The sequence below is a fragment of the Pseudomonas glycinis genome (assembly GCF_054871425.1).
Genome location: NZ_JBTYHF010000008.1, coordinates 57,672 through 279,335, shown reverse-complemented (window position 1 = coordinate 279,335; position 221,664 = coordinate 57,672). Strand labels below are relative to the sequence as shown.

Annotated in this window: 221 protein-coding genes, 4 tRNA genes and 4 pseudogenes (2 of these 229 running past the window's edge); 125 read left to right on the top strand and 104 right to left on the bottom strand. The window is 59.7% G+C overall.

The window, feature by feature from the left end; genetic code table 11:
- Positions 1-324, top strand: the 3' end of a protein-coding gene (locus ACYSTU_RS20470) for a lipoprotein-releasing ABC transporter permease subunit (protein ID WP_071173051.1). The gene continues 921 nt to the left of window position 1, outside the view; 324 of the gene's 1,245 nt are visible here — the last part of the coding sequence; its start codon lies off the left edge, out of view; it ends in the stop codon at positions 322-324.
- 39 nt (positions 325-363) lie between these two features.
- Here the strand turns inward: ACYSTU_RS20470 and ACYSTU_RS20465 are convergent, their stop codons facing one another.
- The gene (locus tag ACYSTU_RS20465) at positions 364-1,710 is read right to left on the bottom strand and encodes a heavy metal sensor histidine kinase (protein WP_476308595.1); all 1,347 of its coding nucleotides are present in this window, start codon (positions 1,708-1,710) and stop codon (positions 364-366) included.
- A complete protein-coding gene (locus tag ACYSTU_RS20460; protein WP_499001276.1) occupies positions 1,710-2,390 on the bottom strand; it encodes a heavy metal response regulator transcription factor in 681 nt (226 codons plus the stop codon). Before ACYSTU_RS20460 ends, ACYSTU_RS20465 begins: the two co-directional genes overlap by 1 nt.
- Before the next feature lie 166 nt (positions 2,391-2,556).
- Between ACYSTU_RS20460 and copI the strand changes: the two genes are divergently transcribed.
- Together copI and queF are read left to right on the top strand one after the other, a co-directional pair.
- Positions 2,557-3,090, top strand: coding sequence for a copper-resistant cuproprotein CopI (gene copI / locus ACYSTU_RS20455; protein ID WP_499001273.1), 534 nt, complete (start codon positions 2,557-2,559; stop codon positions 3,088-3,090).
- A 61-nt stretch (positions 3,091-3,151) separates the two neighbouring features.
- The gene (queF, locus tag ACYSTU_RS20450) at positions 3,152-3,982 is read left to right on the top strand and encodes an NADPH-dependent 7-cyano-7-deazaguanine reductase QueF (protein WP_499001271.1); all 831 of its coding nucleotides are present in this window, start codon (positions 3,152-3,154) and stop codon (positions 3,980-3,982) included.
- Positions 3,983-4,168: 186 nt separating this feature from the next.
- On the opposite strand, the gene ACYSTU_RS20445 is transcribed toward queF, so the two are convergent.
- Positions 4,169-4,432 (bottom strand): DUF4404 family protein, encoded by a 264-nt coding sequence (locus ACYSTU_RS20445; RefSeq protein ID WP_016775472.1) that lies wholly within the window; start codon positions 4,430-4,432, stop codon positions 4,169-4,171.
- A 108-nt stretch (positions 4,433-4,540) separates the two neighbouring features.
- The gene (gene pcrP, locus ACYSTU_RS20440; RefSeq protein WP_499001269.1) at positions 4,541-5,161 is read right to left on the bottom strand and encodes an HAD superfamily inactivated hydrolase PcrP; all 621 of its coding nucleotides are present in this window, start codon (positions 5,159-5,161) and stop codon (positions 4,541-4,543) included.
- A 199-nt stretch (positions 5,162-5,360) separates the two neighbouring features.
- Between pcrP and ACYSTU_RS20435 the strand changes: the two genes are divergently transcribed.
- The 3 genes from ACYSTU_RS20435 to rssC all read left to right on the top strand — a co-directional run bounded on the left by ACYSTU_RS20435 (position 5,361) and on the right by rssC (position 8,058).
- Complete coding sequence (locus tag ACYSTU_RS20435; RefSeq protein ID WP_016775470.1) at positions 5,361-6,050, top strand: MlaA family lipoprotein; 690 nt, start codon at positions 5,361-5,363, stop codon at positions 6,048-6,050.
- Between the two features lie 344 nt (positions 6,051-6,394).
- Positions 6,395-7,576 carry a two-component system response regulator RssB gene (gene rssB, locus ACYSTU_RS20430; protein ID WP_024013622.1) on the top strand — a complete coding sequence of 394 codons (1,182 nt, stop codon included), beginning with the start codon at positions 6,395-6,397 and terminating at the stop codon, positions 7,574-7,576.
- Positions 7,576-8,058, top strand: a complete 483-nt coding sequence (gene rssC / locus ACYSTU_RS20425; RefSeq protein ID WP_122880638.1) for an anti-sigma factor antagonist RssC — start codon at positions 7,576-7,578, stop codon at positions 8,056-8,058. Before rssB ends, rssC begins: the two co-directional genes overlap by 1 nt.
- Before the next feature lie 128 nt (positions 8,059-8,186).
- Here rssC and tal read toward each other — a convergent pair whose 3' ends face one another.
- Both tal and ACYSTU_RS20415 read right to left on the bottom strand, forming a co-directional pair.
- Positions 8,187-9,113, bottom strand: a complete 927-nt coding sequence (gene tal / locus ACYSTU_RS20420) for a transaldolase (RefSeq protein ID WP_016775468.1) — start codon at positions 9,111-9,113, stop codon at positions 8,187-8,189.
- A gap of 202 nt (positions 9,114-9,315) precedes the next feature.
- Positions 9,316-10,272, bottom strand: a complete 957-nt coding sequence (locus ACYSTU_RS20415; protein ID WP_207809356.1) for a cellulase family glycosylhydrolase — start codon at positions 10,270-10,272, stop codon at positions 9,316-9,318.
- 289 nt (positions 10,273-10,561) lie between these two features.
- On the opposite strand from ACYSTU_RS20415, the gene ACYSTU_RS20410 reads away from it, so the two are divergent.
- The 8 genes from ACYSTU_RS20410 to ACYSTU_RS20375 all read left to right on the top strand — a co-directional run bounded on the left by ACYSTU_RS20410 (position 10,562) and on the right by ACYSTU_RS20375 (position 20,137).
- Positions 10,562-11,002 carry a low molecular weight protein-tyrosine-phosphatase gene (locus tag ACYSTU_RS20410; protein WP_041477312.1) on the top strand — a complete coding sequence of 147 codons (441 nt, stop codon included), beginning with the start codon at positions 10,562-10,564 and terminating at the stop codon, positions 11,000-11,002.
- Between the two features lie 39 nt (positions 11,003-11,041).
- A complete protein-coding gene (locus tag ACYSTU_RS20405) occupies positions 11,042-13,264 on the top strand; it encodes a polysaccharide biosynthesis tyrosine autokinase (protein ID WP_499001263.1) in 2,223 nt (740 codons plus the stop codon).
- Between the two features lie 40 nt (positions 13,265-13,304).
- Positions 13,305-14,387 (top strand): glycosyltransferase, encoded by a 1,083-nt coding sequence (locus tag ACYSTU_RS20400; protein WP_499001261.1) that lies wholly within the window; start codon positions 13,305-13,307, stop codon positions 14,385-14,387.
- A 15-nt stretch (positions 14,388-14,402) separates the two neighbouring features.
- Complete coding sequence (locus tag ACYSTU_RS20395) at positions 14,403-15,515, top strand: polysaccharide pyruvyl transferase family protein (RefSeq protein WP_499001259.1); 1,113 nt, start codon at positions 14,403-14,405, stop codon at positions 15,513-15,515.
- The gene (locus ACYSTU_RS20390; RefSeq protein WP_499001256.1) at positions 15,512-16,744 is read left to right on the top strand and encodes an MATE family efflux transporter; all 1,233 of its coding nucleotides are present in this window, start codon (positions 15,512-15,514) and stop codon (positions 16,742-16,744) included. Before ACYSTU_RS20395 ends, ACYSTU_RS20390 begins: the two co-directional genes overlap by 4 nt.
- A complete protein-coding gene (locus tag ACYSTU_RS20385) occupies positions 16,735-17,838 on the top strand; it encodes a hypothetical protein (protein ID WP_016775461.1) in 1,104 nt (367 codons plus the stop codon). The genes ACYSTU_RS20390 and ACYSTU_RS20385 overlap by 10 nt, the downstream gene beginning before the upstream one ends.
- A 12-nt stretch (positions 17,839-17,850) precedes the next feature.
- Positions 17,851-18,897 carry an acyltransferase family protein gene (locus tag ACYSTU_RS20380; protein WP_324175673.1) on the top strand — a complete coding sequence of 349 codons (1,047 nt, stop codon included), beginning with the start codon at positions 17,851-17,853 and terminating at the stop codon, positions 18,895-18,897.
- Positions 18,898-19,006: 109 nt separating this feature from the next.
- Positions 19,007-20,137: an SGNH/GDSL hydrolase family protein gene (locus tag ACYSTU_RS20375; RefSeq protein WP_499001253.1), complete on the top strand. Its 1,131-nt coding sequence runs from the start codon at positions 19,007-19,009 to the stop codon at positions 20,135-20,137.
- Positions 20,138-20,315: 178 nt separating this feature from the next.
- Here the strand turns inward: ACYSTU_RS20375 and ACYSTU_RS20370 are convergent, their stop codons facing one another.
- The gene (locus tag ACYSTU_RS20370; protein WP_136493869.1) at positions 20,316-20,729 is read right to left on the bottom strand and encodes a mannose-1-phosphate guanylyltransferase; all 414 of its coding nucleotides are present in this window, start codon (positions 20,727-20,729) and stop codon (positions 20,316-20,318) included.
- Positions 20,730-20,760: 31 nt separating this feature from the next.
- Positions 20,761-21,594: a UTP--glucose-1-phosphate uridylyltransferase GalU gene (gene galU / locus ACYSTU_RS20365; protein ID WP_041477294.1), complete on the bottom strand. Its 834-nt coding sequence runs from the start codon at positions 21,592-21,594 to the stop codon at positions 20,761-20,763.
- Positions 21,595-21,981: 387 nt separating this feature from the next.
- Here galU and galE point away from each other — a divergent pair, with 387 nt between their 5' ends.
- The 6 genes from galE (at position 21,982) to ACYSTU_RS20335 (ending at position 28,183) form a co-directional block, all read left to right on the top strand.
- Complete coding sequence (gene galE, locus ACYSTU_RS20360; protein WP_024013612.1) at positions 21,982-22,998, top strand: UDP-glucose 4-epimerase GalE; 1,017 nt, start codon at positions 21,982-21,984, stop codon at positions 22,996-22,998.
- A 230-nt stretch (positions 22,999-23,228) separates the two neighbouring features.
- A complete protein-coding gene (locus tag ACYSTU_RS20355) occupies positions 23,229-23,465 on the top strand; it encodes a hypothetical protein (RefSeq protein WP_016775457.1) in 237 nt (78 codons plus the stop codon).
- 91 nt (positions 23,466-23,556) lie between these two features.
- A complete protein-coding gene (locus tag ACYSTU_RS20350; RefSeq protein WP_172667912.1) occupies positions 23,557-24,672 on the top strand; it encodes a polysaccharide biosynthesis/export family protein in 1,116 nt (371 codons plus the stop codon).
- Positions 24,673-24,684: 12 nt separating this feature from the next.
- Positions 24,685-25,350 carry a YjbF family lipoprotein gene (locus ACYSTU_RS20345; RefSeq protein WP_039760706.1) on the top strand — a complete coding sequence of 222 codons (666 nt, stop codon included), beginning with the start codon at positions 24,685-24,687 and terminating at the stop codon, positions 25,348-25,350.
- Positions 25,347-26,108, top strand: coding sequence for a capsule biosynthesis GfcC family protein (locus tag ACYSTU_RS20340; protein WP_499001246.1), 762 nt, complete (start codon positions 25,347-25,349; stop codon positions 26,106-26,108). Before ACYSTU_RS20345 ends, ACYSTU_RS20340 begins: the two co-directional genes overlap by 4 nt.
- On the top strand, positions 26,105-28,183 hold the full coding sequence (locus tag ACYSTU_RS20335; RefSeq protein ID WP_024013608.1) for a YjbH domain-containing protein: 2,079 nt from the start codon (positions 26,105-26,107) through the stop codon (positions 28,181-28,183). The genes ACYSTU_RS20340 and ACYSTU_RS20335 overlap by 4 nt, the downstream gene beginning before the upstream one ends.
- Positions 28,184-28,640: 457 nt before the next feature.
- On the opposite strand, the gene ACYSTU_RS20330 is transcribed toward ACYSTU_RS20335, so the two are convergent.
- From ACYSTU_RS20330 to ACYSTU_RS20320, 3 genes are all read right to left on the bottom strand, one after another.
- The gene (locus tag ACYSTU_RS20330) at positions 28,641-30,035 is read right to left on the bottom strand and encodes an undecaprenyl-phosphate glucose phosphotransferase (protein WP_016775452.1); all 1,395 of its coding nucleotides are present in this window, start codon (positions 30,033-30,035) and stop codon (positions 28,641-28,643) included.
- 390 nt (positions 30,036-30,425) lie between these two features.
- The gene (locus ACYSTU_RS20325; RefSeq protein ID WP_041477289.1) at positions 30,426-31,085 is read right to left on the bottom strand and encodes a winged helix-turn-helix domain-containing protein; all 660 of its coding nucleotides are present in this window, start codon (positions 31,083-31,085) and stop codon (positions 30,426-30,428) included.
- 277 nt (positions 31,086-31,362) lie between these two features.
- The gene (locus tag ACYSTU_RS20320; RefSeq protein WP_499001240.1) at positions 31,363-32,103 is read right to left on the bottom strand and encodes a winged helix-turn-helix domain-containing protein; all 741 of its coding nucleotides are present in this window, start codon (positions 32,101-32,103) and stop codon (positions 31,363-31,365) included.
- A gap of 490 nt (positions 32,104-32,593) precedes the next feature.
- Between ACYSTU_RS20320 and ACYSTU_RS20315 the strand changes: the two genes are divergently transcribed.
- Positions 32,594-33,427 carry an undecaprenyl-diphosphate phosphatase gene (locus ACYSTU_RS20315; protein WP_252882395.1) on the top strand — a complete coding sequence of 278 codons (834 nt, stop codon included), beginning with the start codon at positions 32,594-32,596 and terminating at the stop codon, positions 33,425-33,427.
- Here ACYSTU_RS20315 and ACYSTU_RS20310 read toward each other — a convergent pair whose 3' ends face one another.
- Complete coding sequence (locus ACYSTU_RS20310) at positions 33,428-33,808, bottom strand: DUF2388 domain-containing protein (RefSeq protein ID WP_038861924.1); 381 nt, start codon at positions 33,806-33,808, stop codon at positions 33,428-33,430. It abuts the gene before it with no gap.
- A gap of 75 nt (positions 33,809-33,883) precedes the next feature.
- Positions 33,884-34,894, bottom strand: a complete 1,011-nt coding sequence (gene dusA / locus ACYSTU_RS20305; RefSeq protein WP_499001237.1) for a tRNA dihydrouridine(20/20a) synthase DusA — start codon at positions 34,892-34,894, stop codon at positions 33,884-33,886.
- 102 nt (positions 34,895-34,996) lie between these two features.
- On the opposite strand from dusA, the gene ACYSTU_RS20300 reads away from it, so the two are divergent.
- Positions 34,997-36,121: a site-specific integrase gene (locus ACYSTU_RS20300; RefSeq protein ID WP_499001324.1), complete on the top strand. Its 1,125-nt coding sequence runs from the start codon at positions 34,997-34,999 to the stop codon at positions 36,119-36,121.
- Position 36,122: 1 nt separating this feature from the next.
- Here ACYSTU_RS20300 and ACYSTU_RS20295 read toward each other — a convergent pair whose 3' ends face one another.
- The 8 genes from ACYSTU_RS20295 to ACYSTU_RS20260 form a co-directional block, all read right to left on the bottom strand.
- Positions 36,123-36,398, bottom strand: coding sequence for a pyocin activator PrtN family protein (locus tag ACYSTU_RS20295; RefSeq protein WP_483585627.1), 276 nt, complete (start codon positions 36,396-36,398; stop codon positions 36,123-36,125).
- Positions 36,395-36,691 (bottom strand): hypothetical protein, encoded by a 297-nt coding sequence (locus ACYSTU_RS20290; protein ID WP_483585625.1) that lies wholly within the window; start codon positions 36,689-36,691, stop codon positions 36,395-36,397. Before ACYSTU_RS20290 ends, ACYSTU_RS20295 begins: the two co-directional genes overlap by 4 nt.
- 66 nt (positions 36,692-36,757) lie before the next feature.
- Positions 36,758-37,051 (bottom strand): hypothetical protein, encoded by a 294-nt coding sequence (locus ACYSTU_RS20285; RefSeq protein ID WP_499001234.1) that lies wholly within the window; start codon positions 37,049-37,051, stop codon positions 36,758-36,760.
- A gap of 18 nt (positions 37,052-37,069) precedes the next feature.
- On the bottom strand, positions 37,070-39,868 hold the full coding sequence (locus ACYSTU_RS20280) for a toprim domain-containing protein (RefSeq protein WP_499001232.1): 2,799 nt from the start codon (positions 39,866-39,868) through the stop codon (positions 37,070-37,072).
- 2 nt (positions 39,869-39,870) lie between these two features.
- Positions 39,871-40,104 carry a hypothetical protein gene (locus ACYSTU_RS20275; RefSeq protein WP_499001229.1) on the bottom strand — a complete coding sequence of 78 codons (234 nt, stop codon included), beginning with the start codon at positions 40,102-40,104 and terminating at the stop codon, positions 39,871-39,873.
- 75 nt (positions 40,105-40,179) lie between these two features.
- Positions 40,180-40,545 carry a hypothetical protein gene (locus ACYSTU_RS20270; RefSeq protein WP_499001226.1) on the bottom strand — a complete coding sequence of 122 codons (366 nt, stop codon included), beginning with the start codon at positions 40,543-40,545 and terminating at the stop codon, positions 40,180-40,182.
- A complete protein-coding gene (locus tag ACYSTU_RS20265; RefSeq protein ID WP_499001223.1) occupies positions 40,542-41,015 on the bottom strand; it encodes a YmfL family putative regulatory protein in 474 nt (157 codons plus the stop codon). The genes ACYSTU_RS20270 and ACYSTU_RS20265 overlap by 4 nt, the downstream gene beginning before the upstream one ends.
- A 29-nt stretch (positions 41,016-41,044) precedes the next feature.
- Positions 41,045-41,257, bottom strand: a complete 213-nt coding sequence (locus ACYSTU_RS20260) for a helix-turn-helix domain-containing protein (protein WP_499001220.1) — start codon at positions 41,255-41,257, stop codon at positions 41,045-41,047.
- 84 nt (positions 41,258-41,341) lie between these two features.
- Here ACYSTU_RS20260 and ACYSTU_RS20255 point away from each other — a divergent pair, with 84 nt between their 5' ends.
- On the top strand, positions 41,342-41,692 hold the full coding sequence (locus ACYSTU_RS20255) for a helix-turn-helix domain-containing protein (protein ID WP_499001217.1): 351 nt from the start codon (positions 41,342-41,344) through the stop codon (positions 41,690-41,692).
- A gap of 85 nt (positions 41,693-41,777) precedes the next feature.
- Entirely contained in the window at positions 41,778-41,972 is a 195-nt protein-coding gene (locus ACYSTU_RS20250) for a hypothetical protein (protein ID WP_252887145.1), read from the top strand.
- 41 nt (positions 41,973-42,013) lie between these two features.
- Here the strand turns inward: ACYSTU_RS20250 and ACYSTU_RS20245 are convergent, their stop codons facing one another.
- The 3 genes from ACYSTU_RS20245 to ACYSTU_RS20235 form a co-directional block, all read right to left on the bottom strand.
- Positions 42,014-42,265 carry an ogr/Delta-like zinc finger family protein gene (locus ACYSTU_RS20245; protein WP_263469653.1) on the bottom strand — a complete coding sequence of 84 codons (252 nt, stop codon included), beginning with the start codon at positions 42,263-42,265 and terminating at the stop codon, positions 42,014-42,016.
- A 74-nt stretch (positions 42,266-42,339) separates the two neighbouring features.
- Positions 42,340-43,209 carry a phage portal protein gene (locus ACYSTU_RS20240; protein WP_499001321.1) on the bottom strand — a complete coding sequence of 290 codons (870 nt, stop codon included), beginning with the start codon at positions 43,207-43,209 and terminating at the stop codon, positions 42,340-42,342.
- Complete coding sequence (locus ACYSTU_RS20235; RefSeq protein ID WP_499001213.1) at positions 43,121-45,163, bottom strand: terminase large subunit domain-containing protein; 2,043 nt, start codon at positions 45,161-45,163, stop codon at positions 43,121-43,123. Before ACYSTU_RS20235 ends, ACYSTU_RS20240 begins: the two co-directional genes overlap by 89 nt.
- Positions 45,164-45,325: 162 nt before the next feature.
- Between ACYSTU_RS20235 and ACYSTU_RS20230 the strand changes: the two genes are divergently transcribed.
- The 24 genes from ACYSTU_RS20230 (at position 45,326) to ACYSTU_RS20115 (ending at position 62,808) form a co-directional block, all read left to right on the top strand.
- Positions 45,326-46,249, top strand: a complete 924-nt coding sequence (locus ACYSTU_RS20230; RefSeq protein ID WP_499001211.1) for a GPO family capsid scaffolding protein — start codon at positions 45,326-45,328, stop codon at positions 46,247-46,249.
- A gap of 2 nt (positions 46,250-46,251) precedes the next feature.
- On the top strand, positions 46,252-47,271 hold the full coding sequence (locus ACYSTU_RS20225; RefSeq protein ID WP_110645156.1) for a phage major capsid protein, P2 family: 1,020 nt from the start codon (positions 46,252-46,254) through the stop codon (positions 47,269-47,271).
- Complete coding sequence (gene gpM / locus ACYSTU_RS20220) at positions 47,268-47,990, top strand: phage terminase small subunit (protein WP_110645157.1); 723 nt, start codon at positions 47,268-47,270, stop codon at positions 47,988-47,990. Before ACYSTU_RS20225 ends, gpM begins: the two co-directional genes overlap by 4 nt.
- Positions 47,991-48,088: 98 nt before the next feature.
- Positions 48,089-48,604, top strand: coding sequence for a head completion/stabilization protein (locus ACYSTU_RS20215; protein WP_252885621.1), 516 nt, complete (start codon positions 48,089-48,091; stop codon positions 48,602-48,604).
- Positions 48,601-49,053 (top strand): phage tail protein, encoded by a 453-nt coding sequence (locus tag ACYSTU_RS20210; RefSeq protein WP_499001206.1) that lies wholly within the window; start codon positions 48,601-48,603, stop codon positions 49,051-49,053. The genes ACYSTU_RS20215 and ACYSTU_RS20210 overlap by 4 nt, the downstream gene beginning before the upstream one ends.
- Positions 49,040-49,723, top strand: coding sequence for a phage virion morphogenesis family protein (locus tag ACYSTU_RS20205; RefSeq protein WP_499001318.1), 684 nt, complete (start codon positions 49,040-49,042; stop codon positions 49,721-49,723). Before ACYSTU_RS20210 ends, ACYSTU_RS20205 begins: the two co-directional genes overlap by 14 nt.
- A gap of 11 nt (positions 49,724-49,734) precedes the next feature.
- Entirely contained in the window at positions 49,735-50,850 is a 1,116-nt protein-coding gene (locus ACYSTU_RS20200) for a DUF2586 domain-containing protein (protein WP_499001203.1), read from the top strand.
- A gap of 6 nt (positions 50,851-50,856) precedes the next feature.
- Positions 50,857-51,309: a phage protein gene (locus ACYSTU_RS20195; RefSeq protein WP_110645162.1), complete on the top strand. Its 453-nt coding sequence runs from the start codon at positions 50,857-50,859 to the stop codon at positions 51,307-51,309.
- Positions 51,309-51,521, top strand: a complete 213-nt coding sequence (locus ACYSTU_RS20190; protein WP_130929232.1) for a TraR/DksA family transcriptional regulator — start codon at positions 51,309-51,311, stop codon at positions 51,519-51,521. Before ACYSTU_RS20195 ends, ACYSTU_RS20190 begins: the two co-directional genes overlap by 1 nt.
- A complete protein-coding gene (locus tag ACYSTU_RS20185) occupies positions 51,518-51,814 on the top strand; it encodes a hypothetical protein (protein ID WP_110645164.1) in 297 nt (98 codons plus the stop codon). Before ACYSTU_RS20190 ends, ACYSTU_RS20185 begins: the two co-directional genes overlap by 4 nt.
- Positions 51,811-52,338 (top strand): lysozyme, encoded by a 528-nt coding sequence (locus ACYSTU_RS20180; RefSeq protein ID WP_499001199.1) that lies wholly within the window; start codon positions 51,811-51,813, stop codon positions 52,336-52,338. Before ACYSTU_RS20185 ends, ACYSTU_RS20180 begins: the two co-directional genes overlap by 4 nt.
- Positions 52,335-52,862, top strand: a complete 528-nt coding sequence (locus tag ACYSTU_RS20175) for a lysis system i-spanin subunit Rz (protein ID WP_499001196.1) — start codon at positions 52,335-52,337, stop codon at positions 52,860-52,862. Before ACYSTU_RS20180 ends, ACYSTU_RS20175 begins: the two co-directional genes overlap by 4 nt.
- On the top strand, positions 52,859-53,146 hold the full coding sequence (locus ACYSTU_RS20170) for a putative phage tail assembly chaperone (RefSeq protein ID WP_236169512.1): 288 nt from the start codon (positions 52,859-52,861) through the stop codon (positions 53,144-53,146). The genes ACYSTU_RS20175 and ACYSTU_RS20170 overlap by 4 nt, the downstream gene beginning before the upstream one ends.
- A 23-nt stretch (positions 53,147-53,169) precedes the next feature.
- Complete coding sequence (locus ACYSTU_RS20165) at positions 53,170-53,310, top strand: DUF6890 family protein (protein ID WP_177433972.1); 141 nt, start codon at positions 53,170-53,172, stop codon at positions 53,308-53,310.
- Between the two features lie 5 nt (positions 53,311-53,315).
- Positions 53,316-55,301: a phage tail tape measure protein gene (locus ACYSTU_RS20160; protein ID WP_499001192.1), complete on the top strand. Its 1,986-nt coding sequence runs from the start codon at positions 53,316-53,318 to the stop codon at positions 55,299-55,301.
- Entirely contained in the window at positions 55,298-55,615 is a 318-nt protein-coding gene (locus ACYSTU_RS20155; RefSeq protein ID WP_110645169.1) for a DUF2590 family protein, read from the top strand. The genes ACYSTU_RS20160 and ACYSTU_RS20155 overlap by 4 nt, the downstream gene beginning before the upstream one ends.
- A complete protein-coding gene (locus ACYSTU_RS20150) occupies positions 55,612-56,787 on the top strand; it encodes a baseplate J/gp47 family protein (protein ID WP_252885628.1) in 1,176 nt (391 codons plus the stop codon). Before ACYSTU_RS20155 ends, ACYSTU_RS20150 begins: the two co-directional genes overlap by 4 nt.
- Positions 56,784-57,308: a phage tail protein gene (locus ACYSTU_RS20145; RefSeq protein ID WP_499001188.1), complete on the top strand. Its 525-nt coding sequence runs from the start codon at positions 56,784-56,786 to the stop codon at positions 57,306-57,308. The genes ACYSTU_RS20150 and ACYSTU_RS20145 overlap by 4 nt, the downstream gene beginning before the upstream one ends.
- A gap of 9 nt (positions 57,309-57,317) precedes the next feature.
- Positions 57,318-58,985: a phage tail-collar fiber domain-containing protein gene (locus tag ACYSTU_RS20140; RefSeq protein WP_499001185.1), complete on the top strand. Its 1,668-nt coding sequence runs from the start codon at positions 57,318-57,320 to the stop codon at positions 58,983-58,985.
- 8 nt (positions 58,986-58,993) lie between these two features.
- Positions 58,994-59,701 carry a DUF4376 domain-containing protein gene (locus ACYSTU_RS20135; RefSeq protein WP_499001183.1) on the top strand — a complete coding sequence of 236 codons (708 nt, stop codon included), beginning with the start codon at positions 58,994-58,996 and terminating at the stop codon, positions 59,699-59,701.
- Positions 59,698-60,621 carry a hypothetical protein gene (locus tag ACYSTU_RS20130; RefSeq protein ID WP_252887157.1) on the top strand — a complete coding sequence of 308 codons (924 nt, stop codon included), beginning with the start codon at positions 59,698-59,700 and terminating at the stop codon, positions 60,619-60,621. Before ACYSTU_RS20135 ends, ACYSTU_RS20130 begins: the two co-directional genes overlap by 4 nt.
- Positions 60,618-61,163 carry a baseplate complex protein gene (locus ACYSTU_RS20125; protein ID WP_252887158.1) on the top strand — a complete coding sequence of 182 codons (546 nt, stop codon included), beginning with the start codon at positions 60,618-60,620 and terminating at the stop codon, positions 61,161-61,163. The genes ACYSTU_RS20130 and ACYSTU_RS20125 overlap by 4 nt, the downstream gene beginning before the upstream one ends.
- The gene (locus tag ACYSTU_RS20120) at positions 61,160-61,864 is read left to right on the top strand and encodes a hypothetical protein (RefSeq protein WP_499001179.1); all 705 of its coding nucleotides are present in this window, start codon (positions 61,160-61,162) and stop codon (positions 61,862-61,864) included. The genes ACYSTU_RS20125 and ACYSTU_RS20120 overlap by 4 nt, the downstream gene beginning before the upstream one ends.
- Positions 61,837-62,808 carry a hypothetical protein gene (locus tag ACYSTU_RS20115; RefSeq protein ID WP_499001176.1) on the top strand — a complete coding sequence of 324 codons (972 nt, stop codon included), beginning with the start codon at positions 61,837-61,839 and terminating at the stop codon, positions 62,806-62,808. Before ACYSTU_RS20120 ends, ACYSTU_RS20115 begins: the two co-directional genes overlap by 28 nt.
- Here ACYSTU_RS20115 and ACYSTU_RS20110 read toward each other — a convergent pair.
- The 7 genes and pseudogenes from ACYSTU_RS20110 to ACYSTU_RS20080 all read right to left on the bottom strand — a co-directional run bounded on the left by ACYSTU_RS20110 (position 62,788) and on the right by ACYSTU_RS20080 (position 68,515).
- Complete coding sequence (locus tag ACYSTU_RS20110; protein WP_499001174.1) at positions 62,788-64,521, bottom strand: hypothetical protein; 1,734 nt, start codon at positions 64,519-64,521, stop codon at positions 62,788-62,790. The genes ACYSTU_RS20115 and ACYSTU_RS20110 overlap by 21 nt on opposite strands.
- Before the next feature lie 78 nt (positions 64,522-64,599).
- Positions 64,600-64,895 (bottom strand): annotated as a pseudogene (locus ACYSTU_RS20105) (hypothetical protein).
- A gap of 8 nt (positions 64,896-64,903) precedes the next feature.
- Entirely contained in the window at positions 64,904-65,155 is a 252-nt protein-coding gene (locus ACYSTU_RS20100; protein ID WP_499001171.1) for a hypothetical protein, read from the bottom strand.
- Positions 65,156-65,797: 642 nt separating this feature from the next.
- A complete protein-coding gene (locus tag ACYSTU_RS20095; protein WP_483585583.1) occupies positions 65,798-66,253 on the bottom strand; it encodes a hypothetical protein in 456 nt (151 codons plus the stop codon).
- A 3-nt stretch (positions 66,254-66,256) separates the two neighbouring features.
- Positions 66,257-66,712 (bottom strand): hypothetical protein, encoded by a 456-nt coding sequence (locus ACYSTU_RS20090; RefSeq protein ID WP_483585581.1) that lies wholly within the window; start codon positions 66,710-66,712, stop codon positions 66,257-66,259.
- A 298-nt stretch (positions 66,713-67,010) separates the two neighbouring features.
- A complete protein-coding gene (locus ACYSTU_RS20085) occupies positions 67,011-67,220 on the bottom strand; it encodes a hypothetical protein (protein WP_483585579.1) in 210 nt (69 codons plus the stop codon).
- Positions 67,221-68,014: 794 nt separating this feature from the next.
- The gene (locus ACYSTU_RS20080; RefSeq protein ID WP_499001167.1) at positions 68,015-68,515 is read right to left on the bottom strand and encodes a hypothetical protein; all 501 of its coding nucleotides are present in this window, start codon (positions 68,513-68,515) and stop codon (positions 68,015-68,017) included.
- An 814-nt stretch (positions 68,516-69,329) separates the two neighbouring features.
- Between ACYSTU_RS20080 and ACYSTU_RS20075 the strand changes: the two genes are divergently transcribed.
- The 4 genes and pseudogenes from ACYSTU_RS20075 to rimA all read left to right on the top strand — a co-directional run bounded on the left by ACYSTU_RS20075 (position 69,330) and on the right by rimA (position 73,029).
- Positions 69,330-69,692 carry a DUF6124 family protein gene (locus ACYSTU_RS20075; protein WP_217878567.1) on the top strand — a complete coding sequence of 121 codons (363 nt, stop codon included), beginning with the start codon at positions 69,330-69,332 and terminating at the stop codon, positions 69,690-69,692.
- A 453-nt stretch (positions 69,693-70,145) separates the two neighbouring features.
- A pseudogene (locus ACYSTU_RS20070) lies at positions 70,146-71,222 on the top strand (methyl-accepting chemotaxis protein); the annotation flags it as partial.
- On the top strand, positions 71,208-72,080 hold the full coding sequence (locus ACYSTU_RS20065) for a methyl-accepting chemotaxis protein (RefSeq protein ID WP_370695147.1): 873 nt from the start codon (positions 71,208-71,210) through the stop codon (positions 72,078-72,080). The pseudogene ACYSTU_RS20070 and the gene ACYSTU_RS20065, both read left to right, overlap by 15 nt.
- Positions 72,081-72,219: 139 nt before the next feature.
- Positions 72,220-73,029: a S6 modification regulatory phosphodiesterase RimA gene (rimA, locus tag ACYSTU_RS20060; RefSeq protein ID WP_499001164.1), complete on the top strand. Its 810-nt coding sequence runs from the start codon at positions 72,220-72,222 to the stop codon at positions 73,027-73,029.
- Positions 73,030-73,087: 58 nt separating this feature from the next.
- Here rimA and ACYSTU_RS20055 read toward each other — a convergent pair whose 3' ends face one another.
- From ACYSTU_RS20055 to ACYSTU_RS20025, 7 genes are all read right to left on the bottom strand, one after another.
- The gene (locus tag ACYSTU_RS20055) at positions 73,088-73,273 is read right to left on the bottom strand and encodes a DUF6691 family protein (protein WP_372339876.1); all 186 of its coding nucleotides are present in this window, start codon (positions 73,271-73,273) and stop codon (positions 73,088-73,090) included.
- Positions 73,274-73,349: 76 nt separating this feature from the next.
- The gene (locus ACYSTU_RS20050) at positions 73,350-74,135 is read right to left on the bottom strand and encodes a transporter substrate-binding domain-containing protein (protein WP_499001162.1); all 786 of its coding nucleotides are present in this window, start codon (positions 74,133-74,135) and stop codon (positions 73,350-73,352) included.
- 58 nt (positions 74,136-74,193) lie between these two features.
- Positions 74,194-75,063 (bottom strand): copper homeostasis membrane protein CopD, encoded by an 870-nt coding sequence (gene copD, locus ACYSTU_RS20045; RefSeq protein ID WP_136493810.1) that lies wholly within the window; start codon positions 75,061-75,063, stop codon positions 74,194-74,196.
- Between the two features lie 3 nt (positions 75,064-75,066).
- Positions 75,067-75,441, bottom strand: coding sequence for a copper homeostasis periplasmic binding protein CopC (gene copC, locus ACYSTU_RS20040; RefSeq protein WP_122612652.1), 375 nt, complete (start codon positions 75,439-75,441; stop codon positions 75,067-75,069).
- A gap of 32 nt (positions 75,442-75,473) precedes the next feature.
- The gene (locus tag ACYSTU_RS20035; RefSeq protein ID WP_499001158.1) at positions 75,474-76,343 is read right to left on the bottom strand and encodes a copper resistance protein B; all 870 of its coding nucleotides are present in this window, start codon (positions 76,341-76,343) and stop codon (positions 75,474-75,476) included.
- A gap of 11 nt (positions 76,344-76,354) precedes the next feature.
- Positions 76,355-78,052 carry a copper resistance system multicopper oxidase gene (locus ACYSTU_RS20030; protein WP_499001156.1) on the bottom strand — a complete coding sequence of 566 codons (1,698 nt, stop codon included), beginning with the start codon at positions 78,050-78,052 and terminating at the stop codon, positions 76,355-76,357.
- Positions 78,053-78,154: 102 nt separating this feature from the next.
- Positions 78,155-78,625 carry a hypothetical protein gene (locus ACYSTU_RS20025; protein ID WP_071173016.1) on the bottom strand — a complete coding sequence of 157 codons (471 nt, stop codon included), beginning with the start codon at positions 78,623-78,625 and terminating at the stop codon, positions 78,155-78,157.
- A gap of 164 nt (positions 78,626-78,789) precedes the next feature.
- On the opposite strand from ACYSTU_RS20025, the gene ACYSTU_RS20020 reads away from it, so the two are divergent.
- The gene (locus tag ACYSTU_RS20020) at positions 78,790-79,458 is read left to right on the top strand and encodes a ribonuclease T2 family protein (RefSeq protein ID WP_499001154.1); all 669 of its coding nucleotides are present in this window, start codon (positions 78,790-78,792) and stop codon (positions 79,456-79,458) included.
- Positions 79,459-79,635: 177 nt separating this feature from the next.
- Here ACYSTU_RS20020 and ACYSTU_RS20015 read toward each other — a convergent pair whose 3' ends face one another.
- A complete protein-coding gene (locus tag ACYSTU_RS20015) occupies positions 79,636-80,493 on the bottom strand; it encodes a LysR substrate-binding domain-containing protein (protein WP_264365528.1) in 858 nt (285 codons plus the stop codon).
- A 109-nt stretch (positions 80,494-80,602) separates the two neighbouring features.
- On the opposite strand from ACYSTU_RS20015, the gene ACYSTU_RS20010 reads away from it, so the two are divergent.
- The 3 genes from ACYSTU_RS20010 (at position 80,603) to ACYSTU_RS20000 (ending at position 83,838) form a co-directional block, all read left to right on the top strand.
- Positions 80,603-81,310 carry a haloacid dehalogenase type II gene (locus ACYSTU_RS20010; RefSeq protein ID WP_499001151.1) on the top strand — a complete coding sequence of 236 codons (708 nt, stop codon included), beginning with the start codon at positions 80,603-80,605 and terminating at the stop codon, positions 81,308-81,310.
- A gap of 11 nt (positions 81,311-81,321) precedes the next feature.
- On the top strand, positions 81,322-82,095 hold the full coding sequence (locus ACYSTU_RS20005; RefSeq protein WP_499001148.1) for an aldolase: 774 nt from the start codon (positions 81,322-81,324) through the stop codon (positions 82,093-82,095).
- 174 nt (positions 82,096-82,269) lie between these two features.
- A complete protein-coding gene (locus ACYSTU_RS20000) occupies positions 82,270-83,838 on the top strand; it encodes a sensor domain-containing diguanylate cyclase (protein WP_122880654.1) in 1,569 nt (522 codons plus the stop codon).
- A gap of 159 nt (positions 83,839-83,997) precedes the next feature.
- Here the strand turns inward: ACYSTU_RS20000 and ACYSTU_RS19995 are convergent, their stop codons facing one another.
- On the bottom strand, positions 83,998-84,345 hold the full coding sequence (locus ACYSTU_RS19995; protein ID WP_130888349.1) for a hypothetical protein: 348 nt from the start codon (positions 84,343-84,345) through the stop codon (positions 83,998-84,000).
- 189 nt (positions 84,346-84,534) lie between these two features.
- Here ACYSTU_RS19995 and ACYSTU_RS19990 point away from each other — a divergent pair, with 189 nt between their 5' ends.
- From ACYSTU_RS19990 to ACYSTU_RS19975, 4 genes are all read left to right on the top strand, one after another.
- Positions 84,535-84,975: a carboxymuconolactone decarboxylase family protein gene (locus ACYSTU_RS19990; RefSeq protein ID WP_016775423.1), complete on the top strand. Its 441-nt coding sequence runs from the start codon at positions 84,535-84,537 to the stop codon at positions 84,973-84,975.
- A 250-nt stretch (positions 84,976-85,225) separates the two neighbouring features.
- A complete protein-coding gene (locus tag ACYSTU_RS19985; RefSeq protein WP_136493806.1) occupies positions 85,226-85,717 on the top strand; it encodes a sigma-70 family RNA polymerase sigma factor in 492 nt (163 codons plus the stop codon).
- Positions 85,718-85,757: 40 nt separating this feature from the next.
- Positions 85,758-86,735 (top strand): FecR family protein, encoded by a 978-nt coding sequence (locus ACYSTU_RS19980; RefSeq protein WP_136493805.1) that lies wholly within the window; start codon positions 85,758-85,760, stop codon positions 86,733-86,735.
- A gap of 98 nt (positions 86,736-86,833) precedes the next feature.
- Positions 86,834-89,260 (top strand): TonB-dependent siderophore receptor, encoded by a 2,427-nt coding sequence (locus ACYSTU_RS19975; protein ID WP_122699454.1) that lies wholly within the window; start codon positions 86,834-86,836, stop codon positions 89,258-89,260.
- 54 nt (positions 89,261-89,314) lie between these two features.
- Here the strand turns inward: ACYSTU_RS19975 and ACYSTU_RS19970 are convergent, their stop codons facing one another.
- Together ACYSTU_RS19970 and ACYSTU_RS19965 are read right to left on the bottom strand one after the other, a co-directional pair.
- The gene (locus tag ACYSTU_RS19970) at positions 89,315-90,823 is read right to left on the bottom strand and encodes a trypsin-like serine peptidase (protein ID WP_499001142.1); all 1,509 of its coding nucleotides are present in this window, start codon (positions 90,821-90,823) and stop codon (positions 89,315-89,317) included.
- A gap of 93 nt (positions 90,824-90,916) precedes the next feature.
- Positions 90,917-92,068 (bottom strand): MFS transporter, encoded by a 1,152-nt coding sequence (locus tag ACYSTU_RS19965; protein ID WP_499001139.1) that lies wholly within the window; start codon positions 92,066-92,068, stop codon positions 90,917-90,919.
- 244 nt (positions 92,069-92,312) lie between these two features.
- Between ACYSTU_RS19965 and ACYSTU_RS19960 the strand changes: the two genes are divergently transcribed.
- Entirely contained in the window at positions 92,313-93,293 is a 981-nt protein-coding gene (locus tag ACYSTU_RS19960; protein WP_499001136.1) for a diaminopimelate epimerase, read from the top strand.
- 128 nt (positions 93,294-93,421) lie between these two features.
- Here ACYSTU_RS19960 and codA read toward each other — a convergent pair whose 3' ends face one another.
- The 4 genes from codA to ACYSTU_RS19940 all read right to left on the bottom strand — a co-directional run bounded on the left by codA (position 93,422) and on the right by ACYSTU_RS19940 (position 97,831).
- On the bottom strand, positions 93,422-94,657 hold the full coding sequence (codA, locus tag ACYSTU_RS19955) for a cytosine deaminase (RefSeq protein ID WP_122612641.1): 1,236 nt from the start codon (positions 94,655-94,657) through the stop codon (positions 93,422-93,424).
- 13 nt (positions 94,658-94,670) lie between these two features.
- Positions 94,671-95,942, bottom strand: a complete 1,272-nt coding sequence (codB, locus tag ACYSTU_RS19950) for a cytosine permease (RefSeq protein ID WP_071172996.1) — start codon at positions 95,940-95,942, stop codon at positions 94,671-94,673.
- Positions 95,943-96,309: 367 nt separating this feature from the next.
- Positions 96,310-96,666: a 6-carboxytetrahydropterin synthase QueD gene (gene queD / locus ACYSTU_RS19945; protein WP_007915588.1), complete on the bottom strand. Its 357-nt coding sequence runs from the start codon at positions 96,664-96,666 to the stop codon at positions 96,310-96,312.
- A gap of 85 nt (positions 96,667-96,751) precedes the next feature.
- Positions 96,752-97,831: a patatin-like phospholipase family protein gene (locus tag ACYSTU_RS19940; RefSeq protein ID WP_136493800.1), complete on the bottom strand. Its 1,080-nt coding sequence runs from the start codon at positions 97,829-97,831 to the stop codon at positions 96,752-96,754.
- Between the two features lie 281 nt (positions 97,832-98,112).
- Here ACYSTU_RS19940 and ACYSTU_RS19935 point away from each other — a divergent pair, with 281 nt between their 5' ends.
- From ACYSTU_RS19935 to ACYSTU_RS19920, 4 genes are read left to right on the top strand one after another with little or no spacing between them, the layout of a single operon-like run.
- Positions 98,113-98,421: a PepSY domain-containing protein gene (locus ACYSTU_RS19935; RefSeq protein WP_024013515.1), complete on the top strand. Its 309-nt coding sequence runs from the start codon at positions 98,113-98,115 to the stop codon at positions 98,419-98,421.
- Positions 98,421-98,732 (top strand): PepSY domain-containing protein, encoded by a 312-nt coding sequence (locus ACYSTU_RS19930; RefSeq protein WP_016775413.1) that lies wholly within the window; start codon positions 98,421-98,423, stop codon positions 98,730-98,732. Before ACYSTU_RS19935 ends, ACYSTU_RS19930 begins: the two co-directional genes overlap by 1 nt.
- A 3-nt stretch (positions 98,733-98,735) precedes the next feature.
- Positions 98,736-99,404: a response regulator transcription factor gene (locus ACYSTU_RS19925; RefSeq protein ID WP_016775412.1), complete on the top strand. Its 669-nt coding sequence runs from the start codon at positions 98,736-98,738 to the stop codon at positions 99,402-99,404.
- Positions 99,401-100,714, top strand: coding sequence for a sensor histidine kinase (locus ACYSTU_RS19920; protein WP_499001129.1), 1,314 nt, complete (start codon positions 99,401-99,403; stop codon positions 100,712-100,714). Before ACYSTU_RS19925 ends, ACYSTU_RS19920 begins: the two co-directional genes overlap by 4 nt.
- A 200-nt stretch (positions 100,715-100,914) precedes the next feature.
- Here ACYSTU_RS19920 and ACYSTU_RS19915 read toward each other — a convergent pair whose 3' ends face one another.
- A complete protein-coding gene (locus ACYSTU_RS19915) occupies positions 100,915-101,670 on the bottom strand; it encodes a methyl-accepting chemotaxis protein (RefSeq protein ID WP_371699990.1) in 756 nt (251 codons plus the stop codon).
- Positions 101,671-101,772: 102 nt separating this feature from the next.
- Positions 101,773-101,919, bottom strand: a pseudogene (locus ACYSTU_RS19910) (HAMP domain-containing protein); the annotation flags it as partial.
- Between the two features lie 1,577 nt (positions 101,920-103,496).
- Between ACYSTU_RS19910 and ACYSTU_RS19905 the strand changes: the two are divergent.
- Together ACYSTU_RS19905 and ctpM are read left to right on the top strand one after the other, a co-directional pair.
- Positions 103,497-104,813 carry a Na+/H+ antiporter family protein gene (locus tag ACYSTU_RS19905; RefSeq protein WP_024013513.1) on the top strand — a complete coding sequence of 439 codons (1,317 nt, stop codon included), beginning with the start codon at positions 103,497-103,499 and terminating at the stop codon, positions 104,811-104,813.
- Between the two features lie 201 nt (positions 104,814-105,014).
- On the top strand, positions 105,015-106,697 hold the full coding sequence (ctpM, locus tag ACYSTU_RS19900) for a methyl-accepting chemotaxis protein CtpM (protein ID WP_264365521.1): 1,683 nt from the start codon (positions 105,015-105,017) through the stop codon (positions 106,695-106,697).
- A gap of 200 nt (positions 106,698-106,897) precedes the next feature.
- On the opposite strand, the gene ACYSTU_RS19895 is transcribed toward ctpM, so the two are convergent.
- Positions 106,898-107,833, bottom strand: a complete 936-nt coding sequence (locus ACYSTU_RS19895) for a LysR family transcriptional regulator (protein ID WP_499001125.1) — start codon at positions 107,831-107,833, stop codon at positions 106,898-106,900.
- Positions 107,834-107,946: 113 nt separating this feature from the next.
- On the opposite strand from ACYSTU_RS19895, the gene ACYSTU_RS19890 reads away from it, so the two are divergent.
- The 3 genes from ACYSTU_RS19890 (at position 107,947) to ACYSTU_RS19880 (ending at position 109,621) form a co-directional block, all read left to right on the top strand.
- Positions 107,947-108,432, top strand: a complete 486-nt coding sequence (locus ACYSTU_RS19890; RefSeq protein WP_499001123.1) for a DMT family transporter — start codon at positions 107,947-107,949, stop codon at positions 108,430-108,432.
- Between the two features lie 3 nt (positions 108,433-108,435).
- Positions 108,436-108,888 (top strand): DMT family transporter, encoded by a 453-nt coding sequence (locus tag ACYSTU_RS19885; RefSeq protein ID WP_125918131.1) that lies wholly within the window; start codon positions 108,436-108,438, stop codon positions 108,886-108,888.
- Between the two features lie 565 nt (positions 108,889-109,453).
- Positions 109,454-109,621 (top strand): metallothionein, encoded by a 168-nt coding sequence (locus ACYSTU_RS19880; protein ID WP_016775405.1) that lies wholly within the window; start codon positions 109,454-109,456, stop codon positions 109,619-109,621.
- Positions 109,622-109,643: 22 nt separating this feature from the next.
- On the opposite strand, the gene ACYSTU_RS19875 is transcribed toward ACYSTU_RS19880, so the two are convergent.
- Together ACYSTU_RS19875 and ACYSTU_RS19870 are read right to left on the bottom strand one after the other, a co-directional pair.
- Positions 109,644-109,916, bottom strand: coding sequence for a hypothetical protein (locus ACYSTU_RS19875; protein ID WP_041477230.1), 273 nt, complete (start codon positions 109,914-109,916; stop codon positions 109,644-109,646).
- Positions 109,917-109,965: 49 nt separating this feature from the next.
- Entirely contained in the window at positions 109,966-110,193 is a 228-nt protein-coding gene (locus tag ACYSTU_RS19870; protein WP_016775403.1) for a DUF6555 family protein, read from the bottom strand.
- A gap of 145 nt (positions 110,194-110,338) precedes the next feature.
- Here ACYSTU_RS19870 and ACYSTU_RS19865 point away from each other — a divergent pair, with 145 nt between their 5' ends.
- From ACYSTU_RS19865 to mnmH, 5 genes are all read left to right on the top strand, one after another.
- Positions 110,339-111,106 carry an AraC family transcriptional regulator gene (locus ACYSTU_RS19865; RefSeq protein ID WP_499001117.1) on the top strand — a complete coding sequence of 256 codons (768 nt, stop codon included), beginning with the start codon at positions 110,339-110,341 and terminating at the stop codon, positions 111,104-111,106.
- 210 nt (positions 111,107-111,316) lie between these two features.
- Positions 111,317-111,490 carry a DUF1427 family protein gene (locus ACYSTU_RS19860; RefSeq protein ID WP_073471384.1) on the top strand — a complete coding sequence of 58 codons (174 nt, stop codon included), beginning with the start codon at positions 111,317-111,319 and terminating at the stop codon, positions 111,488-111,490.
- Positions 111,491-111,521: 31 nt separating this feature from the next.
- Complete coding sequence (locus tag ACYSTU_RS19855) at positions 111,522-112,478, top strand: quinone oxidoreductase family protein (RefSeq protein ID WP_499001113.1); 957 nt, start codon at positions 111,522-111,524, stop codon at positions 112,476-112,478.
- 224 nt (positions 112,479-112,702) lie between these two features.
- Positions 112,703-113,737, top strand: coding sequence for a selenide, water dikinase SelD (gene selD, locus ACYSTU_RS19850; RefSeq protein WP_499001111.1), 1,035 nt, complete (start codon positions 112,703-112,705; stop codon positions 113,735-113,737).
- Positions 113,737-114,840, top strand: a complete 1,104-nt coding sequence (gene mnmH, locus ACYSTU_RS19845; RefSeq protein ID WP_499001108.1) for a tRNA 2-selenouridine(34) synthase MnmH — start codon at positions 113,737-113,739, stop codon at positions 114,838-114,840. The genes selD and mnmH overlap by 1 nt, the downstream gene beginning before the upstream one ends.
- A gap of 109 nt (positions 114,841-114,949) precedes the next feature.
- Here mnmH and ACYSTU_RS19840 read toward each other — a convergent pair whose 3' ends face one another.
- Entirely contained in the window at positions 114,950-115,624 is a 675-nt protein-coding gene (locus ACYSTU_RS19840; protein ID WP_024013504.1) for a hypothetical protein, read from the bottom strand.
- Between the two features lie 282 nt (positions 115,625-115,906).
- On the opposite strand from ACYSTU_RS19840, the gene ACYSTU_RS19835 reads away from it, so the two are divergent.
- Positions 115,907-116,605 carry a glutathione binding-like protein gene (locus ACYSTU_RS19835; RefSeq protein WP_073471373.1) on the top strand — a complete coding sequence of 233 codons (699 nt, stop codon included), beginning with the start codon at positions 115,907-115,909 and terminating at the stop codon, positions 116,603-116,605.
- Positions 116,606-116,856: 251 nt separating this feature from the next.
- Positions 116,857-117,831: a porphobilinogen synthase gene (hemB, locus tag ACYSTU_RS19830; protein ID WP_024013502.1), complete on the top strand. Its 975-nt coding sequence runs from the start codon at positions 116,857-116,859 to the stop codon at positions 117,829-117,831.
- Positions 117,832-117,953: 122 nt separating this feature from the next.
- Here the strand turns inward: hemB and ACYSTU_RS19825 are convergent, their stop codons facing one another.
- Positions 117,954-120,158 carry a TonB-dependent receptor gene (locus tag ACYSTU_RS19825; RefSeq protein WP_499001104.1) on the bottom strand — a complete coding sequence of 735 codons (2,205 nt, stop codon included), beginning with the start codon at positions 120,156-120,158 and terminating at the stop codon, positions 117,954-117,956.
- 270 nt (positions 120,159-120,428) lie between these two features.
- Between ACYSTU_RS19825 and ACYSTU_RS19820 the strand changes: the two genes are divergently transcribed.
- Positions 120,429-121,511 (top strand): DUF1615 domain-containing protein, encoded by a 1,083-nt coding sequence (locus ACYSTU_RS19820; RefSeq protein WP_499001102.1) that lies wholly within the window; start codon positions 120,429-120,431, stop codon positions 121,509-121,511.
- Between the two features lie 70 nt (positions 121,512-121,581).
- Here the strand turns inward: ACYSTU_RS19820 and ACYSTU_RS19815 are convergent, their stop codons facing one another.
- The 12 genes from ACYSTU_RS19815 to ACYSTU_RS19760 form a co-directional block, all read right to left on the bottom strand.
- Positions 121,582-121,944: a hypothetical protein gene (locus ACYSTU_RS19815; protein WP_122508151.1), complete on the bottom strand. Its 363-nt coding sequence runs from the start codon at positions 121,942-121,944 to the stop codon at positions 121,582-121,584.
- A gap of 132 nt (positions 121,945-122,076) precedes the next feature.
- Positions 122,077-122,769 (bottom strand): anti-sigma factor, encoded by a 693-nt coding sequence (locus tag ACYSTU_RS19810; protein WP_465920720.1) that lies wholly within the window; start codon positions 122,767-122,769, stop codon positions 122,077-122,079.
- Positions 122,766-123,293, bottom strand: a complete 528-nt coding sequence (locus tag ACYSTU_RS19805; protein WP_076563589.1) for a sigma-70 family RNA polymerase sigma factor — start codon at positions 123,291-123,293, stop codon at positions 122,766-122,768. Before ACYSTU_RS19805 ends, ACYSTU_RS19810 begins: the two co-directional genes overlap by 4 nt.
- Positions 123,294-123,454: 161 nt before the next feature.
- Positions 123,455-123,976 carry a DUF3455 domain-containing protein gene (locus ACYSTU_RS19800; RefSeq protein WP_016775383.1) on the bottom strand — a complete coding sequence of 174 codons (522 nt, stop codon included), beginning with the start codon at positions 123,974-123,976 and terminating at the stop codon, positions 123,455-123,457.
- 184 nt (positions 123,977-124,160) lie between these two features.
- A complete protein-coding gene (locus ACYSTU_RS19795) occupies positions 124,161-125,795 on the bottom strand; it encodes an ABC transporter ATP-binding protein (RefSeq protein WP_499001096.1) in 1,635 nt (544 codons plus the stop codon).
- 1 nt (position 125,796) lies between these two features.
- Positions 125,797-126,819 carry an ABC transporter permease gene (locus ACYSTU_RS19790; RefSeq protein WP_122750544.1) on the bottom strand — a complete coding sequence of 341 codons (1,023 nt, stop codon included), beginning with the start codon at positions 126,817-126,819 and terminating at the stop codon, positions 125,797-125,799.
- Positions 126,819-127,883: a microcin C ABC transporter permease YejB gene (locus ACYSTU_RS19785; RefSeq protein ID WP_499001093.1), complete on the bottom strand. Its 1,065-nt coding sequence runs from the start codon at positions 127,881-127,883 to the stop codon at positions 126,819-126,821. The genes ACYSTU_RS19790 and ACYSTU_RS19785 overlap by 1 nt, the downstream gene beginning before the upstream one ends.
- Position 127,884: 1 nt before the next feature.
- Entirely contained in the window at positions 127,885-129,750 is a 1,866-nt protein-coding gene (locus tag ACYSTU_RS19780; RefSeq protein ID WP_130886964.1) for an extracellular solute-binding protein, read from the bottom strand.
- Positions 129,751-129,976: 226 nt separating this feature from the next.
- Entirely contained in the window at positions 129,977-132,688 is a 2,712-nt protein-coding gene (locus ACYSTU_RS19775; protein ID WP_217878539.1) for a TonB-dependent receptor, read from the bottom strand.
- A gap of 211 nt (positions 132,689-132,899) precedes the next feature.
- Complete coding sequence (locus ACYSTU_RS19770) at positions 132,900-133,301, bottom strand: ExbD/TolR family protein (RefSeq protein WP_499001088.1); 402 nt, start codon at positions 133,299-133,301, stop codon at positions 132,900-132,902.
- Positions 133,301-134,008 carry a MotA/TolQ/ExbB proton channel family protein gene (locus ACYSTU_RS19765; RefSeq protein WP_122611220.1) on the bottom strand — a complete coding sequence of 236 codons (708 nt, stop codon included), beginning with the start codon at positions 134,006-134,008 and terminating at the stop codon, positions 133,301-133,303. Before ACYSTU_RS19765 ends, ACYSTU_RS19770 begins: the two co-directional genes overlap by 1 nt.
- 45 nt (positions 134,009-134,053) lie before the next feature.
- Positions 134,054-134,878 (bottom strand): TonB family protein, encoded by an 825-nt coding sequence (locus tag ACYSTU_RS19760; RefSeq protein WP_122880160.1) that lies wholly within the window; start codon positions 134,876-134,878, stop codon positions 134,054-134,056.
- A 1,072-nt stretch (positions 134,879-135,950) separates the two neighbouring features.
- On the opposite strand from ACYSTU_RS19760, the gene ACYSTU_RS19755 reads away from it, so the two are divergent.
- A complete protein-coding gene (locus ACYSTU_RS19755) occupies positions 135,951-136,574 on the top strand; it encodes a glutathione S-transferase N-terminal domain-containing protein (protein ID WP_016775373.1) in 624 nt (207 codons plus the stop codon).
- A gap of 177 nt (positions 136,575-136,751) precedes the next feature.
- Here ACYSTU_RS19755 and ACYSTU_RS19750 read toward each other — a convergent pair whose 3' ends face one another.
- Positions 136,752-137,192: a CBS domain-containing protein gene (locus ACYSTU_RS19750; RefSeq protein ID WP_110600709.1), complete on the bottom strand. Its 441-nt coding sequence runs from the start codon at positions 137,190-137,192 to the stop codon at positions 136,752-136,754.
- A gap of 22 nt (positions 137,193-137,214) precedes the next feature.
- Here ACYSTU_RS19750 and ACYSTU_RS19745 point away from each other — a divergent pair, with 22 nt between their 5' ends.
- Positions 137,215-137,394 (top strand): hypothetical protein, encoded by a 180-nt coding sequence (locus tag ACYSTU_RS19745; RefSeq protein ID WP_217878538.1) that lies wholly within the window; start codon positions 137,215-137,217, stop codon positions 137,392-137,394.
- A gap of 156 nt (positions 137,395-137,550) precedes the next feature.
- Entirely contained in the window at positions 137,551-139,911 is a 2,361-nt protein-coding gene (locus tag ACYSTU_RS19740; RefSeq protein WP_499001082.1) for a DNA polymerase II, read from the top strand.
- Here the strand turns inward: ACYSTU_RS19740 and ACYSTU_RS19735 are convergent.
- From ACYSTU_RS19735 to ACYSTU_RS19725, 3 genes are all read right to left on the bottom strand, one after another.
- Complete coding sequence (locus ACYSTU_RS19735; RefSeq protein ID WP_122880166.1) at positions 139,876-140,346, bottom strand: DUF1810 domain-containing protein; 471 nt, start codon at positions 140,344-140,346, stop codon at positions 139,876-139,878. The two genes, ACYSTU_RS19740 and ACYSTU_RS19735, sit on opposite strands and share 36 nt — an antisense overlap.
- Positions 140,347-140,370: 24 nt before the next feature.
- Positions 140,371-141,192, bottom strand: coding sequence for an aldo/keto reductase (locus tag ACYSTU_RS19730; protein WP_130900587.1), 822 nt, complete (start codon positions 141,190-141,192; stop codon positions 140,371-140,373).
- A gap of 279 nt (positions 141,193-141,471) precedes the next feature.
- The gene (locus tag ACYSTU_RS19725) at positions 141,472-142,620 is read right to left on the bottom strand and encodes an aldose epimerase family protein (protein ID WP_122747028.1); all 1,149 of its coding nucleotides are present in this window, start codon (positions 142,618-142,620) and stop codon (positions 141,472-141,474) included.
- 245 nt (positions 142,621-142,865) lie between these two features.
- On the opposite strand from ACYSTU_RS19725, the gene ACYSTU_RS19720 reads away from it, so the two are divergent.
- From ACYSTU_RS19720 to ACYSTU_RS19700, 5 genes are all read left to right on the top strand, one after another.
- Positions 142,866-143,615 carry a hypothetical protein gene (locus tag ACYSTU_RS19720; RefSeq protein WP_016775367.1) on the top strand — a complete coding sequence of 250 codons (750 nt, stop codon included), beginning with the start codon at positions 142,866-142,868 and terminating at the stop codon, positions 143,613-143,615.
- A gap of 150 nt (positions 143,616-143,765) precedes the next feature.
- Positions 143,766-144,551, top strand: a complete 786-nt coding sequence (locus tag ACYSTU_RS19715) for a sulfite exporter TauE/SafE family protein (RefSeq protein ID WP_499001077.1) — start codon at positions 143,766-143,768, stop codon at positions 144,549-144,551.
- Positions 144,552-144,737: 186 nt separating this feature from the next.
- Positions 144,738-145,301, top strand: coding sequence for a DUF4174 domain-containing protein (locus ACYSTU_RS19710; protein ID WP_016775365.1), 564 nt, complete (start codon positions 144,738-144,740; stop codon positions 145,299-145,301).
- A 563-nt stretch (positions 145,302-145,864) separates the two neighbouring features.
- The gene (locus ACYSTU_RS19705) at positions 145,865-146,194 is read left to right on the top strand and encodes a DUF6124 family protein (protein WP_039763404.1); all 330 of its coding nucleotides are present in this window, start codon (positions 145,865-145,867) and stop codon (positions 146,192-146,194) included.
- Between the two features lie 16 nt (positions 146,195-146,210).
- Positions 146,211-146,477: a hypothetical protein gene (locus ACYSTU_RS19700; protein ID WP_016775363.1), complete on the top strand. Its 267-nt coding sequence runs from the start codon at positions 146,211-146,213 to the stop codon at positions 146,475-146,477.
- 84 nt (positions 146,478-146,561) lie between these two features.
- Here the strand turns inward: ACYSTU_RS19700 and ampC are convergent, their stop codons facing one another.
- Positions 146,562-147,728, bottom strand: coding sequence for a class C beta-lactamase (ampC, locus tag ACYSTU_RS19695; protein WP_499001071.1), 1,167 nt, complete (start codon positions 147,726-147,728; stop codon positions 146,562-146,564).
- A 159-nt stretch (positions 147,729-147,887) separates the two neighbouring features.
- Here ampC and ACYSTU_RS19690 point away from each other — a divergent pair, with 159 nt between their 5' ends.
- Positions 147,888-148,760 carry a LysR family transcriptional regulator gene (locus ACYSTU_RS19690; RefSeq protein WP_110600721.1) on the top strand — a complete coding sequence of 291 codons (873 nt, stop codon included), beginning with the start codon at positions 147,888-147,890 and terminating at the stop codon, positions 148,758-148,760.
- Between the two features lie 151 nt (positions 148,761-148,911).
- Here the strand turns inward: ACYSTU_RS19690 and gudD are convergent, their stop codons facing one another.
- Together gudD and ACYSTU_RS19680 are read right to left on the bottom strand one after the other, a co-directional pair.
- A complete protein-coding gene (gene gudD / locus ACYSTU_RS19685) occupies positions 148,912-150,255 on the bottom strand; it encodes a glucarate dehydratase (protein ID WP_499001067.1) in 1,344 nt (447 codons plus the stop codon).
- Between the two features lie 25 nt (positions 150,256-150,280).
- Complete coding sequence (locus ACYSTU_RS19680) at positions 150,281-151,627, bottom strand: MFS transporter (protein ID WP_024013478.1); 1,347 nt, start codon at positions 151,625-151,627, stop codon at positions 150,281-150,283.
- Positions 151,628-151,981: 354 nt separating this feature from the next.
- Here ACYSTU_RS19680 and ACYSTU_RS19675 point away from each other — a divergent pair, with 354 nt between their 5' ends.
- Positions 151,982-152,695, top strand: a complete 714-nt coding sequence (locus ACYSTU_RS19675) for a FadR/GntR family transcriptional regulator (RefSeq protein ID WP_016775357.1) — start codon at positions 151,982-151,984, stop codon at positions 152,693-152,695.
- Positions 152,696-152,786: 91 nt separating this feature from the next.
- Positions 152,787-153,020, top strand: coding sequence for a hypothetical protein (locus ACYSTU_RS19670; RefSeq protein WP_110600725.1), 234 nt, complete (start codon positions 152,787-152,789; stop codon positions 153,018-153,020).
- A 114-nt stretch (positions 153,021-153,134) separates the two neighbouring features.
- Here the strand turns inward: ACYSTU_RS19670 and ACYSTU_RS19665 are convergent, their stop codons facing one another.
- Together ACYSTU_RS19665 and ACYSTU_RS19660 are read right to left on the bottom strand one after the other, a co-directional pair.
- Complete coding sequence (locus ACYSTU_RS19665) at positions 153,135-154,082, bottom strand: IS110 family RNA-guided transposase (protein ID WP_071171885.1); 948 nt, start codon at positions 154,080-154,082, stop codon at positions 153,135-153,137.
- Positions 154,083-154,327: 245 nt separating this feature from the next.
- Entirely contained in the window at positions 154,328-155,230 is a 903-nt protein-coding gene (locus ACYSTU_RS19660) for a DMT family transporter (protein WP_499001063.1), read from the bottom strand.
- A gap of 101 nt (positions 155,231-155,331) precedes the next feature.
- On the opposite strand from ACYSTU_RS19660, the gene ACYSTU_RS19655 reads away from it, so the two are divergent.
- Positions 155,332-156,198, top strand: coding sequence for a LysR family transcriptional regulator (locus ACYSTU_RS19655; RefSeq protein WP_122698466.1), 867 nt, complete (start codon positions 155,332-155,334; stop codon positions 156,196-156,198).
- Positions 156,199-156,420: 222 nt separating this feature from the next.
- Here the strand turns inward: ACYSTU_RS19655 and trhP are convergent, their stop codons facing one another.
- The gene (gene trhP, locus ACYSTU_RS19650) at positions 156,421-157,749 is read right to left on the bottom strand and encodes a prephenate-dependent tRNA uridine(34) hydroxylase TrhP (RefSeq protein WP_499001058.1); all 1,329 of its coding nucleotides are present in this window, start codon (positions 157,747-157,749) and stop codon (positions 156,421-156,423) included.
- 156 nt (positions 157,750-157,905) lie between these two features.
- Here trhP and ACYSTU_RS19645 point away from each other — a divergent pair, with 156 nt between their 5' ends.
- Positions 157,906-158,967, top strand: coding sequence for an AI-2E family transporter (locus tag ACYSTU_RS19645; protein ID WP_024013473.1), 1,062 nt, complete (start codon positions 157,906-157,908; stop codon positions 158,965-158,967).
- Here ACYSTU_RS19645 and ACYSTU_RS19640 read toward each other — a convergent pair.
- From ACYSTU_RS19640 to ACYSTU_RS19630, 3 genes are all read right to left on the bottom strand, one after another.
- Positions 158,964-159,146, bottom strand: coding sequence for a hypothetical protein (locus ACYSTU_RS19640; RefSeq protein WP_016770690.1), 183 nt, complete (start codon positions 159,144-159,146; stop codon positions 158,964-158,966). The genes ACYSTU_RS19645 and ACYSTU_RS19640 overlap by 4 nt on opposite strands.
- Before the next feature lie 103 nt (positions 159,147-159,249).
- Positions 159,250-159,444, bottom strand: coding sequence for a hypothetical protein (locus tag ACYSTU_RS19635; protein WP_016770691.1), 195 nt, complete (start codon positions 159,442-159,444; stop codon positions 159,250-159,252).
- 229 nt (positions 159,445-159,673) lie between these two features.
- On the bottom strand, positions 159,674-160,054 hold the full coding sequence (locus ACYSTU_RS19630; RefSeq protein ID WP_024013471.1) for a hypothetical protein: 381 nt from the start codon (positions 160,052-160,054) through the stop codon (positions 159,674-159,676).
- Between the two features lie 243 nt (positions 160,055-160,297).
- Between ACYSTU_RS19630 and ACYSTU_RS19625 the strand changes: the two genes are divergently transcribed.
- Together ACYSTU_RS19625 and ACYSTU_RS19620 are read left to right on the top strand one after the other, a co-directional pair.
- The gene (locus ACYSTU_RS19625) at positions 160,298-161,116 is read left to right on the top strand and encodes a shikimate 5-dehydrogenase (RefSeq protein ID WP_071172956.1); all 819 of its coding nucleotides are present in this window, start codon (positions 160,298-160,300) and stop codon (positions 161,114-161,116) included.
- A gap of 200 nt (positions 161,117-161,316) precedes the next feature.
- Complete coding sequence (locus tag ACYSTU_RS19620; protein WP_499001052.1) at positions 161,317-161,835, top strand: cupin domain-containing protein; 519 nt, start codon at positions 161,317-161,319, stop codon at positions 161,833-161,835.
- 128 nt (positions 161,836-161,963) lie between these two features.
- Here the strand turns inward: ACYSTU_RS19620 and ACYSTU_RS19615 are convergent, their stop codons facing one another.
- A complete protein-coding gene (locus ACYSTU_RS19615) occupies positions 161,964-162,608 on the bottom strand; it encodes a YceH family protein (RefSeq protein WP_499001050.1) in 645 nt (214 codons plus the stop codon).
- Between the two features lie 125 nt (positions 162,609-162,733).
- Here ACYSTU_RS19615 and ACYSTU_RS19610 point away from each other — a divergent pair, with 125 nt between their 5' ends.
- A complete protein-coding gene (locus tag ACYSTU_RS19610) occupies positions 162,734-163,243 on the top strand; it encodes a DUF1993 domain-containing protein (RefSeq protein WP_041477165.1) in 510 nt (169 codons plus the stop codon).
- Between the two features lie 203 nt (positions 163,244-163,446).
- Here the strand turns inward: ACYSTU_RS19610 and sstT are convergent, their stop codons facing one another.
- Positions 163,447-164,676: a serine/threonine transporter SstT gene (gene sstT / locus ACYSTU_RS19605; protein ID WP_125918102.1), complete on the bottom strand. Its 1,230-nt coding sequence runs from the start codon at positions 164,674-164,676 to the stop codon at positions 163,447-163,449.
- Positions 164,677-164,983: 307 nt separating this feature from the next.
- Here sstT and ACYSTU_RS19600 point away from each other — a divergent pair, with 307 nt between their 5' ends.
- On the top strand, positions 164,984-166,141 hold the full coding sequence (locus tag ACYSTU_RS19600; protein WP_024013467.1) for an MFS transporter: 1,158 nt from the start codon (positions 164,984-164,986) through the stop codon (positions 166,139-166,141).
- On the opposite strand, the gene nhaR is transcribed toward ACYSTU_RS19600, so the two are convergent.
- On the bottom strand, positions 166,136-167,035 hold the full coding sequence (gene nhaR, locus ACYSTU_RS19595; protein ID WP_016775345.1) for a transcriptional activator NhaR: 900 nt from the start codon (positions 167,033-167,035) through the stop codon (positions 166,136-166,138). The genes ACYSTU_RS19600 and nhaR overlap by 6 nt on opposite strands.
- A gap of 133 nt (positions 167,036-167,168) precedes the next feature.
- On the opposite strand from nhaR, the gene ACYSTU_RS19590 reads away from it, so the two are divergent.
- Together ACYSTU_RS19590 and ACYSTU_RS19585 are read left to right on the top strand one after the other, a co-directional pair.
- The gene (locus tag ACYSTU_RS19590) at positions 167,169-167,411 is read left to right on the top strand and encodes a hypothetical protein (RefSeq protein ID WP_024013465.1); all 243 of its coding nucleotides are present in this window, start codon (positions 167,169-167,171) and stop codon (positions 167,409-167,411) included.
- A 29-nt stretch (positions 167,412-167,440) separates the two neighbouring features.
- A complete protein-coding gene (locus ACYSTU_RS19585) occupies positions 167,441-168,190 on the top strand; it encodes a TerC family protein (RefSeq protein ID WP_499001044.1) in 750 nt (249 codons plus the stop codon).
- Positions 168,191-168,316: 126 nt separating this feature from the next.
- Here the strand turns inward: ACYSTU_RS19585 and ACYSTU_RS19580 are convergent, their stop codons facing one another.
- Positions 168,317-168,484 (bottom strand): hypothetical protein, encoded by a 168-nt coding sequence (locus tag ACYSTU_RS19580; RefSeq protein WP_016775342.1) that lies wholly within the window; start codon positions 168,482-168,484, stop codon positions 168,317-168,319.
- A 235-nt stretch (positions 168,485-168,719) separates the two neighbouring features.
- Between ACYSTU_RS19580 and ACYSTU_RS19575 the strand changes: the two genes are divergently transcribed.
- From ACYSTU_RS19575 to ACYSTU_RS19565, 3 genes are all read left to right on the top strand, one after another.
- Positions 168,720-169,391, top strand: a complete 672-nt coding sequence (locus tag ACYSTU_RS19575; RefSeq protein ID WP_137214745.1) for a cysteine peptidase family C39 domain-containing protein — start codon at positions 168,720-168,722, stop codon at positions 169,389-169,391.
- A 90-nt stretch (positions 169,392-169,481) separates the two neighbouring features.
- The gene (locus tag ACYSTU_RS19570) at positions 169,482-169,688 is read left to right on the top strand and encodes a DUF6021 family protein (protein WP_024013462.1); all 207 of its coding nucleotides are present in this window, start codon (positions 169,482-169,484) and stop codon (positions 169,686-169,688) included.
- A 12-nt stretch (positions 169,689-169,700) separates the two neighbouring features.
- Complete coding sequence (locus ACYSTU_RS19565; RefSeq protein ID WP_499001040.1) at positions 169,701-169,907, top strand: hypothetical protein; 207 nt, start codon at positions 169,701-169,703, stop codon at positions 169,905-169,907.
- A 54-nt stretch (positions 169,908-169,961) separates the two neighbouring features.
- Here the strand turns inward: ACYSTU_RS19565 and pbpG are convergent, their stop codons facing one another.
- A complete protein-coding gene (gene pbpG, locus ACYSTU_RS19560) occupies positions 169,962-170,900 on the bottom strand; it encodes a D-alanyl-D-alanine endopeptidase (RefSeq protein WP_073471341.1) in 939 nt (312 codons plus the stop codon).
- 230 nt (positions 170,901-171,130) lie between these two features.
- Positions 171,131-171,985: a bifunctional methylenetetrahydrofolate dehydrogenase/methenyltetrahydrofolate cyclohydrolase FolD gene (gene folD, locus ACYSTU_RS19555; RefSeq protein ID WP_110600737.1), complete on the bottom strand. Its 855-nt coding sequence runs from the start codon at positions 171,983-171,985 to the stop codon at positions 171,131-171,133.
- A 275-nt stretch (positions 171,986-172,260) separates the two neighbouring features.
- Between folD and ACYSTU_RS19550 the strand changes: the two genes are divergently transcribed.
- From ACYSTU_RS19550 to ACYSTU_RS19495, 12 genes and pseudogenes are all read left to right on the top strand, one after another.
- Positions 172,261-172,337, top strand: a tRNA-Arg gene (locus tag ACYSTU_RS19550).
- 32 nt (positions 172,338-172,369) lie between these two features.
- A tRNA-His gene (locus tag ACYSTU_RS19545) sits at positions 172,370-172,445 on the top strand.
- Positions 172,446-172,502: 57 nt separating this feature from the next.
- A tRNA-Leu gene (locus ACYSTU_RS19540) sits at positions 172,503-172,587 on the top strand.
- Between the two features lie 77 nt (positions 172,588-172,664).
- Positions 172,665-172,740: transfer RNA gene (locus ACYSTU_RS19535), tRNA-His, on the top strand.
- 401 nt (positions 172,741-173,141) lie between these two features.
- Positions 173,142-174,452 (top strand): trigger factor, encoded by a 1,311-nt coding sequence (gene tig / locus ACYSTU_RS19530; RefSeq protein WP_016775337.1) that lies wholly within the window; start codon positions 173,142-173,144, stop codon positions 174,450-174,452.
- 92 nt (positions 174,453-174,544) lie between these two features.
- Entirely contained in the window at positions 174,545-175,180 is a 636-nt protein-coding gene (gene clpP / locus ACYSTU_RS19525; protein ID WP_016775336.1) for an ATP-dependent Clp endopeptidase proteolytic subunit ClpP, read from the top strand.
- A gap of 112 nt (positions 175,181-175,292) precedes the next feature.
- The gene (gene clpX, locus ACYSTU_RS19520) at positions 175,293-176,576 is read left to right on the top strand and encodes an ATP-dependent Clp protease ATP-binding subunit ClpX (protein WP_016775335.1); all 1,284 of its coding nucleotides are present in this window, start codon (positions 175,293-175,295) and stop codon (positions 176,574-176,576) included.
- A 163-nt stretch (positions 176,577-176,739) separates the two neighbouring features.
- Positions 176,740-179,136 carry an endopeptidase La gene (gene lon / locus ACYSTU_RS19515; protein ID WP_016775334.1) on the top strand — a complete coding sequence of 799 codons (2,397 nt, stop codon included), beginning with the start codon at positions 176,740-176,742 and terminating at the stop codon, positions 179,134-179,136.
- 149 nt (positions 179,137-179,285) lie between these two features.
- On the top strand, positions 179,286-179,558 hold the full coding sequence (locus ACYSTU_RS19510; RefSeq protein WP_016775333.1) for an HU family DNA-binding protein: 273 nt from the start codon (positions 179,286-179,288) through the stop codon (positions 179,556-179,558).
- Between the two features lie 227 nt (positions 179,559-179,785).
- Entirely contained in the window at positions 179,786-181,657 is a 1,872-nt protein-coding gene (locus ACYSTU_RS19505) for a SurA N-terminal domain-containing protein (protein WP_122703710.1), read from the top strand.
- 531 nt (positions 181,658-182,188) lie between these two features.
- A pseudogene (locus tag ACYSTU_RS19500) lies at positions 182,189-182,312 on the top strand (LysR family transcriptional regulator); the annotation flags it as partial.
- A 92-nt stretch (positions 182,313-182,404) separates the two neighbouring features.
- Complete coding sequence (locus tag ACYSTU_RS19495; RefSeq protein WP_264365501.1) at positions 182,405-183,265, top strand: DUF2242 domain-containing protein; 861 nt, start codon at positions 182,405-182,407, stop codon at positions 183,263-183,265.
- Positions 183,266-183,652: 387 nt separating this feature from the next.
- On the opposite strand, the gene ACYSTU_RS19490 is transcribed toward ACYSTU_RS19495, so the two are convergent.
- Positions 183,653-184,693, bottom strand: coding sequence for an AraC family transcriptional regulator (locus ACYSTU_RS19490; protein WP_499001031.1), 1,041 nt, complete (start codon positions 184,691-184,693; stop codon positions 183,653-183,655).
- A gap of 3 nt (positions 184,694-184,696) precedes the next feature.
- Positions 184,697-185,827 (bottom strand): nitrilase-related carbon-nitrogen hydrolase, encoded by a 1,131-nt coding sequence (locus ACYSTU_RS19485; RefSeq protein ID WP_499001028.1) that lies wholly within the window; start codon positions 185,825-185,827, stop codon positions 184,697-184,699.
- 207 nt (positions 185,828-186,034) lie between these two features.
- Between ACYSTU_RS19485 and ACYSTU_RS19480 the strand changes: the two genes are divergently transcribed.
- The 3 genes from ACYSTU_RS19480 (at position 186,035) to ACYSTU_RS19470 (ending at position 190,072) form a co-directional block, all read left to right on the top strand.
- On the top strand, positions 186,035-188,074 hold the full coding sequence (locus tag ACYSTU_RS19480; protein ID WP_024013455.1) for an NADPH-dependent 2,4-dienoyl-CoA reductase: 2,040 nt from the start codon (positions 186,035-186,037) through the stop codon (positions 188,072-188,074).
- 125 nt (positions 188,075-188,199) lie between these two features.
- Positions 188,200-189,123, top strand: coding sequence for a 1-aminocyclopropane-1-carboxylate deaminase/D-cysteine desulfhydrase (locus ACYSTU_RS19475; protein ID WP_499001025.1), 924 nt, complete (start codon positions 188,200-188,202; stop codon positions 189,121-189,123).
- A 379-nt stretch (positions 189,124-189,502) separates the two neighbouring features.
- Positions 189,503-190,072, top strand: coding sequence for a hypothetical protein (locus ACYSTU_RS19470; protein WP_499001022.1), 570 nt, complete (start codon positions 189,503-189,505; stop codon positions 190,070-190,072).
- 84 nt (positions 190,073-190,156) lie between these two features.
- Here the strand turns inward: ACYSTU_RS19470 and phnX are convergent, their stop codons facing one another.
- Together phnX and ACYSTU_RS19460 are read right to left on the bottom strand one after the other, a co-directional pair.
- Positions 190,157-190,984: a phosphonoacetaldehyde hydrolase gene (phnX, locus tag ACYSTU_RS19465; RefSeq protein ID WP_016770551.1), complete on the bottom strand. Its 828-nt coding sequence runs from the start codon at positions 190,982-190,984 to the stop codon at positions 190,157-190,159.
- A 141-nt stretch (positions 190,985-191,125) separates the two neighbouring features.
- Entirely contained in the window at positions 191,126-192,235 is a 1,110-nt protein-coding gene (locus ACYSTU_RS19460) for a 2-aminoethylphosphonate--pyruvate transaminase (protein WP_499001017.1), read from the bottom strand.
- A gap of 113 nt (positions 192,236-192,348) precedes the next feature.
- Between ACYSTU_RS19460 and ACYSTU_RS19455 the strand changes: the two genes are divergently transcribed.
- A complete protein-coding gene (locus tag ACYSTU_RS19455) occupies positions 192,349-193,215 on the top strand; it encodes a LysR substrate-binding domain-containing protein (RefSeq protein WP_499001014.1) in 867 nt (288 codons plus the stop codon).
- Positions 193,216-193,340: 125 nt separating this feature from the next.
- On the opposite strand, the gene ACYSTU_RS19450 is transcribed toward ACYSTU_RS19455, so the two are convergent.
- Positions 193,341-194,213, bottom strand: coding sequence for a LysR family transcriptional regulator (locus ACYSTU_RS19450; protein ID WP_122698449.1), 873 nt, complete (start codon positions 194,211-194,213; stop codon positions 193,341-193,343).
- 271 nt (positions 194,214-194,484) lie between these two features.
- On the opposite strand from ACYSTU_RS19450, the gene ACYSTU_RS19445 reads away from it, so the two are divergent.
- Both ACYSTU_RS19445 and ACYSTU_RS19440 read left to right on the top strand, forming a co-directional pair.
- Positions 194,485-195,810: an MFS transporter gene (locus tag ACYSTU_RS19445; protein ID WP_016775327.1), complete on the top strand. Its 1,326-nt coding sequence runs from the start codon at positions 194,485-194,487 to the stop codon at positions 195,808-195,810.
- A gap of 72 nt (positions 195,811-195,882) precedes the next feature.
- Positions 195,883-197,274: an FAD-dependent oxidoreductase gene (locus ACYSTU_RS19440; protein ID WP_499001010.1), complete on the top strand. Its 1,392-nt coding sequence runs from the start codon at positions 195,883-195,885 to the stop codon at positions 197,272-197,274.
- 8 nt (positions 197,275-197,282) lie between these two features.
- Here ACYSTU_RS19440 and ACYSTU_RS19435 read toward each other — a convergent pair whose 3' ends face one another.
- Positions 197,283-198,671 (bottom strand): type VI secretion system Vgr family protein, encoded by a 1,389-nt coding sequence (locus ACYSTU_RS19435; RefSeq protein ID WP_499001007.1) that lies wholly within the window; start codon positions 198,669-198,671, stop codon positions 197,283-197,285.
- Between the two features lie 221 nt (positions 198,672-198,892).
- Between ACYSTU_RS19435 and ACYSTU_RS19430 the strand changes: the two genes are divergently transcribed.
- Positions 198,893-199,597: a YebC/PmpR family DNA-binding transcriptional regulator gene (locus tag ACYSTU_RS19430; protein ID WP_016775324.1), complete on the top strand. Its 705-nt coding sequence runs from the start codon at positions 198,893-198,895 to the stop codon at positions 199,595-199,597.
- 102 nt (positions 199,598-199,699) lie between these two features.
- Here the strand turns inward: ACYSTU_RS19430 and ACYSTU_RS19425 are convergent, their stop codons facing one another.
- The 4 genes from ACYSTU_RS19425 to ACYSTU_RS19410 form a co-directional block, all read right to left on the bottom strand.
- Positions 199,700-201,013 carry a protein kinase gene (locus ACYSTU_RS19425; protein WP_499001004.1) on the bottom strand — a complete coding sequence of 438 codons (1,314 nt, stop codon included), beginning with the start codon at positions 201,011-201,013 and terminating at the stop codon, positions 199,700-199,702.
- A 158-nt stretch (positions 201,014-201,171) separates the two neighbouring features.
- Complete coding sequence (gene zapE, locus ACYSTU_RS19420; RefSeq protein ID WP_324175707.1) at positions 201,172-202,302, bottom strand: cell division protein ZapE; 1,131 nt, start codon at positions 202,300-202,302, stop codon at positions 201,172-201,174.
- A gap of 97 nt (positions 202,303-202,399) precedes the next feature.
- Positions 202,400-203,155, bottom strand: a complete 756-nt coding sequence (locus ACYSTU_RS19415) for an anti-sigma factor family protein (RefSeq protein WP_499001001.1) — start codon at positions 203,153-203,155, stop codon at positions 202,400-202,402.
- The gene (locus ACYSTU_RS19410) at positions 203,152-203,658 is read right to left on the bottom strand and encodes an RNA polymerase sigma factor (protein ID WP_016775320.1); all 507 of its coding nucleotides are present in this window, start codon (positions 203,656-203,658) and stop codon (positions 203,152-203,154) included. Before ACYSTU_RS19410 ends, ACYSTU_RS19415 begins: the two co-directional genes overlap by 4 nt.
- Positions 203,659-203,814: 156 nt before the next feature.
- On the opposite strand from ACYSTU_RS19410, the gene ACYSTU_RS19405 reads away from it, so the two are divergent.
- Positions 203,815-204,921, top strand: a complete 1,107-nt coding sequence (locus ACYSTU_RS19405) for a catalase family peroxidase (protein WP_122698443.1) — start codon at positions 203,815-203,817, stop codon at positions 204,919-204,921.
- Positions 204,918-205,463, top strand: coding sequence for a cytochrome b (locus ACYSTU_RS19400; protein ID WP_024013443.1), 546 nt, complete (start codon positions 204,918-204,920; stop codon positions 205,461-205,463). The genes ACYSTU_RS19405 and ACYSTU_RS19400 overlap by 4 nt, the downstream gene beginning before the upstream one ends.
- 59 nt (positions 205,464-205,522) lie before the next feature.
- On the opposite strand, the gene ACYSTU_RS19395 is transcribed toward ACYSTU_RS19400, so the two are convergent.
- Complete coding sequence (locus tag ACYSTU_RS19395; protein WP_122698442.1) at positions 205,523-206,674, bottom strand: M14 family metallopeptidase; 1,152 nt, start codon at positions 206,672-206,674, stop codon at positions 205,523-205,525.
- A gap of 95 nt (positions 206,675-206,769) precedes the next feature.
- Between ACYSTU_RS19395 and ACYSTU_RS19390 the strand changes: the two genes are divergently transcribed.
- Complete coding sequence (locus ACYSTU_RS19390) at positions 206,770-206,988, top strand: hypothetical protein (protein ID WP_136493759.1); 219 nt, start codon at positions 206,770-206,772, stop codon at positions 206,986-206,988.
- A 104-nt stretch (positions 206,989-207,092) separates the two neighbouring features.
- Here ACYSTU_RS19390 and ACYSTU_RS19385 read toward each other — a convergent pair whose 3' ends face one another.
- Positions 207,093-207,491: a DUF6124 family protein gene (locus ACYSTU_RS19385; RefSeq protein ID WP_071172941.1), complete on the bottom strand. Its 399-nt coding sequence runs from the start codon at positions 207,489-207,491 to the stop codon at positions 207,093-207,095.
- Positions 207,492-207,621: 130 nt separating this feature from the next.
- Here ACYSTU_RS19385 and ACYSTU_RS19380 point away from each other — a divergent pair, with 130 nt between their 5' ends.
- A complete protein-coding gene (locus tag ACYSTU_RS19380) occupies positions 207,622-208,281 on the top strand; it encodes a LexA family protein (protein ID WP_217878510.1) in 660 nt (219 codons plus the stop codon).
- A gap of 42 nt (positions 208,282-208,323) precedes the next feature.
- On the opposite strand, the gene ACYSTU_RS19375 is transcribed toward ACYSTU_RS19380, so the two are convergent.
- From ACYSTU_RS19375 to ACYSTU_RS19360, 4 genes are all read right to left on the bottom strand, one after another.
- The gene (locus tag ACYSTU_RS19375; RefSeq protein WP_217878509.1) at positions 208,324-210,273 is read right to left on the bottom strand and encodes an acetyl/propionyl/methylcrotonyl-CoA carboxylase subunit alpha; all 1,950 of its coding nucleotides are present in this window, start codon (positions 210,271-210,273) and stop codon (positions 208,324-208,326) included.
- Positions 210,273-211,085, bottom strand: coding sequence for a gamma-carboxygeranoyl-CoA hydratase (locus tag ACYSTU_RS19370; RefSeq protein WP_016775313.1), 813 nt, complete (start codon positions 211,083-211,085; stop codon positions 210,273-210,275). Before ACYSTU_RS19370 ends, ACYSTU_RS19375 begins: the two co-directional genes overlap by 1 nt.
- A gap of 120 nt (positions 211,086-211,205) precedes the next feature.
- On the bottom strand, positions 211,206-212,810 hold the full coding sequence (locus ACYSTU_RS19365; protein WP_499000993.1) for a carboxyl transferase domain-containing protein: 1,605 nt from the start codon (positions 212,808-212,810) through the stop codon (positions 211,206-211,208).
- Positions 212,811-212,917: 107 nt separating this feature from the next.
- Positions 212,918-214,081, bottom strand: coding sequence for an isovaleryl-CoA dehydrogenase (locus tag ACYSTU_RS19360; RefSeq protein WP_016775311.1), 1,164 nt, complete (start codon positions 214,079-214,081; stop codon positions 212,918-212,920).
- Positions 214,082-214,381: 300 nt separating this feature from the next.
- Here ACYSTU_RS19360 and ACYSTU_RS19355 point away from each other — a divergent pair, with 300 nt between their 5' ends.
- Positions 214,382-216,079, top strand: coding sequence for an AMP-binding protein (locus ACYSTU_RS19355; protein WP_499000989.1), 1,698 nt, complete (start codon positions 214,382-214,384; stop codon positions 216,077-216,079).
- A gap of 657 nt (positions 216,080-216,736) precedes the next feature.
- On the opposite strand, the gene ACYSTU_RS19350 is transcribed toward ACYSTU_RS19355, so the two are convergent.
- The 3 genes from ACYSTU_RS19350 to ACYSTU_RS19340 all read right to left on the bottom strand — a co-directional run bounded on the left by ACYSTU_RS19350 (position 216,737) and on the right by ACYSTU_RS19340 (position 219,315).
- Positions 216,737-217,636 (bottom strand): hydroxymethylglutaryl-CoA lyase, encoded by a 900-nt coding sequence (locus ACYSTU_RS19350; RefSeq protein ID WP_041477111.1) that lies wholly within the window; start codon positions 217,634-217,636, stop codon positions 216,737-216,739.
- A gap of 145 nt (positions 217,637-217,781) precedes the next feature.
- The gene (locus ACYSTU_RS19345) at positions 217,782-218,180 is read right to left on the bottom strand and encodes a MerR family transcriptional regulator (protein ID WP_016775309.1); all 399 of its coding nucleotides are present in this window, start codon (positions 218,178-218,180) and stop codon (positions 217,782-217,784) included.
- A gap of 205 nt (positions 218,181-218,385) precedes the next feature.
- Positions 218,386-219,315, bottom strand: coding sequence for a LysR family transcriptional regulator (locus tag ACYSTU_RS19340; RefSeq protein WP_136493755.1), 930 nt, complete (start codon positions 219,313-219,315; stop codon positions 218,386-218,388).
- A gap of 171 nt (positions 219,316-219,486) precedes the next feature.
- On the opposite strand from ACYSTU_RS19340, the gene ACYSTU_RS19335 reads away from it, so the two are divergent.
- Positions 219,487-220,716 carry an acyl-CoA dehydrogenase gene (locus ACYSTU_RS19335; RefSeq protein ID WP_016775307.1) on the top strand — a complete coding sequence of 410 codons (1,230 nt, stop codon included), beginning with the start codon at positions 219,487-219,489 and terminating at the stop codon, positions 220,714-220,716.
- Between the two features lie 76 nt (positions 220,717-220,792).
- Here the strand turns inward: ACYSTU_RS19335 and ACYSTU_RS19330 are convergent, their stop codons facing one another.
- Positions 220,793-221,664, bottom strand: partial view of a substrate-binding domain-containing protein gene (locus ACYSTU_RS19330; protein ID WP_499000984.1) — the 3' portion only. It continues 463 nt past the right edge of the window; the window shows 872 of its 1,335 coding nt (coding positions 464-1,335); its start codon lies beyond the right edge, outside the window; it ends in the stop codon at positions 220,793-220,795.

Genomic DNA, 221,664 nt, shown 5'->3' with positions numbered 1-221,664 from the left:
ATCGGCGCTACGCCCCGGCAGATCATGGCGATCTTCATGGTGCAGGGCACGGTGATCGGTATTGTCGGCACCATCATTGGCGGCGTGCTGGGCGTGATTGCGGCGCTCAATGTCAGTGAGCTGGTCGGCTGGGTCGAGCGTGTGACCGGCCAGCATATCTTCAGTTCGGACGTGTATTTCGTCAGCAACCTGCCTTCGGAACTGCAGGGCGGCGATGTGCTGTTGATCTGCTCGGCGGGATTCATTCTGAGCTTCCTGGCCACGGTGTATCCGGCGTGGCGGGCGGCGAAGATCGAACCGGCGCATGCCTTGAGATATTCGTAAGCGACTCCATGCTCGTTCCCACGCAGAGCGTGGGAACGATCAGGTCCGAGGCAACTCGATTACAAACCGCGTCCAACCCGCTTCAGATTCGCAATGAATCGTCCCACCATGGGCACGCACGATCGACTGGGTAATTGCCAAGCCCAACCCCGCATGCTCACTACTGCCTTCCTGCCGCGCCGGATCCGCTCGATAGAAGCGGTCAAACAGACGTGGCAGTAATTGCGCTGAAACCCCCTCGCCACTGTTTTCGACGCAGACGCGCACGGTCTCCCCCTCGTCGACGATGCTCAAGCGCACATAACCCTCGGCCGGGGTAAACCGCAGCGCGTTATCCAGCAGATTCGACAAGGCCCGGCGCAACATGCCGCGATCACCTTTGATACGCGCCTCGCCTTCACGGCTCAAACTCACGCCAGCGTCTTCCGCCAATGGCGCAAAAAACTCCAGCAACATGTCAGCTTCATCCGCCAGTTCCAGCGGTTCGCGCTTGGGCATCAGCAAGCCGTGGTCTGCCTTGGCCAGATAGAGCATGTCGTTGACCAGTTGCGCCATCCATTGCAGTTCTTCGAGGTTGCTGTGCAGCGCTTCGCGGTATTCCTCCAGTGCCCGTGGGCGGGTGAGGGTGACCTGGGTGTGGGTCAGCAGATTCGACAACGGTGTGCGCAGCTCATGGGCGATGTCGGCGGAGAACGCCGAGAGGCGCTGAAACGAGTCGTCGAGGCGTGCGAGCATGGCGTTGAAGCTGTGGGCCATTTCCGCAAGCTCTGGTGGCATCTTCTCTTCAGGCAGTCGGGCATTCAGCGATTGCGCGGAAATCCCACGGGCCACTGCGCTCATCCGCCGCAACGGGCGCAGACCGCTGCGCGCGGCCCAGGCCCCGAGCACGGCAGTAGCCAGCGCCGACAGGCCGACGGTCAGCCAGATCAGATGCTGCATGCGCGTAAGAAAATGCTGGTGATGGGTGATGTCCAGCAGCAGCGTCAGTTGTGGCGAATCCGCTGTGTCCGGGTAGAGCGGGGCGCGCAGCACGCGGTAATCGGTGCCGTCATGGCTGATGGTAGACAGGCCGGTTTGCAGTGGCAGATTCTTCGGAATCTGCACCGAGCTGTCGTACCAGTGCTGACCGTCGCCACTGGTAATGCGCAACGACAGATCGGCCTGACGGCTGAGTTCATCGGCCAGCCGCGCCTCGCGCTGGGCAGGTTGGAGATCCTGCAAGGCGCGGCGCAGACCGATCAGTTTCGTCTCCAGTTGTTGCTGATCGAGTTCGATGAAGTGCGCCTCGCTGGCGCGGTCGAACAGCACCCCGGCGAACAGCGAGACCACCGCAGTGCAAGCGGCAAACAACAGCGCCAGGCGCGTGCTCAAGGACCAACGACGCATCACAGCGAACGCTCTTCGAGCACGTAACCCATGCCGCGCACGGTGTGGATCAACTTGTTGGGGAAGTCATCGTCGATCTTCAGGCGCAAACGGCGGATCGCCACTTCGATGACGTTGGTGTCGCTGTCGAAATTCATGTCCCAAACCTGCGAGGCGATCAGCGATTTGGGCAGGACTTCACCCTGACGGCGCAGGAGCATTTCCAGCAGGGCGAATTCCTTGGCGGTCAGGTCGATGCGCTGGCCGCTGCGTTCGACCCGGCGGCGGATCAGATCCAGGCGCAGATCGGCCAGTTGCAGGCTGGTTTCCTGGGCGATCGCGTTGCCGCGCCGCAACAGGCTGCGCACCCGCGCGAGCAATTCGGAGAAGGCGAATGGCTTGACCAGATAATCGTCGGCGCCCAGTTCGAGGCCGTGAACCCTGTCCTCCACCGCGTCTTTGGCGGTGAGAAAAAGTACCGGCGTGTCGAGGCCGGCGCTGCGCACTGCTTGGAGAATCTGCCAGCCACTGCGCCCGGGCAGCATTACATCGAGGATCAACAGCGCGTAGTCGCCGCTCAAGGCCGTTTGCTGGCCGCTGATCCCATCAGCCACCAGCTCGGTATTGAAACCGGCCTCGGTCAGGCCCTGACGCAGGTACTGGCTGGTTTTCGCTTGGTCTTCGACGATCAACAGTTTCATGGGCGACTCGGGCTGGTTCGGGATGAAAAAGGGCGAAGGCGTTATACCGTGAGATCCGGCGATAAGCGCCAAGCTGACAAAGTTGTAATCTGCCTGTCAGGTCGATGCCAGCCCAGGGTGGCTAGAGTTTCCCACAGGCTGAACCTTCTCTTGTTGGAGTACGACCATGTTTTTGCGCACCTCGCTGAAAATAGCCGCCTGTCTGCTGGCATTGAGTACGCCAGCCTGGGCGACACCGGTGCACACCTTCGCCTTCGGCCAGCCGGCAGCGGCGAGCCAGGCTACGCGCAGTATCGAAATCGTCATGGGCGACATGAACTTCGACCCGAAATCCATACAGGTCAAGGCCGGTGAGACGGTTCGCTTTGTGCTGGTGAATAAAGGCCAGTTACTGCACGAATTCAATCTCGGTGATGCAGCGATGCATGCCAGTCACCAGCAGGAAATGTTGCAGATGCAGCAAAGCGGCATGCTTACGCCTACCGGCATGAAAGAAATGTCCCACGACATGGCGGGCATGGATCACGCAGCGATGGGCCATGGCATGCAGCATGACGACCTCAACAGCGTGCTGGTCGAGCCGGGCAAAACCGCCGAGTTGACCTGGACTTTCAGCAAGGCCACGGCGCTCGAGTTTGCCTGCAATATCCCCGGGCATTATCAGGCCGGCATGGTCGGCAAACTGACAGTCAGTCAGTAAGCACTCAAAGGCGCGGGCAAAGGCTGGTAGAATCCGCTGATTCTTCAGTCAGGTTTCCGCCATGCATCCCGCAGCCGAACATTCGCCGCTGGGCAAATCCAGCGAATACATCGCCACTTACACGCCGTCCCTGCTGTTCCCGATTCCGCGTACCGCGAAATGGGCCGAGCTGGGCCTGACCGCCGAAACCCTGCCGTACAAAGGCGTGGATTTCTGGAACTGCTTCGAGCTGTCGTGGCTGCTGCCCTCGGGCAAGCCGGTGGTGGCGATCGCTGAATTCAGCATTCCGGCGGATTCGCCGAACATCATCGAATCGAAGTCGTTCAAGCTCTACCTCAACTCGCTGAACCAGACGCCGTTCGCCGACGTTGCCACATTGCAAGCTACGCTGGTCAAGGATCTGTCCGCCGCTGCCGGCAAACCGGTGGGCGTGCGGGTGCGCAGTATGAAAGACGTGGAAGCTGAAGGCGTGGTGGCGTTGCCGGGCGTGTGCATCGACGATCTGGATATCAGCGTCAGCAATTATGAGCACCCGCGTCCGGAGCTGCTGCGTTGCGACAATTCGCGCGTGGTCGAGGAGAGCGTGCACAGCCATCTGCTCAAATCCAACTGCCCGGTGACCAGCCAGCCGGACTGGGGCAGCGTCGTGGTGGAATATCGCGGCGCGGCGCTGGATCACGCCAGCCTGCTGGAGTACATCGTCAGCTTCCGCCAGCATTCGGACTTCCATGAGCAATGCGTGGAGCGGATTTTTCTCGATCTGCAGCGGTTGTTGAAGCCGGAGAAACTCACGGTGTTTGCGCGCTATGTGCGCCGGGGTGGGCTGGATATCAACCCGTATCGCAGCACTGAAGAGGTGCAGCTGCCGAATCACCGGCTCGTACGTCAATAAGAAACGGAATGTGCGATATCCCTTGTGGGAGCGAGCCTGCTCGCGAATGCGGTGTTTCATTCAACGATGATGTCGACTGACACGACGCCTTCGCGAGCAGGCTCGCTCCCACAAGGGCTTGCAGGCACATTTTGCAAATGAAAAAGCCCTGCCATCGCTGGCAGGGCTTTTTTGTACGGCGGGGCGTCAGATGCCCATGCTGCCCAGCGTATTCATGATATTGCGCAGGGTGCCGGCGATCGCCGGGTGTTCGACTTCGAAGCGCTCGACCGCCAGGTTCACGCCGTCGGCGATGCTCGCGTCCTGGGTGGCAGTTTCCAGCTGGATTTCCGATTCGATCTGCGCCATCAGCGCATGCAGATCCTCACGCTCGGCTTCCGACAGCGGTGGATTGTGTTCCAGCTGCTCGCGCAGGGTATCGAGCTGTTTTTGCAGTTCTTGGGCGGGCATGGTGGTTTCCTTTTATCAATAGGCACTGGCATTGACCGCAGCCACGCGCCAAAGGTCTATGGCTGACCTTTAGATTAATCCACTCTCGGTAAACCTGCATGACGCCGATCAGGGCTTTTCGCCTTTGGCGCGGCGCAAGCTAATGTCGGCGAGGCAGGCGTCCAGTTCGCCGAGATGATCGATCACCGAATGCACACCCAGGCCGAACAACTGCACGGTTGCCTTGCCGCGCAACTTTTCGCGTTCCTTTTGTGACAAAGCCTGCCACTCGCTCGGGCTGAGTCCGCATAGCGAGCCACAGGACGCCAGGCCAATCGTCCATAACCCGGCATTCAGACCGGCCTGTAACAGGCGCGGCTCACCACTGACCAGCACGCAGCCGTCGAGGCGGTCGATGTTCAAACTCATCAACGCCTGCCAGCACGCGTTGGGCGCTGGCCACGGATTCATTGTTGCTGAATGTTGCGTCGGTTTGATCCAGTCTGGCAGCGAGGCGGCCAGTGGCTGAGCGAGGGCAGGGGGCAATTCGTCGAGCCACGCGCAGGGAATTCCCTGGCGCTGCAAACTTTTCAGGCTATCGAGTGCGCCGGGTGTAGTTTTGGCATGTTCCGGCTCGGCGTTGAGCTCTTGCGCGGCGCGGGCACCGAAATCCACCAGGCAACCGCTCAGGCCGAACAGCACGGCAGTCAGGCCGGGCGCGGCGACGGGCAAGGTTTCGGCGTGAGTCATGGCAACGTCCCTGAAATAACGCTCAAGACTAGGGCGCGCGGGTGACAGTTGCATGACAGGCGGGTGAAAGCCTGCGTGGGAAACTTCCTGCATATCCTTGCAGCGGCGCACTGCCCAAATCGCCGTTTATGCTTATACTAGCGGCCTTAATGCTTGGGCCGAGAGGTCCGCGCCAGTATCAAATCCAAGGAGTTTTTCTATGCGCTGGAGCCCTTCGCTCACTCAGCTAAGTGTATGTGCCAGCCTGTTGCTGGCGCCGTTCGCCACCCAGGCGGCCACCGAAGAAGACCCTTGGGAAAGCGTCAACCGGCCGATTTTCCAGTTCAACGACTTCGTTGACACCTACGCGCTTAAGCCATTGGCGCAGGGTTATGAGTTCATCACCCCGCAGTTCGTTGAAGACGGCATTCACAATATGTTCCGCAACGTCGGTGACGTGACCAACCTGGCGAACAACATTCTCCAGGCCAAACCGGCTGCAGCGGGCGTTGATACCGCCCGACTGATTTTCAACACCACCTTCGGTCTGCTCGGCTTCTTCGACGTCGGCACCAAGATGGGCTTGAACCGCAGCGACGAAGACTTCGGTCAGACCCTCGGTTACTGGGGCGTGGGCAGCGGCCCGTACGTGATGCTGCCGCTGATGGGCCCGAGCACCCTGCGTGACGCACCGTCGAAATACGTCGACAGCTTCACCGGCGCGTACCGCTACATCGACCACGTGCCGACACGTAACTCGATCTTCGGCCTGAACATCGTCGACACCCGCGCCAGCCTGCTGTCGAGCGAGAAGCTAATCAGCGGCGACAAATACACCTTCATCCGCAATGCTTACCTGCAAAACCGCGAGTTCAAGGTGAAGGACGGTCAGGTCGAAGACGATTTCTGATTTCGACCGGCGACAGAAAGGCGACCCTCGGGTCGCCTTTTTTGTCCGTGCCAGAGCGTCACCGGCGACTGCCGCTACCTTCCATCGGGTTACCGTTGAAGCGGTTCTTATAACTCCCGGTGATTTGACAAACAAAGTCGTCAAGCGACAATCGGCGCATGCTTGAAACGCTCTGCGGATGGGAGTACCGTCTGCGCCTTAGAAGGGCACCTCTGTTTAAAACCGCGCGCCAGGCGAATGCTTGAAAGCGCTGCAACAGAGAGGCTAGAAAGCGAATCCAGTAGTCTGCGCAGGGCCGTTGCCCCGCTCACTACGCCAACCTAATTCTGGCGCCGTTTGCCCACATGCCAAAAACCAGTGCCACGCTGCTGATAATCGATGATGACGAGGTAGTGCGCGCGAGCCTCGCGGCCTATCTGGAAGACAGTGGTTTCAGCGTCCTGCAGGCCGGCAACGGTCAACAGGGTCTTCAGGTATTCGAGCAAGACGAGCCCGATCTGGTCATCTGCGATCTGCGCATGCCGCAGATGGGCGGTCTCGAACTGATCCGTCAGGTCACCGAGCGCTCACCCGATACACCGGTGATCGTGGTCTCGGGTGCCGGGGTGATGAACGACGCGGTCGAGGCCCTGCGCCTGGGCGCGGCGGATTACCTGATCAAGCCTCTCGAAGATCTGGCTGTGCTCGAGCACTCCGTGCGCCGGGCCCTGGATCGTGCGCGGCTGCTGCTGGAAAACCAGCGCTACAGCGAGAAGCTGGAAAAGGCCAACCGCGAGCTCGAAGCCAGCCTGAACCTGCTCCAGGAAGACCAGAACGCCGGTCGCCAGGTGCAGATGAACATGCTGCCGGAAAGCCCGTGGAGCATTGACGAATTCAATTTTGCCCACCAGATCATCCCGTCGCTGTACCTGTCGGGTGATTTTGTCGACTATTTCCGCGTTGACGAGCGCCGGGTCGCGTTTTATCTGGCGGATGTTTCCGGGCATGGCGCGTCATCGGCCTTCGTCACCGTGCTGCTGAAGTTCATGACCACGCGTTTGCTCTTCGAATCGAAACGCAGCGGTACCTTGCCGGAGTTCAAGCCTTCGGAAGTGCTCGGTCATATCAACCGGGGGCTGATCAGTTGTAAGCTGGGTAAACACGTCACAATGGTCGGTGGAGTCATCGACGAGGAGACCGGTTTGTTGACCTATAGCATTGGCGGCCATCTGCCTTTGCCTGTGTTGTACACGCCTGACAGTGTTCGTTATCTCGAAGGCCGTGGCCTGCCGGTGGGGCTTTTCAATGAAGCCACCTACGAAGACCACGTGCTTGAGCTGCCGCCGACGTTCAGCCTGACGCTGATGTCTGATGGCATTCTGGACCTTTTGCCGGAAGCAACGCTCAAAGAAAAAGAGGCTGCTTTGCCCGAACGGGTGAAGTCAGCGGGCGGCAGCCTGGATGGTCTGCGGCAAGTGTTTGGTTTGGCCACGCTAGGGGAGATGCCGGATGATATCGCCCTGTTGGTGTTGAGCAGGAATCTTTAATGAGTACCGGTAGAATCCAATTCGCCGAGCAGGGCGGCACCTTCGTGCTGAAGTTCGTCGGTGAAGTCCGCCTGACCCTGTGTTCGGCGTTGGATGCGACTATTGAGAAAATCTTCACCGCGGCGAATTTCAACGCGATCGTGATCGATTTGACCGAAACCCGCAGCATCGACAGCACCACCCTCGGCCTGCTGGCCAAACTGTCGATCCTGTCGCGGCAGAAGGTCGGCCTGTTGCCGACGGTTGTCACCACCCACGAAGACATCACTCGGCTTTTGCAGTCGATGGGCTTCGAGCAGGTGTTCAACATCGTCAACCACCCGGTGCCGTGCCCGGAGTGCCTGGACGACCTGCCGGATCAGGACCAATCCGAAGAAGTGGTGCGAATCAAGGTGCTGGAAGCGCACAAGATTCTCATGGGCCTGAACGATTCCAATCGTGAAGCGTTTCATGATCTGGTGAATGCGCTGGAGCGGCATTGATCCAGTGAATTGAGGATGCATGGGCGGCCTCTTCGCGAGCAGGCTCGCTCCCACATTTTGATCAGCAGTTACCATAAAAAAGGGCGAACCCTCACAGGTTCGCCCTTTTTGCGTTCTACAAACTCAAATCACAGCTTGGCCTGCAGCAACGCTTCCAGCTTCTCCTGGTCGCGGGCGAACTGACGGATGCCTTCAGCCAGTTTCTCGGTGGCCATCGCGTCTTCGTTGGACAACCAGCGGAATTGCGCTTCGTTGAGGCTCAGACGCGCTTCACCGGCATTGCCCGGTGCCAGTTTGCGTTCCAGCTTGCCGGTATCGGCGGCCAGCTTCTCCAGCAGTTCCGGGCTGATGGTCAGGCGATCACAGCCAGCCAGTTGTTCGATCTGGTTGATGTTACGGAAGCTCGCGCCCATGACCACGGTCTTGTAGTCGTTGGCCTTGTAGTAGTTGTAGATGCGCGTCACCGACTGCACGCCCGGATCATCAGCGCCGGTGTAGTCGTTGCCGTTGGCCTTCTTGTACCAGTCGTAGATACGGCCCACGAACGGTGAAATCAGGAACACGCCGGCGTCGGCGCAGGCGGCCGCCTGGGCGAAGGAGAACAGCAGGGTCAGGTTGGTCTGGATGCCTTCCTTCTCGAGAATCTCGGCGGCGCGGATGCCTTCCCAGGTCGAGGCGATCTTGATCAGCACGCGGTCGCGGCCGACGCCGGCCTTGTCGTACAGCTCGATCAGACGATGCGCACGCTTGAGGATCGCATCCTGGTCGAAGGACAGGCGCGCATCCACTTCGGTGGAGATGCGGCCCGGAACCACGTTGAGAATTTCCTTGCCCACTGCGACGCCGAAACGGTCGCTGGCCAGGCCGACATCGCCCTTGCAGTCGCGAACGCAATCGTTCAGCAGTTCGGCGTAACCGTGAATGGCCGAGGCCTTGAGCAGCAGGGAAGGGTTGGTGGTGGCATCGGTCGGTTTGACTCGGGCGATCGCTTCGAAGTCGCCGGTGTCGGCAACCACGGTGGTGAACTGTTTGAGTTGTTCCAGCTTGGAAGTCATGGGCGTGCTCTATCCTATGGGTCTGAAGACATTACCCGAGCGCTGACGGGCACTCAAGGGTGCATTCGTGGATCGATGGCCCCTGCGGCAACAACCTGAAAACGATTGTTTGAAAGGCGGGGCGCGGTGTCGCTGAATACGATGCCAAAACAGCCCACAGGTTCAAAGCAACCGACCTGTGAACAGACCGGTTGCCCAAGGTTTACTCAGCGTTCAACAGACCTTCCACCGACAAGCGTGCCGGTTTTGGCTGGCCGTCAGAGGTGAGAAAGCCGAAGTTCTTCTCGCGATCGTTGCTGCCGGAATCACTGTTCCGCCATTCATAGATAGAGGTCAGCGGAATATTGAGGCGTTTAACGTCGGTAATAAACGCGTTGATCTTGGTCGCTTGCCCCTCGGGACCACCGTTGGAGGCGAGGGCCGAAACCCCCCATTCACTGATGACCCCCGGCAGATTGAAGTTCTGCTGGATGAAGGTCTGTGCGTTGCTGATCTGCGTCGCGGTCATCCCATAAGGATGATACGAAACCGCGTTGAGGCATTTCGGGTAATCGCTGACGATACTTTTCATCGCCACCGTCGACGCCGAGCCCGCGCTTGGCGGCCGGGCGAAGCCGAAACCGACCCGTGGCGTCGTCTGCGGCTGACCTTCGAAGGCCTTGCACATGCCAGCCATGAACGGCACGAAGGTGGTATCGAAATTGCGCGTCGGCCAATAGGTTTCCAGATCCGGCTCGTTCCAGATTTCGATCGCCACCAATTGCGAACTCCAGGTTTTTTCCAGCCCGGTCACGGTGTTGGCGAACTTAGCGCCGGCGGCGTTCAGCTCCTCTGGCGAAGTGGCCGGCAATGCCTTGATCGCGCGCACCGTCAGCAGCACCGGCAGGCCGGCGGAAGCGGCGGCGGCGAAGGCGTCGCTGACCTGTTTCTGATAAGTCTTGGCGGTGAGGCTGTCACTCCACACTCCGAAGCGCACAAAGCTGAAGCCTGCGGCCTTGATTTGTGCGGCATCGGCGGCGGTGAAGCTCTGGATTTTCACCTGCACGCCGATGGTTTTCGCTGGAAGGTTGGGGAACAGCTCACTGGCGTGAACCTGGCTGGTGGCACCGAGGGCCATCAGGGTGAGGGCGGCGAGTGTATTGCGCTGTGCTGTTTTCATGTCTGCTCTCCTGAAGAGAATGACAACTACGAATATTTATCCCGTTACTCAATTTCCGATAACGGTGATGGCACTAAGTGCGCGAATGTTATTTTTTGTCAGGAAAGCAGCAACTGAAAATCACAGTTATTTTTAGTCCGCTAATTGTGGTTGGGGCGGCTTAAAACGCTGTGGTACTTAATGTTCCTGTACTAACAGGGCGAAGCTATTTCTGAGTGCAGGAAAGTCGAGAGGGTTCATTAACTTTCACGGCATGTTGGCTGTTTGATATTACACAGGAAAGCAAGACTTGTTCAAAAAGATCCTCGTTGTCTGCGTGGGCAATATATGCCGAAGTCCGACGGCCGAACTGCTGCTGCGCAACGCGCTGGGCCAGTCCGCCATTACGGTGTCCTCCGCCGGCCTGTCCGCCCGCGTCGGCGAGGGCGTGGAGGCCTCGGCGCGGCAGGTTCTCGAAGAACACGGGCATTGCGCCGAGGCCTTCAAGGCGCGGCAACTGACTTCGGACATTGTCAATGACTCGGACCTGATCCTGGTCATGGAAAAGACCCACGTCAATCAAGTGCTGAAGATTGCCTCGCACGCCCGAGGCAAAGTGTTTCTGCTCGGCAAGTGGCAGAGCGAGCGCGAAATACATGATCCGTATCGTCAAGGCAAAGCCGCGTTTATTCATGCCCACGCATTGATCGAAGATGCTGTTAGTTCATGGGCGAAGCGTCTCGGGCATTGATGAATCTTCTTCAGAACAGTAAATGGTAAGAACAGACTTATGCAGTTACCGTCCGTAATCGGCACTCGCGACAATGATCAAGACAGTATTGATCTGCTCGGCATCTTCGGCAGCCTGATCGACCAGAAGTGGCTGATCGGCGCGCTGACCGGTGCCTTCATGGTCACCGGCGTCGCCTATGCGGTTCTGGCAACGCCGGTGTACCTGGCGAACGCGCTGGTGCAGGTCGAACCGAAAAAGAACGACATGCTCGGTTTCTCCGACCTCAACAGCATGCTCGGCGGGCAATCGCCGTCGGTGACCGAAATCGGCATCATCAAATCCCGCGCGGTGATCGGCAAAACCGTTGACGACCTGCGCCTGGATATCGACGTCACCCCCAACACGTTCCCGTTGATCGGCGGCTTTCTCTCACGGCGCTATCGCGGTGACAGCGAGACCAGCGTCGCGCCGCCGCGTTTCGGCCTGAACAGTTACGCCTGGGGTGGGGAGCGTCTGGAGTTCAACCGGCTGCAATTGCCGAAAGACCTGCTCGGCAAGAAACTCACCCTGATCGCCGGCGAGCAGCAGCGTTTTCAACTGTTCGATGAAAACGACAATCTGCTCGCCGAAGGCGTGGCCGGCGAAGCGTTTGCCAACGACGGCGTAGAAGGGCAGATCGCGCACTTGTCGGCCAACCCCGGCACGCGTTTTCAGGTGGTGCGCAATCCTCGGATCGTGACCATTCAGGGCTATCAGGACGCGCTGGATATCTCCGAACAAGGCAAGGAGTCGGGGATCATTCGTCTGGCGCTGGCCAGCTCCGACGCGGCCGAGGCGGTGAAGATTCTCAACAAGATCGCCTCGCTCTACGTCGAACAGAACGTACGGCGCACCTCGGCGGAAGCCGCGCAGAGTCTCGCGTTTCTGCAAAGCCAGTTGCCCCAGGTCAAGCGTGATCTGGCCAAGGCCAGCGACGCCTTGAATGCCTACCAGACCCACGGCAAGACCGTGAACATCTCGCTGGAAACCCAGTCGGTGCTGGGCCAGTCGGTGGCGCTGGAAACGCGCATCTCCGAGCTGAAAATGCAGCAGGCCGAACTCGATCGCAAGTTCACCAAACAGCACCCGGCCTACCGCGCCTTGATGACGCAGATCGGCGAATTGACCCAGCAGCAGAAATCCCTCGAAGGCAAGGTTCAGGACTTGCCGGCCACCCAGCAGGAACTGCTCAACCTGACCCGCGACGTCGAGGTGGCTTCGCAGATCTACACGCAGTTGCTGAACAAATCGCAAGAACTCGACATCGTCCGCGCCGGGGCCGTCGGTAACGTGCGCCTGATCGACACTGCCGATGTCGACCTGACCAATCCGATCAAACCCAAAAAACCACTGATCGTGCTGATCGCGACATTGCTCGGCGCGTTTGTCGGCGTGGCGCTGGTGCTGCTGCGCAAATCCCTCAGCCGAGGCCTTGAAGGCCCGGAGGGCATCGAGCAGTTGGGCCTGCCGGTTTATGCGTCGATTCCCTACAGCGCCTTGCAGGAAGAAGAGGACAACAAAAAGGGCCGCGCCCGCGACGGCGTCGACAAACCTGCGTACCTGCTGGCGCTGCGCAACCCGACCGATCTGTCGATCGAATCGATCCGCAGCCTGCGCACCTGCCTGCATTTTGCCGGGCTCGATTCGTCCAACAACCGCATCATGATTTCCGGGCCGAGCCCGCAGGTCGGCAAGACCTTCGTCTCGTCCAACCTCGCGGCGGTCATGGCCCTGAGCGGCCAGCGCGTGGTGCTGATCGATGCCGACATGCGCAAAGGGCACCTGCACAAAACCCTCAACACCCCGATCAGCAATGGTTTGTCCGACCTGCTGGTCAAGCGCTGCACCCTTGAACAGGCGATCAACAAGGTCGAAGTCGACAACCTGCACTTCATCAGCCGGGGACAGGTGCCGCCCAATCCTTCCGAGCTGCTGATGCACGCCAACTTCCGCGAACTGCTGGCAGAGCTCAGCGAGCGCTACGACCTGGTAATCATCGACACGCCGCCACTGCTGGCAGTGACCGATGCCGCCATCGTCGGTCGCGAGGCCGGCATCAGCCTGATCGTCACCCGCTTCGGGGTGAACCCGGCCAAAGAGATCGAACTGACCATTCGCCGCTTCGCCCAGAACGGCATCGAGTTGAAAGGCGCGGTGTTCAACGGCGTCGAGAAGCGTGCGGCCAGCTATTACGGCGGCACTGGCTATTACAACTACGAATACGCGTCCGACAAGTCCTGATGGTTGCCGATTGTTCTTTCCTGTTTGAAGTGGGTGAGTTGTGAAAAAAATACTGCACGTGGCAGAGACGATCAAAGGTGGCGTGGCGACGGTGATCCGCACGATCTCGGCATCGCCTGAAGGTGACGCGGCGAATTATCAACTGGTCTATCTGGTGCCCGAGGATCAGGCCAAGGAGCTGCACGGCATCGCCCCGCAGCAGGTGCGCACCTTTCCACGCAGTGGCCGTAACGTGCCGTCGCTGCTGCGTTTCGCCTGGCGCCTGAGCCAGGTGCTGCTCAAGGAAAAACCCGACGTGGTGCATTTGCACAGCACCTTTTCCGGGGTGATCGGCCGTGTTGTGTGCGTGCTGTTGCGACCATGGCGCAAGCCGAAAATCGTCTACTGCCCGCACGCGTTTTCGTTCCTGATGGAAAGCTCGCCGACCAAGCAGAAGGTCTATGCGTGGATCGAGCGCGTGCTGCAGAAAGTCACCGACGTGATCATCTGCGTCAGCCAGTACGAGCTGGATAAAGCCGCGCGTTTCGGCATCGAGCGCAAGCGCATGAAGCTGATCTACAACGGCATTCATCACAAGGATGACGCACCGAAGAGCGTTGGCGCCGAGCCGATTCATCTGCTGTTCGTCGGGCGTCTGGATTACCAGAAAGGCTTCGACGTGCTGCTCAAGGCCTACGCCAAGGTCAATCGCAACGACCTCAAACTGACGGTGGTTGGCAGTGCAGTCAACGAAGACTCTGTCGAGTGCCCGCCGATGGATTCGGTCGAGTACCTGCCGTGGGTGACGCCGAGTGAAGTGCAGGCGCTGTATCAGAAAGCCGATGCGCTGATTGTGCCGAGTCGCTGGGAAGGCTTTGCCATGGTGCCGCTGGAAGGCATGGCCATGGGGCTGCCGGTGATTGCCAGCAACTGCACCTCGCTGCCGGAACTGGTCACCAACGAAGTGTCCGGCTACGTCTTCCCCTCCGGCGATCACCAGGCGCTGGCCGACGTGTTGACGATCATCCAGAAGCCGCGCCTGCTCGACCTCGGCAACGAAGGCCGGAGCATTGTCCGCGAACGTTTCAGCGCCGCGTTGATGATCCGCCAGACCTACGACCTGTATCACGCTCCCACTTATTAAGTAGAACTCAAGCTTATGAACGTAACGATTTTGCATGGCTACAGTGCGTCCAACTCCGGTGACGGTCTGCTCGTCGATCTGGCCATTGCTCTGGTGCAGCGTAACTTCGGTGACGACACCGCGATCAGTGTCGTGGCGTCCGACCCCGAGTCGTTCAACTACTTGCCGCACCCGCGTTTCGATGCGCCGGTAATGGCGGCCAAGGGTCTGGGGCGGGTCAAGCAAGCGGTGTTTCTCAATCAGTCCTACGCCGGGCTCGCCGATCTGCTGAAGAAGACCGATCTGATCGTCGGCGTTGGCGGCGGTTACATGCGTTCGAAAAGCGCCTTCGAGCACATCAAGCTGAAGCTCGGCCATGCCAAGCAACTGGAAACCGCGATTCTCAGCAAAGTGCCGTCGGTGTACCTGCCGCAGAGCATCGGCCCGTTCCACGGCGAGAGCAGCAAGATCGTTGAACACTACGCCAGCGCCGATGCGGTGTTCGTGCGCGACAACCGTTCCTCGGCGATTTTTGACGCTTGCGAAAACGTCTACCGCGCGCCGGATCTGGCCGTGCAGTCGCTGGCGAGCAAGATTCTTCAGCAACCGAAATTCACCCGCTGCGCCGCCTCGCCTGCGACAGTCTGCGTGGTGCTGCGCAAGCCGCCGGAGTGGAGCAAGGAGAAGAAGGTCGCTTACGTGGCCAATCTGAAACTGCTGCTGCAGCGTCTGAAGAACAAAAGCAAAGTGGTCTGCGCCGTGCAAAGCGCCGTACGTGGCAACGATGACGGCGCGTTCTACCGCGAGCTGGGCATCAACGAAGACCTGCTGTCGCTTAAGGCAACCATCGCCAAGTACCAACCGGACCTGGTGATCTCGGTGCGTCTGCACGGCGCCATCGAATCGCTGCTCTCCGGCGTGCCGGCGTATCACATCAGCTACGAGCGCAAAGGCTTTGGCGCCTATCAGGACATGGGCGTCGAGGACTGGGTGATCAACGGCGGCGACATCGACGTCGACACCATCATCAACACCGTTTACGCGCCCAATGCCTTGGCGGATTTCGGCAAGCGCCTGACCGACACCTGTCGCGAGATCGGGGCGAAAACCGTGGCCATGGACGAAATCATCAAGGGTGTCGTTCGATGATATTTCGGCTGTTGCTTCGCGGCGGAGCCTTGGGCGCGAAGTTCTTGCTGGTGTTGGCCATCACCCATTACCTCGGGTACGAGGCGCTGGGCTTTTATGGTGTGGTGGTCGCGGCGTCGTTGATCGCGTCGAAGTTCTACAGCGTCGGCTTCAGTTCCGAGATCAACCGTTTGATCAGCGTCGGCGGCAGTTCGCGGCGGGTGGTCGACAAGGTTCTGCTGCTGTATCTGGCGGTGGGGCTGTTGTTGTCGATACTGACGGTACTGATCTATTCGCTGTTCCAGTCGGTGGAAGCAACCGCCACGTTGATCCTGTGCGTGACCCTGGTGCTGCTCACCGAGCACCTGTCGTTCGAAATCAATTCCTTCGTGTTTTCCGCGCAGAAAGCCACCGCCGGTGCTCTGCTGTTCTTCATCAAGACCGGCCTGTGGGCGGTGTTGGCGGTGGGCGGCATGGTGCTCGGCTGGGTCGCGGGCATCGCCAGCGTGCTGTGGCTGTGGGTCGCCGCCAACATGCTGGTGATCGTCGCCGGTTATTTGATCGTGGTGAACGTGCACAAGGGCCGCGAAACCGCGCCGCTGGACACCGCGACGGTGTGGAAGGCCGGGTTGCCGTTCTATCTCGGCACCGGTCTGATCGCCCTGAGTCAGTACGCCGAGCGCTTTCTGATCATCGACCTGGAGCCCTACGCCAGCCTCGGTAAATATGTGTACGCGTGGTCGGCGGCCAACACCTTGCAGGCGTTGTCGTATGCGGTGGTGGCGGTGGTCGGCATTCCAGTGCTGGCCAAGCGTTTCCAGGCCGATCAGCAGGCATTCACGGTCAAGCAACTGTTCGTCAACAGATGGGTGATGCGCTCGCTGGTGGTCTCCGCCGTTGTGGCTGTGGCGATCTATGTGTTTTTCAATGTGCTGCTCGATTACGTCGCCGCCAGCGTGCCGCGTCCGGATAACGCGCTCCTCGCGGTGCTGATTTTTTCCTTCGCCTTGCGGGCGATAGGCGACATCGTCTGGGGCGGTTTGATTGCTTCGAAAAACAGCCGGGTGTCGCTGGCCAGCGCGGCGCTCTGCCTGCTGATTTCAGTGCCGGTCAGCTATGTGCTGATCAAGCATTACTCGATCTACGGCGCGGCGTGGGGCAACGTTTTCGCCATCGTCGTGCAGCTCAGTGTGATTGCAGTGTTGACCCGTGTCAGCGGCGCGAAAAAGGCTGCGCTGTCATGGGCCTGAAACTGCCGCGCATCGAGTTTCGTGGGCGCAAATTCGATTCGTCGATTTCCTTTCTGATCCTGTTCACCGGGCTGTTTCTGTCAGTGGCGATGCCGTTGCTGGTGCCGCGTGATCCGGGGCCGGATGCGATGACCTTGTGGTCGTCATATGCGCGCGCCGACAACTGCAATTTCTGGAACCCGTTCTCGCCGGATCGCTCGTCCTACGAATGTTCGGCATTCCTGCTGCGGCCCACCGGGATCAACCTGACCAACGCCTGGGCCTACGGCATGTTCTGCAATTTCTTCCTCACTGCAATTCCGGTGGTGGTGTTTCGGCGCATGCCGCTGACCATTTTCGGCACCCTGTGCCTGTGGGGCATCGTGCGTTCGTTTTTCCTCGAGAACCTGACCAAGGAAATCATCGTGTCGGTGGCGGTGCTGAGCATTCTGCTCAGCGCATTGACGCGCAAATATCGCGGCGGTTTTTTTCTTTCAGCGGTGATTTACGGGGTGCTGATCCGGCCGTACTGGATCCTGTTTTCGCTGTCGTGGGTCGGCGTCTGCGTGATGAAAAAGTACGTCTCGCGCTTCACCTTCTTTCTGATGCTGTTCCTGTTTTATCTGGCGGTGGCCATGGCCATTCAGCTGGCGCTGGGCTTTCCGGTGTCATCGATCCGCGCGAGCAACAACGAGCTGCGCACGGCGGGCGAGGAGGGCTCGAAATCGCTGATCGTCTCGTGGCTCAGCGGCAGTGACTTCGTCTCCCAGGCGCTGGACTCGATGATCATTTTCTTCCGGCTGTCGTTCCCGGTTGAGCTGATTCTGCTGTCCGGGCCGGGGCAGGTGATCTTCGTTGCGCTGATGATCATGACTGCACTGCTGCTGTTCAAAGTCATCACTTCGACCGACTACAAGGGCGCGCCGATCCAGACCAAACCCAAGGAACTGATCGCGATTCCGCTGGCGTTTCTGTTAGTGCAAGGCTTGTTCGAGCCGGACTTCGGCTCCTTCGCCCGACACTTCTCGATGGTCGTGCCGGTGTTGTTCGTCGGCCTGGGCTTGATGCTGCGCGCGAACAAACCGGTGCAGGTCGAATCAAGAATTCTCACTTAAGGCAGGTGCTCTATGTCGAGCAAGAAAAAATCCCTGGAGATCGAAACCCTGCGCGGCCTGGCGTGCCTGCTGCTGGTGCTCTATCACGTCATCGGCCCGCTGGGCGGCGGCTTGAAGATCGACATCGGCTCGCCGTTCCGGGTCATCGCCGACTCGATGGTGTACGTGCGCATGCCGCTGTTCACGTTCATCTCCGGCTACATCTATTCGATCTACAAGATTCGCGGCAATGACTTTTCCGCGTTCTTCGCCGGCAAGGTGCGGCGGCTGATCGTGCCGCTGTTCTGTGTCGGCGTGCCGTTCTCGGTACTGCAAGCGGTGGGGCCGGGGGTGAACAAGGACGTCGGCGTGATCGATGCGTTGTTGTCGTTCTGGGTACCGATCAACCACTTCTGGTTCCTGCAGGCGGTGTTCAGCATTTTCATCTTCGTCGGCTTGCTGGAGTGGCGCGGCCTGCTGCGTTCGGCGACGCGGTTGTATGGTTTGTTTGCGTTTGCGGCGGTGTTGTTCCTGCTGCCGCCGTTGCCGCTGGATGCGTTCGGTATCAACGGTGCGATTTACCTGCTGCCGTTTTTTGTTGCAGGGATGATCGGTCAGGAAAATGTCGATGTTTTGAAACAGCGTTTCAAAGTGATCGGGCCGCTATTGTTTGTGCTGATCTCGCTGACGTTGCTGTACGTCGCGGCGATTGATCGTGAGCTGATTGTCGATCGCCGCAGCCTGATTGGTTTGACGGTGGGGTGCGTGTCTTGTATCGCATTGCTGTCGAGTGACATGCGCTCGAAAGCGCTGACCTGGCTCGGCGGGTATTCCTATGCGATTTTCCTTTTCCATGTGCTGTTCGCAGCGACCTCGCGGTTTGTCCTTGGGCGCCTCGGCGTGAAGGATGAGAGCTTGCTGGTGCTTGGTGGTCTGAGTTGTGGATTGCTCGGGCCGGTGCTGTTGGCGATGGTGTTCAGTCGTTTCAACTTCACTTCGGTGCTGTTCCTTGGCGAGCGCGCGGCGAAGAAAAAAGCACCGGTGATTGTCGCTCCGGTGGTGCAGACGCAGAGCAGCTGAAAGCTTCGCGAGCAGGCTCGCTCCCACAGAGGTTGTGTGAATTGCACAAGGTCTTTTGTGGGAGCGAGCCTGCTCGCGAAGGGGCCATCCCGGACAAAGGAAATATTCAATGATGCCAGTAGACGCCCCTCAACCCGTCGCCACCACGGCCATCACGGTAGACGATGCCCGCCAGCGCTTTGCGCAGTGGCGCGAGGGCAAGGCCGGCAAGGTGTTGGCGGTTTCGGTGATCGGCGACAGCTACACCGCCGGGCAGGATTTCTACCTGAACAAACTGGTGCAGCGAGTGGCTGCCGAGGTGGGTTTTGCCGGCCCCGGTTACGTCGGTTTCAACCACGGCGCGGCGCTGGGCGGCACGCATTTCAAATACACCCGCAGCAGCGACAAATACTTTGGCGGCGAGTGGAAGGTTTCCGCGCTGGGGCAGGCCAGTCCGGACAGTCGCACGATCAGCGGCAAGCCGGGCGCCTGGTTGCAAGTGGATGCCAGCCCTTCGCCGCGCATCGATACCACGGTCACTGAGGCGAAACTGTTGTATCTGGGCAATGGCGAATCCGATGAGTTGCGCTATCGCTGGTCGCCCGCGCAAGCCTGGCAACCGTTGAAACTCGCAGGCTCAGGCGTTCAGGAAGTCGCGCTAGCGGGCGTTCCATCAGCCGCAGACTGGTCATTCAAACTGGAAGTGGTGAAGGGCGCGCCCACGTTGTTCGGCCTTTGGATGACGAATGATGAGAAGGGCATTCGGGTGTCGAAACTGGCGGCGTCCGGCGCGGCATCCGCGGATTTCTATCACGCCGATCCACAGTGGCAGGCGCAGTGGAAAGCCGTGGTGTCGAAGATCCCGGCCGATGTTTACCTGATCATGCTCGGCGGCAACGATCAGGGCTTCGGCGTCAAACCTGCGCAGTACCTGCAAAACGTTCAGGGCCTGGTGAGCATGCTGCGCGAGATTCAGCCGGCGGCGAGCATCAACCTGATCATGCGTCAGGACACCACGCGCTCCAGTGCTTATCCGATGTCGGCCTATGCGCAGGTGCTCGAACCGTGGGCGCGGGAGCAGCATTTGGGCTTCGCCAACCTGCAATGCGCGTTCGGCCCCGACGTCAAACGCTACGCCAGCGCGATGATTGGCCCGGACAAGATTCATCCGTTGCCGGCCACGGGCGGGAAGGTGATTGCCGGTTATTTTTATCGCTGGATAACGGGTACGAGTACCGGTTGCGACGACTCGCCACCATGATCGTTCCCACGCTCCGCGTGGGAATGCCGCCCGGGACGCTCCGCGTCCCTCCGCAGCGTGACGCAGAGCGTCACTGGATGCATTCCCACGCGGAGCGTGGGAACGATCAATGCTGACTGTGCCGCCGCTTTCGCGAGCAGGCTCGCTCCCACAATGGATCGGCGTGACGCCCGGGTGATCAGGCGTCGTGCTTGAAGGCGTCGATGAGCCCCAGCAGTTCGTCAAGCTTGCGCGGCATCAACCGCGCATCACAACGGGTCTCGACGTTAATGATGATCGCCGGGTCGTTGCAGCAGATGCGCACGCGGAAGCGCCAGTCGCTGAAGATCACTTTCAGGCCATCGCGGTCATCCATTTCCAGCGCCTGTTCGCCATACGACGCCTTCAGGTGCGCGAGCAGCGGATAAGGATCGCGCAGCGGCCGGCGAATATCGCCGGACGCAGGAAACACACCGATCCGCTCCACCAGCAGAATCGTGCCCAGCCAGGTCTCGTTGGCGCTGGGCAGCGGTTGATGGCGCGACAACCAGCTCATCACCCCGAGGTTGCCCACCTCACGTTCAATCTCTGTCGAATGTTGTGCAATGTTCATGGTTGCCTGCCTCTGGTGATGGGGGGCCGTCTCAGCGGCCCTTGAGGTACACGTTGTCGTAGCAGAAGTTGGTCGCCTGCAAGTAGCCCTCGGCATCGCCGCAATCAAAGCGCAGGCCTTTGAATTTGTAGGCCAGCACGCAGCCGTTCTGCGCCTGTTTCATCAGTGCGTCGGTGATCTGGATTTCGCCGCCCTTGCCCGGTTCGGTGTCGGCAATCAGGTCGAAGATGTCCGGGGTGAGGATGTAGCGCCCGATGATCGCCAGGTTTGACGGCGCGTCCTGCGGCGCCGGTTTTTCCACCATGTTGTTGACCCGGTAGATGCCCTCGGAAATCAGCTCACCGGCAATCACCCCGTACTTGTGGGTCTGGTCGGCCGGGACTTCCTGGATGGCGACGATCGAGCAGCGGAATTTCCTGTACAGCTGGATCATCTGCGACAGCACACCGTCGCCTTCGAGGTTCAGGCACAGGTCGTCGGCCAGCACCACGGCAAACGGCTCGTCGCCGATCAATGGGCGACCGCTGAGAATGGCGTGGCCCAGGCCTTTCATTTCCACCTGACGGGTATAGGAGAAGGTGCAAGTGTCGATCAGCTCGCGGGTGCCGGCGAGGAATTTCTCTTTCTCGGTGCCACGGATCTGGTGCTCGAGTTCGTAGCTGATGTCGAAGTGGTCTTCCAGCGCGCGCTTGCCCCGGCCGGTGACGATGGCCATGTGTTGCAGGCCGGCGTCCCGCGCTTCTTCAACGGCGTATTCGATCAACGGCTTGTTGACGATCGGCAGCATCTCTTTCGGCATGGCTTTGGTCGCCGGCAAGAAACGCGTGCCGTAGCCGGCAGCGGGGAACAAACATTTACGAATCATAAAAGTATCCTGGACAGTCATGGAACACAGGCGACGGTTGCGCACCAGAAAGTGGCGGCAAGTTTCAATGATTATTGAAGGCTTACTTTAATACCCGAGTCAGGTTGTTGCTGGCAATTAGTTGCGCTGTTAAAAAACGCTAATGTTATGAGATGTCGACTACTTGGTTATTAGTTATTTTTAGTCGGTATCTGTCGATAGTGATAAGTGTCCAGGGAGTGCTAATAAGTACCCGTCAAACAGTTTGACCGGCAAAAATAATTATTGCCAGTGGTTGAACTAAATTTGTTTGAGGTTGTTGTCGCCCTGTTTGTGTGAATTGCTTCGCATCTCCACCAGGCATGGCTTGACACGCTACCGGGTATTTATTCAATGACGGACCGCGCTATGAAGATTCTGGTAACGGGTGGTGCCGGCTATATCGGCTCGCATACCACACTTGCATTGCTTGAGGCAGGTTATGAAGTTGTCGTTCTGGATAATCTTTGTAACAGCAGCGACGCAGCACTTCACGCCGTTGAAGCCATTTGCGGCAAAAGTGCATGGATGATTCGCGGCGATGTCTGCGATCGGCCGCTGCTCGACCGGATTTTCCGCGAGCATCAGATCGACGCCGTGCTGCATTTCGCCGGGCTCAAAGCCGTGGGCGAGAGTGTGCGCAAGCCGCTCGAATACTACGAAACCAACGTCGGCGGCAGCATCACTCTGTGTCAGGCGATGGCAGCGGCGGGGGTGTTCCGCCTGGTGTTCAGTTCCTCGGCGACGGTGTACGGCGAGCCTGAAGAGATGCCGATTCGCGAGGATTTTCCGACGGGCAATCCGACCAATCCCTACGGTCAGTCCAAGCTGATCGTCGAGAACGTGCTGCGCGACCTGAGCCTCGCCGAGCCGCGCTGGAGCATTGCGCTGCTGCGCTATTTCAACCCGATCGGCGCCCACGCCAGCGGGCACATGGGCGAAGACCCCAACGGCATTCCGAACAATCTGGTGCCGTATATCAGCCAGGTTGCGGTCGGCAGCCTGCGTGAGCTGTCGATTTTCGGTAACGATTACCCGACCTCCGATGGCACCGGCGTGCGCGATTACATTCATGTCGTCGATCTGGCGGATGGGCATTTGAAAGCGTTGCAGTCGATCAGCGAGCGCACCGGCATCCACACCTGGAACCTCGGCACCGGCGATGGCTACAGCGTGCTGCAAGTGCTGCATGCGTTCGAACAGGCCTGCGGGCGGCCGGTGCCGTACCGGATGATGCCGCGCCGCGCCGGTGATATCGCCGAGAGTTTTGCCGATGCTTCGAAAGCGGCGAAAGAACTCGGCTGGAAAGCCACGCGCAACTTGCAGGACATGGTCGCCGACACTTGGCGCTGGCAATCGAATCATCCCAATGGTTATTCGCGATGATGGCCATTTAGTCCGATGTTAGTTTCAGTCAGGTTGTTAGATAACGTCGGGAAATTACACTGGCAATGCCATTTGCAAATCCGTAGATATAAACCTGCCGTTCGACTTTAGCAGTTGCACAGGACTGTGAAAGAACAACGGATCTTGTTCGCGCTCTTTGCGGACTTGAAAGCTACCAGCTCTGACACAGATCTGTTTTTTAACAGTTCGAATGTTAGAAAGGAGTTGTTATGAAAAAAGTGATGGCAGTTGCCCTGTTGACGATGTTGAGCAACTGGGCTGCCGCCGCTGAAGCGCCGTTGACAGCGGTAACCAATGTAGGTGGCAGTGTGGCGGCTTCGCAAGCGCCCGCGGCCAGTACTGCAATGGTTGCCAGTGCTGTAGCGGCGTCCAACAGCGGTGGCAGTGCCAACGGCGGTACCACCGGTACGACGGGTACCACCGGTACAACCGGCACGCATAACTAACAGGAACATTTGTTAGTGCAGTACAGAGTCGCCCGACGCAAGTCGGGTGACTTTGTTTTTTGGATTCGCCCTTGAATAGCGTAGTGCCATTATGACTCGTAGTGTTTATCTTTTAATGTTGGCAAGTCTCGCTTTGCAAGGTTGCATGTTTTCCCCCGGCCAGTACCTGAGCACCAGCGATATCACCCGCCAGGGTGCCAGCGAAAGCAGTCGGGTCGAGCTGATTCCGATCACCCCGAAGCTGATCGCCATGAACCGCGCCACCCAGAAGCGTGAGTCGCTGCCGGCGGAGCTGCTGGTGACGCCGGCGGAATATCGCATCGGCAACAATGACGTGCTGTACATCACCGTCTGGGATCACCCGGAGCTGACTGCCCCCTCCGGCGCGCAACAACAGATCGATGCCAACGGCCGTCTGGTGCGCTCCGATGGCACGCTGTATTACCCGTTCATCAAGGAAGTCCAGGCCGCCGGCCGGACCATCCAGCAACTGCGCGCGGACATCGAACAACGCCTGTCGGCATTCATCGCCGAGCCGCAGGTCGACGTCGCGGTGTTGCGCTTCGCCAGCCAGAAAGTCGTGGTCACCGGCGCCGTCACGAAGGCCGGCCCGCAAGCGATTTCGACCAATCCGCTGAGTGTGGTCGAAGCCCTCGGTTCCGCCGGCATCGACACCAACAATGCTGACTTGTCCGGGCTGCTGCTGACGCGCAACGGGCGGGTCTATCCGCTCAATCTCGACTCGCTCAATCAGCAGGACTCCGAACTGCAGAACGTCTACCTCAAGGGCGGCGATCAGCTGTATCTGCCGTACAACGACAACAAGCGCATCTACGTCATGGGCGAAGTCAACCAGCCGCGCGCGCTGAGCTTCAAGACCGCGACCATGAACCTCTCTGACGTGCTCGGTTCGGTCGGTGGCCTGAGTCAGACCAGTTCCAACGGCAACGCGGTGTACGTGATTCGCGGCGTGGAAAATCTCGACGTCGAGCCGGCCAAGATCTATCAGCTCGAAGCCGAATCGCCGACCGCCATGGCGCTGGCCTCGCACTTTCAGGTGCGGCCGCAGGATGTCGTCTACGTCGGCCCGGCCAACGTTACGCGCTGGAACCGTTTCATCAGCCAGTTGGTGCCGTCGGCGTCGATTGTCGGTACCGGGGCTTCGGCAGCGAAGAACTGGAGCGAATACAGCAACAACAGCAAATAAGGCCGCCCGACTGTGAACCTATTGAAAGTGGGCGTCTGCCTGATGGCGGCCTCGTTGCTGTGCGGCTGTAACCCGCTGATGAGCGCATCGCTGAACAACCTCAAAGCCGCCGTCGTCGGCCCCGACGAGGTTGATGTGACAGCGGCCGAAGTCGCCGGGGTCAACTACCCGCAACTGAAACTGACCACGCCATCCGGCTCAGGTGTACTGGCGCTGGTGCGCGAGCGCGAAGACCTGCAATTCTGGGTCGCCTCCGGCAAGCAGGTGTTGCTGCTGCGCGATGGCCTCGCCGTGCGCAGTATCGGCCTCGGCCTGCAAGGTGATCTGGATGGCACGCGGCTGGCTGATGACTCGCCGTTCAAGCAAGGCCTGCATCACGTCGCCGACGGTTTCACCACACGGCGCTGGATTGATCTGTACAAGGGCCAGGAAGTCGGCGTGATCGTCAACAGCCGCTTTTCGCGCCGTTCCACCGAGACCCTGGAGATTCTCGACAAGGCTTACTCGGTGCTGCGCGTCGATGAACAGATCGACGCGCCAGCCATCGGCCTCAGTGCGACCAACCGTTACTGGGTCGACCCGCGCGACGGTTTCATCCTGCAAAGCGAGCAACAACTGACCTCGCAACTGCGCGTGAAGCTGGTGCAATTGACTCCTGACCGCAGGCATCTGCCGTGAAGCGCTTAAGCCTAATCGCGGCGGGTCTTCTGCTGATCGCAGGGGCGAGTCAGGCCGCCGTCACTGTGTCCGGCGACGTCGCCAATCCCGGTCCGATCGCATTGCCGCCGGGTGGACGCCTGTTCGATGTGATCAGCGAAGCCGTGCCCAATGCCGAAGGCTATTGGCTGGCGGGCGGCTTGTTGCGCCAGTCGCTGGTCGAGAAACAGACACGGCTCAAGGTCGGCGTGTTGTTTGATCTTGAGGTGCTGCAGCGCATGGCAACGCTGTTTGATCGGCCAAGTCGCGCAGCGCTGGCGCAGCGCATTGCTGAAGAGGTTCGACAAATGCCAGTGACCGGACGGCAGATCGCTGACCTTGATCCGGTGGCGGTGGAAGTCGGCTTCGCGCGCAACATTCGCCTGGATGACGGCGATCGGCTGATCTATCCGAAACGGGTTGATGAAGTGCAGGTGTTAGGCGCGGTCACCGAGCCATGTCACTTGCCGTACCAGCCATTGCAGGAGGCGCTCGAATATCTCGAAGGCTGCTCGATTCTCGACGATGCCGAGGCCGATTACCTGTGGTTGATCCAGCCCAACGGCGTCTCGCGGCGCGTCGGCATCGCGCACTGGAATCGCGAGAGCGGGCAGTTTCCGGTGGCTGGCAGCAGGATTCTGGTGCCGATTAAAAATGATGATCTAGATCCGCCTCTTCCTGAACTGAATCAGCAGTTGGCCGAATTCATTGCCACGCAGCTGGCCGAGGTGGTTCGTTGAAGTTACGTTTTGCAGCTGTGTTGTTATTGCCCTGCGGTCTGGCTCACGCCGAGCCGCGCATCACCCAGAATGACTTCGGTGGCGCCGGTCTGTTGCAGACACCGACGGCGCGCATGGCCCCGGCCGGCGAGCTGAGCGTCAATGCCAACCGCACCGACCCGTACAGCCGCTACAGCGTGTCGTTGCAACCGCTGGACTGGCTCGAAGGTTCGTTCCGCTACACCGCGATCACCAACCGGCCGTACGGCTCGGAGGCCCTCAGCGGCAGTCAAAGCTACAAGGACAAGGCGGTCGACGCCAAAGTACGCCTGTGGCAGGAAAGCCACTGGGCGCCGGAAGTGGCGCTGGGCTTTCGAGATATCGGTGGTACCGGTTTGTTCTCCAGCGAATTCTTCGTCGCCAACAAGCGCTTCGACAATTTCGACTTCAGCGCCGGCATTGCCTGGGGCTACATCGGTAATCGCGGCGACTTCGACAACCCGCTGGGCTACGTCAGCAATCGCTTCGATACGCGCCCGGCGCTGGAAGGCACCGGTGACGTCAACTCCGGCGCGTACTTTCGCGGCAAGCCTTCACTGTTCGGTGGCGTGAGCTACCAGACGCCTTGGGATCGGCTGAGTTTGAAGCTTGAATTCGAAGGTAACGACTACAAAAACGAGCCGAAGGACAACGAGATCAAACAGGACTCGCCGATCAACCTCGGCGCAGTGTTCAAGGTGACCGATTCGATCGACCTGAGCGCCGCGTGGGAGCGGGGCAATACGGCGATGTTCGGCGTGACCTTTCACACCAATTTCGTCAGCCGCAAGGCGCCGGCCAAAACCTACGACCCGACCCCCGAACCGCTGCCGGCGAAGGCGCCGACGACCTCGATGGAACAGGTCAACTGGGCCGATGTGTCGCGGCGTTTGCAGCAGAATGCCGGGTACAAGGTCGAGCGCATCAGCCAGCGCGATTCCGAACTGATCGTCTATGGCGAGCAGCAGCGTTATTTCCATTCGTCCAAAGCCGTTGGCCGCGCGAGCCGGATTCTCGACAACAGCGTCAACGACGACATCGACTGGTTCACCGTGGTCAACAAGCGCTACGACTTGCCGCTGGAAGAAACCAGCCTGCCGCGCCAGACCTTTCGCGAAGTGATCAACAACGAAGAACCCTTGGAGGCGCTGCACCGCACCACCGAAATCAACCCGGCGATGCCGCACAACGAGAAAACCCTCTACACCGAAGCGCCGCAGCATTTCAGCTATGGCGTGGGTCTGGGCTTCAAGCAGAACGTCGGCGGCCCGGATGGTTTGCTCTATCAATTCAGTGCTGATGCGGACGCGGAATATCGCTTCAACCGCAACACCTGGTGGAGCGGTTTGCTCAGCGCCAACCTGGTCAACAACTTCGACAAATTCGTCTACGACGCGCCGAGCGGATTGCCCCGCGTGCGCACGGATCTGCGCCAGTACCTGACGACGTCAAACACGACCATGCCGTTGTTCCAGCTCAGCCATGCCGAGCAGTTGGATAAAGACCTGTACGGCATGGTGTACGGCGGTTATCTGGAATCGATGTTTGCCGGCGTCGGCGCGGAAGTGTTGTTCCGCCCGACCGGCGAGCGCTGGTCGCTGGGCGCGGATCTGAACTGGGTGCGCCAACGTGATTTCGATCAGGGCTTTGCCTTGCGCGATTACTCGGTCGTGACCGGGCATATCACCGGCTATACCGATCTGCCGTTCGACACGCTGGCGGCGGTCAGTGTCGGTCGCTATCTGGCCGGAGACTGGGGCACCACCGTGGATATTTCCCGTGAGTTCTTCAACGGCGTGCGCGTCGGTGCCTGGGCGACCATCACCACGGCCAGCAGCGCGGAATATGGCGAAGGTAGTTTCGACAAAGGCCTGTACCTGTCGATCCCGTTCGACGAAATGATGAGCATGTCGACCATGCGCCGCGCCAACCTGGTCTGGGCACCACTGACCCGAGATGGCGGCGCCAGACTGAGCCGCAGCTATCAACTGCACTCGATGACGGATAGCCGGGAAGGGGACATGTTCTATCGCAACTTCGAAAAGATTACCGAGTAAGCGCTGGTCTGTGGGAGTGAGCCTGCTCGCGAATGGCCCGGCACATCCAACATCTTCAGTGCCTGACACAACGCTTTCGCGAGCAGGCTCGCTCCTACACTTGATCGGCGTCACGCCACACATCCTGGTCATCACCCGAATCCCTGTGGGAGCGAGCCTGCTCGCGAAGGCGCCGGCGCATCCAACATCTCCAGTGCCTGACACAACGCTTTCGCGAGCAGGCTCGCTCCTACACTTGATCGGCGTCACGCCACACATCCTGGTCATCACCCGAATCCCTGTGGGAGCGAGCCTGCTCGCGAATGGTCCGGCACATCCAACATCGCCATCGCCTGACACAACGCTTTCGCGAGCAGGCTCGCTCCCACAGGGTCGCACCTGTAGTCGATACCGGTTACCCAAATCCCGCCCACAAAAAAGGGGACTTTCGTCCCCTTGTGATCTGCAGCGCTGAACCTCAGTAAATATCCTTCGACAACAACGTAAACGGCGTCTTCACCAGGATCTTCAGATCCAGCCACAACGACCAGCTGTTGATGTACTGCAGGTCGATCTCGACACGCTTCTGCATCTTGTCGATGGTGTCGGTCTCACCCCGGCAGCCGCTGATCTGTGCCAGGCCAGTGATGCCCGGTTTGATTCGGTGACGGGCCATGTAAGCGAGGATCTTGCCCGAGTAGTAATTGTTGTGCGCCACCGCATGCGGCCGTGGCCCCACCAGCGCCATGTGCCCCTGCAACACGTTGAACAACTGCGGTAGCTCGTCCAGCGAAGTACGGCGAATAAAACGGCCTACTGCGGTAATGCGCGAGTCATTGCGGCTGGCCTGTTTCACTTCGCGGTCATCGTGGACACGCATCGAGCGGAATTTCCAGACCTTGATCACCTTGCCGTTCCAGCCATGGCGGTCCTGCTTGAAAAATACCGGGCCGGGCGAGTTGATTTTCACCGCCAGAGCGATGATCAACAGCAGCGGACTGAGCGCGATGATCGCCAGGAATGCCACGGTTTTCTCAACCAGACTCTTGCTCAGGGCAGCGGTCGGGCGGCTGGTCAGCGGGCTTTCGTTCAAGTAGATCGCCGGCAGGCCGTCCACGACTTTTACCGAGTGGTTGAGCAGGGTCAGGCTGTTCAAGTCCGGCACCCACACCACATCGACGTTGGCCCCGAGCAAATCGACATACATCGCTTCGATTTTCGCGGCTTCGCACAGCGGCAGTGTGATGTACAAACGACGGATGTCGTGGGCTTCGATCAGCTCGAGCAACTCGTCCTGAGCGCCAACGACACGCGGTGCGTCGGAAGCGAGGACCGGTTTGTCACCGTTGCTGACCAGACCGATCAGCGGCAGGTTTTCCAGTTGGCTGAGCTTTTTCGCCAGGCCCAACGCCAATTCGCCAGTACCGACGATCAACGTCCGGTGTTCGCTTTTACGCGAACGCTGGTAGTACTTGGAAAACGCATGCAGCGGCGCGTAGAGGAACGCCTGACCGAGGAAGCCATACACCGCCCAGCTGAGAATCACCTGACGGGAAAACAGCTCATCGGCCTGGCAGACAAACGCGATGCATGCCAGCGCGGCCATGGTCATTGACCAGCCCATGAACAAGCGGCCGAGGCCGGTCAGGTAGTTGTCGCGTTTGCGATAAACGCCGCTGAATGTGTAAGCCGGCACCGAGGCCAGGACGGCAAGGGTGGCGCACATTCGGTAGTAGAACGCGACCGTGCCGGTGTGCTGTTCAGCGAGAATGAACAGCAGCGTCACAACGAAAGCCTGTGCCAGCGCCCATTGGCCCCAAAAGGTCAGTCCCTTGAGGCCCGTGCTTCGATTAATACTGAGAGAAAGGTCCATACGATATCCCCAAAAGACGTCCATTCAGGTTTCAACAGTTGAAAGCCGAGTTGTTATGCAGACTTATTGTTTTTGTTTTAGCGAGTGTCTTGAGGTAACAACATCGAGAGCCGAACTGTCGTCAGCCAATAGACTAAGTTATTGCCGGGAATGGTGTCTGACGAGTTCTAACAAGATGGCACAATGCCAACTTTTTAATAATTAAATAGATGGCTGTTAGAAAAGGTCGTAGAGAGGGGGATGAAAAAGCGAGGGTGTATTTGTTACTGTTGAAGGGTGGAGGCAGGTAAGCTTTTATTGAATCAGGGAGGGAAAACCAAACAGAGTGCTCTTCTTGTTGTTGTAGTCGCACTTTATATCTGTTTGTCTCGGTTTAAAGGTCTTCTTCGGTTACGCAACGACTTCTTGAATCAGGCAATATCCGCGATTTCTTACGGCTCGGAACAATCGCTCGCCATTACTTGCGCTCTTGAATTTATCCTGCAATCGGCTCAGGCACATTTCCAGGCCACGGTATTGCTCGGGTTCCCGACCAATGCTGATGATCAAGTCATCACGACTGACCACGCGCTCTTCATGGCTCAGCATTTTCCTGACCAGAGCGGTTTCCAGGCCAGTCAGGCTGATCGCAACATTGTCCTTGAGCAACACGCCTTGTTCATCGTCAAGATGCCAGGTGTCGCTGCAAGGCTCAGTGCTCTCGCTGACATTGGAGATATGAGCGCGTTCTGCACTGCGGGTCGGGAAGCTTTGAAACGGATTGTCTGTTTGCGCGGCTCGCCATTCATTTTCAAGAGTGGCCAGTATGCGTTGAGTATCATGTTCGATACTGCGCGCAACATTCTTTCGGCTGAGGCTTGGGTAACTGAACTCCATGACCATCGGGGCGGAAGAGGGCGAAGCAACACCTTCAACAAACATTTGTGCCTGCGACGTGCCAAACGAATTGAAACGCTCACTGGACAAGATGCTTTCCAGTTCACGTTGCGACGTTGTGCTGTGCGTCACAACAACAAAATATTTTCTGGGGAGGGTTGTACTCGTTTCCATGTCTCTCTCCTAAATACACACCAAAATTGGCTAAAAGATAAATCGGCAGGCGAGCAATGACTTCCTCGGAAGTAATCGTAGGCAGGGTTCTGGCCGAAAATGGCCATCGATAAATTCCACTCGATCTGCTGCTATGTTATGGAGTTTTATTGTTATGTGGCGTGATGCCGTGCTCATTCAAGTGCTTGAGTTTTAATAAGTATGAGGCGCAATTGAAACGATATGGCTGCATCAGACGATCCTTCGTACGTATGCAAAAGGGAAGACTGCCCGAGACTCAGGCAGTCGATATCAGGCCCCGCATCAGGCGATAGCCGTAGCCGCGGATGCTCTGAATCGCGTTTGTACCATACATGTCCTTGATTTTTCCACGCAAGCGACTGATTGATTTTTCCAGTGCCCGAGGGTCGTAGAAATTGGCGTTGAGGCCCATGATGCTGGCGATTTCATCATGACTCAGAATGTGATTGCCGGTGTGCGCAAAGGCCTCGAGGATCTTCATTTCGGCGAAAGAGATATCCAGTTTGCGCCGACTGTCCATCAGGCAGATCCGCGTCGGATCAAGCGTGAGATTGATATCTCGTTGCCAGTCTTCGCTGTTGAAGAACTCCGCCAGCAAGTCTTCGCTGTCATCGCTCAATGTGTTGAGCTTGATACAGGCATCCGCCCCGGCGAGGAAATATTTGATCTTGTTGACGGCGCCGCGGCCGGTGACAATTGCGCAAATAAGCGGCTTCAAGTTGTCATCGCGCAGGTTCTGCACCAGGGCCAGATTTTCTTCGATAGCTTGTGGATTATCGATGATGACGAAAATGGCGCGATAGGCACCTATGTAGCCGTGCTGTTTATATGAACTAGTGAAAGCACCTGTTTCCAGGGTCATATCGGGCTGCACGTGCTTTGCGATCAGCGATCTCAAATGATCAGCCACACCCAGTGTACGACCCAGCGCAAGAACACCGGATTCATCATTTGTCGGGCGCGGACTTCTCGTCGCCAAGTTCCCTGAGAGCATCATGCGTTGACTCGAATTAGGTGCTGACATCGGGATGTTAAAGCACCGGTTCTTATCTGTGACTGACAATTGGTAACATTTGCGCGGATTTTAGACGTGTCTCCCGAGATTTCTAACAATAACTAAGCTTTTCAAGCTTTTAGTTGATTTTCTCGTGGTTGTGAACTAGCGCGTAGATGATGGCTATATGCAATGGTGCCACTATTTTGAGCTTGTTGCGATGGCTTTGTCTATGTCCTTTTGCCACTGATTGGCCATGTCAACAAAGTGTGAGGTTGATCACACTTCATATCTGAACTGAAATATTTGTTGTAATAGATGTAAATTTTTTCCGTTTAGTTCGTCGGCCGACGATTACTAACAGCTCTTGAGTCTAACTCTGCATAAACCCTATTCTTCCGGATCGGCGAATCGCTGTATGAATTACTTCAGATACTCAACCCCTGAGTGTTATTGACTGGTCGCTCACCCTGAGTGCTCTGACGGAGGATTAATGGATTTCTGGACCCTTTTCCAGGTGTTGATATTAGGCGCGGTCGAAGGCTTGACCGAGTTCTTGCCCATTTCAAGTACCGGTCACCAGATTATTGTCGCCGACCTGCTCGAGTTTGGCGGCGAACGCGCCATGGCGTTCAACATCATTATTCAACTGGGGGCCATTCTTGCTGTGGTCTGGGAATTTCGTCCGAAGATCTTCGAAATCGTCAAAGGCCTGCCCACCGAGCGCAACGCGCAACGTTTCACCCTTAATCTGCTGATCGCGTTTTTCCCGGCCGTTGTCCTCGGCGTGTTATTCGCCGACGCGATTCATGAATACCTGTTCAACCCGATCACTGTTGCGGTGGCCCTGGTTGTCGGCGGCATCGTCATGTTGTGGGCCGAACAGCGCAGCCATGTAGTCAGCGTCGAACATGTCGACGACATGCGCTGGTCTCACGCGTTGAAGGTCGGTTTCGTACAATGCCTGGCGATGATTCCCGGCACCTCGCGCTCCGGCTCGACCATCATCGGCGGGCTGCTCTTCGGCCTTTCGCGCAAAGCCGCCACCGAGTTCTCGTTCTTCCTCGCCATGCCGACCATGGTCGGCGCCGCCGTTTATTCCGGCTACAAATACCGCGACCTGTTCCAACCCAACGACCTGCCAGTCTTCGCCCTCGGCTTCGTCACCGCATTCATCTTCGCCATGATCGCCGTGCGTGGCCTGCTGAAATTTATCGCCAACCACAGCTATGCCGCGTTCGCGTGGTACCGGATCGGTTTTGGTTTGTTGATTCTGGCGACGTGGCTGTTTGGCTGGGTGAACTGGACCGCCGCAGCGGCCGCCTGATCACTGCGCGCTGATCAACGCCGCCACGGCGAGATCGTTTAACGTCGAATCCGACGACTCCTGACGAAAGCGCTGCAAGGCCGAGGTGAAATACGCGGCTTGCAGCATGCCGTCGCTGGCCAGGAAGTACCGCGCGGCTTCGATTTCCTCAGCCGAGTAAACACGTTTTTTGAGGCCGGATATGTCCGAGGTTCCATCGACCGACACCATCGTCGCCGTGAACACCAGAAAGCCGGACATTTGCGTTGATTCAAAAGGGCCACCGCTCCCTTCACCACACCCTCGCGCAAAATTGCACTCGGCGAAGATGTTGGAGGAAGCCGTCGAGCATAAAGCGAGGAGGGTGAAGCTATTGAACAGAGCACGTTTAAACGCGGGCATAACCAAGAGACATCCTGTCAGTACATCAAAACACCGGGCAACGCTCATGCGTCGCCCGCACACTCAAATCATCAATCAACGACCTTCAAGCAACTCAGCCGCCTGATCCAGCAACGCCAGCGGATCCTTGGCCTTATGAATATCCACCGACAACAACTGACGAAACTTGCGCGCCCCGGGGAACCCTGTGCCCAGGCCCAACACATGCCGCGTGATGTGATGCATCGCACCACCGGCCAGCAGATGTTCGGCGATATACGGCCGCAACTGCGCCAACGCCTCAGCCCGACTGATCACCGGCGCCGAACTGCCAAATAACTGCTGATCTACCTCCGCCAGCAAATACGGATTGTGATAAGCCTCACGCCCCAACATGACGCCGTCGAAGGTCTGCAAATGCTCATGGCAGGCTTCCATGGTCTTGATCCCGCCGTTCAGCACAATCTCCAGCTCCGGAAAATCCGCCTTCAACTGCGCCGCGACGTCATAACGCAACGGCGGAATGTCGCGATTCTCCTTCGGCGACAACCCCTCGAGGATCGCAATCCGGGCATGCACGGTAAAACTGGTGCAGCCGGCATCCCGCACCGTACCGACGAAATCGCACAGCTCGGCATAACTGTCGCGCCCGTTAATGCCGATCCGGTGCTTCACCGTCACCGGAATCGACACCGCATCACGCATCGCCTTCACACAATCGGCCACCAACTGCGGATGCCCCATCAGGCACGCGCCGATCATGTTGTTTTGCACACGATCACTCGGGCAGCCGACGTTCAGGTTCACCTCGTCGTAGCCATGTTCCTGGGCCATGCGCGCGCAGGCGGCGAGATCGAGCGGAACACTACCGCCGAGCTGCAACGCGAGCGGGTGCTCGGCTTCGTTGTGACGCAGGAAACGTTCGTGATCGCCGTTGAGCAGAGCGCCGGTGGTGACCATTTCGGTGTAGAGCAGGGCGTTCTTCGATAGGAGACGTAGGAAGAAACGGCAATGGCGGTCCGTCCAATCCATCATGGGCGCAACTGAAAACCTTCTAGACAGCGTAGAGCCTGTGTTTGCTGGGTATGTAGCTGATTTATGTACCATTTTGCTCTACGTGTTCTTGGCCGATTTCAGGGGGTAAATAGGCGTTTTCTAAGGTCGGTTGGTACAATGTACCAATCACTTTTCCAATTGTACCAGTTGACTATGGCCACGATCAGAGCACGGAAACGCACCGACGGCAGCACCAGTTACACGGCACAGATACGCCTGTTTCGCGATGGGGCGCAAGTCTACCAAGAGAGCCAGACCTTCGCCCGAAAACAGGCCGCACAGGCTTGGGTGCGTAAAAGAGAAACCGAACTGGACGAGCCAGGGGCGATAGAGCGGGCGAACCGACCTGGTGCGACGATCAAGGAAATGATTGATCGCTACCTGGCCGAGATGACAAAGGCGCGCCCTCTCGGGAAAACGAAACTCGGCACGTTGAAGGCGATCAGCGAGTCTTACCTGGGAAAGTTGAGCGACAGAGATATTAGCAGCCAGCACCTGGTCGAGTATGCGTTATGGCGCATGGGCAAGGAGGGTGGGAGCGTTCAGCCTCAGACCGCTGGCAACGATCTCGCACACTTGGGCGCAGTTCTTTCGATCGCTCGTCCCGCTTGGGGTTATGAGGTAGACCCACACGCAATGGTGGACGCGCGCCGAGTGTTGAAAAAACTCGGTTACAACATGAAAAGCCGTGAGCGCGATCGCCGGCCCACCCTGGACGAGCTCGACAAGCTGCTTACACACTTCGAGGATATCCAAACCCGTCGTCCGACTTCGATCAACATGCTTAAGCTGACGGGCTTCGCGTTGTTTTCCACGCGTAGGCAAGAAGAGATCACTCGGATCCTATGGGACGACTTGGACGAAGCTGGCCAGCGGGTGCTGGTTCATGACATGAAGAATCCAGGCCAGAAGCTCGGTAACGACGTCTGGTGTCATTTGCCGCCAGAAGCATGGGCGATACTTCAGACCATGCCTAAAGTGTTGCCTGAGATTTTTCCTTACAGCGCTGAATCTGTGTCCACTTCCTGGACAAGAGCCTGCAAAATCCTGGGCATCGCAGATTTGCACTTTCACGATCTGCGCCACGAAGGCGTCAGCCGGCTTTTCGAAATGGACTGGGATATTCCGCGGGTGGCGAGTGTGTCGGGACATCGAGATTGGAACTCGATGCGCCGTTATACCCACTTGCGCGGGCGAGGGGATGTTTATGCATCTTGGGAGTGGTTCGAGCGCATCCTGCAGGCGCCCGTAAAGCTGGGCGCCAAAACGTTAAAGTGAGTTAGCTGCTGCGCGGTGCGCTATTCAGTTGGCGGCTTTCCTTGACTGCTGCAGCGCGCTGTTCGTCCAGGTAAGCCGACAGATCTGCAATATGAACACCTTTCGCACTTTTCTGGCTCGGCTCCATGCGAGTAATCGGCAGCTTTATCTGCCCGGCACCCACTTTGCGTTGAAACATATCCGTTGTCAGGTGCGTGAAATAATCCTGGCACACTCGATCCAGCGGAATTACCACTTGGCCATTGTATTGAGCCATCAGTACAAACAACGTTTTCATAGTGCGATTCCTTCGAGTGGGTGAGCTTGATCAATTGGGATTAGGTTGGCTGTTGAGTTGCTAGCTAGTAGTTGAGCAACAACCGCGAACTCTGCCGCGTCGATGTCGCCCAACTCCTTGGCGAAGGTGGTAAGGCATTCAAGACGTATCCGCGCTACTTCGGTTTTCCGCACCCGATAATCGAAGAGTGCTGCACCCACGATTCTGATAGCCATCAGATGCCGAGCGTGGGGGTCACTGTTGTTGAGTGTGTTAGCCTTCGAATCACTGCCGCTTTGGTGCTGTACTTCCATGGTGTTGCCCTCGGTGGTGGTTGATGTCGGGGAGGTGCAACTCCTCGACATCGCTTCTTTTTTCCGTCAGTCCTGGCGGGCTAGGTGAATGATCAGGTCGGCGTACTTCGGATCTTCCTCAGTGCAGGACTGCCATTCCAGTACGCTCAGAATCTGCTGCGGGCTGCACGCGTCCACCAAAATTTCGCGTTGGCGACCTGCAGCACGAACCTCAAGCATCTGTAGCAACCCTTCCTCCCCGTAAGCACCTGCCTGAATCACCGGCTGGCTTTCACCCAACGCATCCAGACGATCAATAATCTCCTGCAGCTTGTTCGTTTTGCCGTCGCCGGCGTTGCCCAAAAAGACTTGGATTTGCATCGATGTAGCCTCCTTTTTTCACGCTTTGAATATCCAGCACTTGACCGTTGTAGGGCGACCGGGCGCTAGGGGCGTTCTGCTGTTCATCGCTGCACGAACTGCGCTGTGTACGGCCTTGTTGGCCTCTAGAAACCTGTGCGACCGGGACTCCTTCAGCAGGTCGCGCAGAGTGGCCACGTCGGCCAGCTTCTGTTTGTGTTCTGCAGCTCGTTCGCTAAATTCGTTGAGGTTGATCGCGATGACACTAGCGTCACTGCTGTGGTCGACCACTGGGTCTTCATTCAGGGATTCGAGGTAGTCGTAGACCTCCCAGAATTCGGCGACGGCCGGATGGTCGGAGCTGATCGAGGCCTGGCGCTCAATCGCCATCCGCACGATCTGCCGCTGCGTGGCAGCGACCTGCGGATCACTGAGTTTCAGCACCAGGCGCAGGCCATCCAGCAGCGACAACAATTGCGCGTGGTTCTTGCTGATGCGCTCGACCCGGATGTAACCGCGCAGGTCATAGCCGCAACTGCTGCAGTTGCCTTGCTCGCTCGCATAGGCCGTACCGCAGGCAAAACAGTGCGTGTGCAGACGGCGCAGCTTGGCTTCGTGTTCGGGCATGCGCTGGGCGAACAGATCGATTACGGCAGATTCTTTGCCCACCGCTTTCAAGAGGAAGTGGCTGAGGGTACCGCCGTCCAGTGCGTTCAACTGGTCAGCGGCCGCACGGCTTTCCGGGGTGACAGTCGGGCGTACAAAGTGCAGCTTTACGATGCGCGTCATGATCGCTTCGTGAGCCACCACGGCGGCGTTCTGGCTGATGGCGATCGTTCCCCGAAAGGGCGGTTCGTACGTCTCGTTGCCCGCCGTCTTGACGCCTTTGGTGGCCAGCGTGCCGCCGCCGTAGAAGTCTTTCAGCTCGTCCCATTCAAAGGTTTTGGCGTGCGCCCGATCGTCGCTGTGGCGATCGGCCTCAAGAAACACTACCGGCATGCCGGACACCTGACCCATCAGGCGCGAACGCCCGGCCTTGGTTGACTTCATCGGGTCGAAACCCTCATAACCTTCGCGGCCGAGCAGTTTCCACAGCAGGTTGAGCAGTGTGGTCTTGCCGGCGCCGGCTTCACCAGTGGCTTCCAGGAAGGGGAAGGACTGGTAACGCGCGCGGATCTGCTCACAGAACAGCGAGCCGAAGAAGAACACCAGCGCGACGAAGCCCTGGGCGCCGAAACAGGTCCACAGCAACTGTACCCACTTCTCGTTGAAGTCTTTGCCATCGCGCTGCAGCTTGATTGGTACGCCTTTCTGCAGCGTTTTCAGGCGCAGCTTGCCGAACTCGAAATAGTCTTCACTGTTGACCTTGTAGGTGGTGCCGTCCTTGATCGCGAGGTCGCCATAGACGTAGCAGGCGTATTCCTTGCTGTAGCCGACGTAGTCGATGGTCGACACGGTTTTGATGCCAAACAGCTGATCCTTCATTAACTTGTCGAGCTGCTGGCCGCTGCCGGTGAACATTGCGCCGGCGGCCATGCCGAGCAGGCGTTTCTTGAATTCACTGGCCGCAGACAGCTGACCGCTGGTGAAGGTGTTTTTCACACTCTCGGAGTCATGCGGGAAATCCACGCGCAGGTAATACCACGACTCGTCGGTGACTTCGTTACGCTGGAAATACAAAGCTTGCGGGTAGCAGTTGGCAATCTCCACGACGCTGCCGGACTGCTGCAGCGCCTTTTCGCGCTGTTGCGCCTGGTTAAGCAATTGATCGTCATGATTCTCGCTGTCCTCGATGTCGGACATTGCGCGGTTGAATTTTTCCATGTCCAACTTGAACCAGTACAAACGGTTGCCAAAGCCCAGGTGAAATTCGCCGCGTTTGTTCCAGTCGTACATCAGCAAGGCTTTTTCCGCTGCGCTCTCCGCCAGCAGCAGCGCACCCTGGTGGCGAGCCTGTTTGAGGTCCGTGGCGATCTGCTCGGCGCGCTTGGCGTCGTCCTGAATAAAGCTCCAGCGCTGGTGCAGGTCGTTCCAGTCCGCCTTGCGGCCGTCGCGTTGCGGAACCAATGCTGATTCGCAGACGAAACCCAACGCGCGGGCATCGCGGACCCAACGTCGGGTGTAGGCGTTGGCGCTCGGCTCGTTGTCCAGCGCCCATACCAACTTGGGCAGCTTGCCGCCCTCGCGGGTCTTGATAAGGGCTTTGAGCGAGTCCGCAGGGAACGCGTTGGACGACATAGCCGACACCGCCGCGATGTCGTTATGCACAAGGGCGATGGCATCGAAGATGCCCTCGACAATCCAAAGCTCCTTGACCTCAAGCAGGTCGACGCAGGGCGGGCACCACCAGACGCCGCGATAACTGTCCTTGGATTTGAAACGCGCCTTCATCTTGCCGAAACGGTGCGGCTGATCGATCAGGCGTTCCCACCAGCCGCCTTTTTCCAGAGCAAAGCGCACCGTGGCGCTGCCGGCGTTGTGTTCAGGCGAATAGAAGCTTTCTTGTGTGAACCAACCTTGGATCAGTTCGAACCGAAAGCCTCGAGCGAACTCCAGATAAGCCCGGGCAGTGGCATTAGGGTGCTGGTCCGTCGCCGGCGCACGCTTACTCCAGTCTTCAAACAGATCGTCGTACAGCTCTTTTACGTGCAAGGTGTGGCCGCACTTTTCAGGACGTCCACAAATCACCATCCATGGCGTATCAAAGCGCGAATACAGCTCCTTTTTCTTGCATTTGGGGCAAGTGCCCCCGCGCATGTAATCGGTGCCGACGCGGTGCTTCAGGCCAAAGTCGGACTGGAGGCGCTGCAGCACGTTATGGCGGAGATCTTCTTTCATGGCTACTTCACTGCTTTGAGGCTGAGGGAGAGGGCGGCCATCAGGCGTTTCTGCGCCGCCATCACCGGCGTTTTTTCGAGAATCGAGCTGTGCCGTTTTTCTTGCGGGACGTACCGGTATTCATCTGCGTACCAGTAGTCGTTGAGGCTCAAGCGGTACTGCTCGCGCATCGCAGCCAGCAGTGCTTCGGCTTCTGCGGGTGGCAGCTGGGTGGTCAGAATTACGGCGTTTCCCATCCTGAAACCTCGATTTCGGGCGCAGCTCACCCAAACCCACGAAGTGCGGGACAGGCGTTTGTTTGAGGGTTGGTGTTACGGGTGGGCTAAGCGAAAGCGGCCAATGTCTGGCGCGTTGATGATTCGCTCATAAATCAGGCTGACCGGTACGGCCCATTGCATGCCAGTGGCCGGATCAACAATTACGGTATGCGTCGATGTGCTGCTCTGGATGTTCAAGCGTTGCCGATCCCGTACAGCGACCATCGTGGTGCCCGCCAGATGGACGATCTTTTCTGCGACTTGCGTTTTCACGTCGTAGTCTCCAACCAGGAACTGAACAGCCCGGCTGAAAAGTTGCTGATCATCGCTTAGGTGTTCGCATTGGTGACGCTCCAGGAACGACAGCGCAGCGTTCTGCAGAACATCTTGATATTCCGGTACTGCAGATAAATTGTTCATTGAGCTTTTCCCGCGCAGTAGAGAGCGATGGCAGCCAGCACTTCTGCGTGCCTGGCTGCTATGTGGAGGTTATGCGCGTCCATGATGAATTCGGCTTCTTCATCACTGATCGATCCGTCTTCAAGAGCGGCGGCGATTGCTTGATCAACGCAACCTCGCTTGGCAGAAACTTGTACAGAGCGTGCGTAAAGTTCGACGTTGTCCAGCGTTTCAGGATCAGCCATCGGCACGAACAGTCCCCCATACATCGAGGCGATGTAGTTGGGGAAATGGATGGTCCCACAGTCCTGCTCGAGCATGAAAACTTGGGTATCACTCAGAGGACTGCAGCCCGCATTTTCGTAGGCATGGTTGTCGAATTTTTTGAGCTTCAGACCTAAGCGTGCTGCTGCAGCTTCGCGGCCGCCCTTATAGCTGCGAATGATCTCGCTCATGACTTCTTTGCGTGTGTCTAGGATTGGAGTTTTCAACTTCTACTTTTCCCTATCGAGCGCCGCTATTACTGTTCGATCACACCGTCTTTGACGCCGAGTAATACTGCGGCGCGGTGTGCCTCCCCACGGCGACATTGGCTCTGCCCACTCAGCACCGCATAAACGGTGCTGGGACTCAAATCATGAAGAAGTGCAAAGTCCCTCGCGGATTGCCCGCGCTTTTCTAAAGCTTTCCGTGCGTGCTCACGGGCTTGCTCGCTGATGCGTGTGTTCGGCATAGTGCAAATCTCTGCGTTTTCGTGTGGTGACAAGCGCAGAATGTGGCAAAAAACTGCCATTGTAAATATGCGAGTGGAAAAATATTGACTCTATCCGAAGAGATTGGCGCTCGGCTGCGAGAACTTCGCGTTGGTGCTGGTCTAACGCAAGATCAGCTGGCGGAAAAACTTGGCGTGTCAAAACGCACGCAGGGAAACTACGAATCTGGTGCTAGCGATGCGCCGGCGTCCTATCTGAGTCTTGCAAACTCTTTGCTGGATTTTGATGTTTCGTACATTGTTCTGGGGGCTCGAAAAACTCTCCCAAATGAGGCTTTGACCGAGGTTGAGGACTCTTTGATAAAGCAATATCGGATCATCCCGGAAGACGACCAGAAAGCAATTCGTCGGTTCTTAAGAGCGATGGTCGATGATGTTGTGAAAAACACGAAGTAGCTATTACAGAATCAGACCTTTCTTATTAACTGTTTCGATACGCTCCCTTAAGTCCGTTCGACAACGCACTTTATGGAGTAGTGTCATGTTGAATCTGAAACGCGACGAGCGATCCCCGCTTAGTAGCGATGAAAGCTACCTGGTCGACCTCTATCGTATGATGGTTATTGATGATCAAAAGCAGGTAATGCGCCTAGCTTGTTTGTTAGCGAAGCATCCAGATCCAACTGACGAACAGGAACTGGCAACGCCTCTTTATCCAACGCAGCTATCCATATGAAGTAACCGCTAACGCTTACGCGTTGGCGGCTCAACCTCTGCTCATACCTGTGCTCCCAACTGCTCAAAAAGCTCTCTCTGTTTCGCCCTTGGCATCTCGCGCAAGCTGTCGATTAGCATCCGTTCGAATGTTTGCGACGACGGACTGAGCGTGTGGGAGAACGTGAGATTAGCGACCCAAGTGTGTCCGCACTTAGCGTCTAAACATTGGCAGTACAGCTTTACGAACTCTGTCGTCACTTCCTCTCGCGAGCCAATTCGCCCTTTGTGCCCGCATTTGCATACCACTCTCATTGTGTCCCTCCCCAGGGCAACTTATCCCCTTAATACTGCCACAAAAGGTAGTGTTTTTAGTTGCTCGACCTAGCTTATGCAGATGAATCCTCGGCAGCGAGACCGGACTTCCAGCTAAAACGTCTATCCACTCGCAGGCAATCGTTGAGTTGGCTGAATAGCTGACAGATTGGTCTGATCTCATTGCTTGTGTAAACGCGATCAATCTTTTCGATGTCTCCGAATCCACCGGTGTTTTCCGGGATGATGCCGGCCAGCGCTGGATTCATTCGCCAGGCGGCAATGACGTCGTTTCGGGTGATGTTCTTCACCTTCTCCAGCTCGTCTTTCGCCTGGAAGTCCCCGACAGGAATGATCTGGATCGCGTTTTCCTTGCCGTTGGGGATGTTCACGAACATCGAGCGGAAGTTGCCCACGCCCTTGCTGGCACTGATCTGTGCGCGCAGCTCGTCTTCGTCCTCTTCCGTCAGGTCAGGGTCGTTCGTGTAGAAGATGTAACCGGCGTGCGCGCCGTTGCTGTAATAACGCCGGCGGAAGAGGGTGGCCGCCTCATTGAGCAGCAGCGCCTGCAGGCCGCCAAGGTAGTCTGGAATCCCGTAAATGTTCTGTTCAACGTCGTAGTCCAGGACATGGGAGATCTCATGCTGTTCGAACTCCATTTCCTTGTTGTCGGGCAGTAGCATCACGTAACCACCGTCGACCTTAACCCGCATATTGATTGCCGGCAGATGCTGCAGCTCCAGCACTTGGCCGAAAGCGTTGGTGTCGTTGTAGAAGTACGCTTCGCCAAACACCATGTAATCCAGTCCGGCGCGCCCCATCGTTTCGGTGCTGCAGCCGGCCGAGGGAATGAACTCACGCAGCAGCAGGTTGCGCTTGAATTTCGGAATGGCGCCGTGGTGTGCGTTGGCGCGCAGCAGTTTGGCCAGACCAGCCCGCGACACCGGAGGTTTGTAGATCCTGCCGTCGTCGCTGGGGAACACGCCCACGTACTCGCCGATGTTGCCGGACAGCACCTGTTCCGGTTCCCCGAACGTAAACGAGCGCATCGGTTGCTGCGTTGGTTGGGCTACGTGTTGCTTTCTGCGTTTGCGGTTGGCCATGGCTGGTCTGATTACTCGTGACGTAGCGGCTACGACGCCGCTTGTTGGTGTTCAAAGGTTCGTTGGCCAGGGCGTGCATCACCGCCCAAGCAATGTCGGCGTGGCCGGTGGCGTCGGTGCGCGAAGCGCTGTAGGTGATCTGGCCGCTGTTGGTGGCGCCGCGTTTGATGGTCAAGAAGGCCTGCGCGATGTCCGTCCAGCCTGCGTCCCACTCGATGCGACTGCCTTGGATCGTGTCCTGGGCTTTGAGCACCAGGGCGTTTTTCGCCTCAAGGCTGTAGTGAATGGGTGTCGCCTTGGCATAGAAGTCGCGCACCAGGTCAAACACGCCGTAACCCACGCCTGTGACGTCGATGCCGATGTGCTGAACGTTGAAGCGCTCGGTCAGTTTCTTGACCTGTGCGGCCTGGTAGGTGAACGAATGGCCACGCCAGCTGTGCTTCTCCAAAATGCGGAACTTCGCCCCGGGTTCGAGTGGCGGCGCGATGACCACACAGGTGGCGTCGTCGCGGGTGCGGCTCGGGTCGTAGCCCAGCCAGACCGGACTGTTGCCGAACGGCCGATCCAGATCCGGGTTGTAGTCCTCCCACAACGACAGATCCGAATAGCACCGCTCCAGATCCTTGAGGCTGAATGCGCTTTGGGTGCTGTCGATGAATTTGCAGTAAAACAACTGCTGAAATTTGTCCTCGTCGTACTCCAGCTGCAGCTGCTCGAGGTCGAACAGATCGCAGCCGCCGGCGATTGCATCGTCCAGGGTGATCGTCTTGCGCCATTGGCCGTCCGGACACAGCGCACCCTGTGTATACGCTGCTTCGCTCGGCCACACGCCGCCAGCTTTCTTGCCGCGTTTGCTGTTGCGGAATTCTTCGCCTGACCAAAACGGGTATGCCTGGTGCGATACCGCGCTGGGCGTTGAGAAATAGGTTTTGCGCCACTTCTTGTGTGTGCCCATGGCGCTCGCCACGGTGCTGAGTTTTTCGAAGTCGCGGATCCAGAAATATTCGTCCACGTAGACGTGGCCGTGGTAACCCTGCGCGGTACTGCTGTTTGTGCTGAGAAAGCGCAGTTCGGCGCCGTTGCTCAGTGTGATCGGATTGCCCGTAAGCTCGATGCCGAACCACTGCTGGGCGAACTGGATGATGTAGCTGCGGAAGATCTCGGACTGCGATCGGCTGGCAGACAGAAAGACTTGGTTGTCACCGCTCAGCACGGCATCCATGAAAGCTTCGCCGGCGAAGTAGTAGGTCAGACCGACCTGCCGGCTTTTGAGGATGTTCCGGACGCGGCGGGTCAGCGGATTCTGTTTCGCCTCGAACAGCTCTTTCTGGTAGCCGTACATCTTCGAGATGAATTTATCGAGAAAATCCACCTCGGTAAGGCCGCTGATGTCGTTCTTGGTCTTCTTTTCGCGCTTCTTGGCGCCGCCTGCGCCCCGCTCACGGCGTTGACCAGGCTGCCGTTCGCGAGGCTCGTCCGGACGATCAGACGGCAGCGCCGGCGAAGGTTTCGCGGACAGCTTTTTCAGGCGTTCAAGCAGGCCAGTCAGTCGCTCCAGTTCGTCCAGTTCAGCTTTCGTCAGCGGATCGACTTTTTCCAGGATCAGGGTGATGCGCCGATTGACCGCGCTTAACGGTTCTTCATCCGTGAGCATGTCGTCCCAGCCGCCTTGGCGGATCCAGTAGTAGACGATGCGGATATTGGGCAGCTTCAAATGCGCCTGTATTTCCTTTACCGAACAGCGGCGCAGGTAGAGGCGTTTTGCGGCTTCTTTAACTTCGGTCGGGTAGTTCATGGTCCGCAGTCTATGCGGCAAAAAAACCGGAAACGCGGGGTGAAATGCTGCGATTCGCCTATCTAGCGGAAGTAGGAGAATCCTGAATTTCAACCGTTTGTTTGGCGGTAAACGGCTCCCTATCGTGGCGGCTCATTCAACGATTGAGCGCAGTTACCACTCATGCCCCGTTCCCTTGTCTCCTACTGGAAACGTGTTGCCACCAGCGGCCCGACCGTCGATGGCCGCGAGATCCTTCCCCAGGAACTGCGTGATATCGCCGACACCTACACACCGACCAAATACACCGCTGTCATCTGGTGCGACCACGAGCGCTGGCCTGGTTCACACGGCACCGTATTCGCTGTGCGCCTGGTGGAAGAGGGCGAGGATCTGGAGCCCGGACAAATTGCTCTGGAAGCCCAGCTAAAACCGAACGATCGCCTGCTGTACCTCAACGATCAGGGCCAGAAGCTGTTCACCAGCATCGAAATCACTCCGAATTTTGCCGGCAGCGGCAAGGCCTATCTGACAGGGCTTGCGGTGACCGATTCGCCCGCCAGCCTCGGCACTCAGGAGCTGTATTTCTCCAACCGAACCAGCCGGGCTGCGTACTACGCGGCATCCCAGGAACTCGGTCCGCTGCGCGAATCCGAGCCGCAGGGCGAGATCGGCCGACTGGCCGCCATGTTCACCCGCCTGTTCAAGCGTTTCGGTATTGAAGACACCCCCGCCGAAACCACTCCGCAAACCCCAAACGAGAGCAAACCCCCAATGGATGAAGCTACCGCCACGGCCCTCAAAGCCTTGCTGGCCCAGCTGCTGGTTGTCGCCGCCGGCATTCAAGCCGTGATCGAGCCTGCCGCAGAAGATGCACCAGAACCCGATCAAGCCCCGATCGATGATGTCACTGAGGCGGTGGACGAGATCGTCACCACGGCCGAAGAAGAGCGCGAATTCAAGCGCAGCGGCGGCGGAAACAAAGCTGTGCTGGCGGCGTTGGCCGACCTGCAGAAGCAGTTCACCGAACTGAAGAACACCAGCAATGGCCGTCAATTGCCGCGCAACGCTGGCCCCGCTGACAAATCCAAAGCGCGGGTACTCTGACCATGGCCCGTTCACTGAGCGCCTACGGCGCCAAGATGTATGCCGAAATGCAGCTGGCGATCGCCGAAACTTACGGTGTCCCGCTGTCCAGCAAGATGTTTTCCGTTGAACCGTCGATCGCCCAAGAGCTGAACGACGCAATCACCGCAAAAGCCGATTTCCTGCAGCGCATCAACGTCATTCCGGTGACCGAGATCAAAGGCGAGAAAGTATTCATCGGCGTGTCCGGCCCGGTCACCGGCCGCACCAATACCAAGACCACCGATCGCGAAGCGAAGGACGCGTCGGAGCTGGATAACAGCACCTATGAGCTGTCGTCGACTGAATCTGACGTGGGCCTGCCGTACGCGAAAATCGACGCCTGGGCCAAGTTTCCGGACTTCCACCAGCGTTACTCGGCGGCCGTCCAGAAACAGATCGCCCTGGATCGCATCATGGTCGGCTTCCACGGTTTGAAAGCGGCTGCGCAGACCGACATTGAAGCCTATCCAATGCTGCAGGACGTCAACAAAGGCTGGCTGCAGCAGCTGCGCGAGCAAGCGCCTCAACAGGTTCTCAAGGAAGGCAAGGAAGCGGGCAAGGTGACACTGGGGCCGGATGGCGATTACGCCAACCTGGACGCCCTGGTACATGACACCAAGCAGATGGTGGACGAACGTCTGCGCGACGGCGGTGACCTGATCGCCATCATCGGCACCGACCTGTTGGCGGCTGACAAAGCGAAGCTGTACGCCAAGCAAGGCGACGTGCCGACCGAGAAAGAGCGCATCGAAGATGCCCAGGTGATTGCCACCTATGGCGGTCTGCCGAGCTTCAGCGTGCCGTTCTTTCCGGTCAACGGTGTGCTGGTCACCAGTTGGGACAACCTGTCGATCTACTTCCAGGACTCCAGCTGGCGCAAACAAACCGTGGACAACCCGAAACGCTCCCGCGTCGAGGATTACAACAGCCGCAATGAAGGCTATGTGATCGAGCAGCTGGAGAAGATCGCGCTGACCGAGAACGTGGAGCTGGTGAAGTGAGCCTGGCTCTCGCACATAAGCGCCGCACTTTGGCTCAGGGAACCGCTGCAGTGATTGCTGCTGCAGCGGCACCGCTGGCGTATTCGCCGGCGGAAGCCCTGAGCAGCCCAGCCAACGCGAAAAAGCACTTGCTGCTGATGGAAGCCTCGCTGGATCAGGATCTGCAGCGCCTGAGCGATATCAAGGGTCTTGCCGGGCGTCAGGCGCTCAAGCGTGAGGAACTGCTGCCCAAGTACCAGGACTTCATTCAGCGCTACATGGACTCGGGCCTGGTGATGCCGAACCGCGTCCTGGTCCAGGTGATGGTCTGGCTGTTCGACACCGAGCAGTTCGAAGATGGCCTGGCGCTGGCTGACTTTGCGATCGGGCAGGGGCAGGAGATGCCCGAGCGGTTCAAGCGGCGCGACGTGCAGACCTTCGTTGCCGACGCGGTAATCGATTGGGCTTACGCCGAATACAACGCCCAGCGCAGCCCGGAGCCATACCTGTCTGACCTGCTGCCCCGCGTCGACGGTGAGTGGGAGCTGACCGAGCAAATCCCGAGCAAGTACCACAAGTTGATCGGCATGCGCGCCATGGAGGCCGAGCAGTGGGAAACCGCGCTCCAGCATCTGGAGCGCTCGACCGAGCTGTACGCGAAAGCCGGCAACGAGACGCGCATTGCGAAGTGCCGCAAAGCGATCGCCAAACAAACACCCGCCGTCACCGGCGCCCAATAACCGACTACCCCCCCCAGCGGGGAACTGTGGACGTGTGTCTGCCATTCATGGCCAGCCCCACGGAAAACAGGCTCCCCGCCCTATTTGAGCGGTCAGCAATGAGCTTTTCCGGTAAACCCACCACGTTTGTGGAACAGATGATCGAGAACGACGGCTTTTGGCCGGATCTGTCTGTTGCCGAATTCCAGAAAGGATACCGCCTGCCGGCGGAGTACCTGGTGGACATGCTGGCCGCTGACCTGACCATGGCAATGGTCGAGGTCAATGCCGATCTGGCAGAGCTGAAACAACGCTGGCGAGCCCTTGGCGTAAACAGTGTCGAGGTTCCCGATCCGCTCAACCTCCCGCCGAAGCAGATCAAGGTATGGCCATTCATCCAAACTGATCAGAACCTTCTGCCTGATAACGCGTTGAAGCTGAAAATCTACCGTCGCGCCGTGTACTGCCGGGCCAAGGCGAGCGCGTTACAACAGTTCGCCACGGTGACCCGCCGCGAAAGCGCAGAGAACACGGGCAAGGAAGCGCCGGAACGCGAAAGCACGTTCCTGGCATTCAGCCAAGCGGCAGTGCGCGCCTTGCAGGGCCGTGGCCGCATCACGGCGGCGCTGCTATGACCAAGCTCCAGGGGCTGACCGCCTACCTGCAGGAACGCCGTCTGGTCGAACCCGAACAGCTCGACAGTTTCACCGAGCAGGTGAAGCTTGCACTGATCTGGAAGCCCGACGTCGACGGGATGCATCTGGGCGACATGCACTATCGCGCCGTGATCGTCTTGGAGCGCTTCGCCGACCATCCGGCGCGGCTGATGGCTCTGGTGGGCAGTTGGCTGGAAAACCAAGACGCCAACCGCGACCGTCACGAGCTGCCGGCGCCGGAATTTCTTGTCGAGCCTGTCGACAACGACCTGTTCGACGTGGAAATCACGCTGGAGTTTGTCGAGCCGCAGTATCTGGCCGAGGACGACGCCGGCGAGATCAAGGCCTTTGGCAAAACGTGGGCGTTTGTCCCGTTTGACCTTTGGGTCGCCGAGCGCGGCGAGGTGGCCACCGATGGCCGGCCGTAGCACGTTCGAACTCGACATTCGCGGTCGTTTGGGCGTTCGCGAGCAGTTGGCATTGCTGAGCCTTCCGCCGCAATTGCGCCGCCGCTTGCTGAACCAGGTCACCAAACGCGTGCGCACGATGAGCCGCAGGCGCGTGCGTGAGCAGAAGAACCTGGACGGCACGCCGTTCGCCCCACGCAAAGGCGACGGCAAGGGCAAAAGGAAGATGGAAGCCGGTCTGGCCAAGTTGATGGTGGTCACCCGGGTAAGCCCTGATGAAGCGGAACTGGGGTGGAGAAACGCCTTGACCCGATGGGTTGCCGCGCAGCAACACAACGGCGTCAGCGAACGCCGTACAGCCCAACAGATGCGCCGCTGGAACAAGATCCCACCGGGTTTGGCAGCCACCGACAAGCAGGCCAAGCGCCTGCGCCGGTTGGGCTTCCGCGTGCGCCAAGCGGGCAAAAAGACGCTGACCCGGCCGTCGGTGGCGTGGATTCAGGAGCATGTGAACTACGCCAAAGCCGGTTTGCTGATCCGGATCCTCGACGACCAGCGCAGTGAAAGCACCGGCGCGCAGAGCTGGGAAATCACGCTTCCGAAACGCCAGTTCATCGGCGCCGAAACCGAACGCGAAACCAATCTCCTGATTAACCAGGTGATGCAACAAATCCTAAATTCACCCCGCTAACGAGGCACTGCATGGCACTCGGTCAAGTCACCGTCGACAATCTCAATCTAGGCCAGGGCGCCGTGACTGAGGTTGAGCGTTACTTTCTTTTCATCGGCCCGGCCGCCAAGAACGTCGGTCAGTTCATCCCGCTGAACACCGATAGCGACCTGGACGCCGCGCTGGGCGTTCCAGCGAGCGACCTCAAAACCCAAATCGCTGCCGCGCGGCAGAACGGTGGTCAGCGCTGGGCCTGCATCGCGGCCCCGATCGGCGCCGAAGGTGACTGGGCTACCGCGCTGGAGAAGACCCAGCAACAGGGCGTGTCCGTCGAAGCGGTGATCATCACCAAGCCTGTAGTGAAGGCTGACGAGCTGTCAGCGATGCATGACGCAGCCGTCGCCCTGAACAACACCTACGGCCGCCGAGTGTTCTTTCTGGCGAGCAGTGTCGGCATCGCTGTCGACCAGACCTGGGCGCAGTACCTCGCTGAGCAAAAGGCCTTGGTGGCAAACCTCGCCGCGCCGCGCGTAGCTGTCGTGCCTCAGTTGCACGGCAACGATTTGGGCGTGCTGGCTGGCCGCTTGGCCAATGCGGCGGTGAGCATTGCTGATAGCCCGATGCGCGTAGCCACCGGTGCGGTGCTGGGACTTGGCGAGGTGCCTGTTGATAGCGAGCTGACCCCGCTGCCGTCCGCCGTGCGCACTGAACTGGACCGCGCGCGGCTATCCGTTACGCAAATCTATCCGGATTACCCAGGCGTGTACTGGGGTGACTGCAACATGCTGGACACCCCCGGCAGCGACTTTCAAGTCGTGGAATATCTGCGCATCACCGACAAGGCCGCTCGCCTGATTCGCCCGCTGCTGATCCGCCGCGTCGCCGATCGCCGATTGAACAACACGCCCAACAGCATGGCGGTGAATACCAACCAACTGATGGCGCCGCTGCGTGCCATGGCCAAGTCCATCAAGTTTGCCGGCGAAGTGTTCCCCGGCGACATCGAGCCGCCGAAGGACGGCGACCTGGTGCTGGAATGGCTCAGCAAAACCAAGGTAGCGGCCTACATCAAGCTCAAACCCCTCAACTGCCCGAAAGACCTGACGGCGAACATCGCCCTCGATCTTTCCACCGACAAAACGGAGTAACTCCCCATGGCAAAGATTGGCGGCAAGAACTTTGACGTGAGCCTGGGCGACATCGCGCTGCACGTTGAGAACTGCACCCTGGACATTACCGACAACTCGGCAGTGGCTCAGACCCGAGGTGTTCCAGACGGATACGTGGACGGCGACGTGGCGGCTGCCGGCGAACTGGAGCTGGATACCACCAACTTTCAATTGCTGATCGATGCAGCGCGCTCGGCCGGTAGCTTTCGCGAGCTCAAGCCGTTCGACGCGGTGTTCTTCGCCAAAGCCGGTGGGGATGAGGAACTGCGCGTGGAAGCCTTCGGTTGCAAGGTGAAGGTGTCCAGTCTCCTGGCGATCGACCCGAAGGGCGGCGAAAAGACCAAGCACAAGGTGCCATTCGACGTCACCAGTCCGGACTTTATCCACATCAACGGCGTGCCGTACCTCGCTGCCGCTGAGATCGAAGGTATTCGCTGATGGTGGACTGGTTCGATCGCGCCCAGGAACTGGAGCAGCGCCAGCGTGACCAGGCCATCAAGGCCCAGTTGCTGAAGCCTGTGCCGCTCGGGCCAAGCCTGACCCATTGCCAGGACTGCGACAAAGAAATCCCGCCGGCGCGCCAGGCGCTGGGCGGAAAAACTCGGTGCGTCCCGTGCCAAACGGGGTTTGAGCAGAGTAATCGCCGATGACCACTGACGCCGTGCGCCTCGGAGCGCTGGAACAGAAGTTCGCTGTCTTTGAACACCGCTTGGGCGAGTTGGAAGACCGGCACGAAACCGTCCCGACTCGGGTCACCAAGTTGGAGCAGGGTTTCGAGCACATGGCGGGGCAACTTTCTGAGCTGAACGCTGGTCAGCAGACCCTGACGGTCGCGGTGAACGACATCGGCGCGAAGGTTGGCCGCTTGCTGACCATCCTCACGGTGGTCGCTTCTGTGCTGCAAATGGTTGTTCCGGCACTGCTTCGAGTGTGGTTTCCATGAGCCTGCGCGGCCGGATTCAAGCTGGCGCGCTCGCGCTGGCCAGCGCTCCGCTGGTGATCTTCCTGGGCACCTGGGAAGGCCGTGGCCAGAACACCGTTTACGCCGATCAGTTGGCCGGCGGTCTGCCGACGGTATGCATGGGCATTACCCGACACACCAGTCCGTTTCCGGTGGTGGTCGGTGACTACTGGTCGCCAGGACGTTGCGCCGAGGTGGAGCAGTTGGTGATCAGCAAAACCCAGCTGCAGCTCGCCGATTGCATCACCAACCCTGACGTAAGCCAGAACACCTTCGACGCCCTGACCAGTCACGCCCACAACGTTGGAGTGCCCAGCACCTGCGCCAGTCGTGCAGTGGCATTGATCAATGCCGGCCGCATCGCTGATGGCTGCAAAGCATTGGCCTGGGCGCCGGATGGAAAGACACCAGTATGGGCGTATGTGACCGACGCCCAAGGCCGCAAGCGCTTCGTTCCAGGCCTGCACAACCGTCGTCTGGCGGAAATGAAATTGTGCCTGCAATGAGTTTTTCCTCGTTGCGCCTGGCGCCGCTCGTCCTGCTGCTGACCTTGCTGTTGTGGCTGGCCTTCGATCGGGTAACCGATCAGCGCGATGACGCCAGGCGCGAGCGCGACAGCGCGCAGTGGGAAATGAACGGCCTACGTGAAGCGGCCCGAATCAGCGGCGAAATGCTGGCCGAGCGGGACGCGATCGACCAACGAAACACCCAGGAATTGACCGATGCACTCACTGAAAACGAGCGCCTGCGCCGCGCTGTTAGCGACGGCTCTGGCCGGTTGTTCGTCCGCGCCACCTGTCCCGCCACCGGATCTGTGCCCGCCACCGCCGGCACCGCCCGCATGGCTGATGCAGGACGCCCCGAACTCGCAGCAGACGCTCGACCGGATTATTTCACCCTTCGGGATCAGCTCGCCTTAAGCCGGCAAATGATCCTCGGACTGCAGCAATACGTCCGCGACGTGTGCCAGCGATCGCCGGCGCACCAGGACACCACTTTACCCAACCTCAACAAGAGAGCACCCCAATGAGCCAAAACACCGAAATCACCCTGGAAGTCGGCGAAGCGGAATTCACCTTCACCCTCACGCCGGCGGACGTCACCAAGTACTTCAATGCCCTGACCCAAACCAACAAGGTGGCTCCGGGCAACAACCTGCTGATGACCACCGTCAAGCAAGAAGAAAAGGCCACGCTCAAACCGCTGCTGGCCAACCCGGTGATGGTGATGCAGATCGCCGGCGCGCTCCTCGAGGAGTACGCACCGAACGTTGAGGTGATCGTAAAAAAGCGCACGAGCACGCTGAGCGCTTAAGCGAAAACGGCCTGGGCCAGTTAATGGCCCTGACGAACCGCTGGCTTCCTGGTACCGAACCCACGCCCGAAGCGATGGGAACCGCCAAGTGGCTGGAGGACGAATACTGGAAACGCATGGAGTTTGCCGTGGCTAACGGCATCGCCCTTGCGCTGAACGGGTAACCACATTGGCAGATCGTAGCGCCAGCCTGGCTTTCATTCTGAGCTTGCAAGACAAGGTCACCGCGCCTCTGGGCAAGGTGAAAATGGGCTTCTCCGAGCTTGCCGATCAGAGTGAAAAACACATCAAGACGATCGGCATGGGCATCGGCGGCGTGACGGCGGCCGTGGTCGGGATCCGTGAGTCGATGGTACCAGCGCTGGAGGTCAATCGCGCCCTCGGCGACGTCCGATCGCTCGGCGTCGCCGAGGATGCGTTGTCTGCGCTGAATGCGAAGTCGCTGCAGTTCGCGGTGAGCTACGGCGAGAACGCAAAGGATTTTGTGGCCTCGGCGTATCTGATTGAAGGCGCCATCAAAGGCCTTGCCGGCAACCAGCTTGCGATCTTCACCAACACCAGCAACCTGCTGGCCAAGGCCACCAAAACCGACGCTGAAACCATGGGTGAATACGTCGGCACGCTCTACAACCTGCAGAAGTCCCAAGCGGATGCGATGGGGAAGGGCGCGTGGGTGGAAAAACTCGGCGGGCAGACGGCGCTGGCCGTGCAGCTGTTTCGCACCAGCGGCGCTGCGATGGAAGACGCTTTCAAGGAAGCCGGCGCGATCGCCACCACATCCGGCGTCGACCTGGCTGAGCAGATGGCAGTGATCGGCACGCTCAGCAGCACCATGGAAGGCGGCGATGCCGGCGGACGCTATAAGGCGTTTTTCGAAAACATCGGCGCGGCGTCTGACAAACTCGGGATGAAGTTCACCGACCAGCAGGGCAAGGTGCTGCCGATGATGGCGATCCTGGACAAGCTGCAGGGCAAGTTCGGTGATCTGACCAGCGCATCGGCCGGCGCCAAGTTGATGGAGTCTTTCGGCGGTGAGGGCGCCCAGGTGATCGGCGCGCTGGCCAAAGACACCGATCGTTTGCGCAACGGCATCGAACAGTTGGGCAAGGTGCGCGGGTTGGAGAACGCCGAGCAGATGGCCCGGGCCATGGTGGACCCTTGGCAGCAGTGGGCCTCCCTGGTCGAGGTCATGCGTGTGGTGTTTGGCCAGGTGTTGATCCCGGTGCTGACGCCGTTCATGAACAAAATGGTGGATATCGGCAAAACCCTGGTGCGCTGGTCGCAGCTATTTCCCAACATCACCCGCGTGATTGGCATCACCGCACTGACGATCATGGGCATCGTTGGCGCCATGTCGTTGCTGACGTTGGTCGTTGGGATTTCGCGGATGACCTGGCTGGGGCTGATGTCGGTGTGGAAAGTCGTCCAGTTGCTGAACCTGCGCACCGTTGCCGGCTTCGTGCTGCAGAAACTCGCGATCCTGGCTTACATGGCCGTGATCTACACGCTCAGCGCGGGCCTCGCCCTGGTACGCGGCGCCATGCTGTTGTGGCAGGGCGCGATCTGGCTGGTAAATGCGGCGCTGCTGGCCAACCCGATGGTATGGATCGTGGTTGGTGTTCTCGCCCTGGTGGCGGTCATTGTTGCGGCCGTCCACTACTGGGACGAATGGACGACCGCTCTGATGAATACGGCCGCGTTCCAGTTCGTCGCCGACAAGCTCCAGAAACTGGCCGACTGGTTCAACTCTATGGGCGGTTGGTCAGGCATGGCCAAGGCGGCATGGGACAGCATCGTCGGCATTTTCACCAAGGCCGTTAACGGCGTGATCGAGCTGCTCAATAGCATTCCGGGCGTGAACATCGAAGCGCGTTTCGGCGGCATGCCAGAGGTGCCTGGTGTTGACGCTGCCACCAATGCCGCCGACACCGCCAACGCCGCGCAGAAAGCCCAGCAGACCATCAACGCGGCCATTCCCAGCCTTTCACCGGCGCGCCCTGCAGCGGTGCCGCCCGGTGGCCTGTTGACCAGCATCCAGAACACAAACAGCAGCCAAAACAAGGGCACGCATGTGGAGAACGTGAACATTCACACCAGCAAACCGATGAATCCGCTGGAAGTGGAAAACATGGTCGCTATGGCGGTGGGCGGATGAGCGAGTACGTAGACCTGTTGATCGTCAATAACGACCTGGCACTGGATCCGTCCCGCCAGCCGCTGCTGATCGATGACCGAGCCTGTATCGCCCAGGACATCGCTCACATGATCCGCGACAGCGGGCTGCTGGTGACGTTGGTCGCAGAACGCGATCGGCTCCGTCAGCGCGACTGCATCCAGCAGCTGGAGCTGTTGGTGGAGGATGACCAGCGCCTGGTGCCGGGTACGGCGCGCATCACCCAGCAGGAACCAGGCGTCTACCTGGTCACTGCGAAAACTCTGAAATTTGGTTCGATTGAGGTAAGTCTGTGAGCCAGGTCGACTTTAAAAAAGTGATCGCCGACGCCGGCATCCCGACCACCGAGGCCGCTCTGAAAGCCGCGTGGGAGAAGGAGGTCGAAGCCCAGGGCGCCAAAGTGGCCAACACCAGCAGCTATTCGCCGTTCTGGCGAGTGATGACCGCACTGGTGACCAAGCCGGTGCTGTGGCTGTTGGATTTTATGTGCCTGACGGTGCTGCCCAATTTCTTCGTTAAAACAGCGGTGGACGCTTGGCTGGACACGCTCGCGTGGGCGGTCAACGTCGAGCGCAAAGGCGCTACCAAGGCTCGGGGAAAATTGCTGTTTACCCGGGCTTTGCCGGACGGTGTCCTGGAGCTGGAAAAAGGCATTGTGGTGCAGTCTGCCGCGATCAACGGCAACGTCTACCAGTTGATTACCACGGCGCCGGCGATATTCGTTGCGGGTCAGCTGCAACTGGACGTACCGGTGGAGGCGGTCGATTCCGGCAGTGGTTTCAACCTTGCCCCGGGTTACTACGCGATCTTGCCGGTGCCGGTACCGGGCATCATCCAGGTCGTGAACAAGGACGGTTGGCTGGAGTCACCAGGTGCGGATCCGGAGCCGAACGACCAGCTGCGCTTGCGTGTGCGCAACCAGTTCTCGGCGGTAAACCAATGGCACACCGACGCGGTGTATCGCGCCATGATTTCAGCATTCCCGGGCGTGCGTCCGGATGGCGTCTATTTCGAGCACGGCGCCCCGCGTGGGCCGGGCAGTGCCAATGCCTTTGTGCTGTTCGATGCGGGCGTGCCGGCGGCGACTTACCTGGAGCAGATCAATTCGCATATCCGCGATCAAGGTAATCACGGCCACGGCGATGATCTGCTCGCCATGGTCATGCCCGAAGTCCCTGTAGACGTGGAAATGACGCTTTGGCCGCAGTCCAACCTGAGCGCCGAGCAGGTCGACACGCTCAAAGCTGAGGTCGAGCTGTTCATCCGTGCAGCGTTTCGAGAAAGCACGCCCCGCGACTATCAACCCACGCTGACTTATCCACAGTCGCGTTTCAGCTTCAGTCGACTCGCGGAAGAACTGCACCAGCAGTTCGCCGATATCGCATCACTGCGGTTCACCCCCGGCGTCGACATCACTAGCGGATTGAATATTCCGCGCCTGGCGTCGCTGAAGGTGGACGTGCAATGAACAAACTCAAACTGCCGTTCTGGCTCGGTGGCACAGAGCTGTCGAAGTTGGTGGCCGCTGCCCAGGCATGGTGGGAAACCGTGACCGGGTGGCTGCGCTGGCCTTATTCGCAGATCGACCCCGACACCTGCCACCTGAACATTCTTGAGTTGTGGGCCTGGCAGCGAGACGTGACGCGGTTCAAAGGTGAACCTGAATCCCTGTTTCGGCAGCGTGTGAAATACGCGTTTATCAACTCGGTCGACGCCGGCAGCACCGCCGGCTTGAAACGCATATTCCAGCGCCTCGGTGTGGGTTACGTCGAGATCGAGGAGCGTCAGCACGATCGGGATTGGGACGTCGTGCTGCTCAAATTCAGCAACGCTCAGCTGTCTCTGAACCCCGAGCTGCTGCGTGTGTTGATCCAGCAATACGGCCGAACGTGCCGGCGCTATGACTTCGTAACCATCACCCCCGTAGGGCTGCAAATCGCCCTGATTGACTTCAACGACGACCAGCAAACGCTGGTCGCCAGCCTGTAGGAGCGCACCGTGAGCGCCAGTATTACCTCGGCCGGCGAAAGCCAAATCGCCCTGAAACAAAGCCTGCAGCAGCCGCTGATTGTTACCCAGTTCATCTTTGCCAACGTGCCGGGGCTTGACCCGACCAAGCCACTTGATCGCGCAGCCGGCAAGCCACCCGCTGAACAGATCGTCCACGTCTATACGATTCCGGAAAAGAATGCCGGCTATGTGAACCCGAACCAGGTGGTGTACAGCGCCCAGTTGGGGTCGGACATCGGCGACTGGGATTTCAACTGGGTCGGCCTCGAGGACGCCGACGGAATCTTGTTCGCTGCGTCGTCGGTGCCGCTGCAGCAAAAGCGCAGGAATATTCCGCCAGAGCAGATCGGCAACAACGTCACCCGCAATTTTCTGGTGGCCTTTGACGGTGCGATGCAGCTCACCGGTGTGAAGATCGATGCCAGCACTTGGCAGCATGATTTCACGGTGCGCCTTGCCGGCATCGACGAGCGCGAGCGCCTGAGCAATCGCAATCTCTACGGACGAGCGTTCTTTTTCAGTGATTCACTGATGTTCGAAAAAGCGGAGACCGGTTACCAGATCAACGGTGGCACGGCCTACGTCGAGGGCATCCGCGTGGCGATCGCGAAGGCAGAGGCCGTCCAGGAAGTAATCCCAGTAGGCAAAATCTGTTTAGACGTGTGCCTCGAGCGCCAGTTGAACGATCGGGTGGCTGCGTGGAAAGTGGTGTTTGGTGAACAGGCCGACTATACCGACGCCGCTGGTGTGCGCCATTACTGTGTACCAATCGCCGATTTCATATCGCCAACCAACATCGTGGACTTGCGCGATCCCGAGCCCGTCGGCGGTGCGTTGATCAAATACCTCGCTTCTCGTACCGGCGACTATCCGTCACTGCGCGCCCGGGCCACGACCAAAGCAGACGTCGGACTGGGCAATCTTCCGAACGCCATCAGCGACGATCCGGCTACCAACAGCAGCCAGATCGTGGCGTCTACGGCCGCGCTGAACAAACTGCAGAAACAAGTCGGGGATTCCATGACTGGCATGGTGGCAGGCTTTGCCATCTCTTGGGCGCCTGAAGGATGGCTGAAGTGCAATGGTGCGGCCGTCTCACGCACAACCTATGCGCGACTGTTTGCATTGCTCGGCGCGCACTACGGTGCCGGCGATGGATCAACGACTTTCAATCTGCCCGACATGCGCGGTTTGTTTCCACGAGGCTGGGACGACGGTCGCGGCCTTGATCCGAGGCGAGCGTTCGGCGCTTATCAGGACATGCTGATTCAATCCCACAACCACGGCGCTTCAGCCGGTGAAGTCGGCAACCATCTACACGCCGCTTGGACGGATGCGCAAGGCGAGCACAGTCACGCTGCCTGGACTGATGTGCAGGGAAACCACCAGCACACCGCCCCACGAGCGCAAAACAATAACGTCGGCGGTGGCAGTCCTAACTTCACGACAGCAAATCTGCAGAACGGCACCACGGCTCCGACCGATTGGGCGGGTGCTCACGCCCACAACGTTGGTATAGGCGCTGCCGGCGCCCACGGCCATAACGTGGGCATCGACTGGGCCGGTGCTCACAGCCATGCCATCTCTGTGGCCGCAGCCGGCGGCGCCGAGACGCGCCCTCGAAACCTGTCTCTCCTTTTCTGCATTAAGTATTGAGGTCGAGCATGACTGAAAAATTCGTGTACCAAACCGACCACCTGGGCATTTTCATTGGAGCCGTAACGGCCGATGAATCGCCGCTGGAACCGGGCGTATATCTGGTTCCTGGTGGTTGCGTCGAAGTGAAGCCGCCTGCAGTACCGGAGCAAAAAGCTGCATGGTGGAACGGCAAGGCCTGGCAGTTGGTGGATTACCTCGGCGGCGTCGTGGTGTACAGCATCGTCACCGGCGAGCCGCGAACGTTGGAAGGCTTTGAATCGGTGCCGGCGGGCTACACCGTGAAAAAGCCTGGGCCAAATCAGGTTTGGAAAAATGGCGGGTGGGTCGACGACATCGAATCGGTTCTGGCGGCACTGCGTGACGAGAAGCTACAAGCGATCGCCACGGGCTGCGCCGGCTACATCGCTGGTGGTTTTACTTCCAGCGCATTGGGCGAGCCATACCGCTACAGCAGCGCCATTGATGACCAGGTGAATCTCAACGGCCAGGTGCTGTTGGGGCTCGACGACGTCTACCCCTGCTATGACATCGACCAGGTGCTGGCCTTCCGGCCGCACACCATCGCCCAGTTGCAGCAAGTCAGCCTTGATCTGGTTCGGTTCCGACGAGCCGCGCAGCAGCATGCCGAGGCGTTACGCCTGGCTGTGGAAAAGGCGCAAAAAGACAAAAACCTGAAAGCGATGAAAGCCATCCGCTGGACTGCGCCGGCATGACCTGGGCACCGGTGACCATGCGCTGGCCAGAGCAGGCCACTCAGTGGCTGGGCGGGCTGTCAGCAGCCAAGGATCTGGCCGGCGGCGAACTGGCCAGCACCGCCGAGCGCCTGGCGAGTCTGAGCGGGCTGGCCAACACCAACCCGGGGCCAGTAGGTGATATGGCCAAAAGCGCGATCGCGGCCGGACGCAAGGCGCTGGCCGAGCAAATGGACCAAGTGCCTGCGTGCCTGGTGGTAACGCCGTTTCAAAACGGTGTGGGGCAGGGCGCGGGGTATCAGCGATTTCTGTCAGCGCCGAATGCGCTGGAACATCTCGCCAAAAAACTTGAGGACGCCAGCGACAGCGGGCGCCCGAGTGGGCCGCAGTACGCACTATCGATCCTGTTTTTGGCGACACGCCTTGAGCAGCTGGCCAGCAGCTTGGCGCGGTTCAATGCTTTGCTGCCGATCCCTGACCTGGTGCGAACCGAGCGCCGTGCGCAACACCTGGTGAAACTGGAAATCGAAAAGTGGGAGATCCCCGGCGCCGGCACGCTTCCGCGCTGGCAGGGTTTGCCGCTTGAACGTTGCACGGTGGTGAAAGCTGCCAAGCAGTCCATGGCGGGGCAGTTGGCGATGCTGGAAGGCTACGCGGCCGACAGCTCGCCGTTGGCCGATCTGGCAACGCTGGCGGCACGCAAGAGCGCTCAGCAACAGGGACGGGACAAGCAACTGGCTGACCTGAAAGACTTGCTGATCGGTGGCAACCCAGACGTCAGCATGCGCGCGCGAATGATCGGCCCAGGCACCGCTGGCGAATTGCGCCGCGAACTGCTGGCCGGCGATGCGCCTGGCCACGAATGGATTCAATGCGCCGGCCTGCTGTTGGTGGGTAGCAAAGAAGGGCTGAGCTTCGTACAGGAGCTGGTCGGCCTATGACGCTGCTACTCGACGGGCAAAAAGTCCAGGGCAAGAATCTCAAGGTCACGGCCAATCTGCGTATCGAAAGCGGCGACATGTCCGGCCAAACGAGCAACACCGACAAGGCTCACAAAGGTTTCAAGCCCAAGACGCTGGCCGTTTCGCTGATGATCCCCTTCGCGGATAAAACCCAGCTTACCGATCTGCTGCGCATGGCGGAATCTACCGCCGGCGGTGGCCAGCTCCATCTGTATCGGATTGTGAACGACACGGCCGAGGCCTTCGGTGTGCGCCAGGTGGAGTTCTCCGACGGTGTCAGCGCTCGGGAGGCGGACACGCTGAAAGCCTGGCTTGTGCAGTTCACGCTGAGCGAACGTGAATCGAACCCGGAGAAAGTCGAAGGCCGGCGCGCCGGCAACAAGGTAGACGCTCAGGGCGCCCCGGGCAGTACGGTCGGCGAAGGCACCGCCGGGGACGCAACCAACGACAACCCCGCGCTGAGCGGCTTCGAAAAAGTGCTGGGACGTGTGGATAAGTGGCTTGGGAGTGAGCAGACGTGAAACTGCACAAGATACTTTCCATCAACGGCGCCCCGATCGCTCTCATCAAGGAGGACGTCAGGCTGGACGCTATCAGCCCCGGCCGGGCGAACTTCACAGTTCAATCCCCTGTGCCGCTGAAAGGGCTGGTGACGCTGGATATCGGCTACAACGAGGGCACGCTGCAACGGCACTTCATTGGCTACGTCGAGCGCTGCACGGCCGCCAACGCGGTCGAACAGGTGCTGTTCTGCCGTGAGCTGGCCGCCATACTTGCCAACCCGTTGCCGTTGAACCTACGTCATGTGGATCTGCGCGCAGTGTTGACCCAGGTCAGCGAACAGACCGGGCTGCGCTTTCGTATACCGGATCGGCCTTATGCCAGCGTGAAGGCGCCGTATTTCTACAGCCTTGCTGCCGGTTACCAGGCGATGGACAGTTTGGCCCGAGTGTTCAGCATTCCCGACTTCACCTGGCACCAGTTAGGCAACGGTGAAGTGTTCGCCGGCAGTTGGGCCGACAGTTTTTTCGGCGCACGTGCGCCGCTGAAAATTCCCACGGAGCTGTTCGACGGCTACCAGGGCAACCAAAGCGCGATGGTCGCGGCCCTTCCCGGATTGCGACCAGGTGCAACGATCAACAACGGCGAGCGCATTACCACTGTTGCACTCACCAACGACCAGATGGCCATCCGATGGACGACGCAATCCGCCGCGCTGTAGAGCGCCAATTCCCCGAACTCACCGGTGGTTATCACCTTCCGCGATTTGCCCGGGTGGTTGCCGTGGCCGACGCGCCGGCGGACGCAGGACTGTGCGACGACTTCCGTCCGCGCTACGCCGTCGATATCGAGGTGCTTGGCCCTAACGATGAACCAGACCCAGCCTTGCCGGCGCTCACTGGTGTTCCGTTACCGCTGCCCACCGGTGGCGAGGAAATGGGCATTTACGCCTTTCCGGAGGAGGGCACGCGGGTAGTGGTGTGCTTCGCTTACGGCCTGCCGAACAAGCCCTACATCCAATCGATCTTGCCGCACGGCCTGAGCATGCCGAAGGTGCCGAAAGGTGATCAAGTGTGGCAGCACAGTGAAGCTGCTCAGCAGCGCGTCGACGCCGACGGCAACTGGCTACGCCAGACCGATGGCAAGATCCGAGATCAGGCGATCGAGCGCGAGGTTGAAGCCCTGGACAACCGCGAGCAGTACCAGAGCCACACGCGGGCGGTTGATGACCACTCAACCGAGTCTGTCGGTGGTGTGAAGACGATCGAAGCCTTGGGCGCACTCAAGCTGATGTCGGGCGGATCCGCGAGCCTAGCGGCGGTGGACGATCTGCACCAGGCTACTGGCCGGGATCTGAATTTGGTTGTAGGCGAGAAGCACAACGCCACGGTGGGTGGTGATATGCAGGAACGGATTGAGGGCTTGCGCCGAAGTGTTGCGGGGGAAAGTCAGCGGATGCAGGCCCCGAAGAACTGGATCGGTTCTGAAACGGTCAATCTGTTCAAGATCGTATGCGAGACACTCGATCTTTTGCAGTTGATGAACTCACAGCTTGCGACCCACACGCATGGGCCAAGCCCAGTTCCTTCCAACGCAGCAGCTTTCACGGAACAAGCTACGCAAGCGACGAAATTCGGGGTGACATTAAAGGCCATTACACTCTAAAGTCGATAGAGGTGGTGACTTCAACAAGTTTGGATAAATCATCAGGTGCCAATCGATGGGACTGTCTGGATCGTAGCTCTCTGATAGCTCCCTTATAGCGCTCATGCTCGGGAAGTTGTCCGCTGAAGCCCGAAGTTGGGATATAGCCCTTTCATGCTCTCCGGATTGCCGGAGCTTCTCCGCAAATGCTAAACCTAAACCAGCCTCTAGCCTTTTCGGCACCCTGAAGCCGGTAGATTTCAATCGAGTCGCGTAATAGCTTTGGAAGATCTTGTCATGTACTGAGAGAGACCAATCTGTGTCCATCCCTGTTATTGCTTTCAAAATCATTATTTGAATAGACGGCGCATCGCTTATTTTATCGTCTTCTTTTGAGATCTTTATGTTGGGCCTGTATTTTTCGGAGACGAAACAATAGAATAGGGATGTTAGCGCGACCAAAGATGTGCGTTGCGCGGCGCTAAGTTTTCCTTTCATGGAAAAACCTATTTCAATTACCCCTCGCACATCATACAACTTGCCGTCGGGGTAGCTATTCAAATAGCTATCGATCAATTCAACAAAATTAATGAAATAAAAGCTAAATGAGTTTTTATTCAGTCCATCAATTCGGCCGATCCACGTCGACGGACACATTCTCATCCGCGCTATGTTCGGGTTTTCCATATTGTAATCGCACGGCTCTCGATCAATTTTTTCCTGCTTGCGTACAAACTCTTTTATCACAGATCTCACTAGGCGGGTTAATCCCTGCATTGTCAAAATAAGCTTATCATCAATGAAAGCGACTTCTCTCTCACCTGTACCAGCCATATGGTTAAATTCTCTGGGGAGCGCTTTAAGTTCATGCACATACTTTGAGCGTGTACTGTATAAGTTTGACAGTGCGTCTATTAAGTCAGTCCTGCCTATGGGGCTGGCCTGCAATGCCGCGTCATCACTAAAATAATCAAGCGGCAGGTTGTTGAGAATAAAATGGTTGAATTTTTTAGCAAGAGAAAGATGCTCGCTCTCAACAATTGCAGCCTTTATTTCTTCACAGACTCCTATGTCTAGGCCATCAAGGACTTTTTCCAGTCGCTTTCTCTTTTTCTCTTCAACATCTTTCCAGGAGGACGTATATCCTGAGGCATCTTGTACCAATGCCTCAATCGCCATAACCAATAAGGTATAAGCTAAGTCGATATTCTCACTCAGTCGATGGATGGCAGTAACATAGGTGCGAATCGCTTTGATAACCTTTAGATATTTTTCTCTATTCAGGCCTAACAATTCAGAGCTGAATACTTCCAGCTCGTTCAACTCGTTTCGCGCAATATGTACATTGCTATCGTATATTCTTTTCACAAGTTTTTTTGGAGAGGTTAGTCCCGGTCGAGGGCTGTCGCTTATCAACCTATTTGCAAGTTCCACATCTGGGGTGCATATAATATTGAGTGCAAACGCTATTACGTCCGAAAAATCACCAAGATAAACATCCATATTGTTGGAGTGAAGTATTCCCGGCCTATCTCCTGCACCTTCAATATGTTCAACTATTTCGCAGGAAATGACATTTGGTCTGCGTTGCATAGTAGTCGTAAATATCTTGCCAAAAGCAGTGTTGATGCTTTCCTCACCATAAATATCCATGTTCGTGTAGAGCACGCCGCGTAACAGGTTTGTATGTCCAGTTGGATTTGTGAATAGCTTGCCAGTGCTTGCTTGCAGCATACGATGTCCTTCTCTGTTCGCTTTGTTAGATTTCCGCTCTACACATATGAAATTCGCCCTACTTTATGAACCTATGCTTCATTCCTGTCTACACCACCAGGACTGAGCATAAGCGCAGCCATCGACGAATTCGATGCCACTTAGCACAAATCCGGTCACTGCCATCCCCGGCAAGGTGGCATCAAGCAACGGGGGCAGCGGATTGGATTCAAGCGGCATTCCAACCTCAACTCGGGCGACGTTGGCTGCACAGCCCAATTCTTGGCACTGAGTACAATTGACCAGGACGTTGCCTCGGATCGCCAGACAACGGCGCCGCTTCTTCGGATCCAGCGCAACACCCGTAGGCGCATTGGCGTGACAAGTACGTGCATGGCGTCTCCTACTCATCAGCGTCGAGGTCAAGTAACGACTCAACCGCGTAGGCGAGAGCCGCGTCCGCTAACTCCAGTAGGTCGCCGAGTTCGTCAGCATCAATCTCAGCTCTTCGGTACAGAGCATGGGCTTGCCTGAGCAACGCTTTGTGATGGGCGCCGGGCATTGCGAGCAACGCCACCTCATCGCGCAGCATGACCCACCATTGCGCAACGCCGGACGAACCCGGCGTTATGGCTTCCCCAGATTCTCTGTTCATCAGACATGCCTACCTTGTCGAAATACTGTATATGCAGACAGTATATAGGCAGGGGAATGGCGCTTCATCTATCCGGCGACTGATGGCGCTCGCGTCACCGCCTTGTTCGAAAAGGTGACTAGGGAAAATCCCGCTGCTCATAAAAAAACAGCGGAAAAAGCACTTATCCCCCTCCCGCCAGCGGGGCGTGTGCAAAGTTTTTGTGCAGAATCGGCGGCAATGCAAACTCAAGCCATGCGCAAGCCCGCTAAGGTCGATGGGAAGAACATCGCCACTTCATAAAATGAAAAAAATTGCAAAGACGTGCAAAAGATTTGCACCGTGCATCACCGCATACCGTTTTTGTGGCAGGCTCTAGACGCGCCTGTATGCTAGCGTCGAACGCGAAAAAATAATGATTATTCAGTTTTTTTGACTAGCAACACATCATCCTAACGAATTATTACGCTTAGCGCAGAGTGGATTGATTTTGCTTCAGCACCTGTATTCAGCGGGCTTTCAGCCAATCTGTACCATTTCAAAAAAACGAACAGTGGGCACACGCCTGGTTGGATCTAAGCGATCCAGATATGTAGAAAACCTTTTTAGTAATAAGGTGGATTCTTATTTGTGGCGTCATTTATGGGCGCCACAAATAACGTTTCAGTTGGTCGCTCGATAGCTAGCTTTCAAGATACCCAAGTAGCTTGGTATGTCTTCCTCACCGTCAGGTGCGACGTTGTTAATAACTGGGTCTTCATTAAGTTTCATGGCTAGAGTGCGCTGAATTACTAAGAATTCTTCAGGGCTTTGTTCTGGCGCAGATAGTACGTTATTAACAAATGTGCTTTTCAAATGGTGGATGATTGCTTCTTTTTCCTGGAGTTTTTTTGTCAATTTCTCCAGTGCGCTCTCTTTCTCCTTGATTTTCTTCGTTGTTTCAACTTCGCTGATTTTATCTTTAAAGAAGCTTATGATGAATGCCAGAAATACTACTATGGCGCATAGTATTGGTAAGGCGATTATCTTTTCTTCATACCATTTGTTGGCAGTTGTGATAATATAAAAATAAGCGATGGATGTTATGAATACATATAAGGCAGAACAGAATTTAATCATAATTCATTGCTTCGGTGCCAGTGAGATGCCATGTCTCCCAAGCGTATCTTTTAGCATTTTTCCGCTGGAGAATATGATTTTTATCGACGGGCTGATGATTTGTTCATTAATCAACTCGTCAGGGCAAATGAATTCCATGGTGAAGACTACGCTGAAAGACTTGTCAGTTGCTTCTTTTAGAGAGCCTTTAATGCCCGGTGTGGTTCTGTTAAAGGAATTCAAGGCTTCTAGTATTTTGGTTTTTTGAGGCTTTTTTGTTGTATTGTATCTAAATGAAGCCTGGAGGATGTTCATTGTTATAGATTGGCTGTGTATCTGTTGGAAGCCCATCTTTAGTTCGTTGTAAGAGAATCTTCCTCTAGCAGTTGTTACATCTTCTACGGATTTCGGAGCTTCCAGTAAGCTAAAGTCCGAAACTCCATCTAAGCTCTCAATCATCTCAATAAATTTCGAATTCATATCTCGCTCACATAATTTCATTACAAGTGCATAGCAGGCACTACTGCGGCCTGCTCATGCGCCAACCATCTTACCTTAAGAGATGCGAATTTAGGGCTCCCTCCAAAAAATTCAATGACTAATGACTCTCAGTTGGCTCCTTGCCGATGACACAGCCTCCATTGAAAATGCCCAGAGTAGGTCCGCGCCGATCGAGCCTGGTGAGGAATCGACACTCAGACAATTTGACGCCCGAACGGAGGAGGTTCTGGGCTTTAGGCAACTTTGAAAGCCCGTCATCAGGGAGATACCGTTATCCCTATTTCGCCGCACTCAGGCGCGCCAAGCCCTGCTTGATAAAGCCAGCATTTTCCCCAATTCGCTCAAGTGCCACACGGGCATTTTCTCCAACAGTCTCGTGTCCCTGCTGCTCGACAAGCAACACTAACTCCATCAACGCGGCTTCGAGGCCGAGCTGATTTTCATACATTTTTTCGAGGACTACGGTGAGGGTGTATTCGCTGGCCATGTATTCGACTCCATTGGGAAAGCAGGAAGCATAGCAGGGCACCTGTGGTGGCTAATTTCAGTTCGAGGCTGGGAAAATGGTAATTTTGGTAAGCCGACGCGAAAAATTGACTGCAGCCCTAGTAGAGCAAGGCTTTGACGTATTACCTTTGAAGGTAATATTTGGTAAGGCTGGAGGTAATATTTCGTCAAGTTACTGATTTTATTGAGTTTTATGGAGGGCTAAAATTACTACGACTAAAGGTAATTTTCCAACCTTTTCATTACCCTATTATTACCTTTGTGAGACACCTGTAAGTCATTGTTTATATTGGTTTTTTTCTTAAATTAAAATGCACATTACCATTATTACCTTTTTCCCATGGGGCAACCTGAAAATGGGATTAAGCCCAGACGGGGACGGTGGCTAGTCTTCCATGTACTTGGTGTAACGCTCACGAAGTCGCCTGCTGCCACGATGAACAGTGCCGGGATTGGAGCCGCAAACCGATGCTTAAAAATTTGCTACAGCCGTCGGCAGAAGGAATGGAGGGGAGAGGCGAGGAATACAAAACGCAACTAGTACGCGTTTTAGCGGGGAGGTGTTTGGGCCTTTATTTGTGGGGACTAGGAGAGAGGTCAGTCCGATCCATCACCGAAAAAATGATTGTGCGTAGTGATCGGTATTGGTCTATCCATTTGAACATCTACAGCGTGCACCGCGTGTGACTGAATCAAGCGTGTTGGATATGCGGCGGTTTCATAAAGACAACAGCGCCGCACCTGAGGGTGAAGCGCTTGATTGCTGATCGGTAATTATGGAGTGAGGTCGGCCAGTAGGTGATCTCTGATAATGCTAATCCATCCAGCTCTATCGAGTTTTAGGTACTCCGGCTCCGCACCTTTAGCATCTTCGTTTGTCCGCATATGCCAACCCATATGTTGTCCGAACGGCGGAGGGCAATACAGGATGCTATGTGTACCAGTTCTTGGAGATTCTGCTTGGAAGCGCATACCGTCAGTTCCATAGTCCTTGGAACTGAGTGGCGTAAGTGTGACTACGGTCTCACCTCCTTCCTTGACGATCAGCTTTTCCAGCTCCAGTGTGATCTCTCCTTCCCCGAAGTCTCGAGTGACATCGACCCGCTCTTTGGTACAGGAGACACCATAATGGTTAAGGGGACTGAAGATCTCAAGGGTATCTGCGATGAATTGTTTTGCCCTCTTGGTGAACGCTTCCTGGTTGGATTTAGCGTTGTCCGCCTTCTCTTTCTTTTTCCGATTCTTTTTTTGAAGCAGCCCGATGACTTCCATCATCGACTTGTCTATCTCATGTCCCATCACACGTTTCCCTTCGGTTTTTGGGCATAGTGCCATCTTTTTCCGACACTTCAAAATGGCCCTAGTGAAGGGCTGGGGGCACACTTAACGGAGTTAACGGTCTTGTTAAGATCGTCTTAGAGAGCCGGATGGTACATCACTGGTACGAGGTGGAGCTGACTTCGCTGAAAGCCTTTATTTTAAAGGCCTTTTTGGTTAGTCGGTCCAATCCATCATCGGGGCGACGGAGAAGCGGCGGGAGAGTGTGACGGGTTGTAGGGACATGTGGGGAATCTGGATCAAGAAGGCGAAGGCGCAAGAGTTTATCAGGTCTGCGAACAGGCAAAGGCTTGCGAGGCGCTGTTTGTGGTTTGAACTGGGCTCCGATGCGCTCGGCCTGATGGGAGGAAGTGTATTTCTGCCTGTTTTCTGTCCTTCAGTATGCGTTTAAACGATTGCGCAGGCGCTTGTTTAAATCTGACTGGTGAAAGTTATCCGAAGCCTACCTTGTCTTGCGCCTCCCCCTACACCTAAGACAGAATCCGCCGGCTTGTGCGTCTAGCCTGCGGGTTTTATCGTCTCCGGGTCACTGAAAACAGTGATCGGGTTTGGTAGCCCGTTCCGTCAGAAGCACAAGACTACTGTCTTGCGATGACGTTTCTCGTCTTCGTTTTATGGTGGTCATGCGCGGGGCGTCTTCGGATGCGCCGGGGTTCCTGACGACCGGTCTACCAACCTGCGTATGGCCTCCACCCTTCGTTTGGTAGCGAGAGTGATGGCTCCTTTTCGTTAATCCGTCAGGAGTTACACCATGTTCAAACCAACACCCAACCCGCCAGAAACCGACCCCGCATCCCCCTACGAATCCGCCAATTCCAAAAAACTCCACGAAGCCGCCGAGCGCGCGCTTGATCACTATCTCCTTCCCGCCAGCCTAATCAGGGCCAGCACCGATGCGACCGAACGCATGTACCTCGCCAATCCCAAGTACGACATGGAATCCCTGTTGGCCAATGCCTGCGAAACCCTGGGTTCTGCCTCCGAAATGCTCAACAACTTTGCCGCGACGCTGGATAACTCGCGCCGCAAATCTGCGCTAGGCATTGCGCAGGTGGTGATGTTGGCGGAGTTGGCGGTGAATCAGGCGTTGGATAAGGTTGAAATCAAGCCGTAAACCCGTGTCCCTCTGTGGCATGCGGCACGCCGTTGCTGCAGAGGGGCGGGGTTCTGCATTGACATTTTCATCGTCTTTTCACGCCGATAGCGATGTGCCACAAATCATGATGGCAATGCGTCATTACGCCGCTCAAAAAGTTCAACGATTATACAAAAATATAAAGTTGTACAAGTTTTCCCAAAATTAATAGCATCCCTCCAGACACCTTTGCTGAAACGATAAATCCAGCGTGCAAATGCTCTGTTTGCGAGGTGAAGGGTTTGTCTGCCGGTGCTCGCGTCGGGTCTCTTTTCGACGCTTCAACAGCATCGGCATTTGCATCTCCGGGACAGCTGGAGCGTCCCGTATTACGCCTTGGATGACGACCCCCGAATGTCTGGACGGTGACTGTGGTTACTGGAGATCAATTTTTGTGCCTGGCGTTTCGCGTCAGGACGTTTGAGGCTGAATATGGCAGTAGCATCGAATTTCCTCGGTGACATCAAAGTTTCCCGCAAGCTGGGAACCGGCTTCGGCATTCTTCTGCTGGCCGTTTTGGCGGTTGCCTTCATTGGCTATAACAGCAACAGCGTGCTGGTTGATCGCTTGAGTACGACGCGCCTGATCGGCACGTTGAATGACGCTACGCAAAATATGCGTCTGTCCGAGAAACAGTACGAAGCCGCCGCTGACGCAGCCTTCGCCGAGTCCTATAACGCGCAGTTGAATGTCTTGCAGGGCCTTGTGGGCAAGGCGCTGGATACGTTGACCCGCGCTGAAAACCAGCAAGCCCTGAAGGCGCTGCAAACCACGATTGTTGCCTACGACCAGAAGGTGAAACGGCTGATCGCTGCCGACCAGTCGACCACGGATGCGTTGAAACCGCTGACGGCGCTGTCGGACAAGTACGCGCAAACTTTTGCCGGCATGCTTGAAGGCACCACGACCAGTGCACTGGCGTCTGCCGATGGTGAACGCGTTCGGGAGCTGCGTACGGTGGCCGACTTGCGCAATGGCATGACCACGTTTCGCCTGATGTTGCGTCGTTACATCGCGGTGCCCAACGACGTGAACAAAAAACTGCTGATGGAAACCATCGATAGCTTCTTGAGTGATATCAGCAAGGCGCGCACCAGCCTGCCGACGGCGCTGTCGAGCCAACTGGAAGAAGCCCACGCCGGCATGCGGCGTTATCGCGAAGTACTGGTGGAAGTGGCCGGGCTGTTTGAGCAGAAGCAGAACATGCGCGAGCAGGTCGACCAGGAAAGCAAGGCGATGGACAAGATCATGAGTGGCCTGATGGACACCCAGCAGCGCCTTGCACATGAGGATCAGCATTCGGCTTTTATTCAGATGGCGGTATTGACTGCGCTGGCGCTGGTGATCGGGCTGTTGGCTTCGGTGGTCATCTCGCGCCAGATTACTGCGCCGCTGGCGCTGACGGTTGATCTGGCGCGACGGATTGCCAAAGGCGACCTGACGGTCCAGGCCAGGTCTGCGCGCAAAGATGAGTTGGGCGATCTGCAAAATGCGATGCAGGAGATGGCGCAGAACCTGAACACGCTGGTGCAAGGTATCGGCAATGGCGTCACGCAGATTTCCACCTCTGCGGAAAAGCTCTCGGCCATGAGCGAGCAGACCAGCGCAGGTGTACGTCAGCAAAAAAGTGAAGTGGATCAAGTTGCCACGGCGATGCACGAAATGGCTTCGACGGTGCAGGAAGTTGCGCGTAACACCACCGATGCCTCCGCTGCCGCGACCCTCGCCGATCAGCAGGCGCGCCACGGCAGCACGGTGGTCAAGCAGGCGACGGTGCAGATCAGCGAACTTGCCATGGCCATTGAGGAGTTGGGCGGTGCGATGAACGTGCTGACTCAGGACAGCGAGCAGATCGGCAAAGTCATCGATGTGATCAAAGCCGTCGCCGAGCAGACCAATCTGCTCGCGTTGAACGCCGCTATTGAGGCCGCGCGGGCGGGTGAGCAGGGTCGTGGTTTTGCTGTGGTGGCAGACGAAGTGCGCTCGCTGGCACAGCGCACGCAGGACTCGACCAAGGAAATCGAAGCGCTGATCGTCACTCTGCAACAAGGCACGCAAGCGGCCGCGACGCTGATGACCTCAAGCCGCGAACGCACCCTCGATACGGTGGTACTGGCGCAGAAGGCCGAATTGGCGATTACCGAGATCAATCAGTCCATCGGTACGATCCAGGAAATGAGTCTGCAGATCTCGGCCGCCGCCGAGCAGCAAAGTGCCGTGGCCGACGAAATCAACCGCAGCATTGTCAGTGTGCGTGATGTGGCTGACCAGTCGGCTGTCGCCAGCGAAGAAAGTGCGGCGGCGACGATTGAGTTGGCGTCACTGGGGCAGGACCTGCAGCGAATGACCGCGCATTTCCGCACCTGACCATTTAACGTCGAGCACGCGGCGCCTTTGCATATTCAGGCGCCGCAGGGCTGCAGTTGTTGCCTGGTTTGCAGATGACGCAATCCTGCAACTGATCATTTATCACCATGGAAGGTTACAACCCGTTATCAGGGGTGTCATGACCGACTTTCCAAAATCATTCGCGTCTCCCGGTGGCTGCCAGGGCTGTAGAAACAAAGGTGTGCCAGAGATGGATTTCGCCTTCGCTTTCCAGCCCATTGTGGACCTGCGCGATCAAACGACGTTTGCCCATGAAGCGTTGGTTCGCGGCGTGAACGGCGAAGGCGCCTTGTCTGTCCTCGAGCAGGTGGACGATCAGAACCGTTACCGATTCGATCAACTGTGTCGAGTGCGGGCAATTTCCACCGCGGCTGACTTAGGCATGACGCAGTACCTGTCGATCAACTTTCTGCCGAATGCCGTTTACCGGCCGGAGATGTGTATTCGCAGCACATTGGAAGCGGCGCGCACATACGGCTTTCCGCTGGAGCGGCTGATCTTCGAAGCCGTGGAAGGCGAGCACGTTGAAAGCAACAAACACTTGATGAATATCTTGCGTGAGTATCGTGAGTTTGGTTTCAAGACGGCCATCGACGACTTTGGCGCAGGCTATTCCGGCCTTAACTTGTTGGCGGATTTTCAACCGGACCTGATCAAGCTGGATATGGCGCTGATCCGCAATATTCACCGTGACCGCGTACGCCAGACCATCGTGCGCAACGTGGTGATCATGTGCAGAGAGCTGGGCGTGGAAGTGATCGCTGAGGGCATAGAAAGTGCCGAGGAAAGAGACTTTCTCGCCGATTGTGGCATTTATCTGATGCAGGGCTACTGGTTCGCCAGGCCCGCCTTCAAATCATTGGCGCAGATCTCGACGAGTGCGTGGCTGGGGAGATCATCCAATCCGCGCTCTTATGCAAAACATTGACCCCCACCGACACTGGCTGCCGTCGGTGCCACGCGCCTGAAAGCCGGTTGCTCTTCGGTCACGGGTTGCGTCGGGTTTCCAGCAGCGTAAATAGCCCCATGCCTGCGAGCATCGCCAATACAAAAACCATTGCCTGCCAGTGGCCCGTCAACAGGATGGTCAGTGCCGGGCCGGGGCAGATGCCGGCTATCCCCCAACCGACGCCGAACAGCAGGCCGGCCAGGAATGCATTCAGTTTGAGCATGCTCAGATTCCCGACACCGCAAGCATTGAGCGAACCGTTCCCTCAACGCGCGCGGTGGCCGGCGGGGGGCAGTGGCTTACTGCGGCACCGCAATCCACTCACCCAACGTCTGCTGATACTTGCCAGTGACCTTGCTCAAATGCAGCCACTGATCGACATACAGTTTCCAGCTGATGTCGTCGCGTGGCAGCAGGTAAGCCTTCTCGCCGTATTGCATGTATTGATGCGGATTCACAGCGCACAACCCCGGTTTGAGTTTCTGCTGATACAGCGCTTCCGAGGCGTCGGTGATCATCACGTCGGCTTTGTTGTCGAGCAGTTGCTGGAAGATCGTCACGTTGTCGTGCAGGGCTAGTTGCGCTTTGGGCAGGAAGGCGTGGACGAAGGCTTCGTTGGTGCCGCCGGCCGGTTCGACCAGGCGTACGTCAGGCTGGTTGATCTGGTCGATGGTCTGGTATTTGGACTGGTCGGCGCAGCGCACCAGCGGGATCTTGCCGTCGGTGTCGAGGGTGTTGCTGAAGTAGGCCTTTTTTTGCCGTTCGAGCGTGACCGAGATGCCGCCCATGCCGATGTCGCATTTGCCGGCCTGCATGTCGGGCATCAGGGTTTTCCAAGTGGTCTGCACCCATTGCACTTTGACGCCGAGGCTGTCGGCCAGGGAGCGGGCCATGCTGATGTCGATGCCTTCGAAGTCGCCATCGCTGGGTTTGAAGGTGTAGGGCTTGTAGTCGCCGGTGGTGCAGACGCGCAACTGACCTTGTTGCTGAATGCTGTCGAGGTGGGACGTGGCGGGGTCGGCGTGAGCGCCAGTCGCCAGGGTCAGCAGGCCGCCGAGGATCATCGTGCTTTTTAGTGTTGTCATTGAGATCGGGCTTCTGAAAGGGAAGGTGGCCCAGTGTAGTGAAAGCCTTCCACGGGTGTCATCCCGGGTCCGGACTCAATGTGCCCAGCCACGCCACCAGCGCCACGATCAGCAGGGCAAGGGCCAACTCCATTACGACACTGCGCCGCAGCGCGTTCGCGGCGATGAGGTGCTGGCCGTCGCGCAGCGATTGTTGCAGTGACGGTCCAAGATGAAAGCGGTTCAACGCAGCGAGCACCAGCATCACGGCAAACGCCAGCACCTTGATCGCCAGCAGCTGCCCGTAGGTACCGAACAGCACTCCGTCGAGCCTTGGGCCGACGATGAAAAGATAATTCATCACGCCGGTGACCGACACCGTCAGCACGATCACCGCGCCCACCCATTCGAAGCGTTTCACTGCATCGGCGATCAAGCGAAGGCGTGTATCACCGATCCGCCCGCTCGCCATCAACACCAGCGCCAGCAAGGCACCCAACCAGGCTCCCGCCGCAAGCAAGTGCAAGATGTCGCTGAGAAAGTGCCAGAACCGCAGCCATCCTTCGTCCATCGCGCCATGCCCGCTCCATGCCAGCGAAGCGAGGGCAATGGCGCCTGCCAACGACGCTGGCCACAGACTCGGCCGGATCACCACGATGGCCAGCGCTGTCATCCGCAGCGCCCACGCCAGGCCAACGTCCGTTTCCAGCAGCATCATCTGCAGGTGCGGCCATAACGCCGCGAGCTGGGTTTCGCCACTCATGGCGCGGGTCATCAGCACCAGCCCGGCCACTGACAGCAATGCCCCTGTCACTGCCATGCCCCGCAACAACGGACGGAACCGCAGCAGCGCGTTGAAGCTGTACAAGCCAAACAACGCCAGCCCGAACAACAGCAGCAAATCCACATACAAGGCGAACCGCAGGATGATGTTGAGCAGGTCCGCCATTGTTCACTTCACTTTGAACGTGACGTTACCGGTGATCGGGTGCGTGTCGGCGGACACCGCGCGCCACTGCACCTGATAGGTGCCGGCAGGCAGCGGGGCGAGCGGGGTGATCAGCATGGTTTTCGGATCGCTGCTGGCGCTGACCTTGGCTTTCATCGGCATCGGCGAGTGAGCCATGCCACCCATTTCGGTCATTACCAGTTTGGCCCCGGAGAACTGCGTGACCAGGTTCTCGGAAAAATGCAGCTCGATCCTGCCCGGCGCGGCGCCTTCCGCGCCTTCGGCCGGCGTCGACGAGAGCAATTTCGGATGGGCTTGGGCGAGGGCGCTCAGGAGCAATCCGCTGGCGAATATCAGGGGCAGGGTCAATGTGCGCATGCAAGGTCTCCGATTTGTTTTTTTAGAAGAATTCAGAACCACAGCCTGACCCCGAGGACGAGGCGCGCCTCACTGCGATCCTCGTCTTCTTCGCGGGCATAGTCGGCGGTGTTGCCGTAAGTGCGATTCCACGTCACGCCGATATAAGGCGCGAATTCGCGGCGGATTTCATAGCGCAACCGCAGGCCCGCCTCGGTATTGGACAACCCTGAGCCGATGCCTCGCTGCGGATCGTTTTTGCCGTAGATGTTGAGTTCTGCGGTCGGCTGCAGGATCAGTCGATTGGTCAGCAGGATGTCGTAGTCGCCCTCCAGGCGTACCGCACTCTGGCCGCCCTCGCCGAGGAAAGCCGTGGCTTCGGCCTCGAAGTTGTACAGCGCCATGCCTTGCACGCCGAACGCGGCCCAGGTTTGCGGTGCGCCGGGTTTGAAGTCCTGACGCACGCCGCTGACCACGTCCCACCATGGTGAAATCGCGTGGCCCCATAGCGCTTGAATTTCCGCGTCTTCAGTCTTGCCGTTGTTGCGCTCGCCTTCAGAGCGCAGCCACAGCCGATCGGTATCCCCGCCGATCCAGCCGGACAGATCCCAAGCCAAAGCGCTGCCGTCATCGGCGTTCTGCCATTCGAGTTTGTCGGCAAGAAAGTAGCTGTTTATGACGCTGTCATGCACCTGATGACCGCCGGGGCTGGTGAACACCGCAGCACGGTCGGCGTCGGTCACGGGCGCAATCGGCGTGCGGCTTTCGCTCGGCGCGGCGGGCTGCATCATGCCGTCGTCCATGCTCTGCATCGCCGAATGATCCATCCCGGGCATCTGGCTGTGGTCCATGCCCTGCATATCGTCGGCGGCCATGGCAGAGGTGCCGGCGAGCAGCAGCGAAAACACGCTGAGTCGAGTCATGATGGACCTCTTCATTCTTCCACCCGCACTTCGCGGAACATGCCCGTTTCCATGTGATAAAGCAGATGACAGTGATAGGCCCAGCGGCCGAGGGCGTCGGCGGTGACGCGATAACTGCGGCGGCTGCCGGGCGGCATGTCGATGGTGTGTTTGCGCACCTGAAAGTTGCCGTTTTCGTCTTCCAGATCGCTCCACATCCCGTGAAGGTGGATCGGGTGGGTCATCATGGTGTCGTTTACCAGCACCAGGCGGATGCGCTCGCCGTATTTCAGCCGTAGAGGCTCGGCATCGGAGAATTTGATGCCGTTGAACGACCAGGCGAATTTCTCCATGTGGCCGGTCAGGTGCAGTTCTATCGTGCGGCCCGGATCGCGGCCGTCCGGGTCCTCGAAGGTGCTGCGCAGGTCGGCGTAGGTCAGCACTCGGCGGCCGTTGTTGCGCAGGCCGAGGCCTGGGTCGTCGAGCTTTGGCGCGGTGATCATGGCCTGCATGTCCACCAGCGGATTATTGTTTTCACTGTCGGGATGGGCTTGCATCGGGCCCATGCTGGAGTGATCCATGGCGCTCATGTCCATGCTGCCGTGATCCATGCCGCCCATGCCCATGTCGTCCATGCTCACCAACGGACGCGGATCCAGCGCCGGCACTGCTGCCGACATGCCGGGGCGTGTGGCGAGAGTGCCACGGGCGTAACCGCTGCGATCCATCGCCTGAGCGAAGAGGGTGTAGGCCTCGGTTGCAGGTTCAACGATCACGTCATAGGTCTCGGCCACGGCAATGCGCAGTTCATCGACGCTGACCGGTTTGACGTGCAGGCCATCGGCAGCCACCACCGTCATCTTCAGTCCCGGAATGCGCACATCGAAATAGGTCATGGCCGAGCCGTTGATCAGGCGCAGGCGCAGTTTTTCGCCGGGACGGAACAGCCAGGTGAAGTTGTCATCGGGGGCCTGGCCGTTGATCAAAAAGGTATACGTGGCGCCACTGACGTCGGCGATGTCGGTGGGGTTCATGTTCATTTGCGCCCACATCGTGCGATCGGCAACCGTGGCGCCCCAGCCTTTTTCACTGACGTCGTTGATAAAGTCGCCAACGGTGCGTTTGTGAAAGTTGTAGTAGTCGGACTGCTTTTTCAGGGTCTTCATCAGGCTGGCCGGGTCTTCGTCGGTCCAGTCGCTGAGCATCACCACGTAGTCGCGATCGTACTGGAACGGCTCCGGCTCTTTGGCCTCAATGACCAGCGGCCCATAGACGCCGGCCTGCTCCTGTAAGCCGGAATGGCTGTGATACCAGTAGGTGCCGTGTTGCCGAACCTTGAACTGGTAAACGTACACGCCCCCCGGTTCGATGCCATGGAAACTCAGACCCGGTACGCCGTCCATGTTCGCCGGCAGCAGAATGCCGTGCCAGTGAATCGAGGTGTCGGCGGTGAGCCGGTTACGCACCCGCAGCGTCACGGTATCGCCTTCGCGCCAGCGCAACAGCGGGCCGGGCAGGCTGCCATTGATGGTCATCGCTGTGCGTGCCGAACCCGTGAAATTGACCGGAGTTTCGCCGATGAACAACTCGAATTCGTTACCGCTCAGTTCGTTGACGGGCGCGGCGCCGTTCAGCGCCCAGACCGGTGTCCGCCAGAGCCCGAGGCCACCGAGCAAGCTACCGGCGGCCAGGCCTTTGACAAAAGTGCGTCTTGTGAGAATGGAAGGCATGCGCTGGAAATCCCCGTCTGGCTCATGACAGAGAGACTAGCCAGCCCCGGCTTTCAGTTGGCTGAGGCAAACATTACAGTTTTGTCAGTTAACCCGGGCGGCTTACAGGCTCAACCCTTGCTGCACCACCTGCAGCAGATTGTTTTCCGTCAGCGCGATCGCATCCAGCTCCTGGCCGGTCTCGATAGTCTGCAACCACCAATGGCTTTCGCCATGCTCGTCAACCGTGCGCAGCAACGACTGATCGCGCCCCGGCACCTTGATCTCGACACGTCCGCAACCGTCCTCGGTGAACCGCGCAATCGGATCGAAAATCAGACTGTGATTGTTCGCTTCGATCACCAACTGGTCGATGGCGTAGTCGTGGCTTTCGCCGTCCGGCGAACTTTCGCAAACGTGCGTAGGATTGCGCCGAATCTTCAGTCCTACTTCGGTGACTGGCTGTAGCCAGGCTTCGATGCGGTGGTACAAGTCGTATACCTGAGCAGGCCAGCAATCGATTTCCAGCGCCGCATCAGCCTGGGTATGCCGTGTCTGCTTGAGTCTGGCGGCGAGTTCGTCTGCTTTACTCATGTCGGTTCCCTTGTTGGATGTCTGCCTGTTCAGCGTAGACCTTTGCACGGCGCAGGGCCTTGCCTTGCGTCATGCGCTTGCAATACAAGCGTGTCGAAATCAGCACTGGCCAGGTCTGGCCAACAACGAAAACCACGGACGCAGGCGTCCCAAGGAACGGGTTAATGAAAAAGCTGTTTACAATTCTGGCGCTGATCGCGCTGACGGCCGGTAGCATCGGCATGAGTTCGGCGCGTCAGCCGGAGTCGAACAAAGCTCAGGCGGAATCGGTGGCGGGGGTGTTCGACTACTACCTGCTGGCGCTGTCCTGGTCGCCGACTTTTTGTCTGTCGCACAAGGACGACGCGCAGTGCACCGGCAAGGGTTATGGTTTTGTCCTGCACGGTTTGTGGCCGCAATACGCCAAAGGCGGCTGGCCAGAATCCTGCCCGCCGCTGACCAGGCTATCGGCGGCAGAAACCAGCAAGGGCCTGACGATGTACCCGACGAAAAAACTCCTCGATCACGAATGGTCCAAGCACGGTACCTGCAGCGGTCTTGGCGCGGTGGGCTATCTGGACAAGTCCGATCAGGCCCTCGGCGCGGTGAAGATTCCGCAGGCGTTACAGCCGTTCGGCTCGACGTCGTACTACTTCGAAGCGCAGGAGATTGTCGATCTGTTTCGCAAGGCCAATCCGGGTATTCCCGAAGACGGAATTGCGGTGGTTTGCAGCGGCCCGCAGCTGTCGGAAGTGCGGGTGTGCATGGACAAGGATTTGCAGTTCGGCGCGTGTGGCAAAGGGGTGAAGACGCAGTGCCGGGCGGGGGATATTCGGGTGCCGCCGGTACGGTGAACCATCCGTAATGAGCCAGGGAAAACAGGCGCTCCCGTGAGCGCCTGTTTTTTTGGCCTGAGGATTTGGAAATGTGAATATGAATACGAACCACGCTACTACTCAAACACCATGAACATCCCCACCGCCGACCTGCTCCGCGAAATCAACAAACCCGAATAAAGATCCTCGGGGGATTCAGGCATATCCCCCCGCATCCACCCCCAATTCCCCACGCAAAAACTCCACCAGCCCCCGCTGCAACCCGCTCAACACTCCCTCGCGGCTGACCAGCGCCAGTTCCGTCGGCGCCAACTCCGGCAGATCCGTACACACCTCATGCTCTGGCAATAGCGCCGAAACCGGCAACACCGAAACACCTAACCCAGACGCCACCGCCGCTTGGATCCCGGTCAGGCTGTGGCTGCCGAACGCCACTCGCCACGGTCGCTGCGCCACATCGAGCAAGCGAATCGCCCGCTGTCGGTACAGGCAGCCCTGCGGAAACAGTGCCAGCGGCAGCACACCGCTGGAGGTGTCGAAGTCGGTGCCTTTGACCCATACCAGTCGTTCCGGCCAGGTGGCCCATGCCGGGCCGCTGTCGGGTTCGCGTTTGATCAGGGCAATGTCGATGTCGCCGGCGTCGAGGCGTTGGCGCAGGTCGAGGCTCATGCCACTGATGGTTTCCAGGCGCGCCTGCGGATGGTTGCGGGTGAAACCGGCGAGGATCAGTGCCATGCGCCGGGCGTCGAAGTCTTCCGGCATGCCGATGCGCAGCACTTCCAGGTCGACGTCACTGGCCAGCGCTTGCGTGGCTTCGGCGGACAGCGCCAGTAACCGGCGCGCATAGTGGATCAGCAGTTCGCCGTGTTCGGTGACCGCGACGTTCACTCCGCTGCGGTCGCGCAGGAGTAGCGGGTGGCCGACCAGATCTTCGAGTTTGCGCACCTGCTGGCTGACCGTCGATTGCGTGCGGTGCACACGTTCGGCTGCGCGGGTGAAGCTGCCTTCGTCGACTACGCAGACAAAGGTTTTCAGCAATTCCAGATCCAGCATGGCGGCGTTCCTGATAGTTGATTTGCGAATGACGATCACGCATTTATTTAATTTCACACTATCACCGCACGCTCATAAGCTGAAGTCCTCACTCTGGAGGAATCGACCGATGACCTTGAACAACACGCCACGCCCGCACTGGCTGACCTTCGATTGCTACGGCACGCTGATTCAGTGGGATGAAGGACTGAAAGCCGTGGTCGAGAAAATGCTCAGCGGCAAGGGCGAGCACGCAGTCGACGCCGCTAAGCTGATCGAAGTCTACGACCGTCACGAGCATCGTCTCGAACAAACACCGCCGCACCGTTCCTTTCGGGAACTGAGCACCCTCGGCCTGCAACTGGCGCTGGCAGAGTTGGGCTTGCCGAGCCAGCCCGAGGACAGTCAACGCCTGGCGGCGGCCATCCCGAACATGCCGCCATTTGCCGAAGTGGTCGACACCCTCGCGCAGCTCAAAGCAATGGGATTCAAGCTGTGCATCGTCTCCAACACCGACGACGCGATCATTGCAGGCAACGTCGCGCAACTCGGCGGCCATATCGACCGGGTGATCACCGCGCAACAGGCCGGTGCCTACAAACCGGCGCCGCGCCTGTTCGACTACGCTCATGAGCAATTGGGCGTGACCCGGGATGAAGTGGTGCACATCTGCGCCAGCCCCATGCTCGATCACACGGCGGCGCGGGACATGGTTTTTCGTTGCGTGTGGATCGATCGCGGCACGGGTCGTCAGTTGTTGCCGGACTATCGCCCCGACGCGATCCTGTCCAGCCTCGATCAAGTGCTGCCGCTGTTCAAATCCCTCGGCTGGACCTAAGGAGAATTGCCATGGCTCATATCTTGAGCGGCACTGGCAAAGCCAGACCAAGCGCAACGCTGAACCTGGACACCGAGGCGATCATCACCGCCCGCAACGAACTCGCCGCGTGCTTTCAACTGGCCGCGCTGCATGGGCTGGAGGAGGGCATCTGCAATCATTTTTCGGCGATGCTGCCGGGGCATGATGATCTGTTTCTGGTCAATCCATACGGCTACGCTTTTTCGGAAGTGACAGCGCAAAATCTGCTGGTCTGTGACTTCGCCGGCAATGTGGTCGATGGCGATGGCGAGCCCGAAGCGACCGCGTTCTACATCCACGCGCGCCTGCACAAACAACTGCCACGGGTAAAAGTCGCGTTCCATACGCACATGCCGCACGCCACTGCGTTGTGCCTGTTGCAAGGCCCGCCGCTGCTGTGGCTGGGGCAGACTGCGCTGAAGTTTTACGGACGCACAGCGGTGGACGAGGATTACAACGGCCTCGCACTTGACGCGTCCGAAGGCGATCGCATCGCCAGCGTTATGGGCGACGCCGACATTCTCTTTCTGAAAAACCACGGTGTGATTGTCGCTGCGCCGACCATCGCCGAAGCCTGGGACGACCTGTATTACCTGGAACGCGCCGCGCAGGTGCAACTGCTGGCGATGGCCACTCAGCGCGAATTGAAACCGGTGCCTCATGCGATTGCGCAGCGCGCCTATGAACAGATGCGTGAAGGCGATGCGCAAAGTGCCCGCGCACACCTGACCAGCGCGATGCGACGCCTGGCCCTGCACAACTGATTAACCGTAAAGAAGCAATCGTAAATAAATCGACGAAAAGCGATCATCCAAACTCGCGACGCGCCGATAACTGGGCGGGAGGCGGGCGTTTGCCCGGTACATCCCGGTGGGCTACGCTCACACATACAAGGGTTTCGGGCTCGCGCCCCTGTCGTACCTGCCCAGGACATGCTTTTGCCAATCCCCATTCACGATCCGCATCAAGCCCCCGGCACGCTCAAACGGTTGCCGCTACGCAAAGCGGCGGTGCTGTTTATCGTTGCGGTGAGCCTGTGCCTGTGCGGTCTGCTGTACCTGCAACTGGAGCAGTCGCGGCGTCAGGATCTGGCGGTGGCGAAAATGGCTTCGGGCAACCTGACCCGGGCCATGGCGCAGCAGGCCGAGGACACCGTGCGGGCGGCGGATCTGGTGATGACCAGCCTGGTCGACTGGATTCAGGACGATGGTTATGGAGCGGCGCAGCGACCCCGGTTGCAGCGGATTTTTGCCCGCCGCGCGCAGCAACTGGATCAGCTGCATGGCATCTTTCTCTTTGATCGCGAAGGGCAGTGGATCATCACCTCGTTTGCCGATCTGCCTCGTGGCAACGGTGTGGCCGATCGCGAATATTTCAAGTTCCATCAGCAGAATGCTTCGACGGTTGCGCACATCGGCCCAGCGATTCGCAGCCGCGAAAACGGCGAGTGGATCATTCCGATTTCCAGACGCGTCAACGACCAGCTCGGCAACTTTCAGGGCGTGCTGATGGCGGGCATCCGCATGTCCTACTTCGATCAGTTCTTCAAAAGCTTCAGCCTCGATGACAGCGGCATCATGTTTCTGGCGCTGACCGACGGCACCTTGCTGGCGCGACGGCCCTTTGATGAGTCGTTGATCAATACCTCGGTGGCCCACGGCGAGATCTATCAAACCTTGCTGCCGAACGCTAACGCTGGCACCGCGATGCTCAACTCCGTGGTCGACGGCGTGACCCGCTTGTATGGCTATCGACAGCTCGCCTCGTATCCGCTGGTGGTCTCTGCTGCGACGTCGCAAGACACGATTCTGCAGGGCTGGTATGACCGCGCATTTCAGTCCAGCGTGATTGTCGCGCTGGTGATTCTCGGGGTTGGCCTGTTCGGCTGGGTGTTCATTCATCAAGTGCGCGACGGCGAGCGTATCGAGAAAAATCTGCGCAAGGCGCAACGGGCGCTGGAGCAGATCGCCACCCACGACAGCCTCACCGGATTGGCCAATCGGCGCTTGTTCGAGCGCTCGCTGGACATCGAGTTTGCTCGTGGTGCGCGCCAGGTCAGCCCGGTCAGCCTGATCATGCTCGATATCGATTTCTTCAAGCGTTACAACGATGCTTACGGCCATGTCGCCGGCGATCAATGCCTGGCGCAGGTGGCGCAAGTGGTGAAGGCCTGCTGCCAGCGCAAGTCGGATCTGGCGGTGCGTTATGGCGGCGAAGAATTTGCCGTGCTGTTGCCAGACACGGACATCAACGGCGCGCTGGCGATAGCCGGGCAGATTCGCCGTAGCGTGATCGACAAGCACATCATCCACAGTGGGTCGCCGACCGGTTATCTCACCGTGAGCCTGGGCTGTTATGCGTTTATTCCGCATGGCAACGACAGCCCGCAAGTGTTTATCCAGCGCGCGGACGCGGCGTTGTATCAGGCGAAAAACGCCGGACGCAATCGCGCGGCGGTGTTTACAGCTGAAGAGGGTTTTGCCGAGCTGATGCGTTCGGATCGCTGATTCTTTCAATCAACAGAAATCAGAAGTGGGAGCGAGCCTGCTCGCGAATCGGTGTGTCAGCTTGCATCAAGGTTGGCTGACAGACCGCTTTCGCGAGCAGGCTCGCTCCCACATTGAGTCCTGATGTATGCAGGACTATCTGGGATGGCTCTTGTTCGTTCAGCCGCCCGTGCCACCGCCCGCACCACCCGTGCCGCCGCCGGCCGAACCGGTGCCACCACCCGCGCCGGAACCTGAGCCACTGGCGCCGCCATTGGTGCCCGTTCCAGTGCCCATGCCCGAGCCAGTTCCTGTCCCTGTTCCTGTGCCAGTTCCGTTATTGGTTCCGCCAGAACCGCTGCCACCCGATGGCGAGCCCGGGGTGTTGTCTGGCGGCATGGTCGAGCTGCTGGCGCCGCCGGACTTGGTGCCCGTCGCATCGGTGCTGTCATTGGCAGCGAAGCTGGCGGCGGACGCCGTGGCGAGCAGGCCGGCCAACAATAACGAAGTGAATTTGCGCGTCATCATGGTACGTCTCCTGATAAAGGGGATTACCTGATATTGGTCTTGCGCACTGAAACCTTGGTGCCCGTCGAGTGACGAGCGGTCAGTCGCCGCGCCAAGTGGCCTACCGTTCTTCTGCAATATTGGCTATTTGCCGAAGCACCCCCGGGGACTAACGTAGCCACACATTCAATCGCTACCCCGGAGCCCACCATGCAACCTCGTGCCGATTTCTACACCGCTTCCCCCGATGCCATGAAAGCGATGATGGCGCTGGAAAATGCCGTCTCGAAACTGTCGCTGGAAAAGAGCCTGCTCGAACTGGTCAAGCTGCGCTCTTCACAGATCAACGGCTGCGCATTCTGCATCGACATGCACACCGCCGACGCGATCAAGGACGGCGAAACCCCACGCCGCCTGTTCGCCGTGACGGCATGGCGGGAAGCGCCGTTCTTCAGCGAGCGTGAGCGTGCCGCGCTGCTGTGGACCGAGTCGCTGACACAACTGAGCCTGACCCACGCGCCGGACGAAGACTATGAAGTCGTCGCTGCACAGTTTTCGCCGAAGGAACTGGTTGACCTGACCGTGGCGATCAACACCATCAACGGCTGGAATCGCCTGGCGGTGGGCTTCCGCAAACTGCCGCAGGCCTGAGGCATTCACGCTTTTCCCTTGTGGGAGCGAGCCTGCTCGCGAAGGCGACGTGTCAGTCACCATCATCGTTGCGGACATACCGCATTCGCGAGCAGGCTCGCTCCCACAGGGAGATCTTCAGTGTCCATCTGAACTCGGCCTCGTGTGAGCGCACCTTGCGCATCAAGAACACCATCACAGCGTGCATTGCTTTGTATTAATACGAAGCATTACTATTCACGCCCCTTTCTCACCACGCCGCCCATCCCCCATGCGCTCCCGCAGATCCGGCTTTTTCGAGCATTACGAAGAGTTGATCGGCACCTGGACTCGGCGCCTGCGCAATCGCGCGCAGGCCGAGGATCTGGCGCACGACACCTTTTTGCGGGTGCTCGAGGCAGATTCGGCGGCGGTGCAGCAGCCGCGTGCGTATCTGCATCAGACCGCGCGCAATATCGCGGTCGATGGTTATCGGCGGGAGGACCGGCGGGGCGTCATGGAGTCGGAGGCGGTCGAGGACACTGCGTCGTCGGCGGGCGATCCGGAGCATTACATGCACGCGATCCAGTTGGCCGATTCCATCGAACGCGCGCTCACCGAGCTGCCGCTCAACTGCCGCAAGATCTTTGTTTGGCAGAAGATCGAAGGCCTGACGCAGGCAGAAATCGCCGAACGCCTGGGGCTGTCCAAGAACATGGTCGAAAAGTATATGATCCGCACCCTGCGGCATCTGCGTGAGCGACTGGATGGCTTGCAATCATGAGCGCTTGGATCTTTTCATTTTCAGCCGGACAGGACATTCCATGATGGAAACGGGTGATTGCGCCTGTGGGCAAGCGGCGGTGCGTGACGAGGCGGCGGCATGGTTCGTGCGATTGCAGGAGCCGAATGTCAGCGTCGAGCAACGGCAGCGCTTCGAGGCTTGGCTGAACGAGCATTCGCAACACCGCGAAGAATTCCAGTTGCTGCAGGGTTTGTGGGCGGCGGCTGATCTGCTGCCGACGTCGCGTCTTCAGGCGCTTGCGCAAACTCCCCGCCGCGAACGCCGGCCGTTGCTGCGTTATGCCGTGGCCGCGAGTGTTCTGGCCGTGGCGCTGGGGCTTGGCCTGTTCAGTGGTTTGAATCATCCGGGCGCTTACCGCGCTGAATTCGCCACGGCGCCGGGTGAGCGCAAGCATGTGGCGTTGCCGGACGGTTCGCTGATCGATCTGAACAGTCGCAGCCGCTTGCAGGTGCGTTATGAGAAGGATCGACGGCTGATCGAATTGAGCGCGGGCGAGGCGATGTTCAGTGTTGAACACGACGCCTCGCGTCCGTTTATTGTCGAAGCCGGCAGCGGCAGGGTCACGGTCACCGGTACGCGTTTCGATGTGCGCCGAGATGCCACGCAGACCCGCGTGGCGGTGGAGCAGGGCACGGTGAAGGTGCAGGGAAGTGCTGCCCCGGACAACCAATTCATCAACCTCACCGCAGGCCTCGGCACGGCGGTCGATGCCCAGGGCAAGGTCCTGCCGGCCTACGCGGTCAACCCGGCGGAACTGACCGCCTGGCGTAACGGCAAACTGGTGTTCAACAACGCCAGCCTCGGCGAAGTAGCGGCGGAAGTATCGCGCTATCGCGACAAACCGCTGACCGTATCCCAGCCGAACGTGGCCAGCCTGCGCCTGACCAGCGTGTTCAAATCCGACGATACCGACGCCTTGCTCAAAGCCTTGCCGAGCATCCTGCCAGTGTCCGTTCGCACCTTGGCCGATGGCAGTCAGGAAATAATTTCCAGATAGCATTCAGGTTTTTTTCCAGTTCATCGTCTTCCTGTTCAACTGCAACTGGTTTGCATTAACAGCCGCACACTCTTGCGATCCACAGGACTGCGTACGACGTGAACATCACCACAACCCACAATAAAAAATCCCCTTGGTTGCCATTGGCTCTCGCGCTGGCGGTCAGCGCCGCGATGCCGTTGGCGTTTGCCGCTGAAGCCATTCATATCCGCGCGCAACCGCTGGGCCAGGCCTTGAGCGAACTGGGCCAGCAAACCTCGCTGCAGGTGTTTTTCAGCCCCGAACTGGTGGCCGGCAAACAGGCGCCAGCGGTCGACGGCGACCTTTCGCCGGAGCAGGCGCTGCGGCAGCTGTTGCAGGGCAGCGGTCTCGATTATCAGATCAATGAAGGCTCGGTGACGCTCGCTCCAGCCGCCACCTCCGCAGCCAGCAACGGCCCGCTGGAGCTCGGCGTGACCGACATCAAAGTGGTCGGCGACTGGCTCGGTGACGCCGACGCGGCGGTGGTGCAGAACCACCCCGGCGCACGCACGGTGATTCGCCGCGAAGCGATGGTCGAGCAGGGCGCGATGAACGTCAGCGACGTGCTCAAACGCGTGCCCGGCGTGCAGGTGCAGGACTCCAATGGCACCGGCGGCAGTGATATTTCCCTCAACGTCGGCGTACGCGGTCTGACTTCGCGCCTGTCGCCACGCTCGACTGTTTTGATCGACGGCGTACCTGCGGCGTTTGCTCCGTACGGCCAGCCGCAACTGTCGATGGCGCCGATTTCCTCGGGCAACCTCGACAGCATCGACGTCGTGCGTGGCGCCGGTTCCGTGCGTTACGGGCCGCAGAACGTCGGCGGCGTGATCAACTTCGTGACACGCGCGATCCCGGAGAAAACCACCGGCGAAATCGGCACCACCCTGGAAACCACGCAGTACGGCGGCTGGAAACACATCGACACCGCATTTCTTGGCGGCACCGCCGACAACGGCATGGGCGTCGCGCTGCTGTACTCCGGCGTCAACGGCCACGGCTATCGCGAGCGCAACAACGGCAACGACATCGACGACGTGCTGCTCAAGACGCACTGGGCGCCGACCGATCAGGACGATTTCAGCCTCAACTTCCACTACTACGACGCCAGCGCCGACATGCCCGGCGGCCTGACCCAGCGTCAGTACGACGACAAACCGTACGAATCGGTGCGTGACTACGACCAGTTCACAGGCCGACGCAAGGACGTGTCGTTCAAGTGGATTCGCCAGATCGACGAGCGCACCCAGGCAGAAATCCTCACCTACTACACCGACAGCTTTCGCGGCAGTACCATCGCCGCGCGCGATCAGCGCACCCTCAGCTCGTACCCGCGTTCCTACTACACCCTCGGCATCGAACCGCGCGTGTCGCGGGTGTTCGATGTCGGCCCGACCACGCAGGAAGTCAGCGTCGGTTATCGCTATCTGAAAGAGGCCATGCACGAAGAATCGAGTCGTCTGGCGCTGGTCAACAATCAGCCGGTGGTCACGCCGACCTCCGACGGCCATGTGTTCCAGGATCGCACCGGTGGCACCGAGGCCAATTCGGTGTATGTCGACAACAAGATCGACGTCGGCAACTGGACTATCACCCCGGGCATTCGCTTCGAACACATCAGCACCGATTGGCATGATCGCGCTGTCCTCGACACCGCTGGCCGCCCGGTACCGGAGAAAAACCGCAGCATCGAAAGCAACGAACCGCTGCCGGCGCTGAGCGTGATGTATCACCTGTCCGATGCCTGGAAACTGTTCGCCAACTACGAAACCTCGTTCGGCAGCCTGCAATATTTCCAGCTCGGCCAGGGCGGTTCGGGTGACAGCACCGCCAACGGTCTGGAGCCGGAAAAGGCCAAGACCTACGAGATCGGCACGCGCTACAACGATGATGTCTGGGGCGGCGAGGTGACGCTGTTCTACATCGACTTCGATGACGAACTGCAATACATCAGCAACGACGTCGGCTGGACCAACCTCGGCGCGACCAAGCACCAGGGCATTGAAGCGTCGGCGCACTATGACATGGCCGCCCTCGATCCGCGCCTCGATGGTTTGACCGCCAACGCCGGTTTCACCTACACCCGCGCCACCTATGAAGGCGAGATCCCCGGCTTCAAGGGCCGCGATCTGCCGTTCTATTCGCGGCAGGTGGCCACGGTCGGATTGCGTTACGAGATCAACCGCTGGACGTACAACATCGATGGCTTCGCCCAATCGAAACAGCGTTCGCCGGGCACCGGTGTGAATGCGGATGGCAGCTTCAATGGCAACTACATCACCGAAGGCACAGCGGATGGGCAGTACGGCGACATCCCGGGTTACGTGACCTGGAACGTGCGCGGCGGCTATGACTTCGGTCCGCAGGTGTCGAACCTCAAGCTCGGTGCCGGGGTGAAGAACGTCTTCGACAAGCAATACTTCACCCGCTCCAGCGACAACAACTCGGGGATGTATGTCGGCGCACCGCGCACGTTCTTCGTGCAGGCCAGCGTCGGTTTCTAAGGCGCTGTTTTGGCTGAACCGGTTTCACACGGCTCAGCCACAACAGGCCTGAAGCTATTGAGGAATCAGAAAGTCGATGGTCGGTCCGGGATTCCCAGCCAGGTCTGCGCCTTTGAGGCAGACGTTCTGCTGGCCATTGGCAACGGAAACATGGAACACGCCCGTGGAGGGCGGTACGCGCTGGAATCCCTGCCCGTCATTGCAGTTGACGCTCCCGGGCTGCCCGGACTTGTATTGAAATTGAAAGGGATCCAGATCCGGTGAGACCGGAAAAACCCTGACATCGTAGTCATCGTCACCCATCCATTCGATTTTATAGGCCGGCGCCAACGGCGCTGGTGCTTCCAGCAACCACCGCCAATAGATGCTGGGGGTTTTTCCATCCGATTGTTTTGGCACGTCCGTAGGCCGCTGTTGGCCAATCAGGCAGAGAAAATATAGCCCCGCACCTTCTTTGAGTTCATGGCTCAACTGATTCTCGGAACCAGGGCGAGCGGTTTGTACCTGGCTATACCCAGCAAGCGACTGGCATTCGTCCAGCGTGCGCGTATAGCGATAGCGGTAGTAGGGAGCGCTCAATGTGAAGGTTTGCAGCCAATGCCATGGCACGACTTGTCCGTGCTCGTCACGCTCGACTCTGATGTAATCGCTGTTTTGCGATGATGTTGGAAAAGACCATGCCGCTCCCAGTGGGCAGTCACCCGGACGCGGGTCGAAACGTCCCTTGGTGAAGCAAGCACCCAGACCTTCGGTTGTGGAGGCGTAGTTGGTGGCAGTTCGCTTGTTGACCTGCCCGGCAATGACTTCGCAGGGGGCGCCCTTGTCACATCGATTACGGTCACTTCCGCGCGTGGTAGTGCCCAACACACCCACGACTTCATTGGTATAACGCGCAAGCAATGGTGAGCCGGATAATCCACTGACAACATCGAGGCAACGGTTGCTCGATTGTCCTACCCATCGCCAAGGGCCTTCGATGACCGCTGCCGAATGTTCCTGTTTGCATGCCATTCGCTGAATGAAGCCGTTCACGGGCGCGCCGGTGATCAAAATGTTTTCTTCAGCGGGCAAGGGGGCATGCGCCAGTTTCAGAGGCTCGATACCGTCGCTGATCAACTGTTCCAGAGAGGTGGCAAGTTCAACGATAGAGATGTCTTGGCCACGTAGCGTGCTCCAGCCAATCCGGCCTACCGCATATGAGCGACTGTGCGGTTGCGTGTCGAAAAAATAATTGAACGTCACCCGCCCCTTTGCAGGCTGATTGACGATGACCTCGTTATTGCCTATCTCCGGATGTGTGCAGTGTCCGGAGGTCAGTACATAAGCCGGATTCGACACAGTGCCGGGTTCTCGTGTGTCAATGAGTGTACCGGAGCAGGTCATGCCGCCTTCAACTTCGACACGGCCAATGGCTTGCCAATGCGCATAACGTCCGTTGGCATTGGCCAGCCGCTCAGCGGGAGCAAAGTTGGCTGCGCCTTCGCCCCAGTCGTATTGATTGACGGAGGCGCATCCCTGGAGAAGAGCGATAAGTGCAACAGCCGATCCAATTCGAATGTTCATGACAGATTTCCATTTCCGCGGGGCTGGAAATCACCATGATTCAAAGGGTCGAAGCCTGTCTAGTGTCAAACCTGACAGGTGTCGCGCTAATCTTCATACTTTCAATGTCTTACCGCCGATGGCCACCGCGACCAACAGCACCGCCATGAGGCCAAAGGCAAAACTCAGGCTGCTGGCATGGGCGACAAAACCGATCACCGCCGGCCCGGCGAGAATCCCGGCATAACCCAGCGTGGTAATCGCCGGCACCGCGATGCTTTCCGGCATCACCGTCTGCTTGCCCACCGCCGTGTACAGCACCGGCACGATGTTCGAGCAACCGGCGCCGACCAGCGCATAACCGACCAGCGCCGCTTGCCAGCTCGGTGCGAAGGTGGCGAGAAACAGTCCCGCCGCCGCCAACAGCCCGCCGAACAGAATGATCCGCGTCGCACCCAGCTTGCGCACGATGCGATCACCGAGCAGACGGCCGACGGTCATGGTCAGGGCAAACGCTGCGTAACCCATTCCCGCGTAAGCCGTGTCGATCCCGCGTTCCTGAGCGAGGAACACAGCGCTCCAGTCCAGCGCCGCGCCTTCGGTGAGGAACACGATGAAGCACATGCCGCCGATGAACAGCACGATGCCATGGGGAATGGCGAACGCCGGGCCGGAGCTTTCGCTGCCGTAGGGCAACATGTGCGGCACGCACTTGAGCAAGGCGCCGATCAGCAACACGACGACGACCAGCATCGCTGCCAGCGGTGTCAGCCCGAGGCCGAGCAGGGCGCTGACGCCCGCCGCACCAACAATGCCGCCCAGGCTGAACAAGCCGTGGAACCCCGACATCATGTGCTTGCCGCTGGCGCGCTCGACGATCACTGCTTGCAGGTTCACCGTCGAATCCACCGTGCCGAGGCCGGCGCCGAACATGAACAACGTGGCGATCAGCGCCGGGATCGACGACACCGTCGCCAGCAACGGCAGCGCCGCGCAGATCAGCAAGGTGCCGCCGGTGGCTACGCGTCGGCAACCAAAACGCGTGGCGAGAATCCCCGCCAGCGGCATCGCCAGAATCGAGCCGACGCCCAGGCACAGCAGCAGTAATCCCAGCGTGCCCTCATCCAGCCCGGCTCGCGCCTTGGCGTACGGCACCAGCGGCGCCCACGCGGCGATGCCGAGGCCGGCAATGAAAAAGGCAACGCGCGTGGACATCTGTTGCAGGCGTCCGGGGACGAAGGTGTCTTGGGGGTTGAGGCTGGTCATATCGATCCTTGGCAAAAAAACAACTGCATCCCGAGTGACATTCTGACGGCGTTGAGGTTCGATCTCAGGCCTTTCGGGGCATAACGGTGAACATCCTACCCTGTGGGAGCGAGCCTGCTCGCGATAGCGGTGGGTCAAATATGGAAATGTCGACTGAGGCACCGCCTTCGCGAGCAGGCTCGCTCCCAAACTGGTTTGCGGTTTACAGTCGGATTTTCGCCAGGATGGAATACGGGAACAAGGCATGACGAAGTTCTACGACGCACGCGGCAATATCTACGGAGTGGTCTCGCCCCAAGCCTTGCGCGAGGCCGGGATTGCTTTGCCAGCGAGGGCCGCAGAGTGCGCCGCATCTCGGCAGCAATGGAGCGAGGCCGCCATCGCTTTGTGCTGTCACTGGCCCGAAGGCCAACGCCCGGCCAACAGCAAACCCCACCGCAGCGACGGCCTGCTGATCGGCCCGTTTCAGGCATCTGCGCCGTTCGATGTACTGATCGTCAACACCGACGGCAGCCTCGCCGAGCGCAGCGGTAACGGCCTGACGATTTTTTCTCAGGCATTGATCGAGCAAGGCTTGCTGCCGGAGCAGGGTGCAGTGTTGCGTGTCCATCATGACAAAGGTGAGCCGGTAACAACCTCGGTGAAACCGGCCCAAGTCGAAGGCGTGCGCGGTTTCTGGCTCGACCTCGGCCAGCCCGGATTCGGCCCGCAAGCCGTTGGGGCGCAGGCAGTCGAGAGCGTTCAAATCAATAATCGCGACGTCAGCCATGTCCAGCCGCTGGCGGAACTCGATCCTGACTGGAGCCACAGCCAATTCGTCCGTATCGGCAATCCGCACTGTGTAACGCTGCTCAGCGATGCAAGCGCGTTGCCTAGCAACGAACAGATGGGTGAATCACCGCTGAACGAGAGGCTGACGGCAATTGCCTATGCCAGGCCCACCGGTGCCGGCAATCCCTGCCCGGCGGGCGTCAATCTGCAATGGGCCGTGCTGGCGTCGCCGCAGAAAATCGCTGCGCGGGTATTCGAGCGTGGCGAAGGTCCAACCGCGTCATCCGGCACCAGCGCCAGTGCGGTCGCGTGTGCGGCGTGGCGGGTGGGTTGGGTCGAGGCAGGGGAGGTGCGGGTGGTCATGCCGGGTGGCACCGCACCGGTTTTGCTTGAGGTTTCGGGAGGGGAGTTGCTGCGCGTGAGATTGTTTGGCACGGCGCGGTTGGCGGGTTGATTCGACCGACGCTATCGCTGGCAAGCCAGGCTCCCACAGGTTTTGCATGAGGGCCCAATCATGTGCTCAACACAAAACCTGTGGGAGCCTGGCTTGCCAGCGATGAGGCCATCAGCCCCAGCGCAATCTCAACTGAACTCCACCACCGGCATCTGCCGCTTCATCAACACCTTGCCGCCGCGAATCGAATACAGCGGCAGGCCCTGGCTGCGGATCACTTCGTAATCACTGTCTGCCGAGAGAATCAGCAAGTTCGCCGGGCGGCCCTGTTCCAGTCCGTAGCGTTCGCCCAGGTGCATGGCTTTGGCGCTGTTGTCGGTGACCAGATCCAGCGCACTTTGCAGGTTGCGATAACCGAGCATGTGGCAGATATGCAGACCGGCTTCGAGCACGCGCAGGATGTTGCCGTTACCCAGCGGATACCACGGGTCGACGATCGAGTCCTGGCCGAAACACACGTTCATCCCGGCTTCGAGCAGTTCATTGACGCGGGTCACGCCCCGGCGTTTGGGGAAGTTGTCGAAGCGCCCTTGCAGGTGAATGCTTTCGGTCGGGCAGGAAACAAAACTGATCCCGGAATGGCCGAGCAGGCGGAACAGTTTGGCGCAGTAGGCGTTGTCATAAGAGCCCATCGCCGTGGTGTGGCTGGCGGTGACGCGGGCGCCCATGTCGCGGCTGCGCGCTTCTTCGGCAAGCACTTCAAGGAAGCGTGAATGCGGATCGTCGGTCTCGTCGCAATGCACATCGACCAGGCAGCCGGTGCGCTCGGCCAGGTCCATCAGAAACTTCACCGAGCTGACGCCCTGATCGCGGGTGTACTCAAAATGCGGAATGCCGCCGACCACGTCGGCGCCCATGCGGATCGCCTCTTCCATCAGCTCGCGCCCGTTGCGGAACGACTCGATGCCTTCCTGCGGGAACGCGACGATTTGCAGATCGATCAGGTGACGGCTTTCCTCGCGCACTTCGAGCATGGCCTTGAGCGCGGTGAGTTGCGGGTCGGTGACGTCAACGTGGGTGCGCACGTGCTGAATACCGTGGGCGGCCAGGGCCTGAATGGTCTTCTTGGCGCGGGTCTTGGTGTCTTCTTCGGTGATGGTGACCTTGCGCTCGCCCCAGCATTCGATGCCTTCGAACAGCGTGCCGCTCATGTTCCAGCGCGGCTCGCCCGCAGTGAGGGTGGCGTCGAGGTGGATGTGCGGCTCGACGAAGGGCGGCACCACCAGATTGCCGCCGGCATCGAGGTCATCCGGGCCGAGGGTCGGCGCTTCGGTCTGACGGGCGATGCTGCGGATCAGGCCGTCTTCAAGGTGCAACTCGTGCAGGCCTTCCTGGTTGCGCAGGCGGGCGTTGATGATGTGCATCAGGCAAATCCTTTTATAGGTCTTGTAGTGGTGCGCTGACGCGACGTGCGCCGAGCATACCGGTGACGATGACATACGTTAGCGCGGCAGCGGCAATGCCTACCAGCGGCGCGACCCAGGGCGAGCTGAACGCAGCGACGGTGCCCACCCCGTAGGCCCCGAGCCCCGGCCAGTTGAACGCCGGCAACCGTGCGTCGGCCAGGCGCGGATAGTGCCCGCGCCAGCGGTAGAAGAAGTCAGCCATGATCACCCCGCCAATCGGCGGAATCACCGTGCCGAGCAGGATGAGATACGGCACCAGCATGTCGTACATGCCGAGCAGGGCGAGCAGGGTGCCGATCACCGCGCCGCCGAGGGTCACGGTCTTGCGCCGCCCGGTACGCAGCAGGTTGCAGCCGGCGACGGCGAAGTTGTAGATGGTGTTGTCCTGAGTGCTCCAGATGTTCAGCAACAGCATGGCCATCGCGGCCATGGCGAAGCCCTGCAACAGCAGCACTTCAACCACATCCGGCTGTTGATAGACGATCGCGCCATACGCGCCGATCAGCACCATCAGGCCGTTGCCGATGAAAAAACCGATCAGGCTGGCCAGCACTGCAACTTTTGCCGAGCGCGAAAATCGCGTCCAGTTGGTGGCTTGGGTCGCGCCGCTGACGAAGGTGCCGAAGACCAGGGTGATCGCTGTCGACCAGTCCAGCGAGCCGCTCGGCACCACGCTGAGCAAGCCTTCGAAGCCGCCGACTTTCACGGTCGCTGCCCACATCGACAGCATCAGCAGCAACATCATCGCCGGCACCGCGATGTACGAGAGAATCTCCAGTCCGCGATAGCCTATGTACGCCGTAGCGCAGAAGCCCAGACCGAACAGCACCATCAGGACCAGCACGGTGGTTTCATCGAGATTGAAATACTTGCCGATCACCACCGCTGCCGTCGCCGTGCCCCAGGCGTACCAGCCAATCTGGGTGAAGCCGAGAATCAGATCGCTGAGCTTGCTGCCGACTTCGCCAAAACAGAAACGGCCCATCAGCACCGAATTGAGGCCGCTCTTGAAGGCGATGTAACCCAGCCCTGCTGCGTACAGACCGAGCAGCAGGTTGCCGACAATGATCACCGCCATCATCTCGGCGAAACCGAACGCCACCCCGAGCTTGCCGCCGGCAAACATGGTCGCGGTGAAAAACGTGAAGCCCAGTAACACCATCGCCGTCGAGGCCAGGCCTTTGCGCGCGTGCATGGGGACTTCACTGAGCGGGTAATCGTTGCCGGAGGCGTTCTGCGTCATGGGGCAGTCCTTGCTGGAAGGGGAAGACGCAGAAGGGTTGCAGCGGTCGTGCCAAGCGCGGTCGGGCGGAGTATGTATAGACGACACGGCGAAGTCAGGCGCGAAAACGGTGCACCCGAACACACCGAAGCCCAATGTAGGAGCTGCCGAAGGCTCGGGCCGCGATCGGACGATCTGATCGTTCCCACGCTCTGCGTGGGAATGCAGCCCAGGACGCTCCGCGTCCCATTCCAAAGCCGAACGCGGAGCGTCCGTTGAGGCATTCCCACGCAGAGCGTGGGAACGATCGGTGTCAGGGGGAATAATGTTGGGTCAGAAGAAGCGCATGAGGGCAGCGGCGATGGCTTTGGCAGGAGATGTGTGTTGCTTATTCGCCGCGATAGATGCAGCCGCTGGTGCACGTCTCATGAATGCGGATCGCGCTGAGTTCCGGCAGCAATGGCTTCATCTCGTTCCAGATGAATTTGGCCAGCACTTCGCTGGTCGGGTTTTCCAGGCCGGGAATGTCGTTCAGGTAGTTGTGGTCAAGACGCTCATACAGCGGCTTGAAAATCGCTTTGATCTCGGAGAAATCGCGAATCCAGCCAGTGTGCGGATCGAGGTCGCCGCTCAGGTGCAGCGCGACCTTGAATGAGTGACCGTGCAGGCGCCCGCACTTGTGGCCGTCCGGGACGTGCGGCAGGCGGTGGGCGGATTCGAAAGTAAATTCCTTGAAGATTTCCACAGTATTTTCGGCTCTGTTCAGATGGCGTTCGCCGCAGCGATTCGGGCAGGCGGCGAGTTTATCAGCTTGTCTTTGGCCGTGCTGACTAAAGGGTCAGCAAGCGCTCGGCGAGGCGACCGTTGGCCGTCAGTTCGAGAAATTCGTCGCCCAGTCGGCGGCTCTCGTCCATCGCCGTGTGCCAGTATTTCTGCCGGCTCGGCGCATCGCCCATAAAGCGTTTGAAGTCGTTACGGTCGGGCAGTTTGCCGTAGGGCAGGCGCGCCAGATATTCCTTCGACGGCGCGACCAGCAGCACATCTTGCAAACGCTGCACCGAAGCGCGGCGCCAGGGCAGGGTCTTGTCGAACCAGCCGGGAATCACCCGATCGGTGAAATGCGGATAGAGCACGATACCGTCGCCGCTGTAGGGCAGGTCGAGATGGTAGTCGAGCAGGCCGCCGTCACGGAACGTACCCGCGCCAGCGCCGGGCAGGTCGCGCACGCCTTCCATCACCATCGGGATCGATCCGGAAGCGAGCAGGGCCTGGCGCAGGTTGCCGGTGTTGAGGGCAACGAAGCGTGAAGGGAAATCGGTCAAGGCATCAAGCGGCGGCGCCAGGCGCGGATCGTGGATGATCAGCCGTTCGAAGTGCCGCGACAGCCGCGCACGACCGCGCAGGTTGTCGGCGATCACCGAACCCAGCGCCAGACCGAGGCGCCCGCGATGGTCTTCAGCGAGGCGGCCTTGGCTTTTCACCACCATGATGTTCAGTCGGTAACCGGCGTTTTCGAGGATGCTCGCATCGCGGCCGTCGAGCAGGTCATTGAGCATGCGCTGCGAGCTCTGGCTGATCTCGGCCATGGTCACGCCTTTGTTGAAATGCTGCTCGGCGTAGAGCTGGCCGAGGCGGCGAATGCCCTCGGCGGCGTCTGGCAGGCATGCGCTGGCGAAGCGCCAGGAACCCACCGAGGCGCCGATCAGCGAACGCTCGCGCGGCGCACTCGGCAGCCACTCGCCGAACAACGCCAGATCGAGCCCCTGAATCCCCAACGCCTTCGGCCCACCGGCCGCACCGGGCAGGGTGCCGACGTCCGCGGCGTGCAATCCCTGCGCACGAATCCGCGCCATGGCCCGTGGGCCGGCCTTGAGGGTGAGGGCGGGAAACTTGATGTGGATGGCGGTCATACCGGTCTCGATCGTTAGCAAGCTGGGAATTATAAGCACACCGCCGAATCCTGTGGGAGGGCCCGCGACGACGGCGTACAGATCGTTCCCACGCTCTGCGTGGGAATGCAGCCGGGGACGCTCTGCGTCCCATTGGAACGCGGAGCGTCCCTTGAGGCATTCCCACGCGGAGCGTGGGAACGATCGGACTGAGGGGGCACAATGATGGCCATTCAGTTTCAGTTAAGTTGATCCCGCTATGGTGCCCACCGTAAGCAACATATAAGAATTCGGAGACACCCATGAAAACCCTGACTGCCCTGACCACTGCCTCGATCATCTGCCTCACCGCCAGCACCGCATACGCGCGCGATCTCGGGCCTGACGAAGCGCTTCGTTTGCGCGACGCTGGTACTATCGTCTCCTTCGAGAAGCTCAACGCCATCGCCCTGGAAAAACACCCCGGTTCGGAAATCACCGAAACCGAGCTGGAGGAAGAGTACGGCAAGTTCATTTACCAGATCGAACTGCGCGACCCGAAAGGGCTGAAGTGGGATCTGGAGTTGAACGCGGTCGATGGTGAAGTGCTCAGGGATCATCAGGATACGTAATGAAGCTGAATAGTCGCGCCACCCGCCTGACGGCGCTGGCGCTGGTGTTGTTGTGCAGCACGGCCATGGCTCGCGACCTCGATCAGGACGAGGCGCTGGCCCTGCGTCGCGATGGCGTGATCCTGCCGCTGGAGCAAGTGCTGCAGCAGGCCATGGATCGCTACCCCGGCGCCAAGCTGCTGGAAGTCGAGCTGGAAGAAAAACACGACGTGTACATTTACGAAGTCGAATTGCTGACGGTCGAGGGCGTGGCGCGCGAGCTGCACCTGAAGGCCGATACCGGCGAGTTAGTCAAAGACAAGGAAGATTGATCGATGCGTTTGCTTCTGGTGGAAGACCACGTACCGCTGGCCGACGAATTGCTCGCCGGCCTGCAACGCCAAGGCTACGCGGTGGATTGGCTGGCCGATGGCCGTGACGCGGTGTATCAGGGCAGCAGCGAGCCCTATGACCTGATCATCCTCGACCTCGGCCTGCCCGGCGTGCCGGGGCTGGACGTGTTGGCGCAGTGGCGCGCCGCCGGCCTGGCGATTCCGGTGCTGATCCTCACCGCGCGTGATTCCTGGGCCGAGCGCATCGAAGGGCTGAAGGCCGGCGCTGACGATTACCTGACCAAACCTTTCCATCCGGAAGAGCTGTACCTGCGCATTCAGTCGCTGTTGCGCCGCTCCAAGGGCCAGGCCAACCAGCCGACCCTGCAAGCCGCCGGCCTGCATCTGGACGAAGGCCGACAGTGCGTGGTTCGCGACGGCGCCGACATCCAGCTGACCGCCGCTGAATTCCGTCTGCTGCGCTATTTCATGCTGCACCCGGAACAGATCCTCTCGAAAAGCCACCTCGCCGAACACCTCTACGACGGTGAGACCGAGCGCGACTCCAATGTCCTCGAAGTCCACGTCAATCACCTGCGGCGCAAGCTCGGCAAAAGCGTGATCGAAACCCGTCGCGGTCAGGGTTACCTGTTCGGCGGGCAAGCTTCATGAGATCAATCCAGCGCCGTTTGAGCCTGGGTTTGATCAGTGTGATGGTGATCGTCGGTCTGGTACTGGCGCAAACCAGCCTGTGGTTGTTTGAAGTCGGTTTGCAGCGCTACCTCGAAGCCGGCCTGCGCAACGACAGCGAAAGCCTGCTGGTGGCGCTGGTGCGCGGCCCGCAAGGTTTGCAATTGGATGAGCGGCATCTCTCGCCGGCCTATCAGCGGCCGTTTTCCGGGCATTACTTTCGCATCGATTTCTCCGACAGCCACTGGCGTTCGCGCTCGCTGTGGGATCAGGAACTGCCGCTGCTGCAACACCCGGGGCTGCACAGCAACCTGCAACTGGGCCCGGGCGGGCAACGCTTGCTGATACTGCGCTCGGACTATCGGCGCCTGGGTCAGTCGATCTCGATCAGCGTCGCCCAGGATTACACGCCGGTCAGCGACAGTTTCCAGCGCATGCGCCAGATCGGCCTCGGTCTGGGGCTGGCGGCGTTGCTGCTGATTCTGTTCCTGCAACGCCTGACCGTGCGCCGCGCGCTGAAACCGCTGGAACGCGCGCGCGAGCAGATCGCTCAGTTGCAACAGGGCCAGCGCTCGCAACTCGACGATCAGGTGCCGGTGGAACTGGAGCCGCTGGTGGCGCAGATCAACCATTTGCTCGCCCACACCGAAGACAGCCTCAAGCGCTCGCGCAATGCCTTGGGCAACCTCGGCCACGCGCTGAAAACCCCGTTGGCGGTGCTGCTTAGCCTGGCCTCCAGCGACAAGCTCGATGACCATCCCGAGCTGCGCAAAATTCTCAAGGAACAACTGGAACAGGTGCAGCAGCGCCTCAATCGCGAACTCAATCGCGCGCGGTTGTCGGGGGATGCGCTGCCCGGCGCGTTGTTCGATTGCGATGCCGAGTTGCCGGGGTTGCTGGCGACGCTGAACATGATTCACGGCGAGCATCTGGCCTTGAGTTACGTCGCACCGCCGGGCTTGCAACTGCCGTGGGACCGCGAGGACTTGCTCGAACTGCTCGGCAACCTGCTCGACAACGCCTGCAAATGGGCCGATGCCGAGGTGCGCTTGAGTGTGATCGAAAGGTCTGACGGCTTTGCCCTGAGCGTGGAAGATGACGGCCCGGGGATTCCCGAAGAGCAGCGCACTCAGGTGTTCAGCCGTGGCACGCGGCTGGATGAGCAGACCCACGGGCATGGGCTCGGCCTTGGGATTGTGCGGGATATTGTCGAAACGTGGGGCGGGTTGCTGGGGCTGGGCGAAAGCGAGTGGGGCGGGTTGAAAGTGGTGATTGAACTGCCTAAGCGGTGAGCCCTTGAAAAGCCCCTCACCCTAACCCTCTCCCAGAGGGAGAGGGGACTGATTGTGTTGTTCTTGAGAGATGCACCCACTTGAAATCCGAGTCGAACTCAGGACTTGAATGGCATGAAGATCGGCTCCCTTTCCCCGTCGCCCCCCTTGGGGGGAGAGGGCTGGGGTGAAGGGGGATTGCAACTGACACCCCGCACTTGTCAAACGCGAAACTGATCCATCAACCGCTGCTGCTGATTCGCCAGGCTGTTGAGCGACTGGCTCACGCGCGCCGATTCATTCGCCTGTCCGGACAGCGACTCGGTCACATCGCGAATCGTCGCCACGTTGTTATTGATCTCCTCAGCCACTGCGCTCTGCTCTTCGGCGGCGCTGGCGATTTGCAGGTTCATGTCGCTGATCACCGTCACCGCATCGCCGATCTGCCGCAACGCGGTCACGGCCTGGCCCACCTGCTCGACACTGCCCTGGGCCTGACGATGGCTGTTGCCCATCGAGCCGACCACTTCCTGCGTGCCGTTCTGCAATTGCTCGATGACCTGGCGGGTTTCCTCCACCGACTCCTGAGTGCGGCGCGCAAGGTTGCGCACTTCATCGGCGACCACGGCAAAACCGCGTCCGGCTTCACCGGCGCGGGCGGCTTCGATGGCGGCGTTGAGTGCCAGGAGGTTGGTCTGCTCGGCGATGGCGCGGATGGTTTCCAGCACCGTGCCGATCTTCTCGCTGTTCGCAGCCAGCCCTTCGACCTGAACCATCGCTGCGCTCATGTCGGCGGCGAGGGTGTCGATGCTTGCGGTGGTGCGGTCGATCACGGTCAGGCCCTGACGGGTGGCGCGGTCGGCGTCCTTGGCAGCTTCGGCGGCCTGCGCGGCGCTGCGTGCAACGTCTTGCGCGGTGGCGCTCATTTCGTGGGAAGCGGTGGCGACCTGATCGACCTGACGGTATTGCTGCTCCATGCCGGCGCTGGTCTGGGTGGCGATGGCCGAGGACTGGTCAGCAGTGTTGCGCGCATCCTGCACCGAGCGCTTCACCTCGGCGATGATCGGCTGCAACTTGTCGAGGAACTTGTTGAACCAACCGGCCAATTGGCCCAGTTCGTCCTGCTTGTCATAGGCCAGACGCCGGGTCAGGTCGCCTTCGCCGCTGGCGATGTCTTCAAGCATGTGCGCCACACTGAGGATCGGCTTGGTCACGCTGCGCGCCATCAGCCACACCAGCAGCAGGCCGATCAGCGCGGCGAGCAGGCCCAGGCTCAGTTCGATCAGCGTGCCCGAGGTATTGCTCGCATCCAGTTGCTGCTTGAGCGCTTCGGCGCGGCTGACCAGGACTTTCTCCGGCACATCGAGCAACACGCCCCACGCCGGTCCGTCGGGAATCGGCTGAAACGGCGACAGCACTTTCAACTGGCCGTTGCTGTGCAGGCTGCCCACGCCAGTGCTCGCGGCGAGCAGGCGCAGCAACTCGCTGCCGCTGGCCTGATCCACCGCATCCAGGCGCTGGCTGAGTTTGCCGGCATCCGGGCTGTAACCGGCGAGCAGGCCGGCGGGGCTGACAATACTGACGGCGGTCTGACCGTCGTAAAGCTTGCGGCTGGCGTTCTGGCTGATCGCTTGCAGGCTATTGAGGTTGATGTCGACCGACAGCGAGGCGATGACTTTGCCATTGACCTGCAGCGGGAAGACGATGCTGGTCATCAGCACTTTCTGGCCGTCAATGACATAGAAGTACGGCTCGATCACACAGGGTTTGAGCGTGGTGCGCGGGCAGGTGAACCAGGCGTTGGCGGCCTGACCGCTGGGGCCGGTGCTGGTGTCGCTCATGTCGCTTTCCGGCAGCGCCATCGAGGTGACTTTGCCCGGGGTCGGCTGCGACCAGTACAGGGCGAAACGGCCCTTGTCGTTGCTGCCCAGTTCAGCCTGATCGGCGAACAGTTCGTCCTTGCCGTCCAGCGCGTTGGCCTCGAACACCAGCGACAGGCCGAGCAGGTCCGGGTTGGCTTGCAGCGCGGATTTGACCTGACGGGTCATGTCCTCGCGCAGGTCGAAGGCATCGAGAAAACGCTTCTCGGCCTGCTCACGCAAAAACAGCACCTGCCGCGAGAAACCGTGGCCGTACTGATAGGCGTCCATGAACTGCTGACGAATGCCGGCGGCCTGCACTTCACCTTGCGACTCGATCCGCGCCTGCGCCGATTCGGTGAGCATCTCCATGCTCGAGGCCTTGACCAGCGCCGAGCTGTGTTCCATGCGATACAGCGAAAGACCGACCAACAGGGTCACGATACCGGCCAGGCAGAGGCCGGCGAGCAGGGTGATTTTCCATTGGATGGAAAGTTGTCTGAGCGACATGGAAAACATCCTTATCCGATAAATATCTGAGACTTTGCACTGTAGCGGCCGCGTTTCGGCTTTCTTTATGCCGTGAGCGCAATATGACCGATTGCCGCATGCGGGGCCTGTGGTCCTGTGGTTCTGTAGTCCTGTAGTCCTGTAGTCCTGTAGTCCTGTAGTGCTGTGGTCCTGTGGCGAGGGGATTTATCCCCGTTCGGCTGCGAAGCAGTCGTGACACCTGCGTACAGGGTTGTTTTGAAGTTTGCCGGGGGCGGCTTCGCCACCCAACGGGGATAAATCCCCTCGCCACGGGGCTTTGACACCGCCGCCACTCTGCGGCACAGTGCGCGCCCTCTAACAAGACCCTCTGTACACCTCCGCCGGCCAACCCCGGGCGGACTCATCCTGTCTGGCGGTGTGTTTGCACCCGCAGTGTTTTTTGAGGTAGTGAAATGAATGCAGTCATAGCAGCCGTCGGCGTCATGCTGATCCTCAGCCTGTCGCGCGTGCATGTGGTGATCGCGCTGATCGTCGGGGCGCTGGTCGGTGGCCTGACCGGCGGTCTGGGCATCGACGCAACACTCAAGGCGTTCAACAGCGGCTTGGGCGGCGGCGCGACCGTGGCGTTGTCCTACGCCTTGCTCGGCGCTTTCGCCGTGGCGATTGCCAAATCCGGCCTGGCCCATGCGCTGGCCGACAAGGCCCTGGCCATGGTGGATCGGCAGCATGCAACCGGCGGCGGTAACGTCAAATGGCTGCTGATCGGCCTGCTGTGGGTGGTAGCGATTGCTTCGCAGAACATCCTGCCGATCCACATCGCCTTCATTCCGCTGCTGGTGCCGCCACTTCTATATGTACTGACCAAGCTGCAACTCGATCGCCGTCTGATCGCCTGTGTCATGACCTTCGGCCTGATCACTCCGTACATGTTTCTGCCGGTGGGCTTCGGCAACATCTTCCTCAACGAAATCCTGCTGGCCAACGTCGCCCGCAGCGGCGTCGACATCAGCGGCATCAATGTCACCCACGCCATGGGTATTCCGGCACTGGGCATGGTTTTCGGCCTGGCGATGGCGTTCATCAGCTACCGCAAGAAGCGCGTGTATGACCTGGCGAAGATCGAACAGGTCGAGCAGACGGCGGTGCACTACAACCCGCTGAGCCTGATGATCGCCGGTGTGGCCATTGCTTCGGCATTCGTGGTGCAGTTGCTGCTGGACTCGATGATTATCGGCGCTCTGGTCGGGTTTCTGATTTTCTCGGTGTCGGGCATCGTCAAATGGCGCGAGACCGATGACCTGTTCACCGAAGGCATGAAAATGATGGCGATGATCGGCTTCATCATGATCGCCGCCTCAGGTTTTGCCGAGGTGATGAAGGCCACCGGGCAGGTGCAGACGCTGGTCGAATCGTCGGCGGCCTGGATCAATCACAGCAAAGGCGTCGGGGCTTTGTTGATGCTGCTGGTGGGCTTGCTGGTGACCATGGGCATCGGTTCGTCGTTCTCCACCGTGCCGATTCTCGCAGCGATTTTCGTGCCGTTGTGCGTGCAACTGGGCTTCAGCCCGATCGCCATCGTCTGCATCGTTGGCACTGCCGGCGCGCTCGGCGATGCCGGGTCGCCGGCCTCGGACTCGACCCTCGGCCCGACCTCGGGTCTGAACATCGACGGCCAGCATCACCACATCTGGGACACCGTCGTACCGACCTTCCTGCACTACAACCTGCCGCTGCTGGTGTTTGGCTGGGTGGCGGCAATGGTTCTGTAAGAATCCACAATTGCCCCTTGTGGGAGCGAGCCTGCTCGCGAAGGCGTCGTGTCAGTCGACACACAGGTTGCTGAGCCAACGCTTTCGCGAGCAGGCTCGCTCCCACAGGGGGGGCGGCGATGTTTCAAGACTCAACTTTTGCTCCGGCGTGCCGTTAAAGCCTTTAACCACGCCAACAAAATCAAAAGAGTGAGTCCCCCGATGCGCCTGAGTCTCAAGGCTAAAGTCCTGTCCCTTGCCGTTCTGCCGGTGCTGCTCTTTGCGCTGGTCATCAGCGTGACCACGCTGTTCATCCTCCAGGAACAGGCGCGCAAGGAGGTCGAACAGACCCGCGAGCGGCTGCTCAGCGACGCCAAGGCCACCCTGCAAAGTTACGTCGCCGTGGCCATGACCACGATCAAACCGCTGTACGACGCCGCCGCACCGGGCGATGACGCGGCGCGGGTGCAGGCGATCAAATTGCTCTCGGGCATCCGCTACGGCAAGGATGGCTACTTCTTCGGCTACGACTCCGAGACCGTGCGTCTGTTCAAGGCCAACGACCCCGACGGCGTGGGCAAAAGCTTCAAGGACAACCGCGATCCGAACGGCGTCTACGTCAACCTCGGCCTGGTCAAAGTGGCCAAGGACGGCACTCACTATCTGCAATACAGCTCGCCGCTGCCGGGTAACGCCAAGGTGCTGGTGCCGAAACTCGGCTACACCGAATACCTGCCGAAGTGGGACATGGCGGTCGGTACCTCGGTCAACCTCGACGGCATCGAAGCGCAAGTGGCGCAGGTCGAGGCGCAAGTGCAGGAGCGCGTGCAAGGCGTGGTGCTGAGCATTGTCGGCGTTGCGGTGCTGGTGCTGTTGGTGATCGCGGCGGCGGGGATGCTGCTGGCCAACACCATTCTGCGCCCGCTGACCCTGATGAAAGCCAACCTCGACGACATCGCGGCGGGCGAGGGCGACCTGACCCGGCGCCTGAACATCACCAGCCAGGACGAACTCGGCGAACTGGCCGGCTCGTTCAACCGCTTCGTCGACAAGATCCACGGCCTGGTGCGGCAGATTACCGAGATGACCACGCAACTGACCGGTCTGGTCACCCAGGTCTCGGAACAGGCGCAGCGTTCCGATCAGGCCATGGAGCGTCAGCGCCACGAAACCGATCAGGTCGCCACGGCGATCAACGAAATGTCCGCCGCCGCCCAGGAAGTGGCGAAGAGCGCGCAAAACGCCGCCGTCGCCGCGCAGCAGACCGACGAAGAAGGCCAGAGCGCCAAGCGCGTGGTCGCGGGCAGCATCAAACAGATTCATGCGCTGGTCGACGATATCCGCAACAGCGGCGTGTCGCTGGACAGCTTGCAGCAGGACGTCAGTTCGATCGTCGGCGTGCTTGGGGTGATTCGTTCGATTGCCGAGCAGACCAACTTGCTGGCGCTCAACGCCGCGATCGAAGCGGCGCGCGCCGGTGAGGCCGGGCGCGGGTTTGCGGTGGTTGCGGACGAAGTACGCGCACTGGCCAGCCGCACGCAGATCAGCACCCAGGAAATCCAGGGCATGATCGACCGCTTGCAGGCCGGCACGCAGCAGGCGGTCGAAGCGATGCGCCGTTCCAGCGAGGCCGGCGACGGCACTTCGCAGCAAGCCAATCAGGCCGGTGCATCGCTGGACGCCATGGCGCAGTTGATCGCCACGATCAACTCGATGAACGCGCAGATCGCCAGCGCAGCGGAAGAGCAGACGGCCGTGGCCGAAGAGATCAACCGCAGCGTGCATCAGATTGCGGTGGCGGTGGACAGCGTCGCCGATGAAACGCAACTGGGCGCGCAAACTTCGCGCAGTCTGGCGGAGCTCGGGCAGCGGTTGGGCAAGCTGGTCGGGCAGTTCCGTATCTGATGGCCTGAAAAGCCCCTCACCCTAGCCCTCTCCCAGAGGGAGAGGGAACCGATTGGGGAATATTGCGGGATTACGCCGACCTGAAAGTCCTGCTTTGAATCCATAATCGACGCGGTTTTTCAGGTCGATGCAGTAGGTGGGACACCTCGGTCGGTTCCCTCTCCCTCAGGGAGAGGACTAGGGTGAGGGACTCTAGATCTTCAGGCTCTGTCCCAATAAGGAATCTCGCCAAAACACTCGACAAAAAAATCAATCACCGTCCTCACCTTCACCGATAGCCGTCGGCTCCCCGGCCACAGCACGGCGATCTGCTGCGGTTCCAGGCTGTTCGACACCTGATACTCCCTCAGCACCGGCATCAGCGTGCCCTCGCGCACCGCTTCGCCAATCAGCCACGACGGAAACATCACTAGCCCTAAGCCTTGCTGGGCGGCTTGGGTCAGGGTGTCGGCGTGGTTGCCGGTGATCGGGCCTTTGACGGTGTACGGCGTCCAGTCCTCGCCATCACGGCGGAAAAACCAGCGCTGCTGACCGGCCGCGCCTTTGTAGGCCAGGCACTGATGCTGCGCGAGTTCGTCCGGGTGCTGCGGCGTGCCGTGGCGTTTGAGATAGGCCGGGCTGGCGGCGACCTGAAAACGGTGCGGCGCCAGAATGCGTGCCTGCATGCTTGAATCGTGCAGCGCGCCGATGCGAAACAGCAGGTCGGCGCCTTCCTGTAGCGGGTCGACGTAATGGTCGGTTTGCTGGATATCCAGTTGCAGCTTCGGATAACGCGCGCAGAGCTGGCCCAGCCAGGGCGTCAGATGGCGTTGGCCGAACACCACTGGCGCGTTGATGCGCACCAGTCCGGTGGGTTCGCTTTGCTGTTCCTGCAACGCCTGTTCGGCTTCTTCCAATTGCACCAGCAGTAACCGCGCATGGTGCCCGAGCGTGCGCCCGGCTTCGGTCGGGGTGACGGCGCGGGTGTGGCGGTAGAGCAATTGCTGGTTGAGCGCCTGCTCCATCAATTGGATCTGCCGTGAAATGGAGGAGGGCGCGACCCCTTCGCGGCGGGCGACTTCGGAAAAACTGCCGTGGTCGAGGACCGCTACAAACAGCCTTAACGCTTTGAATCCGAGTTCGTTGAGCCCGTGCATGCCATGTCTCGCTGTGCGTGTTGCGCAAAAGTGTTGTCCGGATGCTCCCATTTATCGCACAGCGGCGCCAGCCGATAATCCGCGCCATTGTTTTTGAGCGTGGAAGGTTATGTATGCAGACGTTGGCTGAAGGGGTGGTTGCTGCACCGGTGAAAAGATCGGTGTTGCGTCTGCTGTTGCTGCCGCTGGTGATTCTCGCTGGCATGGGCTTGTCGGTGGAGGCCGGTTTGCTCGGGCCGCTGGGTGAGCAGGTCGGGCATTTGTGGGCGACGTTGAGCATCTTCGGTGTGGGTTCGGCGATTCTGTTTTTGCTCCTGCTGTTCGCCGGCCCACAGAAAGGTCCGGCGTTGACCGAACTGCCGCGCTGGCAGTTGATCGGCGGGTTTCTCGGGCCGATCTACGTGGTGGTGCTGACGCTGGCGACGCCGCATATCGGCATCGCCATGACGATGATTGCGATTTTGTCCGGTCAGGTCGGCAAGAGTGTGCTGATCGACCATTTCGGCTGGTTCGGCGCGACGCGCGAGAAGGTCAACGGCGAGCGCTGGCTGGCGTTGGGCTTGATTGTGGTGGCTTTGGTTCTGATTGCGCGGGGGTGAGTGATGGGTCTGGTGATTTTGTTGGCGGTGGTGGTGTTGGCCGGTGCGGTGTTGAGTGTGCAGGCCGCGATCAATGGGCGTCTGGGTGAAACGGTGGGGGTGCTGCGTAGCAGTCTGCTGACCTTTGCGGTGGGCGCGGTGGTGACCGGGTTGTTGATTCTGTTTTTCGAGCCGGCGCAGGCGGTGAGTCTGCTTGAGGTGCCGAAGTGGCAGTTGACCGGGGCGCTGTTCGGCGTGGTGTACATGATGGTGATGGTGGGTGCGGTGCCGGTGGTCGGGACGGCTGTGGCGACGGTGGCGGTGATTGTCGGGCAGTTGGGCATGGGAATGTTGATCGACAATTTTGGCTGGTTGGGGAATCCGGCGATCGGCTTGTCTCCGAGCCGGATGTTGGCGATGGCGTGCCTGGCGGTGGCTTTGGTGTTTATGTATCGGAGTTCGCGGCAGGCGCAGTGATTTTATTTGTTTGACTGTGTACATATCCGTTGCTGCGGGTGTTGCTTCTGGCGGTTCCGCTGTGTACGACTGCGTCGTTCGGTCGCTGCGCTCGCACGTCCGGATCAATCCCTCCACTCAGCCTGCCGACGGGCTCTGAGATCAAGATCAAAAGCGGTACTCGAGCTTGCGCTTATTGTTTTGAATGGTTAGGAGCGGGTGGTGTCTGGCTTTGGTTTTGTGCTGGGATTCGCCCCTCACCCCAGCCCTCTCCCGGGGGAGAGGGGGCCGATTTTCGGGCTTTTCAAAATTTGCGTTCGACTCGGTATTCCACGTCGGCGGGTTTCTCGCAATCATCTCGGTCAGTTCCCTCTCCCTCCGGGAGAGGGCTAGGGTGAGGGGCTTTTGATGTCTGCGCAGGTCTGTGCTGCGCGCAGTTGTTCTGTGGCAGCGAGCTTGCTCGCGAAAGCCATCTTCCGGTCGCTCAATCTCTCATCAATGGCCCAGCCTGTAACACCACCTTCTACACTGTCCCTTATGGCTTGCTCGCAAGCCTCAGACAACCACCACGCAAGGAGTCTGTCCCATGTCCGATAAAAAATGCGACTGCCCGGGCTGCAACTGCACGATCAAAGAAGGCGAACATTCCTACGCTGTGCACGGCAAACACTATTGCTGCGAGGCTTGCGCTCATCACCACAAACACGGTGAAGAGTGTGCGATGAAGGGTTGCGGTTGCGCTCATCCGAAATAAGCGCGGCAAAAAAAAGTGGAGCCTAATCAGGCTCCACTTCCATTTTCAGACTGTCGTCTTCCTGTCGCTCAAAGTGCCTCACCGTGCCTTGCAGTGTTCGCCCTTCGACCTTGACCACCACGACCTTGGCTTGATGGAGGTCTTCCGGTACCGGTGCCTGGACGCACAAGGTGAAGCGGTAAGGGTCATCCGCGACCGTTTCCAGTGCGACTTGGCAATTCACCGTTTTGGTGATCTGGCCGAAGAAGGTGGTCAGGCCGTAGTCCAGTCGGGCCGGGTGATAAGTGTCGGTCATCGGTCGATTCCCCCTGTCGATTGCCAAGCCTGCGATGAAGACGGTGGGGTCAGTTGGTCTGGCGCCAGGTGACGTTTTCCAGGCCGAATTTTTCTGCCATCGGTTTGCTGGTCTTTTGCACTTTCTCGCGACCGAAGCGCGGGATGCGACCCACGCCCGCGTCGCAGCTTGCCCAATGCCAGGCTTCGGCGTTGTCCATTTTGTCCGAGCGGATAATGAACGACTTGGGGGTGCCATGCAGTGTGTAGTCGATGACGTAAAGTTTTGCGTTGTTCATAAAGCCCGAATTCCTCCCTGTGGTATTAAACGGATCGCGCTGTGCCGGGAAAATTCATTCGGATTGTCCGACGGTAGCTATCGTTGGCGAGGGCGCGGCGTGCTGGTTACCATGGCGGCTTCGCCAACCCCTGTGAACGCTCGCCATGGCCCTCGCCGCGCCCCCTGATCTGACCGACACCGATGTGCCCGTGCAACCGCTGGCGCGAACCTATCCGCGTGGTTTGTTCATCGAGCCGCACGAGCATGTCTGGGGGCAGTTGCTGTATGCGATGAGCGGGGTGATGTGGGTGGAAACCCCGCACGAAGCGCTGGTGGTGCCGCCGCAGCGGGCGGTGTGGTTGCCGCCGGGGGTGCCGCACGGGATCCGGGTGGTGTCGGATTTGCAGATGCGCAATATCTACCTGCGCCCGGCGCTGGCGGCGACCCTGGATGCGACGGTGCAGGTGATCGAAGTCGGCGGGTTGCTGCGCGAGTTGATCGTCGGGCTGGTGGCGCAGGGCGATGCCGGCGAGGCTGACTATTACGAGGCACTGGTCGGGCTGGCGTTGCTGGAACTGCGCCGGGCCAGGCGTTCGCAACTGAAGATTCCCCTGCCGGACGAGTCCGACCGGCGTCTGATGAATCTGTGTCAGGCCGTGATGGCCGCGCCGTCGCTGGAGATCCCGTTCGAGCAGCATGCCGAGAACGCCGGGGCCAGCGTGCGTACGCTGGCGCGGTTGTTCAAGGACAGCCTCGGCATGGGCTTCGCCGAATGGCGACGGCAGGTGCAGCTGGCGACGGCGGTGGCAGCGTTGATTCAGGGCGTGGCGGTGAGCGTCATTGCTCGCGACCTGGGTTATTCACCGAGCAGCTTCAGCGACATGTTTCGCCGGGAGCTGGGGGTGGCGCCTTCGCAATTCTCGGCAACTTGAACAGATCCATGTGGGAGCGAGCCTGCTCGCGAAAGCTTTGCACCAGGCAATGAAGTGCTGACTGGAAGACCGCATTCGCGAGCAGGCTCGCTCCCACACGGTTCTATGGCGGCTGCAGAAGGTTTGTCCGAAATTCAGAAGTCCTTGGCCGATACCGCTCCGCCCGTTTCCCTAGACTCTGCCCATCACTTATCGCGGCGGAGTTCCTCCATGAACTACCTCATTTCTCTGGCCATCGGCCTGGGCGTCGGCCTGCTCTATGGCGCGCTCGACTTCCGTTCTCCCGCACCACCGGCGATCGCGCTGGTCGGTCTGCTCGGCATGTTGGCCGGTGAGCAGTTGTGGCCGCTGGGCCGGCAACTGGTCGCTGGCTGGTTGTCCTGAATTTCCTTTTTTCCTTTCGGTGGATGTGCCCATGAAAGCGTTGCAATTCGATCAGACCGGCGACCTGTCTTCCCTGCGTTTCGTCGACGTTCCGACCCCGGTGCCCGGCGCCGATGAAGTGCTGGTGCAGATCAAGGCTGCCGGGCTCAATCCCAGCGATGTGAAAAACGTCCTCGGGCGTTTTCCTTACACCACGCTGCCACGGGTTCCGGGGCGGGATTTTGCCGGGGTGGTGGTCGAGGGGCCGCAAGCACTGATCGGTCAGGAAGTCTGGGGTACCGGGCGCGAGCTGGGCTTCTTCGCCGACGGCGCCCATGCGCAATTCGTCAAATTGCCGGCCAGCGGCGTGGCGCACAAACCGGCGCATTTGAGTTTTGCTCAGGCGGCCAGCCTTGGCGTGCCGTACACCACGGCGTGGGATGCGCTGGAACGCAGCCTGGTCAGCGCCGATACGCGTTTGCTGGTGATTGGCGGCGGGGCGGTGGCCACGGCGGCTTTGGCCCTGGCAAAAGTGCGCGGCGCGCAATTGCTGGCGGCGGCGCGCCGGCCCGAGCAGGTCGCCGATCTGCAGCAGCAGGGCTATCAGACGATTCAACTGGATAAGCCAGAAGACCTCGGTGCCCAGGTCAACGCGGTGTATCGCGGCGGCGCCGATGTGATCTTCGACACCACCGGTTTCTGGCTACCGGCCTCGGTGGCGGCACTGGCCACCTTCGGCCGCATCGCCATCATCGCCGCGCCGGTCGACGGCCACGTGCAATTGCCGGCGCTGGCGCTGTATCGCAAGGGCGGTTCGGTGGTCGGGATCAACTCGTTGTTGTACGGCGTTGAGGCGTGCGCGGCGATGCTCGAGCAGTTCGGGCGGTTCTTCGATGAGGATCGCTTGCCGCTGCCGCAGGGCCTGGTGGAGGTGCCACTGGCTGAAGGGCCGGCGCGCTATGCAGAGGTCAATCAGGGTGGTGGCGACAAGATCATTTTGCTGCCCTGACTCACGCAAACCCCTGTGGGAGCGAGCCTGCTCGCGATGACGGTGGATCAGTTAAACAGTCGGCGACTGACACACCGTTTTTCGCGAGCAGGCTCGCTCCCACAGGAGACCACGCTACAAATGTGGGAGCGAGCCCGCTCGCGAAAGGGCCGCTCGGTCAGCACAAAAATCTGCGCGCTCGCGCTCTGCTAGAATCCGCCCCATTCATTGCCAGAGACTCTCCCATGAGCGAGCCGATTCGTCTGACCCAATACAGCCATGGCGCCGGTTGTGGCTGCAAGATTTCCCCACAGGTGCTGGAAGTGATCCTCGCCGGCAGCGGCGCACAGAACCTCGATCCGAAACTCTGGGTCGGCAACGCCTCGCGCGATGACGCGGCGGTGTATGCGATCGATGCCGAGCGCGGGGTGGTGTCGACCACCGATTTTTTCATGCCGATTGTCGATGACCCGTTCGACTTCGGCCGCATCGCCGCGACCAATGCGATCAGCGACATCTACGCGATGGGCGGCGATCCGTTGATGGCGATCGCGATCCTCGGCTGGCCGGTGAATGTGCTGGCGCCGGAAGTGGCACGGGAAGTGATTCGTGGCGGTCGCTCGGTGTGCGACGCCGCGGGCATTCCGTTGGCGGGGGGGCATTCGATCGATGCGCCGGAGCCGATCTTCGGCCTCGCCGTCACCGGTCTGGTGGAAAAGCGCCACATGAAGCGCAACGACACCGCTACCGCCGGCTGCCTGTTGTACCTGACCAAACCGCTGGGCATCGGCATCCTCACCACCGCCGAAAAGAAGGGCAAGTTGCGCGCCGCCGACGTCGGTGTCGCCCGCGACTGGATGTGCACCCTGAACAAGCCTGGCAGCCGCTTCGGCAAACTCGCCGGCGTCACCGCGATGACCGACGTCACCGGTTTCGGCCTGCTCGGGCACTTGGTGGAAATGGCCGACGGCAGCCAGTTGGCCGCGCGCATCGCCTACGACCGCGTGCCGCGTCTGGACAGCGTCGAGTACTACCTCGATCAGGGCTGCGTGCCGGGCGGTACGCTGCGCAACTTCGACAGCTATTCGAGCAAGGTTGGCCGCGTGCAGGAGTTGCACAAACGCGTGCTGTGCGATCCGCAGACCAGCGGCGGTCTGCTGATTGCGGTCACGCCTGAAGGCAATGACGAGTTCCTCGGCGTTGCCGCCGAACTGGGCCTGAACCTTGCGCCGATCGGCGAACTGGTTGAGCGACAGACGAACGCGGTCGAGGTGATTTGATGCTCCGCGACTGCACCGACTACCGCGACATTTTCCTCAACGACCGGCCAATGATGGATGCCCGCGCGCCGGTCGAGTTTCACAAAGGCGCGTTCCCCGGCGTGGTCAATCTGCCGCTGATGAATGATCTGGAACGGCAGAAGATCGGCACCTGCTACAAGCAGCATGGCCAGCAGGCGGCAATCGAGCTGGGCCATCAAATGGTGTCCGGCTCGGTCAAGGCCGAGCGCATCCAGGCCTGGGCCGACTTCGCCCGGGCTCATCCCGATGGTTATCTGTACTGTTTTCGCGGTGGCTTGCGCTCGCAGATCACCCAGCAGTGGTTGCGCGACGAGGCGGGCATCGACTATCCGCGCGTCGGCGGCGGCTACAAGGCGATGCGCAGTTTTTTGATCGACACCCTTGAGCAAGCCATCGCGCAGTGTGATTTCGTTTTGCTCGGCGGCATGACCGGCACCGGCAAGACCGAAGTGCTGGTGCAGTTGCGCAACGGTGTGGATCTGGAAGGCCACGCCAACCATCGCGGCTCCAGTTTCGGCAAACGTGCCACCAGGCAGCCGTCGAACATCGATTTCGAGAATCTCCTGGCGATCGACTTTCTGAAGAAACGCGATGCCGGGATCGAGCAGTTTGTGCTCGAAGACGAGAGCCGTGTGGTCGGCAGTTGCGCCTTGCCGCTGCCGCTGTATCAGGGCATGCAGCAGTACCCGATGGTCTGGCTGGAAGATCGTTTCGAGGATCGTGTCGAACGGATCCTGCGTGATTACGTCATCGATCTGTCGGCGGAGTTCGCCTCGGTGCACGGTGAAAACGGTTTTGCCTTGTTCTCCGAACGTCTGCTGGAAAGCCTCAACAACGTACAGAAACGCCTCGGCGGTGAGCGCCACTCGCGGATGCTGGTGTTGATGGAGCAGGCGCTGGCCGAACAGGGCCGCAGCGGCGCGGTGGATCTGCATCGCGGCTGGATCGAGGGTTTGCTGCGTGAGTATTACGACCCGATGTATGTGTTCCAGCGCGAGAAGAAGGGCGGGCGGATCGAGTTTGCCGGAGAGCGTCAGGCGGTGATCGAGTATTTGCGTGCGAGGGTGAGCCAGAAGGCTTGAGGCGCAAGCGGCTGGCCTCTTCGCGAGCAGGCTCGCTCCCACAGTTGAAATGCGGTTCCCTGTGGGAGCGAGCCTGCTCGCGAAGACGCAAGGTCAGGCGCTGCAAAACTCAGGTCGGGCAAGTGTCCTTGCCGTTATCCAGCCCCTGTTTGTAGACATGGCTCTGCAAACTGGCCTTGCCGTTGTGCCACTTCAGGGTCAGTACATACAGCGAGTCGAAGTCATCGCCGGCCCAGTCATCGGTGATCTTCTGCCGCTCGCCCACTGCGTTGCCAGCGACCTTGTTGATCAGATCCGGCAGATAACCGTGGGACCAGGCGGTGTAGATCGTCGAGTTGTGGTATTTCTCGTCCAGCAGCTCGCGGGCCAGATCGCTGGTGTCGTTGGCGGAGAACTCGATGTTCACCGGCAGGCCGAGCTTGATCGCGGCCGGGCTGATGGTCATCAGCGGACGAATGTAGCTGTAGGAATTGTCCAGTTCGCCTTCCTCGACGTTGCGCGTCGGGTTGGCGGCGAATACGTAATCGGCCTTGCCGAATTTTTCCGGCAGCAGCGTCGACAGGTCGATGGCGCGGTTCAGGCCCTGGCAGTTGAGCTGGCCGAGGCCGCCTTCGGGCTTTTCCGCGTGGCGCAGGAACACCAGCGTCTGCGTGCCGTCCGCTGGTTGTGCGCGGCTTTCGCTGGATTCGAGGGACAGAAACAGCGCGCTGACTGCCAGCAGGGAGGGCAGGGCCACGTACGCGCGATGTTTGAAGCGTTTGGCGAAACTCATCAGATTCGTCATCAATTCGAGGGTTCTTCAGCAAAATCGGTTAAGGCTGACAAACCTTGGCACCGCGGGCTCCCAGCACCGGGTGTTTCCCTGTCATGAACAGCTTCCTCTGCGAGAAAGGCATAACTCAGAGTCCTGTAACGCCGTTTGGTTCGTTCCAGGCCAGTGCGCAGCACTCTAGCGGCAACCTTTGCGGGCATGCAGGCAGGTTAGCGACAGGATGTTACGGTTCGTGTAGGCGCAGCGGCAGGCCTACTTTATGATCGGTTTTCAATTTGTGACTGGATGCTTCCAATGACCGATCTGTCTGCATTCCCGATTACTCAGAAATGGCCGGCGCAGTACCCGGACTGGATTCAGCTCTACTCCCTGCCAACCCCCAACGGCGTCAAAGTGTCGATCATGCTCGAAGAGATCGGCCTGCCCTATGAGCCGCACCGTGTCGGTTTCGACACCAACGACCAGACGTCGGCAGAGTTTCTTTCGCTCAATCCGAACAACAAGATCCCGGCGATCCTCGACCCGCATGGCCCGGAAGACAAACCGCTGCCGTTGTTCGAATCCGGCGCGATCCTGATTTATCTCGCCGACAAGAGCGGCCAGTTGCTCGCTCAGGAAGGCGCGCTGCGCTACGAGACCATTCAATGGCTGATGTGGCAGATGGGCGGCGTTGGCCCGATGTTCGGCCAGCTCGGCTTCTTCAACAAATTCGCCGGCAAGGATTACGAGGACAAGCGCCCGCGTGATCGTTATGTCGAAGAGAGCAAACGCCTGCTGAACGTACTCAACACCCGCCTCGAAGGCCGCGACTGGATCATGGGCGAGCGCTACACCATCGCCGACATCGCCACGTTCCCGTGGGTGCGCAATCTGCTTGGCTTCTATGAGGCCGGGGATCTGGTCGGGATTCAGAGTTTCCCCAATGTCACCCGAGTGCTGGAGCGGTTCCTCGCGCGTCCGGCGGTCATTCGTGGCCTGACCATCCCGTCCTGACCCAACACAGTCGCCACTGTGGGAGCGAGCCTGCTCGCGAAAGCGTCGTATCAGACACCATTTTCGTGTCTGATCCAGCGCATTCGCGAGCAGGCTCGCTCCCACAGGGGGAAATGCGCGATCAGCAGCAGGATTATTACAAGCCCGGTAACGCTCTCTTGATTGATCCAGGTTTGTCCCGCACCCGCCGCAAGGCATAAGCTTCGCCCCCTACGACTTTCGTCTCATCCGCTGTTTTCAGGAAAGGCCCCATGTCCAGTCAGTTCCCCGAAGCACGTCCCCGCCGTCTGCGCCGCAATGCGAGCCTGCGCAGTCTGTTCCAGGAAACCGAGTTCAGCCTGAACGATCTGGTCCTGCCGATCTTCGTCGAGGAAGAGATCGACGACTTCGTGCCGATCACCAGCATGCCCGGCGTGCAGCGCATTCCCGAGCGCAAACTGGCCAGCGAAATCGAGCGCTATGCCCGTGCCGGCATCAAGTCGGTGATGACTTTTGGCGTGTCCCATCATCTCGATGCCAACGGCAGCGACACCTGGCGCGAAGACGGGCTGGTGTCGCGCATGTCGCGCATTGCCAAGGACGCCGTGCCGGAAATGATCGTGATGTCCGACACTTGCTTCTGCGAATACACCGATCACGGCCATTGCGGCGTGATGCACAACCACGAGGTCGACAACGACCAGACCCTGATCAATCTCGGCAAACAAGCCGTGGCCGCCGCCCGCGCCGGGGCTGACGTGATCGCACCGTCGGCAGCAATGGACGGCCAGGTGCGCGGGATTCGCCAAGCGCTCGACGCCGCCGGCTTCACGCAGATTCCGATCATGGCCTACTCGACCAAATTCGCTTCGGCACTGTACGGCCCGTTCCGCGAGGCCGGTGGCAGCGCGCTCAAGGGCGACCGCAAAAGCTATCAGATGAACCCGATGAATCGTCGCGAGGCCCTACGCGAATCGCTGCTCGATGAGCAGGAAGGTGCCGATGCGCTGATGGTCAAACCGGCCGGCGCCTACCTCGATATCATCCGCGACATTCGCCAGGCCTCGAACCTGCCACTGGCGGCGTATCAGGTCAGCGGCGAATACGCGATGATCAAGTTCGGCGCCCAGGCCGGCGCGATCGACGAAGAGCGCGTGGTGCGCGAAAGTCTTGGCGCAATCAAGCGTGCCGGGGCGGATCTGATCTTCACCTACTTTGCGATGGATCTGGCACTCGCCGGGATCTAAGCTGCACTTCGTACCCCTGTGGGAGCGAGCCTGCTCGCGAAGAGGCCGGATCAAGCACCACAAAAACCAGAAAGGCCCCGCAACCGTGAAGCTGCGGGGCCTTTTTTACGACGCGATGACGCTTAGAAGTCGATCGTCCCCGACAACTTCGCCACTCGCGGTTCGCCCTGGGTCAGGTAGCCGCCCTGTGCCGATTCCCAGTACTTCTTGTTCGCCACGTTCTCAACACCGAACCGCACGGTCACGTCCTTCTCCGACACCTTGAACGCATAACGCGCGCCGGCATCGAAGCGGTTCCAGGTTGGCAGGCTGAGGTTATTCGCCGCGTCGGCGTATTGCCCGCCGGTACGCAGCATCCGCGCATTCAGCGCAACGCCTTGCAGGCCCGGCACGTCCCAATCCACGCCAGCGTTGAACTGGAAGGTCGGCACGCCGATGGCGTGGTTACCGTCGTTGGCGCCGTTGAGGGTGTTTTTCAGTTCAGTGTCCATCAGCGTCAGGCCGCTGATCAGGCGCAGGCCGTCGATCGGCTCGCCGAAGACGTTCATCTCCACGCCTTTGTTGATCTGCTCGCCTTCGCGCACATAGGTGCAAGTGGTGGCGCTGTTGATTTCGCAGTAGCCGTCGCTCGGCTGTTCGATGCGATAAACGCCCAGGCTCGCGCCGTAGGTGCCCATGTCGACTTTCACGCCCAGTTCGGTCTGCTTGGAGCGTTTCGGTGCGTAGACTTCGTTGCCGTTGGTCACGCGGAAACCACCGGAGCTGGTCGGCGAAGTCGGCCCTTGGGCCAGGCCTTCGATATGGTTGGCGTAGAACGACACATGCTCCCACGGCTTGAACACGATGCCGTACACCGGCGTGGTGATCGACTCGTCGTAGCTCGACGAGCGCGGGCCGCTGCCGTAGCTGGCGTAGCTGTAACCCTGCACCACCAGTTGCTGACGACGCAGACCGGCGGTGACCAGCAGGCGATCATCGAAGAACCCGAGGGTGTCGGAAATCGCCACACTGCGGTTGAAGGTCTTGCCAACGATGCCTGGATCGTTGAGATCGCCACCGGCGAAGTTGCCGACCGGCGCTGGGGTAGTGATCGGGTGATAGATGTTGTTCGAGTAGCGGGTCAGGTCGAAGTCATAGGCACTGCGCTGCTCGGCCCAGATCCCGGTCAGGCCGAAATTCAGCTTGTGGCTGACCGGGCCGGTGTTGAATTTGCCGTTGAGACCGGCCATGACGCTGGTGTTGTCCTCGTCATGCGGGACGAACGAGCCAGTGGTGAACGACGCGCCGCTGTTGCCGACCAGTGTGGTCGAGTTGTAGCGGCCGACTTCACGGGTGTGCTTGGCGCCACCGGCGGCGTAGGCGGTCCAGTTGTCATTGAGGTCGTATTCGGCGCGGAGCATGCCGAAGGTGTCTTCGATGTCGGTGTAGCCCCATTTCGGCGCGTAGTTGGTGTCCGCCGATGGCGCGTCCGGGATGTGCGTGGCGGTGCCGAGGTTGACCGAGCTGCGGCCACCGTTGACGCGTTCCTTCTGATATGCAAAGTCACCGGAAACCCGTAGCGCATCGCCTCGATAATCCAGGCCGATGGCGAACAGTTTTGAGCGCTGGTTCTCGTGATCGATGCCGGTGTCGCCTTCGCGCTGCGACAGGTTGACCCGCGCGCCGAAGCGGTTGTCTTCACCGAAACGCTGGCCGATATCGAAGTGATGACCGATGCGGCCTTCGCTGTTGATGTCGGTGGTGTAACGGCGCAGCGGCACGTCGCCGGCGCGCTTGGGTTGCAGGTTGACGCCGCCGCCGATGCCGGAACCGGTCGGGGTCACGCCGTTGATGAAAGCGTTGGGGCCTTTGAACACTTCCACGCGCTCCAGCGCATCGGTGGAAATGATCTGCCGGGGCAATACGCCGTACAGGCCGTTATAGGAAATGTCGTCGCCATTGAGCGGCAGGCCGCGAATCATGAAGACCTGCGCCTGGTTAGAGAAGCCCGAGGCCTGGCGTACAGAGGAATCGTTGAGCAGTACATCGGCGACGTTTTCCGCCTGCTGATCCTGGATCAATTGCTCGGTGTAGGACGCTGCGCTGAAGGGCGCGTCCATCATGTCCTGATTGCCGAGCACGCCCAACTGGCCGCCGCGCGCAACCTGACCGCCAGCGTAGACCGGGGGCAGGGCGTTGGGTGTCGGGGCCTGGGCATTGACGTTGACGTCGTCGAGCACCAGCGCTTTGCTGTTGTCTTCAGCGGCGTGAGCGGTGACGGTCAGGGAGCACAGCAGGGCAAGCAAAGTCGGGCGAAATGGAGCGCCGAGTCGAGCTGAAGCGGGCATGTCGGATACCTGGAGGCGAACGGCCAATGAAAAAATAAGGGCGGCGCGGAACTCCTTGCGCTAATGCGACTCCAGGCGCGAATGATAGGGTTTCGCAGTAACGTTTTGCAATCAGTTTGTCATCAGCGTGTAGGAGCTGCCGAAGGCTGCGATCTTTTGAGCTTGATCTTGATCTGATCTGCAAAAAGCAAGATCAAAAGATCGCAGCCTGCGGCAGCTCCTACGGGGGTTGTGTATGGTGTTGTGGCTAATTTGATTGGATGGAGCAACATGCGATTACTCATTACTCTCGGCGCCGTGCTGCTGCTCGCCGGTTGCGCGAGCCAGCGCAGCAACGAACCGGCGCCGCGTCCGCCGGCCGAAGTGAAGGCTGAAATCGTTCGGCTGTTGCCGGCGAAAACTGCCGACCGTCAGGGCTGGGCCACGGACATCTACGCCGCGTTCGCCGCACAGGGCATCAACACCACCACGCAGAATCTGTGTTCGGTACTGGCTGTGGCCGAGCAGGAATCCACTTTCCAGGCTGACCCGACGGTGCCCGGCCTGGGCAAGATTGCCCGCGACGAAATCGACCGCCGCGCCGCCAAGGTGCACATCCCCAGCCTGCTGGTCAGCGGCGCTCTGCAAGTGCGCTCGCCCAACGGCAAGAGCTACAGCGAACGCCTGAATGCGGCGCGCAGTGAGAAAGAGCTGAGCGCGATTTTCGACGACTTCATCGGCATGGTGCCGATGGGCCGTACGCTGTTCGGCGGCTTCAACCCGGTGCACACCGGCGGGCCGATGCAGGTCAGCATCGAATTCGCCGAGGAGCACGCCAAGGATTACCCGTACCCGGTGGACGGCACGATTCGTCGTGAAGTGTTCAGCCGGCGCGGCGGCATGTATTTCGGCATCGCCCATTTGCTCGGTTACCCGGTGAATTACCGCGAGCCGTTGTATCGTTTCGCCGATTTCAACGCCGGCTGGTACGCCAGTCGCAATGCCGCGTTTCAGAATGCGGTGAGCCGCGCTTCCGGCATCCCGCTGACCCTGGACGGCGACCTGATTCGCTACGACTCGATCATGCCCGGCAGTACCGAACTGGCGGTGCGCACCCTCGGCAAGTCGCTGGGCATGCGCAACCCGACGATTCGCGATCAACTGGAGAAAGGCAAAACCCTGGAATTCGAAGAGACCAAACTCTATCAGCGCGTGTTCGAACTGGCGGAGCAAGCCGAAGGCAAGGCGTTACCGCGCGCGGTATTGCCGGGGATTGTGCTGCAGAGTCCGAAGATCACCCGCAAACTCACCACAGCCTGGTTCGCCAAGCGCGTGGACGAGCGCTACAAGCGCTGCATGGCCAAGGCCGGATAAAACACGCAGACATAAAAAACCCGGCTGCGGGAGCCGGGTTTCTCTGCGGTGTTGCGCTTGCAGTCATGCATCAGGCAACACGGCGTTCGATCAGACGATCCGAGCCACCTTCGGCAACGCGGCGTTCGATCAGACGATCCGAACCACCTTCGGCAACGCGGCGTTCGATCAGACGATCCGAACCACCTTCAGCAACACGGCGTTCGATCAAACGATCCGAACCGCCTTCGGCAACGCGGCGTTCGATCAGGCGATCCGAACCGCCTTCGGCAACGCGGCGTTCGATCAGACGATCCGAGCCGCCTTCAGCCAGACGGCTTTCGATCAGCTTGTCCGAACCGCCTTCGGCGATCATGGTGTGCGCCGGGGTGGCGGCGAAAGCGTTAACTGCGAAAACCGAGAAAGCGATGCTGAGAAGAGTCTGGCGTTTCATGATGGTGTGCTCCGGGGTGTTGTTGGTTGGTATGGAGCTGATGTTACGCCCGGAAATTTTTATGAGAACTTCATTGCCGTGATGGTGAACATCGACGTCGATGATGGTTGCGGACAACCGCGTAGCAGAGCCTCAGAGCACTTTCACCGCCCGCCCGATCGCCTGAATCGGCCCGGTCGGTTTGCCAATCGGCGAGCCATTGGCGCCTTCCAGGGTCAGCTCAAACAGCTGGTTGGGTTGCAACGGCGGCAGTTTGTCCAGCGGCACCGACAAAGCCTGCCCCGGCTTGACCAAGCCCAATGACACCGGCCCCGACCAGCCGTCAGCCTTGGTCCAGAACTCCAGCGCCTTGTCCGCCGGCACCTCGACCACTCCTAACGGAATCAACTGGATCTCGCGCGCATTGCTGGCCTGAATCACCCAGCCCGGCGCTTTGTCCTGCGGCGCCACCAGCACCACCAGATAACTCGGTTTCGGCGCAGTCTGGGTCAGCAGCATCGTGCCGAGGATCAATGTCGCCGCCAGCCCGGCCGCGCTCAAGCCGCGCCACAGTGGCAGCAGATTCCACCACGAGGTCAGCGGTTTCTTCACCGTCAGCCGTTCGAGACTGCGCTCGATGCGTGGCCATAACTGCACCGAGGGTTGCTGAGGTTCGGCCAGATCGGTCAGCTCCAGCAGACGCCGCTCCCAGGCATCCACCGCTGCACGCAATTCGGGATCGTTCGGCAGGCGCCGTTGCACCTCGATGCGCTGTTCGAACGACAAGGTGCCGAGCACATACTCGCCGGCCAGTTCATCCCGTTCCTGCGCTGATTCGCCGGTCATCCCATGCACTCCCGCAAAGCATTGAGGCTGCGCTTGATCCACGCTTTGACCGTGCCCAGCGGCGTGTCGAGGCGTGCGGAAATCTGCGCGTGGCTGTAACCGTCGACGTAGGCATGGAGGATGCAGCTGCGGCGCTGCGGTTCCAGTTGCTCGAGGCAGCGATGAATGCGTGCCGAGTGAACATCGACCGCCTCATCAGGCGCCGCTGCCTCATGTTCTTCGCTGAACGGCGTTTCCCGACTTTGCTTGCGCAGCTGATTCAAGGCCAGATGCCGGGTCACGCTGAACATCCAGCCCCGCGCCGAGCCGCGCGCCGGGTCGAAGCCGGCGGCGCCGTGCCAGATCTTGATGAATGCCTCATGCACGATATCCTCCGCCAGCGCCGTATCGCGCACCAGCCGCTTGGCCACACCGAGCAGGCGCGGGCCTTCCTGCACATACAAATCGCGCAAAGCCGCGCGCTCGCCCCGGGCACAGGCGGCGAGGCGGGCTTCGTAATCGAAAACGGATTCGGGTAAAGGCATGGGGTGCAATCTAGCTCACATTTCCCAAACATCCAGACGCATTGTTCCCTGTGGGAGCGAGCCTGCTCGCGAATGCGGTGGGTCAGAAAGTAATAAGGCGACTGACACTCCGTCTTCGCGAGCAGGCTCGCTCCCACATTTGGTTCTCCGTGACGTCCAGGTCAGTTCGCCGCCCAGAAAATATAATCCGCCTGGTACTTCACCACTTCCTGCTTGCCCTTGTTCGCCATGGTGCACTCACTGCCCGGCGCGACGCCGCCTTTGAGCGCAACGCGCTGGATGTAGCTGACCCCGGTCATCGCGCCTTTGCCCTCGGCCGGATTGGCCTTGACCAGTTGATAGGGCAGGTTGCCCGGGCTCGACGGTGCCACGGCCAATTGCGTGCCGGTGACTTTCGAACCGTCCTTGGCTTGCCAGGTCGCTGGCGGGCCGAAATAGGTGCCGACCTGTTTGCCGCTGCGATCATTGAGCACCGCTTTCGGGCCGACAAAGGTCCACTCGGTCTGCCCGGCCATATTGGGCTTGTCGCGGCATTCGTAGGTGATCTCGCCAACCCCGGTGGTTTCCAGGGCAATCTTGTGCCCGTCCGGCACCTTGATCGCGTCGGGATAACTGCTCTGGGCGAAGGTGGTCGCGGTGAAGGCGAGCAAACCGGTGAAGCCAATCAGCTGGGTGATGTTCATCCGATGATTCTCCGAAAAGGGTAGGGCGCTGACAGCACCAGAGTGGGCTGTTACAGGGACTACCCGTGGCGGAGGCGATTGGATGCAGTGCCGGAAAAATAAATTTCAAACACCACCGATCAAACCTGTGGGAGCGAGCCTGCTCCGGGCGGCGTTCCGACGAAAGCGTCGGGTCAGTCAGCACTTATGTGACTGACGCAGCGCATTCGCGAGCAGGCTCGCTCCCACAAGGCTCTCTGTAAGGCTTGAGGCCCGAGGCTTTCAGTAACTCTTGGGTATACGGATGTTTCGGCGCAGCGAAAATCTCCCGCGACGAGCCTTGTTCAACCACCTTGCCGTCCTTGATCACCATCAAGTCATGCGCCAGCGCATGCACCACCGCCAGATCATGGCTGATGAACAGATAGGTCAGCCCATGCCTGATCTGCAACTGGCGCAACAACTCCACCACTTGCTTCTGCACCGTGCGATCCAGCGCCGACGTCGGTTCGTCGAGCAGGATCAGCGCCGGTTCCAGCACCAGTGCGCGGGCGATGGAGATGCGCTGGCGCTGGCCGCCGGAAAACTCGTGGGGGTAACGATGGCGGCTTTGCGGGTCGAGGCCGACTTCCTCCAGCACGCGAATCACCGCTGCCTCGCGCTCGGCCTCGCTGCCGATGCCGTGGGTCAGCAAGCCTTCGGCAATGATCTGCTGCACCGACATGCGCGGGCTGAGGCTGCCGAACGGGTCCTGAAACACCACCTGAATCTGCCGGCGCAACGGGCGCATCAGGCGCTGATTGAGCAGGCTCAACTGCTTGTTGCCGAAACGGATATTGCCCTCTGATTCGACCAGTCGCAGGATCGCCTGGCCCAGCGTCGACTTGCCCGAACCCGACTCGCCGACGATGCCCAACGTCTTGCCGCGTTGCAGGGTGAAACTGACCCCGTCCACCGCTTTGATGTAATCCTGCTGGCGGCTGAAGAGTTTTTTCGGCAGCGGAAACCACACCTTCAAATCATCGACTTGCAGCAGGTTGTGCTCGTACTCACTGGGCACTGGCGCGCCGCTCGGTTCAGCCTCGATCAACAAGCGGCTGTAAGGATGTTGCGGCGCCTGGAACAGCGTCTCGCAATCGGCCTGTTCAACGATCTCGCCTTGACGCATTACGCACACGCGCTGAGCGATCCGGCGCACCAGATTGAGGTCATGGCTGATCAGCAACAGCGACATGCCGAGGCGTTGCTGCAGTTCGATCAGCAGTTCAAGAATCTTCTGCTGTACGGTTACGTCCAGCGCCGTGGTCGGCTCATCGGCAATCAACAGTTCCGGCTCGTTGGCCAGCGCCATGGCGATCATCACCCGTTGCCGCTGACCACCGGAAAGCTGATGCGGATAGGCTTTCAAGCGCTGCAACGGCTGACGAATACCCACCAGCTCGAGCAGCTCCAGGGTCCGCGCGCGGGCGGCGCGGACCTTGAGGCCCTTGTGGATTTCCAGCACTTCGCTGATCTGTTTTTCCACCGTGTGCAGCGGGTTCAGCGAAGTCATCGGCTCCTGGAAAATCATCGCAATGCGATTGCCGCGCAGACCACGCATCTGCTGTTCGCTGGCGTGCAGCAAATCCACGCCGTTGTAGCGAATCGCGCCGCTGCTGTTGACGTTCTTGCCCGGCAACAGACGCAGAATCGAATGCGCCGTCACCGACTTCCCCGAGCCGGATTCACCGACCAGCGCCAGACACTCGCCACGGCGGATTTCCAGGTTCACACCGTGCACCACTTCCTGCCCGGCGAAGGCGACGCGCAGGTCGCGGATCTCGATTAAATGGTCTTGCATGTCAGCTCCTCGGATCAAAGGCATCTCGGCACGCTTCACCGATGAAAACCAACAAAGACAGGATCAGCGCCAGGGCAAAAAACGCTGTCAGCCCCAGCCACGGTGCCTGCAGATTGCGTTTGGCCTGGCCGATCAACTCGCCCAGCGACGCGGTGCCGGCGGGCATGCCGAAGCCGAGGAAATCCAGCGCGCTCAGGGTGGCGATGGCGCCGGTGAGAATGAACGGCAGGTAGGTGAGGGTGGAAGTCATGGCGTTGGGCAGAATGTGCCGGCGCATCAGTTCGCTGTCGGTCAGGCCCAGCGCCCGCGCGGCTTTCACGTATTCGAGATTGCGTCCACGGAGGAACTCGGCGCGCACCACGTCGACCAGCGCCAGCCAGGAAAACAGCGCCATGATCCCCAGCAGCCACCAGAAACTCGGCGAGACGAAGCCGGACAGAATGATCAGCAGATACAGCACCGGCAGCCCCGACCAGATTTCCAGGACGCGCTGCCCGAGCAAGTCGACCCAGCCGCCGTAGTAGCCCTGCAAGGCCCCGGCGAGAATGCCGATCAACGCGCTGATGGCGGTGAGGATCAGCGCGAACAGAATCGAGATCCGCGTGCCGAAAATCACCCGCGCCAGAACATCGCGAGCCTGATCATCGGTGCCCAGCCAATTGCTCGAAGACGGCGGGCTGGGCGCCGGTTCGGTGAGGTCGTAGTTGACCGTGTCGTAGCTGAACGGGATCGGCGGAAACAGCATCCAGCCGCCCTGATCCTCGATCAGTTTGTGTACGTAACTGCTGGCGTAATCCGGTTGGAACGGCAGCTCGCCGCCGAAATCGGTTTCCAGGTAATCGCTGAGGATCGGAAAGTAAAAGGCGTCGTGGTAGCGGATCACCAGCGGCTTGTCATTGGCGATCAACTCGCCACCGAGGCAGATCAGGCACAGGCCGATGAACAGCCACAGTGACCAGCGCCCACGGCGGTTGGCCTTGAATTGCGCGACGCGGCGCTGGCCCAGAGGCGACAGTGTGAACATCAGGCAGTCCTCGCCGAGAAATCGATGCGCGGGTCGAGCAGGGTGTAGCAGAGGTCGCCGATCAGCTTGATCAGCAGGCCGAACAGGGTGAACAGAAACAGCGCGCCGAACACCACCGGATAGTCGCGCGACACCGCCGCTTCGTAGCTCATGCGCCCGAGGCCGTCGAGATTGAAGATGGTTTCGATCAGCAGGGAGCCGGCGAAAAACACTTCGATCAGCGCCGACGGCACACCGGCCACCACCAGCAGCATGGCGTTGCGAAACACGTGGCCGTACAGCACGCGCCGCTCTGTCAGGCCCTTGGCTCGTGCGGTAATCACGTACTGCCGGCTGATCTCGTTGAGAAAGCTGTTCTTGGTCAGGATCGTCAGCGTGGCAAAGCCGCCGATCACCAGCGCCGTGACCGGCAGCACCAGGTGCCAGAGGTAGTCGCCGACCTTGCCCAATGTGCTGAGGCTTTCGAAGTTGTCCGACACCAGCCCCTGCACCGGAAACCAGTTGACGTAGCTGCCGCCGGCGAACACCACGATCAACAGAATCGCGAAGAGAAACGCTGGCATCGCATAACCGACGATGATCGCGGTGCTGCTCCAGACATCGAAGGCACTGCCGTTCCTGATTGCCTTGCGAATGCCCAGCGGGATTGAAATCAGGTAGGTGATCAGCGTCGCCCACAAACCCAGCGACAGCGACACTGGCAGCTTCTGCACGATCAGGTCGGTGACCTTGGCGCCGCGAAAGAAACTGTTGCCCAGATCCAGTTGTGCGTAGTTTTTCAGCAGCAGCCACAGGCGTTCGTGCAGCGGTTTGTCGAAGCCGTAATGGCGTTTGATTTCCTCGATCAGCGCCGGGTCCAGCCCACGGCTGCTGCGCCCGGCACCGCCGACCGCCGCGACTTCGCCGCCACCGCCCATGCTGTGCCCGCCAAAGCCTTGCAGGCGGGCGATGGCTTGTTCCACCGGGCCGCCGGGTGCGGCCTGCACGATAAGAAAATTCACCACCAGAATGCACAACAGCGTGGGGATGATCAGCAGCAAACGGCGACTCAGATAACGCAGCATGTCACTGGCCTCCCGCAAGCTGAGCGCTCATCTGCTGCGTCGTCAGCGGCCTGGCCGAGACTTCCCACCAGGTGTTGAGGCCTTCGTCATACGAAGGTTGCACGGCGGGCATGCCGAAGCGGTTCTGATACACCGTCGGCGTGCCTTTGGAGTAGTAGTTGGGAATCATGTAGTAACCCCATTGCAGCACCCGGTCGAGGGCGCGGGCGTAATGCACCATGGCTTCGCGGCTGTTGGCCTGGACCAGCCCGTCGAGCAGTTGATCGACCGCCGGATCGGCCAGCACCATCGCGTTCGAGCTGCCGACTTGCGTGGCACTTTGCGAGCCGTACAGGCTGTACAACTCGCGGCCCGGGGAGACGATCGGATCGCCACTGCGCGGGAAAGCGCAGACGATCATGTCGTAATCGCGAGCGTTGAGGCGGTTGATGTATTGCGCTGAATCGATGCGGCGCAGATTGAGTGTGATGCCGATCTGCGCGAGGGTGCGTTTGAACGGCAGCAGCATGCGATCGAAGCCGCCCTGGCCATCGAGAAAGGTGAATTCCAGCGGCTCGCCGGCGGCGTTGACCAGACGATTGTTTTTCGCCGTCCAACCGGCTTCGCCGAGCAGTTTCAGCGCTTGCAATTGCTTGTCGCGGATGTAGCCGCTGCCATCGGTTTTCGGCGCTTCATAGACCGTGGTGAACACCTCGTCAGGAACCTTGCCGCGCAACGGTTCGAGGATCTTCAATTCCTCGGCATCGGGCAGGGCGCTGGCGGCCATTTCACTCTTGGGCCAGAAGCTGTTCTGACGCACGTAGAAGCCGCGCATCATCTGTTTGTTGGTCCACTCGAAATCCCAGAGCAGGCTGATCGCCTGACGCACGCGGCGATCCTTGAAGAACGGGTTCTGCAGGTTGAACACGAAGCCCTGAGCGGCGGTGGGTTTGTCCGGGGCGAGGATCGACTGTTGCAAACGACCGTCGCGCAGGGCCGGGCTGTCGTAGCCAACCACGTAACCCGAGGAAGAAAACTCGCGGTTGTAGTCGAACGCACCGGCCTGCAGCAGTTGGCGAGCGACGTCGGTGTCGCCGTAGAAATTCACCGTCAGGCTGTCGAAGTTGTACATGCCGCGACTGACCGGCAGGTCCTTGCCCCACCAGTCCGGGTCACGCTGGAAACTGATGCTGCGCCCGGCGTCGACCTTACTCACCCGGTACGGGCCGCTGCCCAGCGGTGGCTCGAAGCCGCCGCCGTTGGCGAAGTCGCGGGTTTTCCACCAGTGCTCGGGCAGCACGCGCAGCGTCGCCAGATCCAGTGCAAGGGTGCGATTGAGGTTGTTCTTGAAGGTGAAACGGACCTGCCGTGGACCTTCGACCAGCACGTCCTGCACGTCGGCATATTGCTGGCGATAACTCAAGCTGCCCTTGGTCATCAGCAGGTTGAAGGTGTAGCGCACGTCTTCGGCGGTGATCGGCGTGCCGTCGGCAAAGCGTGCCTTAGGGTTGAGGGTGAAGCGCACCCACAAACCCTCCGGATCGCGCTCGATCTGCTGCGCAACCAGAGCGTAAACCGTGTAGGGCTCATCCAGCGAACGGAACGCCAGCGGCGCGTATACCCAGTCATTGACCTGCACCACGGAAATGCCCTGATCGGCATACGGCGTGATGTAGTTGTACTGACCGATCTCCATCGACGCACGGCTGAGCGAACCGCCTTTGGGCGCGTCGGGGTTAACAAAATCGAAATGCTTGAAGCCGGCCGGATACTTCGGCGCCTCGCCGTACACCGTCAGCGCGTGACTGCCGCCGGCCAGCGCCGAAGTGCCAGTGCACAGCAGCGCACTGCCGAGCAGTAGGCCAGCCATGTTGCGCAAAAAACTCATGAAGTCACCCTTGAAATCCCTGAAGGAACCCGGACCCCCGGTGGGAGCGAGCCCTTGTGGCGAGGGGATGTATCCCCGATCGGCTGGGCAGCAGTCGCAAGATCAATGCATGCGGTACTTCTGATGCTCCGCGTCGGCAGGTCCTGGGGGCGCTTCGCACCCCATCGGGGATAAATCCCCTCACCACAAAGGCTCGCTCCCACAGAGGGAAGCGTTTTATTTGGGGTTAGAAGTGGTAAGTCATGCGCGCAAACAATGTCCGGCCCAGCGGGTCGGTGTAGCGCGGGTCATAGCCGCTCTGGAAGTTGTAGGCCTGGTTGGAGAACGGCGGGTTGCGGTCGAACACGTTCTTCATCCCGGCATCGACGTCGAGCACCTTGTTGAAGGTGTAACCGGCCGAAAGATCCCACACCGAATACGAGGCCACGCGCGAATGGGTGTCGCGGTCATAGTCGTTGTAACCGGTGGTGAAGCGGTTGGTCAGCGCTGCTCGCGCCGCACCCAGGCTCCAGCTGCCGGTGAGGTTGTGCTTCCAGCGCGCGATCACGCCGTCGCCCTGAAAGTCGCCGACCTTGTCGGTGAACGGGCCTTTGATGGTGCTCTGGAAGTCGTACTCGTCGACATAGGTGCCTTGCAGGCCGAGGCCGAACTGACCGTACGGCGTGTTCGGGAAGCGATAGTCGAGCGACACGTCGACACCGTTGGTCTCGACGATGCCGAGGTTGGCGTTGCCGGTGACGATGTAGTTGAGCGTGCCGTCGGCGTTGCGCACGAAGCGGTCCGGGTAGGAGCCGGCCTGATCGAACACGGTGGATTCCGGGAACGGCTGGATCTGGTTGGAGATGTGAATCCACCAGAAATCCAGACCCACGGACAGATTGCTGATCGGTTGGTAGACGAAGCCCAACGTCACGTTGCGCGCCTTCTCCGGGGCCAGATCCTCGTTGCCGCCAATCTGGTTGAGGAATTGCTGACCGCAATCACGCCCGCCGTTACCGCCCGGTTGCACCACACCGCCGGTACACAGCACCGGATCGTTGTAGAAACCCTGGGTGAAGGTGATGCTGCGCGGCGAATACAGTTCATACAGCGACGGCGCGCGGAAACCTTCGCTGTAGGCGCCGCGCACTACCAGCTCTTTCAACGGCTGATAACGGAACGAGTATTTCGGGTTGGTGGTGCTGCCGAAGTCGCTGTATTTGTCGTGGCGCACAGCGGCGGACAATTCAAGGCTGTCGAGCACCGGCACGTTGAGTTCGGCATAGGCGGCCTTGACGCTGCGATCACCTTCGACGCTACCGGCCGGGTCGATGCCGAGGCTCTGGATGTCGCCGGCGAACGACTCGAAGTCCTGATGGAATTTCTCCTTGCGGTACTCGCCGCCCAGCGCCAGACCGGACGGACCTGCGCCGAACCAGTCGCCGATTTCACGGCTGACGCGGCCATCGAAACCGGCGACGCGGCCCACGGCGGTGGAGTAGGCGCCGTGGTACGCGGCGGCGTCGATGTACTGCTGGCCGGCAGCGGTCTGCGGGCCGAACGGGTTGAGCAGACCGCTGGCCAGGCCGTCAATCATCGCCTGGTCGCTGACATAGCCACTGGTGACGCTGGAGACGATTTTGTTCTGGTTGTACGAGGCGCCGACGTTGTAATCCCAGCCGCCGACCAGACCGTCGAAGCTCAGCAGAAAACGCTGGCTGGTGTTCTGGTCTTTCGATTCACGCGGGCCGGCAGCGGTTTCACGCCAGTTGACGTCCACCGGCTGCGTCGGATCGAGGGCGAAATCGGTCGGCGCCGGGGTGATGCCGTTGCCGGGGTAGTACGGCGACGAGGAATCCAGGCTCAGACCAGTCAGTGGCGCCGGGCCGACGGCGACGGCGTTGTTGTTGCGCGACCAGAAATATTCGAGGTTGGCGTTGTGATCATCGCCGAGCTTGGCAGTGGTCTTGCCGAAGAACGAGGTCTTCTCGGTCTGTGGCACCAGATCGATGTACTCACGGGTGCTGAAGCGGCACAAGCCGTCGCGGGCGATCAGGTTGGGGCCGTTGCAATTGCTGTTGGCCAACGGATTGGTCGCGTTGCCGTTCTGGCTGTAGTTGCCGGGGAACGCGGTGCCGGAGGTCTGATCGAGACCGCGACCGGGCGCGTAGTCGGTGGCGAAGGAGCGGTCGTTGGCGTCGAGGTTCTGCTGCTTGTTGTAGTTGAACACGCCGAGGACGTTGAAGCGGTCTTCTTCCAGATCGCCGTAGCCCCAACTGGCGCTCATGTCCTTGGTCGCGCCGCCACCGCTGTGGGTCGGCGTTTCGCCGCCCAGGGTCAGGGCACCATCGGTAAGGGATTTCTTGGTGATGAAGTTGATCACACCGCCGATGGCGTCGGTGCCGTACAGGGCCGAGGCGCCGTCGCGCAGCACTTCCACGCGCTCGATGGCGGCAAACGGGATCATGTTCAGGTCCACCGCGCCGCCGGCCGAGTTGGTCCCCGACAGGGCATTGTTGGCCAGGCGTCGACCGTTGAGCAGCACCAGCGTCTTGTTCGCGCCGATGCCGCGCATGTCGGCAAACGACGCACCACCAGTGGCCGCGCCGACGGAGCCGGCGCTGTTGTTGATCGACTGGCTGCCGGTGATGCGCTGCACCAGTTCGGCGGTGGTGGTCACGCCCTGTTTGCGCAGCTCTTCAGCCTTGAGGATGGTGATCGGCACCGCCGTTTCCGCATCGACCCGGCGAATCGCCGACCCGGTCACTTCGACCCGTTGCAGTTGCGTGGTCGGCGCCGCCACGACAGCGGCTGCCGGCGTGGCGCTGTTGTCGTCCTCGGCCGCTTGCACGGTCCCGGCGCCCATCCCCATGGCCACCAGATACAGCGGAACGAAACGGTGGCGAGACATGGTTGCCACCAAAGGTTTGAGCGTGAAGCGTGGAGTGTTCATCAGCATGGTTGTTTCCGATTTTCAGACGTTATCGAATTGGCCTTGTGAGCCGCTCATTGCTCCGCTTCCGGTGATACCGCGCGCGGAAAACCACTTTCTTCAAGCAAGCCGATCCCCTCCGAAGACGCGTGGCGTTTTTTCGGTCGGCCGGGTGCGACGGGATTTCTTTTTTCAGCGGTGCCGGGCGGGAGCTTTCAACAGCCGCCCGGCACCGCACTCAGTGGGTGGTCATCACCGAAATCTTGCTGATGCCGGAGCGTTCGATCGATGCCATCGCCTTGGCCACCTGGCCGTAATTGACGGCGGCATCGGCCTGCAATTGCACACGCACTTCGGCGTCTTTGGCCTTGACCTCCTTGAGGCTGGCCTCGAGGGATTCCGGGGCCAGTTCGGTCTTGGCCAGATAGAACTTGCCGTCCTGATCGACGCTGACCACCACCGGGTTTTTCTTTTCGGCAGGGGCGACGGCGTCGGTTTTCGGCAGGTTGACCTTGATCGCGTTGGTCATCAGCGGCGCGGTGACAATGAACACCACCAGCAGCACGAGCATCACGTCGACCAGCGGCGTGACGTTCATTTCGCTGAGCACTTCATCGCTGTCTTGAGTCGAGAATGACATCAGCTGGCCTCCCGCACGGCGTTGGTGCTTTTGCTGGCAATGGCCTGGCGGCTGATGGAAAACGCACTGCGCGAGGCGAGGGCGTCGAAGTCGTGGGCGAAGTCGTCCATGTCCGCCGAGGCGAGTTTCAGCCGACGCAGGAAGAAGTTGTAGATCAGCACTGCCGGCACGGCGACAGCGATGCCCACGCCGGTGGCGATCAGCGCGTGGCCGATAGGCCCGGCGACCGCTTCAAGGCTGGCCGAGCCGGTTTCACCAATGCTTTGCAGGGCTTCCATGATTCCCCACACGGTGCCGAACAGGCCAATGAACGGCGCGGTGCTGCCGATGCTGGCGAGGATCGCCTGGCCGTTTTCCAGGGAGCGACGTTCTTTCTGGATCTGCTGGCGCAGGTTGCGTTCCAGGCGATCGGAACGGTTGATGGTGTGCGCCAGTTGCTGCGTGGTGCGCGGCGACTCTTCCACCAGCAGGGCTTCGAAACCGCTGCTGGCGATGCGCGCCAGCGAGCCTGGATACTGGCTGGCGTGTTCGGCGGCGGTGAGCAGGTCCGGCGCGCTCCAGAAGGCTTTGGTGAACTGTTTGTTCTGCGCTTTCTGGCGCAGGTACTGGGCCGACTTGACCAGCAGGATCGCCCAACTGACCACGGAAAACAGCACCAGGCCCCAGAGCACACCGGGGACAATCATCGAAGACAGTGAATCGTTCATGGCTACACCTCGCTTGCGTTAATCAGTAATGAGTCGGTTGCGCCGTCATTGCGGCAATTTGAAATCGATGGTCTGGGTGGCGAAGCCGTCGATCGGCGTGTCACCGCGCTTGGCCGGAATGAACTTCCAGTTCTTCACCGCCGCGACGGCCGCCTCATCCAGTTGCGGCTTGCCGCTGGACTTGGTCACCGTCACGCTGCCGGCACGGCCGTTGGCCAGCACCTGAATGCGCAGCACCACGGTGCCTTCCCAATTGCGCCGCAGCGCCAGCGACGGGTATTCCGGCGGCGGGTTGCCAAGGCTGGCCAGGCCGGAAATCGCCGCCGACTCCTTGACCGGAGCGGGCGCAGCAGGTGGTGCCGGTGGTGCGCTTGGTGTTGTCGGCGCCGCAGGTGCGGCAGGTTGCGCCGGGGCCGGCGGCGCTTTCGGTGGCTCGACTTTCTTCACCGGTTTGGGTTTCTCGACCGGTTTTGGTTTTTCGATTGGCTTGGGCTTCTCCACCGGTTTGGGCGGCGGCTTGAGCGCGTCCTCGTCTTCCACCGGCTGCTCGGGTTCCGGCGGCGGTGGAGGCGGGGGCGGCGGTGGTGCTTCCGGTGTTGGCGGGGCCGGAGGCGTCGGGCTGGTCAGCTCGACGGTCATTTCCGGGATTTCCGGCGGCGTCGGCAGTGGCTCCGGCCGCGCCTGATGGAAGAACCACCACGCGCCGCCGTGTATCAGCACCGACACGGCGATCAGCAAGAGCATCTGTGGTTTGTTCAACCCGCCGGGTCGTGACGTATTGGCTGTAAACGCCGGCCTGCCCGTTGCCGGCGAGACCGGCGCTTGCTGCAACGGCCCCGGCAGGGTTTTGTGCTTTACCGCATCGTTCATTAAAGCTCCCTCGGGTCAGATGAAGGGCAATAAGGTGCCGTCCGAACATCTGGCTGATGTTCGAGTGAGTGGGTGCAACTTTCTTCAAGGTGTACGCGGGCCGATAGTTGGACTATCTGTTTAAACGGCCTCGAACAAACTTAGTGGCTTAGTAGTATCTATATCGATTGTTCATTATCCATTCCGTGGCTTGTTGTTGTGTGGAGACGTGAGCTGTCTCAGGTTTGTTACAGTTTGCAACAGGTGTGCCAGATGTTGCTGAAACCGGTTGAACGCAAATCTTCGGTGTTACCTGTGTCGCATTTATATAAGTTTCAGTTTCGCCCACTGTTTATTCGGCGCGAAGTGGTCCTAAAGTCCTCGCAGAAGGGCTTTTTCCAGAGCGAGTCAGAGGGAACGCTGTATCACGCCAATCGGCGGGATAGAGCGGCTGCTCGGTGATCAGGCTTAGCACCTATCGGTGCGTAGCGAATCGATTTGGTGCAGGTCAGTCATTCAGCGGTTCACAGGACATGTTCCTTATTTTGATTCTGGAGTATTGGTTAACTGCATCACATTCGGGCGTGCGCTTTTGGTGCAACTTCAATGACGGAAAGTCATTGTTCGACAATCTTGTTGTTGTGCCTTTTATTAATTGCCGTATTTAAAAAATAAATAACACTTGGCGCCCGGCGATCGCTCGATCGCCAGGCACGCAGAGTGTGCATTGGGTTTCAGGTAATAAAGGAGAAACGCGCCAGGCTGAATAGGCTCGGCTGAACTTGGGGCTGGATTTGCGAGTGAGTGGGGTATGTCGTACGGCGGAGCATTTGAAGATTCACGGGTGAACTCCTTATTGCCAGCTCGGACAGGCGAACTTTTGGTTCGCTGTCGCACCTTACAAGAACGCGGATAGCGTTCGATGAATGCTCTTGGTGCGGGATGGGCACCGCCAGCGCTGATTGGCGAAGGTTGATTTCGCAAGTCGGCAGTGCATGGGAAAAACGTGCCAATCACGACACATTTGCAGAATTTTCTACGTCAGGCCAGCCAGCCATCTACCCTGTGCAAAGGCCTTATCGGGGGAACGGACATGTACCAGCTCTACGGGCACAAGAATTCCGGCGCGGCTGCCATCGAGGCGGCACTGGAGTTGTGCCAGATCGCCTATCGCTTCATTGATACCGAAGCCAGCGCCGAGGCCGACGAGGCGCTGGGCAAACTCAATCCGTTGAAACAGATACCGACCCTGCAACTGCCGGACGGCAGCGCCATGACCGAAAGTGCGGCGATCCTGATTCACCTGGGCCTGACGTTTCCCAAGTCCGGCCTGCTGCCAAGCAAGGCTGCCGATCGTGATCAGGCGATTCGCGGTCTCGCCTATATCGTCAGCAATTGCTATGCGGCGGTCGGCATCATCGATTACCCCGAGCGCTGGCTGAGCACGCCCGACGAGAGCGCACGGCAAAACCTGATCGCCGGCGCCCGCCAGCGCTTGCACTTCAGTTGGGAGGTGTTTGCCGATCAGTTTTCCGGGGAGCTATATCTGGATGACGAAACGCCCGGCGCGCTGGATGTGCTGGCGGCCGTGGTAAGCCGCTGGGCCGGCAGCCGCGAACACCTGCGCCAGACCCGCCCGGGCTTTTATGCGTGGCTGCAAAGGATCGACCGGCACCCGGTGCTGGCACCGGTGTTTGAGCGGCATTGGCCGGCCTGACGGGCGAGATCGTTCCCACGCTCTGCGTGGGAATGCCTCAACGGACGCTCCGCGTTCGGCTTTAGAGGGACGCGGAGCGTCCCGGGCTGCATTCCCACGCAGAGCGTGGGAACGATCATCACTGACCTGGCGCATTCGCGAGCAGGCTCGCTCTCACAAGGGGTCACGGCGGTGGGCTCATTCGCCGCGAATGTACTGCTCCAGCTGTTTGATCAGCTCGGCCTGTTCGGCAATCGCCTCCTTCACCAGGTCGCCGATCGACAACAGGCCGATCAACTGGCCGTCCTCGACCACCGGTAAGTGGCGCAGGCGTTTGTCCGACATGATCCCCAGGCAGGTATCAACCTTTTGTTTGGTGTCCACGGTGATCACGTCCTTGACCATGATGTCGCGCACTGGCGTACCCACCGAAGAGCGTCCGTGCAGCACCAGTTTGCGTGCATAGTCACGCTCGCTGATGATGCCGACCACTTTGTCGTCTTCGACCACCAGCAAAGCGCCGACGTTTTTCTCGGCCATCTTCATCAGCGCTTCGAGCACCATGTGATCGGGTTTGATCTGGTGCACTTCCTGATTTTTCTGATCTTTGAGCTTGAGCAGTTGGGCGACGGTCTTCATGGCGGTTACTCAGGTGTTGTCGTTGTTCATCAAGCATCGTAGACGCAGCCGCGCAGAGCAAGGTGGCAAAGCGGCAGTTAGCGTGCAAAAAACGCCATTTGCCGGAAAAAACTTCTTTGTATCGGTAAATGAAGCATCTGTGGCCAAGGGATTTATCTGTAACAAGGGGGATTATCTGTGGCAGAGGATTTATCTGTGGTGATGGGATTTATCTGTGGCGAGGGGATTCATCCCCGCTGGCCTGCGCAGCAGGCCCTTTCATTAAAAGCGGGGCCGCTTCGCGGCCAGCGGGGATAAATCCCCTCGCCACAGATCCTGCGTAGAATGGCGTTCTGATTGAAACGTTGAGGTCGCAGTGGTGGATTTACAGCAGGGCTTCGTCCTGACCCGGCATTGGCGCGATACGCCGGCCGGCACCGAAGTCGAGTTCTGGCTGGCAACGGACGCCGGGCCGCGCCGCGTGCGTCTGGCGCATCAGCCGTCGGTCGCATTTATTCCCGCCGCACAGCGAGAAGCAGCCGAGCGTCTGCTGCACGATGAAAAGAATGTAGAGCTGCGACCGTTGGCCTTGCTCGATTTTCAGCATCGTCCGGTGCTCGGTCTGTATTGCCAGCAGCACGGCCAGTTGATGCGCCTCGAAACCGCGCTCAACCGCGCCGGCGTCGACGTCTTTGAAGCCGACGTGCGCCCGCCGGAACGCTATCTGATGGAGCGCTTCATCACCGCGCCGGTGCTGTTTGGCGGCACCCCGGATGCTGACGGCGTACTGATCAACGCCCAGCTGAAACCCGACCCCGATTACCGGCCGAAACTGCGCTTGGTCTCACTCGACATCGAAACCACCGAAAACGGCGAGCTGTATTCCATCGCGCTGGAAGGCTGTGGCGAGCGCCAGGTGTACATGCTCGGTGCGCCGAACGGCGACGCCAGCATTGTCGATTTCGACCTTGAATACTGCGATTCGCGCACGCTCATTCTGAAGAAGCTCAACGACTGGTTCGCCCGCCACGACCCTGACGCAATCATTGGCTGGAACGTCGTGCAGTTCGATTTGCGCATCCTCCATGAACACGCACGGCGTCTCGGCGTGCCGCTGAAGATCGGTCGTGGCGGCGAAGAAATGCAGTGGCGCGAGCACGGCAGCCGCAATCACTACTTCGCCTCGGCAGCGGGGCGGCTGATCATCGATGGCATCGAGTCGTTGCGTTCGGCGACCTGGAGTTTCCCCTCGTTCAGCCTGGAAAACATCGCACAGACCCTGCTCGGCGAAGGCAAGGCGATCAACAACCCGTACCAGCGCATGGACGAGATCAATCGCATGTTCGCCGAAGACAAACCGGCGCTGGCCAAATACAACCTCAAAGACTGCGAGCTGGTCACGCGGATCTTCGCCAAGACCGAACTGCTGACGTTTTTGCTTGAACGCGCCAGCGTTACCGGTTTGCCGGCCGACCGCAGCGGCGGTTCGGTCGCCGCGTTCACCCATTTGTACATGCCGTTGATGCACCGTCAGGGCTTCGTTGCGCCCAATCTGGGCACCAATCCACCCCAGGCCAGCCCCGGCGGGTTTGTCATGGATTCACGGCCGGGGCTTTACGAATCGGTGTTGGTGCTCGATTACAAAAGCCTCTACCCGTCGATCATTCGCACCTTTCTGATCGACCCGGTGGGCTTGATCGAGGGCCTGCAACACCCGGACGACGCTGACTCGGTAGCGGGTTTTCGTGGCGCGCGCTTCTCGCGCACCCGCCATTGTCTGCCGTCCATCGTGGCGCGGGTGGCCGAAGGGCGCGAAACCGCCAAGCGCGAGCACAATGCGCCGCTGTCCCAGGCGTTGAAAATCATCATGAACGCCTTCTACGGTGTGCTCGGCTCCAGCGGTTGCCGTTTTTTCGATACCCGGCTGGCCTCGTCGATCACCTTGCGCGGCCACGAAATCATGCTGCGCACCCGCCAGTTGATCGAAGAACAGGGCCACGCCGTCATTTACGGCGACACCGATTCAACCTTCGTCTGGCTGCGCAGTCTGCACGGTCAGGATGAAGCAGCGCAGATCGGCCATGCGCTGGTCAAACACGTCAACGATTGGTGGCGCGCCCATGTGCGCGAAGAATACGGGCTGGAAAGCGCGCTGGAATTGCAGTTCGAGATTCACTACAAGCGCTTTCTGATGCCTACCATTCGCGGCGCGGAGGAGGGCAGCAAGAAGCGCTACGCCGGCCTCGTCACCCGCGCCGATGGCAGCGAGGAAATGGTCTACAAAGGTCTGGAAACCGTGCGCACCGACTGGTCGCTGCTAGCGCGGCAATTTCAGCAAGAACTGTATGAGCGGATCTTCCAGCGCAAGCCGTACCAGGATTACGTCCGCGATTACGTGCGCAAGACCCTCGCCGGCGAGTTCGACGACCGGCTGATCTACCGCAAACGTCTGCGCCGCACCCTCGACGATTACGAACGCAACGTACCGCCGCACGTCCGCGCGGCGCGGCTGGCCGACGAATACAACGCCGAGCAGGGGCGGCCCCGGCAGTATCAGAACGGCGGCTGGATCAGCTACGTCATCACCCTGGCCGGCCCGGAGCCGCTGGAAGTACGCCGTGCCGCCATCGACTACGACCACTACATCACGCGACAGCTGCAACCGGTGGCGGATGCGATTCTGCCGTTTGTCGACGACGACTTCTCAACCCTGATCGGTGGGCAACTGGGCCTGTTTTGAGTCGAGCAGTTGCAGCGTCCATTCATCGAGAATGCCGTGGAAGTAACGCTCCAGCGCCTGATGGAACAGACTGTCCTCGGCGCTGAACTGGGCGAACAGGGTCATCGAAGAATGAAATTTCAAGTCATCGGGATGGCCAAACATTTCTGCAATCGAGCGCTGCGGCACATTCAGCACCAGTTGCGTGCAGGTGCGCAGCCGCGCCCCGAGCAGCTCGTGGGCCAGATAGGCCTGGGCTTCTTCGGCTGAACCAATGGCGAAGCGGCGGGCCATTTCGCTGCCGCCCAATCCGGCGAACTGCGGGAAGACGAACCACATCCAGTGGCTGCGCTTGCGGCCTGTCTCGAGTTCACGCTGGACCCGTTCGAACACCGGATCCTGTGCCTGGACAAAACGTTGCAGGTTGTACGGGTCGTGCAGATCTGTGCTTCTCATGGCGAAGCCCTCGCAGTCGGCAGCTCAGACCATGGCCAGTCGCTGCTTGCGTTGAGGCGCCGGGAACACTTTGTCCAGCGCCGCCAGATCCCCGGCGTCCAGTTGCAACTGCGCCGCCTCGGCATTGAGTTGCACATGCTCGGGGCGCACAGCCTTGGGAATCGCAATCACGCCGTCCTGACGCAGGAGCCACGCCAGTGAAATCTGCGCCGGGGTGGCGTTGTAACGACTGGCAATGTCTTGCAGAACCGGCTCGGCGAGCATCGCGCCGCCCTGGCCGATCGGACAGTACGCCATCAACGGCAGGCGCTGATGCTGGCACCACGGCAGCAAATCGAATTCGATGCCGCGCTCCTCGAGGTTGTACAACACCTGATTGGTGGCGCAGGCCGAGCTGGACAGTTCTTCGAGGTCGTCGACATCGAAATTCGACACGCCCCAACGGCCGATCTTGCCGTCCTCGCGCAGGCGTTCGAAGGCTTCGACGGTTTCCTCCAGCGGATACTGACCGCGCCAGTGCAGCAGATACAGATCGATGTAGTCGGTGCCGAGCCGACGCAAACTGCGCTCGCAGGCTTGCGGGATGCCCTGGCGGCTGGCGTTGTGCGGGTAGACCTTGCTGACCAGAAAGACTTGATCGCGCAGACCGGCGATGGCTTCGCCGACCACCGTTTCGGCACCGCCCTCGGCGTACATCTCGGCGGTGTCGATCAGAGTCATGCCTAGCTCGATTCCGCTGCGCAGCGCCGCCACTTCACGGCTATGCGCCGAACGATCCTCGCCCATGCGCCAAGTGCCCTGGCCAATCACGGGAACCTGCACGCCGGCCAACTCAAGAGTACGCATTCAAACCTCCTGCCTTAAAGAGTCGATATCTTTAGTGGGCAGCAGGATAGAGCAAGGGTTCCCGGAAGGAAGGGGGAGTCAAGGATGAAACCGGATCAATTGTGGTCAGGAGATCTTGTGGCGGGGATTTGTGGCGAGGGGATTTATCCCCGCTGGGCTGCGAAGCAGCCCCAAAAACCTGCAATAGAACGCTGTCTGATACAACGCGTGTTGCAGGATCGGGGCTGCTTCGCATCCCAACGGGGATGAATCCCCTCGCCACAGGGGGTGCATGGCAGGTTACTTGGCGGAGAACTTGAGGATCACGCTGTGGGCATAAGTCTGCCCCGGATCAAGCCGCGTGCTCGGGAAGTCCGGCTGGTTCGGCGAATCCGGGTAGTGCTGGGTCTCGAGGGTGAATGCGCCCCAGTGTGGATAGACCTTGCCGCCCTTGCCCTTGACCGTGCCGTCGAGGAAGTTGCTGGTGTAGAACTGCACGCCCGGCTCGCTGGTGAACAGTTGCAGCACACGCCCGGATTGCGGGTCGCTGACTTCGGTGGCGAGCTTGCTGACATCGCCCTTGGTGTCCAGTGCCCAGTTGAAATCGAAGCCGCCCTGTTTCGGCTCGGCGAATTTCAGCTGCGGATGATCAGCCTTGATGTGCGTGCCGATCGCCGTCGGTTTGCTGAAGTCCATCGGCGTACCGGCCACAGGCGCCAGCTCCCCGGTCGGGATCAGTTTGGCGGTGACCGGCGTGTAATGGCTGGAGTTGATCATGGCGACTTGCTTGAGAATATCGCCATTGCCGGCGCCGGCCAGGTTGAAGTAGCTGTGGTTGGTCAGGTTGAGCACGGTCGGCTTGTCGGTGCTGGCCTTGTAGTCGATGCGCAGCTCGTTGTTGTCGGTCAGGCGATAGGTGACTTCGGTGGTCAGATTGCCTGGGAAGCCCATCTCGCCGTCGGCCGAGAGGTAGGTCAGGGTTACGCCAACCGAATCCTTGTCCTTGGTTTCCCTGGCCTTCCAGACTTTCTTGTCGAAACCTTCGGGGCCGCCGTGCAGGGCGTTGGATTTGTCGTTCTGCGGCACTTGATAGCGTTTGCCATCGATTTCGAAAGCGCCTTCGGCCAGGCGATTGCCGAAGCGGCCGATGGTCGCGCCGAAGTACGCGGTGCCTTTCTGATAGCCCTGCACATCGTCAAAACCCAAGACGACGTCGTCGAACTTGCCGTGTTTGTCAGCGACTTTCAGCGCTTGCAGGGTCGCGCCGTAGGTAATCACGGTGGCTTGCATGCCGTGACTGTTGCGCAGGATGTACTGTTCGACAGGCGTGCCGTCATTGGTTTTGCCGAAAGCTTTGTGTTCGGCGGTCAGGCCCGCCGCGTTGGCGGAAAGGGTAGCGATCATCAGGGACAGTCCGAGGCCGGAGAGCAGGTGACGGGATTGAAGCATGGTTGACCTTCCTTTTTGTTGTTGTTTTGAGAAAACGCAATTAGTCAGGCTATTGAATATTTCGCAGAAGATTTATAGCGGATTTGCCGCTGTTGGCAAATATAAAGTCCGACTAATTGATGTGGCGAAAAGCGCCGAAGGTCGGCTAACCGCCCGGGCACTGCACTTTTTCGCAATCGGCGGCTCTATGCATGGCCAGGATGCGGTGACTCCCGCCGCACAGGAATGTGCCTGTCCGAGACTTCATGCCGAGTGTTTTTGCCCTGATCACCGCCGCTCACCGCCGCCCGTGCCTGCTGCTGGCCTGCCTGTTGTCGCTGTTGCTCAGCGGCTGCAGCCACCAGAACGGCAATGGATTTTTCAATCAGATACGTGAAGGGCAGCCGCAGGAATTTCTGCAGACCAGCGTCGACCGCATGGCCACCCTGGCGATGCGCGATAACCTCGACAGCCTCTATCGATTGATGGGCAAGCTTTACCTGCGCAACCCGGAAGAACTGCGCAAATCCGGTTTCCTCACCGTCAACGCCGCCGTGAAACAGGTGCGTCTCGCTGTCGAGCAACAGCAGCCGTTGCCCGTGCTGGGCGGGCGCAAGGACCTGGCGGCGCTGAGCTATGCGATGAGTCCGGAGTTCCTCGGCGACCGCGTCGGCGCGTTCATCTATGCGATCGGCAGCATGCTGGTTACCGCCCACGGCAATCGCACCGAGTTCTACATGACCGACGCGATCAACCCGACGTTCGTGCACAACGCCGCGCGCAACATCGAAAAAGCCATGTGGATTTTGTCGCAACGACAAAACAAGGAAGGCCAGCCGTTGCTGTTCTCCAACGAAATCTCGGAGGAGGGCAGCAACCTCAGCTTCGCCACCGAATTCAGCAAAATCGTCGCGCGCCTGGACCTGCTCACGCAGATGCTCGATGAGCGCTATCGCAGGATCGGCCTGAATTACGCGCAGAGTCTGCTGTTCTTGAATTTCCTGCCGGTGCAGTGAGCCTTGCAGGTTTGCTGAAGCGCAAAGATCCACTGTGGGATCTGCGGTGAATTCGATATGGCATAACGATAGACCGCATCGATATATGTGGTTATAAGAAAAATCGCTATGCTGCGGGCCAGATTTTCCTGTCGTTTTCTGGACGTTTGAATGGAATTGGCAAATTTCGGCCTGGTGATTGCCGGGCTGGTGGTTGGGTTTATCGTAGGCATAACCGGTGTCGGCGGCGGTTCGTTGATGACGCCGATTCTGCTGTGGTTCGGCATCAACCCGGCGACGGCGGTGGGTACCGATCTGCTGTACGCTGCGATCACCAAATCCAGCGGCGTCCTCGTTCACAGGAAGAACAAGAACATCGACTGGGCGATCACCGGCTGGCTGACCCTCGGCAGCGTGCCAGCCGTGGCCATGACCCTGTGGTTCCTCAGCACCCTGCACACCGCGCCGGACGCGATGAACGCCATCATCAAACAGGCGCTCGGCTTCGTCCTCTTCGCCACTGCCCTGGCAATCTTCTTCAAGAAACGCTTGCTCGAATTCGCCCACAAACGCGCGGGTGGCAACTACAACCCGAGCGGTTCGCGCCTGAATATCATGACGGTGATCACCGGTCTGATCCTCGGCACCATGGTCGCCCTGACCTCGATCGGCGCCGGCGCACTGGGCACCGTCGCCTTGTTCATCCTCTACCCGCTACTGCCAACCCGCCGCCTGGTCGGCACCGAAATCGCCCACGCCGTACCCCTGACCCTCGTCGCCGGCCTCGGCCACGCAAGCATGGGCAACATGGATTGGGGCGTGCTGGGCTTCCTGCTGATGGGCTCGCTGCCAGGCATCTGGCTCGGCAGCCACCTGACCGGACGCATCTCCGACGAAGTCCTGCGCCCGTGCCTGGCGACGATGCTGGTGTTGATTGGTTATAAGTTGGCGTTCTGAGTCAGTCTGGAGCAAACACTTCCAATGCAGCGGCCGTAGGGATGTGCCAATGATCGCTTGCGTCATGTTGCGCAAAGTTCTCCCTGACCTAAGCTTCTGACAGGGCAATGCCTTTTTGCCAGACACCGCCGGAACAATCGCCACGATGCGCAATCAGTAGTGCGTGGATATCAAAAGGAGATGCGCATGCTCATCAGGTCCCTGACCCTGACCCTCTTGCTGGCAATCGCTGGCCCCCTGTTCGCCGCCGACAGCGATTCACCCCTGGCCGGGGACGTGGGCCGCGCCCGCCCGCTGATCGTGATTGCGCAAAGCACTGTCGACCCGGTCTGGCTGAGCCTGAAGAAGTCGCTGGAAGATCCGGCCAACAAAAAGGGCGTCACCGACCGCAACATCAAGGTCTACACCATCCTCAGCATGTCCGGACAGCTCGACGGCAAGGACATGGGCCAGCAGGACACCATGGCCCTGCTGCGTTCGCTGAAGCTCGGTGCCGGCGCTTATCCAAAAGTGTTCCTGGTGGGCAAGGACGGCGAAACCAAGCTCTCCGCCTCGGGTGATGAAGCCAAGGCATTGAGCCTGGCAAAAATCTTCGAAACCATCGACGCCATGCCCATGGCCGAAAAAGAAGCCGCCGCTGCGGCCGCCGCCGCACAAACGCCTGCCGCCACCGAGCCGGAACCGGCAAAAGGCGCGAAGGGCAGCAAACCGGCGAAACCGAGCAAACCACCGCAGATGCCGGATGATTGATTGCGCGTTGCGTGAGTGAAGCAAAATCCCTGTGGGAGCTGGCAAACCAGCTCCCACATTTTTTTGTGAAGTGCACAGTTCAAATGTGGGAGCGAGCCTGCTCGCGATAGCGGTTTTTCAGGCGCTGAAAGGTGACTGATCGAGCGCATTCGCGAGCAGGCTCGCTCCCACAAGTCATCTGCTGATCGAAAGTCATTGCAGCATGTGCCTGCCGAAATGTCTGACGCCAACACCCTTCAAACCCAGTGGATTTTTCCTGCAAGACGCGGCGGCCGTGGTGAACTGGTGCGTTGTGACGCAGAGGGATAACCTCTTTTGGCCGCTGAAAAACACAGTGGTCGGATGTGGAAGTCCGGTGATTCCCGAGCGCGCATTGCGCCTGTAAACACATGTTGGTGGTTTTTATGCCAACATTGTTTGCTTATGGCAGCTATGCGCAGGAGCACTCTCGAGTGCACCGGGTTCCTCGGGCTTCCCCGGACTTCCACACCTGCGCAAAGCTGCCACCCTCTCGTGGAAGTGAGTTCGGCAGTTTTTTCTTTAAATGTCCCGAGGATTTATTAATGAAAAAACACACTCCAAATCCCCCCGAATCCCCCATGGATTCAAGCTCCTTCGACTCCAATAATCCGCGTCTGCGCCACCCCGGCCAACCCGATCCCATCAGCCACGTCTTCACCATTCTCCCCGACATCGACACGGCGACACTGCTGAGCCATGCCTGCGAAACCCTTGCCTCACTGAACGTACTGACCACCGATCTGGCCTGCGAGTTGAGCGGTGCGCAGCGCAGCCTGACGTTGTCGATCCAGCAATTGGCGGTAGTCGGAGAACTGCTGGTCAACCGCGCGCTGGACAATCTCGATTCACCCGCAACGGCGACTCAACATTGAACAGGGAGGTTCTACCATGGCGCGTTACATACCGATCACCGGGATTGACTGCAAAATTCCCTGTGTGCTGATCGACAGCGAAGCCCCCATCGACGTGTTGCACGGCACCGCGGCTTACCGCTTGCGCTGTGTGACGCAGCTGATGGAGAGCCTTTCGCTGGACGAGGGCAAGGGACACGATGCATTGCTGTTGCAGGATTTCGCCCGGGTGCTGGCGATTCCGTTGCGCGATAGCTGTGACTTGATGGATGTCATTGGCTGGCGCTTGCAGGCGCAGCTTTAAGCGCTGAAACGAAAAAGATCGCAGCCTGCGGCGGCTCCATTCACCCAGCGAAAACCCTATCCCGCAGGCTGCGATCTTTTGCTCTTAATCCGCCAGCGCCGCGAAAACCGTATGCGCAATCTTCACCCGTTCGGCATTCGGGTAGTTCTTGTTGGCCAGAATCACGATGCCCATGTCCCGCGACGGCACGAACGCCACATACGCGCCAAAGCCCCGTGTAGAACCGGTCTTATTGAATAGCACATTGGCCGGTTCAGCTTGCGGTGGAGTCAGCCATTCGACTTTGTGCGGTTCCATGGCCATGGGGGTCGAGTTGCCGTTTTGCAGTTTTTCCAGGCTGATCGGGTAGGCGTAGCGTTCCCAGCCCAGGCCTTGGGTCATGTCGCCGACGCGGTAATAGCCGATGTGGGTGTTGGCGATGGCTTGGTGCAGATCAGGCGCAAGGCTGGCCGGTTGCAGCTGTGCCTGGACGTATCGCAGCAGGTCGGCGGCGCTGGTTTTGATGCCGTAGGCTTCGGCGTCGAGGGCGCCGGGGCTGACGCGTACCGGTTGGTCGGCGCTGTCGTAGCCTTGGGCATAAAGCTTCGACTGCGCTGACGGTACGCTGAGGAAGGTGTGCTGAAGGCCGAGTTTCGGCAGCAGGGTTTGCGTCATTGCCTGGTCGAATGGCTGGCCGAGGCTTTTCGCCGTCAGGTAGCCGAACAGGCCCAGGCTCGGGTTGGAATACAGGCGATGGCTGCCGGTGGGAAATTGCGGTTTCCACTGTTGGTAATAGCCGAGCATCTTGTCGGAAGAATCCGCCTCAGCGGGGAATTGCAACGGCAGTCCGCCAGCACTGTAGGTGCCCAGTTGCAGCACGCTGATGTTGTCGAAGGCGCTGCCCTTGAGCTCCGGCCAGAGTTGGCTGGCCATGCTCGACAGGTCGAGTTTGCCTGTGGCCTGGGCGTAACCGGCGAGGGTGGCGGTGAAGGTTTTACTCACCGAGCCGACTTCGAAGAGGGTGTTTTCGCTGACCTTTTGTGCGGTGTCTTTAGCGGCGACCCCGTAGTTAAAGTAATGCGCTTGGCCATTCAGGGTGATCGCTACGGTCAGCCCCGGGATGTTGTTTTGCTGCATGACCGGGGTGACGGCTTGGCTGACCAGTGTCTGCAATTGCGCATCCGTCGGCGTTGCGGCATGACAGGCAACGCTGCCGAAGAACAGTGCGAAAGCGCTGTAGGAAAAGACCTTGCTCGGTTTTAAGGAACACATGATTGAATCACTCTCCATGAGTGTCGATTGGTGTATCCCGCTACACTGCGGGTGATTTTTCATCGGGCGGCCGATCAGCGCGGCCAATTTAGGCACTTCGCTGGATCTCGACAAACGATGAAAACTCGCATGAGCCATTAGAAAAATTTGGGGCAACGCATGATTCGACCGCAACTGCCGCTCAACGCTCTGCGCGCATTTGAAGCCTCGGCACGTCATTTGAGTTTTACCCGTGCTGCCGTCGAGTTGTGCGTGACACAAGCGGCGGTGAGCCATCAGGTCAAAAGCCTGGAAGCGCAACTCAACCTGACCCTATTCAAACGCCTGCCACGTGGGCTGATGCTGACCAGTGAAGGCGAAACCTTGCTGCCGGTACTCAGCACATCATTCGATCATATTGCGCAGATGCTCGAACGTCTGGCCGGTGGGCAGTATCGCGACATGTTGACGGTTGGCGCGGTGGGCACTTTTGCTGTGGGTTGGCTGTTGCCGAGGCTGGCGGACTTTCGGGGGAAATATCCGCTTATAGATTTACGTCTGTCGACCAATAACAACCGGGTGGATGTGGCGGCGGAGGGACTGGATTACGCCATTCGTTTCGGTGCTGGCGCCTGGCATGGCATCGAGGCGACACGCTTGCTCGATGCGCCGTTGTCGGTATTGTGCGTGCCGGAGATTGCCCGGCAGCTGCACTCGCCGGCGGACCTGTTGCAGCAGACCTTGCTGCGTTCCTATCGCACCGATGAATGGCCGGAGTGGTTTCACGCAGCGGGCCTGGCGACGCAGGCCGCGCCACCGCAAAGCATCGTGTTCGATTCGTCGCTGGCAATGATGGAAGCCGCATTGCAGGGCGGCGGCGTGGCGTTGGCGCCGCCGCTGATGTTCGCCCGGCAACTGGCGGCAGATGCGATCTGCCAGCCGTTTGCGATCGAGATCACCACCGGCAGTTACTGGCTGACGCGGTTGCAGTCGCGAGCGGAAACGGTGGCGATGAAAGCGTTCAAAACCTGGTTGCTGCAAATTAATGCCTGATTCACCTCATTCCCTGTGGGAGCTGGCTTGCCAGCGATGGGGTCGCAATGGCCAACATTGATGCTGGCTGACCCACCGCTATCGCTGGCAAGCCAGCTCCCACAGGTTTATCAGTTGAATTACAGGGCCGGGCTTTAATCCTCGATTTTTCTCACCGCACCAGACACGGCCGTTTGTTATCGAATTTCCACCCCGGAATCAGGAACTGCATCGCCACGCTGTCATCCCGCGCGCCGAGGCCCATGCCTTTGTACAGTTCGTGGGCCTTGGCCACTTGATCCATGTCCAACTCCACACCCAGCCCGGGTTTTTTCGGCACCTGCACGAGACCATCGACAATCTGCAGCGGTGCCTTGGTCAGGCGCTGACCGTCCTGCCAGATCCAGTGGGTGTCGATGGCGGTGATCTCGCCGGGTGCGGCGGCGGCGACGTGGGTAAACATCGCCAGAGAGATATCGAAGTGGTTGTTGGAATGCGAGCCCCAGGTCAGGCCCCACTCGTGGCACATCTGCGCGACGCGTACCGAACCCTGCATGGTCCAGAAGTGCGGGTCGGCCAGCGGGATGTCCACTGACTGCAACTGAATCGCGTGGCCCATTTCACGCCAGTCGGTGGCGATCATGTTAGTCGCGGTTTTCAGGCCGGTGGCGCGGCGGAATTCAGCCATGACTTCGCGCCCGGAGTAACCGTTTTCGGCACCGCACGGGTCTTCGGCGTAGGCGAGTACGTGGTGCTGATCGCGGCACAGACGGATCGCCTCTTTCAGCGACCAGGCGCCGTTCGGGTCGAGGGTGATTCGCGCTTCAGGGAAGCGCTCGGCCAGTGCCGTGACCGCTTCGATTTCGGCATCGCCGCTGAGCACGCCGCCCTTGAGTTTGAAATCCTTGAAACCGTACTTGGCGTGCGCCGCCTCCGCCAGACGCACGACCGCTTCGGCGGTCATGGCTTTCTCGTGACGCACACGGAACCAGTCGTTGTCGGCGTCCGGTTCGCTGCGATAGGCCAGATCGGTTTCGTGTTGATCGCCAACGTAAAACAGGTAACCGAGCATCTTCACTTCGTCGCGTTGCTGACCTTCACCGAGCAGCGCCGCCACCGGCACGTCCAGATGTTGGCCGAGCAGGTCGAGGAGGGCGGCTTCCAGGCCGGTGACCGCGTGAATGGTGATGCGCAGGTCGAACGTCTGCAGACCACGGCCGCCGGCATCGCGGTCGGCGAAGGTGTGGCGCACCTGATTGAGGATCTTCTGGTAGGTGCCGATGGGGCTGCCGACCACCAGATTGCGCGCGTCTTCCAGGGTCTGGCGAATGCGCTCGCCACCGGGCACTTCGCCGACGCCGGTGTGGCCGGCGTTGTCCTTGAGGATGACGATGTTGCGGGTGAAAAACGGCCCGTGGGCGCCGCTCAGGTTGAGCAGCATGCCGTCGTGACCGGCCACCGGAATGACCTGCATGTCGGTGATGATCGGAGCTTTGGCGGTGTCATGAACAGTCATTGTTGTTTTCCTTGTCGAGACGTAGTCAGGCGTGTTTCGGCGCGGCGTCGGCCACAGCCTTTTCAGCAGCGGGTTTCGGCGTGGTGCGTGCGGCGAAGACGATGATTGCGGCGATGATCGAGGTAGCGGCCAGACCATAGAGGCCGCCCTGAATCGAGCCGGTGTGTTGCTCCAGCAGGCCGAAGGTGGTCGGCGCGACGAAGCCGCCGAGGTTGCCCACCGAATTGATCAGCGCGATCACTGCCGCCGCGATGCGTGCATCCAGATAAGCCTGGGGAATCGGCCAGAACAGCGACGAGGCGGATTTGAAACCCAGTGCCGCAAAGCAGATCGCGACGAAGGCAAAGATCGGCCCGCCAGTGGTGGACATGAACATCCCCGCTGCGGCGATCAACAGGGCAGTGGCGACCCAGGCTTGTTGATGTTTCCACTTCGCCGACAGCGAGGCGAAGGCGTACATGCCGACGATCGACAGCAACCATGGAATCGAGTTGAACAGGCCGACCTGCACGTCGCTGAGTTCGCCCATCTTCTTGATGATGCTCGGCAGCCAGAAAGTCGCCGCATAAATGGTCAACTGAATGAAGAAGTAGATCAGGCAGAACAGAATGATCTGCCGGTCTTTGAGCAGTTTGCCCAGCGACGGCCGGATCGGCGTCGCGGCTTCGCGGGCCTTTTGCTCGTCGTCGATGGCGCTGACCAACGCATCCTGTTCGGCGCGGCTCAGCCATTTCGCGTCGTGGGGTTTGGCATCCAGCCAGAACCAGACGAAGACGCACAGGCACACCGAGAACATCCCCTCGATGAAATACATCCATTGCCAGCCGTGCATGCCCAGCCCATTGATCTGCAGGAGCAGGCCGGACAGCGGACCGGAGATCAGCGAGGCCACGGCCGAGCCGCTGAGGAAGATCGCGATCGCCTTGCCGCGCTCAACGCCAGGCAGCCAACGGGTGAAGTAATAAATCACCCCGGGAAAGAACCCGGCCTCGGCGACACCGAGCAGGAAGCGCAGGATATAGAAGTGGGTTTCGTTCTGGATGAACGCCATGCAGGCGGCGACTATGCCCCAAGTGAACATGATGCGGGTCAGCCAGATGCGTGCGCCGACTTTTTGCAGAAGCATGTTCGAAGGCACTTCGAACAGCGCGTATCCAATAAAGAACAGCCCGGCGCCGAAGCCATAGGCGGCAGCACCAATGCCCAGATCGGTTTCCATGTGGGTGCGGACGAAACCGATGTTCACCCGGTCAATGTAATTGACGATGAACATGATCACGAAGAGCGGCAGGACGTGGCGTTTGACTTTGGAGATGGCTGAGGCGAGCGTCGGGTCGACGCTGTCCTGCATCCCGGAGATGGAGGTTTTCACTGATGTTTCTCCCACTGATTATTTTTATGCGGGTAGGACTGGGTGCTGCGCTGTTGCTAGACATCATACAACTGTAATTTTTTGTCCTACAAGTGGGGAGGGCGATCAAATTCTTCTGATTGTTCGGTTTTTTATGCGAAAACCGGATTCTAGCTCGTATTTATTGATTGTTGCGCCAATCGAGCGGAGCGCATTTTTGATATGTGAATGGTGGTGCGTGATGGCTGGCTATCGAAAATATTCGACGTAATTGAGTGTTGTCATACAAGTTGATGGCCCGTCGACCGCTAAAATCCATCTCAACCGTCATCCCGCAGTGCTACGATCGGCAAGCCCCGATCACCGGAACCGATCATGCAAGAAGACCTCGACGCGCCCGCGCGCAAACGCACGCACAACCTCGCTCATGACCTGGTGGAAAAGCTCACCCAGAGCATCCTGCTCGGACAACTGTCGCCCGGTGACAAGCTACCGTCGGAGAACTCCATCGTTCAGGAGCACGGCGTCAGCCGCACGGTGGTGCGCGAGGCCATTTCCAAGTTGCAGGCCTCGGGGCTGGTCGAGACGCGCCACGGCATCGGTACCTTCGTGATCGAGCGTGCAGCGGAGCAGGGCCTGCGCCTGAACGTCGATACGGCGCTCGGCGTGCGCAGCATTCTCGAATTGCGCATGGGCCTGGAGACGCAAGCGGCGGCGCTGGCGGCGCAGCGGCGCAGTGAGCAGCAGGTGCAGCAGATGCGTCAGGCGCTGGATGACTATCAACGGCTGCTGGCGAACAACGACAGCTGCGTGGAGGCCGATCGGCGTTTTCATCTGCTGATCGCCGAGGCCACCGGCAACGCTTGTTTCAGCGAGATCATGCAGCACCTGGGCAGTGCGATGATCCCGCGCAATCGCCTGAATGCCGCCGAGCGCGGCGCGGCGGATCTGAGCAAGCTCGGCCACTTGGCCAATCTGGAACACGAGGCGATTCTGAATGCGATCAAACGTCAGGACGCCGATGCCGCCCGCGCTGCGATGTGGCTGCACTTGACCAACAGTCGCGATCGCTTTATCGCCCAAGGCTGATGCCGCTGGTCTGATCTACCGCACGCCCTCAGTACCCGCGCTTCCAAGTAATACGCCCCGGATAATCCGGGCCAGTATTGTGAGGTGCAGCATGGCTGATGACTCGCTTGTTCCCGGTGGCATGGCGCCCACCGACCAGACCCGCCGCCCCGTATCCGGCACCGACGAGCCGACGCTGAGCGATCACGACGCACCGCCGGGGATGGACCCGGGGCGCGATCCACTGAGCGATGCCGACCGCCCGGATGACTGGAAGGATCCGCCGGATGACGACGATGTACCGCCGGCGGACGAGCCGACACCGTTGTCGGATGATATGCGCTGAGGTCTGGATTATTCATTGAGTGGGGCGGCCTCTTCGCGAGCAGGCTCGCTCCCACAATGGATGTATGTACGACACAGATCCACTGTGGGAGATTCTATGGTTCATGCCTAGCCCCTAAACGCCTTTGGGTGAGTATTCGCTCTGGTTTTTCAACAGAGCAAATACCACCCGTGCAAGCTTGCGGGCTAGTGCGACCAGTGCTTGGGTAGTGCTCAACCCACGCCCTCTCATAGCCTCATAAAACCCTTTCCACACCGAGGTCCGGCTCGCCGCCATTGCAGCGTTGTGCAGCAATCGACGTGCCTCAGGGTCGCCTCGTTTGGTCAGACAGCGCCGGCCTTTCTTTTTGCCTGAGTCCGCTATGCGCAGATCCATTCCTAGAAAAGCGATGAAAGCGTCGGCATTCCTGAAGTCCCCACGCTGAAAGGATGCAAGCAAGCGGGCTCCGCTCAACGTACCGATACCTTCGACCTTCATGCAGCGCTTGAGCTGTGCGCCCAAACCGGCTTCTTCTATCTGCGTCAGGATCGTTTTTTCAAGCAAGGTTTCTAGCCTTTGCATGGCGCTTATCTGATTCTTGAAAGCAGTTTTGAGCAGCGGCTCATTCTCCCAGCTCTGCTTGAGGCTGACACGAGCCTGAACCAGAGCCGCACGACGCCGGAACAGACTAATGAGCCGGCAATACAGGGGGGACGGCGGCGTCCAAGGGCGCAAATGGTCCCCTTCGTTTGTCAGATAGCGGGCCAATAAACGAGCATCCAGCGCATCAGTTTTAGCGCGAACGTTCACGCCTTTGCGGTAATGACTGAGTTCATAACCGCCAACCATATAGATCCTGCAGCCATCCGCGTGCGCCAGCTCGGCGAACTCCTGGTGATAAATATTGGTGGCTTCGATGGCGATTGCTACTGGTTTGGCAACGGTCTTGAGCCATTTCTTGATCGCCGTTTTGGTATTGGAGATTGTCTCGAGCCGATCTGATTCGACGTGATAAATCACCAGTTCGTCTTTGGCGACATCAACCCCGACAATCGACTGGGTAGTAGCGACGGGCATTGCCATAAGAAATCCTCCGGGCTAAGGTTTGAACACTTGAAGGGTTCACCCAGAGGCGCAGGCTTGTTCCTATCGTCGGTCTAGGCCAGATGCATTCTTTATCGGCGCTTGGGTGAAAGGAGGAGGGTGAAAATCTCCCACGGTCTGTACTGCGCTAACAGTCAGAATCGAGCCTTGTCCCTCCTCCTCCCTTCAAGTCCTACCATACAAGCGAGCCTGCTCGCGAAGACGGCATCGGCTTCACCGCAGATTCAAGCCTTGCTGTCAGATGCTCGAACGACGCCAACCCGACGCTCCAGATTCAACGCCAACACACTGATCAACACCACCACCGCTCCCATCAGCACCATCAACGTCGGCCGTTCACCCAGTCCCCACGACGCAATTCCCATGGCCGTCGGCGGTATCAGATACAAGGTCATCGTCGCCCGACTCAAGTCCACATGCTTGAGCACGAAACCCCAGGCCAGATACGCCAGCGCGCTGGGAAACACCCCCAACATCAGCACCGCCCACTGCGCACGCGGCGGCGCGTGCATCACGGCGTCAGCCAGCCCCGGCAGATAAATCAGCAACAGCAACGTCCCCGACCACACCGCGTAGCAGCCCAGGCTGAAGCCGTCGTAGCGCCGCGCATGATGCTTTTGCAGGGCGAAATAGAGGCTCCAGGAAAGCGCCGCCAACAAGATCAACAAGCCATGGGCATTGATAGCGCCCAGGCCCTTGTCGCCGCTGACTACGATCACCACGCCGACAAATCCAAGCAGCACACAGCCCCAACGCCAGGCGCTGACGCGTTCCTTGAACACAAAGCACGCCAGCAGCGTGCTGAATAACGGGCTCGATTGCGCCAGCACGCTGGAAGCCCCGGCACTGATGCCTTGCTGGCCGATGTTCAAGGCGACGTGATGCAGGCTGACGGCGAAGAAGCCCAAGGCAAACAGTAACGGCACATCGCGCCACTGCGGCAGGCGAATGCCTTTGAAAATTGCGATCAGCGCCATCAACAGCGACGCCAGCAGAAAACGCAGCAAGGCCAGATGTCCGGGCTCATACCCTTGCAAGCCGATGTGAATGCCAGTGGGCGAATAGCCCCAGCAGCCGATGACAAACGCCATGGCCAGGATGATTTTGCAGGTAGAAGTGGAAGTCATGATCGAGGCACCAGGGCAGTGGATGCGCCGAGTATCCGCGCGCCCGATCATTCGTCACAACTGACTTATACTGCGTCGACTGTTCACTCGGAGTGATGATTATGGAGCTGGCGCAAATCCGCATGTTCAAGACTGTGGCCGAGGTCGGCAGCATTGCCCGGGCCGCCGAAAAGCTGTTCTGCGTGCCGTCGAACATCACTGCGCGGATCAAAGCGCTGGAGGCCGAGTTGGGCGTGGCGCTGTTCTTGCGCGAGGGGCGCGGACTGCGCATCAGCCCGGCGGGGCAGACCTTTCTGGTTTATGCGGAAAAGATTCTGGCGCTGACCGTCGAAGCCAAACGCGCGCTCGACCCGGCCGCCGAGCCGTCCGGACCGCTGCGCATCGGCGCCATCGAGTCTTCGGCGACCGGGCGCTTGCCGCGCCTGCTGGCGAAATTCCACAAGCGCTACCCGCAAGTGGCACTGGAACTTACCACCGGCACCTGGAGCCAGTTGCTCGACGACACCGTCAACCATCGCCTGGATGGTGCGATCGTGGCGGTAGATGTCGAACGTGCTCAGCTCAAACGCACGCCGATGTATCGAGAGGAATTGTTACTGATCGCCTCGACTTCATTCGGCCCGGTGCGTGACATCGCGGATCTGCAAGACAAAACCCTGTTCATGTGGCCGCCGGGTTGCCCGTACCGCGCGGCACTTGAGCATTGGTTGCTGCGCCGAGGGCAGGCGCTGCCGATTGTCAGTCTGGCCAGTTACGGAGCGATTGTCGGCTGCGTCAGCGCCGGTGCCGGGGTGGCGCTGGTGCCCCGGGGCGTGTTCGAGCAGTACGCCAAAGGCGCGGGCTGCGAGGGTTATGAGTTCGCTGAACTGATGGCGATCGAGAATTTGTTTTACTGGCATGAAAACGCCGGTGTGCACCCGGCGCGCGAGGCGTTTGTAGGGATGTTGCGTGAGGAGTTTGCCCAATAGAATAGCGGCCCTCACCCCAGCCCTCTCCCGGAGGGAGAGGGGGCCAACCGAGGTGTCTTGCGCCAGACATCGACCTGAAAGTCCGAGCCGATTATGGATTCACGAGCACAACCAGGGCTGTGTAGTTTGCGGCTTCAGCGGTCCCCGTTCAGGTCAGCGTACCTCTGAAATATCCCCCGATCAGTCCCCTCTCCCTCTGGGAGAGGGCTAGGGTGAGGGGATTCAGGTCCGCGGCAAATCCCGCATCAACAACCCAAAGCGCAAATCCACCGCATCCGGTATCGGCACGTACACCGTATGCCCGTCTCCCGGCGCCACTTCGATCGCTTGGCCGCTGACACTCTGCAATTCGTGCAGATCAAAATGGAAATTGCCCTTGGGCGTCATCAGTTCCAGATGATCGCCCACGGCAAAACGATTCTTCACTTTCACCTCGGCCAGGCGATCCCGGCGCTCGCCGGTCAGCTCGCCAACGAACTGCTGTCGCTCCGACACCGAACTGCCGTGCTGATAGTTCTGATATTCGTCATGCACATGCCGGCGCAGAAAACCTTCGGTGTAGCCGCGCTGGGCCAGCGACTCGAGATCCAGCATCAGGCCGCGATCAAACGCGCGCCCGGCCACGGCATCATCGATCGCCCGGCGATACACCTGCGTGGTGCGCGCGCAGTAGAAATGCGATTTGGTCCGGCCTTCGATTTTCAATGAGTGCACGCCCATGCGCGTCAGGCGCTCGACATGCTGCACGGCGCGCAGGTCCTTGGCGTTCATGATGTAGGTGCCGTGTTCGTCTTCGAAAGCCGGCATCAATTCATCGGGGCGGTTGGCTTCCTGCAACAGAAAGACCTGATCGGTTGGTGCGCCGAGGCCTAGCGTGGGCTCGGGTTGAAAGGTCTGGACGATCTCGCCGAGCTGGTTTTGCGTGGCTTCCTGCGCCGTGTACTTCCAGCGGCAGGCGTTGGTGCAGGTGCCCTGATTGGCATCGCGTTTGTTCATGTAACCGGAAAGCAAGCAGCGCCCGGAATAGGCCATGCATAGCGCGCCGTGCACGAACACTTCCAGCTCCATGCCCGGCACCTGCTCGCGGATTTCGCCGATCTCTTCCAGCGACAGTTCGCGCGACAGAATGATCCGGCTCAGCCCCTGTTGCTGCCAGAACTCGACGCTCGCCCAATTCACCGTGTTGGCCTGCACCGACAGGTGAATCGGCATCTGCGCAAAGTGCTGGCGCACCAGCATGATCAGGCCCGGATCGGACATGATCAGCGCATCCGGGGCCATCTCGATCACCGGCGCCAGATCCTTGAGAAACGTCTTCAGCTTGGCGTTGTGCGGGGCGATGTTGACCACTACGTAGAAGCGCTTGCCCTGCGCCTGCGCCTCACGGATGCCCAGCGCCAGGTTGGCATGATCGAACTCGTTGTTGCGCACCCGCAGGCTGTAGCGCGGCTGGCCGGCGTAGACCGCATCGGCGCCATAAGCGAAGGCGTAACGCATGTTTTTCAGGGTGCCGGCGGGGGCGAGAAGCTCGGGGGCGATGAGAGTTGGCATTTGGGTGTCGGTCGCAAAAGCCGCGCAGGGTAGGGCAGCTGTTGCGAGGGTTTATTGATCTGGATCTATGCTCCATGAATAAACATGGCACTCACGCGCTCGGCGGCTGACTAAGTGGGGCGGGCGTGCGTGACGCCTGACTGACATGGACCGGATATGAACGAAAAGAGTCTGCAATTCAAATCCCTGACAGTGCTGCTGGTGCTGGTCACGGTGGCTTTTATCTGGATTCTGCTGCCGTTTTACGGCGCGGTGTTCTGGGCTGTCATCCTCGGTATTCTGTTTGCGCCGGTACAGCGCAGGTTGCAGCAGAAGTTCGGCTTGCAACGCAACGTGACGTCGCTGTGCACCTTGAGCCTGTGCCTGGTGATCGCGATTCTGCCGGTGATCATCGTCAGCATCCTGCTCGTGCAGGAAGGCGCGACGGTCTACAAGAACATTGAAAGCGGCGAGCTGGACATCGCTGCGTATCTGGCGCAGTTCAAGCACAGCCTGCCGCCGTACTTTCAGCACTTGCTCGACCGCTTCGGCATGGGCGAACTCGACAGCTTGCGCGAGAAGATCGTCAAAGCGGCGATGCAGGGCAGCCAGGCGCTGGCGACTCAGGCTTTCAGCTTCGGCCAGGGCACATTCGAATTCGTGGTGAGCTTTTTCATCATGCTGTATCTGCTGTTTTTCTTTCTGCGTGACGGCCCTGAGCTGGCGCGCAAGATGCGCACTGCCGTGCCGCTGGAAGAAAACCACAAGCGCCGCCTGCAACTGAAGTTCAACCGCGTGGTGCGCGCCACGGTCAAAGGCAACGTGGTGGTGGCCGTGACCCAAGGCGCGCTGGGCGGGTTGATTTTCTGGTTTCTCGACATTCCCAGCGCGTTGCTCTGGGCGGTGCTGATGGCGTTTCTGTCGCTGTTGCCAGCGGTGGGCGCGGGGATTGTCTGGGCGCCGGTGGCGGTGTACTTCCTGCTCAGCGGCATGATCTGGCAGGGCGTGGTGCTGGGCTTGTTCGGGGTATTCGTGATCGGCCTGGTCGACAATGTGCTGCGCCCGATTCTGGTGGGCAAGGATACGAAAATGCCCGATTACCTGATTCTGGTTTCCACCCTCGGCGGCCTCGCGGTCTTCGGCCTCAACGGCTTTGTGATCGGACCGCTGATTGCCGCGTTGTTCCTGTCGAGCTGGGCGCTGTTCGTCGAGACCAAGCCCAAGGTGCAGCTGCCTTAGGCATGAAACGTATTGCTGGCGACTTGTTGCGACAAGGCCTGTGCTGCTGGCAAGGAGGTGAGCGGGCCGCTGATCGGCTCGCCATCGCGCACCAGATACCAGCAAGCGAGCAAACCGGATGCACGCAGCGAAGCGGGAACTGCGCTGCCGATCACCGACATGATTTGAACCTGTGCCATGGGAAAAACTCCATCAAACTGATGGGGCTACCTTAGGGATTTGCCGGCACGACGGACAATCAACGCTTTCGATAGTGGTCATTGATGCCAGTGAGGTCTGGCCTCATTCGACCACTTGATCGAGCATGTGCATGACTTCGCGCTCATTGAGCAGGCCCTTGTGCACGAGGTTTTCGGCGAGCAGGGACAGCAGCTTGGCGCAGCGATGGCCTTCCAGATGCTTGAGCTCGGTAAGTGCGCTGTACACCTTGCTCGAGGTGCACAGACCGACTATGCGGTGCGGGTTTTGTGTGGGCATACAGTCGTCCTTGTTGTTATCGATCTGTTGTTTACGGACGGATTCAGATTGCGGTTCCGTCATGACAAAGCGGTGACCGTTCGATGAAAAAAGCCCGACGGTCGATTCCATCATGCCGACTTTAGCTGCTCGCACTGTCCTCACAGCGACCTTGACGCGATTTTTTCAGACGTTGGCCGACCAGCGGTCATAAAAAAGCCCCGCTCGAAAGCAGGGCTCTGTGTTGCGCTTACCAGCGTGGACCGCCGTAGTAGCCATGCGGGCCGCCGTAGTAGCCGTGGGGCCGACCGTAATAACCACGAGGCGGGCCGTAATAGACGGGGGCTGGCTGCACGTAGACCGGTTGTTGTACATACACCGGCGCCGGCTGGTAATAGACCGGTGGCGGCGGTTGCTGCACGTAGACCGGTTGCGGCTGCACATAAACCGGTTGTTGCTGCACATACACCGGCCGATCCTGGTTGATCAGTGCCGAGCCGATGATGGCCGAGCCGACGATCGCGCCAAACACTGCAGGGCCCTGCCAGCCATGGCCACCACCCGCTTCAGCCTGGCCGGTGACGGCAAGTGCGCCAATCAACAAAGCCATGATGGGAAGTTTACGAATCATGATAAGTCCTCGGTTCTTCGACCCGGCGCCGCGGCCTGAATCAGGCCTACAGTTGTCGCGGGGATACAGCTAAGACAGCAAAATTGCGAAATTCAGCACAGCCGCTGGGTAAATTTTGTGTAAGGTCTGTAGCGGCTTCTTTACCCGGCTGCGCGGCGCCACAAACAAGCCCCAATGATGATTCAGAATCCGGTGGGCTGGCCAATCCCGTCCATCCGAAAGTGCGTTTGAAGGAGAAGTTTCATGCAGATGAACCCGAACAAAGACACCCAACTGTGCATGTCCCTGTCCGGGCGCCCGGGGAATTTCGGTCTGCGTTTTCACAACCATTTGTATGAACAGCTGGGCCTGAATTTCTATTACAAAGCGTTCAGCAGCCAGGACCTGACCGGCGCGGTCGGCGGCATCCGCGCACTGGGCATTCGTGGCTGCGGCGTGTCGATGCCGTTCAAGGAAGCCTGCATTGCGCTGGTCGATGAGCTGGATGCGTCGGCGGCGGCGATCCAGTCGATCAACACCATCGTCAACACTGGCGGCCACCTCAAGGCCTACAACACCGATTACATCGCCGTCGCGCAATTGCTGGAAAGCCACGCGGTGCCGAAAGATTCGACCTTCGCCCTGCGTGGCAGCGGCGGCATGGCCAAAGCGGTGGCCAGCGCCCTGCGCGATGGTGGCTACCAGAACGGTTTGATTGTCGCCCGTAACGAGCGGGCCGGACGCGCCCTGGCGGATTCGCTGGGTTATCGCTGGCAGGCCGAGCTGGGTGACGAGCGCCCGCAGATGCTGATCAATGTCACCCCGGTAGGCATGGACGGCGGGCCGGAGGCGGGGCAACTGGCGTTCGAGCCTGAAGTGATCAAAGCGGCTGAGACTGTATTCGACGTGGTGGCGATCCCTTCGGAAACGCCACTGATTGTGCGGGCGCGGGCCGAGGGCAAGCGCGTGATCACCGGGCTTGAGGTGATTGCGATTCAGGCGCTGGAGCAGTTCGTGCTGTACACCGGAGTGCGGCCGAATGAGGCGCAGTTTGCGGCGGCGGTGGATTTTGCGCGTAGCTGATTGATCTTTTAGTGGCTGGGCTGGCCTCTTCGCGAGCAGGCTCGCTCCCACAAGTTGAGCGTGTTCCTCCAGTTGGAATGCGATTGAATGTGGGAGCGAGCCTGCTCGCGAAGGCGGCGCTGCGGTTCTGGATCACTATCTATAATCCTCGCCAGCACGCACAGACCTGCCCAGCAAAAAAAACATAACCGAGGCCGCCCATGCATCCGCCCATCCTCAACCTCAACGAGGTCGAACTCGAAGCCCTTCCCGAAGCCTTGGCCCCTGAAGGCGAAACCGCCGGGCGTTATCAGCAGCGTATCGCGCGGATCGGTCAGCAACTGGGTGCGCAGAAACTCGGTTATCGCCTGTATGCGCTGCCAGCGGGCATGCGCGGCAGTCCATTCCACAGCCATCGGGTCAACGAGGAAATGTTCTACGTGGTGGCCGGGGAGGGCGAGGTGCGGTTGGGAGGCGAGCGTTTTCCGATCCGCGCCGGTGATGTGATCGCCTGCCCACCGGGCGGACCCGAGAAGGCACATCAGATCATCAATACCAGCGCGGGCGAACTGCGTTATCTGGCGATCAGCACTCAGCAGCAGCCGGAGATCTGCGAGTATCCGGTCTCGAACAAGTATGCGGTGATGGATAATTTCACGGTGGATGCCGACGGCAATGCCTCGGGCTTTGTCGCTGTCGCGCGGCAGGTGGATGGGGTGGATTATTGGGATGGGGAATAAAATCTGAAATTCGCAGATACCCCCTGTGGGAGCGAGCTTGCTCGCGAAGGCGGCGGGTCATTCAAGATCGTGGCGACTGACACTACGCTTTCGCGGGCAGGCTCGCTCCCACAGAGGTTCTGTTGCGATTATTCGAGGCGGGCCAGGCGTTCTTCCAGTGCGGCGATCCGCGCTTCCAGTTCTTCGATACGCTCCAGTGAAACGCCACCGCCCGATCGCTCCCCAGGATTCTGCCGCGCCGCCAGGATCGCTTCGATATCTGCCGGATCGCCCAAGGCATGGGTGTAGCGATCCTCACGCTGCCCGGCCTGACGCGGAATCAATACCGCCAGACCGCGTGCGATCAGCCGTTCAAGCTGATGAACCACCTGCTCGGCGTCCTCGAACTCGTGCATGCGTCCGCTGCGGGTTAGCAGTTCGTTGACGGTCTGCGGACCGCGCAGAAACATCAAACCCGTCAGAATCACCTGTGCCGGTACCAGTTCCAGCGCCTTGTCGACCTTGTGCTCCCAGCGGTCGGCACGGCTGCCCATCACCAGCCGGGTGAAACCACGCCCCTCCAGCGCCCGCAGGCTCTGGCCGACCTGGCCCTGATTGAGGTTCATTACCGGTTCGCGGCTGGTTTTCTGATTGCAGGCCAGCACCAGCGCGTTGAGGGTCAGCTGATAGGTTTCCGGGCTGGTGGCCTGTTTTTCGATCAGCGCACCGAGAATGCGGATTTCCGTGGCATTGAGCCGTGGCTGGTCGGAGGTGGATTCTTGTTCGTTGCTCATCGCGCGTTCCCTCTGCAGTCGAAGCCGCCTAGCCTAATCCTTGCCAAACAAAAGGCAAGCCGTGTGCTCATCAAGCATGGCTATAATCGCCACCACGTATTACCCAGCCATCACATGAGATTGCCATGACCATTTCACTGTACGCCGCATCCGTCCCGGTTTTTCAACAAATGCTCAACGCCCTGAGCGATGTGCTGAAAAAGGCCGAAGCCCACGCCAGCGCGAAAAACATCGACCAGAGCGTCTTCCTGCAAGCGCGTCTGTACCCGGACATGTTCCCGCTGGTGCGTCAGGTGCAGATCGCCGTGGATTTCGCCAAAGGCGTGTCGGCGCGTCTGGCTGAAGTCGAACTGCCGAAGTACGACGACACTGAAACCACCTTTGCCGAGCTGCAAGCGTTGATCACCAAGGTCCTGGCCTTCATCGGCGAGATCAAGCCAGAGCAGATCGATGGCAAGGAAGGCATCGAAATCGTCACCCGTCCGGGCACGCCGAAAGAGAAGCGCTTCAGTGGTCAGGCGTATCTGCTGACTTACGGCTTGCCGCAGTTCTTCTTCCACGTCACCACCACCTATGCGTTGCTGCGTCATAACGGCGTTGAAGTGGGCAAGCGCGATTACATGGGCGCGTTCTAAACACCCCGATACGAAAAAGCCCGCCAAGGTTCGCGCCTTGGCGGGCTTTTGTTTGATCGTTCCCACGCGCAGCAAAGGAATGCAGCCCGGGACGCTCTGCGTCCCATTCAGAGCCGAACGCGGAGCGTCCGTTGAGGCATTCCCACGCAGAGCGTTGGAACGATCTGTAAACTCCCGGGCTTCCGCTTCTCCTATGGCAGCGATTACGCGCGCTGAGCCTTCTCTTCTTCGCCCAGGCAAGCCGCCGCTGTAAACAGCACGTCAGTCGACGAGTTCAGCGCGGTCTCCGCCGAATCCTGCAGCACGCCAATAATGAAGCCCACCGCCACGACCTGCATGGCGATCTCGCTCGGGATGCCGAACAGGCTGCACGCCAGCGGAATCAGCAGCAGCGACCCACCGGCCACACCCGAAGCACCACAGGCGCAAATGGCTGCGACGACGCTGAGCAGGATCGCGGTCGGAATGTCCACAGCGATGCCCAAGGTGTGCACCGCCGCCAGGGTCAGCACGGTAATGGTGATCGCCGCACCGGCCATGTTGATGGTCGCGCCGAGCGGGATCGATACCGAGTAGGTGTCTTCGTGCAGGCCCAGGCGCTTGCTCAATTCCAGGTTGACCGGAATGTTCGCCGCCGAGCTGCGGGTGAAGAACGCGGTGATGCCGCTTTCGCGCAGGCACATCAGGGTCAACGGGTACGGATTGCGGCGCAGCTTCCAGAACACGATCAGCGGGTTCATCACCAGCGCGACGAACAGCATGCAGCCCAGCAGCACCGCCAGCAGGTGCGCGTAGCCGAGCAGCGCGCCGAAACCGGAGGTGGCCAATGTCGACGCGACCAGGCCGAAGATGCCCAGCGGCGCGAAGCGAATGACCACACGGACGATCACGGTGACGCCGTTGGACAAGTCACCGAGCACTTCGCGAGTGGTGTCGCCAGCGTGGCGGATGGCAATGCCCATGCCGATCGCCCAGGCCAGAATGCCGATGAAGTTGGCATTCATCAGCGCGCTGACCGGGTTGTCGACGACGCTGAGCAACAGGCTTTGCAGGACTTCGCCGATGCCGCCGGGCGCAGTCACGGCAACGTTCTCGGTCGATAACACCAGATTCGACGGGAACGCCATGCTGGCGACCACGGCCACCACCGCAGCGCTGAATGTACCCAGCAGGTAGAGGAACAGGATCGGGCGGATGTGGGTTTCCTGACCGTGCTTGTGGTTGGCGATCGAGGCCATCACCAGCACGAACACCAGAATCGGCGCCACGGCTTTCAACGCCGAGACAAACACCTTGCCGATGAACGCGGTGGACTTCGCCAGCTCCGGTGCAATCAGGGCCAGGGCAATACCGGCGATCAGACCAATGACGATCTGGGTCACCAGACTCAGGCGTTTCAGGCGTTGCAGTAACGAAGGGGATGAAGCGGTCATAACGGCATCTCTGTTTTTTATAGGGTGCGAAGCGTCGTGGGCAGTCACGAAACGCCTGTCGAAGTGACATCAACGCCGCCAAACGGCACGTTGAACAGCTGTACGATTTTCAGGGCGCGGACTTTATCACAGCGTAGGCGTGAACCTTCAGGCCTGTGACGATCTGCCACCGGATCGGCCCGGCAGATCGGCAGTTTTGGGCAACTCAGTGCGGACGCAGTCTGTTAAGCTTCGCCATCCTCATTTTCAAGTTCTGCCAGCGGGCCTCCGGGTCATCGCTGGCGTCGTCGTTTTGCTGGAGTTGCGCATGCTGTTGCCTATTCTTCTGTTGTCCGCCGCCGGGTTCACGGTGCTGACCACGGAATTCGTCATTGTCGGCCTGTTGCCGGCGATCGCCCGAGACCTCGAAGTCAGCATCCCGCAAGCCGGGCTGCTGGTGACCTTGTTCGCCTTTACCGTGGCGCTGTTCGGCCCGTTCCTGACCGCTTATTTCGCCCGTTTTGAACGGCGCAAACTGTTCATCAGCATTCTGATCATGTTCGGTCTGGCCAACACCGTGGCAGCGTTGGCGCCGAATATCTGGGTGATGGCCATCGCACGGTTGATTCCGGCGTTGGGTTTGCCAGTGTTCTGGGCATTGGCCAGTGAAACCGCCGTCGACATCGTCGGCCCGGATTTCGCCGGCCGCGCCATCGCCAAGATCGGCTTCGGTATCGTCTGCGCCACGGTGTTCGGCATTCCGGTCGGCACGCTGATTTCCGACGCGTTCGGCTGGCGCAGCGCATTCGGCATTCTGGCGTTGATCGCGTTTGCCAAAGCCTTGCTGCTGTTTGTCTACCTGCCGAAAACCAGTCTGCACCAGCATCAGGTCAGCTTCCGTTCGCAGTTCAAGATCCTGCGCAGCCCGCTGATGCTCGGCCATATCTTGTTGTCGATTCTGGTGTTCAGCGGCATGTTCACCGCTTATACCTACCTTGCGGACATCCTCGAACGACTTGCCGGTTTCAACGGCACCGTGGTCGGTTGGTGCCTGATGGCGTTTGGCGCAGTCGGGCTGATCGGCAACTCGCTCGGTGGGCGAGCGGTGGATCGGCATCCGCTGGGGGCGTCGGTGTTGTTCTGTGCGTTCATGATCGCCGGCATGGTTTCGCTGGTGCCGAACATTCATTCGCCAGTGGGTCTGGCGGTGGCGATGGGCATCTGGGGCGTAACCCAGGCCGCATTGTTCCTGGTCAGCCATGTGCGCCTGATGAAAGCCGCGCCGGAAGCGCCAGCCTTCGCCGCGTCGCTGAACATCGCCGGGGCCAATCTCGGCATTGGTCTGGGCGCGATGGTCGGCGGCCGGGTGATCGACAGCGCCGGTCTTGGCTTTCTCGGCTTTGCCGCTGCCGGCTTCATTTTGCTTTCGGTGTTCCTCGCCATGGTGCTGATGACGCTGAAGCCGCGTGAAGTCTGCGCTTCATAACCCGGTAAACAGCTCGCGTCGGGCACCCTCGGTAATCGCTACGATGCCAGGGTGCTTGACCTTGCGCTCCACCGAAATGGCATAGAACGACTCGCTCACCGCGTCGGTCTGGCCGATCAACTCGACGCCGTACTGGCGCTTCACTTCCTCGGCAATCACGCTCGGGCCGATAAAGATCCCGCTGCCGGATTGGCCGAAGGCCTGCATCAAAGCACTGTCATCGAATTCGCCGACAATCTGCGGCTGGATCTGCTGTTCGGCGAACCAGCGCTGCAAACGGCTGCGCACCACGGTTTCCGCGCCGGGAATCAGCAGCGGTGCGCCGTGCAGGCTGCGCGGGAAATCCTGGCCATACTGCGCGGCGAGTTCGGCGGTGGCGAAAAAACTGATCCCGCATTCACCGAGCTTCTGGCTGTAGCCTTTGATGTCCAGATGCGAGGGCATCGGGCTGTCGGAAATCACCAGATCCAGACGCTGAATGGCCAGATCGGCGAGCAGGCGTTCGAGTTTGTCCTCGCGGCAGGTGATGCGCAGCGGCTCGCTCAACTCCATGGTCGGCGCGATCAGGCGATAGACAATGGATTTGGGCACCACGTCGGCCACGCCGACGCGAAAGAGGATCTGCTGCTCGTTGGGCTGCGCTCGCAGCATCAGCTCCAGCTCGCCGCCCAACTGAAACATCTGCTCGGCGTAGGGCAGGGCCTGGCGCCCGGCTTCGGTGAGTTCCAACTGGCGGCCAACTCGGCGAAACAGTTCCACGCCATAGGTTTGTTCAAGCAGTGAGATCTGTCCGCTGATGGTCTGTGGCGTCAGGTTCAGTTGCTCGCAGGCGCGGACGATGCTGCCGGTTTTGGCTACAACCCAGAAGTAATGCAGTTGTCGGTAATTGAGCATAGTGATGGCCACTTCGTGAAAACCGAAGTATAGCCGCTAAAAATACGAATTTTCCTGAAGTGTTCATCTCCCTAGAATGCCCAGCCATCGACGGCCGGTGTGTGCGCCTGTCTGTTCATTCGAAGGAAACCTTATGAAATACACATTTCCCGCAGTGATGTTTGCGTCTTTACTGGTTCTGGCCGGTTGTGATCAGGCGGAAAAAAGCGCCCAGCAACTGATGGGTGCGGCGGCTGAAACTGCCAAGCAAGCGATTGACGACACCCATAAAGCCGCTGAGCAAGCGCTCAGTGACGCCACCGGTGGTTTGATCGAGAAAAAAGAAACCCCGGAAAAACAAGCGGAAGAATCCGAATCTTCCTCCAAGACCATCTAAACCGTCTTACACAGAGTCAGGACTGACCCATGGAATATCTGTTAGAACTCGCCGCCAGCCCCACCGCTTGGGTTGCTTTGGCCACACTGGTGGTAATGGAAATCGTGCTTGGCATCGATAACCTGATCTTTATTTCGATCCTGACCAACAAGCTGCCCGAACAGCATCGGCAGAAGGCGCGCCGTATCGGTATCGGCATGGCCCTGATTCTGCGTCTGGCGTTGTTGAGCACCATCGCATTCATCGTGCAGTTGACCGAGCCTGTGATCGAAATCCTTGGCCAGGCGTTCTCCTGGAAGGACATGATCCTGATCGCCGGTGGCCTGTTCCTGGTGTGGAAAGCCACGACCGAGATCCATCACAGCATGGACCCGTCGCCGGAAGACCCGAAAACAGCGACTTCGAGCGTAACGCTTGGTTTTGCCGCAGCTATCGGTCAGATCCTGATGCTCGACATGGTGTTCTCGATCGACAGCATCATTACCGCTGTCGGCATGACCGAACACTTGCCGATCATGATCATCGCGGTGGTGGTGTCGGTGCTGGTGATGCTGCTCGCGGCTGATCCGCTGGCCAAGTTCATCAACGATAACCCTACGGTGGTCATGCTGGCGCTGGGCTTCCTGATCATGATCGGCATGACGCTGATCGCCGAAGGCTTCGGCGCCCACGTACCGAAAGGCTATGTGTACGCGGCCATGGCGTTCTCGGCGGGCATTGAGGTGTTGAACATGCTGTCGCGCCGGGCGAAGCAGAAGAAGGTTGCTCAGCAGGCGTAATTGCTGAGAACACAAAAAACCGCCTGGGCTGGTTGAGCTCAGGCGGTTTTTTTATTCACCTTTTGCTGAGTTATCGAGAGCGCGCTGCTGCTGAGCGCTCTCATGAGGGAAGGACCTTGTTGGTCTTCAATGCGCAGCAGCGTGTCGCACTGGATGCTTCTCTGTCTTCTCAACCGGCATCGTCTGCACCGGATGATGATGGCGCCGCGAAATCCGCAGCACGCCCCACAACATGGCAGTCGCCACGGCCAGCCAGCCGGCTATCAACATCACGATGGTCATGGTCAGGCTCATTGGTGCCTCCTCTTCGCCCTGCATCGGGCGCCCGCTTTTCGCAATTCGCTCTATTTCAGTGACAGTCTAGTCAATGGGGTGTTTCAAGCTATTGACCAAAGGTCGTTAGTCACCAATCAGTTTGCTCTATGCAATCGCCCGCTCTGCGGTTTAAGGCTATACCGCAGGCTGGTGCGGCTCTATGATCGCTGGCGTTGCCGGAACACGATGACCGGCGTCTGGAAGAGAGTGATTGATGGTGCAGGTATTTTCTCGAGTGCGCGGAGCGTTGCTTGCCGGCGCTTGCGCGGTGGTGCTGAGCGGATGTGCAGGCAATGTAGCGCCTGAAGTCAAACGCTTGCCGGAGCGGGTTGAGCTCAGTGGCACCTTCTATCGTGGCGAAGCCAACCAGAGTGGGCCACAGGTGCTCGCCAGTCTGCTGTCGCAACAAGGCATCGTCATCACCCCAGGCCTTCTGGAAAAACCGCTGCACTTGCCGGGCGCTGAGGACAAGCTGCAGCAGAACATGCAGAACCTTGCTCGCGAATATGGCCTGGTGGTTTATCCGCTCGACAGCAAGCTGCCGGCCTTGCTGACCCAGGTCGCAGCGGGCTACCCGGTCATGGTGCGTTTCAGTGAAGGTTCGGCATTCTGGGCCGAGCCGCGTTACGCGATCCTGTCCGGCTACGATCGCAATAAACAGAAGGTCCTGCTGCGCGCCGGCATGAACCGTCGGCAGTTGATGGATTTCGGCAGCTTTCAAGCAGCGCTCGAAAAGGCCGGTGGCTGGGCGATCCTGATTCAGAAACCGGCGCAGATCCCGGCAGCCGTCGACCGCTCCCGTTGGCTGAAAGCCGCCGATGAACTGGCCCAGGCCGGTGAAGAAAACGCTGCGGCGCAGGCGCGAAAGGCTCTGGCGGCGCAATAAACCTCCGTTCGTCATCTGCCGGGCACGACTGCGCCCGGCCAGCCTCTGAAGATTAATGCCCGTGCTTCGCGGGTGAATCAAGGAGGCAACATGGCAGATTCCCCAAACCCGAAAGGCCCGCACTCGTCCGAACATTCCTCGGGTGATGATCTGGGATTCGATCCGGATTCGCCGGACCTTGACGATCCGCAAGTTGATCCAGTCGGTCCGGCGAAGGCGCCGCTGGATGTCGAGCCCGGTGAAGATCCGAAGAAACCGGCCAAGCCCTATGATCCGTTAGCCGATTTGAAACCTTGATGTGAGGTGCGTATGAGTACCGATTCAAGCTTCGATGACCACAAACCTGACAGCGTGCCGACCACGCCGGAGCCGGAGGTTGATCCGGTGCTGGACCCGGACAGCCCGATGCGCGACCCGCTGGCGCGGCCAAATGTGCTGACTCCGGAGGTTTCGCCAGAGCCGAGCTCTGGCGATGGCATCCCCAATGACGACAAGATGCCGCTGCCCAACGACTGATGCGCAGACGAAAAAAAGCCCCGAAGATTCGGGGCTTTTTCGTGAACGCTGGATCTACTTGGCCGCCTCGACTACGCCGCTCTGACGGCTCTTGAGGTTTTTGTCGGCTTTGTACTGCTGTGCCACCGCTGGAACACTGGCGCTGCGCCCGGTTTCCACCCAGCTGCGGATGCGGCTGGCATCGGCAAAATGCGTGTATTTGCCAAACGCATCGAGAATCACCAAGGCGACCGGACGGTTGCCCATCTTCGTCACCAGCACCAGGCAATGGCCGGCCGGGTTGGTGAAGCCGGTCTTGGTGATCTTGATGTCCCAATCGGCCTTATTGACCAAGTGGTCGGTATTGCGGAAGCCCAGGGTGTAGTTGGGCTTGCGGAACGCCACGGTTTTTTCCTTGGTGGTGGTCAGTTGCACCAGAAGCGGTTGCTTGTGCGCAGCCACCAGCAGTTTGCTCAGGTCGCGGGCGGTGGAAACGTTGCGCTCCGACAAGCCGGTCGGCTCGACAAAGTGCGTGCTGGTCATGCCCAGCGCCTTGGCCTTGGCGTTCATTGCCGCGATAAAAGCAGCGTAGCCGCCCGGATAGTGATGGGCGAGGCTGGCGGCGGCGCGGTTTTCCGAAGACATCAAGGCGATCAGCAGCATCTCGCGGCGCGGCAGCTCACTCTTGAGTTTGACCCGGGAGAACACGCCCTTCATTTCCGGAGTGTTCCTGATGTCGACATCGATCCATTCGTCCATGTTCTGTCGAGCTTCTACCACGACCAGGCCAGTCATCAGCTTGCTGACGGAAGCGATCGGCACGATCACGTCAGGGTTGCTGGAATAGATGACTTTATTGGTCTGCATATCCATGAGCAGGGCGCTGCCGGACGCGATCTTCAATGTCGAAGCGTCACGTGGAGCAGCGGTGGTTTCCGCAGCGTTGATCGTTGGCGTGATGAATGTGCCTGTAACAGCAAACAACAGGCTCAGAATCGAGAGACGAATTTTCACGCGGGCGAACTCTAAAAGGTTGGATATACCGTTAGTTTGTAACGGGTTATTTCTTAAAACCGGCGCATTTTAGGAGTATGGCTGAAGAACTGTCGATGGTTGTTTGTAAGACCTGAAAATCTCGTGAAAAGGCCTGTAAAAAGAGCGGTTTCCGGCGAACGGTTGAAGTTTTTTCTCAGGCATTAAAAACCCCGCACGAGGCGGGGTTCTGATGCGGCGGAAAAAACCGGTCAGACGTGCAGGGTTTCTGCCGCGTAGAGCGTGTTTTCCAGCAGGCAGGCGCGGGTCATCGGGCCAACGCCGCCCGGTACCGGAGTAATCCAGCCGGCGCGGGGCAGGGCGGTTTCGTAGACGACGTCACCGACCAGTTTGCCGTCTTCCTGACGGTTGATGCCGACGTCGATCACGATCGCGCCTTCCTTGATCCACTCGCCTTTGACCAGGCCCGGTTTGCCGGCGGCGACGACCACCAGATCAGCACGGCCGACGTGACCGGCCAGATCCTTGGTGAAGCGGTGAGTGACAGTGACGGTGCAGCCGGCCAGCAACAATTCCATGGCCATCGGGCGACCGACGATATTCGAGGCGCCCACGACTACCGCATCCATCCCGTAAAGATCAGCGCCAGTGCTTTCCAGCAAAGTCATGATGCCTTTCGGGGTGCAGGGGCGCAGCAGCGGGATGCGCTGGGCCAGGCGGCCGACGTTGTACGGGTGGAAGCCGTCGACGTCTTTGTCCGGGCGGATGCGTTCCAGCAGCTTGGACGCATCGAGGTGTTCGGGCAGAGGCAACTGCAGGAGCACGCCGTCGATGGCCGGATCGTCATTAAGGCGATCGATCAGATCGGTCAGGGCTTCCTGAGTGGTGTCGGAGGGCAGGTCGTAGGCTTGAGAGAGGAAGCCAACCTCTTCACAGTCTTTACGCTTGTGCGAGACATAAACCTGAGAGGCAGGATCGCTGCCGACCAGGATCACCGCGAGGCCGGGGGTGCGCAGGCCTTGCTGGCGACGCTCGGCAACTCGTTGGGCGATCTGCTGGCGCAGGCTGGCGGCGATCGATTTGCCGTCGATTAGTTGTGCAGTCATTGCGCGTGATTAACCATCGAGAGGGGAAAAAATGAGAACGCATTCTCGCATGTCGAGCGGTGAGGGCAAAGGCGCTTGGTCAGCAAATTCCTCTAACTCCTTTAATTAAATGAATTTTTTTCAAAAAGGATTTGACGACCTTTGGAGCCCTCTATACTATTCGTCGCACTTGTCGGGCACAGCCTAGCACTGGTTAAGAAGGTGAAGCGGAATCAAGGTTCTGCGACGCTGGAAAGCACTTAGTTTGTAGTCCTTTAAGAGTACAGATTAACAAGGCGCCCGTAGCTCAGCTGGATAGAGCATCCGCCTTCTAAGCGGATGGTCGCAGGTTCGAGTCCTGCCGGGTGCGCCATTAGGCAGCTTTGGCACAAGTAACGCGATATGGTGGGCGTAGCTCAGTTGGTAGAGCACGGGATTGTGACTCCCGTTGTCGTGGGTTCGATCCCCATCGTCCACCCCATATTTCGAAAGGCGCCAGATTTAACGGTCTGGCGCCTTTGCTTTAAAAGCTTCATCCGCGGATGTGGTGGAATTGGTAGACACACTGGATTTAGGTTCCAGCGCCGCGAGGCGTAAGAGTTCGAGTCTCTTCATCCGCACCAAATAAAGCTTCATCTGTGCCTCCGGCCTGATGAAGTTTCAACAAAGAAGTTGTTTGGCTTTTTTGTTACGCAATATGGTGGGCGTAGCTCAGTTGGTAGAGCACGGGATTGTGACTCCCGTTGTCGTGGGTTCGATCCCCATCGTCCACCCCATATTTCGAAAGGCGCCAGATTTAACAGTCTGGCGCCTTTTTTGTTTTAGCGGTTTCGAAATCCGGCCATGGCCGATTTCGAAGCGCAGGGCAGGGCACTTCATCGCTTTTAAAGGATCGGATGACGCTGAACTGCTCGTCGTTCCGGTTTTACCGGAACGCCTGTCGGGGCGGATTTGATAGTTGCTTCTATATATAGAAGCGTTGCTGCAGAGCCCTGACGTGATCGCTTGTATTCGCCAGTGGAGTGCACGGCATTCGTGCGGCGCTCCCTATAAATTGCCTGCTGTTTTTTTACCCGTTTCCAGTAGGGTGACTTCTTGAGTTTGACCCACTAGAATGCATGCCCTTGATTCTGGGGTCGGAAACGGCCGGCTAACGTCTGTGCAACGAGGAATATCCATGCAAGTTTCTGTTGAAAATACTACTGCTCTCGAGCGCCGCATGAGCGTCACCGTGCCGGCAGAGCGCATCGAGACTCAGGTCAACAAGCGTCTGCAGCAGACTGCCCAAAAGGCCAAAATTGCTGGCTTCCGTCCAGGCAAAGTGCCAATGAGCGAAATCAAGCGCCGTTTCGGTGCTGATGCGCGTCAGGAAGCGGTAGGCGACGTCATCCAGTCTTCCTTCTACGAAGCTGTGGTCGAGCAGAAGCTCAACCCTGCCGGTTCGCCTTCGATCGAGCCAAAGTCGCTCGAAGCGGGCAAGGATCTGGAATACGTTGCTGTATTCGAAGTCTTCCCTGAGTTCACCGTTGCTGGCTTCGAAGGCATCACCGTTGAGCGTCTGAGCGCTGAAGTGGCTGACGCTGACCTGGACAAGATGCTCGACATCCTGCGCAAGCAGAACACCCGTTTCGAAGTGGCCGACCGTGCTGCCCAGAACGAAGATCAGCTGAACATCGATTTCGTTGGCAAGGTTGACGGCGAAGTGTTCGCTGGCGGCTCCGCCAAGGGCACTCAGCTGGTACTGGGTTCCGGCCGCATGATCCCGGGCTTCGAAGAAGGCCTGGTTGGCGCTAAGGCTGGCGAAGAGCGCGTTCTGAACCTGACCTTCCCTGAGGACTATCAGAACCTGGACCTGGCTGGCAAAACCGCCGAGTTCACCGTGACCGTCAACACTGTGTCCGAGCCTAAGCTGCCTGAGCTGAACGAAGAGTTCTTCGCTCAATTCGGCATCAAGGAAAGCGGCATCGACGGTTTCCGCACCGAAGTTCGCAAGAACATGGAGCGTGAACTGCGTCAGGCGATCAAATCCAAGGTCAAGAATCAGGTAATGGACGGTCTGCTGGCCACCAACCCTATCGAAGTGCCAAAGGCTCTGCTGTCCAACGAAGTTGACCGTCTGCGCGTGCAGGCTGTTCAGCAGTTCGGCGGCAACATCAAGCCAGACCAACTGCCGGCCGAGCTGTTCGAAGAGCAAGCCAAGCGCCGCGTCGTGCTGGGCCTGATCGTTGCTGAAGTGGTCAAGCAGTTCGACCTCAAGCCTGACGAAGCTCGCGTTCGCGAAATGATTCAGGAAATGGCTTCCGCTTACCAGGAGCCAGAGCAGGTCGTGTCGTGGTACTACAAAAACGAGCAGCAACTGAACGAAGTGCGTTCGGTTGTGCTGGAAGAACAAGTTGTGGATACTGTTCTGCAGAAAGCTAGTGTGACCGACAAATCGGTCTCCTACGAAGAAGCAGTCAAGCCGGTAGAAGCTCCAGCAGCCGACTGATTGATTTTGCGTTAGAAGTGCACACCATAAGCCAGCTCTCGAGCTGGCTTATGCGTATTCAAGACATAACTATTTGGGAGCGACTGCAGAGCATGTTCCGTAATTCTTATATTCAGCAGAACTCTGATATCCAGGCCGCCGGCGGCCTGGTCCCGATGGTTGTCGAGCAGTCCGCTCGTGGCGAACGCGCCTACGACATCTACTCGCGCCTGCTCAAGGAGCGAGTGATCTTTCTGGTGGGCCCGGTAGAGGACTACATGGCCAACCTGATCTGTGCGCAACTGCTGTTCCTTGAAGCGGAAAACCCGGACAAGGACATCCATCTGTACATCAACTCGCCGGGCGGTTCGGTGACTGCCGGCATGTCGATCTACGACACCATGCAGTTCATCAAGCCGAACGTATCGACCACCTGCATCGGTCAGGCCTGCAGCATGGGCGCATTCCTGCTCACCGCAGGTGCACCGGGCAAGCGTTTCTGCCTGCCGAACTCGCGCGTGATGATTCACCAGCCACTGGGCGGTTTCCAGGGCCAGGCGTCGGACATCGAAATCCACGCCAAGGAAATCCTCTTCATCCGCGAGCGTCTGAACATGCTGATGGCCAAGCACAGCGGCCGTACTCTGGAAGAAATCGAGCGCGATACCAATCGCGACAACTTCATGAGTGCCGAAGCTGCGAAGGAATACGGCCTGATCGACGAAGTGATCAACCAGCGTCCAGCTTAATATAAGCAGCGCAAAACAGGCCTGATCGGCATGTCCGATCAGCGGCGGGCTTGAAAAAGCCCGCAATAGCCTTCATCTTGTGTTGCAAGCCTATCGGATTTGGATCGAACGAATGACTGACACCCGCAACGGCGAGGACAACGGCAAGCTGCTCTATTGCTCCTTCTGTGGCAAAAGCCAGCATGAAGTGCGCAAATTGATTGCCGGCCCCTCGGTCTTTATCTGCGACGAGTGCGTCGACCTGTGCAATGACATCATCCGCGAGGAGGTGCAGGAAGCACAGGCCGAAAGCAGCGCGCATAAATTGCCTTCGCCTAAAGAAATCAGCGGCATCCTTGACCAGTACGTCATTGGTCAGGAGCGTGCGAAAAAGGTTTTGGCCGTAGCGGTGTACAACCACTACAAGCGCCTGAACCAGCGTGACAAAAAGGCTGACGACGTCGAACTCGGCAAGAGCAACATCCTGCTGATCGGCCCGACAGGCTCCGGTAAAACCCTGCTGGCCGAAACACTGGCCCGCTTGCTGAACGTTCCGTTCACCATCGCTGACGCAACCACCCTCACCGAGGCAGGTTATGTGGGTGAAGATGTCGAGAACATCATTCAGAAGCTGCTGCAGAAGTGCGATTACGACGTAGAGAAAGCCCAGATGGGCATTGTCTACATCGACGAAATCGACAAGATTTCCCGCAAGTCCGACAACCCGTCGATCACCCGTGATGTTTCCGGTGAAGGCGTGCAGCAGGCCTTGCTCAAGTTGATCGAAGGCACGGTCGCTTCGGTACCGCCGCAAGGTGGCCGCAAGCATCCGCAGCAGGAATTCCTGCAGGTCGACACCCGTAACATCCTGTTCATCTGTGGTGGTGCGTTCTCCGGCCTGGAAAAGGTCATCCAGAACCGTTCCACCAAAGGCGGCATCGGCTTCAACGCCGAAGTGCGCAGCAAGGAAGAGGGCAAGAAGGTTGGTGAATCCCTGCGTGAAGTCGAGCCTGACGATCTGGTCAAGTTCGGTCTGATCCCGGAATTCGTCGGTCGTCTGCCGGTCCTGGCGACACTGGACGAGCTCGACGAGGCTGCGCTGATGCAAATCCTCACCGAGCCGAAAAATGCTCTGACCAAACAGTATGCCAAGCTGTTCGAGATGGAAGGCGTGGATCTGGAATTCCGTTCCGATGCGTTGAAATCGGTCGCCAAGCGCGCTCTGGAACGTAAAACCGGTGCTCGTGGCCTGCGTTCGATTCTCGAAGGTGTGCTGCTCGACACGATGTATGAGATCCCCTCGCAGTCAGAGGTGAGCAAAGTCGTGATCGATGAAAGCGTGATCGAAGGCAAGTCCAAGCCACTGTATATCTACGAAAACAGTGAGCCGACGGCCAAGGCAGCGCCGGACGCGTAAGCGTTCACAGCGCCGCAACAAAGAAGGGGCCTTCGGGCCTCTTTTTTTTTAAGTCGTTTTTTACCTCCGCTTTGCGCTTGTTTTTTTTCGAGGCAGCCCCCATCTTGGTTTCAAGCTTAATTCCATCTGATTACGGCCATACGGCCGCCGTAGAGGCGAAATCATGAAGACAACCATCGAATTGCCTCTCCTGCCATTGCGTGATGTCGTGGTTTATCCGCACATGGTTATCCCGCTGTTCGTGGGGCGCGAGAAATCCATCGAAGCCCTCGAGGCAGCGATGACGGGTGACAAGCAGATTCTGCTGCTGGCCCAGCGAAACCCGGCTGACGATGATCCCGGTGAAGACGCTCTCTATCGCGTAGGTACGATTGCCACGGTTCTGCAGCTGCTGAAGCTGCCTGACGGCACCGTCAAGGTTCTGGTCGAAGGCGAGCAGCGTGGTACTGTCGAGCGCTTCAGCGAAGTCGATGGCCACTGCCGCGCCGAAGTGTCTCTGATCGAAGAAGTCGACGCCGCCGAGCGCGAGTCGGAAGTCTTCGTGCGCACACTGCTGTCGCAGTTCGAACAATACGTTCAGCTGGGCAAGAAGGTTCCGGCTGAAGTCCTGTCGTCGCTCAACAGCATCGATGAGCCCGGTCGTCTGGTCGACACCATGGCCGCGCACATGGCGCTGAAAATCGAGCAGAAGCAGGAAATCCTCGAGATCATCGATCTGTCGGCCCGTGTCGAGCACGTGCTGGCGCTGCTGGATGCTGAAATCGATCTGTTGCAGGTTGAAAAACGCATCCGCGGTCGCGTCAAGAAGCAGATGGAGCGCAGTCAGCGCGAGTACTACCTGAATGAGCAGATGAAGGCCATTCAGAAAGAACTCGGTGACGGCGATGAAGGCCACAACGAAATCGAAGAGCTGAAAAAGCGCATCGATGCTGCCGGCCTGCCGAAAGACGCGCTGGCCAAGGCGACTGCCGAGCTGAACAAGCTCAAGCAGATGTCGCCGATGTCGGCTGAAGCCACCGTGGTGCGTTCCTACATCGACTGGCTGGTGCAGGTGCCGTGGAAGGCGCAGAGTAAGGTACGCCTCGACCTGGCCCGTGCAGAAGACATTCTCGACGCCGATCACTACGGCCTCGAAGAGGTCAAGGAGCGCATCCTTGAATACCTCGCCGTGCAGAAGCGCGTGAAGAAAATCCGTGGCCCGGTGTTGTGCCTGGTCGGTCCTCCAGGCGTGGGTAAAACCTCGCTGGCGGAATCGATTGCCCACGCCACCAACCGTAAATTCGTACGTATGGCCTTGGGCGGCGTGCGTGACGAAGCGGAAATTCGTGGTCACCGCCGGACCTACATCGGTTCGATGCCGGGAAGATTGATTCAAAAGATGACAAAAGTGGGCGTACGCAACCCGCTGTTCCTGCTCGATGAAATCGACAAGATGGGCAGCGACATGCGTGGCGACCCGGCGTCGGCCTTGCTGGAGGTGCTCGATCCCGAGCAGAACCACAACTTCAACGATCACTATCTGGAAGTCGATTACGACCTCTCGGATGTGATGTTCCTGTGCACCTCGAACTCGATGAACATCCCGCCAGCGCTGCTGGACCGGATGGAAGTCATCCGTCTGCCGGGTTACACCGAAGACGAGAAGATCAACATCGCCGTGAAATACCTCTCGCCGAAACAGATCGCCGCCAATGGTCTGAAGAAGGGCGAGCTGGAGTTCGACGAGGAAGCGATCCGCGACATCATCCGTTATTACACCCGTGAGGCGGGCGTGCGGGGCCTCGAGCGGCAGATCGCCAAGGTCTGCCGCAAGGCAGTCAAAGAGCATGCGCTGGAAAAACGCTTTTCGGTAAAAGTGACAGCTGATCTGCTCGAGCATTTCCTCGGCGTGCGCAAGTTCCGCTACGGCCTGGCTGAGCAGCAGGATCAGGTGGGGCAGGTGACTGGTCTGGCGTGGACTCAGGTTGGCGGCGAATTGCTGACCATCGAAGCCGCAGTGATTCCGGGTAAAGGGCAGCTGATCAAGACCGGTTCGCTCGGTGATGTGATGGTCGAATCGATCACTGCCGCACAGACCGTTGTGCGCAGCCGCGCCAAGAGCCTGGGCATCCCGCTGGACTTCCACGAGAAGCGCGACACCCACATTCACATGCCGGAAGGTGCTACGCCGAAAGACGGCCCTAGCGCTGGCGTGGGCATGTGCACCGCGTTGGTCTCGGCATTGACCGGCATTCCGGTGCGCGCCGATGTCGCCATGACCGGTGAAATCACTTTGCGTGGTCAGGTGTTGGCAATTGGCGGTTTGAAAGAAAAACTGCTGGCGGCACATCGCGGCGGAATCAAGATTGTGATTATTCCGGAAGAAAACGTCCGCGATCTGAAGGAGATTCCTGACAATATCAAGCAGGATCTGCAGATCAAACCGGTTAAATGGATTGACGAGGTCCTGCAAATTGCGCTGCAATACGCGCCGGAGCCCTTGCCGGATGTGGCTCCGGAGATAGTTGCCAAGGACGAAAAACGCGAGTCTGATGCCAAGGAAAGAATTAGCACGCATTAATACGTTTTAGCCTGGGGGGCTTTCCTTGACAGCATTTTAGAGCCCTTGTTATAAAGCGGCTCTTAAGTGTCTGTAGGCCATTCAGCACTCGTTTTTGCTTTCACCAAAAAACTTAGAAACATCTCAAAATAGATATAAGGGGACTTAGAGTGAACAAGTCGGAACTGATTGATGCTATCGCTGCATCCGCTGATATCCCGAAAGCTGCTGCTGGCCGTGCGCTGGACGCTGTAATCGAATCCGTCACTGGCGCTCTGAAGGCTGGCGACTCCGTTGTTCTGGTTGGTTTCGGTACTTTCTCCGTGACTGACCGTCCGGCTCGTACCGGTCGCAACCCGCAAACCGGCAAGTCTCTGGAAATCCCGGCTGCCAAGAAGCCAGGTTTCAAAGCCGGTAAAGCGCTGAAAGAAGCTGTTAACTGAGTTTCCAGGTTTTTACCCATCCGGGTCGGGGTCAAGCCTGACTTGGCAGCGGAGCGGTAGAGCAGGTGGCTGAAAGAGCCACCTGTAACGCCGGGATCGAGGGTTCGAGCCCTGTCCGCTCCGCCAGTTACGAGAAGGCGCATCCTCGGATGCGCCTTTCTTCTATCCGGATTCTACCCACGCTCCACGGTTGCCTAAATTGAAGTTCAACCGTTTCTGGGGGACGCATGCTGCAGAATATCAGGGACAATTCACAAGGCTGGATTGCCAAGACCATTATCGGGGTCATCGTTGCACTGATGGCCCTGACCGGTTTCGATGCCATTTTCCAGGCCACGACTCACAAGAACGAGGCGGCCAAGGTCAACGGTGACGAAATCAGCCAGAACGAGCTGAGCCAGGCCGTTGATATGCAACGCCGTCAGCTGATGCAACAGCTGGGCAAGGACTTCGATGCTTCCTTGCTCGACGAAAAGATGCTGCGCGAATCGGCGCTCAAAGGCCTGATCGACCGCAAGTTGCTGCTGCAAGGCGCCGAACAGGCGAAGTTCTCATTCTCCGAAGCCGCGCTGGATCAAGTGATCCTGCAGACGCCTGAATTCCAGGTCGACGGCAAGTTCAGCTCGGAGCGTTTCGACCAGGTGATCCGTCAACTGGGCTACAGCCGCATGCAGTTCCGCCAGATGCTGGCTCAGGAAATGCTCATCGGCCAATTGCGCGCAGGCGTTGCCGGCAGCGGTTTCGTCACCGACGCCGAAGTGCTGGCATTCGCCCGTCTGGAAAAACAGACCCGTGATTTCGCCACTCTGAACGTCAAGGCCAACCCGGCTGCGGTCAAGCTGACCGATGACGAGGTCAAGGCTTACTACGACGAGCACGCCAAGGAATTCATGACGCCGGACCAGGTGATCATCGATTACGTCGAGCTGAAGAAGTCGTCGTTCTTCGATCAGGTTGCGGTCAAGGATGAAGATCTTGAGGCGGCGTATCAGAAAGAGATCGCCAACCTGGCGGAACAGCGTCGTGCCGCGCACATCCTTATCGAAGTGAACGACAAGACCACCGAAGCGCAGGCCAAGGCGAAGATCGACGAAGTCCAGGCGCGTCTGGCCAAGGGTGAGAAGTTCGAAGCGCTGGCCAAAGAGTTCTCGCAGGACCCGGGTTCCGCCAACAATGGTGGTGATCTCGGTTACGCCGGTCCTGGCGTTTACGATCCGGCCTTCGAAAAGGCTCTGTACTCGCTGTCGAAAGACCAGGTGTCCGAGCCGATTCGTACCGACTTCGGTTATCACCTGATCAAGCTGTTGGGCGTGGAAGCGCCTGAAGTGCCGACCCTGGCCAGCCTGAAAGACAAGCTGACCCGCGAGCTGAAAGCCGCGCAGGTCGAGCAGCGTTTTGTTGAGGCGACCAAGCAACTGGAAGACTCGGCGTTCGAAGCCTCTGACCTGGCACAGCCAGCAGCGGATCTGAAACTGACCGTGCACACTTCCAAGCCGTTCGGCCGTGAAGGTGGCGAAGGTGTTGCCGCCAACCGTGCCGTGGTCACTGCCGCGTTCAGCCCGGAAGTGATTGATGAAGGTGCCAACAGCACCGCCATCGAGCTGGACCCGGAAACCGTGATCGTGCTGCGTTCCAAGGAGCACCTGAAGCCTGCGCAACTGCCGCTGGAAAGTGTGAGCGCGGCGATCCGCACTCAGCTGACCAAGGAGCACGCCAGTGCCGAGGCCAAGACCCGTGCCGAGAAGCTGATCGCTGATCTGCGCGATGGCAAGGCGCCGCTGGACAAGGCCATTGACGGTCAGAACTGGAAGATCACCGAAGCGGCCACCCGTGGTCAGGAAGGGGTTGATCCGGCTGTGCTGCAGGCACTGTTCCGTATGCCGAAGCCGGCTGCCAAGGACAAGCCGACGTTCTCCAGCGTTACGTTGCCGGATGGCAGCCTGATGGTTGTGCGACTCAACGGTGTTAACGAAGCTGCCGCGCCTACTGATGAAGAGAAGGCGCAATATCGTCGCTTCCTGGCTTCCCGTGAAGGGCAGCAGGACTTTGCGGCGTATCGCAAGCAGTTGGAAGCTGAGGCGGAGATCGAGCGGTTCTGATCTTTTGACTGACGTTTGAAGGAGCCCCGGCCTGGTTGGTCGGGGCTTTTTTGTTTTTGGTGGCTTGGCGGCCTTTGGGCCGGCCATGCTCTGGGTGGTTTGGGTGAATATCCGTTTCTTCGGGTGCTGCAGCTGGCGGTTTCGCCCTTACGGCGAGGCACTTTTTCCAGACGCCGAAAAAGTACCCAAAAAGGCTTGCTCCTACGTTCGGCCCTCGCAGGCTCGGGTTCCTTCGCTGCGGGATCGATCCGGGAGCAGCGGCTCCGGTTTGCTTCGCTGCACCTCCTTCCGCTGTGTCTGGCTGCGCCAGACGGTCGCTACGCTCCCACACCCGGATCAATCCCTCCGCTCAGCCTTCCGACGTCGCCGATGGATCAAAAGCAAGATCAGAAGCACTCGAGCTTGCGCTCATTGTTGAGTGGGGCGGCTTTGCCGCGGGCAGCTGCGCTGCTTTGCTTTTCTGTGGGAGCGAGCCTGCTCGCGAAGGCGGCCTGACAGCCGACCTGATCTTGAATTTTTACCTTTCTTTTGCATTTAGAACACGCCGGTCGGTTCTGGGGTGTTATGGCCGTCGAGCCGACAAGCCACGGCGAAATTGCGCGCGTTGATCGATCATTTGTCCACGCGGCTTTTTCCTGATGGCCATGACCGGTAAAGTTGTAACCGATTCTTGACACTATTCCATGCGCCATGGGGCGGCGATCTGTTGCACAATACGCCCCGGACTGTTTTCCCTCAGGATGTTCAATGTTGATTTTCACTCCCATGCGTGTTGTCGGGCTGGCGCTTTTGTTGACTGCGGTGGCCGGTTGTTCGAAGGACAAGCCGATCTATGAGCATGAGAACTTCGATGACTCCGGCACCTTTTCGCGCAATTATCCGGTAACCGACACCGCCAGTTGCGAAGCGGCCCGGCGCGCGTTGCTCAGTCAGGGCTACATCATTACCAGCAGTGATCCGAAGCTGGTCAGCGGTCACAAGAGCTTCCAGCAGACCGGCGAGACCCATCTCGAGATCAGCTTCAACGTGGTCTGCGCCGAAGATGGCAGCGCCGGCCATCATGCGACGGTGTTCGCCAACGCCTTGCAGGATCGTTATGCGTTGAAGAAGACCAACAACTCGGCCAGCCTCGGGGTTGGTGTGTTGGGCTCGGTGTCGATGCCGATCGGCTCCTCGGATGATTCGATGGTCAAGGTCGCCAGTGAGACGGTCACGGCGCAGAAGTTCTACGAGCGCTTCTTCACGCTGGTGGAGCAGTTCCTGCCCGCCGATGCGAAGAAAGCGGCGCATATCGAAGAAAAACCGAAAACCGACCTCGGTGTGCCTGAGCCGAAGGTGACGCCTGCTCCGGCTGCTGCGCCACTGATGCCGACACCGGCAGCAGAACCGGCCCCTGCGCCGGCTGCGGAACCAGCACCGGCCCCGATTGAAGCCGCGCCAGTGAGTTCCGAGCCGGTGGTGCCGCCAGCGGAGTCGACGCCGATTTCGCCTGCGCCAGCGCCCGTGGAAGAGCCAGCGCCGACCAGCGAAACCATCACGCCACCGACCAACCCGGATATTCCTCCACCGTCCGAGCCGATTCCGGCGATGCCTGCGTCGGGCCAATAAGAAACCAAGCGAGACCCTGTGGGAGCGAGCCTGCTCGCGAAGCGGTGTATCAGTCGACAGATGATCAGACTGAGACACCGCCTTCGCGAGCAGGCTCGCTCCCACAGTGGTTTTCGGGTTGGCTTAAGATCTGGTTACATACCTGCGACATCATCGCCGCGATAAATCCCCAGCCACCTGCTACGTTTTATTCATGAAGGCTGCGTTTCACTTTTCCTTCACACGGGCACTTTATGCTCGGGGCACAGGTCGATTGATCAGGCCATTTTCATAGCGGGTAGTTGGGGGATTTATACGATGGATGAGTATCAGGAAGAACTGCTCGAATACCAAGCCTTTGAACTGGATCAACCAGAACCGGCTGACGACGCGACGGAGCTCTGAGCTTCAGGCTCCCGAGCGGTAATTTCGTCGGGATTCGCCGGGCGTCTGCCCGCTCCAGCGTTTGAATGCACGCTGGAAGGCTTCAGCTGAGGCAAAGCCTAGCAGGTAGGCGATCTCGCCGAACGCCAGTTCGGTGTCGCGGATGTAGGTCATCGCCAAATCGCGGCGTGTGTCATTGAGGATCGCGCGAAATTGCGTGCCTTCCTCTGCTAGTTTGCGCCGCAGGGTCCAGGTCGGCAATTTCAGGCGTGCCGCGACTTCCTCGAGATCCGGCTCGCGGCCGCCGTTGAGCAGCGGGCCGAGCAACTGAGTGATGCGCTCGCGCAGGCTGCGGGTGCGGGTCAGTTGTTCCAGCTCCCGCTCGCACAATTGCAGCAGATGTCGCCAGGTGCTCGGGCAATGTTCAGGGTTGCGCAGGGCAAGGCTGTTCAGGCTCAGGCGCAGCTGATTGCGTTCGGCGCTGAACTGGATCGGGCAGTCGCCAAGCATTGTGTAGGCGTCGCGGTAATCCGGCGCTTCGAATTCGATTTCGATTCTCTCGGAGCGCAACGTTTCGCCGCACAGGCTCGACAACTGATGCAGCCAGCCGGCGAGGATCGAGTCGACCACGAAGCGGTTATAGGCGTTGTAAGGGCTGATCGAGTAGAAGCGCAGCCACGCACCGTTGGCATCTTCGTGAAAACTGGACTGCCCGCGATAGTTGGAACCGTACAGCGGCTCGAAGCGCGTCAGGCAGCGGGCCGCTTCACGGACGGTGGGCGCTTGCGCCGCAGTGATGCCGGCCAGACCGGCCTGATTCAAGCGGATCATTCGGCCCATGCGCAGGCCCAGGGCCGGATCGCCGGTCAGTTGAATCGCCGCGTGGCCCAGGCGCATGTAACGCGGGATCGACAAGCGTGCCCCGGCCTCGGCCAGTCGCGCGGCATCGAGGCCGTATTGCTCGAGCAGAGGCAGCGGATCGGCGTCGTGGCTGCGCACGGCGTCGGCCAGACTGTGGACGAAGCCCACCGACAGATCCCCGAGGCGCATCGGCTGCGGCCTCATGGTTTATAGCCAGACGTTCAGCAAGCGCGCACCACGGGCCTCGCCATCGGCGAACTGCTGGCCGTTGCTGCTGAGGAAGCTTGTGCCGGTACTCGGCTTGTCCCAGAACTGCCCGCGCATGAATACACTGACGCCGGCAATCGCGCGGCTGCTCGGTGGTTGTGCGGTGAGGGTCAATCGGTGCCAGGCCTGACCTTCACTGAGGTCGCCGGGCTTGAGGCTGACCGAGCCCGGCGTGCTCGAACCTTTGTAGCCACGCCATGGCTTGTCCCAGGCGCCTTGGCCAATAACCTGCGCCGGCACGGCCACCAGTTGCGCGCCTTGTTCATCGAGGGTGCGGTAGTTACCGGGGTACCAGCTATCACTGCCGATCAGGATGCCCAAGCGTCCGGCCGGTGTGTCGACGACCTGGATGGCGTGTTTGTCTTCGGCCTGAATCACACCTTGCTGATCGAAGATCGGATGCATCTGCCGTTGCGGCTGGCCCAACGGTACGCCGTCGCGACCAAACACCACGCTGCTGTTGAACAGGGCGCCGCTGCCGGGCTTGAGCTGGCCGTCGCGGATGCTGGGCTCCGGTAGCACGATGGAGCCGGCCACCAGGGTGACCTGGAACTCCTTGGCCAGACCGCCGAACAGCGCCTGGTAATCCTTGGCCATGGCCTTCGCTTTCATCCGCAGATAAGCATCGTTCAGCCGTTGCTCGCCCTTGGCCCGCAGCCAGGCACGGGCAAACAGCAGTGGATTGCTCGCCGCCAGCCAGTTCATTGCCTCCGCCAGCGTTGGCGCCTGATACAACTCGTCTTTCTCGCCGCTGATCATCAGCCAGGTGCCGACGTGCTCGGGCAATACCACCACGGTTTTTTCGTTGAGCAAGCCCTGATCGCGGGCCTGCTGCAGGTACGCCGCAAGCTTGCGGTGCAGGCGTGCGGAACTTTGGTAATCGGTGGGGAACAGTTCGGGCTGAATGCCGAGCAGATTGCCTCGGTCGGCGGGCGTGCCCTGATTGACGGCGAGCTTGATGCGCAGGTCCGACAGGTAATGTCCCGCCGGCCGATCTGCCGCCCACATGGCGTAGGTGGTCAGGGCGGCAATGAGGGCCATGGAGAAAAACAGATACAGAAGTTTGCGCATGAAAACCAACAACAGCCGGGTACAGAGTGTGGCGCCTAGGGTAGGGCCCATGGCCCTGATTGCCAAGGGGCGCTGCGCATTTGGATCAATAACTTGTCAGTTACGGTCATTGAGTGACAGCGGTGCGACTCTTAGTCTGTCGAACATGACTGACGGGGGACGCAGAGCTCCCGCAACTTTCCGTGATCGCTCGTTGTGGAGTTACCGATGACCGCCGCTCATTACCCGCATTTGCTGGCCCCGCTGGACCTGGGATTCACCACGCTGCGCAACCGTACCCTGATGGGCTCGATGCACACCGGCCTGGAAGAAAAGCCGGGTGGCTTCGAGCGCATGGCGGCGTACTTCGCCGAACGTGCCCGTGGCGGTGTCGGCCTGATGGTCACCGGCGGCATCGGCCCGAATGACGAGGGCGGCGTGTATTCCGGCGCGGCCAAGCTCACTACCGAGGAAGAGGCGCTCAAGCACCGCATCGTCACTCGCGCGGTGCACGAGGCGGGCGGCAAGATCTGCATGCAGATTCTCCACGCCGGCCGCTATGCCTACAGCCCGAAACAGGTAGCACCGAGCGCGATTCAAGCGCCGATCAACCCGTTCAAGCCCAAAGAGCTGGACGAAGAGGGCATCGAAAAGCAGATCAGCGATTTCGTCACCTGCTCGGTATTGGCGCAAACCGCCGAATACGACGGCGTCGAAATCATGGGCTCGGAAGGTTACTTCATTAACCAGTTCCTCGCCGCGCACACCAACCACCGCACCGACCGCTGGGGTGGCAGCTACGAAAACCGCATGCGCCTGCCGGTAGAAATTGTCCGTCGTGTGCGCGAAGCGGTTGGGCCGAATTTCATCATCATCTTCCGCCTGTCGATGCTCGATCTGGTCGAAGGTGGCAGCACCTGGGATGAAATCGTCATGCTGGCCAAAGCCATCGAACAGGCGGGCGCGACGATCATCAACACCGGTATCGGCTGGCACGAAGCGCGGATTCCGACCATCGCCACCAAGGTTCCGCGTGCAGCGTTCAGCAAGGTTACGGCCAAGTTGCGCGGCTCGGTGAGCATCCCACTGATCACGACCAACCGCATCAATACCCCGGAAATTGCCGAGCAGATTCTTGCTGAAGGCGATGCCGACATGGTCTCCATGGCCCGACCATTCCTCGCCGATCCGGACTTCGTCAACAAGGCCGCCGAGGGCCGTGCCGACGAAATCAACACCTGCATCGGCTGCAACCAGGCGTGCCTCGACCACACCTTTGGCGGCAAGCTCACCAGTTGCCTGGTCAACCCGCGTGCCTGCCACGAGACCGAACTCAATTACCTGCCGGTGCAGCAGATCAAGAAAATCGCCGTGGTCGGTGCCGGCCCTGCCGGTTTGTCCGCCGCCACCGTGGCCGCCGAGCGCGGTCATCAGGTGACGCTGTTCGATTCGGCCAGCGAGATCGGCGGGCAGTTCAACATTGCCAAGCGCGTACCGGGCAAGGAAGAGTTTTTCGAAACTCTGCGCTACTTCAACCGCAAGCTGCAAACCACCAATGTCGAGGTGTGCCTGAACACCCGCGTCGACGTGGCCAAGTTGGTTGACGGCGGTTACGACGAGATTATCCTTGCCACCGGTATCGCCCCGCGCGTGCCGGCGATTCCGGGCGTCGAGAATGCCAAGGTCCTGAGTTATCTGGATGTGATCCTCGAGCGCAAGCCGGTCGGCAAGCGTGTCGCGGTGATCGGTGCGGGCGGGATCGGTTTCGATGTCTCGGAATTTCTCGTTCATCAAGGCGTGGCCACCAGTCTGGATCGCGCGGCGTTCTGGAAAGAGTGGGGCATCGACACGCAACTGGAGGCCCGTGGTGGTGTGGCGGGCATCAAAGCGGCGCCGCATGCGCCGGCCCGTGAGGTGTTCCTGTTGCAGCGCAAGAAAACCAAGGTCGGCGACGGTCTGGGTAAAACCACCGGCTGGATTCACCGCACCGGTCTGAAGAACAAGCAGGTGCAGATGCTCAACAGCGTCGAATACCTGAGCATCGATGACCAAGGCTTGCACATTCGCATCGGCGAATCCGGCGAGCCGCAACTGCTGGCGGTGGACAACATCGTGATCTGTGCGGGGCAGGATCCGTTGCGTGAGTTGCACGATGGTCTGGTTGAAGCCGGGCAGAACGTGCACTTGATCGGCGGCGCGGATGTCGCGGCGGAGCTGGATGCCAAGCGCGCGATCAATCAGGGTTCGCGGCTGGCGGCTGAGTTGTAAACACATTCTGTAGGAGCTGCCGAAGGCTGCGATCTGTTGATCCTGATTTCAAAAGCAAGATCAAAAGATCGCAGCCTGCGGCGGCTCCTACTAGTATGTGGTCTTTTCCAGATTGTGCAGTGCCCATGCTTTTGCCTCCCCCCGACTGGCTAGCCCAAGCCCCGCTCGAACCGCTCCGTCTAGGCTGGCTGGCAGACGCCGGCATCGAGGTCGCGATCCTGCGCCTGGACCGCATCGACCCGCTGATCAGCGGCAACAAGTGGTTCAAACTCGTTGAACATCTCAAAGCCGCCGAGCGTGCCGGCGCCGAGGGCATCATCAGCCTTGGCGGTGCGCATTCCAATCACCTGCACGCGCTGGCGGCGGCGGGCAAGCGGCTGGGATTCAAAACCGTGGGGCTGCTGCGCGGGCACCCGCAGGACACGCCGACAGTGCGGGATTTGCAAACGTTCGGCATGCAGTTGCATTGGCTCGGTTACGCCGGCTACCGCGCGCGGCACGAAGCGGGATTCTGGGTGCCATGGCAAGCGCAATTTCCGACGCTGCATGCGGTGCCCGAGGGCGGTGGTGGACTGGCCGGCGCCTTGGGTTGCGCAGCGATCAGGCAGCAGGCCGAAGAGCAATTGGCCAAGCTGGGCTGGAATGATTTCGACGCCTGGTGGCTGGCCTGTGGCACCGGCACGACACTGGCCGGACTGGCGCTCGCCGAGCAAGGCAAGCGCGTGGTGTACGGTGCTCTGGCAGTGCCGGATGATCACGGCGTAGCGCCGAACATCGAGTCGATCCTCGCGCACGCCACCGAGCCTGCGGCGGACTATCAACTGATCGATGCCAGCCGTGGTGGTTTCGCCAAAGTTGACCAGGCGTTGCTGACCTTCATCGATCAGACCGAGCAAACCAGCGGCATCCCTTTGGAACCGCTGTACACCGGCAAGGCCTTGCTGGCGCTCAAGCAGCATGTCGAGTCAGGCGAATTCGCGGTCGGCACGCGTCTGGTCTTTGCCCACACGGGTGGCCTGCAGGGACGGCGCGCATTTGCAGCGATGTAGCCGATGGTCGCGATCAATACATGCCAACCTTCGGCGTGATGATATTTGCAATCAATCGAAGTGCAAGTTTTACGGTTTATGACTTATATTTATTGAAAGTTATTGTTGTACGTTGGTCTGCGCAGCGTAACTCTATGTTGTTTATATCTTGTGGTTTCTTTTGGTTTGAATAGTTTGTTGTGCGTGATTATTGTCGGCTCGGCTCTTTAGTTTGTTATTAAAGATCAGAACTATATTTATCAATTTGAGTGTGAATATGAAAAGTCCTATCTCGAAGCCTCGCCCTACTACCACGACGTCAAAGCCGGTAACACCAACAAAGCCAGTTGCGCCAACCAAGCCAGTTGCGCCAACCAAGCCAGTAATTCCAACCAAACCAGTGGCGCCGACCAAGCCGGTAGCGCCGACCAAGCCGGTAGCGCCAACCAAGCCAGTGGCGCCGACCAAGCCAGTGGCGCCAACCAAGCCAGTGGCGCCAACCAAGCCAGTAGCGCCGACCAAGCCAGTGGCGCCAACCAAGCCAGTAGCGCCGACCAAGCCGGTAGCGCCGACCAAGCCGGTAGCGCCAACCAAACCAGTGGCGCCGGTTGACACCAAGCGTCCGCCAATGCCATGGCCGACCCTTAACATCAACATCGATCCTGTGGCCTGGATAACGCTGATTCAAACAATTGGTGCGAAAGTCAATGTCGATGGCTCCACCACACTGCCTGACGGCAGCGTAGTCGCTGTAGATAAAACTTCGATCAAGCGTCCCGACGGTATCATTCAATATGAAGACGGCCGGGTAGAGTATCCGGACGGGCGAATCGTCTGGCCGGATAATACCGTTGAATATCCGGATGGCCGTATTGTCTGGGAAGATGGAACTGAACAATTGCCGGACGGAAGTGTTAAACATCCCGATGGTCTTGCGTACGATGCGCAAGGTAACCTTATTTCCGAATAAGTAATAATCAAGCGATGTCTTTACTCAAGACAGTGCAAAAAAAACACCGCTGATTGCAATCAGCGGTGTTTAAGTTTTCCAGCCTCAAGCGTTTTGCGGCATCTCCCCGTTGGCCAGACGCTTGTTGATGTCGGCGATCACTTCCGGCAAATCGCTGATAGTGTCGATCATGTAATGCGGCCGCGAATCTGCGAACAGCGCGTGGATGCGCTTGCGCTCACTGGCGAGTTCATCGCTGCCCAACGCGCGGAAACCTTCATAGTCCAGACCCAACGCGTTGCCCGAGCAAATCAGCGCAACCGTCCACATGCCGGCCCGGCGACCTTCGAGAATGCCCGGCACGGTGTCGTCGATCTTCACGCACGCTGCAACATCGTCGATGCCCAGAGCGATCACGTTGGCCAACGCCTGCGCCGGCCATGGACGACCGTTGGGCACTTCGTCGGTCGCGACCACGTGGTCGGCGACGTAGCCGTTGCTGGCGGCGAGTTCGACGACTTTGTCCATGACTGCTTTCGGGTAGCCGGAGCAGGAACCGATCTTGATGCCTTGCGCGCGCAGTTGGGCGATGGCGTCCAGCGCGCCGGGAATCAGGGCCGAGTGCTCGGCGATTTTCTCGATCTGCAGCGGCATGAAGCGGTTGTAGATAGCGGTAACATCATCGTCGGTCGGCGTGCGACCGAATACCTTGCGATAACGCTCGGCCACTTGCGGCTGATCACAGAGGGTGCGGATGTGGTCCCACTTGCCCATGCCCATCGGCCCACGGGCTTCTTCGATCGATACCTGGACATCGAATTCGGCGAAGGCTTCGACGAAGATCTGCGTCGGCGCGAACGAGCCGAAATCGACCACGGTACCGGCCCAGTCGAGGATCGCGGCTTGCAGCTTGCTTGGATTGGTGTAGTTCATGGCGTGAATTCCTGATTTGAATATGAGATCAAAATGTGGGAGCGAGCCTGCTCGCGAAAGCGGTCTGACATCAGCCTATGTGTCGCCTGGGACGACGCTTTCGCGAGCAGGCTCGCTCCCACAGGGGATTTGAGGTGAGGCTCAGATGCCGAGCACTTCCATTTCGCGCAGCACTTCACCCACTGCTGCTACGGCCTGGCGCATTTCGTCCGGGGTGACGTGGCCGATGCAGCCGACGCGGAATGTTTCGACCTGGGTCAGTTTGCCGGGGTAGAGGATGTAACCCTTGGCCTTGACCCGCTCATAGAAGTCCTTGAACTGGTAGCGCGGATCCTGCGGCGCATGGAAAGTCGCGATGATCGGCGCCTGAATTGCCGCCGGCAGGAAGCTGCGCAAGCCGAGCTTGTTCATCTCTTCCATCAGCGCCTGACAGTTGGCCGCATAACGCGCATGCCGCGCTGGCAGGCCGCCTTCTTCGCTGTATTGCAGCAGTGCTTCGTGCAGCGCCGCGACCACATGGGTGGGCGGGGTGAAGCGCCATTGCCCGGTTTTCATCATGTAGACGTGCTGGTCGTACAGGTCCATCGCCAGCGAGTGCGAGTTACCGGCAGATGCGGCCAGAGATTCCTTGCGGGCGAAGACAAAACCCATCCCCGGTACGCCTTCCAGGCATTTGCCGGAAGCGGCAATGAGCGCGTCGAATGGCACTTTTTGCGCATCCACCGGCAACGCGCCAAAGGAGCTCATGGCGTCGATGATCAGACGTTTGCCATGTTGCGCAACGACCTCGGCGATCTCGGCCAGCGGATTGAGAATGCCGGTGCTGGTTTCGCAGTGGATCAGCGCCACGTGGGTGATGTCAGCGTCGGCGCGCAGCAAGCGGTCGACGTCAGCGGCGGTGGTCGGTTCGTCTTCGGCGGTTTCGAAGGTGCTGAACGAGCGGCCGAGCACTTCGCAGATTTTCGCCAGGCGCTTGCCGTACGCGCCGTTGATCAGCACGAGGATTTTGCCGTCGCGCGGCACCAGTGTGCCGATCGCCGCTTCGACGGCAAACGTGCCGCTGCCCTGTAACGGTACGCAATGGTGGCTGGCGGCGCCGTTGAGGATGGCCAGCAATTGCTCGCACAGGCTGGCGGTCAGCTGGTTGAAGCGGTCATCCCACGAACCCCAATCGACCATCATGGCCTGACGGGTGCGGGCCGAAGTGGTCAAGGGGCCGGGAGTGAGCAGAATCGGTGCGGCGGTACTCATTCGTTTGTCCTCGCGAAAACGCTGTGGGATGAAGCTACGGGGCCTACGTTGCAATTCGCCGTTGCATCAATCAAATTGTTTGTTGTTATGCCAGCCATCAGTGAGGGTTATCCATGAATCTGTTTCAGCTGCGCGCCTTCGATGCCGTGGCCCGCGAAGGCAGCTTCACCCGCGCGGCTGCGCGGTTGTTCATCAGCCAGCCAGCGGTCACCGGACACGTCAAGGCACTGGAAGAGCATTACCAGATCACTTTGCTGCGGCGTACCGCGCGACGGGTGGAACTGACCGAGGAGGGCACCAAACTGGCAGCGATCACCCGCGCCATGTTCGGCCTGGCGGAAGAAGCGCAGACGCTGCTCGAGGCCAATCGGCAGTTACTGACCGGGCGTTTGGAGGTGGCGGCGGATGGGCCGCACATGGTCATGCCGATGCTGGCAAGCCTGCGCGCACGCTATCCGGGCATTACCGTGAACCTGCGTCTGGGCAATGCGCAGGAAACCCTGGCGGCGCTGTTGTCGGAACACGCCGATGTCGCGGTGCTGACCGAGGTCGAGCCGCGCAAGGGCCTGCATCTGCAAGCGCTGAGCGAATCGCGGATCTGCGCGCTGGTGCCGGCGGGGCATCGCTGGGCGAATCGCTCAGGCGAAGTAAAACTCAAGGAGCTGGACCAAGTGATCATGGTCCTGCGCGAGCCGACTTCGATTACCCGGCGCACGTTTGACCAGGCGTGTATGCAGGCGTCGATTCAGCCGCGGGTGTTGCTGGAGCTGGACAGTCGTGAGGCGGTGACCGAAGCGGTCGCGGCCGAGTTGGGGGTCGGTGTGGTGTCATCGGTGGAGGTCAGTCATGACCCGCGCGTGGTGGCGGTCCCGATTGCCGGGGAAGGGCTGGTGAACCGGCACATGATTGGCTGCATGGAGCGCCGGCGTGAGTTGCGCTTGATTCAGGCGTTTTTTGATCTGGCGCTAGCCGCACCGTGATCGTTCCCACGCTCTGCGTGGGAACGCAGCCCGGGACGCTCTGCGTCCCATCCAATAGCCGAACGCGGAGCGTCCGTTGAGGCATTCCCACGCAGAGCGTGGGACCGATCAGGACAGGGAGTGAGTCAGGTCAGGCTCTCGCGAACCATATCGAGAAACGTCGCCACCACCCGCCGCGAACTCTGTTCGCGCAAGCACACCAGGGTTTCGGTCAGGCGCCTCGTGCAGTCGGTGATCGGCAACGCGCAGACCCGTGAGTCGGCGCCGAACTCCGCCGCTGAAACCACACCAACCCCGATCCCCACCACCACGGCTTCGCGCGCCGCTTCCCGACCTTCAACCTGAATCGCCGGGCGGATGCGCAAACCTGCGCGGGCCATTTCCTCTTCCAGGGTCTGCCGTGTCACCGAACCGGTCTCACGCAGCACCAGTGGCGTGTCATCCAGATCGGCCAGACAGATCGATTCGCGCTCTGCCCACGGATGATTGCGCGAAACGAACGCCACCATCGGATCGTTGCGCAACGGCACACACAGCAAGCGTTGATCGGTTACATCGCGGCCGAGCAGCGCCAGATCGGCCTGATAGTTGAACAGGCGAAACAGCGATTCATCGGTATTGCCGGTTTCGATTTTCACGCTGATGCCCGGGTAGCGCTCGCAGAACCGCGCGATTTGCGGCAACACGTGGATCGGCGCGTCCACCGCGAGAATCAGGCTGCCGGTCTGCAGGGCCTGGGATTCCTGCAGCAATTCCTGCGCTTCGGCTTCGATCACGAACAGGCGCTGGGTGATCGCCAGCAGGCGCTCGCCAAGGTCGGTCAGGCGTACGGAACGTTTATTGCGGTGAAACAGCAGCACGCCGAAGCGTTCTTCGAGTTTGCGTACCTGGTCGGAAATCGCCGGTTGCGTCAGATAAAGCCGCTCGGCGGCGCGGGTGAAGCTGCCATGGACGGCCACCGCGTGGAACGCTTTGAGTTGGGCATGAGAGACGGACATGGTGGCTCCAGTAACAAGCTCAGCTTATGTGTGAAATACGATAAATCGATTTTATTTATTAAACAGTAATTGCTTTGATCGGCTCACGCCATCGCTGACTGCTCGGTCGAACAGCAGCGCCGGCTCATGAGCCTGTGCGTGCAACAGCAGACTCATCTGACCGGTATCGCCGAAGGGAAGGGGCGGTAACGCAGTGCTCAACAATAAAAAACACAGGCGTTTTTCTTAATCGATTCTGCCGGCACACTCACACCCTGAGGTCAGAACCACCATGAACAAGCACATCGGCACCCTGGCGCGTTGGCGCGTGCAGATCTTCGCTATTACCTGGCTCGCGTACGCCGCGTTCTACTTCACCCGCAAAGCATTTTCGGTAGCAAAACTGGGCATCGCCGAAGACCCTGATTTCACCCTCGACAAAATGGCCATGGCCAACCTCGACGCGATCTATCTGGCGGCGTATGCCCTCGGACAGTTCACCTGGGGCATGCTCGCCGATCGCTTCGGTCCGCGAGTGGTGGTGCTTGGCGGTTTGCTGATATCCGCCGCTGCGGCGCTGGTGATGGGCAGTTTCGCTACATTGCCGATCTTCGCCACGTGCATGTTGATTCAAGGTTTGGCGCAGTCCACTGGCTGGTCGGGACTGTGTAAAAATCTTGGCAGCTTCTTCCCGTCTGAGCAGCGCGGGCGGGTGCTCGGCTTGTGGAGTTCCTGTTACGCGTTTGGTGGCCTGGTCGCCTCGCCGTTCGCCGGCTGGTGGGCCTACACGCTGGTCGGCACCTGGCACGCGGCATTCATTTCCAGCGCGGCGGTGGTCGCGGTGGTCGCCGTGCTGTTCTTTATCTTTCAGCGCAACAAACCGGAAGACGTCGGCTTGCCGGCGGTGGAGCCCGAGCCGGAACTGACCGCCGAAGAAACCGCAGCCAACAGCAAACTCAGCGTCTGGGAGCCGTTGAAGGAAATCCTGCGCAACCGCACGGTGCTGGTGCTGGGCCTGGCGTATTTCCTGCTGAAACCGGCGCGCTACGCGATTCTGTTGTGGGGCCCGGTGATTGTTTTCGAACAGATGCCCAGTGTCGGCAAGGTCGGCGCGGCGATCATTCCCACCGCGTTTGAACTGGCCGGATTGCTCGGGCCGATCATGATCGGCCTGGCCTCGGACAAACTCTTCGGCGCCCGACGCATGCCGGCCTGCGTGCTGAGTCTGCTGGCGCTGACCGTGACGCTGGCGTTGTTCATGGCCGCGCTGAACACCGGCAGCGTGTTGTTGGTCGTCGCGTTGCTGTTCGTCATGGGCCTGACGTTGTATGGCCCGGACTCGATGATCAGCGGTGCGGCGGCCATCGATTTCGGCAAGGCCAAGGCCGGTGCCACTGCCGCCGGTTTCGTCAACGGCTGCGGCTCCGTTGGCGCGGTGCTCGGCGGTTTGCTGCCGGGCTACTTCGACTCGGTGACGGTGTTTATCGTCTTCGCCGGATGCGCGCTGTTCTCGGCGCTGGTGCTGATTCCGCACTGGAACAGTCGGCCGGTCGGCGTGATGGAGCCGCGCGCGGCAATCCCCAACTGCCCGCTGAGCGTCAAACCGCTGCGTTCCTGAAACCCTTCGCCCCGTGGCCTGCTGCGCGGTGCGCGGCAGGCTGCGTCGTGGCTTTCTGACTGGAGATTTCCCATGCGACCGTTCTGGCTCGAGCAAGCCTTGCAGGCCGACCCATCCGAGCAGTGTCCACCGCTGCAAGGCGAGGTGCGCACGGATGTGTGCATCGTTGGCGGTGGTTACACCGGATTGTGGACGGCGATCATGCTCAAGGAGCAAAACCCGGAGCTGGAGGTGCTGCTGATCGAAGCAGACATCTGCGGTGCCGGCGCCAGTGGCCGTAATGGTGGTTGCGCACTGTCATGGTCGGCCAGGTATTTCACCCTGGAGCGCTTGTTCGGCGTCGAAGAAGCGGTGCGTCTGGTCAGGGAATCCGAGCGCAGCATCCATGCGATCGGCGAGTTCTGCGAGCAGTACGGCGTCGATGCCGACTACCGCCTCGACGGCACGCTGTACACCGCGACCAATCGCGCCCAGGTCGGCGCAACTGATGCGGTGATCGCGGCGCTGGAGCGTAATGGCATCAACTCGTTCAGCCAGCGCCCGCTTGCCGATGTGCAGCGTATGGCCGGTTCGGCAAAACATCTGGAAGGCTGGTTTTCCCCGGCGGCCGCCAGCGTGCAACCGGGCAAACTGGTGCGCGGTCTGCGCCGGGTGGCACTGCAATTGGGCGTGAAAATCCATGAAGGCACGGCGATGACCGGACTGGAAGAGGGGCGCCCGGCACGTATTCACACGCCCGGCGGCAAGGTCATCGCCGACCGAGTGGTACTGGCGATGAATGCATGGATGGCCCGCGCGTTTCCTCAGTTCGAGCGCAGTGTGGCGATCGTTTCCAGTGACATGCTGATCACCGAACCGCGCCCGGACCTGCTGCAGCAAATCGGTTTGACCAGCGGCGTCAGCGTCCTCGATTCGCGGATTTTCGTGCATTACTACCACAACACCCCGGACGGTCGGATCATGCTCGGCAAGGGCGGCAACACCTTCGCCTATGGCGGGCGGATGCTGCCGGTGTTCGATCAGCCGTCGCCTTATGCCGGATTGCTCAAGCGCAGTCTCGCGGATTTTTTCCCGGCGTTCGCCGAGGTCAAAATCGACGCGACGTGGAACGGCCCGTCGGATCGTTCGGTGACCGGTTTGCCGTTTTTCGGCCAGATGAGCTCGGCGGGCAACGTGTTTTACGGCTTCGGTTATTCCGGCAGCGGCGTCGGCCCGTGTCACATGGGCGGGCAGATTCTCGCCGCGCTGGTGCAGGGCCTGGATAACCCGTGGACCCGTTCGCCGCTGGTCAACGGGCCGCTGGGTTATTTCCCGCCGGAACCCATCCGCTACCTCGGCTCGCTGATGGTGCGCAACGCCATCCGCCGCAAGGAGCGCGCCGAAGATTACGGGCGCCGGCCTCGGCATCTGGATGTGCGCCTGGCGAAATTCGCGGCGGCGGCGGGCAAGGCGGACAAAGGCTGAGGCGCCAATCAATGCTCGGCGCGGTGGCTCAGCCAGTCGAGCAACAGGCTGTCGCGCGCGGGTTCTGATTCGCGCTCCGGCGGCTGGCGTGCGTGGCTGAGGCACAGGATCGGTCGGTCCGGATCACTGTCGAGGAAACTCACCCACACTTCACTGCCGGCACGCGGTAATTGATCGACCGCGACGGGGCCGCTGAACCGGCTCATGGCGATCGGCAGCCACAGGGCGTCGCTGGCGGATTTATCCGCAGACGGCCACAGGCTTACAGCGAGGCAGCCGTTTTCGTCCACTTGCGCAGGTTGCCCAGGCGCACCCGCGACTTTCGCCAAGTGATAACCGGCAATATTCGGGCGAGCTTGTTTGAGTGGCGGACGGAAATCGGTCGACCAGGGCTGCGCAGTGAAGTCGTTGTGATAACGCTGAACGCTTGGCGTCGGATCAAGGATCGAAGGGTGCTGCCCTTGGTGGCGCACGGCGCATATCAGCCATTGTTCGTTGAAATGATGAATCGGATGGTCGGCCACAAGCAGCAGTCGTCCACTGAGCAAATCGCTGCAATCACTGCGCCCGTGAATGGAACGCAACTGGCAGCGCTGGCGTTGCAGATGACGTCGGCTGCGCTGTTCGGCGTACAGACGTTCCGGCGATCGCGCGGGCATCGGCAACTCGGTCGAGACTTCGTTGGCGGCTTCGGCGTTGCCGGTTGGCTGACCGCGATTGCGCACCGCATGCAGCATTGGCACCGGCGCCGCGCGATGTTGTTGATAGAGTGCGCTGACGCTGGGCGATGGTGGTTGCTCATCAGCATTGAAAGGGATTTCAACCGGCTCCTGCGGCAGGCTCAGGCTGTCGTCGGCGAACACCACGACGTGTCCGTGCGGCCCGTGTTCGAAGTGATAGTGGATGCCTTCTTCTTCGCATAGCCGCTGCAGCAGTGCCAGATCGCTTTCTTCGTACTGAATGCAAAACGCCCTTGTCGGGTAGTGACCGACGCTCGTTTCAATGCGGTAGCTGTGCGCTGGCAGGGCATGTTCTTCGAGCAGTTGCTGGATGATCTGCGGCGTACTCAGGTGAGTAAACACGCGGCGCTTGTGCGTTTGCGCCAGTTGTTGCAGATGCGGCACCAGAATCAGTCGATAGCCGACCCGATGGGTCCCGCGATGTTCGCAGCTGGCGCTGGAAATGACGCCGTGGAACCCGTGCTGCTCACTGAGCCGCAGAAAGGCCGGCCGGTGCAGAAAGGATCCCGGGACGATGGCCGGGGCCAGGCCGAGCAGTTCGATGTCGAAACGGTAAGGCTGGTTCAGCGCTTCCTCGCCGCGAAAACGCACCACCGGCAGGCGCAATCCGCTGTCGGTCAGCGTAAGGGTGAAGGGACTTTCCTTGTCATTGAGCATTCGAGCAGGCCCTGTCAGGCGATACGGGGTTTCAAGGGTACGAAACCGTCGGCCTGAATGGTCATGTCAAAGGCGCTTTTCAGAATCCCCCTACATGCTTTGGTGAAGATGTCGATTCCGTCGTCTGTTTTTTTGGTCGATTGCCGACTTTAGGCCGTATAAACTTGCCGCCACGCGTCGGCCAATAGATGTCTCGGCGCCACAGATCAAGAGAGTGAGTAATGGGCGCACAGTGGAAGGTTAAACACAAAGAAGCGGCAGCCAACGCCAAAGGGAAGATCTTCGGCAAACTGGTGAAGGAAATCACCATTGCTGCACGCAACGGTGCCGATACCGCCACCAACGCACACCTGCGTCTGGTGGTCGAGCAGGCGAAGAAAGCCTCGATGCCAAAAGAAACCCTCGATCGCGCGATCAAGAAAGGCGCCGGTCTGCTGGGTGAAACCGTGCAATACCATCGCGTGACCTACGAAGGCTTCGCGCCGCATCAGGTGCCGCTGATCGTCGAATGCGTCACCGACAACATCAACCGCACCGTCGCGGAAATCCGCGTGGCGTTCCGCAAGGGCCAGTTGGGCGCTTCCGGTTCGGTGGCGTGGATGTTCAACCACGTCGGCATGATCGAAGCCGCGCCGGACAGCCCGGATGCCGATCCGGAAATGGCTGCGATCGAAGCCGGTGCTCAGGATTTCGAGCCGGGTGAAGAGGGCGCGACGTTGTTCCTCACCGACCCGACCGACCTCGACGCTGTGCAGAAAGCTCTGCCCGAACAAGGTTTCACCGTGTTGTCGGCGAAACTCGGCTACCAGCCGAAGAACCCGGTCAGCGGCTTGAGCGACGAGCAGATGGCTGAAGTCGAAGCGTTCCTCGAAGGCCTCGACAACCATGATGACGTGCAGGACATGTTCGTCGGTCTGGCTGGCTGATCTGTCGCGCCAGTAATGACCTCTTCGCGAGCAGGCTCGCTCCCACACTGGAATGTATTTCAACTGTGGGAGCGAGCCTGCTGGCGATTGACCGTGCAGCGGTCACAGGTTCTCCAGCACCTCGATCACTTCACTGAACCCCGGCCGCCCCAGCACATCGGCCTGACAGCAACGTCGTTCCAGCGCCTGCAGTTGCGCGCGGCGCTCCGTACTCAATCCTGAGTCGACACGCTCCAGCAATTCCCCCAACAACACACCGAACGCACGGACTTCCAGGCGCTGCAATGCGCGCGTCTGCACATCATCGCCGGTGGCATGAAACGACGCCGCGCCGAAATCCCCGAGCAGACAATCGCCCTGATCGTTCAACAGAATGTTGTGGCCATACAGATCGCCGTGGGTGATGCCTTGGCGGTGCAGGTGCTCGGCCGCTGAGGCGATGCCTTTGGCGACGCGCAGGGCGACCTCGGCGGGGAACCGGCAACCTTCGGCGTAAACATCCCGCGAACACGAGTCCAGGCTGGGCAAACCGGCGAGATTGCCGAAGCTCGGATCAATCAGTTGCATCACCAGCCCCTGCTGTTGATCGGGATGGCCGCTGATGCGCCCTTCGATGCGGATCAGGTTCGGGTGCAGGCCTGCGGTGATGCAGGCGTTCATCTCATGCAACGGCGAACCGTCGCTGGTCATCTCGCCTTTGTACAGCTTCACCGCAACCGCCTGCGCCGTGCCGTCGTCGCGCTGCCAGACTGCCTTGGAAATTACCCCGGAAGCGCCTTCGCCCAGTTGCTGCTCCAGGCGCAGCGCCGACCAGTCGATCAGCGGCGTGGCCTCAAGGGCAGCGGCATCGGCTTCGGTCTCCAGCGGATTGCCGGCGTAGGCCAGCCAGGTCAGGCTCGGCAAGGTCAGCAACCACTGCGGCAGTTCGCTGAGTTGGTTGGCAGCGATGCGCAGCAATTCCAGCCGATGGCAGTGGCGCAGGGAGTCTGGCAGCGATTGCAGGCGATTGCCGGCGAGCATGAGCTTCTGCAAAGCGGGGCGTTCACCGAGTTCGCTGGGCAGGCTTTCGATGCGGTTATCGGTGAGGATCAGCCAGCGCAGCTGCGGCGGCAGGGCGGCACCGGGCACATTGACGATGCGGTTGGCCTTGAAGCCGACCATGGTCAGCGCGGTGCACTGGCCGAGGCAGGCCGGCAGTTCGCTGAACTGGTTGTCGGAGCAGAACAGCACGCGCAGGCGGGTCAGGCGATGCAGGTCGTCCGGCAGGCTGCTCAGCGCGTTGCCGCTGAGGTTGAGCACTTCCAGCGTCTCGGCCAGTTGGAAAATTTCGTTGGGGAATTCGGTCAGCCCGCAAGACAGGTCGAGGCGGGTGATGCCTGACAGTTCGCCGGCGCGCAGTTGAGCAAGGGTGTGCATGTCTGGTTTCGCTATTGATCGGTGGAGCGACGCGGGGGCGCTGGAATGGGCGACATGATAGCGGTAAAGCGGATGCTGAACGGATTTTGAGTTGTCCCGGGACCTTGTGGGAGCGAGCAGGCTCGCTCCCACAGGGCTCGCTCTCACAGGGTAGGGAGTCAGTTGGGAGCGTGAATTTCCTGCAATTGCCCCAACCGGCTGCGCGTGCGCGCCAGGTCGATGGCGTGACCTTCCAGGCTCTGGCCCAGCGGCAGTTGGCCGAGCAGGGTCAGGTGTTTGTCCTGATCGTAGAGCACGTCAATCAGATTGATGAAGCGCTGCTGCACGGCGATCGGACATTCGCCAAGCTGCGGCAGGTCATCGATGATCCACTGGTCGAAACGCTGGCACAGTTGCAGGTAATCCATCACTGCCGTTGGCTGTTCGCACAGGTCGTTGAAGGTGAACGCGACTCGCCGGCCTTGGCAAAAACGGGCCTGAAGCTGGCGCTTGCCAACTTCGAGGGCAAGGGCAGGCGCGTCGGCTGGTGGCAGGTCCAGTGTCTGACGTTGAGCTGCCGTCGCCGGCCATACGTAATGTCCTTGGGTAAACACTTGATGCGTGTGTTGGCGGTTGAGTGCGCGGTAGTCGTGGGCGCCGCCGACTTCCATCACTTGCATGCGCGTGTTGATCAGCTCGATCACCGGTTTGAAGCGCGCGTGATACAGCGGATTGGGCAGCAGGCCCTCGGGTGCATAGTTGGAGGTCACCAGCAGCATGATCTGCCGTTTGAACAGGGCCTTGAACAGCCGCGTGATCAGCATCGCGTCGCCGATGTCGTGCACATGGAATTCGTCGAAACACAGCACCTGGCAATCTTCCAGCAACTCATCCAGGGTGATTTCCAGCGCGTCTTCCTCCTGGCGATGACGGAACATGCCGTCGTGCAACCGGGCAAAAAACTGATGGAAATGCAGGCGGCGTTTGCGCGTGATCGGCAGCGCCTGGAAGAAACCGTCGAGCAACCAGCTCTTACCGCGCCCGACGGCGCCGTACAGGTACAGACTCGGCGGGGTGTGGCCGCTGTCGCCGAGCAGCACGCTGGCTTGCTGCGCCATGCAGTCGATGACTTGCTGCTGACTGCGGCTGAGGGTGTATCCCTGGCTTTTGGCCTTGTCGCGGAAATAATCGCGGATGGTCGCGGCATGAGCATCATGCCCGGCGCTGGCGGGCAGGCCTTTGCCGAACAGGCGGCGCAGCAACAGCCAGCGTTGGCTCAGTCGTGATCGTTTCGGCGTTCGGGCGGACACGCGGGACAGGCTCCTGGTTTCTCAGACCGGCTCCACAGCGAGCGCGGTGGCCCCAGTGTAACCAGAGCCCGGGCGTCGGCTCCATGAAATATCACCATCAGAACGGTGGCGATTGCTTGAGCAACTCTGCCGCCGGCGAGTCGGTCGGACTGACCACCGCATAGTTGTAGCCCGGCCCTGACCAGTAATCGGCCTGCAGATCGCCATCGCTGCGCGAGCCACGCGGCAGCAGGGTGTTTTTCGGCCCTGGTGGACGCAGGTAGAAACTGACCTTGTGACCGCCGCCATCCTCATACATCACCATCGCCGCCACGCCTTCATCGGTGCTGAGCAAGCGCCCGCTGACCGGCTCGAATCCGGCAGCTTTCAAGTCCGGCAAGCGCCCGGCACCGCTGAAGTAGCGGTCGAGCCAACGCTGCATGTCGCCGTCGCTGTCGACCTTGTAATCGGCGGGCAGTACGCCTTGCTGGGCGATCAGGCGATAGGCTTGCAACGCGTCAGTCATCGGCAATGGCGCAGGGCGCGCCAGGGTCATTTCCCGGGCCTGCCAGCCACTGAAACCGCCGACGCTGACGGCGATCAGCAACACCGCCGCGCTGGCCAGATGCCGACGGGACTGCTGGCGGCGGCGCTGGCGAATCATCATCGGGTGGAGCGCCGGATTGGCCGGTTGCTGCAAGGCGCCACTCAGCGCTGCGCGCAACTGCTGGGCGTCGCGTTGCCAGGCGCGCACCTGAGCCGCTTCTTCAGGGTGGCTGGCCAGCCAGGTCTCGAGTACGCGCCGATCGGCGTCGCTGAGCTGGTGGTCGACGTAGGCGTGCAAATCACGTTCGCTGGGAGGCAGGCTGATCATTTGAGTATCCGCAAGGAAGGGCTGCTGATTTCGCCGTCGCTGAGTTGGCGCAAGGCCTGGCGGGCGCGGGACAGGCGCGACATCACGGTGCCGATCGGGGCGCCGAGGATCTCGGCGACCTCTTTATAGGACAGGCCTTCCACCGAGACCATCAGCAGCAAGGCGCGCTGTTCGGTGGGCAGGCGTTCGAAGGCTTGCAGGGTCGACTGAGCAATCACGGTGCGTTCCACCGACGGCTCGGCATCGTCGCGACCGGTGAAAAATTCCAGCATCCGCGCATAGCGCCGCGAGCGACGGTGCGCATCGAGAAATTGCCGATAGAGGATCGCAAACAGCCAGGCGCGCAAGTCGCCCTCAGCGCGTTTCTCGCCCCAGGCTGACAGCGCCCGCTCGAGGCTGGCCTGGACCAGATCGTCAGCGCTGCTGCTGTTGCGCGTCAACGACACGGCGAAGCGGCGCAATCTGGGAATGATTTCTCTCAACTGTTCGTCGAATTCGCTCATGAATGTCTGCTGGTCGCTACGCTGTGGACTAGGAAGACGCCCGTCAGCGCAGGTTATTCCCCGTGCGCAAAAATAAATACCGCGCCGTGGAATAAACCCGGACGGGATGCGTCTTGCTGACTCTTTCCACTTGTGGCCGATGGCCTGGAGATATTCATGGTTGATCGCTCGTCCCCCAACGCTGCACCGCCCGGCAGGCCGCCGCGCCAGCCACTGAGCGCCGCGAGCCTGATTTTTCGCCTGGGCGGCATTGCCGTGATTGTCGCCGCCGTGGCCGGGGCGTTTGCCTACGTGCATGGCAACCTTGACCCACAACGACTGACGCCAAAAGCGTTGGTCGATGTGCTGGAAAAGAACAACGGCGTGCATCCCGGCTTTCGTCGCAATCACGCCAAGGGCGTGTGCGTGATAGGCCATTTCGAAAGCAGCGGCGAGGCGCGCGCGTTCTCCACGGCACAGGTGTTCAACCTGCCGCAGACACCGGTGGTGGGGCGTTTCGCCTTGCCGGCGGGCAATCCCTATGCGCCGGACAGCGCCGTACCGATCCGCAGTCTGGCGCTGCGCTTCACCCAGGCGAACGGTCAGCAATGGCGCACCGGCATGAACAGCATGCCGGTGTTTCCGGTGGGCACGCCTGAAGCGTTCTACCAATTGCAGCAGGCGCAGTCGCCGGATCCAGCCACTGGCAAGCCCGACCCGACGAAGGTGCCGGCGTTCTTCGCTGCACACCCGGAAGCCGTGCCGTTCTTGACGTGGGTAAAGACCGCCAAGCCTTCGGCCAGCTACGCGACCGAAACCTATAACAGCATCAATGCGTTCTATCTGGTCGATGGCAACGGCAAGAAACAGGCCGTGCGCTGGAGCATGACCCCGTTGGCGCAGGACGCGGCAGGTGCCACAGCCCCTGAAGGCGCCGATTTTCTCGAGAAGGATCTGGTGCAACGCCTGGCCGCCGCACCCTTGCGCTTCCAGTTGAACATCACCCTGGCCAACGCCGACGACCCGGTCAACGATGCCAGCAAGACCTGGCCCGCAAATCGCAAAGTGCTGAACGCCGGGACTTTGGTGCTGGAGAAAACCCAGCCGCAGCTCAGCGGTGAATGCCGCGACATCAACTACGACCCGCTGGTGCTGCCGGCCGGGATTCAAGGCTCGGAAGATCCACTGCTGGCCGCGCGTTCTGCCGGCTATGCCGATTCCTACCTGCGTCGCACCAGCGAAGTCAGCCAGTTGCCCGCCGCCAAACAGGAGGCTCGTCCATGAGCAAGCAACCGACGCATTTCGTTTTGCTGGCGCGCCTGCTGCACTGGCTGATGGCGCTGATGATCATCGCCATGCTGTTTATCGGTGCGGGCATGGTCACTTCGGTGTCGTCTCGCCATGAATGGCTGATTCATTTGCACAAGCCGCTGGGCATCGCGATTCTGGCGCTGGTGATCGTGCGCCTGCTGGTGCGCTTCACCACCCGCCAACCGCCGCTGCCGGATGATCTGCCGGGCTGGCAGGTACTGGCAGCCAAGGCTTCCCACGTCTTGTTGTATGCGTTGATGCTGGTGTTGCCGTTGCTCGGCTGGGCGATGATCAGTGCCTCGGGCGAGCCGGTGATGCTGACGGCGTCGCTGCATCTGCCGTCGATTGTGCCGGCCGACGCGCAACTGTTTGCGGTGCTGCGCAAGTCCCATGGTTATCTGGCGTATCTGCTGTTTCTGACGGTGCTGCTGCATCTGGCGGCGGCGCTGTTTCATGGCTGGGTGCGTCGTGACGAAGTGCTCGACAGCATGTTGCGCGGGCGTGATCGCGGCTGACCCTGTAACGCAAAAGATCGCAGGTCGGCTGCGATCTTTTGTCGTTACAGAGGAGGGGATCAGCGCAGGGTGTCGACCATGTCGGCGAGGGTGGTCAGCACATCCTTGCCCAATTGCTTGGAACGTTTGCCCGACCAGCCGGTGATCTTGTCCGGGTGGTCGTCGTGGTCCTTGAACGGCATCTCCAGGGTCAGCGACAGGCAGTCGAATTTCTGCCCGACGCTGTTGCAGGCCAGGGTCATGTTGGCCTGTCCCGGTTCGTCGCGGGTGTAGCCGTAGGTGGTCTGGAAGTCTTTGGTGGTGTGCTTCAGATGGCTGCGGAAATGCTCTTCAAGCTTTTCGATGCGAGGTGTAAAGCCAGGATTGCCTTCACAGCCGGCGGTAAAGACGTGGGGGATTTCCTCGTCGCCGTGCACGTCGATAAACGCATCGACGCCATATTTTTCCATCTGCTGCTGGACGAAAAGCACTTCCGGACTGATGTCCTGGCTGGCGTTCTGCCAGGCCCGGTTCAAGTCCTGACCCATGGCATTGGTGCGCAGATGGCCATGGAAGGCGCCGTCCGGGTTCATGTTCGGCACCAGATACAGATCGGCGCTGGCCAGCAGTTTGTTCAATACCGGATCGTCCTGGCGCTCCAGACGCTCAATCACGCCTTCCATGAACCATTCCGCCATGTGCTCGCCCGGATGCTGCTGGGCGATGATCCAGATCTTGCGCTGGCCTTCGGCACCGGTGCCTTTGCGCAGTAGCTGAATGTCGCGGCCCTCGACACTTTTGCCGGTCGCCAGCAATTCGGTGCCAGCCTTGCTCAGCGCCTGCTCGATCAACCAGTCGTGGCGGCCGCGGCTGTAGGGCTCGAAGTAGGCGAACCAGGCGTGGGTCTGTTCGGCTTCGAGGCAAAAGCGCAGGCTGTCGCCTTCGAAGCTGGTGGGGATGCGGAACCAGTTGACGTGGTCGTAGGAAGCGACTGCCTGATAGCCGGTCCAGGCCTTGTTATAGGAGGACTGGCTGGCGTTGACCAGACGAAACCAGTGTTCCTGATGCACATGCAGGCCGCTGGCCTTGAAGTGGAACCACTGAAAATGAGCGCTGCGGGTGTCCGGGCGGATGGCCAGGACCGGATTGAGCGGGTTGCTGATGTCGATGACTTGGATATTGCCGCTGTCGAAATTGGCGCTGATGTCGAACGAAGATTTGGCCACGGTCATAATCGCTTCCAGAGCAGGATTTTTATGACCGGTACTTTACACGCAGGCAGGGCTGAAACCGAGGGGAATTGCGGGCGTAGCGGGGGGCGTCTTCCGTGACGCGCCAGCAGCTTAGAGGCTATGCGATTGATTCTCAAGTGCTGATTGCCATTAGTTTTGCCCAATGTGGCCGGGCTCGGCTTGCCAATCAATATTCTTTTGATATTATCCGCGCCATCGAATTTGCAGCACCTGAAGACTTCATTAGCCTGAAGACACAAGCCCGAAAAACGGGCAAAAAAAGACCCGGCAAAAAGCCGGGTCAAAAACCGTGATTAGCCTGATGAGGAGATAGTCCAGAAGACCGACCTAAGGTCTCTGGTCCATCGACTGATCTCGCGACCAGCTGCTTGCAATAATAATCATTATCATTTGCAAGTCAAATGTTTTTATCTGCGCGATGGGAAAATTCTTTCCTGTCCGCCCGTACCTTGTCCGCCGTGACTTCGTCGTTGTCGATCGAATGGTCGACCATCGCCCGCGCCATATCCACCATGTGCACCACCGAAAAGGCCAGATCGCGATTGGTGCCTTGAAGGTTTTCTGCGGCCTTGAACGCGGTGGCGGCTGCACATCGCAACAGATCCGAGGCATGCACTAGCGCTTCCTCGCCGCTGAGATGGCCTTTGACATTGAAAAAACGTTCGTCCGTCTCGGGTTCTGAAACAGCCGGTTTCAAGTAGTAGTCCAGCGCGCGCTGTGCGGCGGCATTGCCTTGAGGGGAGGTGAAGCTGGTGTCGATTTGCAGATCGGGCAGGTCTTTGCTGCTGATGTTCATCATGAAACGTCACTCCATGTTCGATTGAAAGTCCGTTTCCTTAGGATAGTACCGCCTGTATTTGTGACGAGAATTTAAATACTACAATATGTGTTTTGCCGGTCGAAGACGTCCGCGTAAGGTGCGGCACATGGATAAATGGATTGAGTTGGTCAAGGCCAAGATGAGTGAACTCAAAGTCACTCAAACAGAGCTCGGAGAGCGCGTCGGCATGTCCCAGGGCGGGATCGGTCATTGGCTGAACAAGCGTCGCGAACCCGGTGTTACCGAAATGAACCGCGTGCTCAAGGCGCTGGGAATGGAATTCCTCGAAGTCGTTCTGGTGATCCGCGAACCGCAGCCGACGCCGGAAGACGAGATGCCGCTGGCGCAGAAGTACAACCCGTACTTCCGTTATCCGGTCTGCGATTGGCGTGCGCCGTGCGAAGTGCGTGACACTGCGGCGAGCTATCCCGGAGCATCAGCGAAGCAGCGCTTCGAACTGACGGATTACCACGCTCGTGGCGGTGCCGCGTTCTGGCTGACGGTGACGGGGGATTCGATGACCGCGCCGAGCGGCCAGAGCATTGCCGAGGGCATGCTGATTCTGGTTGACCCAGAGTTGGAGGCAGTGCCTGGCAAACTGGTGATCGCCCAGTGGCCGGACAGCGAAGAAGCGATTTTCCGCAAACTCGACGAACAGGCCGGCCAGCGCTACCTGGTGCCGCTCAACCCGACCTGGCCGAAAACCCTGCTCACCGATGAATGCCGGATCATCGGCGTGGTGGTTCAGGCAACGGCGCGTTACTGAGCGGATCGATCCTCGCTCAAGGCGAGGGTCGATCCTTTTATTTCATCCCTCTTCCAGTTCAACCAAAGCGCTGCCTTCGCTGACCATATCGCCTTCCTGGCAATACAGCGCTTTGATCACACCGGCGTGCGGCGCGCGGATGCTGTGTTCCATCTTCATGGCTTCCAGCACCACCAGTTGCGCCCCGGCCTCAACCGACTGTCCCGTTTCGACCAGCACGCGCACGATACTGCCGTTCATTGGCGCGGTCAGACCGCCCTGATGGCTGTGGCTGGCTTCAACGGCACTGATCGGATCGAACGCTTCGATGCGCCGCAACTCGCCGTCCCATTCCAGATACAACGCGCCACCTTGACGAATCGCCCGCAATGTGCGGCGCACGCCGTCATGCTCGATGGTCAGCGCCTCGCCCAGCAGTTTTGCATGGGCCGCAGTTCTCAAGGTCAACGCGCGATCCTGTCCCTCGCAGCTCAAGTGCAAGGTGATTTGCGCCGGCAAACCTGCGCGCAAACCACTGCTGCAAGACCAGGGGGAGGCGGGATCATCCGCCCGCGCATGCTTCGGCAGACTCTGCGCAAACGCCTGCGCCGCCGCTTGCCAGAACTCATCGCTCAACGCGCCCGGCGCTGGCAGCAATTGCTCCTGATAGCGCGGAATGAACCCGGTATCCAGCTCTGCCGCCGCAAACGCCGGCTGCGCGATGATCCGGCGCAGGAAATTGATGTTGGTCTTCAGCCCGCCAATCGCAAACTCGTCGAGCATGCTCAACAAACGCAAGCGCGCCTGTTCGCGATCTTCACCCCAGGCAATCAGTTTGCCGAGCATCGGATCGTAGAAGGGCGAGATCTCGTCACCTTCCTCAACGCCGCTGTCTACCCGCCGCCCCGGTCCCTGTGCCGATTCGCGGTACAAGTCCAGACGCCCAGTGGCCGGCAGGAAATCATTCGCCGGATCTTCGGCATACAAGCGCACTTCGATCGCGTGACCATTGAGTGGCACCTGCGCTTGGGTGATCGGCAGCGCTTCCCCACGGGCGACGCGAATCTGCCAGGCGACCAGATCCAGCCCGGTGATTGCTTCGGTCACAGGGTGCTCGACTTGCAGCCGCGTGTTCATCTCCATGAAGAAAAACTCGCCGCGCGCATCCAGCAAAAACTCCACGGTGCCGGCGCCGACATAACCGATCGCCTGCGCCGAACGCACAGCCGCTTCGCCCATTGCCCGGCGCAACTCGGGCGTCAGACCCGGCGCCGGGGCCTCTTCGACGACTTTCTGGTGCCGACGCTGGATCGAGCAATCGCGCTCGTTGAGATACAGGCAGTTGCCGTGCTGATCGGCGAACACCTGAATCTCCACATGACGTGGCTTGAGCAAATACTTTTCCACCAACATCCGCGAGTCGCCAAACGACGATTGCGCTTCGCGCTGCGCCGAGGCGAGGGCTTCAGCGAGTTGGCTGACATCCTCGACCACTTTCATGCCTTTGCCGCCACCACCCGCAGTGGCCTTGAGCAGCACCGGATAACCGATGCGTTCGCAGGCTTCGCGGAAGGTGTCGAGGTCCTGCGCTTCGCCGTGATAGCCCGGAACCAGTGGCACGCCGGCCTTTTCCATCAGCGCCTTAGCGGCGGATTTGCTGCCCATCGCATCGATGGCCGAGGCGGGCGGGCCGAGGAAGATCAGCCCGGCGGCTTCGATGGCGCGGGCGAATCCAGCATTTTCCGATAGAAAACCGTAGCCGGGATGAATCGCCTGGGCACCGCTGGCCTTGGCGGCGGCGATCAATTTATCGATTTGCAGATAACTCTCGGCAGCCTTGCTGCCGCCCAGATCCACGCGGATATCGGCCTCACGGCTGTGCCGCGCATCGCGGTCGGTGGCGCTGTGCACGGCGACGGTGGTCAGGCCCAGAGCCTTGGCGGTGCGCATCACGCGGCAGGCGATTTCGCCGCGGTTGGCCACCAGCAGGGTGGTAATCACAGGTGCGCTCATCAACGCGACTCCTTGGTGGATGCGGCTTGCCAGTTCGGTGGGCGTTTTTGCAGGAAGGCACGCAAGCCTTCCTGGCCTTCAGGGCTGACGCGAATCCGCGCGATGGCATTTTCGGTGTAGCGGCGCAGGGCCGGGGTCAGCGCGCCGTTGCCGACTTCGCGCAGCAAGTCCTTGCTGGCGCGCATGGCGGCGGGGCTGTTGAGCAACAGGTTGTCGATCCACTGTTCGACCTGTTGCTCCAGTTCCGCCGCAGGATAGCTTTCGGCGAGCAAGCCGATCTCCCGCGCCCGCTGTCCGCTGAAGCGCTCGGCCGTCAGCGCGTAACGCCGTGCCGCACGCTCACCGATCGCTTGCACCACGAACGGGCTGATTACCGCTGGCGCCAGACCGATGCGCACTTCCGACAGGCAGAACTGCGCGTCATCGGCGCCGATCGCCATGTCACAGCAACTGATCAAGCCCAGCGCGCCACCAAACGCCGCGCCCTGAACCACAGCCAGCGTGGGGATTTTCAGCTTGGCGAGGTTGTACATCAGCTCGGCCAGCTCGCGGGCGTCGTCGAGGTTGGTGTGGTAATCGAGTTCCGCTGATTGCTGCATCCACGCCAAGTCAGCGCCGGCACTGAAGTGCTTGCCGCGCCCGCGCAGCAGCAGGAAACGCAGGCTCGAATCGCTGGCGACCTTGTCGAGGGCGAGGATCAGTTCGCGGATCATCTCGGCGTTGAAGGCGTTGTTTTTCTCGGCGCGGTTGAGCCACAGCGTCGCGAAACCGCGTGGATCGTTTTGCAGTTCGAGGGTATTGAAGTCGTTCATATTCATCCGTCTCCACGGTTCTTGTGGGAGCGAGCCTGCTCGCGAAAGCGGGGTATCAGTCGATCTATCCGCTGCCTGACAGAGCGCATTCGCGAGCAGGCTCGCTCCCACAAAAAAACATCACATCCGGAACACGCCGAAGCGGCTCGGTTCGATTGGCGCGTTCAGCGACGCGGACAAGGCCAGGGCCAGTACGTCGCGGGTCTGCGCCGGATCGATGACGCCGTCGTCCCACAGCCGCGCGCTGGAGTAGTAGGGGTGACCCTGTTCTTCGTACTGATCGAGAATCGGCTGCTTGATCTCGGTCTCCTGCTCGGCGCTGAACGCCTGACCGCTGCGTTCGGCTTGTTCGCGTTTGACCTGCACCAGAACGCCTGCGGCCTGTTCGGCGCCCATCACGCCAATCCGCGCGTTCGGCCACATCCACAAGAAACGCGGATCGTAAGCGCGACCGCACATGCCGTAGTTGCCGGCACCGAAGCTGCCGCCGATGATCACGGTGAATTTCGGCACTTTGGCGCAGGCCACCGCGGTCACCAGTTTGGCGCCGTGCTTGGCGATGCCGCCGGCTTCGTACTTCTGGCCGACCATGAAACCGGTGATGTTCTGCAGAAACAGCAGCGGGATGCCGCGCTGGCAGGCCAGTTCGATGAAGTGCGCGCCTTTCTGCGCGGCTTCGGCGAAGAGGATGCCGTTGTTTGCCAGAATCGCGATCGGGTAGCCGTGCAAATGCGCGAAACCGCAGACCAGCGTGGTGCCGAACAGCGCTTTGAATTCATCGAACACCGAACCGTCGACCAGCCGCGCGATCACTTCGCGCACATCGAATGGCTGCTTGGCGTCAGCCGGAACCACGCCGTACAGCTCGTCGCTGGGGTACAGCGGCGCAATCGGCGTGCGCTGCTGCACCTCGCCGAGCTTGCGCCAGTTGAGGTTGGCGACGCTGCGGCGGGCGAGGGCGAGGGCGTGTTCATCGTTCTCGGCGTAATGGTCGGCCACGCCGGAGGTCCTGCAGTGCACATCGGCGCCGCCCAGATCTTCGGCGCTGACCACTTCACCGGTCGCGGCTTTCACCAGCGGCGGGCCGGCGAGGAAAATCGTCGCCTGGTTGCGCACCATGATCGCTTCGTCCGCCATCGCCGGCACATACGCGCCGCCGGCGGTGCACGAGCCCATGACCACGGCGATCTGCGGGATGCCCATGGCGCTCATGTTGGCCTGATTGAAAAAGATCCGCCCGAAGTGCTCGCGATCCGGAAACACTTCGTCCTGACGCGGCAGGTTGGCACCACCGGAATCCACCAGATAAATGCACGGCAGGCGATTCTGCTGGGCGATGGTCTGCGCGCGCAGGTGTTTTTTCACGGTGAGCGGGTAATACGAGCCACCTTTCACCGTCGCATCGTTGGCGACGATCATGCATTCAACGCCTTCAACGCGACCGATGCCGGCGATCACCCCGGCAGCCGGCACGTCTTCGCCGTAAACCGCATGGGCGGCAAGTTGGCTGATTTCGAGAAACGGCGAGCCGGGGTCTAGCAAGCGATTGATGCGCTCGCGCGGCAGCAATTTGCCCCGCGAGGTGTGGCGTTCCTGAGCTTTGACACCGCCGCCCTGCGCGACTTGAGCGAGCAGGGTGTGCAGCGCGTCAACCTGTTTGAGCATCGCCGCATTGTTGGCGGCGAACTCCGCTGAACGCGGGTTGAGCTGAGTGTGCAGAATCATGGGGCTTACTCCGTAAGCAGCTTCTAGCTACAAGCGGCAAGCTGCAAGTTGGGGCGAGAGCGTGGTTCTCTTGCAGCGTGTAGCTTGCGGCTTGCAGCTGACGAGATTCATTTCGTCTCGTTGAACAGTTCGCGGCCAATCAGCATGCGGCGGATCTCGCTGGTGCCGGCGCCGATTTCGTAGAGCTTGGCGTCGCGCAGCAGGCGGCCGGCGGGGAATTCGTTGATGTAGCCGTTGCCGCCGAGAATCTGGATCGCGTCGAGGGCCATTTGCGTGGCGCGTTCGGCGGTGTAGAGGATCACCCCGGCAGCGTCCTTGCGGGTGGTTTCGCCGCGCTCGCAGGCCTGGGCCACCGCGTACAGATAGGCGCGGCTGGCATTGAGCTGGGTGTACATGTCGGCGACTTTGCCCTGGATCAGCTGGAATTCGCCGATGCTCTGGCCGAACTGCTTGCGGTCGTGGATGTACGGCACGATCAGGTCCATGCACGACTGCATGATTCCGGTCGGGCCGCCGGAGAGCACCACGCGTTCGTAATCGAGGCCGCTCATCAGCACTTTCACGCCACCGTTGAGCACACCGAGGATGTTCTCTTCCGGTACTTCGACGTCATCGAAAAACAGCTCGCAGGTGTTGGAGCCACGCATGCCGAGCTTGTCGAACTTGTTGCTGCGGCTGAAGCCTTTCCAGTCACGCTCGACGATGAACGCGGTGATGCCGTGGGGGCCTTTTTCCAGGTCGGTCTTGGCGTAGATCACGTAGGTATTGGCGTCCGGACCGTTGGTGATCCAGGTTTTGCTGCCGTTGAGGACGAAGCGGTCGCCGCGTTTGTCGGCGCGCAGTTTCATCGAGACCACGTCGGAACCGGCGTTGGGCTCGCTCATCGCCAGGGCGCCGACGTGCTCGCCGCTGATCAGCTTCGGCAGGTATTTGCTTTTCTGTTCGTGGTTGCCGTTGCGGTTGATCTGGTTGACGCAAAGGTTGGAGTGCGCGCCATAGGACAACGCCACCGACGCCGAGCCACGGCTGATCTCTTCCATCGCCACTACGTGCGCCAGATAACCCAGACCCGCGCCGCCGTACTCCTCCGGCACGGTGATGCCGAGCAGGCCCATGTCACCGAATTTGCGCCACATGTCGGCGGGGAACAGGTTGTCGTGGTCGATCTGCGCGGCACGCGGGGCGATCTGATCGGCGACGAAGGACTGCACCTGATCGCGCAGCATGTCGATGGTTTCACCGAGGGCGAAATTCAGGGATGGATAGCTCATGTGGCACCTTTTGGCTTTTTTATCGGGTGGAGCGCACGACGAATCGGCGTTCAGCTTTACGTTAACGTAAAGCTTCCAGAGATCGACTGTCAATCGGCTTTACGTAAGCGTCAACTTGGGCGAGAGTAAGGGCAGTTCAGGATCAGATATCGGTTTGTTTCTGGTGGGAGCGAGCCTGCTCGCGAAAGCGCTGTATCAGTCGCCCTAAAGGGTGAATGACGCAGCGTATTCGCGAGCAGGCTCGCTCCCACAGGGATTCAAAACCGGGAAAACCCACTAATAAAGACAATAGGGGTCATCATGGATCAACCCAGTGCAAACCCGCAGCGCAGCTACACCCGTGGCTCTCAGGACCAAGCCCTGCTGGCGATGACCATCGGTCAGCGCTTCGATCAGACTGTCGCACAACATCCGGACGGCGAGGCTTTGGTGGTGCGCCATCAACAGTTGCGTTACTCCTGGCGGCAACTGGCCGACGCGGTGGATGAGCAGGCCAGGGCCTTGCTCGCACTGGGCTTGCAGACCGGCGATCGCCTCGGCATCTGGGCGCCGAATTGCGCGCAGTGGTGCATCACCCAATTCGCCACGGCGAAGATCGGCGTAATCCTGGTCAACATCAATCCCGCCTACCGCAGCACCGAACTCGAGTACGTGCTCAAGCAATCCGGCTGCCAGTGGCTGGTCTGCGCCGGAGCGTTCAAAACCTCGAATTACCACGCAATGCTCCAGAGCCTGGCGCCAGAATTGGCCGAGCACCCCATCGGTCACCTGCGCAGCGAACGCCTGCCGGAGCTGCGCGGCGTGATCAGCCTCGATGCCAATCCGCCGCCCGGTTTTCTGCCGTGGTTGCAGCTCAGCGATCTGGCCGCCAGCGTCTCGTCCGCACAGCTGCGCGAACGCAGCACCAGCCTGCATTTCGATCAACCGGTGAACATCCAGTACACCTCCGGCACTACCGGTTTCCCCAAGGGCGCGACCCTCAGTCACTACAACATTCTCAACAACGGCTACATGGTCGGCGAAAGCCTCGGCCTGACGGCGGCCGATCGTCTGGTAATTCCGGTGCCGCTCTATCACTGCTTCGGCATGGTCATGGGCAACCTCGGTTGCGTCACTCATGGCAGCACGATGATTTACCCCAATGACGCGTTCGATCCGGCGCTGACCCTGCAAGCGGTGGCCGAGGAAAAAGCCACGGCGCTGTACGGTGTGCCGACCATGTTCATCGCCATGCTCGATCAGCCGCAGCGGCAGACCTTCGACCTGTCGACCCTGCGCACCGGGATCATGGCCGGCGCCACCTGTCCGATCGAGGTCATGCGCCGGGTCATCAACGAAATGCACATGAGCGAAGTGCAGATCGCCTATGGCATGACCGAAACCAGCCCGGTGTCGCTGCAGACCGGGCCTGCTGATGAGCTGGAATTGCGCGTCACCACGGTCGGGCGCACCCAGCCGCAACTGGAAAGCAAGATCATCGACACCGCCGGCAACCTCGTGCCGCGCGGCACCATTGGCGAATTGTGCACGCGCGGTTACAGCGTGATGCTCGGTTACTGGAACAACCCGCAGGCCACCGCCGAAGCCATCGATGAGGCCGGCTGGATGCACACCGGCGACCTGGCGAGCATGAACGAGGAGGGTTACGTCAACATCGCCGGGCGTAACAAGGACATGATCATTCGTGGCGGCGAGAACGTTTACCCCCGTGAGCTGGAGGAGTTCTTCTTCACCCATCCGGCGGTGGCCGACGTGCAGGTGATCGGCATTCCCTGCTCACGCTACGGTGAGGAAATCGTTGCCTGGATCAAATTCCACCCCGGCCACAGCGCCTCGGAGCTGGAGCTGCAAACCTGGTGCAAGGAACGCATCGCCCATTTCAAGACACCGCGTTACTTCAAATTCGTCGACGCGTTTCCGATGACGGTGACGGGCAAGATCCAGAAATTCAGGATGCGCGAGATCAGTATCGAGGAGCTGAAAACAATCGAGGGATAATCACAAAACTTCTGTGGGTGCGAGCCTGCTCGCGAATGTGGTGTGTCATTCAGCGCAAATGTGTCTGGCACACCGTTTTCGCGAGCAGGCTCGCTCCCACAGGGATGCAGTGATAGAGAGACGAATCACAGAAAGCACAAAGGGGAGCCGAGGCTCCCCTTTAATTTGTCGTTGCGTGCTCTTTTTATTATTGAGGGTCGGTCTGTTGTTGTTTTTGGCAACCGTGGCCCTGTACAGCTTTTTGGCGACCCCCATCCGGGGTCAAGAGCAAACGTATTTTTTTGAGCGCTGATCTGCTTTCTCGTTTAACGATCCAACCGATTCGGGAGCTACCTGAAGGTAGTTTTATTGTTCTCTGCCCGGTTGCGGGTCACTCCTGAGAGCACCCTGAAAAGCACACCTTCTCCAAAAAAATCTGTTAGCTGCGTCTCTGCCGTGTTGTTCTTGTTATGTCAGAGTCGTTTCGTCTTGTTTTTATTGGTTTGCGGCTTTTTATTCTTGTTATGCGATAGAGATAGCAGGTGTCGTGCCAACTTTTAAAAACCCTCTTGAATCAACTACTTATGATTTCGAGGCTTTTTCAGCTTGGGGCAAAGCCAGACAATTTGTTTCCGTGTTACTCGCTTTTGCCCACATCACTGACGCAGCGGTAACACCTCACTGCGCGCTGCGCGCCTTGGCCACTCGCGAACCGCTCGGGCGGCCGAGCACTGCGCTGATCTGCTGGCCCGCGGCAATCAAGGCGTCCAGGTCGATACCGGTCTCGATGCCCAGGCCATTGAGCAGGTACACCACGTCTTCGGTGGCAACGTTACCGCTCGCGCCTTTGGCGTACGGGCAGCCGCCGAGGCCGGCGATAGAGCTGTCGAACACCGCAATGCCTTCGAGCAGGCTGGCGTAGATGTTGGCCATGGCCTGGCCATAGGTGTCGTGGAAATGCCCGGCGAGTCTGTCCCGTGGCACCTGCGCCGAAACCACCTCGAACAGGCGCCGGGTCGCGCCGGCCGTGCCGGTGCCTATGGTGTCGCCCAGCGACACTTCGTAGCAGCCCATCGCGTACAGCTCGCGCGCGACCATCGCCACTTGCTCCGGCGCAACCGTGCCTTCATACGGGCAGCCCAGCACACAGGAAACGTAACCGCGCACGGTAACGCCGTGTTGTTTGGCGGCCTCCATGATCGGCGCAAACCGCGCCAGGCTTTCGCTGATCGAGCAATTGATGTTGCGCTGCGAGAACGCCTCGGAGGCGGCGGCGAACACCGCGACTTCCTTGACCCCGGCGGCGAGCGCGTCTTCAAAACCGCGCAGGTTCGGCGCCAGTGCGCCGTAGGTCACGCCGGGTTTGCGCTGAATCTGCGCGAACACTTCGGCGGAGCCGGCCATCTGCGGCACCCATTTCGGCGAGACGAAACTGCCGACTTCGATGTAGCCGAGCCCGGCGGCGCTCAGGGCATCGACCAGTTGCACTTTGTCAGCGACGCTGATCGGCTGGGCTTCGTTCTGCAGGCCATCGCGCGGGCCGACTTCGATCAGGCGTACTTGGGAGGGGAGGGACATGGGTGGGACCTGCCTGTTTTTTGAGTTCACGAAGAACCCTGTGGGAGCGAGCCTGCTCGCGAAAGCGTAGGGTCAGTGACAGATATTTTGAATGTCAGACCGTATTCGCGAGCAAGCTCGCTCCCACAGGGGAAGTGGTGAATCTTTAGATCGCCTGCTGGCTCTTGAGCGTCTGCTCCAGCGCCTGGACACAGCGCTCTTCGGCAGTGTCCAGCTCGAGCTTCATCTGTTCGATATCCAGCAACTGCTGTTCGAGCTGTTCGCGGCGTTCGCTGATTTTCGCCAGCATGCTGTTGAGCTGTTTGGTGTTACCGCCGGACGGGTCGTAGAGTTCGATCAGCTCGCGGCATTCGGCCAGGGAAAAACCGATGCGCTTGCCGCGCAGGATCAGCTTCAGGGTGACCTTGTCGCGCGGCGAATAGATACGTTCCTGACCACGACGCTCGGGGCTGAGCAGGCCTTGCTCTTCATAAAAACGGATCGCCCGGGTGGTAATGTCCAGCTCGCGGGCGAGGTCGGAAATGCTATAGGTCTGACTGCTCATGAAAGCGCTCGGAAAAGGGGCATGGCGCTAAGCTAATCGGTGGTTTACGTTTACGTCAAGAAGGATGGTTGTGGTTGTCTGTACAGGCCCCTTCGCGAGCAAGCTCGCTCCCACAGTGGATGTGTGTGAACACAGGATTTGTGTTCGACAGAAAACCCTGTGGGAGCGAGCTTGCTCGCGAAGAACGGTGACACGGTGTCGTGTCTTAAACCTTCTCCAGCTTCTTCTCCTGCGCCGTCACCTGCTGGCACAACTCGATCATCTGCTCGCGCATCCAGCGGTTGGCCGGGTCCTGGTCGGTGCTTTCGTGCCAGTACAAATGCGTTTCCACCGACGGCACATCATTCACCGGCAAATTGAACGACTGCAAATCATGGCGGCGGGCGAAGCGTTCCGGCACGGTCATGACCATGTCGGTCTGCTGCATCACTTGCGAGGCCATCAGATAGTGCTGCGAGCGCAGGGCGATCTTGCGCTGGATGCCCATTTTGCCCAGCGCCAGATCGACATAACCCAGACCGCTGCGGCGGCTGGAAATATGGATGTGAGTCAGCGACAGGTAGTCATCGAGGCTGAGTTTTTCCTTGCTCGCCATTGGGTGGCCCTTGCGCATGGCGCAGACGTAACGGTCGTCCATCAGCTTGACGTGGCGCACCTGCGGGTCGGTGTTGAGCGGCGCATCCACGGCGAAATCCAGACGCCCGGCCGCGAGTTCCTTGGTGGTTTCCCGGCGCTTGGACAGAAAGCTTTCGATGATCACCGTCGGCGCCAGGCGGCGCAGGCGCTGGAACAGTGGCGGCAGAATGATTGCTTCCGTCAGGTCGGTCATGCTGATGCGGTAGGTCTTGACCGCCTGCGCCGGGTTGAAGATGCGACTTTCCTGCACCGATACGCGCAGCAGCGACAGGGCGTTGCGCACCGGGCCGATGATGTTCTGCGCCATCGGCGTGGGCACCATGCCCTGAGCGGTACGCACGAAGAGCGGGTCGTTGAAAGTTTCGCGCAACCGCGCCAGCGCGTTGGACACCGCCGGCTGGGTGATCCCGACAATCTGCCCGGCGCGGGTCAGGTTGGCTTCGGTGTAGATCGCGTCGAAGACGATGAAAAGGTTCAGGTCGACCTTGCTCAGATTCATAACGCGGCTTCTCTTGTTATTAAGTGCAAGTGTTTTGGGGCTGACGATCAGCGGATCATATATTGGTGATGAATGTTTATACACGCCGAGAATAGGCTAGGTAAATGATCAGCGCTGTTCTAGCATCGATTGCATGACTTGAACAACCTCTGCCCGAGAAGGTAACTACCCATGGATTTCGCTTATTCGCCCAAGGTTCAGGAACTGCGTGAGCGCGTGACTGCGTTCATGGACACTTACGTCTACCCGGCCGAAGCGGTGTTCGAACGCCAGGTCGCCGAGGGCGATCGCTGGCAGCCGACCGCGATCATGGAAGAGCTCAAGGCCAAGGCCAAGGCTGAAGGGCTGTGGAATTTGTTTCTGCCTGAGTCCGAGCTGGGCGCCGGCCTGAGCAACCTCGAATATGCGCCATTGGCGGAAATCATGGGCCGTTCCCTGCTGGGGCCGGAGCCGTTCAACTGCTCGGCGCCGGACACCGGCAACATGGAAGTATTGGTGCGCTACGCCAACGAAGAACAGAAACAGCGCTGGCTCGAGCCGCTGCTGCGCGGCGAGATCCGTTCGGCGTTCGCCATGACCGAGCCTGACGTGGCGTCTTCCGACGCGACCAACATGGCCGCCCGAGCTGTGCGTGACGGCGATCAGTGGGTAATCAACGGCAAGAAATGGTGGACTTCCGGCGCTTGCGATCCGCGCTGCAAGATTCTGATCTTCATGGGCCTGAGCAACCCCGACGCGCCGCGTCACGCCCAGCACTCGATGATCCTCGTGCCGGTCGATACCCCCGGGGTGAAAATCGTCCGGCCGCTGCCGGTGTTCGGTTACGACGACGCACCGCACGGTCACGCCGAAGTGCTGTTCGATAACGTGCGGGTGCCGTACGAAAACGTCCTGCTCGGTGAAGGACGCGGCTTCGAAATCGCCCAGGGTCGCCTTGGCCCAGGGCGGATTCACCACTGCATGCGTTCGATCGGCATGGCCGAACGTGCGCTGGAACTGATGTGCAAACGCTCGGTGAGCCGCACCGCATTCGGCAAACCGCTGGCGCGTCTGGGCGGCAACATCGACAAGATCGCCGACTCGCGGATGGAAATCGACATGGCGCGTCTGCTGACGTTGAAAGCGGCGTACATGATGGACACCGTCGGCAACAAAGTGGCGAAAAGCGAGATTGCGCAGATCAAAGTCGTCGCGCCGAACGTGGCCTTGCGGGTGATCGACCGGGCGATTCAGATGCACGGCGGGGCCGGGGTGTCGAACGATTTTCCGCTGGCCTATATGTATGCGATGCAGCGCACCCTGCGTCTGGCCGACGGCCCGGACGAAGTGCACCGCGCGGCGATTGGCAAGTTCGAGATCGGCAAGTATGTGCCGAAGGAGATGTTGCGCAGCGGTCAGTAAAACCGCGTCGCCTCATTCGCATTCCCCCCAGTCTGATCGTTCCCACGCTCTGCGTGGGAACGATCAGGCGTCAGGATCAATACACCCAAACCTCAACCCGCCGATTCTTGATCCGCCCCTCATCCGCACTGTTGGTCGCCACCGGCATCAGCGCACCAAAGCCGCGTACTTCGCGCATGACCACACCGTTCCTGACCAGCTCGCGCCGCACCGCCATCGCTCGCAGCTTCGACAGCAGATCGGCCCGCGCCGGGTCATCCTTCAAATCACCAAACCCCACCAGCGTCACCGCCCGCTCGGTCTTGCCATTGCGCTTTATATAGTCGAGCACCCGCGCCAGATCCTGCCGCGCCTTGTTGTCCAGACTGGCGCTGCCCTCGGCAAAACGAAAATTCACTGTCAGACGCTGAGCATGCCGGCTGAGGGATTGGTAACCCTCGGGCATCAGCGCATTCGGCGTCACGCTCATGGCTTGTACGGTCTGGCTGATAAAACCGCTAGTCGCGACGATCGCCTGTCCCTGTGGACTTTGCGCGAACGTTGCCAACGCCTGCGCCCAAGGATTGCGGCTGTCCGGCGGCAGATAAAAGAACAAGCGCCGCGACAGCGGATAATCTTCGGTGGCGATCAGACTGTTCAGCGGCAACATCGCTTGCGAGGCGCCGTCGGCAATCGCCACGGCTTTGGCCTGACGCACGTAAGGCAAGCCGATGAAGCCGATACCTTGCGGATCGGCGCTGACCGCGTCGGACAACTGCTCGCTGGATTCGAAACGCTTCGCCGCGCTGCTGAGACTTTTCCCAAGCCGGCTCAGGACCAGTTCCTTGAACGTGTCGTACGTCCCGGACTGATCATCCCGCGCATATAAATGAATGGCGCCGCCACGGCTACCGAGTTCTTCCCAGGTTTTCACTTCGCCGGCAAAAACCCGCGCCAGTTGCTCGGTGT

What these genes read in the sequence shown, in the direction of transcription:
- ACYSTU_RS20465 (WP_476308595.1), bottom strand. Translation starts at nt 1,710, where the DNA reads ATGCGTCGTTGGTCCTTGAGCACGCGCCTGGCGCTGTTGTTTGCCGCT.
- ACYSTU_RS20460 (WP_499001276.1), bottom strand. Translation starts at nt 2,390, where the DNA reads ATGAAACTGTTGATCGTCGAAGACCAAGCGAAAACCAGCCAGTACCTG.
- copI (WP_499001273.1), top strand. Translation starts at nt 2,557, where the DNA reads ATGTTTTTGCGCACCTCGCTGAAAATAGCCGCCTGTCTGCTGGCATTG.
- queF (WP_499001271.1), top strand. Translation starts at nt 3,152, where the DNA reads ATGCATCCCGCAGCCGAACATTCGCCGCTGGGCAAATCCAGCGAATAC.
- ACYSTU_RS20445 (WP_016775472.1), bottom strand. Translation starts at nt 4,432, where the DNA reads ATGCCCGCCCAAGAACTGCAAAAACAGCTCGATACCCTGCGCGAGCAG.
- pcrP (WP_499001269.1), bottom strand. Translation starts at nt 5,161, where the DNA reads ATGACTCACGCCGAAACCTTGCCCGTCGCCGCGCCCGGCCTGACTGCC.
- ACYSTU_RS20435 (WP_016775470.1), top strand. Translation starts at nt 5,361, where the DNA reads ATGCGCTGGAGCCCTTCGCTCACTCAGCTAAGTGTATGTGCCAGCCTG.
- rssB (WP_024013622.1), top strand. Translation starts at nt 6,395, where the DNA reads ATGCCAAAAACCAGTGCCACGCTGCTGATAATCGATGATGACGAGGTA.
- rssC (WP_122880638.1), top strand. Translation starts at nt 7,576, where the DNA reads ATGAGTACCGGTAGAATCCAATTCGCCGAGCAGGGCGGCACCTTCGTG.
- tal (WP_016775468.1), bottom strand. Translation starts at nt 9,113, where the DNA reads ATGACTTCCAAGCTGGAACAACTCAAACAGTTCACCACCGTGGTTGCC.
- ACYSTU_RS20415 (WP_207809356.1), bottom strand. Translation starts at nt 10,272, where the DNA reads ATGAAAACAGCACAGCGCAATACACTCGCCGCCCTCACCCTGATGGCC.
- ACYSTU_RS20405 (WP_499001263.1), top strand. Translation starts at nt 11,042, where the DNA reads ATGCAGTTACCGTCCGTAATCGGCACTCGCGACAATGATCAAGACAGT.
- ACYSTU_RS20395 (WP_499001259.1), top strand. Translation starts at nt 14,403, where the DNA reads ATGAACGTAACGATTTTGCATGGCTACAGTGCGTCCAACTCCGGTGAC.
- ACYSTU_RS20390 (WP_499001256.1), top strand. Translation starts at nt 15,512, where the DNA reads ATGATATTTCGGCTGTTGCTTCGCGGCGGAGCCTTGGGCGCGAAGTTC.
- ACYSTU_RS20385 (WP_016775461.1), top strand. Translation starts at nt 16,735, where the DNA reads ATGGGCCTGAAACTGCCGCGCATCGAGTTTCGTGGGCGCAAATTCGAT.
- ACYSTU_RS20380 (WP_324175673.1), top strand. Translation starts at nt 17,851, where the DNA reads ATGTCGAGCAAGAAAAAATCCCTGGAGATCGAAACCCTGCGCGGCCTG.
- ACYSTU_RS20375 (WP_499001253.1), top strand. Translation starts at nt 19,007, where the DNA reads ATGATGCCAGTAGACGCCCCTCAACCCGTCGCCACCACGGCCATCACG.
- ACYSTU_RS20370 (WP_136493869.1), bottom strand. Translation starts at nt 20,729, where the DNA reads ATGAACATTGCACAACATTCGACAGAGATTGAACGTGAGGTGGGCAAC.
- galU (WP_041477294.1), bottom strand. Translation starts at nt 21,594, where the DNA reads ATGATTCGTAAATGTTTGTTCCCCGCTGCCGGCTACGGCACGCGTTTC.
- galE (WP_024013612.1), top strand. Translation starts at nt 21,982, where the DNA reads ATGAAGATTCTGGTAACGGGTGGTGCCGGCTATATCGGCTCGCATACC.
- ACYSTU_RS20355 (WP_016775457.1), top strand. Translation starts at nt 23,229, where the DNA reads ATGAAAAAAGTGATGGCAGTTGCCCTGTTGACGATGTTGAGCAACTGG.
- ACYSTU_RS20350 (WP_172667912.1), top strand. Translation starts at nt 23,557, where the DNA reads ATGACTCGTAGTGTTTATCTTTTAATGTTGGCAAGTCTCGCTTTGCAA.
- ACYSTU_RS20330 (WP_016775452.1), bottom strand. Translation starts at nt 30,035, where the DNA reads ATGGACCTTTCTCTCAGTATTAATCGAAGCACGGGCCTCAAGGGACTG.
- ACYSTU_RS20325 (WP_041477289.1), bottom strand. Translation starts at nt 31,085, where the DNA reads ATGGAAACGAGTACAACCCTCCCCAGAAAATATTTTGTTGTTGTGACG.
- ACYSTU_RS20320 (WP_499001240.1), bottom strand. Translation starts at nt 32,103, where the DNA reads ATGATGCTCTCAGGGAACTTGGCGACGAGAAGTCCGCGCCCGACAAAT.
- ACYSTU_RS20315 (WP_252882395.1), top strand. Translation starts at nt 32,594, where the DNA reads ATGGATTTCTGGACCCTTTTCCAGGTGTTGATATTAGGCGCGGTCGAA.
- ACYSTU_RS20310 (WP_038861924.1), bottom strand. Translation starts at nt 33,808, where the DNA reads ATGCCCGCGTTTAAACGTGCTCTGTTCAATAGCTTCACCCTCCTCGCT.
- dusA (WP_499001237.1), bottom strand. Translation starts at nt 34,894, where the DNA reads ATGGTACATAAATCAGCTACATACCCAGCAAACACAGGCTCTACGCTG.
- ACYSTU_RS20300 (WP_499001324.1), top strand. Translation starts at nt 34,997, where the DNA reads ATGGCCACGATCAGAGCACGGAAACGCACCGACGGCAGCACCAGTTAC.
- ACYSTU_RS20295 (WP_483585627.1), bottom strand. Translation starts at nt 36,398, where the DNA reads ATGAAAACGTTGTTTGTACTGATGGCTCAATACAATGGCCAAGTGGTA.
- ACYSTU_RS20290 (WP_483585625.1), bottom strand. Translation starts at nt 36,691, where the DNA reads ATGGAAGTACAGCACCAAAGCGGCAGTGATTCGAAGGCTAACACACTC.
- ACYSTU_RS20285 (WP_499001234.1), bottom strand. Translation starts at nt 37,051, where the DNA reads ATGCAAATCCAAGTCTTTTTGGGCAACGCCGGCGACGGCAAAACGAAC.
- ACYSTU_RS20280 (WP_499001232.1), bottom strand. Translation starts at nt 39,868, where the DNA reads ATGAAAGAAGATCTCCGCCATAACGTGCTGCAGCGCCTCCAGTCCGAC.
- ACYSTU_RS20275 (WP_499001229.1), bottom strand. Translation starts at nt 40,104, where the DNA reads ATGGGAAACGCCGTAATTCTGACCACCCAGCTGCCACCCGCAGAAGCC.
- ACYSTU_RS20270 (WP_499001226.1), bottom strand. Translation starts at nt 40,545, where the DNA reads ATGAACAATTTATCTGCAGTACCGGAATATCAAGATGTTCTGCAGAAC.
- ACYSTU_RS20260 (WP_499001220.1), bottom strand. Translation starts at nt 41,257, where the DNA reads ATGCCGAACACACGCATCAGCGAGCAAGCCCGTGAGCACGCACGGAAA.
- ACYSTU_RS20250 (WP_252887145.1), top strand. Translation starts at nt 41,778, where the DNA reads ATGTTGAATCTGAAACGCGACGAGCGATCCCCGCTTAGTAGCGATGAA.
- ACYSTU_RS20245 (WP_263469653.1), bottom strand. Translation starts at nt 42,265, where the DNA reads ATGAGAGTGGTATGCAAATGCGGGCACAAAGGGCGAATTGGCTCGCGA.
- ACYSTU_RS20235 (WP_499001213.1), bottom strand. Translation starts at nt 45,163, where the DNA reads ATGAACTACCCGACCGAAGTTAAAGAAGCCGCAAAACGCCTCTACCTG.
- ACYSTU_RS20230 (WP_499001211.1), top strand. Translation starts at nt 45,326, where the DNA reads ATGCCCCGTTCCCTTGTCTCCTACTGGAAACGTGTTGCCACCAGCGGC.
- ACYSTU_RS20225 (WP_110645156.1), top strand. Translation starts at nt 46,252, where the DNA reads ATGGCCCGTTCACTGAGCGCCTACGGCGCCAAGATGTATGCCGAAATG.
- ACYSTU_RS20215 (WP_252885621.1), top strand. Translation starts at nt 48,089, where the DNA reads ATGAGCTTTTCCGGTAAACCCACCACGTTTGTGGAACAGATGATCGAG.
- ACYSTU_RS20210 (WP_499001206.1), top strand. Translation starts at nt 48,601, where the DNA reads ATGACCAAGCTCCAGGGGCTGACCGCCTACCTGCAGGAACGCCGTCTG.
- ACYSTU_RS20205 (WP_499001318.1), top strand. Translation starts at nt 49,040, where the DNA reads ATGGCCGGCCGTAGCACGTTCGAACTCGACATTCGCGGTCGTTTGGGC.
- ACYSTU_RS20200 (WP_499001203.1), top strand. Translation starts at nt 49,735, where the DNA reads ATGGCACTCGGTCAAGTCACCGTCGACAATCTCAATCTAGGCCAGGGC.
- ACYSTU_RS20195 (WP_110645162.1), top strand. Translation starts at nt 50,857, where the DNA reads ATGGCAAAGATTGGCGGCAAGAACTTTGACGTGAGCCTGGGCGACATC.
- ACYSTU_RS20190 (WP_130929232.1), top strand. Translation starts at nt 51,309, where the DNA reads ATGGTGGACTGGTTCGATCGCGCCCAGGAACTGGAGCAGCGCCAGCGT.
- ACYSTU_RS20185 (WP_110645164.1), top strand. Translation starts at nt 51,518, where the DNA reads ATGACCACTGACGCCGTGCGCCTCGGAGCGCTGGAACAGAAGTTCGCT.
- ACYSTU_RS20180 (WP_499001199.1), top strand. Translation starts at nt 51,811, where the DNA reads ATGAGCCTGCGCGGCCGGATTCAAGCTGGCGCGCTCGCGCTGGCCAGC.
- ACYSTU_RS20175 (WP_499001196.1), top strand. Translation starts at nt 52,335, where the DNA reads ATGAGTTTTTCCTCGTTGCGCCTGGCGCCGCTCGTCCTGCTGCTGACC.
- ACYSTU_RS20170 (WP_236169512.1), top strand. Translation starts at nt 52,859, where the DNA reads ATGAGCCAAAACACCGAAATCACCCTGGAAGTCGGCGAAGCGGAATTC.
- ACYSTU_RS20165 (WP_177433972.1), top strand. Translation starts at nt 53,170, where the DNA reads ATGGCCCTGACGAACCGCTGGCTTCCTGGTACCGAACCCACGCCCGAA.
- ACYSTU_RS20155 (WP_110645169.1), top strand. Translation starts at nt 55,298, where the DNA reads ATGAGCGAGTACGTAGACCTGTTGATCGTCAATAACGACCTGGCACTG.
- ACYSTU_RS20145 (WP_499001188.1), top strand. Translation starts at nt 56,784, where the DNA reads ATGAACAAACTCAAACTGCCGTTCTGGCTCGGTGGCACAGAGCTGTCG.
- ACYSTU_RS20135 (WP_499001183.1), top strand. Translation starts at nt 58,994, where the DNA reads ATGACTGAAAAATTCGTGTACCAAACCGACCACCTGGGCATTTTCATT.
- ACYSTU_RS20130 (WP_252887157.1), top strand. Translation starts at nt 59,698, where the DNA reads ATGACCTGGGCACCGGTGACCATGCGCTGGCCAGAGCAGGCCACTCAG.
- ACYSTU_RS20125 (WP_252887158.1), top strand. Translation starts at nt 60,618, where the DNA reads ATGACGCTGCTACTCGACGGGCAAAAAGTCCAGGGCAAGAATCTCAAG.
- ACYSTU_RS20115 (WP_499001176.1), top strand. Translation starts at nt 61,837, where the DNA reads ATGGACGACGCAATCCGCCGCGCTGTAGAGCGCCAATTCCCCGAACTC.
- ACYSTU_RS20110 (WP_499001174.1), bottom strand. Translation starts at nt 64,521, where the DNA reads ATGCTGCAAGCAAGCACTGGCAAGCTATTCACAAATCCAACTGGACAT.
- ACYSTU_RS20100 (WP_499001171.1), bottom strand. Translation starts at nt 65,155, where the DNA reads ATGAACAGAGAATCTGGGGAAGCCATAACGCCGGGTTCGTCCGGCGTT.
- ACYSTU_RS20095 (WP_483585583.1), bottom strand. Translation starts at nt 66,253, where the DNA reads ATGATTAAATTCTGTTCTGCCTTATATGTATTCATAACATCCATCGCT.
- ACYSTU_RS20090 (WP_483585581.1), bottom strand. Translation starts at nt 66,712, where the DNA reads ATGAATTCGAAATTTATTGAGATGATTGAGAGCTTAGATGGAGTTTCG.
- ACYSTU_RS20085 (WP_483585579.1), bottom strand. Translation starts at nt 67,220, where the DNA reads ATGGCCAGCGAATACACCCTCACCGTAGTCCTCGAAAAAATGTATGAA.
- ACYSTU_RS20080 (WP_499001167.1), bottom strand. Translation starts at nt 68,515, where the DNA reads ATGATGGAAGTCATCGGGCTGCTTCAAAAAAAGAATCGGAAAAAGAAA.
- ACYSTU_RS20075 (WP_217878567.1), top strand. Translation starts at nt 69,330, where the DNA reads ATGTTCAAACCAACACCCAACCCGCCAGAAACCGACCCCGCATCCCCC.
- ACYSTU_RS20065 (WP_370695147.1), top strand. Translation starts at nt 71,208, where the DNA reads ATGCAGGAGATGGCGCAGAACCTGAACACGCTGGTGCAAGGTATCGGC.
- rimA (WP_499001164.1), top strand. Translation starts at nt 72,220, where the DNA reads ATGACCGACTTTCCAAAATCATTCGCGTCTCCCGGTGGCTGCCAGGGC.
- ACYSTU_RS20055 (WP_372339876.1), bottom strand. Translation starts at nt 73,273, where the DNA reads ATGCTCAAACTGAATGCATTCCTGGCCGGCCTGCTGTTCGGCGTCGGT.
- ACYSTU_RS20050 (WP_499001162.1), bottom strand. Translation starts at nt 74,135, where the DNA reads ATGACAACACTAAAAAGCACGATGATCCTCGGCGGCCTGCTGACCCTG.
- copD (WP_136493810.1), bottom strand. Translation starts at nt 75,063, where the DNA reads ATGGCGGACCTGCTCAACATCATCCTGCGGTTCGCCTTGTATGTGGAT.
- copC (WP_122612652.1), bottom strand. Translation starts at nt 75,441, where the DNA reads ATGCGCACATTGACCCTGCCCCTGATATTCGCCAGCGGATTGCTCCTG.
- ACYSTU_RS20035 (WP_499001158.1), bottom strand. Translation starts at nt 76,343, where the DNA reads ATGACTCGACTCAGCGTGTTTTCGCTGCTGCTCGCCGGCACCTCTGCC.
- ACYSTU_RS20030 (WP_499001156.1), bottom strand. Translation starts at nt 78,052, where the DNA reads ATGCCTTCCATTCTCACAAGACGCACTTTTGTCAAAGGCCTGGCCGCC.
- ACYSTU_RS20025 (WP_071173016.1), bottom strand. Translation starts at nt 78,625, where the DNA reads ATGAGTAAAGCAGACGAACTCGCCGCCAGACTCAAGCAGACACGGCAT.
- ACYSTU_RS20020 (WP_499001154.1), top strand. Translation starts at nt 78,790, where the DNA reads ATGAAAAAGCTGTTTACAATTCTGGCGCTGATCGCGCTGACGGCCGGT.
- ACYSTU_RS20015 (WP_264365528.1), bottom strand. Translation starts at nt 80,493, where the DNA reads ATGCTGGATCTGGAATTGCTGAAAACCTTTGTCTGCGTAGTCGACGAA.
- ACYSTU_RS20010 (WP_499001151.1), top strand. Translation starts at nt 80,603, where the DNA reads ATGACCTTGAACAACACGCCACGCCCGCACTGGCTGACCTTCGATTGC.
- ACYSTU_RS20005 (WP_499001148.1), top strand. Translation starts at nt 81,322, where the DNA reads ATGGCTCATATCTTGAGCGGCACTGGCAAAGCCAGACCAAGCGCAACG.
- ACYSTU_RS19995 (WP_130888349.1), bottom strand. Translation starts at nt 84,345, where the DNA reads ATGATGACGCGCAAATTCACTTCGTTATTGTTGGCCGGCCTGCTCGCC.
- ACYSTU_RS19990 (WP_016775423.1), top strand. Translation starts at nt 84,535, where the DNA reads ATGCAACCTCGTGCCGATTTCTACACCGCTTCCCCCGATGCCATGAAA.
- ACYSTU_RS19985 (WP_136493806.1), top strand. Translation starts at nt 85,226, where the DNA reads ATGCGCTCCCGCAGATCCGGCTTTTTCGAGCATTACGAAGAGTTGATC.
- ACYSTU_RS19980 (WP_136493805.1), top strand. Translation starts at nt 85,758, where the DNA reads ATGATGGAAACGGGTGATTGCGCCTGTGGGCAAGCGGCGGTGCGTGAC.
- ACYSTU_RS19970 (WP_499001142.1), bottom strand. Translation starts at nt 90,823, where the DNA reads ATGAACATTCGAATTGGATCGGCTGTTGCACTTATCGCTCTTCTCCAG.
- ACYSTU_RS19965 (WP_499001139.1), bottom strand. Translation starts at nt 92,068, where the DNA reads ATGACCAGCCTCAACCCCCAAGACACCTTCGTCCCCGGACGCCTGCAA.
- ACYSTU_RS19960 (WP_499001136.1), top strand. Translation starts at nt 92,313, where the DNA reads ATGACGAAGTTCTACGACGCACGCGGCAATATCTACGGAGTGGTCTCG.
- codA (WP_122612641.1), bottom strand. Translation starts at nt 94,657, where the DNA reads ATGCACATCATCAACGCCCGCCTGCGCAACCAGGAAGGCCTGCACGAG.
- codB (WP_071172996.1), bottom strand. Translation starts at nt 95,942, where the DNA reads ATGACGCAGAACGCCTCCGGCAACGATTACCCGCTCAGTGAAGTCCCC.
- ACYSTU_RS19940 (WP_136493800.1), bottom strand. Translation starts at nt 97,831, where the DNA reads ATGACCGCCATCCACATCAAGTTTCCCGCCCTCACCCTCAAGGCCGGC.
- ACYSTU_RS19935 (WP_024013515.1), top strand. Translation starts at nt 98,113, where the DNA reads ATGAAAACCCTGACTGCCCTGACCACTGCCTCGATCATCTGCCTCACC.
- ACYSTU_RS19930 (WP_016775413.1), top strand. Translation starts at nt 98,421, where the DNA reads ATGAAGCTGAATAGTCGCGCCACCCGCCTGACGGCGCTGGCGCTGGTG.
- ACYSTU_RS19925 (WP_016775412.1), top strand. Translation starts at nt 98,736, where the DNA reads ATGCGTTTGCTTCTGGTGGAAGACCACGTACCGCTGGCCGACGAATTG.
- ACYSTU_RS19920 (WP_499001129.1), top strand. Translation starts at nt 99,401, where the DNA reads ATGAGATCAATCCAGCGCCGTTTGAGCCTGGGTTTGATCAGTGTGATG.
- ACYSTU_RS19915 (WP_371699990.1), bottom strand. Translation starts at nt 101,670, where the DNA reads ATGGAGCAGCAATACCGTCAGGTCGATCAGGTCGCCACCGCTTCCCAC.
- ACYSTU_RS19905 (WP_024013513.1), top strand. Translation starts at nt 103,497, where the DNA reads ATGAATGCAGTCATAGCAGCCGTCGGCGTCATGCTGATCCTCAGCCTG.
- ctpM (WP_264365521.1), top strand. Translation starts at nt 105,015, where the DNA reads ATGCGCCTGAGTCTCAAGGCTAAAGTCCTGTCCCTTGCCGTTCTGCCG.
- ACYSTU_RS19895 (WP_499001125.1), bottom strand. Translation starts at nt 107,833, where the DNA reads ATGCACGGGCTCAACGAACTCGGATTCAAAGCGTTAAGGCTGTTTGTA.
- ACYSTU_RS19890 (WP_499001123.1), top strand. Translation starts at nt 107,947, where the DNA reads ATGCAGACGTTGGCTGAAGGGGTGGTTGCTGCACCGGTGAAAAGATCG.
- ACYSTU_RS19885 (WP_125918131.1), top strand. Translation starts at nt 108,436, where the DNA reads ATGGGTCTGGTGATTTTGTTGGCGGTGGTGGTGTTGGCCGGTGCGGTG.
- ACYSTU_RS19880 (WP_016775405.1), top strand. Translation starts at nt 109,454, where the DNA reads ATGTCCGATAAAAAATGCGACTGCCCGGGCTGCAACTGCACGATCAAA.
- ACYSTU_RS19875 (WP_041477230.1), bottom strand. Translation starts at nt 109,916, where the DNA reads ATGACCGACACTTATCACCCGGCCCGACTGGACTACGGCCTGACCACC.
- ACYSTU_RS19870 (WP_016775403.1), bottom strand. Translation starts at nt 110,193, where the DNA reads ATGAACAACGCAAAACTTTACGTCATCGACTACACACTGCATGGCACC.
- ACYSTU_RS19865 (WP_499001117.1), top strand. Translation starts at nt 110,339, where the DNA reads ATGGCCCTCGCCGCGCCCCCTGATCTGACCGACACCGATGTGCCCGTG.
- ACYSTU_RS19860 (WP_073471384.1), top strand. Translation starts at nt 111,317, where the DNA reads ATGAACTACCTCATTTCTCTGGCCATCGGCCTGGGCGTCGGCCTGCTC.
- ACYSTU_RS19855 (WP_499001113.1), top strand. Translation starts at nt 111,522, where the DNA reads ATGAAAGCGTTGCAATTCGATCAGACCGGCGACCTGTCTTCCCTGCGT.
- selD (WP_499001111.1), top strand. Translation starts at nt 112,703, where the DNA reads ATGAGCGAGCCGATTCGTCTGACCCAATACAGCCATGGCGCCGGTTGT.
- mnmH (WP_499001108.1), top strand. Translation starts at nt 113,737, where the DNA reads ATGCTCCGCGACTGCACCGACTACCGCGACATTTTCCTCAACGACCGG.
- ACYSTU_RS19840 (WP_024013504.1), bottom strand. Translation starts at nt 115,624, where the DNA reads ATGACGAATCTGATGAGTTTCGCCAAACGCTTCAAACATCGCGCGTAC.
- ACYSTU_RS19835 (WP_073471373.1), top strand. Translation starts at nt 115,907, where the DNA reads ATGACCGATCTGTCTGCATTCCCGATTACTCAGAAATGGCCGGCGCAG.
- hemB (WP_024013502.1), top strand. Translation starts at nt 116,857, where the DNA reads ATGTCCAGTCAGTTCCCCGAAGCACGTCCCCGCCGTCTGCGCCGCAAT.
- ACYSTU_RS19825 (WP_499001104.1), bottom strand. Translation starts at nt 120,158, where the DNA reads ATGCCCGCTTCAGCTCGACTCGGCGCTCCATTTCGCCCGACTTTGCTT.
- ACYSTU_RS19820 (WP_499001102.1), top strand. Translation starts at nt 120,429, where the DNA reads ATGCGATTACTCATTACTCTCGGCGCCGTGCTGCTGCTCGCCGGTTGC.
- ACYSTU_RS19815 (WP_122508151.1), bottom strand. Translation starts at nt 121,944, where the DNA reads ATGAAACGCCAGACTCTTCTCAGCATCGCTTTCTCGGTTTTCGCAGTT.
- ACYSTU_RS19810 (WP_465920720.1), bottom strand. Translation starts at nt 122,769, where the DNA reads ATGACCGGCGAATCAGCGCAGGAACGGGATGAACTGGCCGGCGAGTAT.
- ACYSTU_RS19805 (WP_076563589.1), bottom strand. Translation starts at nt 123,293, where the DNA reads ATGCCTTTACCCGAATCCGTTTTCGATTACGAAGCCCGCCTCGCCGCC.
- ACYSTU_RS19800 (WP_016775383.1), bottom strand. Translation starts at nt 123,976, where the DNA reads ATGAACATCACCCAGCTGATTGGCTTCACCGGTTTGCTCGCCTTCACC.
- ACYSTU_RS19795 (WP_499001096.1), bottom strand. Translation starts at nt 125,795, where the DNA reads ATGCAAGACCATTTAATCGAGATCCGCGACCTGCGCGTCGCCTTCGCC.
- ACYSTU_RS19790 (WP_122750544.1), bottom strand. Translation starts at nt 126,819, where the DNA reads ATGTTCACACTGTCGCCTCTGGGCCAGCGCCGCGTCGCGCAATTCAAG.
- ACYSTU_RS19785 (WP_499001093.1), bottom strand. Translation starts at nt 127,883, where the DNA reads ATGCTGCGTTATCTGAGTCGCCGTTTGCTGCTGATCATCCCCACGCTG.
- ACYSTU_RS19780 (WP_130886964.1), bottom strand. Translation starts at nt 129,750, where the DNA reads ATGAGTTTTTTGCGCAACATGGCTGGCCTACTGCTCGGCAGTGCGCTG.
- ACYSTU_RS19775 (WP_217878539.1), bottom strand. Translation starts at nt 132,688, where the DNA reads ATGCTGATGAACACTCCACGCTTCACGCTCAAACCTTTGGTGGCAACC.
- ACYSTU_RS19770 (WP_499001088.1), bottom strand. Translation starts at nt 133,301, where the DNA reads ATGTCATTCTCGACTCAAGACAGCGATGAAGTGCTCAGCGAAATGAAC.
- ACYSTU_RS19765 (WP_122611220.1), bottom strand. Translation starts at nt 134,008, where the DNA reads ATGAACGATTCACTGTCTTCGATGATTGTCCCCGGTGTGCTCTGGGGC.
- ACYSTU_RS19760 (WP_122880160.1), bottom strand. Translation starts at nt 134,878, where the DNA reads ATGAACGATGCGGTAAAGCACAAAACCCTGCCGGGGCCGTTGCAGCAA.
- ACYSTU_RS19755 (WP_016775373.1), top strand. Translation starts at nt 135,951, where the DNA reads ATGTACCAGCTCTACGGGCACAAGAATTCCGGCGCGGCTGCCATCGAG.
- ACYSTU_RS19750 (WP_110600709.1), bottom strand. Translation starts at nt 137,192, where the DNA reads ATGAAGACCGTCGCCCAACTGCTCAAGCTCAAAGATCAGAAAAATCAG.
- ACYSTU_RS19735 (WP_122880166.1), bottom strand. Translation starts at nt 140,346, where the DNA reads ATGAGAAGCACAGATCTGCACGACCCGTACAACCTGCAACGTTTTGTC.
- ACYSTU_RS19730 (WP_130900587.1), bottom strand. Translation starts at nt 141,192, where the DNA reads ATGCGTACTCTTGAGTTGGCCGGCGTGCAGGTTCCCGTGATTGGCCAG.
- ACYSTU_RS19725 (WP_122747028.1), bottom strand. Translation starts at nt 142,620, where the DNA reads ATGCTTCAATCCCGTCACCTGCTCTCCGGCCTCGGACTGTCCCTGATG.
- ACYSTU_RS19720 (WP_016775367.1), top strand. Translation starts at nt 142,866, where the DNA reads ATGCCGAGTGTTTTTGCCCTGATCACCGCCGCTCACCGCCGCCCGTGC.
- ACYSTU_RS19715 (WP_499001077.1), top strand. Translation starts at nt 143,766, where the DNA reads ATGGAATTGGCAAATTTCGGCCTGGTGATTGCCGGGCTGGTGGTTGGG.
- ACYSTU_RS19710 (WP_016775365.1), top strand. Translation starts at nt 144,738, where the DNA reads ATGCTCATCAGGTCCCTGACCCTGACCCTCTTGCTGGCAATCGCTGGC.
- ACYSTU_RS19705 (WP_039763404.1), top strand. Translation starts at nt 145,865, where the DNA reads ATGAAAAAACACACTCCAAATCCCCCCGAATCCCCCATGGATTCAAGC.
- ACYSTU_RS19700 (WP_016775363.1), top strand. Translation starts at nt 146,211, where the DNA reads ATGGCGCGTTACATACCGATCACCGGGATTGACTGCAAAATTCCCTGT.
- ampC (WP_499001071.1), bottom strand. Translation starts at nt 147,728, where the DNA reads ATGTGTTCCTTAAAACCGAGCAAGGTCTTTTCCTACAGCGCTTTCGCA.
- ACYSTU_RS19690 (WP_110600721.1), top strand. Translation starts at nt 147,888, where the DNA reads ATGATTCGACCGCAACTGCCGCTCAACGCTCTGCGCGCATTTGAAGCC.
- gudD (WP_499001067.1), bottom strand. Translation starts at nt 150,255, where the DNA reads ATGACTGTTCATGACACCGCCAAAGCTCCGATCATCACCGACATGCAG.
- ACYSTU_RS19675 (WP_016775357.1), top strand. Translation starts at nt 151,982, where the DNA reads ATGCAAGAAGACCTCGACGCGCCCGCGCGCAAACGCACGCACAACCTC.
- ACYSTU_RS19670 (WP_110600725.1), top strand. Translation starts at nt 152,787, where the DNA reads ATGGCTGATGACTCGCTTGTTCCCGGTGGCATGGCGCCCACCGACCAG.
- ACYSTU_RS19665 (WP_071171885.1), bottom strand. Translation starts at nt 154,082, where the DNA reads ATGGCAATGCCCGTCGCTACTACCCAGTCGATTGTCGGGGTTGATGTC.
- ACYSTU_RS19660 (WP_499001063.1), bottom strand. Translation starts at nt 155,230, where the DNA reads ATGACTTCCACTTCTACCTGCAAAATCATCCTGGCCATGGCGTTTGTC.
- ACYSTU_RS19655 (WP_122698466.1), top strand. Translation starts at nt 155,332, where the DNA reads ATGGAGCTGGCGCAAATCCGCATGTTCAAGACTGTGGCCGAGGTCGGC.
- trhP (WP_499001058.1), bottom strand. Translation starts at nt 157,749, where the DNA reads ATGCCAACTCTCATCGCCCCCGAGCTTCTCGCCCCCGCCGGCACCCTG.
- ACYSTU_RS19645 (WP_024013473.1), top strand. Translation starts at nt 157,906, where the DNA reads ATGAACGAAAAGAGTCTGCAATTCAAATCCCTGACAGTGCTGCTGGTG.
- ACYSTU_RS19640 (WP_016770690.1), bottom strand. Translation starts at nt 159,146, where the DNA reads ATGGCACAGGTTCAAATCATGTCGGTGATCGGCAGCGCAGTTCCCGCT.
- ACYSTU_RS19635 (WP_016770691.1), bottom strand. Translation starts at nt 159,444, where the DNA reads ATGCCCACACAAAACCCGCACCGCATAGTCGGTCTGTGCACCTCGAGC.
- ACYSTU_RS19630 (WP_024013471.1), bottom strand. Translation starts at nt 160,054, where the DNA reads ATGATTCGTAAACTTCCCATCATGGCTTTGTTGATTGGCGCACTTGCC.
- ACYSTU_RS19625 (WP_071172956.1), top strand. Translation starts at nt 160,298, where the DNA reads ATGCAGATGAACCCGAACAAAGACACCCAACTGTGCATGTCCCTGTCC.
- ACYSTU_RS19620 (WP_499001052.1), top strand. Translation starts at nt 161,317, where the DNA reads ATGCATCCGCCCATCCTCAACCTCAACGAGGTCGAACTCGAAGCCCTT.
- ACYSTU_RS19615 (WP_499001050.1), bottom strand. Translation starts at nt 162,608, where the DNA reads ATGAGCAACGAACAAGAATCCACCTCCGACCAGCCACGGCTCAATGCC.
- ACYSTU_RS19610 (WP_041477165.1), top strand. Translation starts at nt 162,734, where the DNA reads ATGACCATTTCACTGTACGCCGCATCCGTCCCGGTTTTTCAACAAATG.
- sstT (WP_125918102.1), bottom strand. Translation starts at nt 164,676, where the DNA reads ATGACCGCTTCATCCCCTTCGTTACTGCAACGCCTGAAACGCCTGAGT.
- ACYSTU_RS19600 (WP_024013467.1), top strand. Translation starts at nt 164,984, where the DNA reads ATGCTGTTGCCTATTCTTCTGTTGTCCGCCGCCGGGTTCACGGTGCTG.
- nhaR (WP_016775345.1), bottom strand. Translation starts at nt 167,035, where the DNA reads ATGCTCAATTACCGACAACTGCATTACTTCTGGGTTGTAGCCAAAACC.
- ACYSTU_RS19590 (WP_024013465.1), top strand. Translation starts at nt 167,169, where the DNA reads ATGAAATACACATTTCCCGCAGTGATGTTTGCGTCTTTACTGGTTCTG.
- ACYSTU_RS19585 (WP_499001044.1), top strand. Translation starts at nt 167,441, where the DNA reads ATGGAATATCTGTTAGAACTCGCCGCCAGCCCCACCGCTTGGGTTGCT.
- ACYSTU_RS19580 (WP_016775342.1), bottom strand. Translation starts at nt 168,484, where the DNA reads ATGAGCCTGACCATGACCATCGTGATGTTGATAGCCGGCTGGCTGGCC.
- ACYSTU_RS19575 (WP_137214745.1), top strand. Translation starts at nt 168,720, where the DNA reads ATGGTGCAGGTATTTTCTCGAGTGCGCGGAGCGTTGCTTGCCGGCGCT.
- ACYSTU_RS19570 (WP_024013462.1), top strand. Translation starts at nt 169,482, where the DNA reads ATGGCAGATTCCCCAAACCCGAAAGGCCCGCACTCGTCCGAACATTCC.
- ACYSTU_RS19565 (WP_499001040.1), top strand. Translation starts at nt 169,701, where the DNA reads ATGAGTACCGATTCAAGCTTCGATGACCACAAACCTGACAGCGTGCCG.
- folD (WP_110600737.1), bottom strand. Translation starts at nt 171,985, where the DNA reads ATGACTGCACAACTAATCGACGGCAAATCGATCGCCGCCAGCCTGCGC.
- tig (WP_016775337.1), top strand. Translation starts at nt 173,142, where the DNA reads ATGCAAGTTTCTGTTGAAAATACTACTGCTCTCGAGCGCCGCATGAGC.
- clpP (WP_016775336.1), top strand. Translation starts at nt 174,545, where the DNA reads ATGTTCCGTAATTCTTATATTCAGCAGAACTCTGATATCCAGGCCGCC.
- clpX (WP_016775335.1), top strand. Translation starts at nt 175,293, where the DNA reads ATGACTGACACCCGCAACGGCGAGGACAACGGCAAGCTGCTCTATTGC.
- lon (WP_016775334.1), top strand. Translation starts at nt 176,740, where the DNA reads ATGAAGACAACCATCGAATTGCCTCTCCTGCCATTGCGTGATGTCGTG.
- ACYSTU_RS19505 (WP_122703710.1), top strand. Translation starts at nt 179,786, where the DNA reads ATGCTGCAGAATATCAGGGACAATTCACAAGGCTGGATTGCCAAGACC.
- ACYSTU_RS19495 (WP_264365501.1), top strand. Translation starts at nt 182,405, where the DNA reads ATGTTGATTTTCACTCCCATGCGTGTTGTCGGGCTGGCGCTTTTGTTG.
- ACYSTU_RS19490 (WP_499001031.1), bottom strand. Translation starts at nt 184,693, where the DNA reads ATGAGGCCGCAGCCGATGCGCCTCGGGGATCTGTCGGTGGGCTTCGTC.
- ACYSTU_RS19485 (WP_499001028.1), bottom strand. Translation starts at nt 185,827, where the DNA reads ATGCGCAAACTTCTGTATCTGTTTTTCTCCATGGCCCTCATTGCCGCC.
- ACYSTU_RS19480 (WP_024013455.1), top strand. Translation starts at nt 186,035, where the DNA reads ATGACCGCCGCTCATTACCCGCATTTGCTGGCCCCGCTGGACCTGGGA.
- ACYSTU_RS19475 (WP_499001025.1), top strand. Translation starts at nt 188,200, where the DNA reads ATGCTTTTGCCTCCCCCCGACTGGCTAGCCCAAGCCCCGCTCGAACCG.
- phnX (WP_016770551.1), bottom strand. Translation starts at nt 190,984, where the DNA reads ATGAACTACACCAATCCAAGCAAGCTGCAAGCCGCGATCCTCGACTGG.
- ACYSTU_RS19460 (WP_499001017.1), bottom strand. Translation starts at nt 192,235, where the DNA reads ATGAGTACCGCCGCACCGATTCTGCTCACTCCCGGCCCCTTGACCACT.
- ACYSTU_RS19455 (WP_499001014.1), top strand. Translation starts at nt 192,349, where the DNA reads ATGAATCTGTTTCAGCTGCGCGCCTTCGATGCCGTGGCCCGCGAAGGC.
- ACYSTU_RS19450 (WP_122698449.1), bottom strand. Translation starts at nt 194,213, where the DNA reads ATGTCCGTCTCTCATGCCCAACTCAAAGCGTTCCACGCGGTGGCCGTC.
- ACYSTU_RS19445 (WP_016775327.1), top strand. Translation starts at nt 194,485, where the DNA reads ATGAACAAGCACATCGGCACCCTGGCGCGTTGGCGCGTGCAGATCTTC.
- ACYSTU_RS19440 (WP_499001010.1), top strand. Translation starts at nt 195,883, where the DNA reads ATGCGACCGTTCTGGCTCGAGCAAGCCTTGCAGGCCGACCCATCCGAG.
- ACYSTU_RS19435 (WP_499001007.1), bottom strand. Translation starts at nt 198,671, where the DNA reads ATGCTCAATGACAAGGAAAGTCCCTTCACCCTTACGCTGACCGACAGC.
- ACYSTU_RS19430 (WP_016775324.1), top strand. Translation starts at nt 198,893, where the DNA reads ATGGGCGCACAGTGGAAGGTTAAACACAAAGAAGCGGCAGCCAACGCC.
- ACYSTU_RS19425 (WP_499001004.1), bottom strand. Translation starts at nt 201,013, where the DNA reads ATGCACACCCTTGCTCAACTGCGCGCCGGCGAACTGTCAGGCATCACC.
- ACYSTU_RS19415 (WP_499001001.1), bottom strand. Translation starts at nt 203,155, where the DNA reads ATGATCAGCCTGCCTCCCAGCGAACGTGATTTGCACGCCTACGTCGAC.
- ACYSTU_RS19410 (WP_016775320.1), bottom strand. Translation starts at nt 203,658, where the DNA reads ATGAGCGAATTCGACGAACAGTTGAGAGAAATCATTCCCAGATTGCGC.
- ACYSTU_RS19405 (WP_122698443.1), top strand. Translation starts at nt 203,815, where the DNA reads ATGGTTGATCGCTCGTCCCCCAACGCTGCACCGCCCGGCAGGCCGCCG.
- ACYSTU_RS19400 (WP_024013443.1), top strand. Translation starts at nt 204,918, where the DNA reads ATGAGCAAGCAACCGACGCATTTCGTTTTGCTGGCGCGCCTGCTGCAC.
- ACYSTU_RS19395 (WP_122698442.1), bottom strand. Translation starts at nt 206,674, where the DNA reads ATGACCGTGGCCAAATCTTCGTTCGACATCAGCGCCAATTTCGACAGC.
- ACYSTU_RS19385 (WP_071172941.1), bottom strand. Translation starts at nt 207,491, where the DNA reads ATGAACATCAGCAGCAAAGACCTGCCCGATCTGCAAATCGACACCAGC.
- ACYSTU_RS19380 (WP_217878510.1), top strand. Translation starts at nt 207,622, where the DNA reads ATGGATAAATGGATTGAGTTGGTCAAGGCCAAGATGAGTGAACTCAAA.
- ACYSTU_RS19375 (WP_217878509.1), bottom strand. Translation starts at nt 210,273, where the DNA reads ATGAGCGCACCTGTGATTACCACCCTGCTGGTGGCCAACCGCGGCGAA.
- ACYSTU_RS19370 (WP_016775313.1), bottom strand. Translation starts at nt 211,085, where the DNA reads ATGAACGACTTCAATACCCTCGAACTGCAAAACGATCCACGCGGTTTC.
- ACYSTU_RS19365 (WP_499000993.1), bottom strand. Translation starts at nt 212,810, where the DNA reads ATGATTCTGCACACTCAGCTCAACCCGCGTTCAGCGGAGTTCGCCGCC.
- ACYSTU_RS19360 (WP_016775311.1), bottom strand. Translation starts at nt 214,081, where the DNA reads ATGAGCTATCCATCCCTGAATTTCGCCCTCGGTGAAACCATCGACATG.
- ACYSTU_RS19355 (WP_499000989.1), top strand. Translation starts at nt 214,382, where the DNA reads ATGGATCAACCCAGTGCAAACCCGCAGCGCAGCTACACCCGTGGCTCT.
- ACYSTU_RS19350 (WP_041477111.1), bottom strand. Translation starts at nt 217,636, where the DNA reads ATGTCCCTCCCCTCCCAAGTACGCCTGATCGAAGTCGGCCCGCGCGAT.
- ACYSTU_RS19345 (WP_016775309.1), bottom strand. Translation starts at nt 218,180, where the DNA reads ATGAGCAGTCAGACCTATAGCATTTCCGACCTCGCCCGCGAGCTGGAC.
- ACYSTU_RS19340 (WP_136493755.1), bottom strand. Translation starts at nt 219,315, where the DNA reads ATGAATCTGAGCAAGGTCGACCTGAACCTTTTCATCGTCTTCGACGCG.
- ACYSTU_RS19335 (WP_016775307.1), top strand. Translation starts at nt 219,487, where the DNA reads ATGGATTTCGCTTATTCGCCCAAGGTTCAGGAACTGCGTGAGCGCGTG.